Source organism: Microbulbifer maximicatervae (SeqCode) (assembly GCF_052468155.1).
Genome location: NZ_CP174335.1, coordinates 4,269,654 through 4,500,339, shown reverse-complemented (window position 1 = coordinate 4,500,339; position 230,686 = coordinate 4,269,654). Strand labels below are relative to the sequence as shown.

At 46.0% G+C, this 230,686-nt stretch carries 201 protein-coding genes and 3 pseudogenes (1 of these 204 running past the window's edge); 133 read left to right on the top strand and 71 right to left on the bottom strand.

What is annotated here, in order from left to right; translation table 11 throughout:
* Positions 1-185, top strand: the 3' portion of a protein-coding gene (locus ACJJIY_RS19200) for a DUF817 domain-containing protein (RefSeq protein WP_413665245.1). The gene continues 631 nt to the left of window position 1, outside the view; only the last 185 of its 816 coding nucleotides appear in the window; its start codon lies off the left edge, out of view; the stop codon is at positions 183-185.
* Between the two features lie 28 nt (positions 186-213).
* On the opposite strand, the gene ACJJIY_RS19195 is transcribed toward ACJJIY_RS19200, so the two are convergent.
* On the bottom strand, positions 214-1,284 hold the full coding sequence (locus ACJJIY_RS19195) for an alkene reductase (protein WP_444896765.1): 1,071 nt from the start codon (positions 1,282-1,284) through the stop codon (positions 214-216).
* Between the two features lie 95 nt (positions 1,285-1,379).
* Here ACJJIY_RS19195 and ACJJIY_RS19190 point away from each other — a divergent pair, with 95 nt between their 5' ends.
* From ACJJIY_RS19190 to ACJJIY_RS19180, 3 genes are all read left to right on the top strand, one after another.
* A complete protein-coding gene (locus ACJJIY_RS19190) occupies positions 1,380-2,351 on the top strand; it encodes a LysR family transcriptional regulator (protein WP_444896766.1) in 972 nt (323 codons plus the stop codon).
* A gap of 276 nt (positions 2,352-2,627) precedes the next feature.
* Positions 2,628-3,134, top strand: a complete 507-nt coding sequence (locus ACJJIY_RS19185) for a VOC family protein (RefSeq protein WP_445358634.1) — start codon at positions 2,628-2,630, stop codon at positions 3,132-3,134.
* Positions 3,135-3,145: 11 nt separating this feature from the next.
* Positions 3,146-3,532 (top strand): RidA family protein, encoded by a 387-nt coding sequence (locus tag ACJJIY_RS19180; protein ID WP_444896768.1) that lies wholly within the window; start codon positions 3,146-3,148, stop codon positions 3,530-3,532.
* Positions 3,533-3,642: 110 nt separating this feature from the next.
* Here the strand turns inward: ACJJIY_RS19180 and ACJJIY_RS19175 are convergent, their stop codons facing one another.
* Both ACJJIY_RS19175 and ACJJIY_RS19170 read right to left on the bottom strand, forming a co-directional pair.
* Positions 3,643-4,599, bottom strand: a complete 957-nt coding sequence (locus ACJJIY_RS19175) for a right-handed parallel beta-helix repeat-containing protein (RefSeq protein WP_444896769.1) — start codon at positions 4,597-4,599, stop codon at positions 3,643-3,645.
* A 625-nt stretch (positions 4,600-5,224) separates the two neighbouring features.
* Entirely contained in the window at positions 5,225-6,175 is a 951-nt protein-coding gene (locus ACJJIY_RS19170) for a right-handed parallel beta-helix repeat-containing protein (RefSeq protein WP_444896770.1), read from the bottom strand.
* 892 nt (positions 6,176-7,067) lie between these two features.
* Here ACJJIY_RS19170 and ACJJIY_RS19165 point away from each other — a divergent pair.
* Complete coding sequence (locus tag ACJJIY_RS19165; protein WP_444942101.1) at positions 7,068-9,284, top strand: M3 family metallopeptidase; 2,217 nt, start codon at positions 7,068-7,070, stop codon at positions 9,282-9,284.
* Between the two features lie 324 nt (positions 9,285-9,608).
* Here the strand turns inward: ACJJIY_RS19165 and ACJJIY_RS19160 are convergent, their stop codons facing one another.
* From ACJJIY_RS19160 to ACJJIY_RS19145, 4 genes are all read right to left on the bottom strand, one after another.
* The gene (locus ACJJIY_RS19160) at positions 9,609-10,241 is read right to left on the bottom strand and encodes a GyrI-like domain-containing protein (protein WP_445358633.1); all 633 of its coding nucleotides are present in this window, start codon (positions 10,239-10,241) and stop codon (positions 9,609-9,611) included.
* Between the two features lie 238 nt (positions 10,242-10,479).
* Positions 10,480-10,941, bottom strand: a complete 462-nt coding sequence (locus tag ACJJIY_RS19155) for a GNAT family N-acetyltransferase (protein WP_444896773.1) — start codon at positions 10,939-10,941, stop codon at positions 10,480-10,482.
* Positions 10,942-11,145: 204 nt separating this feature from the next.
* Positions 11,146-12,798, bottom strand: a complete 1,653-nt coding sequence (locus ACJJIY_RS19150) for an amidohydrolase (RefSeq protein WP_445358632.1) — start codon at positions 12,796-12,798, stop codon at positions 11,146-11,148.
* 67 nt (positions 12,799-12,865) lie between these two features.
* The gene (locus ACJJIY_RS19145) at positions 12,866-14,032 is read right to left on the bottom strand and encodes a PQQ-dependent sugar dehydrogenase (protein WP_445358631.1); all 1,167 of its coding nucleotides are present in this window, start codon (positions 14,030-14,032) and stop codon (positions 12,866-12,868) included.
* A gap of 122 nt (positions 14,033-14,154) precedes the next feature.
* Here ACJJIY_RS19145 and ACJJIY_RS19140 point away from each other — a divergent pair, with 122 nt between their 5' ends.
* Entirely contained in the window at positions 14,155-14,361 is a 207-nt protein-coding gene (locus ACJJIY_RS19140; RefSeq protein WP_282933328.1) for a DUF2905 domain-containing protein, read from the top strand.
* 44 nt (positions 14,362-14,405) lie between these two features.
* Here the strand turns inward: ACJJIY_RS19140 and ACJJIY_RS19135 are convergent, their stop codons facing one another.
* Together ACJJIY_RS19135 and ACJJIY_RS19130 are read right to left on the bottom strand one after the other, a co-directional pair.
* The gene (locus ACJJIY_RS19135) at positions 14,406-15,512 is read right to left on the bottom strand and encodes an L-dopachrome tautomerase-related protein (protein WP_444896776.1); all 1,107 of its coding nucleotides are present in this window, start codon (positions 15,510-15,512) and stop codon (positions 14,406-14,408) included.
* Between the two features lie 27 nt (positions 15,513-15,539).
* On the bottom strand, positions 15,540-16,274 hold the full coding sequence (locus ACJJIY_RS19130; protein ID WP_445358630.1) for a glycine betaine ABC transporter substrate-binding protein: 735 nt from the start codon (positions 16,272-16,274) through the stop codon (positions 15,540-15,542).
* A 123-nt stretch (positions 16,275-16,397) separates the two neighbouring features.
* Here ACJJIY_RS19130 and ACJJIY_RS19125 point away from each other — a divergent pair, with 123 nt between their 5' ends.
* Positions 16,398-17,156 carry a LysR family transcriptional regulator gene (locus ACJJIY_RS19125; protein ID WP_445358629.1) on the top strand — a complete coding sequence of 253 codons (759 nt, stop codon included), beginning with the start codon at positions 16,398-16,400 and terminating at the stop codon, positions 17,154-17,156.
* Positions 17,157-17,461: 305 nt separating this feature from the next.
* Positions 17,462-18,049 (top strand): SRPBCC family protein, encoded by a 588-nt coding sequence (locus ACJJIY_RS19120; protein WP_444896778.1) that lies wholly within the window; start codon positions 17,462-17,464, stop codon positions 18,047-18,049.
* Positions 18,050-18,145: 96 nt separating this feature from the next.
* Here the strand turns inward: ACJJIY_RS19120 and ACJJIY_RS19115 are convergent, their stop codons facing one another.
* Positions 18,146-20,317 (bottom strand): TonB-dependent hemoglobin/transferrin/lactoferrin family receptor, encoded by a 2,172-nt coding sequence (locus ACJJIY_RS19115; protein WP_413665262.1) that lies wholly within the window; start codon positions 20,315-20,317, stop codon positions 18,146-18,148.
* A gap of 229 nt (positions 20,318-20,546) precedes the next feature.
* Between ACJJIY_RS19115 and ACJJIY_RS19110 the strand changes: the two genes are divergently transcribed.
* From ACJJIY_RS19110 to ACJJIY_RS19085, 6 genes are all read left to right on the top strand, one after another.
* Positions 20,547-21,077 carry a MotA/TolQ/ExbB proton channel family protein gene (locus tag ACJJIY_RS19110; protein ID WP_413665263.1) on the top strand — a complete coding sequence of 177 codons (531 nt, stop codon included), beginning with the start codon at positions 20,547-20,549 and terminating at the stop codon, positions 21,075-21,077.
* Positions 21,077-21,430 (top strand): DUF2149 domain-containing protein, encoded by a 354-nt coding sequence (locus ACJJIY_RS19105; protein WP_413665264.1) that lies wholly within the window; start codon positions 21,077-21,079, stop codon positions 21,428-21,430. Before ACJJIY_RS19110 ends, ACJJIY_RS19105 begins: the two co-directional genes overlap by 1 nt.
* A 2-nt stretch (positions 21,431-21,432) precedes the next feature.
* Positions 21,433-25,374 carry a cobaltochelatase subunit CobN gene (gene cobN / locus ACJJIY_RS19100; RefSeq protein ID WP_445358628.1) on the top strand — a complete coding sequence of 1,314 codons (3,942 nt, stop codon included), beginning with the start codon at positions 21,433-21,435 and terminating at the stop codon, positions 25,372-25,374.
* A gap of 284 nt (positions 25,375-25,658) precedes the next feature.
* The gene (locus tag ACJJIY_RS19095) at positions 25,659-26,606 is read left to right on the top strand and encodes a hypothetical protein (protein WP_444916165.1); all 948 of its coding nucleotides are present in this window, start codon (positions 25,659-25,661) and stop codon (positions 26,604-26,606) included.
* 612 nt (positions 26,607-27,218) lie between these two features.
* Positions 27,219-27,896 carry a protease inhibitor BamI-like protein gene (locus ACJJIY_RS19090; protein ID WP_444905682.1) on the top strand — a complete coding sequence of 226 codons (678 nt, stop codon included), beginning with the start codon at positions 27,219-27,221 and terminating at the stop codon, positions 27,894-27,896.
* 232 nt (positions 27,897-28,128) lie between these two features.
* Positions 28,129-28,899 (top strand): zinc-dependent metalloprotease family protein, encoded by a 771-nt coding sequence (locus ACJJIY_RS19085; protein WP_444905681.1) that lies wholly within the window; start codon positions 28,129-28,131, stop codon positions 28,897-28,899.
* Positions 28,900-29,000: 101 nt separating this feature from the next.
* On the opposite strand, the gene ACJJIY_RS19080 is transcribed toward ACJJIY_RS19085, so the two are convergent.
* The 3 genes from ACJJIY_RS19080 to ACJJIY_RS19070 all read right to left on the bottom strand — a co-directional run bounded on the left by ACJJIY_RS19080 (position 29,001) and on the right by ACJJIY_RS19070 (position 30,870).
* On the bottom strand, positions 29,001-29,357 hold the full coding sequence (locus tag ACJJIY_RS19080) for a DUF4870 domain-containing protein (protein WP_444905680.1): 357 nt from the start codon (positions 29,355-29,357) through the stop codon (positions 29,001-29,003).
* A 46-nt stretch (positions 29,358-29,403) separates the two neighbouring features.
* Positions 29,404-30,150, bottom strand: a complete 747-nt coding sequence (locus tag ACJJIY_RS19075; RefSeq protein ID WP_444916166.1) for a metallophosphoesterase family protein — start codon at positions 30,148-30,150, stop codon at positions 29,404-29,406.
* An 87-nt stretch (positions 30,151-30,237) separates the two neighbouring features.
* The gene (locus tag ACJJIY_RS19070) at positions 30,238-30,870 is read right to left on the bottom strand and encodes a LysE family translocator (RefSeq protein WP_445358627.1); all 633 of its coding nucleotides are present in this window, start codon (positions 30,868-30,870) and stop codon (positions 30,238-30,240) included.
* A gap of 126 nt (positions 30,871-30,996) precedes the next feature.
* Here ACJJIY_RS19070 and ACJJIY_RS19065 point away from each other — a divergent pair, with 126 nt between their 5' ends.
* Positions 30,997-32,073 (top strand): FAD-dependent oxidoreductase, encoded by a 1,077-nt coding sequence (locus ACJJIY_RS19065; protein ID WP_444905677.1) that lies wholly within the window; start codon positions 30,997-30,999, stop codon positions 32,071-32,073.
* 8 nt (positions 32,074-32,081) lie between these two features.
* Here the strand turns inward: ACJJIY_RS19065 and ACJJIY_RS19060 are convergent, their stop codons facing one another.
* The 6 genes from ACJJIY_RS19060 to ACJJIY_RS19035 form a co-directional block, all read right to left on the bottom strand.
* Positions 32,082-33,299, bottom strand: a complete 1,218-nt coding sequence (locus ACJJIY_RS19060; RefSeq protein WP_444905676.1) for a phytanoyl-CoA dioxygenase family protein — start codon at positions 33,297-33,299, stop codon at positions 32,082-32,084.
* 270 nt (positions 33,300-33,569) lie between these two features.
* Complete coding sequence (locus ACJJIY_RS19055; protein WP_444905675.1) at positions 33,570-33,830, bottom strand: hypothetical protein; 261 nt, start codon at positions 33,828-33,830, stop codon at positions 33,570-33,572.
* 178 nt (positions 33,831-34,008) lie between these two features.
* Positions 34,009-35,442 (bottom strand): hypothetical protein, encoded by a 1,434-nt coding sequence (locus tag ACJJIY_RS19050; protein WP_445358626.1) that lies wholly within the window; start codon positions 35,440-35,442, stop codon positions 34,009-34,011.
* 286 nt (positions 35,443-35,728) lie between these two features.
* On the bottom strand, positions 35,729-36,073 hold the full coding sequence (locus tag ACJJIY_RS19045) for an ArsR/SmtB family transcription factor (RefSeq protein ID WP_444905674.1): 345 nt from the start codon (positions 36,071-36,073) through the stop codon (positions 35,729-35,731).
* Positions 36,074-36,341: 268 nt separating this feature from the next.
* Entirely contained in the window at positions 36,342-36,608 is a 267-nt protein-coding gene (locus tag ACJJIY_RS19040) for a phytanoyl-CoA dioxygenase family protein (protein WP_445358625.1), read from the bottom strand.
* A 366-nt stretch (positions 36,609-36,974) separates the two neighbouring features.
* Positions 36,975-37,331, bottom strand: a complete 357-nt coding sequence (locus tag ACJJIY_RS19035) for a hypothetical protein (protein ID WP_282933309.1) — start codon at positions 37,329-37,331, stop codon at positions 36,975-36,977.
* A 385-nt stretch (positions 37,332-37,716) separates the two neighbouring features.
* On the opposite strand from ACJJIY_RS19035, the gene ACJJIY_RS19030 reads away from it, so the two are divergent.
* From ACJJIY_RS19030 to ACJJIY_RS19015, 4 genes are all read left to right on the top strand, one after another.
* Positions 37,717-39,999 (top strand): TonB-dependent receptor, encoded by a 2,283-nt coding sequence (locus ACJJIY_RS19030; RefSeq protein ID WP_445358624.1) that lies wholly within the window; start codon positions 37,717-37,719, stop codon positions 39,997-39,999.
* Between the two features lie 636 nt (positions 40,000-40,635).
* Positions 40,636-41,079: a CHAP domain-containing protein gene (locus tag ACJJIY_RS19025; protein WP_445358623.1), complete on the top strand. Its 444-nt coding sequence runs from the start codon at positions 40,636-40,638 to the stop codon at positions 41,077-41,079.
* 505 nt (positions 41,080-41,584) lie between these two features.
* Entirely contained in the window at positions 41,585-42,508 is a 924-nt protein-coding gene (locus ACJJIY_RS19020) for a haloalkane dehalogenase (protein WP_445358622.1), read from the top strand.
* Positions 42,509-42,652: 144 nt separating this feature from the next.
* Entirely contained in the window at positions 42,653-43,576 is a 924-nt protein-coding gene (locus ACJJIY_RS19015; protein WP_445358621.1) for a DMT family transporter, read from the top strand.
* A gap of 130 nt (positions 43,577-43,706) precedes the next feature.
* On the opposite strand, the gene ACJJIY_RS19010 is transcribed toward ACJJIY_RS19015, so the two are convergent.
* Positions 43,707-44,630, bottom strand: coding sequence for an alpha/beta fold hydrolase (locus ACJJIY_RS19010; protein ID WP_444905667.1), 924 nt, complete (start codon positions 44,628-44,630; stop codon positions 43,707-43,709).
* Positions 44,631-44,734: 104 nt separating this feature from the next.
* Between ACJJIY_RS19010 and ACJJIY_RS19005 the strand changes: the two genes are divergently transcribed.
* The 5 genes from ACJJIY_RS19005 (at position 44,735) to ACJJIY_RS18985 (ending at position 49,343) form a co-directional block, all read left to right on the top strand.
* Positions 44,735-45,163 carry a winged helix-turn-helix transcriptional regulator gene (locus tag ACJJIY_RS19005; protein WP_445358620.1) on the top strand — a complete coding sequence of 143 codons (429 nt, stop codon included), beginning with the start codon at positions 44,735-44,737 and terminating at the stop codon, positions 45,161-45,163.
* Positions 45,164-45,434: 271 nt separating this feature from the next.
* Positions 45,435-46,208: a class I SAM-dependent methyltransferase gene (locus ACJJIY_RS19000; protein ID WP_444905665.1), complete on the top strand. Its 774-nt coding sequence runs from the start codon at positions 45,435-45,437 to the stop codon at positions 46,206-46,208.
* Positions 46,209-46,523: 315 nt separating this feature from the next.
* Positions 46,524-47,330 carry a right-handed parallel beta-helix repeat-containing protein gene (locus tag ACJJIY_RS18995; protein ID WP_445358619.1) on the top strand — a complete coding sequence of 269 codons (807 nt, stop codon included), beginning with the start codon at positions 46,524-46,526 and terminating at the stop codon, positions 47,328-47,330.
* Positions 47,331-47,498: 168 nt separating this feature from the next.
* Positions 47,499-47,954, top strand: coding sequence for a cupin domain-containing protein (locus tag ACJJIY_RS18990; protein WP_444905663.1), 456 nt, complete (start codon positions 47,499-47,501; stop codon positions 47,952-47,954).
* A 513-nt stretch (positions 47,955-48,467) separates the two neighbouring features.
* A complete protein-coding gene (locus ACJJIY_RS18985) occupies positions 48,468-49,343 on the top strand; it encodes a right-handed parallel beta-helix repeat-containing protein (protein WP_445358618.1) in 876 nt (291 codons plus the stop codon).
* A 207-nt stretch (positions 49,344-49,550) separates the two neighbouring features.
* Here the strand turns inward: ACJJIY_RS18985 and pgmB are convergent, their stop codons facing one another.
* The 3 genes from pgmB to ACJJIY_RS18970 form a co-directional block, all read right to left on the bottom strand.
* On the bottom strand, positions 49,551-50,264 hold the full coding sequence (gene pgmB, locus ACJJIY_RS18980; protein ID WP_445358617.1) for a beta-phosphoglucomutase: 714 nt from the start codon (positions 50,262-50,264) through the stop codon (positions 49,551-49,553).
* The gene (locus ACJJIY_RS18975; RefSeq protein WP_445358616.1) at positions 50,264-52,681 is read right to left on the bottom strand and encodes a glycoside hydrolase family 65 protein; all 2,418 of its coding nucleotides are present in this window, start codon (positions 52,679-52,681) and stop codon (positions 50,264-50,266) included. Before ACJJIY_RS18975 ends, pgmB begins: the two co-directional genes overlap by 1 nt.
* A 108-nt stretch (positions 52,682-52,789) precedes the next feature.
* Complete coding sequence (locus ACJJIY_RS18970; protein ID WP_445358615.1) at positions 52,790-52,942, bottom strand: hypothetical protein; 153 nt, start codon at positions 52,940-52,942, stop codon at positions 52,790-52,792.
* Positions 52,943-53,043: 101 nt separating this feature from the next.
* Here ACJJIY_RS18970 and ACJJIY_RS18965 point away from each other — a divergent pair, with 101 nt between their 5' ends.
* From ACJJIY_RS18965 to ACJJIY_RS18955, 3 genes are all read left to right on the top strand, one after another.
* On the top strand, positions 53,044-54,303 hold the full coding sequence (locus ACJJIY_RS18965) for an MFS transporter (RefSeq protein WP_445358614.1): 1,260 nt from the start codon (positions 53,044-53,046) through the stop codon (positions 54,301-54,303).
* Positions 54,304-54,374: 71 nt separating this feature from the next.
* Positions 54,375-55,454, top strand: a complete 1,080-nt coding sequence (locus ACJJIY_RS18960) for a LacI family DNA-binding transcriptional regulator (RefSeq protein ID WP_445358613.1) — start codon at positions 54,375-54,377, stop codon at positions 55,452-55,454.
* 110 nt (positions 55,455-55,564) lie between these two features.
* Positions 55,565-56,962 (top strand): MFS transporter, encoded by a 1,398-nt coding sequence (locus ACJJIY_RS18955; RefSeq protein ID WP_445358612.1) that lies wholly within the window; start codon positions 55,565-55,567, stop codon positions 56,960-56,962.
* A gap of 1 nt (position 56,963) precedes the next feature.
* Here the strand turns inward: ACJJIY_RS18955 and ACJJIY_RS18950 are convergent, their stop codons facing one another.
* The 8 genes from ACJJIY_RS18950 to ACJJIY_RS18915 form a co-directional block, all read right to left on the bottom strand.
* Positions 56,964-57,464, bottom strand: coding sequence for a hypothetical protein (locus ACJJIY_RS18950; RefSeq protein WP_445358611.1), 501 nt, complete (start codon positions 57,462-57,464; stop codon positions 56,964-56,966).
* A gap of 350 nt (positions 57,465-57,814) precedes the next feature.
* Complete coding sequence (locus tag ACJJIY_RS18945; RefSeq protein WP_445358610.1) at positions 57,815-58,576, bottom strand: amidohydrolase family protein; 762 nt, start codon at positions 58,574-58,576, stop codon at positions 57,815-57,817.
* Between the two features lie 21 nt (positions 58,577-58,597).
* Positions 58,598-59,548, bottom strand: coding sequence for an alpha/beta hydrolase (locus tag ACJJIY_RS18940; protein WP_444905654.1), 951 nt, complete (start codon positions 59,546-59,548; stop codon positions 58,598-58,600).
* 98 nt (positions 59,549-59,646) lie between these two features.
* On the bottom strand, positions 59,647-60,369 hold the full coding sequence (arsH, locus tag ACJJIY_RS18935; protein WP_445358609.1) for an arsenical resistance protein ArsH: 723 nt from the start codon (positions 60,367-60,369) through the stop codon (positions 59,647-59,649).
* A gap of 241 nt (positions 60,370-60,610) precedes the next feature.
* Positions 60,611-61,201 (bottom strand): SMI1/KNR4 family protein, encoded by a 591-nt coding sequence (locus ACJJIY_RS18930; RefSeq protein WP_445358608.1) that lies wholly within the window; start codon positions 61,199-61,201, stop codon positions 60,611-60,613.
* A gap of 124 nt (positions 61,202-61,325) precedes the next feature.
* Positions 61,326-61,832 carry a P-loop nucleotide/nucleoside kinase family protein gene (locus tag ACJJIY_RS18925; protein ID WP_445358607.1) on the bottom strand — a complete coding sequence of 169 codons (507 nt, stop codon included), beginning with the start codon at positions 61,830-61,832 and terminating at the stop codon, positions 61,326-61,328.
* Between the two features lie 273 nt (positions 61,833-62,105).
* Positions 62,106-62,666, bottom strand: coding sequence for a hypothetical protein (locus ACJJIY_RS18920; RefSeq protein WP_444905652.1), 561 nt, complete (start codon positions 62,664-62,666; stop codon positions 62,106-62,108).
* A gap of 311 nt (positions 62,667-62,977) precedes the next feature.
* Positions 62,978-63,661 (bottom strand): hypothetical protein, encoded by a 684-nt coding sequence (locus ACJJIY_RS18915; protein ID WP_445358606.1) that lies wholly within the window; start codon positions 63,659-63,661, stop codon positions 62,978-62,980.
* A 754-nt stretch (positions 63,662-64,415) separates the two neighbouring features.
* Here ACJJIY_RS18915 and ACJJIY_RS18910 point away from each other — a divergent pair.
* Both ACJJIY_RS18910 and ACJJIY_RS18905 read left to right on the top strand, forming a co-directional pair.
* Positions 64,416-66,584, top strand: a complete 2,169-nt coding sequence (locus tag ACJJIY_RS18910) for a jacalin-like lectin (RefSeq protein ID WP_445358605.1) — start codon at positions 64,416-64,418, stop codon at positions 66,582-66,584.
* A gap of 146 nt (positions 66,585-66,730) precedes the next feature.
* Positions 66,731-67,180, top strand: a complete 450-nt coding sequence (locus ACJJIY_RS18905; RefSeq protein WP_413665304.1) for a phosphate-starvation-inducible PsiE family protein — start codon at positions 66,731-66,733, stop codon at positions 67,178-67,180.
* A gap of 125 nt (positions 67,181-67,305) precedes the next feature.
* On the opposite strand, the gene ACJJIY_RS18900 is transcribed toward ACJJIY_RS18905, so the two are convergent.
* On the bottom strand, positions 67,306-68,391 hold the full coding sequence (locus ACJJIY_RS18900) for an NAD(P)/FAD-dependent oxidoreductase (RefSeq protein ID WP_445358604.1): 1,086 nt from the start codon (positions 68,389-68,391) through the stop codon (positions 67,306-67,308).
* A gap of 135 nt (positions 68,392-68,526) precedes the next feature.
* On the opposite strand from ACJJIY_RS18900, the gene ACJJIY_RS18895 reads away from it, so the two are divergent.
* Positions 68,527-69,378: a LysR family transcriptional regulator gene (locus ACJJIY_RS18895; RefSeq protein ID WP_445358603.1), complete on the top strand. Its 852-nt coding sequence runs from the start codon at positions 68,527-68,529 to the stop codon at positions 69,376-69,378.
* Here the strand turns inward: ACJJIY_RS18895 and ACJJIY_RS18890 are convergent.
* The gene (locus ACJJIY_RS18890) at positions 69,309-70,220 is read right to left on the bottom strand and encodes an EamA family transporter (RefSeq protein ID WP_445358602.1); all 912 of its coding nucleotides are present in this window, start codon (positions 70,218-70,220) and stop codon (positions 69,309-69,311) included. The two genes, ACJJIY_RS18895 and ACJJIY_RS18890, sit on opposite strands and share 70 nt — an antisense overlap.
* 119 nt (positions 70,221-70,339) lie before the next feature.
* Here ACJJIY_RS18890 and ACJJIY_RS18885 point away from each other — a divergent pair, with 119 nt between their 5' ends.
* Positions 70,340-71,740 (top strand): aminotransferase-like domain-containing protein, encoded by a 1,401-nt coding sequence (locus ACJJIY_RS18885; RefSeq protein WP_445358601.1) that lies wholly within the window; start codon positions 70,340-70,342, stop codon positions 71,738-71,740.
* 135 nt (positions 71,741-71,875) lie between these two features.
* Entirely contained in the window at positions 71,876-72,646 is a 771-nt protein-coding gene (locus ACJJIY_RS18880; RefSeq protein ID WP_444913442.1) for a hypothetical protein, read from the top strand.
* Between the two features lie 65 nt (positions 72,647-72,711).
* Here the strand turns inward: ACJJIY_RS18880 and ACJJIY_RS18875 are convergent, their stop codons facing one another.
* Positions 72,712-73,092, bottom strand: a complete 381-nt coding sequence (locus ACJJIY_RS18875; RefSeq protein ID WP_413665310.1) for a VOC family protein — start codon at positions 73,090-73,092, stop codon at positions 72,712-72,714.
* Between the two features lie 570 nt (positions 73,093-73,662).
* On the opposite strand from ACJJIY_RS18875, the gene ACJJIY_RS18870 reads away from it, so the two are divergent.
* Both ACJJIY_RS18870 and ACJJIY_RS18865 read left to right on the top strand, forming a co-directional pair.
* Positions 73,663-75,531 (top strand): carotenoid oxygenase family protein, encoded by a 1,869-nt coding sequence (locus tag ACJJIY_RS18870; RefSeq protein WP_444913443.1) that lies wholly within the window; start codon positions 73,663-73,665, stop codon positions 75,529-75,531.
* A gap of 118 nt (positions 75,532-75,649) precedes the next feature.
* Positions 75,650-77,233 carry a D-arabinono-1,4-lactone oxidase gene (locus ACJJIY_RS18865; protein ID WP_444932837.1) on the top strand — a complete coding sequence of 528 codons (1,584 nt, stop codon included), beginning with the start codon at positions 75,650-75,652 and terminating at the stop codon, positions 77,231-77,233.
* Between the two features lie 155 nt (positions 77,234-77,388).
* Here ACJJIY_RS18865 and ACJJIY_RS18860 read toward each other — a convergent pair whose 3' ends face one another.
* Positions 77,389-78,237 carry an alpha/beta fold hydrolase gene (locus tag ACJJIY_RS18860; RefSeq protein ID WP_445358600.1) on the bottom strand — a complete coding sequence of 283 codons (849 nt, stop codon included), beginning with the start codon at positions 78,235-78,237 and terminating at the stop codon, positions 77,389-77,391.
* Positions 78,238-78,442: 205 nt separating this feature from the next.
* On the opposite strand from ACJJIY_RS18860, the gene ACJJIY_RS18855 reads away from it, so the two are divergent.
* Both ACJJIY_RS18855 and ACJJIY_RS18850 read left to right on the top strand, forming a co-directional pair.
* Complete coding sequence (locus tag ACJJIY_RS18855; RefSeq protein ID WP_444913446.1) at positions 78,443-79,234, top strand: nucleotidyltransferase domain-containing protein; 792 nt, start codon at positions 78,443-78,445, stop codon at positions 79,232-79,234.
* Between the two features lie 169 nt (positions 79,235-79,403).
* Entirely contained in the window at positions 79,404-80,048 is a 645-nt protein-coding gene (locus tag ACJJIY_RS18850; RefSeq protein ID WP_445358599.1) for a hypothetical protein, read from the top strand.
* 156 nt (positions 80,049-80,204) lie between these two features.
* On the opposite strand, the gene ACJJIY_RS18845 is transcribed toward ACJJIY_RS18850, so the two are convergent.
* Together ACJJIY_RS18845 and ACJJIY_RS18840 are read right to left on the bottom strand one after the other, a co-directional pair.
* A complete protein-coding gene (locus ACJJIY_RS18845) occupies positions 80,205-80,414 on the bottom strand; it encodes a helix-turn-helix domain-containing protein (protein ID WP_445358598.1) in 210 nt (69 codons plus the stop codon).
* Between the two features lies 1 nt (position 80,415).
* On the bottom strand, positions 80,416-80,925 hold the full coding sequence (locus tag ACJJIY_RS18840; protein WP_445358597.1) for a DUF2975 domain-containing protein: 510 nt from the start codon (positions 80,923-80,925) through the stop codon (positions 80,416-80,418).
* A gap of 148 nt (positions 80,926-81,073) precedes the next feature.
* Between ACJJIY_RS18840 and ACJJIY_RS18835 the strand changes: the two genes are divergently transcribed.
* Positions 81,074-83,140: a S9 family peptidase gene (locus tag ACJJIY_RS18835; RefSeq protein WP_445358596.1), complete on the top strand. Its 2,067-nt coding sequence runs from the start codon at positions 81,074-81,076 to the stop codon at positions 83,138-83,140.
* Positions 83,141-83,548: 408 nt separating this feature from the next.
* Complete coding sequence (locus ACJJIY_RS18830) at positions 83,549-84,250, top strand: SIMPL domain-containing protein (protein ID WP_445358595.1); 702 nt, start codon at positions 83,549-83,551, stop codon at positions 84,248-84,250.
* Between the two features lie 176 nt (positions 84,251-84,426).
* Here the strand turns inward: ACJJIY_RS18830 and ACJJIY_RS18825 are convergent, their stop codons facing one another.
* The gene (locus ACJJIY_RS18825) at positions 84,427-84,915 is read right to left on the bottom strand and encodes an Lrp/AsnC family transcriptional regulator (protein ID WP_282933267.1); all 489 of its coding nucleotides are present in this window, start codon (positions 84,913-84,915) and stop codon (positions 84,427-84,429) included.
* Positions 84,916-85,560: 645 nt separating this feature from the next.
* Here ACJJIY_RS18825 and ACJJIY_RS18820 point away from each other — a divergent pair.
* Positions 85,561-89,073, top strand: coding sequence for an indolepyruvate ferredoxin oxidoreductase family protein (locus ACJJIY_RS18820; RefSeq protein ID WP_445358594.1), 3,513 nt, complete (start codon positions 85,561-85,563; stop codon positions 89,071-89,073).
* 24 nt (positions 89,074-89,097) lie between these two features.
* On the opposite strand, the gene ACJJIY_RS18815 is transcribed toward ACJJIY_RS18820, so the two are convergent.
* Together ACJJIY_RS18815 and ACJJIY_RS18810 are read right to left on the bottom strand one after the other, a co-directional pair.
* Positions 89,098-89,769 (bottom strand): ChrR family anti-sigma-E factor, encoded by a 672-nt coding sequence (locus ACJJIY_RS18815; RefSeq protein WP_445358593.1) that lies wholly within the window; start codon positions 89,767-89,769, stop codon positions 89,098-89,100.
* Positions 89,770-89,776: 7 nt separating this feature from the next.
* Positions 89,777-90,391 carry a sigma-70 family RNA polymerase sigma factor gene (locus ACJJIY_RS18810; protein ID WP_445358592.1) on the bottom strand — a complete coding sequence of 205 codons (615 nt, stop codon included), beginning with the start codon at positions 90,389-90,391 and terminating at the stop codon, positions 89,777-89,779.
* A gap of 254 nt (positions 90,392-90,645) precedes the next feature.
* Here ACJJIY_RS18810 and ACJJIY_RS18805 point away from each other — a divergent pair, with 254 nt between their 5' ends.
* The 9 genes from ACJJIY_RS18805 to ahr all read left to right on the top strand — a co-directional run bounded on the left by ACJJIY_RS18805 (position 90,646) and on the right by ahr (position 98,706).
* Positions 90,646-91,074: a nuclear transport factor 2 family protein gene (locus ACJJIY_RS18805; RefSeq protein WP_445356153.1), complete on the top strand. Its 429-nt coding sequence runs from the start codon at positions 90,646-90,648 to the stop codon at positions 91,072-91,074.
* A complete protein-coding gene (locus tag ACJJIY_RS18800) occupies positions 91,075-91,854 on the top strand; it encodes an SDR family NAD(P)-dependent oxidoreductase (RefSeq protein WP_445358591.1) in 780 nt (259 codons plus the stop codon).
* Entirely contained in the window at positions 91,854-93,104 is a 1,251-nt protein-coding gene (locus tag ACJJIY_RS18795) for an NAD(P)/FAD-dependent oxidoreductase (RefSeq protein WP_445358590.1), read from the top strand. Before ACJJIY_RS18800 ends, ACJJIY_RS18795 begins: the two co-directional genes overlap by 1 nt.
* Before the next feature lie 13 nt (positions 93,105-93,117).
* A complete protein-coding gene (locus ACJJIY_RS18790) occupies positions 93,118-93,915 on the top strand; it encodes a DUF1365 domain-containing protein (protein WP_445358589.1) in 798 nt (265 codons plus the stop codon).
* On the top strand, positions 93,912-95,180 hold the full coding sequence (locus ACJJIY_RS18785; protein WP_444905635.1) for a class I SAM-dependent methyltransferase: 1,269 nt from the start codon (positions 93,912-93,914) through the stop codon (positions 95,178-95,180). The genes ACJJIY_RS18790 and ACJJIY_RS18785 overlap by 4 nt, the downstream gene beginning before the upstream one ends.
* Positions 95,181-95,317: 137 nt before the next feature.
* Positions 95,318-95,833: a DUF2878 domain-containing protein gene (locus tag ACJJIY_RS18780; RefSeq protein ID WP_444896832.1), complete on the top strand. Its 516-nt coding sequence runs from the start codon at positions 95,318-95,320 to the stop codon at positions 95,831-95,833.
* Positions 95,826-96,560 carry a hypothetical protein gene (locus ACJJIY_RS18775; protein WP_444896833.1) on the top strand — a complete coding sequence of 245 codons (735 nt, stop codon included), beginning with the start codon at positions 95,826-95,828 and terminating at the stop codon, positions 96,558-96,560. Before ACJJIY_RS18780 ends, ACJJIY_RS18775 begins: the two co-directional genes overlap by 8 nt.
* A gap of 177 nt (positions 96,561-96,737) precedes the next feature.
* Positions 96,738-97,133: a YMGG-like glycine zipper-containing protein gene (locus tag ACJJIY_RS18770; protein WP_444896834.1), complete on the top strand. Its 396-nt coding sequence runs from the start codon at positions 96,738-96,740 to the stop codon at positions 97,131-97,133.
* 553 nt (positions 97,134-97,686) lie between these two features.
* Complete coding sequence (ahr, locus tag ACJJIY_RS18765) at positions 97,687-98,706, top strand: NADPH-dependent aldehyde reductase Ahr (RefSeq protein ID WP_444905634.1); 1,020 nt, start codon at positions 97,687-97,689, stop codon at positions 98,704-98,706.
* Positions 98,707-98,826: 120 nt separating this feature from the next.
* Here the strand turns inward: ahr and ACJJIY_RS18760 are convergent, their stop codons facing one another.
* Together ACJJIY_RS18760 and ACJJIY_RS18755 are read right to left on the bottom strand one after the other, a co-directional pair.
* Entirely contained in the window at positions 98,827-99,315 is a 489-nt protein-coding gene (locus ACJJIY_RS18760; RefSeq protein ID WP_444896836.1) for a DUF4334 domain-containing protein, read from the bottom strand.
* Between the two features lie 530 nt (positions 99,316-99,845).
* On the bottom strand, positions 99,846-100,151 hold the full coding sequence (locus ACJJIY_RS18755; RefSeq protein ID WP_444896837.1) for a hypothetical protein: 306 nt from the start codon (positions 100,149-100,151) through the stop codon (positions 99,846-99,848).
* A gap of 164 nt (positions 100,152-100,315) precedes the next feature.
* Here ACJJIY_RS18755 and ACJJIY_RS18750 point away from each other — a divergent pair, with 164 nt between their 5' ends.
* Genes ACJJIY_RS18750 through ACJJIY_RS18740 form a run of 3 tightly spaced genes read left to right on the top strand, consistent with a single transcriptional unit; the run spans position 100,316 to position 103,063 of the window.
* Positions 100,316-101,341, top strand: coding sequence for an alpha/beta fold hydrolase (locus ACJJIY_RS18750; RefSeq protein WP_445358588.1), 1,026 nt, complete (start codon positions 100,316-100,318; stop codon positions 101,339-101,341).
* Positions 101,341-102,429 carry a sensor histidine kinase gene (locus ACJJIY_RS18745; protein WP_444896839.1) on the top strand — a complete coding sequence of 363 codons (1,089 nt, stop codon included), beginning with the start codon at positions 101,341-101,343 and terminating at the stop codon, positions 102,427-102,429. Before ACJJIY_RS18750 ends, ACJJIY_RS18745 begins: the two co-directional genes overlap by 1 nt.
* 13 nt (positions 102,430-102,442) lie before the next feature.
* Positions 102,443-103,063, top strand: a complete 621-nt coding sequence (locus tag ACJJIY_RS18740; protein WP_445358587.1) for a response regulator — start codon at positions 102,443-102,445, stop codon at positions 103,061-103,063.
* Between the two features lie 196 nt (positions 103,064-103,259).
* Here ACJJIY_RS18740 and ACJJIY_RS18735 read toward each other — a convergent pair whose 3' ends face one another.
* The 8 genes and pseudogenes from ACJJIY_RS18735 to ACJJIY_RS18700 form a co-directional block, all read right to left on the bottom strand.
* Positions 103,260-105,224, bottom strand: coding sequence for an NHL repeat-containing protein (locus ACJJIY_RS18735; RefSeq protein WP_444896841.1), 1,965 nt, complete (start codon positions 105,222-105,224; stop codon positions 103,260-103,262).
* Between the two features lie 441 nt (positions 105,225-105,665).
* Positions 105,666-105,958 (bottom strand): annotated as a pseudogene (locus tag ACJJIY_RS18730) (DDE-type integrase/transposase/recombinase); the annotation flags it as partial.
* Between the two features lie 593 nt (positions 105,959-106,551).
* The gene (locus tag ACJJIY_RS18725; RefSeq protein ID WP_445358586.1) at positions 106,552-108,081 is read right to left on the bottom strand and encodes a lytic polysaccharide monooxygenase; all 1,530 of its coding nucleotides are present in this window, start codon (positions 108,079-108,081) and stop codon (positions 106,552-106,554) included.
* Positions 108,082-109,024: 943 nt separating this feature from the next.
* Positions 109,025-109,342 (bottom strand): hypothetical protein, encoded by a 318-nt coding sequence (locus ACJJIY_RS18720; RefSeq protein WP_444896843.1) that lies wholly within the window; start codon positions 109,340-109,342, stop codon positions 109,025-109,027.
* A 292-nt stretch (positions 109,343-109,634) separates the two neighbouring features.
* Positions 109,635-110,285: a porin family protein gene (locus tag ACJJIY_RS18715; protein ID WP_444896844.1), complete on the bottom strand. Its 651-nt coding sequence runs from the start codon at positions 110,283-110,285 to the stop codon at positions 109,635-109,637.
* Between the two features lie 420 nt (positions 110,286-110,705).
* Positions 110,706-110,936, bottom strand: coding sequence for a hypothetical protein (locus ACJJIY_RS18710; RefSeq protein WP_444896845.1), 231 nt, complete (start codon positions 110,934-110,936; stop codon positions 110,706-110,708).
* A 65-nt stretch (positions 110,937-111,001) separates the two neighbouring features.
* Complete coding sequence (locus tag ACJJIY_RS18705) at positions 111,002-111,328, bottom strand: hypothetical protein (RefSeq protein ID WP_444896846.1); 327 nt, start codon at positions 111,326-111,328, stop codon at positions 111,002-111,004.
* Positions 111,329-111,907: 579 nt separating this feature from the next.
* The gene (locus ACJJIY_RS18700; protein WP_444896847.1) at positions 111,908-112,459 is read right to left on the bottom strand and encodes an IS3 family transposase; all 552 of its coding nucleotides are present in this window, start codon (positions 112,457-112,459) and stop codon (positions 111,908-111,910) included.
* A gap of 289 nt (positions 112,460-112,748) precedes the next feature.
* Here ACJJIY_RS18700 and ACJJIY_RS18695 point away from each other — a divergent pair, with 289 nt between their 5' ends.
* The 4 genes and pseudogenes from ACJJIY_RS18695 to ACJJIY_RS18680 all read left to right on the top strand — a co-directional run bounded on the left by ACJJIY_RS18695 (position 112,749) and on the right by ACJJIY_RS18680 (position 116,269).
* Positions 112,749-113,018 carry a hypothetical protein gene (locus tag ACJJIY_RS18695; protein WP_444896848.1) on the top strand — a complete coding sequence of 90 codons (270 nt, stop codon included), beginning with the start codon at positions 112,749-112,751 and terminating at the stop codon, positions 113,016-113,018.
* Between the two features lie 740 nt (positions 113,019-113,758).
* The gene (locus tag ACJJIY_RS18690) at positions 113,759-114,049 is read left to right on the top strand and encodes a hypothetical protein (protein WP_444896849.1); all 291 of its coding nucleotides are present in this window, start codon (positions 113,759-113,761) and stop codon (positions 114,047-114,049) included.
* 32 nt (positions 114,050-114,081) lie between these two features.
* Positions 114,082-115,032, top strand: a pseudogene (locus tag ACJJIY_RS18685) (IS5 family transposase).
* 895 nt (positions 115,033-115,927) lie between these two features.
* Positions 115,928-116,269: a hypothetical protein gene (locus ACJJIY_RS18680; protein ID WP_445356167.1), complete on the top strand. Its 342-nt coding sequence runs from the start codon at positions 115,928-115,930 to the stop codon at positions 116,267-116,269.
* Between the two features lie 643 nt (positions 116,270-116,912).
* Here ACJJIY_RS18680 and ACJJIY_RS18675 read toward each other — a convergent pair.
* The 5 genes and pseudogenes from ACJJIY_RS18675 to ACJJIY_RS18655 form a co-directional block, all read right to left on the bottom strand.
* On the bottom strand, positions 116,913-117,419 hold the full coding sequence (locus ACJJIY_RS18675; protein ID WP_445356168.1) for a TlpA family protein disulfide reductase: 507 nt from the start codon (positions 117,417-117,419) through the stop codon (positions 116,913-116,915).
* The gene (locus ACJJIY_RS18670) at positions 117,419-119,527 is read right to left on the bottom strand and encodes a TonB-dependent receptor plug domain-containing protein (RefSeq protein ID WP_445358585.1); all 2,109 of its coding nucleotides are present in this window, start codon (positions 119,525-119,527) and stop codon (positions 117,419-117,421) included. Before ACJJIY_RS18670 ends, ACJJIY_RS18675 begins: the two co-directional genes overlap by 1 nt.
* Positions 119,528-119,790: 263 nt before the next feature.
* A pseudogene (csrA, locus tag ACJJIY_RS18665) lies at positions 119,791-119,969 on the bottom strand (carbon storage regulator CsrA).
* A gap of 678 nt (positions 119,970-120,647) precedes the next feature.
* Positions 120,648-121,244, bottom strand: coding sequence for a DUF4291 domain-containing protein (locus ACJJIY_RS18660; protein WP_444905624.1), 597 nt, complete (start codon positions 121,242-121,244; stop codon positions 120,648-120,650).
* Between the two features lie 146 nt (positions 121,245-121,390).
* Complete coding sequence (locus ACJJIY_RS18655; RefSeq protein ID WP_445358584.1) at positions 121,391-123,622, bottom strand: pre-peptidase C-terminal domain-containing protein; 2,232 nt, start codon at positions 123,620-123,622, stop codon at positions 121,391-121,393.
* Positions 123,623-124,170: 548 nt separating this feature from the next.
* Between ACJJIY_RS18655 and ACJJIY_RS18650 the strand changes: the two genes are divergently transcribed.
* From ACJJIY_RS18650 to ACJJIY_RS18635, 4 genes are all read left to right on the top strand, one after another.
* Entirely contained in the window at positions 124,171-124,764 is a 594-nt protein-coding gene (locus tag ACJJIY_RS18650; protein ID WP_282933244.1) for a TetR/AcrR family transcriptional regulator, read from the top strand.
* A gap of 74 nt (positions 124,765-124,838) precedes the next feature.
* On the top strand, positions 124,839-125,969 hold the full coding sequence (locus ACJJIY_RS18645) for a methyltransferase (RefSeq protein WP_444896856.1): 1,131 nt from the start codon (positions 124,839-124,841) through the stop codon (positions 125,967-125,969).
* 303 nt (positions 125,970-126,272) lie between these two features.
* Positions 126,273-127,097: a transporter substrate-binding domain-containing protein gene (locus tag ACJJIY_RS18640; RefSeq protein WP_282933242.1), complete on the top strand. Its 825-nt coding sequence runs from the start codon at positions 126,273-126,275 to the stop codon at positions 127,095-127,097.
* A gap of 146 nt (positions 127,098-127,243) precedes the next feature.
* A complete protein-coding gene (locus ACJJIY_RS18635; protein ID WP_444896857.1) occupies positions 127,244-128,131 on the top strand; it encodes an SMP-30/gluconolactonase/LRE family protein in 888 nt (295 codons plus the stop codon).
* 6 nt (positions 128,132-128,137) lie between these two features.
* Here ACJJIY_RS18635 and ACJJIY_RS18630 read toward each other — a convergent pair whose 3' ends face one another.
* A complete protein-coding gene (locus tag ACJJIY_RS18630; RefSeq protein ID WP_444896858.1) occupies positions 128,138-129,520 on the bottom strand; it encodes an amidase family protein in 1,383 nt (460 codons plus the stop codon).
* Between the two features lie 180 nt (positions 129,521-129,700).
* Between ACJJIY_RS18630 and ACJJIY_RS18625 the strand changes: the two genes are divergently transcribed.
* Both ACJJIY_RS18625 and ACJJIY_RS18620 read left to right on the top strand, forming a co-directional pair.
* Entirely contained in the window at positions 129,701-130,282 is a 582-nt protein-coding gene (locus tag ACJJIY_RS18625) for an HAD family hydrolase (protein WP_444896859.1), read from the top strand.
* A gap of 1,226 nt (positions 130,283-131,508) precedes the next feature.
* Positions 131,509-131,904 carry a hypothetical protein gene (locus ACJJIY_RS18620; protein WP_282931845.1) on the top strand — a complete coding sequence of 132 codons (396 nt, stop codon included), beginning with the start codon at positions 131,509-131,511 and terminating at the stop codon, positions 131,902-131,904.
* Between the two features lie 532 nt (positions 131,905-132,436).
* Here the strand turns inward: ACJJIY_RS18620 and ACJJIY_RS18615 are convergent.
* The 3 genes from ACJJIY_RS18615 to ACJJIY_RS18605 all read right to left on the bottom strand — a co-directional run bounded on the left by ACJJIY_RS18615 (position 132,437) and on the right by ACJJIY_RS18605 (position 136,382).
* Entirely contained in the window at positions 132,437-134,407 is a 1,971-nt protein-coding gene (locus ACJJIY_RS18615; RefSeq protein WP_445358583.1) for a tetratricopeptide repeat protein, read from the bottom strand.
* Positions 134,408-134,433: 26 nt separating this feature from the next.
* Entirely contained in the window at positions 134,434-135,783 is a 1,350-nt protein-coding gene (locus ACJJIY_RS18610) for an IS4 family transposase (protein WP_445358491.1), read from the bottom strand.
* Positions 135,784-135,851: 68 nt separating this feature from the next.
* Entirely contained in the window at positions 135,852-136,382 is a 531-nt protein-coding gene (locus ACJJIY_RS18605; protein ID WP_445358582.1) for a hypothetical protein, read from the bottom strand.
* Between the two features lie 409 nt (positions 136,383-136,791).
* Here ACJJIY_RS18605 and ACJJIY_RS18600 point away from each other — a divergent pair, with 409 nt between their 5' ends.
* The 7 genes from ACJJIY_RS18600 (at position 136,792) to ACJJIY_RS18570 (ending at position 139,588) form a co-directional block, all read left to right on the top strand.
* Positions 136,792-137,145, top strand: coding sequence for a transposase (locus tag ACJJIY_RS18600; protein ID WP_444896865.1), 354 nt, complete (start codon positions 136,792-136,794; stop codon positions 137,143-137,145).
* Entirely contained in the window at positions 137,097-137,516 is a 420-nt protein-coding gene (locus ACJJIY_RS18595; RefSeq protein WP_444896866.1) for an IS3 family transposase, read from the top strand. The genes ACJJIY_RS18600 and ACJJIY_RS18595 overlap by 49 nt, the downstream gene beginning before the upstream one ends.
* Before the next feature lie 51 nt (positions 137,517-137,567).
* Positions 137,568-137,744, top strand: coding sequence for a DDE-type integrase/transposase/recombinase (locus tag ACJJIY_RS18590; protein WP_445358581.1), 177 nt, complete (start codon positions 137,568-137,570; stop codon positions 137,742-137,744).
* A gap of 27 nt (positions 137,745-137,771) precedes the next feature.
* On the top strand, positions 137,772-137,984 hold the full coding sequence (locus tag ACJJIY_RS18585; RefSeq protein ID WP_445358580.1) for an integrase core domain-containing protein: 213 nt from the start codon (positions 137,772-137,774) through the stop codon (positions 137,982-137,984).
* Positions 137,985-138,194: 210 nt separating this feature from the next.
* On the top strand, positions 138,195-138,491 hold the full coding sequence (locus ACJJIY_RS18580) for a hypothetical protein (RefSeq protein ID WP_444896868.1): 297 nt from the start codon (positions 138,195-138,197) through the stop codon (positions 138,489-138,491).
* Between the two features lie 86 nt (positions 138,492-138,577).
* Complete coding sequence (locus ACJJIY_RS18575) at positions 138,578-138,850, top strand: CPCC family cysteine-rich protein (protein WP_444896869.1); 273 nt, start codon at positions 138,578-138,580, stop codon at positions 138,848-138,850.
* Between the two features lie 105 nt (positions 138,851-138,955).
* Positions 138,956-139,588: a hypothetical protein gene (locus ACJJIY_RS18570; RefSeq protein WP_444896870.1), complete on the top strand. Its 633-nt coding sequence runs from the start codon at positions 138,956-138,958 to the stop codon at positions 139,586-139,588.
* A gap of 27 nt (positions 139,589-139,615) precedes the next feature.
* On the opposite strand, the gene ACJJIY_RS18565 is transcribed toward ACJJIY_RS18570, so the two are convergent.
* Complete coding sequence (locus ACJJIY_RS18565) at positions 139,616-139,786, bottom strand: hypothetical protein (RefSeq protein WP_444896871.1); 171 nt, start codon at positions 139,784-139,786, stop codon at positions 139,616-139,618.
* A gap of 332 nt (positions 139,787-140,118) precedes the next feature.
* On the opposite strand from ACJJIY_RS18565, the gene ACJJIY_RS18560 reads away from it, so the two are divergent.
* From ACJJIY_RS18560 to ACJJIY_RS18525, 8 genes are all read left to right on the top strand, one after another.
* The gene (locus ACJJIY_RS18560; protein WP_444896872.1) at positions 140,119-140,352 is read left to right on the top strand and encodes a hypothetical protein; all 234 of its coding nucleotides are present in this window, start codon (positions 140,119-140,121) and stop codon (positions 140,350-140,352) included.
* A gap of 1,398 nt (positions 140,353-141,750) precedes the next feature.
* Positions 141,751-142,200, top strand: a complete 450-nt coding sequence (locus ACJJIY_RS18555; RefSeq protein WP_445358579.1) for a DUF2846 domain-containing protein — start codon at positions 141,751-141,753, stop codon at positions 142,198-142,200.
* Between the two features lie 431 nt (positions 142,201-142,631).
* Entirely contained in the window at positions 142,632-142,952 is a 321-nt protein-coding gene (locus tag ACJJIY_RS18550; protein WP_444896874.1) for a hypothetical protein, read from the top strand.
* Between the two features lie 380 nt (positions 142,953-143,332).
* Positions 143,333-144,037: an IS3 family transposase gene (locus tag ACJJIY_RS18545; RefSeq protein ID WP_445358578.1), complete on the top strand. Its 705-nt coding sequence runs from the start codon at positions 143,333-143,335 to the stop codon at positions 144,035-144,037.
* Between the two features lie 2,275 nt (positions 144,038-146,312).
* Positions 146,313-147,143: a trypsin-like serine protease gene (locus ACJJIY_RS18540; RefSeq protein ID WP_444896875.1), complete on the top strand. Its 831-nt coding sequence runs from the start codon at positions 146,313-146,315 to the stop codon at positions 147,141-147,143.
* 456 nt (positions 147,144-147,599) lie between these two features.
* Positions 147,600-147,776, top strand: coding sequence for an IS3 family transposase (locus ACJJIY_RS18535; protein ID WP_444896876.1), 177 nt, complete (start codon positions 147,600-147,602; stop codon positions 147,774-147,776).
* A 55-nt stretch (positions 147,777-147,831) separates the two neighbouring features.
* Positions 147,832-148,989, top strand: a complete 1,158-nt coding sequence (locus ACJJIY_RS18530; RefSeq protein WP_445358577.1) for an acyltransferase family protein — start codon at positions 147,832-147,834, stop codon at positions 148,987-148,989.
* An 853-nt stretch (positions 148,990-149,842) separates the two neighbouring features.
* Entirely contained in the window at positions 149,843-150,898 is a 1,056-nt protein-coding gene (locus ACJJIY_RS18525; RefSeq protein WP_445358576.1) for an acyltransferase family protein, read from the top strand.
* A gap of 528 nt (positions 150,899-151,426) precedes the next feature.
* Here the strand turns inward: ACJJIY_RS18525 and ACJJIY_RS18520 are convergent.
* Both ACJJIY_RS18520 and ACJJIY_RS18515 read right to left on the bottom strand, forming a co-directional pair.
* Positions 151,427-152,110, bottom strand: a complete 684-nt coding sequence (locus ACJJIY_RS18520) for a hypothetical protein (protein ID WP_445358575.1) — start codon at positions 152,108-152,110, stop codon at positions 151,427-151,429.
* A gap of 858 nt (positions 152,111-152,968) precedes the next feature.
* Positions 152,969-154,948, bottom strand: coding sequence for an alkyl/aryl-sulfatase (locus tag ACJJIY_RS18515; RefSeq protein WP_445358574.1), 1,980 nt, complete (start codon positions 154,946-154,948; stop codon positions 152,969-152,971).
* A 361-nt stretch (positions 154,949-155,309) separates the two neighbouring features.
* Here ACJJIY_RS18515 and ACJJIY_RS18510 point away from each other — a divergent pair, with 361 nt between their 5' ends.
* Positions 155,310-155,447: a hypothetical protein gene (locus ACJJIY_RS18510; RefSeq protein WP_445358573.1), complete on the top strand. Its 138-nt coding sequence runs from the start codon at positions 155,310-155,312 to the stop codon at positions 155,445-155,447.
* 55 nt (positions 155,448-155,502) lie between these two features.
* Here ACJJIY_RS18510 and ACJJIY_RS18505 read toward each other — a convergent pair whose 3' ends face one another.
* Together ACJJIY_RS18505 and putA are read right to left on the bottom strand one after the other, a co-directional pair.
* A complete protein-coding gene (locus ACJJIY_RS18505; RefSeq protein WP_445358572.1) occupies positions 155,503-155,892 on the bottom strand; it encodes a hypothetical protein in 390 nt (129 codons plus the stop codon).
* 236 nt (positions 155,893-156,128) lie between these two features.
* Positions 156,129-159,275, bottom strand: a complete 3,147-nt coding sequence (putA, locus tag ACJJIY_RS18500) for a bifunctional proline dehydrogenase/L-glutamate gamma-semialdehyde dehydrogenase PutA (protein ID WP_445358571.1) — start codon at positions 159,273-159,275, stop codon at positions 156,129-156,131.
* Between the two features lie 141 nt (positions 159,276-159,416).
* Between putA and ACJJIY_RS18495 the strand changes: the two genes are divergently transcribed.
* The 10 genes from ACJJIY_RS18495 (at position 159,417) to ACJJIY_RS18450 (ending at position 175,869) form a co-directional block, all read left to right on the top strand.
* Positions 159,417-159,926, top strand: coding sequence for an Lrp/AsnC ligand binding domain-containing protein (locus ACJJIY_RS18495; RefSeq protein ID WP_108732847.1), 510 nt, complete (start codon positions 159,417-159,419; stop codon positions 159,924-159,926).
* 254 nt (positions 159,927-160,180) lie between these two features.
* A complete protein-coding gene (locus ACJJIY_RS18490) occupies positions 160,181-161,335 on the top strand; it encodes an acyl-CoA dehydrogenase family protein (protein WP_413665396.1) in 1,155 nt (384 codons plus the stop codon).
* Positions 161,336-161,511: 176 nt separating this feature from the next.
* The gene (locus tag ACJJIY_RS18485; RefSeq protein WP_445358570.1) at positions 161,512-163,518 is read left to right on the top strand and encodes an alkyl/aryl-sulfatase; all 2,007 of its coding nucleotides are present in this window, start codon (positions 161,512-161,514) and stop codon (positions 163,516-163,518) included.
* A 67-nt stretch (positions 163,519-163,585) separates the two neighbouring features.
* Complete coding sequence (locus ACJJIY_RS18480; protein WP_444959627.1) at positions 163,586-164,812, top strand: phytanoyl-CoA dioxygenase family protein; 1,227 nt, start codon at positions 163,586-163,588, stop codon at positions 164,810-164,812.
* A gap of 36 nt (positions 164,813-164,848) precedes the next feature.
* Positions 164,849-166,075, top strand: coding sequence for a phytanoyl-CoA dioxygenase family protein (locus ACJJIY_RS18475; RefSeq protein WP_445358569.1), 1,227 nt, complete (start codon positions 164,849-164,851; stop codon positions 166,073-166,075).
* 553 nt (positions 166,076-166,628) lie between these two features.
* Entirely contained in the window at positions 166,629-168,581 is a 1,953-nt protein-coding gene (locus ACJJIY_RS18470) for a hypothetical protein (protein WP_445358568.1), read from the top strand.
* 369 nt (positions 168,582-168,950) lie between these two features.
* Positions 168,951-173,939: an RHS repeat-associated core domain-containing protein gene (locus tag ACJJIY_RS18465; protein ID WP_445358567.1), complete on the top strand. Its 4,989-nt coding sequence runs from the start codon at positions 168,951-168,953 to the stop codon at positions 173,937-173,939.
* Between the two features lie 4 nt (positions 173,940-173,943).
* Positions 173,944-174,177 (top strand): hypothetical protein, encoded by a 234-nt coding sequence (locus ACJJIY_RS18460; RefSeq protein ID WP_444942007.1) that lies wholly within the window; start codon positions 173,944-173,946, stop codon positions 174,175-174,177.
* Between the two features lie 724 nt (positions 174,178-174,901).
* Complete coding sequence (locus ACJJIY_RS18455; RefSeq protein ID WP_445358566.1) at positions 174,902-175,558, top strand: DJ-1/PfpI family protein; 657 nt, start codon at positions 174,902-174,904, stop codon at positions 175,556-175,558.
* Positions 175,555-175,869, top strand: a complete 315-nt coding sequence (locus ACJJIY_RS18450; RefSeq protein ID WP_445358565.1) for a hypothetical protein — start codon at positions 175,555-175,557, stop codon at positions 175,867-175,869. The genes ACJJIY_RS18455 and ACJJIY_RS18450 overlap by 4 nt, the downstream gene beginning before the upstream one ends.
* A 643-nt stretch (positions 175,870-176,512) precedes the next feature.
* Here the strand turns inward: ACJJIY_RS18450 and ACJJIY_RS18445 are convergent.
* On the bottom strand, positions 176,513-178,042 hold the full coding sequence (locus ACJJIY_RS18445) for a flavin-containing monooxygenase (RefSeq protein ID WP_445358564.1): 1,530 nt from the start codon (positions 178,040-178,042) through the stop codon (positions 176,513-176,515).
* A gap of 115 nt (positions 178,043-178,157) precedes the next feature.
* On the opposite strand from ACJJIY_RS18445, the gene ACJJIY_RS18440 reads away from it, so the two are divergent.
* On the top strand, positions 178,158-179,195 hold the full coding sequence (locus tag ACJJIY_RS18440) for an AraC family transcriptional regulator (RefSeq protein ID WP_445358563.1): 1,038 nt from the start codon (positions 178,158-178,160) through the stop codon (positions 179,193-179,195).
* A gap of 22 nt (positions 179,196-179,217) precedes the next feature.
* Here ACJJIY_RS18440 and ACJJIY_RS18435 read toward each other — a convergent pair whose 3' ends face one another.
* Positions 179,218-180,750, bottom strand: coding sequence for a DUF1254 domain-containing protein (locus ACJJIY_RS18435; protein WP_445358562.1), 1,533 nt, complete (start codon positions 180,748-180,750; stop codon positions 179,218-179,220).
* Between the two features lie 931 nt (positions 180,751-181,681).
* On the opposite strand from ACJJIY_RS18435, the gene ACJJIY_RS18430 reads away from it, so the two are divergent.
* The 17 genes from ACJJIY_RS18430 (at position 181,682) to ACJJIY_RS18350 (ending at position 199,462) form a co-directional block, all read left to right on the top strand.
* Complete coding sequence (locus tag ACJJIY_RS18430; protein ID WP_445358561.1) at positions 181,682-183,157, top strand: class I adenylate-forming enzyme family protein; 1,476 nt, start codon at positions 181,682-181,684, stop codon at positions 183,155-183,157.
* Positions 183,158-183,249: 92 nt separating this feature from the next.
* Entirely contained in the window at positions 183,250-184,398 is a 1,149-nt protein-coding gene (locus ACJJIY_RS18425; protein ID WP_444896891.1) for a type III PLP-dependent enzyme domain-containing protein, read from the top strand.
* 3 nt (positions 184,399-184,401) lie between these two features.
* Entirely contained in the window at positions 184,402-185,442 is a 1,041-nt protein-coding gene (locus tag ACJJIY_RS18420; protein WP_445358560.1) for a hypothetical protein, read from the top strand.
* Positions 185,439-186,272, top strand: a complete 834-nt coding sequence (locus ACJJIY_RS18415) for a hypothetical protein (RefSeq protein ID WP_444896893.1) — start codon at positions 185,439-185,441, stop codon at positions 186,270-186,272. The genes ACJJIY_RS18420 and ACJJIY_RS18415 overlap by 4 nt, the downstream gene beginning before the upstream one ends.
* Positions 186,272-186,799, top strand: a complete 528-nt coding sequence (locus ACJJIY_RS18410) for a hypothetical protein (protein WP_445358559.1) — start codon at positions 186,272-186,274, stop codon at positions 186,797-186,799. Before ACJJIY_RS18415 ends, ACJJIY_RS18410 begins: the two co-directional genes overlap by 1 nt.
* Positions 186,800-186,801: 2 nt before the next feature.
* On the top strand, positions 186,802-187,821 hold the full coding sequence (locus tag ACJJIY_RS18405) for a hypothetical protein (RefSeq protein WP_444896895.1): 1,020 nt from the start codon (positions 186,802-186,804) through the stop codon (positions 187,819-187,821).
* Positions 187,814-189,676: an acyl-CoA dehydrogenase family protein gene (locus ACJJIY_RS18400; protein WP_444896896.1), complete on the top strand. Its 1,863-nt coding sequence runs from the start codon at positions 187,814-187,816 to the stop codon at positions 189,674-189,676. The genes ACJJIY_RS18405 and ACJJIY_RS18400 overlap by 8 nt, the downstream gene beginning before the upstream one ends.
* Entirely contained in the window at positions 189,673-191,640 is a 1,968-nt protein-coding gene (locus ACJJIY_RS18395; RefSeq protein ID WP_444896897.1) for an NAD(P)/FAD-dependent oxidoreductase, read from the top strand. The genes ACJJIY_RS18400 and ACJJIY_RS18395 overlap by 4 nt, the downstream gene beginning before the upstream one ends.
* On the top strand, positions 191,637-192,551 hold the full coding sequence (locus tag ACJJIY_RS18390; RefSeq protein ID WP_444896898.1) for an alpha/beta fold hydrolase: 915 nt from the start codon (positions 191,637-191,639) through the stop codon (positions 192,549-192,551). The genes ACJJIY_RS18395 and ACJJIY_RS18390 overlap by 4 nt, the downstream gene beginning before the upstream one ends.
* 26 nt (positions 192,552-192,577) lie before the next feature.
* Positions 192,578-193,678: a hypothetical protein gene (locus tag ACJJIY_RS18385; protein ID WP_445358558.1), complete on the top strand. Its 1,101-nt coding sequence runs from the start codon at positions 192,578-192,580 to the stop codon at positions 193,676-193,678.
* A 2-nt stretch (positions 193,679-193,680) separates the two neighbouring features.
* On the top strand, positions 193,681-193,935 hold the full coding sequence (locus ACJJIY_RS18380; RefSeq protein WP_413665416.1) for an acyl carrier protein: 255 nt from the start codon (positions 193,681-193,683) through the stop codon (positions 193,933-193,935).
* A 19-nt stretch (positions 193,936-193,954) separates the two neighbouring features.
* Entirely contained in the window at positions 193,955-194,689 is a 735-nt protein-coding gene (locus ACJJIY_RS18375; protein ID WP_444896900.1) for a tetratricopeptide repeat protein, read from the top strand.
* Positions 194,689-195,393: an ABC transporter ATP-binding protein gene (locus ACJJIY_RS18370; RefSeq protein ID WP_444896901.1), complete on the top strand. Its 705-nt coding sequence runs from the start codon at positions 194,689-194,691 to the stop codon at positions 195,391-195,393. Before ACJJIY_RS18375 ends, ACJJIY_RS18370 begins: the two co-directional genes overlap by 1 nt.
* Positions 195,390-196,109 (top strand): hypothetical protein, encoded by a 720-nt coding sequence (locus ACJJIY_RS18365; RefSeq protein WP_444896902.1) that lies wholly within the window; start codon positions 195,390-195,392, stop codon positions 196,107-196,109. Before ACJJIY_RS18370 ends, ACJJIY_RS18365 begins: the two co-directional genes overlap by 4 nt.
* A 2-nt stretch (positions 196,110-196,111) precedes the next feature.
* Complete coding sequence (locus tag ACJJIY_RS18360; protein ID WP_413665420.1) at positions 196,112-197,341, top strand: ABC transporter permease; 1,230 nt, start codon at positions 196,112-196,114, stop codon at positions 197,339-197,341.
* A 12-nt stretch (positions 197,342-197,353) separates the two neighbouring features.
* Positions 197,354-198,106, top strand: a complete 753-nt coding sequence (locus tag ACJJIY_RS18355; protein WP_445358557.1) for an outer membrane lipoprotein-sorting protein — start codon at positions 197,354-197,356, stop codon at positions 198,104-198,106.
* A gap of 12 nt (positions 198,107-198,118) precedes the next feature.
* Positions 198,119-199,462, top strand: coding sequence for a hypothetical protein (locus ACJJIY_RS18350; RefSeq protein WP_445358556.1), 1,344 nt, complete (start codon positions 198,119-198,121; stop codon positions 199,460-199,462).
* Here ACJJIY_RS18350 and ACJJIY_RS18345 read toward each other — a convergent pair.
* Complete coding sequence (locus ACJJIY_RS18345) at positions 199,459-201,723, bottom strand: tetratricopeptide repeat protein (RefSeq protein ID WP_445358555.1); 2,265 nt, start codon at positions 201,721-201,723, stop codon at positions 199,459-199,461. The genes ACJJIY_RS18350 and ACJJIY_RS18345 overlap by 4 nt on opposite strands.
* Before the next feature lie 107 nt (positions 201,724-201,830).
* Here ACJJIY_RS18345 and ACJJIY_RS18340 point away from each other — a divergent pair, with 107 nt between their 5' ends.
* Together ACJJIY_RS18340 and ACJJIY_RS18335 are read left to right on the top strand one after the other, a co-directional pair.
* Entirely contained in the window at positions 201,831-202,880 is a 1,050-nt protein-coding gene (locus ACJJIY_RS18340; protein WP_444896906.1) for an HAD family hydrolase, read from the top strand.
* Between the two features lie 42 nt (positions 202,881-202,922).
* Positions 202,923-204,485 (top strand): arylsulfatase, encoded by a 1,563-nt coding sequence (locus ACJJIY_RS18335; RefSeq protein ID WP_444896907.1) that lies wholly within the window; start codon positions 202,923-202,925, stop codon positions 204,483-204,485.
* A 136-nt stretch (positions 204,486-204,621) separates the two neighbouring features.
* Here ACJJIY_RS18335 and ACJJIY_RS18330 read toward each other — a convergent pair whose 3' ends face one another.
* Complete coding sequence (locus ACJJIY_RS18330) at positions 204,622-205,602, bottom strand: integron integrase (RefSeq protein ID WP_445358554.1); 981 nt, start codon at positions 205,600-205,602, stop codon at positions 204,622-204,624.
* A gap of 1,101 nt (positions 205,603-206,703) precedes the next feature.
* Between ACJJIY_RS18330 and ACJJIY_RS18325 the strand changes: the two genes are divergently transcribed.
* The 21 genes from ACJJIY_RS18325 to ACJJIY_RS18225 all read left to right on the top strand — a co-directional run bounded on the left by ACJJIY_RS18325 (position 206,704) and on the right by ACJJIY_RS18225 (position 222,471).
* A complete protein-coding gene (locus ACJJIY_RS18325) occupies positions 206,704-207,114 on the top strand; it encodes a hypothetical protein (RefSeq protein ID WP_445358553.1) in 411 nt (136 codons plus the stop codon).
* 119 nt (positions 207,115-207,233) lie between these two features.
* Entirely contained in the window at positions 207,234-207,740 is a 507-nt protein-coding gene (locus ACJJIY_RS18320; RefSeq protein ID WP_445358552.1) for a hypothetical protein, read from the top strand.
* Positions 207,725-208,216, top strand: a complete 492-nt coding sequence (locus tag ACJJIY_RS18315) for an energy transducer TonB (protein ID WP_445358551.1) — start codon at positions 207,725-207,727, stop codon at positions 208,214-208,216. The genes ACJJIY_RS18320 and ACJJIY_RS18315 overlap by 16 nt, the downstream gene beginning before the upstream one ends.
* Before the next feature lie 590 nt (positions 208,217-208,806).
* The gene (locus ACJJIY_RS18310; protein WP_445358550.1) at positions 208,807-209,220 is read left to right on the top strand and encodes a hypothetical protein; all 414 of its coding nucleotides are present in this window, start codon (positions 208,807-208,809) and stop codon (positions 209,218-209,220) included.
* Positions 209,221-209,318: 98 nt separating this feature from the next.
* Positions 209,319-209,696, top strand: a complete 378-nt coding sequence (locus ACJJIY_RS18305; protein WP_152452928.1) for a hypothetical protein — start codon at positions 209,319-209,321, stop codon at positions 209,694-209,696.
* An 873-nt stretch (positions 209,697-210,569) separates the two neighbouring features.
* Entirely contained in the window at positions 210,570-211,148 is a 579-nt protein-coding gene (locus ACJJIY_RS18300) for a hypothetical protein (protein WP_445358549.1), read from the top strand.
* 104 nt (positions 211,149-211,252) lie between these two features.
* Positions 211,253-211,651: a hypothetical protein gene (locus ACJJIY_RS18295; RefSeq protein WP_445358548.1), complete on the top strand. Its 399-nt coding sequence runs from the start codon at positions 211,253-211,255 to the stop codon at positions 211,649-211,651.
* 1,250 nt (positions 211,652-212,901) lie between these two features.
* Positions 212,902-213,258, top strand: coding sequence for an energy transducer TonB (locus ACJJIY_RS18290; RefSeq protein WP_444896929.1), 357 nt, complete (start codon positions 212,902-212,904; stop codon positions 213,256-213,258).
* 167 nt (positions 213,259-213,425) lie between these two features.
* A complete protein-coding gene (locus tag ACJJIY_RS18285; RefSeq protein ID WP_444905959.1) occupies positions 213,426-213,818 on the top strand; it encodes a contact-dependent growth inhibition system immunity protein in 393 nt (130 codons plus the stop codon).
* A 107-nt stretch (positions 213,819-213,925) separates the two neighbouring features.
* Complete coding sequence (locus tag ACJJIY_RS18280) at positions 213,926-214,198, top strand: hypothetical protein (protein ID WP_445358547.1); 273 nt, start codon at positions 213,926-213,928, stop codon at positions 214,196-214,198.
* A gap of 32 nt (positions 214,199-214,230) precedes the next feature.
* Positions 214,231-214,548: a hypothetical protein gene (locus ACJJIY_RS18275; protein ID WP_445358546.1), complete on the top strand. Its 318-nt coding sequence runs from the start codon at positions 214,231-214,233 to the stop codon at positions 214,546-214,548.
* 535 nt (positions 214,549-215,083) lie between these two features.
* Positions 215,084-215,647 (top strand): hypothetical protein, encoded by a 564-nt coding sequence (locus ACJJIY_RS18270; RefSeq protein ID WP_445358545.1) that lies wholly within the window; start codon positions 215,084-215,086, stop codon positions 215,645-215,647.
* A 91-nt stretch (positions 215,648-215,738) separates the two neighbouring features.
* On the top strand, positions 215,739-215,987 hold the full coding sequence (locus tag ACJJIY_RS18265) for a hypothetical protein (protein WP_445358544.1): 249 nt from the start codon (positions 215,739-215,741) through the stop codon (positions 215,985-215,987).
* A 104-nt stretch (positions 215,988-216,091) separates the two neighbouring features.
* Positions 216,092-216,646: a hypothetical protein gene (locus tag ACJJIY_RS18260; RefSeq protein ID WP_444896909.1), complete on the top strand. Its 555-nt coding sequence runs from the start codon at positions 216,092-216,094 to the stop codon at positions 216,644-216,646.
* A gap of 176 nt (positions 216,647-216,822) precedes the next feature.
* Positions 216,823-218,187, top strand: a complete 1,365-nt coding sequence (locus tag ACJJIY_RS18255; RefSeq protein WP_444896910.1) for an IS4 family transposase — start codon at positions 216,823-216,825, stop codon at positions 218,185-218,187.
* Between the two features lie 1,230 nt (positions 218,188-219,417).
* A complete protein-coding gene (locus ACJJIY_RS18250; RefSeq protein ID WP_445358543.1) occupies positions 219,418-219,714 on the top strand; it encodes a CPCC family cysteine-rich protein in 297 nt (98 codons plus the stop codon).
* 142 nt (positions 219,715-219,856) lie between these two features.
* Positions 219,857-220,303 carry an SMI1/KNR4 family protein gene (locus tag ACJJIY_RS18245; RefSeq protein ID WP_444896911.1) on the top strand — a complete coding sequence of 149 codons (447 nt, stop codon included), beginning with the start codon at positions 219,857-219,859 and terminating at the stop codon, positions 220,301-220,303.
* Positions 220,304-220,419: 116 nt separating this feature from the next.
* Positions 220,420-220,812 (top strand): contact-dependent growth inhibition system immunity protein, encoded by a 393-nt coding sequence (locus ACJJIY_RS18240; protein ID WP_413665435.1) that lies wholly within the window; start codon positions 220,420-220,422, stop codon positions 220,810-220,812.
* 101 nt (positions 220,813-220,913) lie between these two features.
* Entirely contained in the window at positions 220,914-221,168 is a 255-nt protein-coding gene (locus tag ACJJIY_RS18235) for a hypothetical protein (protein WP_413665436.1), read from the top strand.
* A 577-nt stretch (positions 221,169-221,745) separates the two neighbouring features.
* A complete protein-coding gene (locus ACJJIY_RS18230; RefSeq protein ID WP_413665429.1) occupies positions 221,746-221,976 on the top strand; it encodes a DUF3658 domain-containing protein in 231 nt (76 codons plus the stop codon).
* A gap of 111 nt (positions 221,977-222,087) precedes the next feature.
* Positions 222,088-222,471, top strand: a complete 384-nt coding sequence (locus ACJJIY_RS18225; RefSeq protein ID WP_413665430.1) for a hypothetical protein — start codon at positions 222,088-222,090, stop codon at positions 222,469-222,471.
* A gap of 28 nt (positions 222,472-222,499) precedes the next feature.
* Here ACJJIY_RS18225 and ACJJIY_RS18220 read toward each other — a convergent pair whose 3' ends face one another.
* Positions 222,500-223,441, bottom strand: a complete 942-nt coding sequence (locus ACJJIY_RS18220) for an IS110 family RNA-guided transposase (RefSeq protein WP_413662913.1) — start codon at positions 223,439-223,441, stop codon at positions 222,500-222,502.
* A 314-nt stretch (positions 223,442-223,755) separates the two neighbouring features.
* Between ACJJIY_RS18220 and ACJJIY_RS18215 the strand changes: the two genes are divergently transcribed.
* The 4 genes from ACJJIY_RS18215 to ACJJIY_RS18200 all read left to right on the top strand — a co-directional run bounded on the left by ACJJIY_RS18215 (position 223,756) and on the right by ACJJIY_RS18200 (position 227,195).
* Positions 223,756-224,010, top strand: a complete 255-nt coding sequence (locus tag ACJJIY_RS18215; protein WP_444896921.1) for a hypothetical protein — start codon at positions 223,756-223,758, stop codon at positions 224,008-224,010.
* Between the two features lie 129 nt (positions 224,011-224,139).
* Entirely contained in the window at positions 224,140-224,358 is a 219-nt protein-coding gene (locus tag ACJJIY_RS18210; RefSeq protein ID WP_444896922.1) for a hypothetical protein, read from the top strand.
* A 911-nt stretch (positions 224,359-225,269) separates the two neighbouring features.
* Positions 225,270-226,127 (top strand): hypothetical protein, encoded by an 858-nt coding sequence (locus ACJJIY_RS18205; RefSeq protein WP_444896923.1) that lies wholly within the window; start codon positions 225,270-225,272, stop codon positions 226,125-226,127.
* Between the two features lie 84 nt (positions 226,128-226,211).
* The gene (locus ACJJIY_RS18200) at positions 226,212-227,195 is read left to right on the top strand and encodes an SH3 domain-containing protein (RefSeq protein ID WP_445358542.1); all 984 of its coding nucleotides are present in this window, start codon (positions 226,212-226,214) and stop codon (positions 227,193-227,195) included.
* 247 nt (positions 227,196-227,442) lie between these two features.
* Here ACJJIY_RS18200 and ACJJIY_RS18195 read toward each other — a convergent pair whose 3' ends face one another.
* Both ACJJIY_RS18195 and ltrA read right to left on the bottom strand, forming a co-directional pair.
* On the bottom strand, positions 227,443-227,664 hold the full coding sequence (locus ACJJIY_RS18195; RefSeq protein ID WP_445358539.1) for a hypothetical protein: 222 nt from the start codon (positions 227,662-227,664) through the stop codon (positions 227,443-227,445).
* 42 nt (positions 227,665-227,706) lie between these two features.
* A complete protein-coding gene (gene ltrA / locus ACJJIY_RS18190) occupies positions 227,707-228,714 on the bottom strand; it encodes a group II intron reverse transcriptase/maturase (protein ID WP_445358538.1) in 1,008 nt (335 codons plus the stop codon).
* Positions 228,715-229,363: 649 nt separating this feature from the next.
* On the opposite strand from ltrA, the gene ACJJIY_RS18185 reads away from it, so the two are divergent.
* A complete protein-coding gene (locus ACJJIY_RS18185) occupies positions 229,364-229,714 on the top strand; it encodes a hypothetical protein (protein ID WP_444896927.1) in 351 nt (116 codons plus the stop codon).
* The last annotated feature ends 972 nt before the right edge of the window (positions 229,715-230,686 follow it).

Sequence of the window (230,686 nt, the reverse complement as noted above, 5' to 3'; positions counted from 1 at the left end):
CTTTTGCAAATATATGGATTTACCCTAATCAATCCCATGAATGGCAAATGGTATCTCTGGCGAAGCTCAGTTCATGGTATCTACTGATGCTGCTGAGTTTTGTACTGGTCTCACTGATTAATAACGTGAAGATCCGCTCCGAGACTGCTGGTGCTCCGAGTACGGAAAGCAGGTCGCCCGCTTAAGGCGACCTAGCTGCTTGCTCCTTAAAGGTTAGGGCATTGTGGGGTAATCGGTATATCCGTTTGCGCCACCGGTATAGAAGGTGTTTGGGTCTGCTTCATTTAAGCTCGCATCGGCTTTAAAACGCTTTAGCAGGTCCGGGTTCGCCAGGAATGGAACGCCGAAGGCAACCGCATCTACTTGCTGCTGCCCAATGGCTGTATTGGCCTCATCTCGCCCGTACCCCATATTGCCAATCAGATTGCCCTGATACAGTTCCCTTGCTGGAGTCAATACATCTCCGAGTTGCTCGCCGAGGAAGTCGGCTCGCATCAAGTGCCAGTAGGCCAAATTATATTCATTCAATTTTGATGCAAACCAGCGAGTGTGTCCCTCAGGATCGCTATCGCGCATGCTGTTGAATCCGTTTAGGGGAGAAGTTCGCAATCCAACTTTGCCGGAGCCCCAAACTTCGATAACGGCCTCCAGAACTTCAAACAGCAAGCGTGCACGATTCTCTAAAGACCCACCGTACTCGTCTGTTCTAAGGTTTGAGCCATCCCGCAAAAAACTGTCCAAGAGATAGCCGTTTGCACCATGAACCTCAACTCCATCGAAGCCAGCATCTCTAGCATTGATTGCTCCCTGTTTAAAAGCCGCGATAATTCCTGGGATCTCCACAGTTTCAAGGGATCTTGGGGTGGTGTAAGGTTTTTTTCCGTTCGGTGTGTGAACCGTATCGTCAATGGCGATTGGGCTGGCTGCAACCGGCGTTGTGCCATTATTCAAATCGGGGTGACTGGCTCGCCCACCGTGCCAAAGTTGCAGGAATATCTTGCCGCCTCTCTCGTGAATGGCGTCAGTCACTTGTCTCCAGCCTTCGATCTGTTCCTGGGAGTAGATACCTGGCTCAGAAATAAAGGCTGAAGTTCCCTCTGCCACCATAGTTGCCTCGGCAATAATCAGGCCGGCGCCAGCCCTCTGTGCATAGTACTCAGCCATTAAAGGGGTAGGTACGTGGTTTTCAGCTCTTGCGCGGGTCAGGGGGGCCATCACCGCACGGTTGGCAAGCTTCACATCACCTAATTGAATACCTGTAAACAGATCCTGTGTCGCAGTCATCTTGTGTGCCTCAATGTTGTCACGAAAAGCAGTTGTCTATCGATGGCGCACAGACTAAGCTCACAGCTTATTGGAAACAATAAGGTGTTTTGAAATTGATTGTTCGCGATTTGGAAACTATAGACTTTCGAACTTTATCGATCTTTGTGACCACTTGCAGACTGCTGAGTCTCACCCAGTGTGCCGAGGAGCTGGGGCTGCCCAAATCTACAGTGAGCAAAGCCATTTCGAAGCTGGAAGAGCAACTGCAAGCCAAGCTGCTGGAGCGCTCTACACGGAAAATTGAGATTACTGATGCGGGTAGGGTTACCCTTCGCCGGGCCTCTTTACTGGTGGAGGAGTTTAAATCCTTGCGCGAGGATGTGCGGGAGATAGAGCAGCAAGTACAGGGGTTGCTGCGTGTATCGGCCCCCCCGGCCATGGGGAGCTACCTGGCCCAGTATATTTTCCCTCCATTTCTCCAGCAGTGGCCGAAAGCCCAAATCTCGCTGGAGCTATCCAACACTTTTGATGACCTGTTTATTCAGGGTATAGACCTGGCAATTCGTGTCGGGCAGATCGCCGATGACCGTTTGGTGGCGAAAGAAATCGGGTATACGACTCAGGTTCTGGTAGCCAGTCCGGACTATTTAAGGGAGTACGGAATACCTGAGTCACCCCAGGAGCTCAGGCAGCACAATTGTATTACAGCCGGGACTTCCCCTGAGTCTGCTTTTTGGACTCTGGTATCCGAAAACAAAACGGAATCTATCGAAGTGCGAAGTAACTTCCATTGTGGCAATCCAGAAACGGCAATAAGGGCTGCTGCTGGCGGGGTGGGAATAGCTCAAATTCCGGTTAACAGCATGATCTGCGAGTTGGAGAAGCAGGAGTTAATACGAATATTTCCCGAATGGCACGCGATATTTATGCCAATTTATGTAGTCTATCGGCCCGGAGTCAATAAGCCCAAGAGAGTCTCGGTACTGTTGGAGTATTTAAATGAAATTAAAGGCCGGTTTGAGTTCGGTCCTGATCACCAGCTGTGCCAATATGAAACCTGCCCGTTGACTACTGGGAATTTGTAGATTTTAGGTAGGGGCAATAATCTGGAGGTGCCGTTCTCACTAAATAGAGACCTGATCACGGATTGAAAACTTTGAAATACAGTAGTTGCTTTAGCGGTTAGACCATAAAATCTTAGGTTTTACTTTTCCAATAGGGTGCTTTACGACATGATTTCTCATATAACATTAGGGAGCCTCTGAATAACTCCATGATGCCTCTGGCATGCAGAGCGGTTCACAATCAAGGCGCGGCTTCGCAGGAATGTCTAGACCTTTCAAGAAGTCGCAACGCGGAGTGTGAATCGCTCTGCAAGCCCCGAAGGGCGGGCCTTGAAGGCCGCATCTGCTGCGTTGCAACTCTTGCAAAGGGCTACGGCCATTCGCGGCGAGCTGCGCCTAACATCTGCAGCCTTCAAGACCCGCAGAGGCATTACGGAGTTAATCAGAGGCTCCTTAGGTACAAATAACTTGCCCAGGGCGGGGCTGTTTTATTGCAAGATTTTAGCCCCTATTGCTGCAGAGGAAGTTTATCACTCTGATACAGTTATTTTCTGGCAGTTTAAAGGCTCCTCCACAAAACTTGCTGTTACTGCTCCCTATGATGAAAAGCCGGCGAGTATTGGTAACGGTACAATGTTAGCCCTTAACGTTGGCAGTATTGATAAAGTCGATAAGATTTTTTCTATAGCGCTTGGACTTGGAGGGACATCTGAAGGTGATCCAGGCTATAGGAATTCGGAATCTTTTTATGGGGCCTATTTTAGGGATTTGGATGGAAATAAAATAGCCGTATTTACTCGTTAGAAAGAGTTAAAGTGAGAAAATTGGTAAGTTCCGGTTCATACCTTGAGAATCCCATAGGATTTTCAAGAGCCTGTAGGATCGGGGGGCAAATCGCTATATCGGGGACCGCTCCTATATCAGAGGGCAAAACTGCCTTTATCGGTGATGTTTATGGCCAGACCAAACTCTGCTTGGATATTGCTGTCACTGCTCTGAAGGAGGCTGGTGGACTTCTGCCTGACGTTATTAGAACCCGGATTATGTTAGTTGATATAAAGCGCTGGGAAGATGCGGCCAGGGCACATGGGGAACTGTTTTCAGATATTCGCCCTGCCTGTACTTTTGTGGAGGTTAAGGGGTTTATTGACTCTAATTGGTTAGTGGAGATTGAGATGGATGCCGTTGTCTCTGGAAGTTAATTTGAAAAGGGGGGTAATGCCGACCTGAAATAGTAGCATTGGCAGTAAAGGGGGGCGGGGTTATTGCCTTAGTTTAAAGGCTAATAACCCCGGCAGACGTAACTTAGGGTTTATTCAAGGCAGCTTGGCTCCGCGGATGAGAAGGTGTTGCCTGACCAAAGGTTATTGTTAACGCTACAATCCTCACTCTCAAAAAGATCTTCAAGGTCGAATAAGCCGTTTCCTGTGGCAGTGTTAAAGACAATGTTATTGCCAATGGCGTTAACACCGATAACTAATATACCGTAAGCTCCATTGTCACTACTGGTATTTTGACTGATGCCATTGTTGGATGCGGAAAATTCTAATGAAATTCCAGAAGATCCATTTTCTACTGTTGTGTTATTCGAAACGGTGCATGAGCTTCCTTCAATTTCAATACCTGTATTGTCATTGTCTTGTACAATGTTCGAGACAAAGATTGAAAAATCCCCATCTAATTCGACTCCATCACCGTCGGACCCAGTAATAGTATTGCCGATTATTGTATTGGAAGTGCCGTCAACTTCCATGCCCTCGTCACCGGATAACTCAATGATGTTTTGGGAAATAAAATTAAGGTTACCATTGATATCGATTCCATCATCTGAGTCATTCCCGTCACCAAGTGTATAATTGCCTGTGACGATATTGCTATCACTGCTTACAACAATGGCATCGTCCAGTGGAAGCAATGCATTTATGCCATATACAGTGTGCCCACCCGCCTCTAAGAGTAAAACTGCGTCATTGCAACCATTTACTGTTCCGGTGGATAATTCAGCTGATGTGCCTATAAGCACGATTCCATTGCCTGCATCTGATCCTAAGCAAGTCAAGGAATGTCCATTCATATACAGACTTCCAGTTGGCCCCTGAATTGTTAAGGCAGGAGCATCCGTAAACTCACAAACTAGATCCTCGGTTAGGGTGGCGGGTTCGGTAATGACATCTCCGCAATCTACGGCATTGACCGTTAATGATAGGGAGACACCTAAAGTAAATAGAGTCATGGAAAGGGTTTTAGGGTATTGGATAGGGTAGAACATGGGTAACTCCTTTTAACAGCTATAAGAAGTGTAGATATTAATACGGTGATATACTTTAATGAGGCAGTATTAGCTGTCTATATCTTTTATAGCGCTACGGAGTTTTTGGTGGTTTTTGCGTGTGTCTGGGGCCTGTGTGTAATTATCAGAAAATTATATAAAGCTCCTCATTTTTCTGGTTTACATAATCAAGACAGTAGGAGTTAGATATTGTGAATATATTGTTTTCTATGATTTGTTTGAAGTGAAAACTGGATTATCTACACTGAAATATAATCCGTTAATACTACCATTGGTTAGTTGAGCGCCCCTATTATCTCTATTTCTATACCGAGTTCGCTAGTGTTGTACATGGGGTTGTAGACATTAATATATAAATCTTATGCCAGAATAAGATCTGCGGACTCACTATGCTAGAACCTGATCGAAAGTGATAGGTAGGGTTATCCGTTGTTGCCTGTGTTAATTAACATGTAGAGGATTGCGGTATATTTTCCTAGTTGATATTGTCGTGTGTTTAAGGGTGACCCTCTTTTTGAAATTAAAAGAGGGTCGTTTGTACATTTAAATTCTCAATTAATGATTTTTTTCTGGCCATATGCTTATATGGTCTTAAATTATCAATTCAATCGAGGCAGCCCGGGTCAGAAGTTGTGAATGTATTGTTTATCCAGGTATTGCTGCTTATGCAAGCAAAGTTTTCTGGATCATATAAGTCGTAGGTATGGCCCTTGGAGAAGTTGCCAGAAATCGTATTGTCGGTGGGCATACTGTCCGCAATATATATCCCATAAGTGCCATTATCAACAACGTTATTATTGGCAATATTATTGAATTCGCCCTGTAGTATCTGGATTCCCGCAAAATCATTATCTGTAATCTTATTTTGCGCGATAGTGCCGTAGCTACCAGCAACTGAAATACCTTGGTAACCATTGAAGTTGGATGTGTTGTGGGTTACACGTGAAAAAATACCGCCAGCTACAATTCCATCGGTTGCACAAAAATAGACCTCGTTAAAATAAACATGATTGTAGGCTCCTGTAATTTCGATGCCAGGATTGTCAGTATTTCCAACAAAATTGTTGTTGACGAGATTGTTGTTACCCTGGATTAGGATACCTTCATCCACAACCCCACTACCTCCAGTGATTGTCATGCTGCTGACTACATTGAAATTGCTTTTGACATAAACAGCATTATTACCAGAATCAGTGATAGTGACACCTGTAACATAATGGCCACCATCACCTACAACAGTCACAGCGTCGCCGCAACCGATTACGCTACCCCCGCTAAGCCGGGCACCACTTTCCAGTAAAATAATACCTGTGCCAAATTTATTGGTGGAACAGGTCAAACTGTAATCTCCCATTGAAAGGCTGCCAGATGGCCCTTCAATTGCTATTGCGACAGAAAATTCATCAGCAATAGTGCACACTAAATCACTATCGAGGGTGGTCGGAGTGGTTATTACGTCACCGCAGCTAACCGCCTGAGCTTGTGAGCCTGTGGCGACACCCATTGATAAAACCGCAAGAGCTGCGCTAAGTGGTAAAATGTATTTCTTTTGCATGAGTCTATCTCTACCTTTAATCAGTTGGGCGAATATATGAATAAAAAGCCAGGTTTTCTGGGTTGATATTTGCGTCTGAAGAGGAGCGCCTGCTTTTTGTTTAAATATTGCCCGATTTATCTTGATTAGATAAATATTGTTTTGAGGTTTTGATAGTATTTTTTAATGGAAATAATTATAAAAAATCGGATAAGTTAAGCGCCGTTGCTTGGCGTCTATAGATTTATTTCCGAAATGCATTGATACGTATGGCAAATATTCTGATGTTTTTATCGGTTGTCGCTAATTACATTTCTCTGCAGGGGAATATTTCCGGTAGTCAAGGGGTTTATATTGAGGTGACTGTTTTTAATGGGGGAAAGTTTATCTAATTATAAATGGGAACAGGTTTCCCTAAATATATTTAAAGGTGTTTGTTTGTGTTTGTGTTTGGTTTAGGGGCGGTTTTATTGGTCGCTAATTGTCTTAAATGAAACTTGGTTTCCTGCTGGGGGCTCCTCTGATTTAAAGCATCAGTTTTAGGTGCGAGGTAATACTCTTTAGTTTTTAAAAAGACAAACAAGGATGTGGAGCTGCAATAGCTTGTTGCCGAAGGCTTTGTTTCTGTTGGGGTTAAGTGAGCTTCTGATGGTGATGGAAGTAAGCTGACTATGACCGGGTAGGCGATATGGGCCGAATTTTTTGATTTGGTTCCTTCAGAAGGGACCATTGAGTAGGAGAGGTGTGGGACGCCTAGACCATATGGTCAAAGCTGAAGGAAGTCGTCGTGTATTTCCTTCACTCTGTCGCAGCCTTGGCTGAGAATGGCGGTAGTATTGGCGGGCATAGGCCAACTGGGGTTAAACTCCCGCTCTTAAAACTATTACAAAGCTCTATCCTAGAGGAGATACCGATGCGTCAAACAATGATCGCACTATCCGTGGCCGCAGCTCTTGCGGTAGTGGGCGGTTGTGGTGAAAAGACACAACAGGCTGAGGTGGTCAAAGATACCGTGAATGCCGAGAAGTCCATGGCTGTTAGTCCTGAGCACGCCAGTAACATGCTATTGGCGGAGTGGACAGGTCCTTTTGGTGGTGTTCCTGCGTTTGACAAGATGAATCTTGAAGATCTCAAGCCCGCAATTGAGAAGGGTATTGAGATGAATCTGGCAGAGCTGGACGCCATAGCCGCCGATCCTGCCAAGCCTACTTTCGCCAACACTTTCGTTCCGATGGAGCGCAGTGGTGCAGAGTTGGGGCGTGCATCTTCTTATTATGGGATCTGGGCCGGCAATATGTCCTCCCCGGAATTCCGTGAGGTTCAGCGCGAACTGGCACCTCTGTGGGCTGACTACGAGTCCAAGATTTACCAGAACAAGGCCCTCTTTAAGCGTATCAAGTCTATCTATGATCAGCGTGAATCGATGGACCTGGACGCTGAGCAGAAGCGTGTAGTCGAGCTGGTATATACCCAGTTCGCAACCAATGGCGCCACCCTTGAAGGGGAAAAGAAAGAGCGCTATGCAGAAATCAATAAGCGCTTGGCGGAACTCTATACAAAGTTCTCCAATAATGTACTGGCTGATGAGGAAGGCTACGACATCTTCCTGACTAAAGATCAGCTGGGTGGCCTGCCGGATTCCTTTGTCGCTGCTGCGGCGGCCCTGGCGGAAGAGAAGGGCGAAAAAGGTAAGTACGCTATTACCAATACCCGCTCCTCCATGGATCCCTTCCTGACTTACTCTGACAATCGCGAGCTGCGTAAGCAGATTTGGACCAATTACTACAGCCGTGGCGACAATGGTGATGAGCACGATAACAACGCTATCATCGCTGAAATCCTGAAGCTGCGCGACGAACGTGTTGGCCTGCAAGGTTTCGACAACTACGCTCAGTGGCGCCTGCGCGATCGTATGGCGAAATCGCCTGAGCGCGCCATGGAGTTGATGGAAGCGGTATGGCCGGCGGCAGTTGGTCGCGTGAAGGAAGAAGTGGCTGATATGCAGGCTGTGGCTGATGCCGAGAAAGCCAATATCACTATTGAGCCCTGGGACTACCGCTACTACGCAGAAAAAGTTCGCAAGGCCAAGTACGACCTGAACTCCGATGAAGTTAAACAGTACTTGCAGCTGGATAACCTGCGTGAAGCCATGTTCTATGTGGCTGGAGAGCTGTTCAATTTTGAGTTCACTCCAGTGAAGGAAGGCTCAGTACCGGTATTCCATGAAGATGTTAAGGTCTGGGAAGTTACCGATAAGACGAGTGGCGATCATATCGGCCTCTGGTACCTGGACCCATTTGCTCGTGCAGGTAAGCGTTCTGGAGCCTGGGCAACCATGTACCGCGATCACTCCACTTTCGATGGTAAGAAGAACGTTCTCTCTTCCAACAACTCTAACTTTATCAAGGGCGCTCCCGGTGAGCCTGTACTGGTAAGTTGGGATGATGCAGAGACTTTCTTCCACGAGTTTGGCCATGCGCTGCACTTCCTCGCGTCCAACGTTACTTATCCGACCTTAAATGGCGGTGTGCGTGACTACACCGAGTTCCAGTCTCAGCTGCTGGAGCGCTGGTTGTCTACCGATGCGGTTATCGACAATTATCTGGTGCACTACAAAACTGGTGAGCCGATTCCTGCGGATCTGGTGAAGAAGATCAAGAAGGCGGCTAAGTTCAATTCAGGTTTTGCCACTACTGAGTACCTGGCATCTGCACTGGTGGATATGAAATTCCACACCGCTGATCCTGAAGGTATCGATCCGGACAAGTTTGAACGTGAAACTTTGAAGAAGCTGGGTATGCCGGATGAACTGGTGATGCGTCACCGCTCTCCTCATTTTGGTCATATCTTCTCCGGTGAAGGCTATGCGGCCAGCTACTACGGCTACATGTGGGCCGACGTGCTGACCTCTGATGCCTCTGAGGCTTTCGCCGAGTCCAAAGGCGGCTTCTACGATAAGGAAGTGGCGGCGAGACTGGTGAAATACTTGTTCGCTCCTCGTAATGCGCTGGACCCGGCAGACGCTTACCGCTCTTTCCGTGGTCGCGATGCTAATATCGAAGCATTAATGCGCGATCGTGGCTTCCCGATCCCTGAAAAGAAAGCGAGCACGGTAGCTGTTAAGGACTAATTTGCAATAGTCCCCGTGACAAAAAAGCCGCATCCTTCGATGCGGCTTTTTTTATTGATTTAACTTGGTCTGTGAGTATTTCAGCTGGTTTCTGATCTCACCCTCTGTGAAGTTCTTTTACTTGTTTAGCCGCAGGCGCTAATTAACTTAGCTGGAAACATAAACACCTTGAATATATTCCTGATGTATAACTTAATAAATGGCTTTCAGAATTGGAGGGTTTCTTGATAAGAGTTAGTGTATAGCTGGTGCCCAAATAGGGTTTGGGATACTGGGGGGATCTGATGATAAAAGTTGGCTGTGGGGGTGAAAATAAGCCATTATTTAGCTAACCCGAAACCTTAATACGGTTTTCAATTTTTCCGGTGCAACTTTTCTTGTGTCTGAAAGATAAATTTCCTTGTGTACCTTGGATAGGCGATTTAAGCCCTGATCTTTAGCAAAGGCTTCCATTTTCTCAAAGCTGATAGGCTCATCCTCAAATCTCCCTAAGTGGAGCATTTGTACACACTTCCCCTCTAAAATAGTCTCAAAGTTAACTTGATTCAGTAGTGGATTTGGTTTTTTGTTCTTAACGTAGTTAAGTATTTCCTTGAAAAAGGGTAGCTCGACAAAATCAGGCTGACGTATCATCAGCTTATAGATTAAATCTTCTTTTTTGATCTCCCCAGAATAACTCTCTTTGGCTTTTTCATTGATGTCCCAGACTCCCTCTAATGGGTAGACTGTAAAATCAAAGTACCCCCTCGGCTTCTCATCCATTTTTTTGGGAAGCATCTTGATAGTATAAGCCAGGGAATATAGAGCGCCGATACAGTTTGTGAATGTCTCCTCGGCAGGGCTGCCCTCTCCATGAATAGTAATGTAATTGAGTTTGGGGATGTCGATAACTTCAGGTAGAGTTTTAGGGAGATAGAGGGATTTTTCTTTTTTTCGCCATTCATGTTTTACTGGCATAGTATTCCCTTGGTTCTTTCTAGGTCGCTTTAAGTTTACTGTTTATAAATACAGTATTTAAGGTGGGTGGTTTAATGTTGATGTTTGGCAGGTCAAGTTAGATTAGGCGAAAGGAAATTTTCACTTATAACTGAATGGCTTTATGACGACTTTGATCCCGGCGCGTTGGGTGATGATTGAGCGATGATTAATAGGTACAAGCCTGCCATTTTGGGTAGGCACTATGCCGCAGACAGTTTTATTGTCGTCTAATTGTAAGATCTAGTGAGAGTCGCAACATATCTTTGTGTTGGACCCCGTCTTCAACAATGGGTTGATCATAGTTGTGCAAAAAATAATCTTTAATAACAGAGTCAACCCTGAAACCATGGCGTTGATAAAAGGTTAACTGGTAACCGAATGTACCAGTGCCCAGCTCTATTCGGTGAATCCCTTTGGTGGTGAGCTCTGAAAGAGAGAACTTTAACAGTTTTGATCCAATCCCTTGCTGCCGCACCTCAGGAGAAACTGAGATATTGAAAATCTCAGCGATTGCGGTATCAATTTCTTTTACTACGCATATACCTTCCACAGCGCCAGCATCAATTGCTGCGAAACACCAGGATTCAGGTAAATAGCTGTCTATTTTCTTCTTTGAGGGATCTGCTTCGAGTAGAAGATACAAAGGTGCGTCGCTTACGGGTATTTGGATGTATTTCATAGCGCGGTCTATTTGGTTTCTATTTGAGGCATTAACCTATATGCGCTTTATCAATAAAGTTTTCTTGTATTCACAAAAAGTAGTATAGCAATACCGCAATACAAGGCTCTTGGTGAATTATGGGGCGGTCGTTGTTTCTGCGAATACCGATTTTCGCCGGTATTCGCGGTTTGAAGTGCGGGAAAAATGAAGGTTAGTGACTGGCTAAAGGGGTTTACGGTAGACCTGTTCTCCTTCAACCCAGGTCTCCAGAACCTGTACCTTCCAGATCTCCTGGGGAGCTATCGTAAAAATATCCTTATCCAGCAAAATAAAATCGGCGAACTTCCCGGCTTCAAGGTTGCCGATGACTTTCTCCTGATGGCTGGCATAGGCTGCATCCAGGGTAAAGGCGCGCAGGGCTTGCTCCAGAGTCATAGCTTCTTCTGTGCGCCAGCCTTTACTGGGGTCTCCCTGACGGTCGCGGCGGGTAACTGCGGCGTGTAGACCGAAAAGCGGGTTTGCGGGTTCTACAGGGAAGTCGGAGCCTGCGGCGATGGAAGTGCCTTGTTCCAGCAGGGTCTGCCAAGCGTAGGCGCCGATCAGTCGTTCATTCCCCAGGCGGTCTCCGGCCATACTCTTATCGCTGGTAGCGTGAGTGGGCTGCATAGAGGCAATCAGGTTGAGCCGGGCGAAGCGCGGAATATCTTCCACCTCAATAACCTGGGCGTGCTCCACACGATGACGATAGCTAGCCTGGCTCTCTGCCTTGTTTAGGGTTTCCAAATGGTTCAATACGATATGGTTAGCCCTGTCGCCGATTGCATGTACGTTAACCTGGAAGTTATTGTCGGTAGCCAGCTTGAGCAAAGCCAACATTTTGTCTTCCGGGTAGAGCAGCAGCCCCTTTTCCTGAGGGCGGTCGTGGTAGGGCTCCAGCAGGGCAGCGCCTCGGCTTCCCAAGGCGCCATCGGCGGAAAGTTTGATGCTGCGCATATACAGCCGGTCCGATGGCTCTCCAATATGCCCCGCCTGAAGTAACTGGGCATAGTTGTGGCTATCTACTGAAAGCATGGGGTAAATACGCAACGGGATGGCTTTCTTATTTGCCAGGTCTCGGTAGGCGTTCAGGGTCTGTTCGCTGATACCCGCATCATGCACACTGGTTAATCCCAGGGAGAGAGCGGTGGTAAATGCATTTTGTAGACTCTTTTTCTCCTGGGCTAAAGTAGGTGCGGGTATCGCCTTGTACATCAGGCTCATGGCGTTATCGATCAGGATGCCTGTCGGGTTGCCGTTTTCATCCCGTAGAATCTCACCGCCATCGGGTGATTGGGTTTCCTTGTCGATCCCCGCTAACTCCAGGGCCCTGGAATTGGCCCAACCTGCGTGGCCATCGACCCTGCGCAACCAAATTGGCTGCTCTATTTCCAATTTATCCAGTTGTTTACGGGTTGGGAAAGCTTTGCAGGGCCAGGTAACCTGGTTCCAGCCACGGCCGGATAGCCATTCGTCGGGCCCCAGGTCCCGGGCGTATTTCTTGATGGCTGAGAGTGCTTGTGCAAGGGAGTGATTGCGTAAGTCCAATTCACCGGTGAGTTGGCCCAGGCCCAGTATATGGCCGTGGGCATCAATTAGGCCTGGAAGTAGGGTTTTACCCTGCGCATCAATTCTATCGGCTGTAGGAAATTGCTTTTCCAGCTGTTGATAGCTTCCAGTTGCCAGTACCTTGCCTTGATCAAAGGCTAAAGCATCGAACGTGAGTAGTTGATCATCAGTAGTTTGGTAGCCGGAAACATTGTGAATCAGAGTGGTGGACTGAACACACAGTGAGGTGGCCATAAGTAGAGTGGCGGTAAGGGGGCGGAAAAAACGCATAGATAGCTTGCCTTATAGGGCGAACTTTGAACCTCGCCCCAACTAGTCGAATATCTTGAAGTTCGAGTTATTGTTTTGCTGGATCTATGCGCAGTAAACGGCCTTTGGGGCCATCGGTCAATATGTAAAGACTGCCATCCTGGCCAACTTCTGCGTCGCGTACGCGCTCCCCAATAGGTATCCTTAGCTCGCCAATAGCGGCATCATCTTTTATCTGAATGACCCGTAAATCTTCGCTAACTAACCCGGCGGAAATCAGTCTTCCTCTCCATTCGGGGAAGGCATTGCCGGTATAGAATGCCAGTCCTCCAGGGGCGTGGGTATCGAGCCAGGCCAGTGCGGGTGAGGTAAATTCTGGATCCTCGATTTTGAAGGCTATATTGGAGCCATCTCGATAGTCCCGACCAAAAGTGACCCTTGGCCAGCCATAGTTACTGCCAGCTTTGAGGCGGTTCAATTCATCGCCTCCAGCGGGGCCGTGTTCGGAGGACCAGATCTCCCCACTTTGTTGATCGATCACCAATCCTTGCGGGTTGCGGTGGCCAAAGCTCCAGATTTGCGGCAGGGCATCTGCTTGGTTTTTGAAAGGGTTGTCGTCGGGAATGGAACCGTCCCCATTAATACGAATAATAGAGCCGAAGTGGGTTTGCAGGTTTTGGGCCTGTTCCCTGGCAAAAATATCGAGAAATTCTTGTGGGGGATTACCGCCATCGCCAATGGTAGCCAGCAACGTTTTATCAGGTAGGAAGGCGAGCCGGGAACCGAAGTGTGCGCCGTTATTTTTACCCTGCGCGGACTTGAATATCTCTTCAAAGTTTTCCAACTTGCCGTTATTCCACTTAGCCCGACCAATGGCAAGTCGGTTGCTGTCCATATTGCCAATGGCATAACTGAAGTAGAGCATCTGGTCTTGAGGGAAGGTGGGGCTCACAGCGATATCAAGCAAGCCCCCTTGGCCAAGAAACAATATTTCTGCTGGAAACTCGATAGGGTTCGCTAATAATTTTCCATCTTTTACAATTCTGAGTTGTCCGCTGCGCTGGGTGATAAGAAAACTTCCATCAGGCAGGCTGGTTATACCCCAAGGGTATTCAAGTGGGCCGGCGACTGAAGTAAGGGTAACTTCTTCGGCGAGCGGAATAGTGCCTCGGGAAATCAAAGGATTATTCTGGCTATTGGCAGCAGTGCTAAAAAAGATGCAGATTGTGACAACTACACTAAGGAGGTATTTCACCACATGGCCTCTATCGATTTGTCTCGGGATTGAGCATAGATAGAGTAGTCACTGGGGAATGTCCAGGCAGTGCGCCAGGGTAACTGTCAGGGCGTTAAATCACTCTGTAGGGAGGTGAATGGATGTCCCGCTGGTTGATTATCGCAGGAATAATTTTAGTGTTGGTTGGGGTGCTATTGCACTTTTCCCCAGGGTTATTCAGCTGGTTCGGGCGCTTGCCGGGAGATATTCGTGTGGAGTCGGGGCGCACCCGTTTTTACTTTCCAATTGTATCGATGATTATCGTTAGTTTGGTATTGAGTTTACTGGTGAATTTATTTCGACGTTAATAAAAAACCGCCAGGGCAACTATCTCCTGGCGGTGAGAGGGAGTTTATGGAGTGTAGCGGAAGCGCATCAGCTTGTAGGGTGGCTTGGCATTACCAAGGCCAGAACTGAAAGCAGGGTGCTGGTGAAGTTGATCCTGGGTGATATATACCCAGCCATTGCTAATGGCGAGGCTGTCAGGCCAAGAGAGTTGTTTGTCCTGTAATAGGATTTGGTAATTGCCCTGGGTGGTCAGTCCAATGGCGTTATTCTGCAGGTCGGTAACCAGCACGCCACCTCCAGGTGCCATAGCAATGCCATCGCTGGGGTTTTTGGGGCCAAACTCTTCAATTTGTGTGGTTAGTTTGCTCTCGGAAATATCGGCGTCCGCCAACTGCGCCACAGGAAGACGGAAGATTTTATCGCCGCTGAGGCTGCCAAAGTAGAGCCATTCAGACTTGTCGTCCAGGGCAATGGGATTGAGACCAAAGTGCAGGCTTTTATTCGTATCACCCTCAGTTTTAGCCGCCAGCAAAACTCCGCCGATAATGAGATCCTGCTTTGGCGGCATAAATTCATTAGCGCTTTCCAGTACGCGCCGAGAGCGTCCGGTTTTCAGGTCGACGACAATAATTGCCGGTTTAGTCGCGCCGTTAAAATTACCGAAGGACATATCGGCGATGTAGATTTTTTGGCGCTTTTCATCCAGGGCAAAATCCTGCGGAAATGAATTTTCCACTAATGCGGACTTGGAGATTTCAATCTGTTGGTGCAGTTTATTATTGACGCTGTCCCAGGCGACAAGTTGGACGGGTGTATTTTCACCGCCCATATCCAAAATCCAGACGATGCCTTTGCTGTCAGAGTGAATGCCAATTACTGATCCAAAACCCACTTCACCCTGCTCAGACCCATCCGCCCAATCTCGATTGGGAAAGGGTTGCTTGGAGCCGTTGGCCATTACCTCGAGTACTTTTAGTTTTGGCGCATCCAGTGGGTGCATGCTGACCAGTACCCGGCCATTGGGGGTGACAGTGACACCGGCAGCGCGGGACTCGCTGAATTCAGTGACTGTTTGCAGTGACTTCGCTTCAGCTGCGTGAGAGACGCTGGAGGCTAAGCTGCCAACACCTGCAAGAGCCAGTGCGGCAAATAGTATTTTCGGGGACTTCATTGCGACTTCCTTAAATTTTACGGTGTCTTAGTTTTTGGCTTGTTTGCGCAGCGCATCTTCCAAGGCGCTGAGTTTTTTGTTGCCGATATAAAGCTGGGACAGTGCAGCCAGGGCGGCGCTGCCAATTTTCTGTTTGGCATCTTTGCGCACGATGAGCGTTGCTTCATCTTGAGTGCCGAGAAGCCCTTTGGGCTCTTTTAGTGCGCGGATGGTGTAGCGGTTGTGGAGAAATTGCGGGTGCCACAAGGGGATCACTACCCAGCGCTCCTGCGCTACGGCGTCTTCAAAACGGTTGAAGCAGTCCGCTTCTGTTCCCGGTCGGAATTCGTAACCTGCCTTATCGAGGCCATAGGCCTGGATCATTTCAGCGGAAAAGCGGCTAATACCGGCACCGGGATTGATTCCCTGGATCAGGCGATCCATACGGGTGAGGGCGGGTTCGCTGAGTAGGTCATCAACGCTGGCAATTGCATTTTCGGGCACATAATCCGGCACGCCCCAGATACAGTAGGGCTCATACAGCACGGTCACTTTTTCTACCTGGTCCAGCAGGGGGTTCAGGTAGACCTCGTGGCTGGAGGGCAGCCAGGCCGAAGTTAAAAGGTCGATTTCCCCGTTTTTTAGCAGCTGGAAGGCCGCCTCATGGGGGGCGGACTTGAAGCTGGTTTGGTGGCCGTGAGCCTCGAGAACCTTGGCGACTTCCCGAGCGCTGGCCTCGTGGAAAGAGAGCGCAATGTGTCCGATGCGAATACTGTTATCCATACCGAAACTCCCTAGTGTAAGTTTGTGACTGTGCAGTAGTTACTGCGATAGGGGTATTGTGGTTGCTTTGATTTACCGGATAAACTGCTATTAATAGAAATCAATATTCTGTATTTCCGATCAATGCTGATAGATAATCTCAAGTTGTTCCTGCAAATTGTTGATAAAGGTAGTCTGGTCGCCGCAGCGCGGGACTCGGGCCTATCTTCCAGCAGGGTTTCCGAGCGCCTTGCGGCACTGGAGTCGCACTTCGGTGTGGTGTTACTGAATCGAACAACCCGGGCAATTAGCCTGACAGAGGAAGGGCGCACCCTGATTGAGGGTGCTAAACAGATTCTGGGTGAAGTGGATGACCTTGAAAGCCGTATTCGATCAGGGGCGCAGACTCTGTCAGGTGGCATTCGCGTAAGTGCCCCCTGCGACTTGGGGCGAGCGATTGTGGCCCCGGAAATTGACCGCTTCTTACTGGATCACCCGGCTATTTCTATTGAATTGCTGTTGTCTGATGGTTATGTGGACATTGTCGGTCAGGGTATTGATATTGCCTTGCGTTTCGGTGCAATCACCGACAGTTCACTTCGGGTCAGGACCCTGAGCCAAAAGCAGCGCATCCTCTGCGCTTCTCCCAGATATTTGCAAGAGCGAAGTACTCCACAAAAGCCCGGGGACCTGAAGGGTCACAACTGTCTGGTAATGCGTTTCGGTGAAAATCTGGATAACCACTGGCGCTTTCTCGATGGCCGCGATGGATCGGGGAGTGAGCAAACTGTGGTGGTGTGTGGCGACCGGGTGACCAATGACGGGGAACTGGCTCGCCAATGGTGCCTGAAGGGAAATGGCATTATTTTAAAATCAGAACTGGATGTAGGGCCGGATATCTAGGCGGGCAGGCTGGTTCGCCTGTTAGAAGAGTACACTCCACCGCCGGTACCACTTCAAATGTTGTTCCCCCCAAGCCGGGCCCAGCCGCGCCGGGTGACGGTATTTGCAGACCGTTTGGCCATGAAATTTATATCCACTTCTGCGAGGATTTAATCGCCCCTCTCAAATTGATTGTTATCTTTATTTATTTTGAATTCAGGCCGTAAAGCTCTGGCATTTTTTTATTCTTCTATAATTAGACTTGTGACTTTCTAGTTCATTTATATCAGTGCCGGTATTAAGTTTTTTAGTGGTGGAGGCAGTTGATGATACTAGACATCATATATGCGGTAATTATTCTGTATGTGTTGATTTGCCTGGTGCTGTATTTTAAAGACAAGTCCTACTTCTACAAAAATGCGGCCATTATACAAGCTCCACCCGAAGCCTTGTTTGATTATGTGGTAGACCTGCGAAATTGGGAAAGCAAATATCCGAACACTTTATTTGCGGAATACAATCTGGGGGGCGATAAGTCTACTGTAGGTAGCGTGGCGATCGAAAAATATTGGGGGATTACTGGCTACCACGTAATGAAGCATCAATTAATAAATTATGAGCGGCCCAACAAAATTTCCTGGGAGGGGAAGACGATTTACGGTGGTGCGCTGGTTCTATTATTTTTACCAATTACTAAACACATCACCGGCCATTTCAGTTACACCATTACCGAAATGAAGGGTGGGGCAAGTCACTGGGAGAGACAGTGTTATTTCAAAATGCACTCTGCGAACCCAATTTATCAGCTAGTGTACTTGCTTTATATGCCGCTGTTCAGACTTGAGCTGTTAAAAGCGTTGCGGCTATACCAGGCGGAAGTGAAAGAAATGATGGAGAAGATTTACACGGATTAATTGTATTTTTTGACGCCGCAAAATAAAAAAAGGCCGCATGGGAGTACGGCCATCAAGGGACTTATTTGCGAGATAGGAGAGTGTAAAACTCGTTAATTAAAAATCGTATCTGATTGACGCAGAGAAAGTACGTCCCGGCGCCGCATTGACAGAAAGATCGCTACCTTCATCCCAGCCTGCAACATTCAGGTAGGGAACGTAGTATTTATCCATCAGGTTGTTAACCGCCAAGTTCACAGACATGGAGTCCATTACCTGATAACCCAGGGTCCAGTCTACAGTGCCATAACCGGCAGTTTCAGTAGCGCCGTCGTTCACTTTTTCCATACGGTCTGCCCAGCGCACCAGTATCTGGCTGGAGAGTTTGGCTCCGCTGTAGCTTGCACCGACCACGCCAGAAAGTGGGCTGATGCTGGTTAGGTATTCACCGGTGGTGTCGTTTTCGCCGCGCTGGTAGCTGGCATTTGCAAACAACTCGATTGTTGGAGACAGGTACCAGCTGGCGCTCGCCTCTATACCTTTGATGGTGACAGATTCGATGTTCTGGTACTGGTACTGTTCAAATACATGGGAGAAACTGCCGTCATCACCATTTACAGATTCTTGGTGAATTAAAGTGGTTTCCAGGAAATCATCGTATTCGGTATAAAACGCTGCAGTACTGAAAGCTACAGGGCCCAGGTGCCCGCGCAGGCCGAGCTCGAAGGTGTCACTGGTTTCTGGTGACAAATCGTCGGCGGGCAGAACCTCGTAGATGTATTCGGAGGTAGGTTGCAGGTAATGCTCGATATAGGCTAAATCGTAGGCCGGCACTTTAAAGCCCTGTCCGTATTGGGCAAAGGCGGACAGTTTCGGATTGATTCGGTACAGCGTGCCCAGGTTGAAGGAAACATTGCTTTCTTCAATGGTGGCAAATGGAGTGTCATCAGACTTCAATGCACCGTTGGGGTCCATTTCGTACCAGTCGTAGCGCAGGCCCGGGGTAACGGTCAGCTGGCCATTGGCGAATGACATTTCGTCATTGATAAACAGGCCGGCGCGCGCCACTTCGTTTTCTGGGAATTTCTCGGTGGTGGAGTCCAGGGTGGAGCTACCCGCAACTTCACGGTATTGGTGAACGGTACGCTCGCTCTCCGTTTGCTCCAGGTCCAGACCGTAACCCAGGGTGTGGGTCTCATTCAGGGTTTTGCTGGCGTTGGACAGCAGGCCGATAGTGTCCTGGCGGTAGAGGCCGGTTTCCCACATGTCGCGGATTTCAATCACACCGAACATGGGGGCGTTGATGTCCAGTTGCCCGTACTGCTCGTCTTCCTGTTCAGACTTGTTGTTGTACAAGCTGATATTTACCTGATCGTAAATCGCAGTTGGAGTCTCGCTGTGGTAGCGGAGCTGGTATGCAGTGGTCTCTTTGTCGGAAACAGATTGTTCAGCGACGATGTTGTAGCCGTAGTCGGCCAGTCCGCGGAAGTAATACAGCAGGCCATCGGCACTGTCACCGACAGTTTCCTGGTTCCAGTGGTCGATGCTGAAACTGATAAAGTCTTCGCCACCCAGGTTGTACTTACCTTTGTACAGGATGCTCTTCGATTCAATCTCGAAGGGGTCCTGGGTTTCGTCGTAGTTCTGTTGTTCTTCACCATCGCGGAAGGTGGTGTGCAGCAGTTGCTCAAAATTGCCGGTGCGCAGGGCAAGGGTAGGGGAAACATTGTGCTGGCTGGTGATGCCGTTGTAGCCGGTCTTGATAGATCCGCCAAACTGCTCGCCATCTTCCAGGTAGTCGGAAGCATCTTTGGTGGTGAACACTACGATACCGGCAAGGGCGTCTGAACCGTACAGGGAGGAGGCTGCGCCTTTGGCAACTTCAACCTGCTTTAGGGTGTCCACTTCAATAAAGCCGCGACCAATAATGTCGTTTTGGCCATTGGCGCCATAACCCTCGTTCACCCGCATACCGTCTTTGATAATCAGTACACGGTCACCGCCCATGCCGCGCACCAGAATATTCTGCGCGCCGCCAGCCTCACCGGTTACTTCAACACCAGGTTCGTATTGGAACAGTTGGTTCATGTCATTGAGCTGAAGCTGCTCAATTTCTTCATTGGTCACCACGGAAACGCTGCCCGCAACGTCTTTCAGGGGTTTTTCTGCGCGCCCGCTGACGACGATCAGCTCGAGTTCATTGCTGGACGGAGAGGTCGGGGTCTCTGCGTACAGGTTTGAGGCGGAGGCTAAGCCCAAAATGGCTGCTGCTAGTGGGCGACGTTTCATGGTGAATTCCTTGATGTCGTTGATTCGGTCTGCTCGTTAAGGGTCTCTGGTTGCCCTTTCGCTTGGTCTTGTCGACCAGTTCGGAGCGAGATTATATGGATACTTATTAAAATGTAAAGGTAAATGCGAATCAATATCAATTAGATTAAATTTGACCTTAAAAGTTTCTTTGGGTACTTTCCGCTCAAATTTGTGAACGGCATCAATAGTGGGGCTTGGGAGGCTTGCAGTGAATATTCAATCAATTGAGACCTTAATGGCGGATGTGGCCGACCTGTTTATGGCCCCAGTATTACTGGCGATCCTGGTACTTTTTATCTACTCGCTTTATGCCGCCGGGCGCTTTATTTCACTGTGGATGCTTCGCCGTAAAAATGCCGGAGCCTATCGGTTGGCATTGAAGCAAGGTCGGGTTGAGCGCCTGCCGGGCTACCAGGTGCACAATTTTTATGTGAATAACCCTTTGGCATGTGACGACGAACTGGAAGTTTTTGCGTTAAGAAAACTGGAACTGTTGCGCATGGCTACCCGGATCGCGCCCATGTTGGGTTTGATTGCCACCATGATTCCCATGGGGCCGGCACTTCGCGCCCTGGCCGATGGCAATATCCAGGGAATCAGTGAAAACCTTATTATTGCTTTCGCCGCTGTGATCTGGGGCTTGGTAATTTCCACGATTACCTTTTGGCCTGCCTCAGTGAAAAAACGCTGGTTTGCCTCTGAGCTGATCAATATCCGCAAGCTGAAGGAGGCCGACTGATGCGCTTCCTCGATGAAGATGAAGAACTGAATCCTATTCTGAGTGCGGTGAACCTGATCGATGTGTTTCTGGTCATTATCGCCGCGCTGCTGATTGCCATTGCGCAAAATCCCTTGAACGTTTTTTCCAATGAAAAGGTCACGGTGATTAAAAATGCCGGCGAACCCAATATGGAAGTGATCGTCAAGGACGGTAAGGAAATCAAACAATACAAATCCACCGGGGAAATTGGCTCAGGGGAGGGCACCCGTGCGGGAGTGGCTTACCAGATGGCCGATGGCAGCCTGGTTTATGTACCGGAAGGGGAAGGTAAAGATGCTCCAGCCGGTGAAAAAGCTTCGGGGGGGAATTAGTGGTGCGTAATAAACTGTGGGCACGTTTTATGTGCCTGTTGATGAGCTTGGCTTTTGCAACCTTTGCCCAGGCCAGCGATAAACCCAAAGTACTCTTGATGATGTCGAGCCACACGGCCAAGGCAAAAGGTACATTGCTGACTGATCTCTCTGCAGACCAACCCTTTGAGCTGGAGATCTTTAACAGCAAAGGTAAGAGCGATGAGGAAATTGACCTGGCCTGGTCTTCCGCTGAACTGATAATGCTGGATGGCATCAACCCGGCGCTTTCTGCTTTTATGTTTGGCAAGTTCCAGCCAATGCTGGCCAAGCATCCGCAAGTTCCGGTGATTTCCCTGGGGGATGCAGATAATAAGTCCATGAACCAGGGGTTGGCAGAATTCGAGCATCGGGCGATTGCCGCTTATTTTAATAATGCGGGCCGCAAAAACTACCGTCATATGATGCAGTTTTTGTCGGCAGAGGTATTTGAATTTTCCAGTGGCTCAGTACCGGAACCGATAATTGTACCCAAGGTGGGTTTTTATCATCCCCGCTTGGAGCAGCTTGTCACCGATAAAGAGGAATTTTTCTTTGACTGGTTAAAGCCCGCTGAGCAGCAACCAGTGATTGCCGTGGCCATCCATCGCTCCGTGGTGGATTACGAGCAGCAGCAGGTTGTCGACACCCTGTTGAATGGTCTTGAGGCTAAAGGTGCCAAGGCTTTCGCCTTCTTCTTTGAAGGCGAAGACTTGCCGCTTCCCTATCCAGAATTATTGCAAACCGAAAGCGGCAATACCCGTGTTGACTTGATGATTAATTACCGCTCCCTGCACTATGTCAGCAAGCGCCGCGCTGAATTTGAGAAGTTGGGAGTGCCGGTTATTCACGCGCTCAATTACACCGAGGGTAGTGAAGAAGAATATTTTGCTGATAATAGCGGTGTATCTCCATCCCTGACTCCATTCTTCCTGGTAATGCCTGAAGATACTGGCAGCATCGATCCGGTGATTATCGCTGCTAATAAAGACGGCAATAAAGTAGTGATGGATGTACAGATGCAGGCCTTGATAGAGCGCGCCTGGAATCACGCCTCCCTCGTTTATCAAAGCAACACCAATAAAAAGGTGGCAACGTTTATTTGGAACTACCCGCCCGGGGAAAAAAATATCGGTGCGGCTTTCCTGGATGTGCCCAGCTCAATTGAGTCGATTGCCCAGGCAATGCGCGAAAGAGGCTATGAGGTACATATCAGGGATTCAAAAACCCTTATCGATTGGGCCGGGCAGTTGTTGCGCCCTTATTATCGTCGCGAAGACAGCGTAGCCTTGATCGATAAAGGGCTGGCTGATTGGATGCCGCTGTCCACCTATCAAGCCTGGTTTGACCAACTGCCTGCAACTGTGCGGGATCCTATTGTAGAGCGTTGGGGCAAGCCAGAAGACAATGCCATGTTGGCCGAACATAACGGCGAGCCTGCATTTGTTATTCCCCGGATGACCCTCGGCAATTTGATTGTGTTGCCGCAAGGCGTTCGCGCGGACAATGCCAAGGATCACTCTTCCCTATACCACGATATGAAAACCCCGGTGAATCACGCCTACCTGGCGGTTTACCTCTATGCGCGGGAAACCTTTGGTGCCGATGCCTATATTCACCTGGGAACCCATGGCTCCCAGGAGTGGCTCAGTGGCAAAGAGCGGGGCCTGTCGGTTTACGATGCACCTAGTTTGGCCCTGGGAAATATCCCGGTGTTCTACCCCTACATTATCGATAATGTGGGAGAGGCTATGCAGGCCAAGCGCCGTGGCCGTGCCACCATGATCAGCCACTTAACCCCAGGCTTTGCGAAAGCGGGCCTATATGCGGAAGTGGCTGAGTTGTCCGAGTTAATTGGCAATTACCTGGTATTGTCTGAGGGGCAGACCCGGGCCAATACCCAAGAGCGTATTATCGGTCTGGCCGAAGAGCTCAATATGCTCAAGGATCTGGAAATCAGTGCTGAAGCCTTAAGTGCGGATTTTGATGGCCAACTGAGCCGCTTGCAGGATCATTTGGGTCAATTGGCAGAGATGAGCCAGCCGCTGGGCATCCATCGTTTTGGTCAGCTGCCCAAAACTGAACACCTCACCAGCACCATCCTGCAAATGTTGGGTGAAGGGTTTATCACCGCAGCGGATGAATATGAGGTGGAGCACGGGTTGCGTTTGCCGGAAGAGCAAACCCGGGACGAGCGCAATGTTGTGGCTTTGGAAGCGCAGGCGGGGTTCCAGTTGCTGGATACCTTCCTAGAGGGCGGTGAGCTGGAGCAGGTTCCTGAGCCCTTGCAGGCCCAGTTGGACCAGGCCCGGGAATACTCCGATAACTTTGCCAAAATTGCCGAGCTGGAAAACCTGATGTCGGCACTCGATGGTAACTACATTCCTGTAAGCCATGGGGGTGACCCGATTCGCAACCCACAGGCGGTGCCCACCGGCCGTAACCTGATTGGCTTTAACCCGGCTAAGGTGCCGTCGAAGGAAGCCTATGAAGCTGGTGTACAGCTGATGGACCAGACCATTGCTGACTACCATGCAAAGCATGGCCGCTTCCCGGACAAGTTGGCATTTTCCCTGTGGTCCCTTGAAACCATGCGCCACCAGGGAGCCCTGGAAGCCCAGATCCTGCACGCCCTGGGCCTAAAACCCAAGTGGAACCAGCAGGGCAATGTTACCGGTACAGAAGTTATTCCCTATTCGGAATTAAAGCGCCCGCGTATTGATGTCGTAATCTCTGCGACAGGCCTTTATCGGGATGCTTTCCCCAACGTGATGCTGTGGTTGGCAGAAGCCATCGATAAAGTGGCGCAGATGAAAGAAGACAATAACTTTGTCTACCGCCACAGCCAGGCATTGCAACAGCAACTGTTGGAAGACGGCAACAGTGAAGAGGATGCTCGCTATTTGTCATCGGTGCGTATCTTCTCCAATGAAAGCGGCAACTATGGAACGGGCCTTGCCGCCGCCAGCCTGGCCTCTGACAGTTGGGAGGGGGATGACAAGCTCGCTGACCTCTATATGCGCCGTATGGGCTTTGCCTATGGCAAAGATGAATCCCGCTGGAGCGAGGATCAGCGCAGTGTTGAGCTGTACGGCAAGGTGCTGTCTGGCACTGATGGGGTAATTTTTTCCCGCTCCACCAACCTCTACGCCATGATGACCAATGACGATCCCTTCCAATACTTTGGCGGTATCGGTCTGGCGGTTCGCAATCTGGATGGCGCAACGCCGGAAATGTATGTGTCCAATTTGCGTCGCAAAGATAACGTAAAAGCGCAAACCCTTGCGGAGTTCGTTAACCAGGAAATGCGCAGCCGTTACTTCCACCCCCGCTGGATTGAGGCGATGCAGGACTCCGGCTACGCAGGTGCTACCGCTATCCTGGATCGCGTCAACAATATGTGGGGCTGGGAAGTAATGACCCCGGAAACTATTCGCGACGACCAATGGCAGGAAATGTTTGAAGTCTACGTGGATGACAAATATGAAATGGACATGCGCGAATTCTTCGAAGAGCACAATGCCGAGGCCCTGGCCCAGATGTTGGAGCGAATGCTGGAAGCGGTGCGCAAGGGGTATTGGGATGCGAAGCCTGAAACCCTGGAGAAAATGGTAGAGAGCTACACCGAGCTGGCAAATCAGTTTGATGTGGCTACCGACAATGACAAGTTCAAGGAATTCGTCAATCAGCAGGCACTAGGGTTCGGCCTTGCGGCCCTGGCCAATGCCCAGGTATTGGATAACCCTCAGGTTAGCAGCGCCAATGCTGCGCAACAGGTCAGTGGCCAGAAGCTGGAGCAGGTTGCAGAGCCGACTCCCAGTGATAAGCCGGAAAAGCTGATATGGCTACTGTTGATGGCTATAGTGTTGGCTGGCTTTGTCAGCGGTTTCTTTGATCATAAGTGGGTGCGAACCAAGCCCGCTTAATGCCCTTCTTTAACGGCACCCGATCTGCTTAAGGCCGGGTGCCGTTAACCCCCCTCTGTTTTACCCCTTTCGTGTAAATAATCTTAAAGCTGCCTCGGCTACTGGGTTAAGAATTGTTGACCCCGGCAACTATTACTCTCTTACTGTGTTAGCTTTCTATATAGAAGGTGAAAAGTGCATTTTGATTACTTTGTAAATCATTAAGCTTGCAGCTTGTCAGATTAATAGGGCTACAGCTTGGTGAGCTTCTGACTAAAGCTGTCTCTTGAAAGGAGGTTGGAACGATGGGAAAACGATATCAGGCGGCCTTCCTGGGCCTTATATCGATTACGGCAAATGCCTGGTCTCTGGAAAACCCTTACTCGAGCAATGGGGCGGTGGCTGGGGGTTCTGCCAAAGTAGAAACGGAGAACCTGTTTTCCTGTGCTTCCGGTCGCTCCCGGTTGTCGCCAATGGGGGTGAAGCAGGTAGAGGGCAAAGCCTTTACCGTTCCGGCTGAAGTGAATTACAGCAAGCGGTACTTTGCTGCGGATCTCTATAACCAGTGCTCTGGGGTCACTCCATCCTCATTGGATGATATTGATCTTACAAAGGTACCGGTGGTCGATATCGACAAAGAAGGTGAGGTGGTTACCGGTTATATCTTTGCTGACAATTATTTTGAGCTATATATCAATGGCAAGTTAGTTGCTGTTGATCCGGTTCCATTTACGCCGTTTAACTCCAGTGTGGTTAAGTTCAGGGTGAAGAGACCCTACGATATCGCTGTAAAAGCGGTTGACTGGGAGGAGAACTTAGGGGAAGGCACAGAGAGTAACAGAGGTGTCCGCACCCATGCCGGTGACGGTGGCTTTATTGCAAGCTTTTCAGATGGTACCAAGACGAATTCAAAGTGGCATGCACAAACTTTTTATACAGCACCTATTTATGATTTGGGGTGCTTGAAAGAGCGGGGAGAAGAGCGAACCTCCTCGGACTGTGCTGAGAGGCCCCCAAAACCAGGTGCACAAGTCTATTCTCTGCACTGGGATATTCCGAAAAATTGGAAAGTCGACGATCGCTATCTTTCTTGGCCTTATGCGACAGAGTACTCGGAGCAGCAGATAGGTGTGGACAATAAAAACGCGTATATGAATTTTCGGGAACAGTTTTATGGCAGTGGAGCTAAATTTATCTGGTCAAAAAACATAGTCCTGGATAATTTGGTGTTGTTGCGCTATCGAGTTGAGTAACAGTGTCGTCATTGGCCAATTAATTGCTGTGCGTTGAAGTCACTGCGCACAGCTTTATCTCTACCCAGCCAAGAATAAATAGATTGTCTGAATTGCCTGCCTAGTTACGATTTTCCAGTTTGTCCTTATATTCACTTTTTCTCACAGAAAATTCCATTCCAAAATGGAATAGAAATTTGAGCTTCAACTTTTTTCTTCTATTGCCTTTCGTACACTGAAATTATTAATTCTGCTTAAAAATCTACCAAATTTGTTTCTTGTGAAACTTATTTTTTGGTTTTTTGTAGGTGACTCCTGATCGTATTTGGGGGAATCTCGCCACTGGTATTTGGCTTGAACTAATTTGGTGTAAAAAGGGTTTTCGTGAAATATGTCTGCTTTAATTCCGACGTTCCCCACAGTTTTGAAAAATAATTTAGATTCTGTTCAATTTTTATGAAAATTATGTGAAAAATTTCCCAAAAAAAAGCTGCGTGATAATTAGGATCGATCGTCTCAACTAAATATCGAATGTTAAGAATCGTAAAGATGCCAACATGAGGTAGGGCTGGTTAAGCTGTCGATAGGACGTGCTTTGCCGTTGCACGTAGCATTATTTTGAGAGAAAAGCTTGTGAGAAAAATAATTCCTCTCGTCGCCATTGCAGTGGCAGCAGGGTATTTCGTTTGGGCCAAAAGCCAATCTGAAGGTCAAAAACCAGTCGCTGAGCTAGAAAAGCCCAAGCCAGCTATCAGTAAATCTGCTCAAAAAGCAGAGCCGCTTAAACCTGAGGAGGTTCAGGTGGGTGAAGAGGAGCTCCTCGAAAGTGATGAAGAAAAAGCACTTTGGGTTGAGTCAGAGCTGGCCAGGGAAGCTCTTCATGAAAATGGTCGCCTACCCGTAGATCTCAATGGTGAAACCTATCTCGAGCTGGATATTGATATGCTCCGGAATCTCACTGTTGGTGATTACGTCGACATTGACTTGCCAGGTATTGAAGGTGATTACGATGCTCAGGTTGGCAGTATCGAAGAGCATGCCAGCGGCAACAAAAGCCTACAATTAAATTTTCCGGGGATGACTCGCCTGCATGGCGCAACTTTTACGCTCGGAGCAAATTCTGTTTATGCACAACTAAACTTACCTTCCGGATCATATACTATGGAAGCTCAGGGTAGTTATGCGTGGATAGCGCCTAATGGTGCATTAATTAAAAACCACGTAGAGAAACACGATAAGGATATGTCCTCGGAAGCACCTCGTGAAAAGACCTGGTCGGATGACGATGTTCCGCTAAACGACTTCAAATAAGAAGAAATTGATTCAAGGTAATTATGCTTTGAGTTAATAGTCAGGCAAAGGAAGGCCCAAGAAAATCCTGCAGATACCGGGGGCTCGTCTCCTCAGGCGGTTAAAAGGCTAGGGATAGCTTTTTGATCGAGTCAGGGTATTAAAAGCGTATTGTTACTCCTTTGGGCAGCAATTTTATTTAATTGCTGGGGGAGGAGTGTGCACTACTTATTATAATAAAAGGAGTCTTATAATGAACCTGAAGAAAAGCCTGGCTGCTGCTATTGCAGCACTGACCGTTTCTGGCGCTGCGAGTGCCGATACTGTCGATATCGCTATTATGTACACTGCACCAGCTGCGGAGTATACCGGTGATATCTCAGCCAAAATCGATAACTATATCAGCTATGCCAACAATTCCTTTTCAAGGAATGGTGTTGATATCCAGTTGAACCTGGTAGACACCTGGCAAGCTTCCAGTTCAGATTTTCGTGTAAACGAAGAGACCCTGGACCTGATTACCTTCCACAACACTGTGAATAACTGGCGATCCTCTGAAAAGGCGGATATGGTGGTTTTCCTGGGTAAAGCTGAAGAAACCGTAATCGACGGCAATACTTACATTACCTGTGGTATTGCCTGGGTTGGACAGGGTAGCAATGGCACCATGTACTCCAGCGCAAAAGAGCGTGCTTACAGCGTAACTGGCGTTGACTGTGGTTATAACACCTTCGTTCACGAGCTGGGCCACAATATGGGTCTGGTTCACTCAACCAAGCAGGGTGATACCTCTGGTGGCGTTTACTCTTACGGTATGGGTCACGGTGTAGACAACAAGTTCTCTACCATCATGGCTTACCCTTGGAGATACGGCGAAAACGTTACCCAGTACGATTGGTTCTCTGATCCTGACTGGTACGAGTGTGGTGGCTTGGCCTGTGGTGAGCGCTCAAACGGCGTAGACGTTTCAAACGCTTACCGTGCTCTCGGTCCTATCACTGATGATCTCTCTGGTTACTACTAATCGGCACTAATTTGCTGAAAGTAATTGTAGAGATTACTGGCTTATAGCCAAGGGAAATCGGGAGGTGCTCTCCCGATTTTCCATCTGAAAAGAACGGTTAATTAACCAAAAAACCGAATACTGAGTGGGTAGCGCCAGAATAGGCCTTCATTGGCCCGGATTGCACCAATCACAATAAATATAACATTGATTATTGCTAATGCAATCAGCCCCAAAATACCGATAACAAAAAATATCATTATGACGGAAATTATAGAATAGATAAGCAGGCTTAACATCCAGTTAAATATCATCTTGCCGTGTTTATCGATTTCTTGAGAGCGGTCCCTTGTTGTTGCCCACATAATAATGGGTAAAACAAAACCAGCACCAGGAATTACGATCCAAGCCAATTGACTTAGATGAAGCAGCATTATGAAGGTATTTAGTTCCATATCCCAAGGGCGATAATCTTCCATTTAGCGACTTTCCTTTTGATCCAATGTCCTGTGTAAGCTGACTTACCTAGCTGGCTCTTCCGGTTGACAGATAAAAACCCCAGTCATCTCTCCCTTGCGCAATAGCAGCTCGGGCAGCTTTATCTGTGTCATAACTTACCTTAAAAAATTCTGCGCTCCAGGCTCCATTTTTGCTTCTCTCTATCAGGGCGTAACTCGCATGGGGGCTAAAGGTTTCCATAATATGGGGTTGCGGTTCACTGTCAGTATAAGCAGGTAGCCCAGCGCTGCCTGGATTTAAGACCAGCTGGCCACTACTGACAGAGATACAGCGTGGTTGATGTGTATGCCCACATAGAATGACTTTTGAGGAAATCTTTCCAAGGAGGTTGAGGATTTCATGGTTGGAACGTATCTGGGGGCGGCCGCTGCTGGTATCTTCCAGCAGATATATGAGGTCACTACTGGGTGTTCCATGGCAAAGAAAGACTTCATCGGTGATTTGTAAGCTGGGTGGTAACTGCTTCATCCATAATAGTGGTTTAACACCAAGGTCTTTCAGAATAAATTGCAGGGTTGGGTTGCTTTCTATTTCGGTAGATGTGGCTTCATATATTTGCCGGTCCTGATTACCGCGAATTGTCGTGTAACCTTGCTCCATTAAGCGTTCATAGGTGAGTCGTGGCGCAATAGGGCCATATAAAATATCACCCAGGTTCACCGTTAGATCGGCGCCTCTCTTTTTTAGATCAGCAACAATGGCATCGAGGGCATAAACATTGCTATGGATGTCAGACAGGACCGCTATTCGCATTGAGCTCTCCGCTGGACTGCTGAAAGTACTTTGACTGCTGCTATATTTTCACAGAAAGCTTCCTGTCGTCCATAAAACTATAAAAAATCAGCGGTCAAAAGCCAGGCGAGAGGCCAAGCCGAGGAAAATAACTCCAAGAAAACCATCCAGGTGCCGCTGAATATTGGCCTGTGTAGCAAGAGATTTTCCCAGCTTGCTAAACGATAGGGATACCAGGGTGTTAAAAGCCAACGCTGTAATGCTTAAGAGTACGCCCAATACAAGGATTTGGGGCGTGATTGCCTGGGATGACACGGTAAATTGAGGCAGGAAAAGGCTAAAGAAAAGTAGGGCTTTGGGGTTCATTAGGTTGTTGAGCAAGCCTCGGGCCATCAGCTGTGCTGCCGACAGTGCCACGGTATCTGGTTGGTTATTTTGTGCCACTTTATTTGAACGCCAATTGCGAAGGAGTGACAATCCAAGCCAAGCTAAATATACGGCTCCCACCAGTTTTACTACCATTGCCACCAGAGGCATCGTCTGCATGATATGTCCGAGTCCGAGAGCAACTAGCGCCGTTTGCACTATCCCAGCAGTAAAAATGCCCAGCGAGATCATTACTCCAGCAGTAAATCCGCGAGCCGAAGAGTAAGCAGATATTAACAGTAAGTCAGGACCAGGGGAGGCCGCTAGAACAATCGCTGCGATCAAGAAGGCGGGTAAAATACTGAGGTCGATCATATGAGGGGTGCCCTGAAATTGCGATTTTATCACAGCAGGTGAGCTTACTTCTATGATGGCCGTGCCTTGCTTTTTCCCTGGCTTCTACAATAGAAGTGAGTTCTACGACAGGGTGCAATGGTACCAGTGAGCCATATAGACCGGGTGTTAGTGGTTGGTGCGGGTCCAACGGGGTTGGCGGCAGCTTGTGCTTTGTCTTTCTATGGAATCAAATGCCGAATAGTTGAACGCCGTAGCAAGCCCAGTGAACTCTCTCGGGCAGTCGGTATTTTTCCCTGCACCATCAGGCGCCTTCTTAAGGTTGGTGTTTCAGATAATTTGGTCTCTGAGGCGATGCGACTCTGCAAAGTTCAATATCTTCAAGCGGGTAGGCCGCTGTTATTTTTGGACAACCGGGGCGATGCATATAAAGAGTATGTGGGCTTTGGGTTACCGCAAAATCGCACTGAGGAGATCTTGAAGGACGCTCTGCTCACGCAGGGTGTTGTAGTTGAATACGGTATTGCCGCTACTGAGGTGGGCTCTAGTGAGCACAGAGTGGAAGTCACCCTGTCTGACGGCAGTGTCGAATGCTTTGACTGGTTAATTGCTGCTGACGGAGTTCATTCAACAATTCGTGAAAAGCTGGGCATTCCCTTTCCGGGTATAGATTTGCCACAACCCTGGGGGGTTGCTGATGTGGACACAGAGGAGAAGTGTGACCCTGACTTGATTAGTGTAGATATTCAGAAGCCCGGCAATCAATTTACGATTGTTTTGCCCATGGGGAAGCAGCGATTAAGAGTAGTTGCTACCCAGCCAGATGCATTAGCAGCCTTACATCAACCGTTAAACATCAGTAATATCCGCCGCTCCGGTAGTTTTCAAATTTCCATTCGCCAGGCGAAAAGTTATCGCTCCCAGCGCGTACTTTTAGTGGGAGATGCCGCTCACTGCCATTCTCCGGTAGGTGGTAAAGGTATGAACCTGGGTATTGCCGATGCGATAGCTGCGGTTGATGCCATTATAAACGGCACAGTAGATAGTTATTCTGATGAGAGGCATAAAATAGGCGCGGCGACTATCCGGAAGACAGAAATTATTAGACGAATTATTAGTTCAAATGCCTGGGTGAATATAGAGTTGGTTCGTATTCTGGCAAAGCTTATTGTAACTTTCCCTGTAGTGCGACATGCCTATATCCAAAACCTGACAAAGCTCTAAGAGGTTGGTTATTCCTTAAGGATTTTGTTGTAGCCATAGGTATCATTGCCGTAGACCTGGAAAGTGCTGACGTCGGGAATATCATATTCAATTAAACCCTCGTCAGTTGAATACATGTCCTTGCCATAAGGGGCTACTTTTACGTGGTTAGCAGTGCATCTTGCTACAAAGGAAAATCGCCCTTGAGTCTTACTGCTGTTTGGGTATGAGGCATGCATGTTTAATGATGAGAAAATCAAGCACTCTCCAGCCTTCATCTTAATATCCTTTACTTCGAACTGGTCAAAGAAATCTTCTCCAATCAACTTGAGAGCAGTAAATAGGACAAGAGCACTTTTGTTAAACGTCCTTCCATAAAAAGCGACCTTTACTGCGTGGTATAGATAAACTGGCGACAGGGGTAGTAAGGATAAGTAGAATATCTTGTTATTGGGCGTAAAATTATAAAGATAGTCGATCCTGGCGTCGGTAAAGGAGCCTGCCAGTATCCGCAAACATCCATTTTCGGGGGTGGAATCTGTGAGAGCAACCCAAGCATTTAGTTGGATTATTGCTGGAGAAGTTTCTTGAGTAGGTTGTAACTTCGCATATTTCCCGGCCTCTCTAAAAGTTGCATTTTGGTGCCAAGGGGTTTCGTCGGTTCCTGGTAATTTATGAAAGAACTGGCTGCGCCAACACAAAACTTCATGTCCGAGAAGGCTGGCGAGACGTTGGGATATTTGGGGCTTTCGGATCAACTCCCGAAATGGCTTAAGTCGCAGTGCTTGGTACAATCCCGCATAGTCTATTGACCAGCGTCCATGTTTCTTCTCTATTTGGGGAATATGCTGCCCCAAATAACAAGTACCCTGGAAATCACTGTCGTACTCCTCTAGGGCCAGTACCTTCAGTTGTTCGGCCCCCTTTTTGTCAATTGCTTGGAAAGGGGGGAGATATCCATTCTGCTCAAAAAACGAGAGGTCTCCATCGCTGAGAAAAAAGTTGTCATCTCCCCCTGCATTTGACCATTTTCTTGGTAGGTTTATCTTTAAGTCTTTTAGCTGATCAAGTGTTTCTAATAGCTTTTGTTTTTTAGTTTTCTGCCAGGGTAGGATGAATACTCGATAAAGTAGTATTGTTGTGACTCCAGCTAATATTTTTAGGTGCTGAATATTTGAGATTGGAAAATTAGCAGTGTCCGCCAGGTTGCTCATTCCTCTGAACATTTTTTTTAGTGTATCGCTCACCGATTTATTCCTGCGATTAAGAGGTTGTCAGGCAAAATTTGGGGTCAATATTGAATCTGTCATGAACCTGTTTTAGGTGTCATTATTCGTTCATTAATACTAGGCAATTACTGAACCGCCTGTTGGCGCAATAGTTTGGAGTGTATCCTAGGTCGAGGAAGACGACATGATCTATGGGAGAAAGGGGGGTATTATTGGCCCAGGTCTTGGTAATCAATTGCTAGGATTATTGATTGCCAAATTTAGGACCTGTTGGGGCATTCTGTGTTACTAGCAGCAGTTTGATGCTGCTGATTCTTTAGCGCAAACACGGTTTTCATTTTTCTGGCAGATACTGGTGTCATCCCCAAGAAAATTCAACTCCAGCCTGCGAGCAGCTTGATAATTTCCTGCCAGCTCATCTGCAATAGAGCGAACCTGCTCATATCCCGTCAGCATTAGGAAAGTAGGTGCCCGACCATAGGATTTAATACCAGCAATATAAAATCCCTTATTATGATGGGATAGTTCCTCAGCGCCATGTGCTTTCATCGAGCTACATGAGTGGTGGTTTGGTTCTATCATTGGAGCAAGGACCTTAGGCGCCTCTACAATATGATCTATATCATGTAACGAATAGCCATAATAGGTTTTGTTAATGTATTTTCATCCGCTTTGAAGTGTGATTTATGGTGCCAAGAGATCCTTTTACGGAATGCTTGTGATGTTGTCATGCGATATTGAATATCAGTGAATCTAAAACGCCCTTGCCACTATGCACGCCACCCTCCATTTCCTGAGAGGATTTACTTCGAACTAAGTAGCCGGCAAAACCTTGTTCTGAAGTAGCTGGTTGACCATTGAAATGAACCGTAAACATACCTATTTCACTGATTAAATCGCCTACTAAATATAATTCAGAGTCTCTGACTACCAGGGCGGGGTTGCTTCTAGGAGGCGGGCTCAAGCGTGGCATTAGTGCCCAGGCAGGGTATTCGTCTACTGAGAGCTGTTTGAGTTTCAGCTTGATATCCTGGCCAAAGACACAGTGCCCGCCGCCTTCTCCCTGATTTTTGAGCACCCACTTAGAGGCGTTCTGCTGACCGAACCATTCTATCGTTTCTGATGAAATTGGTTGCATGTCGCCAAGTAATGACTTGATTAAAACCGCTTCATCCTGGGATACATTGAATCCGGTTAGCATTTCTACTGACATGGACGAAAGGATCATTTGTACACGCTTGCTGGTAGCCAGTTGTTGGCTTACGGTTGCATTAATTGCGATCCGATGGCTCTCAAGCAAAATTCGCGATTGCATCAGTGTTTCACAGCAGCGCTCGCTATCCAGGTCTTTGGCGACATAATCACAGTAGTTGTAGCCGGCTCGTAAATACACGCAATCTACAGGGCCTACTCCTTGCAGCAAGAGCCTATTGTTGGGGCCTGTTACCAGGCCCGCTTTGAGTTCACGAAAGGTCTTTCGTACCGTACGAATGCCTTTTTCAGCTAAGGCAAATTCAAGAAGGTGTTGGTCGAAGACATTGTCTTCATGCTCCTGTATCACCATTAGAAATGTTGGGCTGCCACCATCTCCAAACTCGCTTTTGATGGCTCTTGTCGCATCGGCAAGGCCTTGGGAGAGTCGCTCAATTGCTGGGTTCTCTATAGGTTGGCCGTTCGAAGTATTGGACCAATCGGAATAGGTCTCAGGACTTTGCGAGCGGATGAATTGGTGCAACTCGTAAATACGCTGCCCAAAGGGCCCCATTCCTGCTGCGATTCCATTGAACTCAATGAGCTTTGGTCCCTGGCTCTCATCGTCCATAAAGTCACTTCTCATAATCAGGAGGGGGAGGCGGGGCGCATTTTTTATTTGACCATGCATGGCGAGTAAGGCACCGAAAAACGGGTCTCCATGTGCAACAGGCCTGATAGCTTCGTGAAGAAATTGGTGATCTTCTGAGACTTGATGGATCAGCTTTCCCAATAGGGGTACTGCTTTCTTTAACGTCTCAAACCGTTCCAGGGCGATAGTACTTGGGGTAAGGCTAAAAGGAACATGGCTCGCTGAGCCACGACTAGATTTGAAAGCCAGGCCATGGGCAAGCCCCCACTCTACCGCTTCATTGGCTGCCTGAATGGCGTTTGGATGGCTCTTTTTCATGGTTTCCACTGGCCTTTGTATGCTGGGGGGCACAACTCAGATTATATGATATTTCTAGAATAATGGAAATATAAGTGTTAAGTAAAGGTGTGTGTTCGAGTTATTTCCGAGGTATCCAAGAAAGGTATCAAGGGAAGGGAGCCAACTAAAGCTGGCTATTTCTGTAAATGGTCATTCTAGCGGTGCTTGAAGCAGAATTTAGGGCCTAAATGTATCCATCGGGGTGAAGAGAAGAAAGTTCGGACGCTCCATCGATAGGGGGCGCCCGAAGCAAGAGCGACATTGTTCAGTGCTGATCCGGTACCGCACACTTGATATCAGGACACTTTATCGGTGTATTGAAATCATCGTGGCAGCATTCATCTTGTAAAAACTGAATAACCTCAGTCAAGTGCTGATATTCGGCTACGCAGTAGAGGGTGCGGCTCTCGCGTCGCTGGAAAATTAATCCTGCCGAAATCAGACTGGAAATATGGTGGGAGAGGGTTGATCCGGGGATATCTAATTGCTCCTGGATGTTGCCTACAGGAATACCCGGTAGTCCGGCTTTGACTACTTTTTTGTAGATCAACAAGCGGGTTGGGTGTCCCAGCTCTTTGAGCGATTTGGCTACTTCTTCGATTTCCATCATGATTTGGTCATAAGTTCTATATTTGTCGAAATATATACAGTTTAGTGCTAAAGATAAAGTGTCGTGTGGACGACTGCTCAAGCTAGTGCTGCTACTAGTTGTTTAGGGTATTGAGAGGAAGCTGCATTACTTATATTTCTTTAAACTATATTACCAAACTTACCGAAATAACGCTTTTACTGCTAATTGCCCACACCAGGAGGGGGGTAATATCTATTCTGAAGTAGACGCATCATCATCCCGGATTTCATTGTAGCCATAAGAATCTTTACCAAACACCTGAAAATTGCAATGTGAATTCCAGCAGGCCCTCAATGGTTGAAATGTTGTCTTTGCCATAAGGAGCAACTTTTACGTGATTAGCTGTATACCTCATGGCAAACGAAAATCGAGATTTATCTTTTGATGTGTTTGCAAAGGATGTGTGCATAATTAGGGGTGAGAAAATAAGGCATTCGCCGGCTTTCACTTCCAGGTCTTTTACTTCCAGGTCGCCAAAGAGATCTTCTTCAATAATTTCCCTTGTGTTGAACAAAAGGATGGCCGCTTTTTAGAAGATCTCACCAAAAAGGAATTGCTTGGCAACAACTTTCGTCTTCAGCACTAGAAAACAGGTTGGCCAATGTACTTTTCTTTCTCTTCGGTGGAGCTTTCATTTAGGTTGCCTAGAGATTTTTATTTCAGGAGTTTTTAATGCAAAAGTCTTTAGTATTAATGAATTGATCTGAGCCTCAAATTCGAAGTAGTTTATTTAATGGCATAGGCATAGATAGCGGCTAAAATGTGATCTGCACATTAAAGGGCGCCGTCAGTAGAAATAAAATCTCAGCTTATGTGATCGGCGCCCAGAGAACTTTGGGTTGCTATAAATCTTGGCCTCGCCAAGTTTTGGCTAGCAGGCTTACTGATGTTTAGCCAGTTCGACCGGCCCATGGTCATCACAGTGATCACCATGAACATGGTGAAGCCGCCCGTTAACCAGGTAGTCAACATGATCTCCGTGGGGAACCTGCTCATGGCCACAGTTTTTGCCGTGGACATGGGAGCTGTCATAGCCCCCTGTAACAGGGTGGCAACCCTCCGGGTTTTGGGTGCTTACTTCCAAGACGTGCTCGTCGTAGTGGTCTTTGTGGGGATGGTGTAGGTGGCCGTCATGGAGGTAGCAGATATGGTCCCCGTGGCGAATGGCTGTGTGGCCACAGTGGCTGTTATGGGTATGTGAATGATGCTCCGCCTGTTGGCACTTGCCTTTTTCCACGATAACTCTCCCGGCCGCTTGGCACTTGCATGGAACCACTCGTCGCCGAATGCTTCTAGAATCAATAATTTGGCGCCACATTTGGACAGCCCTACATACTAAATCTAAGAACATCCGGGTGTAGTTTCCAAATATGATCTTCTATCAATGGCAGAAAATCTGCCCCTACCCCTCAAATCTTGATCTGCGATGGCCTTACGGATGACTAGTCACTCAAATCTAGCCATTAATTCAATTTGCAATCGATTGCATTTGCGCATTATAGTTAAAGCACGGTGCATCAAGTGCGTTTAGCAACTCTTTATGCAATCGATTTCATAAAGCTTTATAAAAATAGCACCGCAGTATCAGAACAGATAAGAATGACGACGAGAGGGAAGAGTTGATGAGCAAGAAACCATTGGCGCAGGCCGTATCCATGGCCGCGCTCTCCGTTGGTCTTTGCGGCTATGCCGCAGCCCAAGAAATTAGCCCTGAAAACGATATGGTGATGGAGGAAGTCATCACAACAGGCACCCCTGGCGGTGCAGGCATGCGTAAGCTGGATGCCAGCTTTTCTATCACAACTTTAAGTGATGATGAGATTAGCAAAGCCTCTCCTTCAAGTACTGCAGACCTGTTGAAGTCCGTTCCAGGCCTGTGGGTTGAGAGCTCTGGCGGTGTTTCTGGGGCAAATATCGATGTTCGCGGTTTCCCCGGCGGTAGTGATGCACCCTTTGTCACGGTATCCATGAATGGATTGCCTCTGTATCCAGCGCCAACACTCTCATTTTTAGAAAACTCTTCTCTATTTCGTGTCGATGAAACTATTCAGCGAGTGGAAGCTCTGCGCGGTGGACCCAATCCGGTTTTCTCCAATGGCCAGCCAGGTCTGACTACCAACTTTATCTTAAAAGAGGGTACTGAAGAGACAGAGGGGCGCTTTAAGTACACTTTATCTGACTATGATCTGCAGCGAACAGATGCCCTCATGACTGGTAAGCTCGCAGATGATGTTTATTATATGATCGGGGGCTACGTATCTTCCTCCCCGGGTATTCGCGATGCGGGTTTTGATGCGGAAGAAGGGCATCAATTTACCCTGCACATCACCAAAGAGATGGATAACGGCAAAGCGGGTTTTTACATCCGGGATACAAAAGATACTGGTACCTGGTATTTGCCCAATGCTGCATTTCTGGAAACAGATTACACTCAGGTAGGCCCCAGTAATCGCAAGGTTTCTGTACCTATCACTCAGGCTGACGGTAATGGCGGCTCAGAAACTACCTGGGAAACTTTCGATATGGGCGAAGGGCGCGGGTGGAATGGTAATGTAGCCGGTGCTTATCTGGAGCTAGACCTGGGCGATGGATGGAGTCTCACCGAACGCTTTGGACTTACCGCAGGTAACGCTGATACTTTGGGTTTTGTTCCTAATAGTGCGCCTGTATCGCTGAATTCTCTTACTGATCAAGCAGTAGTAACCGCCTCTGGAAACGAACTTAGTGGCGATACTGTGGTACAGCAGTTTGGTGCCTGGGTAGTACGCAAAGATATCGAGGCTACGACAAATGACATTAGCCTGGCAAAAGAGTGGGATAACTTTAAAGTAACAGCCGGTTATTACACCTCAAGCTGGGAAGTTGATGAATGGTGGTCCCTGGGTAACCAGAAATACTACGTACTGGGTCAAGATGGGGAGCTGATCACAGGAACTGCTGATGGCTCTGAGCTAACTGGTGATCTCGCTTGTAATACATCCGCAGATATTTCCACTTGTGATTGGAAATATGATGTGGATGCCGTGGGTGATGCCCGTGAAAACGCGCTTTATGTCGCCGGTGAGTTCTACTTAGGGGACTTTACCTTCGATCTGGGCGTGCGTTCCGCAAACCGCAAAACCAATTACTCCGTGGATCATGGTGAGCGAGACGGCAATTTTACCACTTATAAAGCGGACGAAGATGGCACTGCTTATACTGCCGCAGTGGACTGGGCCTTTGCCGAAAATATGGGCACTTTCTTCCGTATAAACTCCGGCTTTAAGTTCGCAGACTTTGACAACTATCGTGAGTTCGGTGATAGCTTCATTGCTGGGTCTGACCTTGTAATCGACATTGACCAATACGAACTGGGTTATAAATTGCAGGAGCAAGATTATTCCCTCTTTGCGACTCTGTTCTACAACGAAACCCAGGGCATGCCTGACTGTATCATTGGCAGCAGTACCTGTGCTCGTTTAGAGACTGAGGCGCTTGGTCTCGAATTGGACGGTAAAGTTCACTGGGGAGATTTCACCTTTGGGTTAAATACTACCCTGCAAAAGCCAGAAATCACGAGTGGTGAATATGAAGGCAACCAGGTTATGCGTCAGCCTGAATACCAGGTGCGCCTGAGCCAGAATTATGATTTCACACTGAATGACATTGATATGGCTGTGTATACCGATATCAGTCGGGTAGGTGATCGCTTTAATGGAAGCAACAATGAAATAACTTTGCCAGCCTATACAAAAGTTGACCTGGGTGCGGTGGCTTATATCAATGATATTACTGTCCAGTTGGCTGTGGACAACTTAACTGATGAAGATGGTATCACCGAAGGTGATCCCCGCGATCCGCTAGCGTCTAATGTCCGCTACATCTTACCGCGCAATATCAAGCTTAGCTTCGCGTACGATTTTTAACCTCATGCCTCTCCCATAGGCTTCCAAGCTTTGCCGCACACTTCTCCAGTGTGCGGCTTTTTTATTGCCTGAAAAATTTAACTACAATCCATTTTCAAATCCATACAAATAATGAAGCTTCGATCTTTGTGGTCTAACCCAAATCCTTCCGGAGGCTCCCCAATAAAGTATGTGGTTAAACTGCTTTCATGAAGCGAAATTAGAGTCGAGGTGGAGAGCCCTAAGGTCATTGCAGGTGTGAAACCTTAACGTTCGTATACAAATTTAAATTGGCAGTGGGAGATAGTTCTACTAGGTTATGAGTAGTTACTCCAATTCCTATTGCTAGCTGTATGTTGACGTTCTGACTAAAAAGTGGCATTAAGGTGGCGTAAGGGTTTGTTAGCTGTACTCTTTTCCCCCATCTATTATTAGTTTAGTAATGTTTCATATGTATTAGTGATTTTGGGTTGGTACATTTTTGGTAATATGAAAAAATTTATTGGCTTTCTTGTTGTTGTTTTGGCAATACCACTGCTCGTCTATTTTTCTACCTATAAGGGGGGAAGAAGTTTTACCAATCATCATGGCCTTCCAAATGTTAATCTGGTTGTCGATAATGCATATTCTCTTTAATTTACGCCTTATGATCCACTGATGGGGATGTATAATAATATAGGAGGGAAACTTGGATTTATTGTCTGTAGTGATGTACCTAATATCGCTTACGGAATGGCTGGATATTCATTTCAGGTCTTATTGAGAGATAGTTTTGTAAAAAATCCAAATTTTTATGATGCTCGAAATGGTAATAATCCAGAAAATCCATTTTTCCATCGCCGAGCAAGAAATCTATATTCCTATTTCCAGTCAATTCAATCTTTGAAACCAGCATCTTATAAGCCGCAGTTGGGGGATTTGGTTTTTTATAGAAAGACTGAAAAAGGATATATTGCCCATGTTGCTTTAGTTACTTATGTTGATAATAGGGGGTATAAAATCATGGAGTCAGCACCCAAAACCCTGTTCGCCAGGGAAGTAGAAATGGATTCTCCAGTGAAAAGGGGCTGGATCTTGGCGGGCTTTGGTAAAGTGTATTGAGGTGTTGTCCATGATTCGTAGTCATGAGGGATATTGTTCTTACAGTGATATATGCATCCCAGTGATTTTTGTAGCCTAATTTCTCCTAGGCTCAATTTCTGTTCACTGATAATTGAGATATATTGCTGGTAGACAGCTTACATCCAGATGGGTATTTCAATACATCTAACATGTTTTTAATGGTAAGAAGTTTGATTAATCGGCTTTGACAGGGTCGGTTGTACTTAGCCCAATGGTTTCAGACTTGCCAAATTGGCATTATGAGGTAATTTAAGTGATCTGGCGCCTAATAAGGTTTCTAAATGTAAAAATTAGAGATCATGCCATGTTTTAGGAGCATATTTATCCTTATTATCTAGTAGGATAATAGGTATTTTTCTACAGTTACTTTTTCAGATTTGAAGCACCGATAAAAGCGCCACAATGGATGATCTCTGGATTCCCACTGATCTAGCTTTTCAGAAGCAAGGCGCTAACTTAACTTTCAACTAAAAGAGGGTTGCCGATGTCTATTGAACGATTGAGAACTCCTGAGGAGCGCTTTTCTTTACTACCGGGTTTTCCGTATACTCCTAACTATATTGATAGCCTGGAAGGCTATGATTCTATGTGTATGGCATATATCGATGAGGGGGAGCAGGATTCGGATACCACCTTTCTTTGCCTCCATGGGGAGCCCAGTTGGGGTTACTTATATCGGAAAATGATCCCAGTTTTTGTTGGGGCAGGACACCGGGTAATTGCTCCAGATTTGTTTGGATTTGGTCGCTCAGATAAGCCCGTCAATGAAGATGTGTACACTTTTAACTTCCATCGTAACAGCCTGATGCGTTTGATTGAGCATTTGGATCTTAAGAATATTGCGCTGGTTTGTCAGGATTGGGGTGGACTTCTGGGATTGACACTTCCAATGGATATGCCGGATAGATTTACCCGATTACTGGTAATGAATACGGCTATCGCAGCAGGGGATGGTGCTTCAGAGGGGTTCTACCACTGGCGGAACTTCTCTGTCAATGTGCCTGAAATCCCTGTGGGAGGGCTCATTGCCAATGATGCTCAATCTGAGGTCAATTTATTCGATATAGTAGCCTATGATGCGCCTTTTCCAGACAACCGCTATAAGGCTGGCGTTCGTCGATTCCCGTCAATTGTACCGGTTGATCCAGATATGGAGGGAGCAGAGCTAGGGGTAAGGGCTCGAAAATTCTGGTCTAGGAGCTGGGGTGGTGAGAGCTTTATGGCGATTGGAATGAGGGACTTTGTGCTTGGTGAGAAAGTGATGGAGTTGCTGAGGGGAACCATCAAAAACTGCCCCGAGCCTCTCAAACTAGCGGAGGCGGGCCACTTTGTGCAGGAATATGGTAAAGAAATTGCTGAAAAGGCTCTCAACCACTTCAAGCTTTCCTCTACAGTAACTGAAAATTAAGAGCGTACTAGTGCCGGGATAAGTTATATTCCGGCTTCTATTCTCAGGTAGCCCAAGGCATTCAGACTGCTCTTACATTTCATAACTAATTTATAATCGGTGGCTCTGTTTATAGAATCTGTAGTCTTTATTAGAGAGTTTAAAGTGAAGTTTAAAGACAGTCGTGGAATTATTCTGACTATTTTGGCAATGCTCTGTTTGGCTGGTATGGATGCAACAGGTAAGGTTCTCGTTCAGAACTATTCTATTGTTCAAATAATGGCGATTCGTTTCGCGATATTTTTCTTCATCGTTATAAGCTTGGCAAGACTCAAAGGGAGCTTGGATATAGTGCGAAGTGAAATATTTGGCACTCAATTAGCTCGCTCTATTGTTCTCGCTCTTGAGGTGTCAGTATTTATTTTTGCTTTTAGTATGATGTCTTTGGCTGATGTGCATGCTATAGCTGCGACAGCTCCATTATTCGCAATATTAATGGCTGGATGGTTTTTAGGGGAGAGGATAGATACAAGGAGCTGGGTAAGTGTTGCGGCTGGATTTATAGGTGCCCTTATTATCATTAGGCCTGGAATGGGAATGATGGGTTGGCAAACCTTGATCCCCATCTTGGGAGCTATCCTATGGGCCGCATATCAAGTGCTTTCACGCCGTGTTTCACACTTTGATAGTGCCGATACAACCGTTTTCTATACCGCGACCATGGGTCTTATTATTTTTGGAAGCTTAGCACCATTTTATTGGGTAGAGCCGACAGTGTCAGGGTGGCAATTGTTGATTTTAAATGGGCTCTTAGGTGCAATGGGCCACTATTTACTGATTAAGGCACTGGCACTTACTCCAGCTTCTATTTTGCAGCCCTTTAGTTACGCTTTACTATTTTGGGCTATTGTTATTGGCTTTGTAATCTTCGGAGATCTGCCTGATGGAATTACATTATTTGGCGCCTTCGTAATATTGGCTGCGGGATTTTATGCTTCAGACCTAGGCCGCGCATTGATTGGTGATTCACAGATTAAGGCCAAAAAGGGGAAGGATGGTGCTGAATCAGAGTCAAAGTTAATGAGTTAAAAAACCAATTTGATAAAGGGCGCTCTAATGATGGTAGTTGAGCCCCATTAATATATCGGTGGCGAAATTGTTTAACGCCACCTTGAATTCAGTTAGTGATTAGGTATCTGTTCTTAGAATATTTAAAAACTCATGCGTCACGATGCTCAAGGAAGCCGCCATCTACCCAATTGATTATCAAGTCAACATACTCTTGTCCAGCATCTTCCGATGAGAAGTGAGATGCGTTATCAAATATAACTAGCTTACTATTGGGGATATGCTTGGATAAGGCAGTCGCATTATCCACTAAAACAAATGGATCTCTCTTGCCCCAAGTGATCAATGTCGGAACATTAATACCATTTAGTTTTCTCTCAATCCATGGAAGCTCTTTCGAATAGCTTCCAAAGAAACTGATGGCGCACTTGTGACTGTCATTATCAAAGGCTATGTCATAGTACTCTTGGATAGCTCGTTTGCTGGGTTTGTAGTTGTGATAGCCGTCTTTGACGGCAGTCAGGAAGTTGGTTTTCATTACTGACTTCTTGTTTAAGCCTTTTGCTATCCAGCGAACCATTCGGGATCTGACAACGGCCATAAGAATAGGAGAGAGTTTTGGAGGGAAGGTGCCTGGGCCGTCAAAGATATTGAGACTCAAGAATCGTTGAGGGTGGTTAATAACGGCCGCTAAAGCAATAGGCACACCCACATCCGGCCCTACCAGGTGGGCCTGCTTGATGCCAAAATGGTTCATTATTTGAACAAGGGCTTCGCTCAGGCTGCTCGGAGACATATCTCCTTCCTCCGCTTTTGATAAGCCAAATCCTGGGATATCAAAGGCTAGCACATCAAACTTTTCACTAAATGCTTCAATGGATGACTCCCACATGCGAATACTTTGGGGTAGACCATTCAGCAGTAGTAGGCTGGGAGCCTGAGGTTTTTCCTTGCGTAGAAAGCGAATGTTAAATTTCCCTACAGAGACAAACTGCGGTGTAAATATATCGTCAGCGGTTGAGGGTCTATTGGAGGCGTATTGGGTTAGGGCCTTGTCTAAGAGAGCTTGGGTCATAACAGGGTATATATCTATATGGGTCTATAGGTGATTTCGGGTTAAGTTACTTATTTATACTAGGTTACTCACTTGAGAGTTGGTTGCCAATAAGGCACTATTAAGTGGTTAAGTTACTTTTTGATAACCTATGGAGTGGAAGGGTGGGGACGCAGAATAAAAATAGTGAGAGGCGCGTGTTTGTGAATGATGATGAATGTCCCATTCGCAATGTGGTAGCTCAGATTGGTGACAAGTGGTCCATCCTGATATTGTTTGCCCTTGTTGATGGTCCAGATCGCTTCAACTCCCTAAAGTCGCGTATTGAAGGGATTTCACAGCGAATGTTGACGCAAACCCTGCGTGACTTAGAGCGCGATGGTTTTGTACTCCGTTCTGTCTTTGCGCAGGTTCCAGTTAAAGTGGAGTATGAATTAACTGACCTGGGAAGGGGGTTATCTGCAGCTGTGTGGAAGTTAGTCTCTTGGGCAGATGAACATCATCCCGAGATTCGTAAAGCGCGCCTAAGATATGATGAGGATAATCAATCGTAGATTAAGGATTCTACCTTCTATTGTCCCCATTTAGGGCTTCTCTCAAAAATTATCAGTCTGCTTTGTAGTAAAGCATGATCTGTACTTGCAATTGAGTTCAATAGAGCCTTTTGTAGCTGAAGCATTACTGTAAATATATAGTTAGAATGATTGGCAATCTTAGTTTTCTTGAACTTGAGGCATAACGGAATAGGACTTACAAGTAAATTTAAATTTCTTACCCTTGATAATTAAATAGAATCGATAAATATAAGTAATTAGAAGGTGAGCCATGGATTTTTTTGAAATTAACCGACACTCCTGGGATAGCCGCACCCGTATTCATGTGAAGTCTGAATTTTATAATATTGATGGATTTCTAAGCGGAAAATCTACTTTAAATGAAGTTGAGCTTTCAGATATAGGTAATGTGTCTGGAAAAAGTTTACTTCACTTACAGTGTCACTTTGGCTTGGATACCTTATCTTGGGCTCGATTGGGGGCGAAGGTGACGGGAGTTGATATTTCTTCTGTAGCCATTACTGAAGCACAGGCTCTTTCTGACCGTTCAGGTTTACATGGAGAGTTTATCTGCAATGATATCTACAGTTTTGGAGAGTCAAATAATAAAGAATTTGATATCGTCTTTACTTCCTACGGTGCACTCTGTTGGTTGCCGGATATCGAGCGGTGGGCATCAGTTGTTGCTCAATGCTTAAAGCCGGGGGGGACTTTCTACATCGCAGAATTTCATCCATTTTATGATATTTTCTCTGGTTACACATACTTTCATCGAGCCGATCCAGATATTGAAGAGCAGGGTACCTATACAGAGAATGATCGGGGTGGCAAGTCTACCCTAGCCACCTGGTCACATCCGATTAGCGATGTTGTGAGTGCATTATTAAAATATGGTATTCAAATCACTCAACTAAAAGAATACCCGTATAGCCCTTACAACTGTTTTGATGGCATGGAGGAGCGTGAGAAGGGGAAATACTACCTGTTTTTTAAAGGACATGAGATTCCGCTAATTTATACTATTAAAGGTGTCAAAGTTACTTGAGATAAAGAGCAATAACAATAATCAGGCTAGCGGTAGATTTGTGCAGAGCCTTTTTTAAGGGAGGGAAAAGGAGGGTAATGAGTACCGCCCCCTTAAACTTCCCATGTAAAGGCCCACTGGCTTTATATCCAACACTGCTTTCTTGCGTTTTGTCTAATTGGCGTAGATAGCCACTATTTACCATTCACAGATGTTTAGATTCCGTACTTAGTTGCCATTTCTTTAAGAGAAATTTCTTATAGCCCTTTTAGCAAGCTGGATCACACTCTGTTCAGGAGAAGGTCATTATTAACTGATTTTATAGAGGGTAGTAAGATGGCTATATGGCAATTACAAGGTATGAAGTGTGCTTTATCTATATTTGCAGGTGCTTTTTGCTTGCTAATATCCGGGCTTGCATCGGCGGTTGATTGTGGTGATACCATTAACACCCGAGAAGTTTTGGATGATGATTTGGTATGTACAGATAATATCGCGATAACCATTATTGGCCCAACTGGTGGCCTGGATATGAATGGTCATACCATTACTTGTGACAATAATTCTGCAATAGGCATAGATGTTGTCGGTCTTGTGGGGTATTTGGAGGGCGCAGGTACTATATCATTCTGCCAGACGGGCGTTAGATTGGCTGGTGATGGATTTCATAATGTAACCAATATTTCTGCTAACAATAATGACTTTGTAGGGTTGGCGGTATCGAGCGACTTCAATCTAATTACTAATTCAAGTGCTAATGGTAATGGTAATACTGGCATATTAGTTACGGGGCTAAGAAATACCTTGATCTCAAATATTATCGAAAGTAACTTACTAGATGGGATTCAGTTGGATGGTGATGCTCCAAGTTTAGCCCAAAATTATATATATGATAATAATCGATATGGGATCTATATTGCTGATTCCAACTTTGGGAATTATAGCCAGAACACCTCTGAGATGAATGGTTCAGTGGGTATCTATATGGAAGCAGCTAATCAGTTTTTTAACTTTATTCTCAACAACACATCCAAGGGAAATACTGATTTTGACTTGGAGGATCTAAATGCAAATGCATGTAGTAATATTAATGTCTGGCGTGGAAACACTTTTACTACTGCTAATCCCAGTTGTTTAAATTAAGGCTTTTTGCAAGGCTCACCTTAAAGTAAACTGGGTGAGCCTGTGTTCAATTCGTATCCGCTCAACTATTTGCTTGTTGTCTATAAGGATTAAATTTCACTGATACATTATGTGGTAATGTAGTATCAGACATGTTTCTAATTCTGATTACAAGGTGCTGATTAATCCATGAAGCCTGATAACTTAATTGATCATCCTGAAGGCGGGAAATTTCTTCAGGTGTTTAAGTCGAGCTCAATAGTAACAAGGGAGGATGGGCAGAAGCGAAGCGCATTGACGCATATTTACTTTTCCTTACAGAAAGATGAAGTATCTAGGTTTCACCGGGTCGAATCTGATGAGGTTTGGAATTTATATAGGGGGGAAGGCTTATATCTCTATATTTGGACTGAGGGGGATAGCTGTTTGCAAAGGACTGAGATTTCCGCAAAGAATAATATATTTTGTCATGTTGTTCCTGCTGGTGCCTGGCAGGCTGCTGAGCCAATTGGGAGTTCTGTTTTGGTCGGATGTTCGGTAGGCCCGGGGTTTGAATTTTCGGATTTCAATTTAATCAAGGTTGATGATCCTGTAGCAAAACAACTGTGTGAGATAGATAGTTGTTTGAGTCGCTTCATTCGTTAAGCCTAAAGTTTAAGCTGTAGTTACGCTTTACTATTGATGGATATTTTGGCGTAAATTTTATGGAGTCTATTTTAAGCTTTTCACTTCACGTCTATGCACGAGTTTTGATTATTTTACTTGCCCAAGCTTCTCTATGCCATTACCTTTTACATGCCAGAGCTATTGAGAATATTTTCCTATGGATATTTCACTCTTTGGGCTCAAAATGTATCCCAATATTCTTTTTTCTGATTTCAAGGATTTTTATTACCTGGGCATAATGGTTATGACTAAAAATTGTTATTGGGTTTACTTCAGCTCTTTCGCATAATGTAAATGCCGATGATGTGTACGCTGATACCATTGCGAGTACAGAAATAATAAGTAAGGATCTCAATTGTAATTTGATTGGGTTAACAGTTGCTGGGCTGACCGGTAGCTCGGATTTAAGTGGCAATTGGCTGTGGTGGTGAGTAGTAATCAATAGCTAAACAGTTTTATTAGGGGGGTACAATACTATTTTAGGAGTTCATTATGAATATTTGGCAGGAAGGAACGCAGTCTAAACTATATTCTTATCTATTTTTCGGTAGTGCGTTAGTAATCTCTGGAAGTGTAAATGCAGATATAGTGTGTGGCGGTAATATTACAACTCCAGAGGTGTTAACTGAGAACTTTTCTTGTAATTCCGGTGTAATAGTAACTGGCCCTACAGGAAGCCTGAACTTGAATGGATTTACGTTTGATTGTGAAGGAGGGGCAGGTGTCATTCTTGAAGGTACAGGAGCTGTATTATCTGGAGGTGCATCAGGAGGTACATTGGATGAATGTGGTACAGGAGTCATTGCAGCAGGTTCCGGTAGCCACACAATTACGGGTATAACATTTAGTGAGGTTTTTGGAGAAGGGGTTTTCCTCGACTCGGACAACAATACGCTGTCTGGTTCGATTATTGATGTACCAATTGGTGGTGAAGGTGTGTTTATTAGAGGCAGTAACTCAACGGTGATAAATAACGAGATTGTTAGTTCAGATGGATTCGGGGAAAGTGGTATCTTTTTTGATCTCGGGGCAGATAATTCGACCGTAATATCTAATAAGATAACCGGTTTTAGTGATTATGGTATGGAAATATGTAGCAATGGTAATTTCATTGCTCAAAATACGGTTGAACTCACTGGTTTTACAGATCCTATTCCCGGCACTGCGGTAGGTATATCGTTGGCTAAGTTCGCCATTCCCATCTGCTTTTTTTTTGATCCGGATAGCCAATTCGGAAATGTAATTATTGGCAATATAGCAACTGATAACAACTCTACCGATCTTGAGGATACTAATCCCTTCCCCTGCCTTAATACCTGGTTTGGCAATACGGCTGATAATATAGAAGGGGCCTGTATTGATCAATGAGCCGTAAAATTATTCCCTAGAAGGCCAGCGAAATCTTATTCTTTTGACTGATGTTTGGTGAAAGGGTGCGCGGATATCAATATAAGCCTTGGCCGATTGCTAAAATATCACACCGGGATTATCCGGTGTGATATAGACGTGATTAGCTCATTTAGAGGTTCGTTATATATTGGGGTCTTGCTGCTTGCATGGTAGAGCCATAGGGTTCTAATCTATTTTTTCGTTGGGTCGTTTATCGATATTCATATTTTGACGAATGCCGGACTCTGCTAGTACAGATAAGAAAAAGTCATTTGGTGTAAATTCCAATAGGGTTGCCAGGGTGTAGTCAGCATCTTTAAGGACATCTGGGCTGCCTATGCCTACAGCCGTCATACCATCAGCGGACTTAATTGCACTGACTCCTGCGGGCGCATCCTCAAAAGCAATGCAAAACTCTGGATCAATTCCTAGACCTTTGGCGGCGGCTAGGAATATATCTGGTGCAGGTTTAGGTGCAGATTTTTCTGGGTCTGCAATAACAGAAAAGTAACGGGATATTCCCAGGGCTTCCAATACCGCCGGCGCGTTTTTACTCGCTGAGGCGAGGCCAACCGGAATATGCTGAGAATTTAACCATGCGAGCAGTTTACCGGCGCCCGGTAACAAGTCTGCGGGAGAGAGGCTGCGAATTAATTCCTGGTAGCGGCTGTTTTTTCTAGCAGCCAGTGCGATTTTTGCTTCTTCAGTGTAATTGCTGCTTTTTTCCCCGAGAATCACCTCAAGAGAAGCCATTCTTTCCAGGCCCTTTAAGCGCTCTTCAGTATCCGCTGTCCAGGGAAGGTTGAGCCCTTCAGCCAGCTGTTGCCATGCGATCAGGTGGAGACGTGCGGTGTCTGCAATAACGCCGTCGAGATCAAAAATTGCTGCACGATAGATCATCAGGATACCTCCTCCATCGGTGCTATTTGAATGGTTTCTGTTTGCCCTGGTGTCTCCAGGAATAGAATTTGCTTGCCGTGATGAAGACTGAGCGCTTCACCTTTCACCAAGGTGTACCTGGCGCTGTAAGAATCGACATCGACTGCGATCGTGCGGCCACGGAATTGCAACCGGAAACGATAGCCGTCCATTCCATTGGGCAGATATGGATTGAAGTTGAGTTCATTGCCGTGCAGCCGCATGCCAGCAAATCCCTGGACCATACACATCCAGGTGCCCCCCATACAGGCAGTGTGTATACCGTGCTGGGTATTGTTGTGGTGGTTATCCAGATCCATTCGCGCAACTTGCTGGAAGTAGTTCAGCGCTTTATCCGGATACCCAACTTCACTGGCAATAATGCTGTGAATACAAGCGGATAAAGTGGAATCGTGCGTGGTGAGCGGTTCATAGAAGTCGAAATCCCGACGCTTCTGCTCAATTGAAAACTCTGAACTTTCCAGTAACAGGCCAAGAACGACATCCGCCTGCTTACAAACTTGGTGTCGATAGATCACCAGGGGATGATAGTGAAGTAACAGCGGGAATTGATCGGCTGGCGTTTCGGCAATATTCCAGCGGGGTTTGTTTAGAAAACTATCGTCCTGAGAATGTATACCCTGCTTTTCATCGTAGGGCAGATACATGCTTTCTGCGGCCTTGGCCCAGTTATCAATTTCCTGTTTGCCGAGTTGAATACGCTGGGTTAACTCATCGCACGCTGCAGGATCGAATGATTTTAACCACTGTAATACTTCAACAGCATATTCAAGATGGGCCTTGGCCATCAGGTTTGTGTAGAAATTATTGTCAACCAGGGCGGTGTATTCGTCTGGTCCGGTAACCTCATTGATACAGAACTGGTTGTCGCGAAGTGCGTTGAAGTGGCCAATCTCCAACCACATACGAGCGCCTTCTATCACGACTTCTGCGCCCTTGTTGCGCAGAAAATCGACATCACCGGTAACCCGGCAGTAATGTCGTACGGCGTAGGCAATATCCGCATTGATATGGTATTGCGCAGTGCCTGCCGGGTAATAGGCTGAGCACTCCTCACCGCCGATGGTGCGCCAGGGAAACAGTGCTCCCTTTTGAATCGACATCTCCCTCGCTCTTTTTCGTGCGGCATCGAGGATTGAGTAGCGGTATTCCAGTAGGCCGCGCGCTAATTCGGGTTGGGTGTAGAGGAAAAACGGTAGTACATAGATTTCTGTATCCCAGAAATAGTGGCCGTCATAGCCGTCACCGGAAAGTCCTTTGGCTGCAATATTGGTATTGCCATCCCGACCTAGGGATTGGAACAAGTGGTACTGGTTGAAACGTATTCCCTGCTGCAGGGCATCATTTCCACTGACCTGAATATCGGACTCAAGCCAGAAATTGTCCATTTGTATACGCTGGGTTTCGATATGGTCCGCAAAACTTTTAGCCGCACAGCGCTCCAGGTAATGATGCAATTCGCCTGCTGATATCGGCTCAGCATTTTGCTGTGCAAAGTAAGCGACGTACTTGGTTAGGCGAATAGGGGTGTTGCGGCGGGCAGCAAAGCGATAGTCAACCGAGACGCAGTCTTCACTGCGGAGGTTATTGGACGTGTAATCGCTGTCACTCTCACAAAGGTGCAGGGCTGCGCATCGTATAGAGAAGCCACTGCTCTTAACGGATAGAGGCAGGGCTAAATAACCATCTTCAGCTGTATTTTCCAGCCATTCGATATCTCCCCGGTCAATAGGGGAGGCTAGGCGTGGGTCCTCACTGCGTTCTGCTTGGGCAAGGTCACCATCAAGGCAGGATTGCAGGTGTACCTCTCCGTCAAAATTGATGGGTGTGAGTTCCAGTTGCAGAGCTAACAGGTTTTTCTCACTGAGGGAAACCAGGCGCTGCACTTTGAGTTCAATGGTTTTTCCTTTTGGGGAGCGCCAAGTGAGTTTTCTCTCGCTGATCCCCGCGGCCATGTCCAGGCGACGCTCGTAGTTGAGCAGCTCGCCTTGGGCGAGACTAAAGCGTTCTCCATCCAAGCTGATATAAATGGTCTTGCCGTCGGGAACCGTCAACATCCTCTGGTTGTTGCGCGCGTAGCCATAAGCAGACTCACCATAGGTGATAGGTTCGCTGGCGTAGACTCCATTCAGGTAACAACCATCCGTGAAGGGTTCTGGATCGAAACCCTCCTCAAAGGTACCGCGTAAGCCGATATAGCCATTACCGAGGGAGAATAGGGTGGCATTGAGGCTGTAATCTTCGGGCTGGAAGGTGTCCTCCACCAAGTCCCAGGGGTGGATCTTGTGTTTGATTTGTTGTTTTTGCTTCATACCACTTTCACTGGATTGGAGATTGGGTCCTAGGGCCGGGCCTGCTGGGCCTTCGGCAACTGGCATTCAGTCTATCCGTAGTTGATGTCTTTTTGCAATCGATTGCAAGTCTGGGGTTAAGCCTGACTGATACTAGAAGATAGACCTGATTTTCATCTCCGAAAAGTCTGTAAGCTACTGAAAAATAATGGTTATTTTCTTTTCCTGGGTCAATTGCCAGTTGTTTTGTGACTGATCGGCATAAGGCATTCCCAAATTTTTATTGGTTTTTATGCAAACGATTGCAAATTTTTGTCTGACTGATACATACTGGGTATCTTCAGGCATTGGGGAGAAGTCGCCTTTCTCCACAAAGTCTGGGTAAAAAATGTACAATAACAGGTTGGTACGGCTGACTGCCTAAACCACAGAGCCAGATAGAATCCACTATGAAGAATCAGCGCATACTCCTATCTCTATTCACTATCTACTTTGTCTTTGCCATTTTGTTGAACAGCGTGGGTACTGTGATCCTGCAGGTAATCAATACCTATGGGGTGAGTAAATCTGCTGCGAGTGTGCTGGAGGGGTTCAAGGATATCCCCATCGGTATAGTGTCTTTCCTGATTGCTTCCCAGCTTCCCCGATTGGGGTTTAAGCGGGCGATGCTGGCGGGGTTGGCAATCGTCACCCTGGCTTGTACAGCTATGCCCCTGTTACCCGGGTTTTGGACGGCGAAGTTACTGTTCTTGTCCGTGGGTGTTGCGTTCGCATTGGTAAAGGTTGCCGCATACTCCACCGTGGGATTGTTAGCGCAGGGCCGCAGCGCACATGCGAGCCTTCTAAACACCCTGGAGGGGGTGTTTATGGTGGGAGTTCTCAGTGGCTACTGGCTGTTTAGCGCTTTTATTGATTCATCGAACCAAGGGTCGACTGCCTGGCTCAATGTGTATTGGGTGCTGGCGGTGGTCTGTGTGATTGCATTTGTATTGCTCTGGTGCACAGAGTTGGATGAATCCGGGGCGCGAATCGAAGAGGCTAGCCCGAAACAGGACTTTATCGCGATGATAAAGTTGATGGCCAAACCTCTGGTATACATCTACGTGATCTCCGTATTTTTCTATGTATTGATTGAGCAGGGGATAGGAAGTTGGTTGCCGACCTTTAATAATGAAATTCTTAAGCTGCCGGCTGCAATGAGTGTTCAGGCTGCAAGTATCTTTGCCGCAGGGCTGGCGTTGGGGCGACTTGGTGCCGGTGTGATGATGCGCAAAGTACACTGGTACCCGATGCTGAATGTGTGCTTAGTTGCGATGGGATTACTGGTGGTCGTTAGCCTGCCCCTGGCGAGTAATATTGTGGCGAATCCCGATGTAAACTGGCTCAGTGCTCCAGTGGCGGCTTTTGTTTTACCGCTGATTGGCTTGTTTATGGCACCTGTGTATCCAGCTATCAATTCTGTGATGCTCAGTTCCTTGCCCACCCACCAGCACTCTGCAATGACAGGTTTACTGGTGATTTTTTCTGCGCTGGGCGGTACAACTGGCTCACTGATTACCGGGTCGGTTTTCGAGGCCTTTGATGGCCAGGTGGCTTTCTACTTATCCTTGGTACCCATCACAGTGATTCTGATTACCCTGTTCTTTTTCCGTCGCGCCGTAGAGCGGGGGGATGAGACGCTTGAGGCCTCAGCCCCCCTGGCTGGGTAGCAGGGTGGTTTTACAAACTTGGGCGACGGGCCTAAGATGGCATTTTTCCCGCGAACAAGGTGAAGTACGCCATGCCCAAGGGGTCCTCCTCTCCCGTTTCCATGTCCGATATTGCTCGGTTGGCGGGAGTTTCTGAATCTACTGTTTCGCGAGCGCTGAACGATAATCCATTGATTAACGAAAAGACTCGCGAGCGTATTCAAAAAATCGCGAGCTCCATGAATTACAAAATCAATGAGAGCGCGCGAAACTTACGCCTGCAACGCAGCCATACAATTTCGGTTGTGATTAATACGGGGCGCAGTGGCGGCCAGACATTTTCTGATCCATTTATGATCGATATGATCGGTTCAATTGCTGATCGCCTTGCGGTGCATAAATACGATTTACTGTTTTCCAGCAGTATTGCCAGCCGCTCGGATTGGCATTCTTATCTGATGAGTTCCAGGCGGGCTGATGGCGTTATTGTGATTGGCCAGGGGGTGGACGATACCCCACTTCGTGATCTGCAGCAGCAGGGGGACCCTCTTGTTGTCTGGGGAGGGACCTCAAGGCAGGGGGCCGAATATTGCATCGTCAGTAGTGACAATCAAATGGGCGGGCGTCAGGCCACCGAGCACTTAATGAGCTTGGGGCGGCGGCGAATACTCTTTCTCGGCGACACAGCTCACCCGGAGGTCAATGGGCGCTTTGAAGGTTACTGTGCCGCGCTCAATGAAGCTGATCTGTCTGGCACTACCAGGCAGTTGACCGCCGGTTTCTCCAGTGAAAGTGGTTATCAATCCATTATCGATCTGGTTGCGCAGGAAGGGCTTAGTTTTGATGGCATTTTCGCCGCCAGTGACAGTATCGCTATGGGGGCGATAAAAGCGCTACAGGCCCGTGGCTATAAGGTGCCGGAAGATGTCGGTATCGTTGGCTTTGACGATATTCCAATCGCCCCGTTTTTTACCCCCCCTCTGACAACCGTTCGTCAGAACATCCACCGAGGTGGTGAATTGATGGTGGAGAAAATGATGGAACTCCTCTCTGGAAAATCGGCGATGCCAGATGTACTACCTACCGAGCTGGTAGTGCGGGGTTCTTGTGGTGCCAATCCGGATTACCAGCCTGTAGAAGAGTTCTTTCAAGACACTTCAGGTGAGTGTTAGTCGCAGGCCCTCACCATTTTGTTTGCCAGCAGGGGCGTAGTTAGTGTCCCTGCCGTTTCCCGAGTTTGAGCCACACTTGTAAAATCGAACTCTGTGGCTGGACTCGAAACATGGCAGATGAGAAAACTAAACTGACCAGAATTCAGGTACTGGGACTGTTTGCCCTAAGCTTGGCAATTTTTCTGATCGGAAATGACCTCACTGCGTTTTCCGTAGCAATTCCAGCTATCGAAAAAGACTTCAACTCCAATATCACCACCACCCAATGGATTATCAACGGCTATACATTGGCTTTTGGGGTGCTGCTGATCTCGGGTGGGCGTTTGGCGGATATGTTTGGCCGGCGCAAAATCTTTTTCATCGGCATGGCCGCCTTTGCATTTTTCTCCCTCCTCGGTGGCATAGCTACCAATATTCCAATGCTGTTGGCGGCGCGGGGATTGATGGGGATCGGTAGTGCCCTTATGTGGCCGGCAATCCTGGGGCTGATCTACGGGATGTTGCCGGAGGATCGCTCGGGCTTTGCCGGGGGCTTGGTGATGGGCATGTGTGCCGCTGCGAATGCAATTGGTCCGGTATTGGGGGGCATTCTTACAGACTTACTGAGCTGGCGCTGGATTTTCTTTATTAACTTACCGGTGGCTGCATTGGCATTTTGGGTCTGCTGGAAGGTTATCCCGGATGACACACCGGAAAATGTCACTGAGCGTATTGATTACGGTGGTGTAATCACCCTGACCACATCGCTATTTTGCCTTCTGCTGGCGCTGGATTTAGTCGTGGATATCGGCTTTAAGAGCCCGGTGATTATTGTCTTGGCACTAGCCACCTTACTGTTTATGGGGGCGTTTATCCTGGTTGAGCGCCATGTGGGCAGAGATGCGTTAATTCCCGTAGATGTAGTAACGAATCACGGTTTCTTTGCCGCAGGTATAGCTACCTTGTTGCTGTCTGTGGTGTTCTTTGCCGCCCTTGTATACGTTCCCCAATACTTGAGTAAGGTCCATAATCACTCGGCGATGTATTCGGGAATGGGGCTACTTCCTATGATGGTCTCATTTGGTTTGGTGTCTTTTATTGCCGGTGGCCTCTACGAAACGCTCGGTGCAAAAACGATTGTCTCAGCGGGCACCATTGCCATGTGTATCGGTATGTTCATGCTTTCTCATTTGCATAAGGAAACAACTTTTTTGCAAATGGTACCGGGTCTGGTGGTTCTCGGGGCGGGTATTGGCCTGTTTTACTCTGCTATTACTACTGCCGCAATTACGGTTGTAGCGCCGGAGCGAGCGAGCTTGGCGGGAGCAATTCTCTATATGTTCCAGATTGGTGGGGGAGCAATAGGCTTGGGTATGAATACCACAATTGTGGCAATGGCTCCTGATATCTCTACGGGGATTGATCGCGCTTTTACGGTTAATGCCTATCTGGCGATGGTGGGGCTGGTAGTGTGCCTTTTGTTTGTTTCAGGGAAGCCAGCGGATAGGGCTCCCCTGTCTGAGAAATGATTTATTGCTCGCTTAAATTTCTATTTCCTAATTCTGCAAAATTTACGTTCGTGATGATGCCATCAGTATTGTAACTGAGAATCAATACTTTTTGATAAGAGACCGGTTGGAAAATAGCCTTATTGGTTTGGCTATACATATACACTTTGGCTTTCTCGGATTTATTGCTGATCAGTGGGTACTGATATTCGCCAGAGGGTTTGCCCAATAAATCCAGAGCTTCGAGAATACTGGTTTGGCCTTCGCTGATAAGTGGTACTTTTGACTCATCAAAATCGGTGGAATCTTCAGCGAGAGAGCTGACAAAATCCTGCCCAACCAATTTATCGTTATAAAAGTAGAAACCCTGGTTACGGGTACCGCTAATATTTTCGCTAACCGCCTTTTTGCCAGTAGTGGGATACGCATAAGCGAGTGTTAAAATTTGTTGATTGTTTTTTACAAATATGCCTTTTTCATAAGGCTTACCGAGCTTCTCTTTAATGGATTGCTCAGTATCCACACCTAACGCTACCTCTTTTTCTCCCAGGGGTTTTGTGCCAATGCCGGTACATCCGGATAGCACAAATAGGGAAAAAATAACCGTTACCAGTCCTTTCACTACAACCTCCTGCACTGTATCTTCCAGGTTCCCTGTGGCCTGAAATATTCGGCGCATCCTACAATTCGCATGTTTTAATTGCCAGTGATTTATAAAGATGATCGATGACCCGAGATTACACTGCTGTAGCATGAATTGAGTGGGTATAGAGAGGTGCACGAATTTAGGCATATCGTGCGCTTTTAGAAAATACAGCGTAGTGAATGACAGCAGAATAAGAGCTCAGTTCCTGATACTGCCCCATCATTCCATTATTTTTTTAAATAAAATTGATAGGCATTTTTTACCAGGACATTTTCTGCTTGTGCTTCATCGAGAGTGTCGCGAATTAACAAAATATCTTCAGGTTTGAAGGGGCGAGGTGCCCTGGTAGAGGGAAGATCGGAGCCAAACATCAGGCAATGTGGGTTGGCCTGATAGAGGTCGACAATTGCCGCTGCGGGGTCGAAATCCAGGCGGCCAAAGCCGCTCGCTTTTACCTTTACCCCTTTTTCTGCCAGTTTGAGCAAGATGGGAAAACCCTGCTTAGTGATTCCCATGTGATCGATAGATGCGGCTGGTAACGCGATCAATTTATTATAGAGAGGGGTCAATGCAGAGGATTCAACGTATAGTTCGACATGCCAGCCTGCCAAGTCAAAAACTCGCCGGGCAAGAGTATCGATAAAATCGATCTGCTCCGAGCCGCCCCGTACCAAATTAAAGCGCAGGGCTCTGACTCCATGCTTGTGGAGTGACAAAATGGTGGTGTCGGGAGTATTGGCGGATAGCTGTGTAACCCCAACATAGCTTTTGCCCAGCTTTTCCAGGGCATCAATAAGGTAGGTTTGATCCAGCTTCTGGAATGAGCCGGAAACTACAGCGCCTCCCACTAGCTGGTAGTTTTGTAACTTGAGTTGATAGTCGTCCACGGTAAATGTTGGAGGCAAATAGCCGTGATTTGGGAATAGGGGGAACTTGGGATTTATGATGTGGAAGTGACTATCAAAAAGTCTCTGTTTTTGCTGTTCCATAGTCAGGTGCACCGTGCTCGCTTAGATTTCCTGGATGACTCTCACTCGATCTGCAAGAGCGCGCTGTGAGACGGGAATATCCGGGGCGAATAGCTCCCAGGAGTGAATTACGCCAGGTCGAACGTGGAGCTCCGTGCTAACACCGGCATCGGTGAGTAATTGGGCGTATTGCATATCCTCATCGCGAAAAATATCTAGTTCGCCAACATCGATAAATGCTGGCGGTAGACCCTTGGCATCTTGCAGGCGGGCAGGGGCAGCATGAGGACTGACCGCAGGGCTGCCCACTTGATTACCCAGGTAAGCGGTCCAGCCGGTGAGATTATCTTCATAGGTCCAGATAATAAATGGCAATAACTCGGGATCGGGAGTAACCGTCCTGTCGTCCAGCATTGGGTATAACAATATCTGCCTTGCCAGGGACGGGCCTTTTTTGTCGCGAGCGACAATTGTCAGGGCTGCAGCCAGACCCCCTCCGGCACTATCTCCCATGATGCCAATTCGCGTGGGGTCAATGGAGAGTTCCTGTGAGTGCTGTACCAGCCAAATGAATGCCCGATAGCAATCATCAATCGGTATAGGGTAGGGGAACTCCGGAGCCTTTCGGTAATTTACTGATAAAAATGGCACGCCGCTGGCAGCTACATATTTGGCGATGACCAAGTCGTACCGTGAGATATCGTGGCAGATGAGCCCACCGCCATGAATGTAGAGAATAGCGGAGCCTGGCTTGCTATTCTCCTTTTGGTACCAGCGTAACTGGATCTCCTCTTGGTCTGAACTCTTTAGGGTAAAGTCCCGAAAAGAAACATCTGATGGAAAACTGCGACCCTGAAATAGTGCTTGAGTGACCACGGCTCCATTCTTACGGCGAGTATCCACATCCCCAATAGGCGCTTCTGCCAAGGTATCCAGCAAGTCGCCAAACTTGCCAAGGGCGCTTGAAAAGTCCGGGTCCAGGGAAAAGCTCATTGACGAGATCCTTATCGGAGTTCCTATCATCTAGTGGTCCATAGCTAGATATGGACCTTTGCTAAATGTGGACCTTCGGCAGCGAAATGCCAGTACTTTTAGCTGGGTTCTGCGACACCGCTTTCAGCCACCAAGGTCTGAATAGATGTTGTCGAAGCTGACTGCACCTCTGATTTGTTCTCGCTGTACCGCTCGGTCAGATAGTTACCCTGGCCACGCAACAAAATGGTGGTTTTTACCAGCTCTTCCAGAACGTCAATCACCCGGTCCCGGAATGGGGAATCCTTGAGGTGCCCTTGTTCATCGAATTCCTGCCAGGCCTTGGCAATAGAGGATTGGTTGGGAATCGTAAACATGCGCATCCAGCGGCCGAGAACCCTCAAATTGTTGACAGTATTGAATGACTGCGAGCCACCGGAAATCTGCATGACCGCCAGGGTTTTTCCCTGGGTTGCCCGGCTTGCAGATTGGTCCAGTGGTAGCCAGTCGATCTGATTCTTGAAAACGGCCGAGACATTTCCATGTATTTCCGGGCTAATCCACACTTGACCCTGGCTCCAAGAAGACCACTCGCGCAGCTGCTGCACTTTGGGGTGATCCTGACTGGTGCCGTCGTAAAGAGGGAGGTCGACAGGGTCAAACAAGCGAACCTCGGCACCAAAATGCTGCAAAATTTCAACAACCTGGTTGGCCAATAGGCGCGAAAAGGAGTTGGGTCTCAGGGATCCGTACAACACCAGAATCCTGGTAGGGTCACCATTGGGAGGGGAGTCCACCAAGCGATTAAGAATATTGATGGGGGTGTGGTTCGGTAGCATCATGAGTTACCTCCAAATTTCTATATTTCTATAATAGTCGAAATAATTGATTTGGCAACACTTTGCTCTTGAAGCTTGACCTAGCGCAAAGAGAGTCATTCACCTCCTCTTAGGGGGAAGAACTGGGCAGTCGAAAAATGTGGGGGCGGTAAGAAGTTCTGGAAGCCAAGGGGGGGGTGACTGGCTTCCATCACTGTAAATCCAGTAGTAGGTTGCAGGGGTATAAGGTGCCCCTGCTACGATCTTAGTTAGGCTCTTTTTTCATTTCGAGAAAATCAATCCCATCCTCTTTGGCACCTTCCTCAAGAGCATATTTACCTGACTCAAGGTCACTAGCAAATTGAGAATACATATTAGTGATGGATGGGCTGCGTAAGAAAGCTGATTTGTAGTCGTACTCAAGCAGAACAATTTGCCCATTGCTACCATTCTTATCTGCTTCTAGGTCAACATAGAGCGTACATGTACTGCAATCATCACCGATCGGTATTCGTTTAGTGCTGAAATCAAAAGAATCTGACTTAATTCCGGGGTCTGCATGTTTTAATGGCAGCTTTCCATAGTGAAGCTGTAGTTCAATATTGGTAATCACATCAGAGATAGGAAGAAATTGAAGCCCATAGACTAAGTTAGCAATAGCATTTGATTTTATGCCATTATGAATTTTATAAAGCTCATATAAATCGCGGGGTAGTTTATAACCAATAACGGACTCTAGCTTTGCTATTTCGGTTCCAGTAGCGGGCGGATTTAAAGCATCATAGATTTGTGGGGCATTCTTTTTTAACCAGATATGAATACGGGACCATGATTTTGATAGTGTTTCTGATGACATAAACTCTTTGTATCATAAGGTAAAAACAGCATAAAAAGGATAACATATTTTCTTTGTTTAAAGTCGGATTCAATAGAGACTTTCTTTTTAAGTGTACTCAAGTGTGCTCATACTCAGAGAATAGTTACTTACTTATTTCTCTTTGCTCGATCACCTCAATATTGAACCTCTCTGATAAGGTTGGTTCTTCAAAGTACTTATTAACTTGTTTGAAGGTCTCAGGGGTATCAAAGGCGGCTCGTTCTGGATGTGATTTTTGCCTTTGGGCAATTTGCTGTAAACATAATTTATCATCGGCTTTAAGATAGATTAATTGATGGGGAAAGAGGTTATCCAGAAATATCTCTTTGAACCAAGATCTTTGTTTTCTTGTATTGCCGGGAAAATCCAGTACTACCGAGATGCCACTCCTCAAGATATCCTGAGTATGTGACTTGATCATTGGTTTTAATCTTGCAGAATACTCTATGTAAGTGGAGAGTGAGGAGATCTCATGGGGATATAAATTAGACAGCCACTCATCTTCGGAAATAAGAATAGCTCCTGTAGTTTGTGCTATCTCCGCAGCTTTTGTACTTTTTCCTGCGCCCATCTTTCCACAAAATAAAAAGAGCATTCCGTTTTCTTTCACAGTTCTTCCCATTAATCTGATTAGAGAAAGTTTCGACTATGGGAAAATAATGCCTGAAACTTTATGCTTGGTAAATAGTGGCAAAGGGAGCTCATGAAGTGGCGATTTAGCTAAGCATCAGGGAAATACCAGACTTGCGGTGGCCGAATATGCTTGAGGCCATCTAGACGGTTAGTATTTAAGACGTGGGAATCTTTACTGCCTTAGATACTTATATTCAGCCCAAAGGTGAGCCTGATATAGGTATTTCGTCTCTATGCAACAAGATACCGATTAACTGCGGCATTTGACAAACACCATTGAGTTTAACCAGCTTTGATCGGCATCAAAATCTTTTATCAGGGGGGCTTCAGTAACGCCTGTAAATTTTCTTAACCCATGAGAAATCATATAGCTTGGTATATAGGATGGCGGCTTTGCAGCTGTCAAATAGTTACAAACTTCCAGCTTCCTTGCGCCGCCCTGATCAAGAGAGTTAATGCTGGCGAATAGTTTTTTTCGATCTCCCTCTGGCATCGAATTAAATTTTTTGTTGAAAATCACTCTTAATACATTGTGCCCGGTTTTGTCGCTAACCCTCTGTGTGTCGAAATAAGCAAAGGCACTGGCAACCATTAACAACTCAGCTGCCTCATCAAATTTGGATTGTTCGGTACATGTTTTGGCGGCAGCAGTAATATCTGTCGGTGTATGGGTAGATAGTACTGATGTGGCACTGATACATCCGAGAGGCGAAGTGGCTTGACTATCCTTACTGACATAGTTGTTGGCTTGCGCGCCTAAAACAAATGCGGCGAGTAGAAGAGCAAGAATTGGAGGCAGGATTTTGCTCATGATTCGAATTTCCTTTCCTTAGTGCCTCCTTAATCATAGACGTCGAAGTGCCAGTATTATCTCAACCACCTGAGAAATTTATTAGCCAGTTAGTGTAGATTTTAGTGAGATTTGTTTAAAAATCTGAATTGGAGATGTCTAGGGCTAATTTCCTGCCAATGGGGGAAGAAGTGTGCTTTCATGCCGTTGAAGTACAGGAGACTTCAGTTAAAGCGTGCCGCTTGCAATTCTCTGGTGCTAAGCGGCACCTAGTAGCCATCAGCTCTTACAGAGTCAGATTTGTCGCAATTGCTATTAAGTTAGTTGAGAAATTACTCTGTGTTGGGTTGTGATTCTTGAGAAGCTTGGAATAGTGATTTTATCAGATTCTTGGTGATTTCTTTTTGGTGTTCAGCTCTCAGGTTCTTCATGTACGCAGACTCGTCGGGAACAACTATTTCAGGCAGTATTTCTTTCACTGCTGAGTCGCCATTCCATTCTACGGTCGCTCTGCTGTCGAAGCTGGTTCTGAACTTAATATATTTATCCTTATCGACAAATACATAGCTATTTGAGAAGTATTCAGCATCGTTTCTGTTGGTAAGTGTGAAAGATGACTTTTTTCCAGAATATAGCTTTTCACCGATTTTAAAACTGAAGTTTTCAATAGTCTCTGGCGATCTTGACTTGTAATGCCCTTGCTCTATAGCAAAGTCAACTTCATCTATAATATCGCCCATTTCAATGGAGATGATTTCATCTGTATTTTCCCATGTGATACTATCGATAGGGTATATATAGACATTGATAATATCGGTAGGATACTGCTTATTATCGTACTTTAGGGCAATTCCCAGCATGGGTTCATCGAAGGTGCTGCTTTCGGTGAGTACAAAGTTATCTGTTTCTTCTGGGGTGATCAGGTCTTGCTGATAATTGCTTGCATTTTGCGGTCGCATAGATCCACATGAGGCGATAAGAATACTACTCAGTATGATAAGTGCCTTGCTTTTCATTCTCTCTCCTTGATAAGGCTGCTTTCTTGGGGCGGAAATTATAAGTTTCTATTTGTTCTATGAATCTAATATTTCAATAAGCCTACCACTCCTTGGGTGCTCAATTCATTGTTTGGTAAGTATAAATATCTAAGTTGTATTCTTCTTATATCTGAATCCGGCTTAGCTTTAAATCAACTCTACGCTTTAAGGAGAAGATTTCTTGTCGTCTATTTTTTTATCGATGTTAGCTGATGAGTGTGATGCTGACTCTTTTAAGGTTTGTCCCAATTATATTTTGAAACTATCAATAATCTGAAAAGATGAATTAGATGCCCAAACTCTGCTCCTAAACCAGAAGATTTAACGTGCGTGATATTACTTCCAAGGTTGTGATTGAACCCTAAATACTGGAGGGACATTTGGTCTGTCATTTATGTTGGCCCTGTTACAAATGGGCAGATATTTACATAACTGCCTTAAGCTCGTAACTGATTGGTCATGCTCTGTAGCTACTATTTGCGCCCCCCGCTAGCGGGTAGTTTTATGAATGTTTAATTCGGAGATGGATGTTTGTCAGTACTGAAAAGTGCGCAAATTATGAAAATGTAAAGTAGGGTAAATGACTAAAATTGACCAGTCAGTACTGTTGTAATTTAGCGGTTCACGACAGGCGTGTACGCTTGTTCCAATTAGTCAATTCAACTGAGGGGAAATACTTACTGGGATTTTTATTTTAGCGGTAACTATCAAGATACTTATCAGGAAAAGAATAATGCATAAAACAATTGGTTTGGTATCAAGTTTGCTTTTGAGTTTTTCGATGTCTGTTGTCGGCGAAATTGATGCTAGCGATGATAAAGTGAAGCGCCTGGATTTACAGGGGCAGATTGATACAAAGGCTCCCTTATCAAAGACCTTGTGGGCGGGAGCGCATAATGCCTATGCATCCTATCAGTGGGATCAGGGTGTATATACCGATGTAAACCAGTGGTACGCGCCGGAGAAATTATTCAGTCGGGGAATACGTCTGGCCGAATATGATACTTACCCTGCTTCCAATTTCAGCTCAACACCGCACCTGTGTCATATGGGCCTGGAAGAGGCCACTATGTGTATTTATATGTTTGGCACAGCTGCAACGCTGGGGGATGGGCTGGATGAGATTAAGGATTTTCTTGAAGATAATAACGATGAAGTCATATTCCTAAAGTTTGAGGCTTACGATTCTGATTACCACCAGAACTTCCGCAATAAGATTGGTGAGAAAATTGAAAGCAGGTTGGGGGATCTGGTATTTAAGCCTACCGACTGGGGCTATACAGAAGATGATTGCGCCTCCCTGCCGGCGCAAACACTGACTAAACAGGATGTGTTGGATGCGGGACGCAACGTTATCCTATTTATTCAGGTGCCCAGAGAGTATCCGCACACTGGTGATAACAATCTGTGTGATTACCATGACGAGTCAAACACATCGAAATTCAGACGTAATGTCTGGATCGGTGTGGATGAAATGGATGCATCTGGAAACCTCACTTCTAATGAGCCACTTGCACAAAATTCCAGCCAGCTAACAGCAGATATCGATGGTAATGCCAGCGCAACCAGCCACTACAACAATGGGAATCTAAGTGTCGCCCTGGATGCAACAACGGAATATAGCAAGGATGACATCAAGTATTCCGGCAGTGAGATCCTGGAGAAAGCAGTATCTGGGTATAACATGCTTGAGTTGGCGCTGGTGGAGGCCAATGCGACCACTATAGGTGCTTCTAAAGCTCCCCAGATTGAAGATTTTACGTGGTCTTGGCGGAATGACTCTCCCAGTGGCAACAATAGTTGCGCCTGGTTAAGTAATGACGGAGAAATTCGTGACTATAGCTGTAGTACGGAGCGAGTGTTTGCCTGTGTGGACGATGAGCGAAACTGGCACATCAGCAGTGCATCGGGAACCTGGAGTGAAGGTTACTCCGCCTGTGAAGCTGATGGCTACCGCTATGGAATGCCTTATAACGCTTTGGAAAATGCCGCGCTCTATGCCAAGAGGAATTCAGAAGGTGTAACTACCTCGGTTTGGGTGAATTACTACGAACCATTTGGTGGGTTCTGGATCGCCAACCAAGATAGTTACTCGGATTTTGGCTACATCAAAAAAGATGCCGTCGGTGGTACCGGAGGCGATGCGTTTGATTCAATCGACCTGGTAAAACGTAAACTGCTCGGCAGCGGTACTATGAATCTGAAATCTGTCCAGATTCGTTCTGGTGGACGAGTTGATGGTTTGAAAGCTTGCTATGAATTTAAGCAGTCCCTAAGCCATGCCGCAGCCAGTGATCATGAATACTGTATTGAATATGGTGATGGAGATGGGGGCTCGATGGGGAGTGTACTGAGTTTCAACTCCGCCAGCAGCGAGTATTTGGATGACGTTAAAATTTGTGTCGACGATGAAAAGCATGATACGGGTAGTGTTTACTACCTTAAATTGACGTCGAGCAATGGCTCATCTATTTCCGGGGGGACTCAGCAGGGGACTTGTACAACTTATTCTTCCACTTCATCCCAGCAAATTTTTGCTTTCCACGGGCGCCACGGTGATGAAATCGATGCTTTGGGCGTGCACAAGTTGTCCAACAGCTTGGTAAATCCAGGGTACTACGCAACCGAGTGGCTGGACCTGGATGATCCCTCCTCAGGTGGCATTGATTATGAGAGCTTTAACGAACACAAGTCAGCGGGAAACATCAGCAATAGCTGTGCTGTCAGTGATGTTGCTGGTATTGAGGCAAGGGTTGTTGATACGAAGTTGGATTATTCCTTAACCGGCGAAAGCATGCATATAGGCGATATCGGCACTAATTACCGCTTCTTTTGTGCAACAGAGGATTGTAGTGACTACGAAGTAAAGTATTTCTTCTCTAACGCAGCCTGCCTACCTTAACGACTCACAATATCCCGGCGGTGAATATGCTGCCGGGATTCCTCTTACTACTCGCTCACTAAAGGAAGCTCTCTCGGCTGAATACGGGGATTTCGCCTATAGTCGAACTCAAGCAATGTGCGGTATCAATCGGCAGAGCGAAGCCCATGAAATATGACGAGATACATGAGGATCATGCTGATCCCCTGATCAACCAATTACATCGAGCAATAAAATATGCCGTTAAATTTCTCGCCATTCTTATGGTGTTGGTCATATTCTGGACCATTGCAGATGTCGTCTATGTGCTTTATGAAAGGCTTATGGAGACGCCATTCCTATTGCTGGATATGGAAGATATCCTCGAGACTTTTGGGGCCTTTCTCGCCGTTCTTATTGCCATTGAAATTTTCACCAATATCCGACTCTACCTGGGTACAAATGTGATACCGGTGCAATTGGTATTAGCTACAGCCTTAATGGCTGTAGCTCGGAAGGTTATTGTGCTCGACTTGAAATTTGTTAATGCAGAGCAAATAGTCGGTATTGCTCTGGTGACTATCGCCCTGGGAGTTTCCTACTGGCTGGTGAGGGAAAAAAGTAATAAACCTGGTTAGTACTTGTGATTTTTTGTCCTTGATAATGCTCACTTTATGATTTTATTTTTTGTATTTATACAGTTGGCCAAAATAGAATCATATCGTTAACTGCATTAATAGCTACTTACAATAGTTAGCCTGAACTAAGAGAGCCGGGCATTTGGCTGAGTGCCAAACCCACGATAAACCTTATTAATGAATAGGTCTTTCTGCTTCAACCGCACAAGGTGGTTGCAGGTTGTTACTGCGAAAGGTAGCTGCACTAATCCTTGCTTCTGGCCAATGGGAACTAGTGCCATTAGTGGGTTTCGTTTATAGCTTTTGGTACTTTTTCCTTTTCTATTTCTGGCGATGGCCTTTGCCAGGTATTCACCTTGCTGAGAGGCGAGGTAGCCCAGTTTGGCCTCACCAATATCTGCAATGTCTCCGAGTGCATACAAGCTCGGTTCGTCAATAACTTGAAGTCTGTTATCGACTTTCACAAATCCCCGCTCATTAAGGATATGCGCTAAGTGCGGTTTAAGGTAATCATTGTTGGGTAGCACACCAGTCGCTTCAAAAACCAGGTCTGCATCGCTGGCTTGGCCGCTGTTGAGATCGATATAGCAGCCATTCTGATATTGGTAGCGGCTGTTAAACTGAATTTCTACACCTAAATTCTCTAATTGTCTCTGGGCTTTGATCTGTGCTTTAGGCTTGAAGTTGTCCAATAAGACCTCTTTATTGTGTGCCAGAATTACTTGAGTTCTCGGCATAGCGTGTGCGATCTCTCCCGCCAATTCGACTCCAACGACCCCTCCACCTATCACCATGACTTTCCTTGCTTGTTTCAGTCGCTGATGCTCGTTCAACAGTTCTTGGTTTCTGGATTGAATATCCATTGCGCAAAGGGATTTGGCCATTGGCATACTCGGATATCGGGTGCCGGAGGCGAGTATGGCACTGTTGAAATGTAACTCTGTTCCATCTGCCAAACGCGCTGATTTCGCAGACATTTCCATTACATCTCCCTGAATGAAGCGGCCATAGAAAAAGTCCCTGTAGTACTTGCGCGCTTGATTCCCGGTACTGGATGGATCGGTTACATTGCGCAAGGTGGTAAAAGTGACTTCAAAATAATCTTTTTTGTCTACCAGAATGGTATGGAGCCCATGTCTTTCCAGTGCTTGCGCGACAGACACACCGGCGAAACCACCGCCTACTATCAATACTTCCGCTTTAATTACCATATTTTTCAACCGTTGGAGGGTGTACAGGTCATTTGAATCCATTTTATGGTGTAGCGAATATGCTGTGAATGTGTGATTATGAGACTCTAGTGTGCATATTTGCACATGCTGAGCATGGGGGGCTTGAGGTAAATAATGGATAAATGGACTGAGTTAAGGACCGCTTATAAGCTGGCCACTCTGAGTGCAACGGCCCAGGAGATTGGTATTCATAGGTCCACCGTGATGCGCCATATTAATGTACTGGAGGAGAGCCTTGGGGTTGTACTATTTCAGCGCAATGACAAAGGCTATATTCCAACGGAGGCGGGGCTGGAGGTTATGCGACTGGGAGCGGTCACGGACAGCCATTTTTCTCAGTTGTCCTCGCGGTTGCAAAGCAAAGAGCAGAATTTGCAAGGCAACCTCACCATCACCTCTGTCGGCGAATTGGTAGACCTGTTGATGCCGCTCATTAGGCAGTACCAGGCCCAGCACCCAGGTATGCTTGTCAATTTAATCGGGGACCTGCGCAATTTTAACCTGGAGTACGGTGAAGCTGATATTGCAATTCGTGTCGGTGAGAAACCAACGACACCCGATAATATCGTGCTGCCATTTTTCACTACAGAGTTCGTTTTCTATGCTCACAAATCCTATATTGAAGAGTATGGGCTTCCCGATAAAAGTAATCTTCAAGAGCACAGGTTTTTGGCTCTAGGTGATCGCCCGTTACACTTTGACTGGAATGAATGGATTTATAATCATATTCCCGATCAAAATATTGTGCTGATTGCTTCCAGTCAGCAAATTCTTAACCCGGCAGTGCTTTCAGGCTGCGGTATTGGCGCCATGCCGAGAATCCTGGCTAAAAAATTTGAAGATATTATTGAGATTCCTACGCCTGAAAGCTGGCAAGTCTCAACTTGGATACTTGTTCATCGCGATATGTTTAACATGCCAAAAATCCGTGAGTTTCTTAGCATCTTAAAGCTCTGGCGAAAATGAACAATACCAAGCGCCAGCCCAGAGAAAATCATAATAGCGGCCATTAACTTTTCTGAACCAATCGATTCGCCAGTTAATAACCAACTGAAAAAGAGTCCAAAAACGGGGCAGAGTAAACCTAAAGGCGCAACAGTAGACAGCGGGTACTTAACGATTAACCGGTTCCAGAACCAGTATCCCAGCAGAGTGGTTGGGTAGGCCTGAAACAATATGGAGAAAATCAACTTTCCATTAAGGCTGTTTTGAATTTCATAAAATATTTCCGCACCATTTTTAATATAGGTAGCAGCGAACAGTGGTAACGGTGCAAATAATAGCCCCCAGACAATAAAGCTAAATACTTGCTGTGTGCCACTGGCCTTTACAATGAGCCCACTGATGCTCCAGCTGGTAGCCGCTATTAGGATAAGTGCAATACTGATAAGGGGCACAGTGCCATCTTCAACCATCAAACTTAGCAACAGCCCTCCCAAGGCAAGTAGAGCCCCAAGAGCTTTCTGCGGGATAATCTTTTCTTTCAGGAATACCCAGCCGAATAGTAAGCTAATCGCAACATTTACTTGCAAAAGAAGTGAGGCCATTCCCGCAGAGAGTCCACTAGAGATTGCCCAGGTGGCCATCCCCCAAACCCCACAGCCAAAAGTCAGGCTGTAGGCCAGAACGTACTTCCAGCTGACTGTCGGTCTGGAAACGAAAAGCACTGCCGGAAAGGCGGCCAAAGAAAAGCGTAAAGCCACCAGAAGGAGTGGGTCCAGATCTTCCGTTCCCATCTGAATAACAATGAAGTTGAACCCCCACATTGCCATTAGTAGCACACCAAGTAATAAATCCGAGTACCGCATCAGCCCCTCCAATTTGTCTCGGGGCTAACTATCCAAGAAATGAAAAAAGGTATACAGATACAATTTTTGTATAAAATAGGTATACAGTTTGGGCGGAGACGGAATCGGAGAGGGGATAGGTGCGGTATAAAGAGCTTGCCGAACGCTGTATAGAGGATATTCAGTCAGGGAGAATACCAAGCGGTCATAAACTGCCGTCCCTCAGGCGGTTCGCTGCACAAAACGAAGTGAGCCTGACAACAGCCCAAAGCACCTACTACTTGCTGGAGGAGCTCGGCTGGGCGAAGGTTCGACCGCAATCTGGATTCTTTGCTTCAGTTCCTCCCAGCAGTAACCCGCCTCCCATAATGCCCGCATTCACCTGCCGAACAACAGATCCAGTAAATCACGATTGCTATTTCCGTGGGTTGGGAACAGGGCCATTGGGTGTTGCGTCTTTATCCCCAGATCTATTGCCGTTAGATTCCCTGGAGCGCAGTATGCGGCGGGCAACCCGAGAGGCTGGCGCCAGTATGCATGGCTATCCGGTTTCCTCAGGGGAGCCGCTTCTACGCAGTGCGCTTAGCGCACACTTTGCCAGTTATGATTTGCATTTCTCTGCCAATGAATTAGTAGTGACGAATGGTTGTATGGATGCCGTCCGCACGGCGATTGCCATTACGACTAAGCCCGGTGAAGCTGTTGCGATCAGTTCTCCTTGTTACAACGGTCTTCTTAATCTGTTGGCGTTGATGGGACGAAAAGTCGTTGAGATACCGACTGTTGAAAACGGCTTAGACCTCGCACAGCTAGAGCGCTATATGCAGCAGGGATTGGTCCAGGCGGGTCTTTTTAGTAGCAGTCACATGAATCCTACGGGCGTGTCCCTGAGCTCTGAGCAGAAAGAGAACCTGGCCGCACTGGCTGGTAAATATCGGGTTCCAATTGTCGAGGATGATGTGTATTTGGAACTCGGATTTCAAAGAAGTCTGCCCATGCCCGTGCGCTACTGGGACCGGAGCGGGTATGTGCTGTGGTGTGGCTCTATCTCCAAGACACTGAGCGCAGGCTATCGCCTGGGGTGGTGCTTACCAGGAGGGTATCTAAAACAATATGAACACTATCGATCTATCGAAAGTTTTGGTGTGAACTTGCCCGTCCAATTAGCGGTAGCCGATTTCATCGGTACCAACCAATACTCCCGTCATGTGCAGGGACTCAGGCAAAAGCTTGCCTTCCAGGTCGCATCCTATCGCAACTACTTAAGTTCAAACTTGCCCGATGAATCGCGTATCAGTGACCCCCATGGAGGAATGGTGATTTGGTTGCAGATCCCAGGGTTGGACAGCCGGAGTCTTTGCCGTATGGCTTCCGAAGAAAATATAGCCTTGTTGGGCGGTGCAGATTTCAGCACGCTTGATCTCTACGGTGATTGTGTGCGGGTGAATTGTGGTTGGCCGCTTGAAAGTAAAGATGGAGGGAAGACTGAGGCCGGATTTCAGCTGGAACGTTTTATCGAGTTAACTCACGGATGCCGATAATTAATATTATTCAGATATTCACAACCTTGGAAGAAGGTACCTGAACTTTCATATCGTTACACTGCTTTTGATAGTTATTTTTCCTCTGCTAGAATCCGCGTCCCTTTTAGGATGATTGTTCACGGAGGACATCTAATGAAAACTCTTGCCACTTTTACAGCAGCGATTGCTATTGCCGGTGCGGTTCCCGCTCAAGCAGAACAGACTTTTGAACTGCCTAAGTTTAGTCAGTGTTCTGTAGCAGCTTCTGCAAGCAATACTAATGATCGCGAGGTTTATCGCATCTTTTCAGATTTCTATTATGAAATAGAAGACTCTCGAGAGTATGCAGTTAAGGCTGTGCAATACTGGGCTGAAAGCTTTGCAGAAGACTGTGCTGGCGAGACAAGTCAAGTCAGCCTGGATATGGTTCAGTGTGATAATTTTATTGGCGGTGCGCCGGTTTGCAGAATAGAAAGTGATGAAGGTGACTACGTCATTGTGAAAGACTATGTTGATTCAACCAACGTAGTACTCTCTCAACATGACCAACAGAATTGGCCAGGAATACACTCTTCGAATGATCAGGAAACGCTGTGGATGGCCAGGCCTGAACTTTGCTATAGCGAGCTTCTGGAAGGCGGCGGTGACTCTCAAGCATATTACTTGGACACCTACAGCTATCGCTACTTTGGTGATTACCGCTATGTATTGGCAAGGGGCAGCCGAGACTTGGTGCAAACTCTTGAAAGCCAATACAGTCAGTGTGAATACGACACTTCGGGAATCGAAGCCTATAAAATGCAGTGTTCTGAGACTTCCCAGGGGACGAAGGTGTGCGCAACTGCACATACTGGCGCCGGCTATTTCGTATTCGTGAGTGACGATCATCACGGCATGCACGTTATTTTCAACCGCTGGGACTGATTACACTATTAGTCCACTTATACAGCGCCTCCCTGTAAGGGGAGGCTCCTGATTGCGAACCCTAATTAGCTTGCTCTATACAGTGCGCAGAGCTTATTGCCAGCAGGGTCTCGTAAGTAGGCGAGGTAGATTGGGCCTACGGCGCTATCCCGTACGCCTGGGGGCTCTTCGCAGCTGGTACCACCGTTGGCAATACCTGCAGCATGCCAGGCATCAACCTCTTCAGAACTGTTTACTGTAAAGCCAATAGTGCTGCCGTTGCCATGGCTTGCGGGCTCCCCATTGATGGGTTTGGTGATGGCAAAAATACCGTTGTCATTAAAATAGAAGCAGCGGCCACGATCATCAATAGTGCCGGGTTTGTAACCCAATATTCCGAAAGTGGAATCGTAAAATACCTTTGATTCCTCGATATCGTTGGCCCCGACCATAATATGACTAAACATTGATGTCACCTTAAATTAATTTTAGGGTAGTTGTGCGTGAAAGATTGTATACCAATACTATTAAACATCAATGAATAATCATTCACTCATTGCCTGATAGAATTGTTCGTATATCCGTTACCTCCAGGCTGTACCTCTCAGGGTGTGTGGACTGGTGCAGCTTTCTATCTATTGCGGTTTATATATGAGATGCCTCACAGATATATTAAATATTGTGCGATTCAATGATCATTAATATTTATTTTAAATTCTGTTGTTGATAATAATGTGGTGGCTAATTCGGGTGATATCGGATTTCTTATCGATATTTTTTTGCTTGACTGACTGGTGTTTGTTTTTTGTTCTGCTTGATAGATTGTATTTTCTGGTTTGGTTTATTTTTATTGTGGTATATAGGTTGATAGTGTGAATTTTAAGGGGTTAAAATTCTGGAGGTTTGATTTGATAAAAAATAATAAATGGTTTTCGCTTAAAGGTTTACTTTGGGTGTAAATTGCGCCAATTATTTCATTAAAAAATTTAATTTTATGGTCAGGTTAAGCTGTCGGCCGTATTTTTTAGGGATAAAAAATGAAGCGTCGAGATCTATTAAAGGCTGCAGGTGTAATGTCTGCATCACCGCTTATGGGAGTGGCATCAGCTAAGGCTGGAACAAGTAATGCTTTGGATGGCTCTAGTTTCCCAGAGTCAATAATGGTTGGTGATCTATCAGATTCCTCCGGAGTGCTCAGTGTAATACAGGGAATCTTACCCGATGATGTTATTGGCCATCTTCTTATGGCTGAGGGTATTCCACTGGCGTCCAACCATCTTACACCTAATGGAAAGGGAGCTTTGACCCGGCTCGACTTTACTGGGCGGAGCAATAACAGTGAAGTTCCCTATACCCGAAAAATGATACGTACCGCGTCTGCGATAATGCAGGAGCAGGATTTAACAGGCTTTGATAAATTCAATTTGTTAGGTGGGACAATATACTCAAGCCCGAATCTGGGATTTATGAACTACTGCAATACGGCCCCCAACTATATGGGAGATAACCGTTTTGCAATGAGTTATGAAGGGGGTATGCCCTATGAGTTTGATGCTACAACTCTAGAGATGGTAACCCCTATTGGAGAAGTGAATGAATGGAAGTCGAGCTTACCTCCGCTGCTTGAAAATCTAACCCCAGAAAAGTGGCTATTTCCCCAGGTTCGGACCACCGGTCACCCTTTCTTTGATCTGGAAACAGGTAACTGTATCACCATCAACTATGGTGGAAATATTGGTGATTCTGGTAGCTCAGGATTTATTCGATTAATTCGCTGGGATCGAGAGGGTGCATTTGAAAGTTGGAAAATTCGGGATCGCCAGGGTAACAACGCCTATATTGCTGCAAGCTCACACTCTCTTGGAGTAACGCGAAATCATATCATTGTCTTTGAAACTGCAGCGAGAGTTGAATCTACCCGAATTATTGGAACACGAATTGTTCTGCCTCAAGAACACCGGACCCGGTGTTGGGTTATTCGGAAGGCCGATATGGTGCCGGGTGCTGATACTATTATCGCAGATTACCTGGAGCTCGGCTTTGATACTTCGGACATTGTCTGCAACTACGATGACAATGCGGGTGAGATTACCCTGTATGGCCAATATATGGGGGCAATGGATAAATCTGAGCAGTTATTCCGCTTTGAAATCCTGCAGAAGGGAGGTTTGGTACCCAAGTGGTTGTCCGGATACCCTGCAGCACCGCTGGATGTTGGAGGTTTGGTACGTGCCCGGATTCGAGTTAACTCAAATTCAGCTATTGAGATAAAAGAAGATTACCGGGTTATTCGGGATGATGCGCTTTCCTGGGATATGAATGATCCGGCTTACCGTGGGCACTTCCAGTTCCCTGAAACCTTTGAGCACCTTTATTGGGCTGCTGTGGGTTACAGGCCTGACCATATATCTATGCGGGTTTCCTGGGCATATCGCGATTATCCTGAGCGCCACTACGGCTATTGGAATATGCCTGAAGAAAGTCGTCCCTCTGCCTTGATTCATATGGACTGCGTCAATATGAAAATTGCGGATGCCTTTCAGTTCCCAGAAGATTGCGTAATGCGTACACCGCAATTTATGGCCCGCCCGGGCTCCACGGCCCAGAACGACGGTTATGTGATTGCAGCAGTTGTACGCAAATATCCAACGACATCCGATTCCAATGGTAAAGAGTTTTGGATTTTTGATGCGGCACGTCTCAGCGGTGGGCCAATTTGTATCCTAGCTAACCGATCACTGGAATTTGCAACCACGAATCATGCACTGTGGGTGCCATCCATTGGTCGTCGCCCTTTATCGGCCTACCGGTCAAATTACGCTGATTTTCTTCGCAGTAAGGCGCCTGATCACAGCAGTAATGTTCGGGACATCATCGATGGGGAGCTACTTCCCCGTTTTGGTTGATTTATCCAGTCTAAGTTAATGCAATAAAGGGAATTTAGGTATGTGTGCAGAAATAATAACCAAATCCAAACATTTATTGAGGTGGTGTAAAAAAGCTCTTTGTGTAGCAGGCGTTTTCATGGCTGCTACAAGTGTTGCAGAACAGCTACCGCCGCCAATTGAAGTGCCTGAGGTATTAAAAAACTACCAGGATACTCAGGATTGTTTCCCTGGTGTTATCCATGATCCGACCAGTATTGATGAGGTTCAGCAGATAGTACGTGATGCAGCGGATCAAGGCCGTAAAGTGATGACAGGGAGTCGCCGATTCAATAGTCAGATTGATGCGGCCTGTGCAGGAAATGGAGAGGTGCAAATCACTCTGGAAAATATGGATCAGGTCGTTAGCCTGGACAAAGATAACCTGTTGGTTACTGTTCAGGCCGGTATGAGATTCCGGGATTTGACCGCCTATCTTCGAGAGTATGAACTAAGTGTGCCGATGGTGACAGAGCTGGCCATATTCACGATAGGCGGTATGCTGGGAAGCGGTACTCACGGTTCAACTTTTACACAAAAAAGCAGCATGATCTCTGATTATGTCACCGAATTGAAGTTGGTTGATGGCAATGGGGACTTACGAGTAATCAGTGGTGAGATGCTCAATGCCGCCAGGGTAAACCTAGGTGTTTTAGGCGTAGTTGTTGAGGTGACCATAGAGGTTGAACCTGGCTATAAGGTACAAGCAAAAGTAAAGGGGTATCACAGCGATGATGAGCTGGAGGAGGTTGTTCTTGATTTGGCTCGAAATAATCATTCAGCAAATGTTGCCTGGTTCCCGGGATTAGGGCGCTATACCGTAACAACTTACAACAAGGTACCTTTGTCGACTAAGGGTAATGCCTACAATGCCCAGGCAGATGTATCGGACTTCTCCGAATATTTATTTGGACTGATATTTGATAGCCTTCATGAAGCCGATAGTGCCGCATTGCAGTGTTTTGCAGCTTCTCTTCGCCATACTGCTCGCTCCAGTTCCTATTTCAGGGATGTTGATTCAGGCTTGAAGAAGTTTATTAAGCCCACTGGACACGCGGACTTGATGCAACATTTCGTATGTAAAGAGCCAGACAAATGTGTCTGGGATAACCTTCCAATTGCACTTCAGGAAGTCGCGATTCCATTTGAAGAATTGCCCAACTGGATTGCGGATGTCCGCCAGATTATTGCAAATAGTGAAAAAACCTGTTTTCCGCTGAATGGTATTTATTTCCGTTTTGGCAAGGCTTCCGATAGCTATTTAGGAATGACAGCAGGCCGTGACACAGCGTTTGTAGGGATTGAATATACCCTTCGTCAACGAGGTGAAGCTGTGCCAAAGAACTACTTTGTCAATTTGGAAATTGAGCAAATGTCTCTCCGGAAGTATGGAGCCAGACCTCATTGGGGTAAGAATTCAGTCGCTATTTTTGAGGACATGGCTGAGCGTTTCCCCAAGTGGTCCCAGTTTATGGATGTTAAAGAAGAGTTGGACCCAAACAATATATTTTCCAACCCCTTTTGGAATCGAGTAAGTGGGGCTGATCCTTTGGAAAACTATTTAACTCCTGGCTGCAATCCCGATGGTCAGTGCTATTGTCAAATAGATGAACACTGTGAGGAGGGTGCTAGCTGCCAAGCGGGAGTTTGGTATTCAGGCGCAAGGATTTGTAAAGCTGACTAGAGCACTTTGGGGGGTGATATTTCCACCCCCTGCGTTTAATTGGTAGTGAATAGCAATAAGAGGCTTCTAACTGCTAAGCGGGAAAGAATGCTCGAGAGACTAAGCCTACAATCGGTTTTCATGCCTTATAGGTATTCTTTCCCTGCTCTTTATTATTAAGTTACAGGTTGCTGGTCACAGCAATTAGCAATGCTTTCTCTCACAAGTTGGCAGAAGTGTGCAGGATCTTCCAGAGGCAGCATATGATTTGCTGAGCTTATCTCTTGTGGATGAGCATCTGGAATCAATGTACCCGCCGCAAGCGATACAGTTCTAAATAGCTGGCGAGTATTGCTGCCGTAGGCCACGGAAACTGGAATAGATATGCCTGAAAGACTAGTTGGGTTCAGTGCGGGTTGTTCAGTTTGATTAAGCTGCAGAGGTAGGGTGTAGGCATTATCCAGCTGCTGTACACGATATTTAAGGGGCTGCTGAGAGAAGTAGCCTGCTTGATTCCCAGAGCCGTCGATTAGTAGTTTAACGGCAGTATCCAGTTCACCCTCAGCTGTTGTTTTAAAAATTTCTGCAAACATAGATTCAGCATCTCGGCGATACTCTTCCATGTCATTGTTTTCAATGTATCCCGGATATCCAGGCTCATAAAGGTACAGACTTTTGATTAATTTAGGTGCCTTTATAGCAGCATTTAAGCTCACATCGGCACCATAGGACCATCCTACTAGGTGGACAGGACCTATATCTAGTGCCTCAATCAGCCCTACCAGGTCTGCTGCATGGGTATCAATTCCAAAGGGGCCTTCTGAAGGGTTACCCGGGTTACCGAAATGCCTTTGGGTGAATGAAATCGCTCTAAATTCACTTGATAGAATTTTGCAGTGTTCTTGCCACATACGAGCATCGGCCAGAGCACCATGTACAAAAACAATGGGTTCTCCCTGTCCCTCCTGGAAATAAGAGATAGAGTGGTTGTTTACAGTGATAGAGTCTTTTGGATTTCTGTCCATGGGGCTAGCTTCCTGGGAGCCATTTTTTAGCGCTTATCATAGTCTATTAGAGGTTTATGTTTAACATTTCCTAGTCCAGTTGTTAGGAGAGAGAGACAGCTGCCCAAATGTCTCTCTTATGAGAGTAAACCGATAGGTCTCCTAAGAGTAATCAACGAGCTTTTCGGGTATAGTTGATTTGTTTTGACGTAGCAGGTGGATGTATATGGAATCGCTGATAAAGGACCGTCTGAAATCACTGGAAGTAGAGCGAGATATTGAAATTATCTATGCCTGTGAGTCAGGAAGCCGCGCATGGGGATTTGAGTCCCCTGATAGTGACTGGGATGTAAGGTTTATCTACAAACGTAATATTCAGCAATATCTCACTATAGGTACTCCCAGAGATGTTGTTGAGGTTCCATTTGATAAAAAACTTGGTGATGAACTGGACTTGGTCGGCTGGGATATCAAGAAGACTTTAACTTTAATGAGGGCAAGTAACCCCACTTTAATCGAGTGGCTATTTTCTCCAAAGGTCTATTTTAGAAATGAAGATATTTTGGAGTCATTGCAAGATTTGGCTTTAAAATGTTGGCAGCCGCGAGCTCTAGCTCATCACTATGTCAGTATGGGATTTAATACTTATTCCAGATTTATTCAGGAGGGTGATAGAGGCTTTAAAGAGATTAAGGTCAAGAAGTTACTTTATGTTCTGCGTTCACTGCTTAATGCCCTGTATATAAAAGAGTTTACAAAAATTCCTCCTGTGGACTTTAGTCATATGTATAACGAGTTGTTGCCTTCCTCAGGAAGTGAGTGGCTTCTGGATATTCTTTCCAGTTTGATTTTGAAAAAGAAGGAGCTTGAAGAGGGCGATTTGATAGCCGTTGATGGCAAACTGGATGGCTGGATACAGGAAAATCTGGATAGATCTGGTGCCAATTCTATAGAGGAAAGGCCAAAATTGGATCTTCCAGAGTTTGACAGGCTTTTTCGTAAAGTGGTTGGTGTATAGTCTTTTAAATCAGGCGGATTGGAATTTTGTGCATAGGCGGTGCGCATAGGGTTTGGCGAGTAGCGGGAAGAGCAGTTGTGGGGATTAGCCTGAATTAACAGGTAACTATATAGCCACCTGTTACCTTGTGATAACGTTATATCTCACCTAATTTCGAAAGGGATTCCCGATGAATATGTGTACGAAAGTGCTACTACTGGCTGCCTTATTCGCTCTGGGTGGCTGTGCTTCATATACTACTCCTGGAGGCTCGGTACATCTGAGTGAACTGGCGGATGCCGATATCAATGAATTGATGTCTAAAGAGCCAGCAACGCCATTCCCTGCAAATATCTCGATTGCCCGAGTTCAGGCACCAGGGTACCAATCATACCGGCTCAATAGCTTTGGCACAGGTCGCTACAGTGTTGTTACGACTCGGGAGGTGGAGACTGAGGGAGATTTTCTTCGTTTATCGCAGCTACCGGCAGTATCCAATGTAGCGCCGCTTAATAAAATCCTTCTGCCGACCAATCTAGACTCAGTACGGTCACTTCGGAAGGCTTCGGCGCGGCTAAAAGCTGATATTTTGCTGGTGTATACTTTTGATACTTCTTTTCATGCCGGTGAGCAGAAATTTGCACCACTCAATGTTATCTCCCTGGGTTTTTTAAAGAATAAGGAGGTAAAGGTAACAACCACAGTCTCGGCAGCATTTTTTGATGTCCGCACCGAGTATCTGTTCGGTATTTCTGAAGCCACAGCAACAGACAGTACGAGTGCTAGTGTTTGGAGTACCTCGGATGCGGTTGATGATTTACGAGTTGCGACATAGAAAGCCGCGTTTCAGGACTTACTGCCAGAAATTGAGAAGACCTGGGCGGGTATTCTAGCTCAGTACGCGAATTTTACCTTGGAGTGAATGGCTTGCTTCACTGCTGAACAAGGTTAAACCGAGTGTTAGAGAGCCCAATGGGCTCTCGTAATAATCTTACTCGTCTGGTTTAAACTCAAGAATATCGCCAGGCTGACACTCAAGTGCTTCACAGATTGCCGCCAAAGTATCAAACCTTACTCCTTTCACTTTGCCGCGCTTCAATAGGGATAAGTTGGCTTCGGTGATTCCAATCTGAGCCGCCAGTGATTTCGAGCTGACTTTACGTTTAGCCAGCATAACGTCCAAATTGACAATAATTGCCATGCTAAACAAACTCTTTGTTTTCTTGGTCAATTTGTTTTGCGGCGCGCAAGATATAAAGAATGCTCACCAAAACAAATAGAGTAAATATCCTGCCTATATCAAACTCAATGAGCAAAGTAAGCTCATTGCCGTGCAAGTGGGATAGGTAGCTAATCCATATTGACTCCATCACCCGCAATGGAATAAAAACTCCATACAGCCATATCAACCACAGGTAGCAGCGATCACTTTCCCGCCCAAAAAAGTCACCTTTTGCATACTGGCCAAAAAGCCGCCATAACCAGTAAGTAAATAACCCAAAAAGTAAAAAGAATGGTAGTTGGCCAAGCAGGAGTAGAGGTCTGTACCTGCTCGCCTCTGCCCACATTTCCTGGAACAGAAGATTGCTGCTATTGAACAGATTCTTGTCGAAAAGGAAAAAGTTGATAAGCAGCCAACAGGCTGCGGCCAAACTGACTATTAATACACTCCAGCGCAGACGAGTGCCTAATACCTGAATCTTCTGGCTCACCAGGTTTGCTCCATTGGAAAGAGTCGACATTATAGTGCAATAAGAGATTTATCTAAAGCAGCTATAAATTATTGCTTTACAATAATTTATAGCTGCTTTACAGTATTTCCAATAGTCGACACTGACAGCTAACAAGGAGTTAAAGCATATGAAGTTGCACATTCGTAACAGTTCAATAAAGAAGGCTATCTGCAGTTTGAGTCTTGCGATTGCATTTAGCGGTTGCAGTATGAATGCTTCCCAGGAAGAGGGGGCGACAAAAGTTAACGAGCAGGAGTTGATTTCTGTCGAGAGCCTCTTTAATGAGTCTGCTATCAAGGACGTTAATCTGTCATCAGATGGACAATGGTTAGCCTGGCTTCAGCAGCATAATGGAGCGCCAAATATATATGTGATGTCGGCTGATGGGGCAAGCAAAGATGCATTTGCGCTAACAGAGTTTGTAGATGGTGTTGATGCTTTTTTCTGGGATAAGCATCGGCTTGGGTTATTCGTTTTAAAAGATGTGGATGGGAATGAGCAACACCAGGTTTATCGATTGGACCTGAATGTTGAAGGCAAAAGCTTAAACTTGATTGGCACCGAAAAATTAACCCCAAACGATTCTGCAAATTACATGGTTTTAGGGCAATCTTCGGAAAATCAGGATTCACTGACACTGATAGCCAATCATGATGACCCGAAGAATATGAATTTTTATGAGCTCAATGTTGAGACGGGTGAATTAACATTTTTGATGGAAAATACTCATCGATTTTATGATGTTTTAATTGATGATGAAGGAGTTCCGGTTGCTGGTGTGCGACCCAACCCTGATACGTCAAAAGAACTATTTGTTCGCAAAGGCGGCTCCTGGGAAGGTGTACTAAAGACGGAACCGGGGGAAATACTATCTCTGTCGAGCTATAATTCAGAAATTGGCAGTCTATTTTTTGAATCAAGTTTTGGTAGGGCAGATACCTCTGGGGTAAAACAGTTAGATTTAACTTCAGGAAAAATAGCAGCCATTCACCAAGATCCTAATCAAAGGTCAGATGTGTATAAAACCCTGTTTAATAAGGAGGGTGAGCTCCAGCTGGTTTCTTATTATTATGGTTATCGAGAAGATTATCCTGTTGATGAGAGTTTCCAAAAGCACTGGCAAAATATCACCAGTAACTTTAGTCGTCGGGTGGAAATAGACGTTGTTTCCATGGATGAAGAAACTGGAGTTTGGTTGTTAGAGATCGCCAGCGATATCGATCCTGGTGCATTTTATAGATATCAGCAGTCAGACCAATCACTGGTACGTTTAATTGACAAAGATTCACAGTTGGACCCTAAATTTTTGTCAGAAAAACGTTCAATAACCTATACCGCGCGTGATGGTATTACTATTCAGGCATATCTCACTTTACCCAAAGGGAAGAGCAAGCAATTGCCGTTGGTTGTTCTGCCTCATGGCGGTCCTTGGGCCAGGGATTACTGGAAGCTCAGCGATGGATTTATGACGCGCCTAGCGCAGTTTTTAGTGAATCGCGGTTATGCGGTCTTGCAGCCAAACTTCCGTGCCTCCACAGGTTTTGGTGAGACTTTTATCGCTCTGGGTAATCGCGAGTGGGGAACAGGTGCGATGCAGCATGACTTGACCGATGGAGTAGAGTTCTTGATTGAGCAGGGAATTGCTGACAGCGATAGAGTAGCAATCATGGGGGGCTCATATGGAGGTTATGCGGCTTTGTCAGGACTAACATTTACGCCTGATACATATACCGCAGCAATATCGTTTGTTGGTCCCTCTAGCTTGATTACTTTGCTTGAATCGTTTCCGGAGTATTATCGCCCCTTTATCTCCAATTGGTTTAAAGCGGTTGGAGATCCTTTGATTGAGAGTGATCGGGAGGAAATGCAATCTCGATCTCCGTTGAACTATACCGATCGAATCAAGGCACCTTTACTGCTGGTTCAAGGGGCTAATGATCCTCGTGTTACCCAGGTAGAGTCTGATCAAATCGCCAAAAAAATGTATGAAAACGGGTTGGATGTTGAGTATATCTTGGCAAAAGATGAAGGGCATGGATTTAGCAAGCGCATCAACAAGTTGGCACTTTTAATAAAAACAGAAGACTTCCTGGCAGAACACTTAGGTGGGGAGGTGAGTCCATTGGTGTCGGATCAAGTTGCTACGCATCTGGCTGGTCTTGAAGTTGATATCTCAAGCTTATCTGAGAAGTAATTTTTATAGATAATTAATGGGGCGGGTCGCTAATAAAGTTCCAATTAATTGGCTTAAGTAACCCGCACAATTTTGCGACGGTTAAAGGCAAGGTTGAATCGACGCCTGCAAGAATGCAGGCGTCAAAAGGGGCTCAGCCTTGGCTTTCCAGCAATTGACCCAGTGGTAATTTTTTTAGTAAGAAAGAAGGTTAAATCATTGAGCGGACCATGGAGGTTAAGTAAGGGACCTGCCCTTTACAGAATATGACCAAATAGATACCGTAGGGACCTGGGCTGCCGGAACTGACAGGCAATTAGAGAGAAGGAAAGAATTGAGCTTTCATGTTATGTAACCTGTGTACCTAGTCGGGCATCGTGGAGTGCGGGCCTACCCCAATTACGAGACAATATTGAGCAAGGGATAAGAATGAATAAAGTAGCCGCATTAATAATACTGTCTTTGTTAGGCTCTTTCTCTATTGCTGAAGAAAGAATTATTGCTGTTGAAGGCTCGGGAGTGGTCGAGGCTGTGCCTGATCTTATTCGTATTGGGTACAACGTATTCAGTCTGAGTAAGAACGATCCATCTGAAGCCAAGGCAGAAGTTGATGAGATTTCATCGTTGTCAGTGCAATCACTGTTAAAACTTGGTATTGCCGAAAAAGACATAACATCCTCTTCACTGAATATCGAAACAGCTGAAGATTATAATGATAATGGAAATGCCTTTATCATAGGTCATTTGGTGCGTAGGGATATTGATATCGTCATTCGAGATGTCAGCCTTTACGGTGAGGTAATCCAAGCCCTGGTAGATAGTCATGTATCAGAAATAGATAGCATAAAACCAGATGTATCTAACTATGAAGAGTTAAAACGAGAGGCTTTGGCTAATGCGGCTCAATCAGCAAAATCTAACGCTGAGTTCTTGGCCAAGCAGTTTGGGGCTGAATTAGATAAGGTGCACCAAATAGGCAAGCAGAATATACGTCGCCAGTACAGCCTCGAAGAAGTCGTAGTAACTGGCAGCAAAAGACGTGCCTCAAATATAAAAAGCACACAGTACGAGTTCAAGCCAGGCAATGTAAAAGTATCATCGGAGATTTACGTCGAGTTTCAGCTCAAGTAAAACTCTCGAGAAGGACTGCCGTACTGGTAGTCCTTGTGGTGCCCTTTCGAGAGGGGGCATAAAGCTAAGATAACGCGCCTTAAACTGTTATCTTTTCTCAATAGCTTGAGATGGTAGCTTTATGACCGTGAAGTAATCAACAAAAGGCAGTTGCAGTTGATTCGATTAGCAGAAAGTTAATTTTGGCTTTCCAGCAATTGATCCAGCGGCAACTCAGTGCGGTACCGCACCTGCTTCAAAGAGAAGCTGCTTTTAATATGATCGATTCCTGGGAGCTCAGTGAGTTTTTTGTCCAGGAATTCCTGATAGGCCTGCAAATTGGGTACAACAACTCGCAGCAGGTAGTCGAAATCACCGGTCATCAGGTAGCACTCCATCACTTCCGGCCATTGGCCAATAACTGATTCGAAGTCCTGTAACTCTTTTTTCACTTGGTGGTTAAGAGTAACCTGGATAAATACACTTACCGGCAACCCAACCTTTTCCGGTTCAAGCAGGGTAACTGCGCGTTTTATAAACCCTTGCTCGTTTAGATTTTTAACCCGCCGTGAACAGGGGGAGGGTGAGAGGCAGACTTTTTCTGCAAGCTCAATATTTGGAATGGTGGCATCCTGTTGAAGGATTTCCAGAATTTTCTTGTCGATGGCATCCAGTAAATAGGCCATGGTTATATTCCGTATCTCATCTCTCTGAACGTACGCCGGTATCGCCGGCTGCTAATCATCAACCTGCCAGTGAATCTTTGCTTCCCAGCGTTCTCCGGTAAATTGTGTGCATTGCGTACATGGTTTTTTTTGGTTTGTTATGGCAGTAGCTTCCTATGCTGCGCATCTTTTGTGAGACCTTCTCGTTTTTTATTAATTTCCCGCTAATGGGTACGTTGCCCAACCGGTTGATACTGGTTAGCTGTAAACGGGCGGAAACTGATATCCCCTGATCAGTTCCAGGCTATGCCTCTCAAAAAGCTGAACCTTTGGCGCTTATTTAGTCACGCAAAGTGTGAAGGCCAGAGGCGAGCACCATAAGAGGGCATCTCCTTTCCGTTGTATCCCCCAAAATACTTCATTTTGAGTGATTTGTTGCCAGTAGCTGGTCATCTTTAGCGAGTTATGGCGGCATTATGCCTGAGTTGGGCCAATTTTGGTATGACCTGCTCTGCCGGGCAGTGTTAATTTTAGCGCTATTAAACAGCTCTGGTCTGTTCTGCTGTAACTCGGGAGATGCCGCGAATATTTTCGCGACATGTTACTGGCGTCGAGAACTAGAGTGATGAAAGCAATAAAGCAATAAAGATAAAATAGGTGGTACCCATGGCAATGGTCGAAGGCGATCAGGAATTGGGCTTTGATAGCGAGTATTCGCTGAAAGCGGCTTTTACCCGTGAATCTGGCCGTGTATTCCTGACCGGAATTGACGCCCTGGTTCGTTTGCCCTTAATGCAGAAGCGCATGGATGAGCTGGCGGGCCTCAATACAGCTGGCTTTGTTTCCGGTTATCGCGGTTCCCCATTGGGCGGTTACGACCAGGCCCTGTGGCGGCACAAGAAGCTATTGGCCGAGCGGGAAATCCATTTTGAACCGGGCATTAATGAAGACCTGGGGGCGACCAATATTTGGGGTACCCAGTTGCTGGATCACTATCGCCAGCAGGCAACGAAAGATGGCGTCTTTTCTATTTGGTATGGCAAGGGCCACGGTGTAGATCGCACCGCAGATGTTTTCCGCCAAGCCAATATTCAGGGTACCTCAAAACTAGGTGGTGTTTTGGCGTTGTGTGGGGATGACCACACAGCAGAATCCTCCATGTTTTCCCACAATACCGACCAGATTTTTGAGTCGGTAATGATGCCGCTGATATTTCCGTCCTCCATTGATGAGTACCTGACCCTGGGCCTCGCGGGCATTGCCTTATCCCGTTTTTCGGGCTTGTGGGTGGGCTTTAAGGCAATTACTGAAACTGTAGAGGCCGGTGCTTCCTTGATTGTGCCGGAGTTGCCCCAGTTTACAATTCCAGCTGACTTCCCAATCCCGCCACACGGCCTGAACTACGATCCCCACCTGAATTGGCCTGCCGAGCGCCTCGAGTATGAGCGTCGTATGCTGGAGGAGCGTTTGCCTGCAGCCAAGGCATTCGCCTATGCCAACCGCCTGGATAAAACCACCCACAGTGCGGAGCAAAAACGCTTCGGCATTGTAACGGTGGGTAAGGCCCACGGTGATTTGCTTGAAGCCTTGAAACTGCTCAACTTATCAGAGGCAGATCTGAACTCAGCAGGCATCTCCATCTATAAAGTGGCGATGTCCTGGCCGCTGGAGCCTAGGGGCATCAGCGAGTTCGCCAAGGGCATGGAGCGCTTGCTGGTAGTCGAGGAGAAGCGTCCTCTGGTGGAGGATCAGCTGAAAAACCTGCTCTACGGTTGGGAAGATAGTTATCGTCCGAAGGTAGTCGGCAAGAAAGACCTGGATGGCAAGGATCTGTTGCCGGCAGTGTGGGGCTTTGGCCCGGATCAGGTGGCCAAGGCTATTGCCCGCTGGCTGGTGGATACTGAACTGGCGGCACAGCTGATTCCCCTGGCAGAAAAACTGGGGGGCAATGTCGCTGCAAAGGCTCAGGGCTTGTTGGCTCGTGAACCCATTTTCTGTGCAGGTTGTCCTCATAACACTTCCACCAAATTGCCAGAAGGCAGTTTGGGGAGTGCCGGTATTGGCTGTCATATTATGGCTTTGGGTAAAGGCCTGCGCACCGATACCTATTCCCATATGGGAGGCGAGGGCGCCCAATGGGTAGGACTGCACCGTTTCTCCAGCGCCGAGCATATTTTCCAGAATATGGGCGATGGAACCTACAACCACTCCGGGCTATTGGCCATTCGCCAGGCCGTGGCGAGCCAGGTGAATATCACCTACAAAATTCTTCTGAACGATGCGGTGGCCATGACCGGTGGCCAACCCGCCGATGGCGAAGTTAATGCTCCGTCCCTGGCTGCACAGTTGCTGGCCGAGGGAGTTGGCACAGTCGTTCTTTTGACCGAGAACCCCGACCACTGGCGTGAACACCGCAGCCAACTGCCCACTGCCGTAGAAGTTCTTCCCCGCTCTGAGCTGGACGCCGTGCAGCGTCGCCTGCGGGAAACTGCCGGTGTGACGGCGATTATTTATGAGCAGGTTTGTGCGGCCGAGAAACGCCGCCGCCGCAAGAAAAAACAGATGGTCGATCCATCCCAGCGACTGCTGATTAACCACCGGGTCTGCGAAGGCTGTGGCGATTGCAGTGTGCAGTCCAGCTGTATTGCCGTGGAGCCGCTGGAAACCCCGTTGGGGCGCAAGCGTCAGATCAACCAGTCCAGCTGCAACAAGGATATGCGCTGTGCCGATGGTTTCTGCCCGAGCTTTGTCACTGTGGAAGGGGGAGAACTGAAAAAGCCCCCGGTGCAGTCCCTGGCGGATGCCTTGGACGTGGCTATTGCCGGATTACCTTCTGCGCCGGTCGCGACTCTGGCCCAGCCCCTCAGTATTTTGGTGGCCGGCATTGGTGGCAGTGGTGTACTTACCGTGGCGGCACTGCTGGGTATGGCGGCGCACCTGGAAGAGAAGGGCAGTACAACTTTGTACTTTACCGGTCTCTCACAAAAAAATGGTGCCGTGGTGGCTCATGTAAAAGTGGGAGAAAACCCCGAGGCGATTACCACCGCTCGTATTCGCGATGGTGCGGCGCAGTTGTTATTAGGCTGCGATATGGTCACCGCTGCTGGCCAGCGGACCAAATTTGCCACCGGCGAAATGCGTGCCCTGGTAAATACTGCTGAAGTACCGGTAGCGGCCTTTGTTCGCGACAACGAGTTGGCATTCCCCGCCGATGCGACCCAACAGAGTATTGAGTCCCTGTGTGTGGAGTATTTTGCCTTTGATGCGAATAAATATGCCCAGGCACTGTTTGGCGATACCGTAGCCAGTAACTTGATGATTATGGGTTTTGCCTGCCAGAAAGGACTGCTGCCAATCGGTGAAGCGGCCTTGGAACGGGCCATTGAGCTCAATGGCGTGGCGGTAGAGAATAATCTGCGCGCTTTCCGCGCGGGCCGTTTGCTGGCGGAAAACCCTAAAGCGATCGAGCAATTGGCAGTGCCGGCCAAGCCGGTGAAATTGGTGGAGCCTGAGGAGTCGGTGGAGCAGTTGCTGGAGCGATTGGCGGCAGAGCTTCGCGACTATCAAAGCCCGGCCTATGCGGCAGAATTCCTTCGCCATATAGAGGCGCTGCGCAAAGCAGAGTCCTCACTGCCAGCTGCTCGGGGCGATCTCACCCGAATAGGTGCGCGCAGCCTTTATAAAGCGATGGCTTATAAAGATGAGTACGAAGTGGCGCGCCTCTACACCGGTGAAGATTTCAAGCGACAGCTACGTGAGACATTCAGCGGCGACTACACCCTGAAATTCCATATGGCGCCGCCGCTTCTTGCGCGCCCCGATAGCAGTGGTCGCGTGCGCAAAATGCAGTTTGGCCCCTGGATGGGCAAGCTGATGCCGCTGTTGGCTAAGGGTAAAGTTCTTCGCGGTACTGCACTGGATGTCTTCGGTTACACCCAGGAGCGCCGCGCTGAACGCCGCTGGGCCCAACAGGTGGCCAAAGCAGTTGATAGCGTGGCCGCGCATCTGTCCGGCGAAAACCTGCCAGAGGCACAAGAGCTGCTCGAAATCCCCCTTCAAGTGCGAGGCTATGGCCATGTGCGCGAGGAAAAATTTGCGGCGGTCAGCGATCGTTGGGATGAGCTTTCTGCAGTATTTGTGGATGGGGAGCAAGAGCCGACTTCTCTGGCGGCGTCCTAGACGCCGCAGCTCTTTTAATCGGTGTCAGCCCGGACGAAACGGGATAAGGCGGTTTAGCAACCAGCCGCTGACACCGGTAATCGCCACCGGTGCCTGTACTGCAGAGAAGCACAGGCACTCTTGATCTTCTGTGACCGTCGGGCGGTGCACGTCGCCGGGTTCCCGCAACAGAAAGTCCCCTGGACTATAAACACCATCGCTATCAGAGAAGCTGCCGTACAGAACCAGGGTGAGTTCGTAGCCCCGGTGATCGTGCTCAGCAACTTTGCCGCCACAACTCAGGCGATGAAAGCTCACTTCATATTGATCCTGCCCGGTTTTTAGTCGACACATTTTTAGGGCGGGCGCGATAGTTTTCCACTTGATCCGGGGATTTTTCTCCAGCAGCTTGTGCACGACTGGCGGCGCATCCGCCAGCATGGGCTCCGTGGATTTGGATCTCTCGGGAACCACTTGTTGCTCCGGTTCAGCTGCTTGATCAATACGTCCCATCAGGCGTTGGAAAGCCTCATCGTTTACGGCCTGTGGTGCACAGGACTCCAGAATGGAGCCACCCAGGGTGTTCATGGTTTGATATTGAGCGCGACACTCGGCACACATTTGTATATGGGCGGAAACGACCAGGCTGGCGCCTTTGGGCAGGCTGCCGGAAGCGTATTCAAGGAGTAAATTTTTATCGGGGTGGTGGCGAATCATACTAAACCTACTTGGCCAACCTCGCTTGTAACTTCTTTAGGGCCAGTCGCACGCGGGACTTTACCGTGCCCAATGGTAATTCCAGCTCCTTGGATATCTCACTGTGGGATTTTCCCTCCATATACGCCTTTTCCAAGACGTGGCTCTGTTCTGCCGGCAGGCTGTGCAGGCCGTCCGCAACTTCCTTTTCGTTGCGTCTTCTCTGTAGAAATATTAACGGTTGGTTTTCGGGGGTTTCATCCCAAACATCCATGGCTTCAATAATCTCGGCGTTTTGATGACGCCCGTTGCGGCGCAACATGTCGATACGAGTGTTGCGCATAATGGTGAATATCCAGGTGCTGGCAGAAGCCTTACTAGCATCGAAGCTGGGGGCCTTGCGCCAGACTTTAAACAGGGTTTCCTGAACTAGCTCATCGGCGGCTTCAGCGCTAATTGCCTGAGTGGTGCGGCTGTGATGGAAACCCTTAATTAGTGGGGCAAAGTGGTGAAAGAGCTGCTCAAAGGACTGGCGATCACGCTCAGCACCGACTCGCGTCAGCAGGGCACTCCAGTCCTGGTCCTCTCTTTGTGGCAGTTTCACCGGGCGTATTTCACTTTTTGCTTGGGGGCTATGCGCCATGTTAACGGTCTTTCTGTCGTTGTCGATACTCACGCAATTAAGCATGTGTGGAAATTAGTGTTGAGACCTGTTGTGGTACATCCGTGTACCACACTCTGCAACAGACTCTCAGGGGGAGACTTCCAAGTTGTCTGATAACTACTTACGCAGAGGGGGCATAACTGGATCTCCCTGGCCTACCTTTTATTAAGCGGTGATCCAACCGATGGGGTGTGGCGTATTTATCTGCAGCTTGAACAGTAAGGAATCCGATGATGAGCGCGTTGATTGAGGAGCTAGAGGAGTACTACAAAGACTTCCTGATGCAGGAAACTGGCAGCCTTGGATCACTATATAGCGACGATGTCATTTTTTGTGACCCGTTGCATCGGATAGAGGGATTGCCTGCTTTAAAGAGTTACTTTGCGGGAATGAGCAGGGGGCTTACCCAGTGCCGCTTCCAATTTGATGATCTGCCGGTGGTGGGCGAGGGCAGCGCCTGCCTTTCGTGGACCATGCACTACCGACACCAATCACTCAAAGGTGGACGCCCATTACAGCTTCGTGGCTGTAGCCTATTGCGTTACACCGATAAGATTCACTACCACGAGGACTTTTACGATATGGGTGCCATGGTCTACGAGCAGGTGCCGGTATTGGGCTCGTGTATTGGTTTTATCAAGTCGCGATTGGAGCGCAATTAAGTGTCCCAGGGGATTCGCGATAAAACCATCTGGATCACAGGTGCTAGCTCAGGTATCGGACGCTCGCTTACATTGCGCCTGGTGGAACAGAATAATTTTGTGATTGCCAGCAGTCGCAGGCTCGATGCGCTGACGGAGTTACAGAACATAGCCCCCAGTCGCCTCAGGGTTTTGGACTGTGATCTTAGTGATGATGCGGTGATGCCGGGTGTTACTCGGCGATTAGCGGACTTCACAGATCACCTGGATATGGTGATTGCTTGCGCTGGTACCTGTGAATATGACGACGACCTTCAATTGGATGTCACCATGTACCGACGGGTTTTTGATGGCAATTTCTTTGCCTTGGTGAATACCTTGAAGTGCGCGCAGCCACTGTTAGCCGCAAGTCGATCTCCGGTATTTGCTGCGCTCGGCAGTCTCTCGTCAGTGGTGCCTTTTCCCCGCGCCGAAGCGTATGGAAGTTCCAAAGCGGCGGTGGCCTATTTTCTGGAGTCGGTGCGCGCCGATACCAGCCTTACTCCACTTCGAGTGGTCCACATTCGCCCGGGGTTTGTCGATACCCGCCTTACCCAGCGCAATGACTTTGACATGCCTTTTTTAATGACTCCAGAGCAGGCCGCCGAGCGTATTGAACAGGGGCTCTGTGGTGTTGGGCATACAGTCGATTTTCCCAAACGGCTCAGTTGGCCTCTGCGGTTTCTGGGTTTTTTTAGCTCAATCTGGTTCCGTTTTTGCGTACCCCAAATGACAAGAATCCGCACTCTAAGGAAGAATTGATGCGAATCGCTATTGTTGGCAGCGGCATTGCCGGTCTTACTGCCGCTTATCTATTGAATCGAAAGTACGATGTCACCCTGTTTGAAGCACAGGCGCGCCTGGGAGGGCATACCGCTACGGTTGATATTGACGAGGGGGGACGCCGGTTAGCAGTGGATACCGGCTTTATTGTATACAACGACTGGACCTATCCGAATTTTATTCGCTTGCTTAAAGAGCTGGGAGTTCAATCCCAACCCACCTCCATGGGCTTTAGTGTGCGCTGCGATCAGGAGGGGTTTGAATATGCGGGTAACAATCTCAACAGCCTGTTTGCACAGCGCTCGAACATCGTCAGCGCTGGGCACTGGCGTATGCTCTGGGACATTGTGCGCTTTAATCGTAATGCCCTCCGCGACTGGCAGGAGGGGAGGCTGGGCGAGACATTGACCCTGGGTGAGTATCTACCTGCGAACGGTTACTCCGCGGAATTCGCCAATCGCTATTTGGTACCTATGGGCTCTGCTATCTGGTCTGCCAGTGTGGCGCAAATGCTGGAGTTTTCTGTTAGTTTCTTTGTCCGCTTCTTTGTCAATCACGGCCTGCTCAACCTGGTGCGTCGTCCGCAGTGGCGAGTGATTAAGGGTGGGTCGCGTGAATATATTGATCCGTTAATACAATCTTTCGCCGATAAAATTCGCTTATCTACGCCCATTGAGGCCGTGCAACGCTGCAGGGAAGGTGTGAATGTTCGCACCGCAGCAGGGGAAAATTTGGAGTTTGATGCCGTTGTTTTCGCTTGCCACTCCGATCAGGCCCTTCAATGTTTGACCGACCCCAGCGGCAGTGAGCAAAAAATCCTGGGGGCTATACCCTATGCAAAAAATGCCGTGGTCCTGCATACAGACAGCACCTTACTACCCCGTCACCGTCGCAGTTGGTCGAGTTGGAATTACCAATTGCGCAGTGAACAGGATGCACTGCCTGTTTTGACATACAACATGAATATACTTCAGGGATTGAATACAGAGAAAACGTATTGTGTCACTCTGAATGCCGAAGAGCGTATCGATCCCAAGTCTGTGCTCGGTCGTTTTGAATACTCCCATCCCCAGTTCTCTGTGGCCGGAACACGAGCGCAACAGCAGTGGGATAGTATTAATGGCGTTAACCGCACCTGGTTCTGTGGCGCTTATTGGGCAAATGGATTTCATGAAGATGGCGTAACGAGTGCGCTGCGAGTGGCTCGGGGGTTGGGTGTTGACTGGTAAGGAGGCCGGTATCATGGAAAGTGCGATTTATACCGGTTGGGTGGAACACCGGCGCTTCGCGCCCAGAGCTCATCAGTTTCGCTACCAGGTTTTTATGATGTACGTCGATCTGGCAGAGGTGGAAGCCATTTGTCAGCTCTCACCTCTTTGGTCCTCCCAGCGGCGAGCACCTGCGAGATTTTGTCGCAGTGATTTTTTTGGCGATGAATCCCTCAGTCTTGATGAGGCAGTTCGACAGCGGGTGGAGGAGGAAGCGGGAGAGCAGCCTGCGGGACCTATTCGTTTGCTGGCCAATTGGCGTTACTTTGGCTACAACATGAATCCACTCAGTGTTTACTATTGTTTCGATGCTGAGGGCCAGAATGTGGATTGGCTGCTCCTGGATGTACACAACACACCCTGGAAAGAGCGTCACAGCTATGTTTTGGATTGCCGTAATAATACCAAGTTGCAAAAAGCGACCTTCGCAAAAACATTTCATGTCTCGCCTTTTATGCCCATGGCCCAAGGGTATCGATGGAGGGGGACAAAACCTGGAGAAAAGCTGACAGCTTACCTGCAAAATTTTGATGCGAGTGCCGAGGATACAGAAGATGGCACTCGCCCAATGTTTGATGCAACCCTGAGTTTACAGCGCTGTGAAATTAGCGGCCGATCGCTTAATTCAATATTGATCCAGTACCCTTTGATGACCGTAAAAGTTATAGCCGCCATTTATTGGCAGGCACTGAAATTATGGGTCAAGCGTATCCCGGTATTTTCGCACCCTCGCGATGACGCCGAGGTTCAGGCAGGAGATAAACAACTATGAGAGCAGTTCAGGAAGTTGATCAGGCTTCGTCGTCAAAATCAGAAGTATCGGCACAGTCCTGGCTCGTTCGCCTGGCGCGCAAGCTGGTGTTGGAAAAACTCAAGGGTATTGATCGTGGCCACTTGCTAATCGAAGAGGGGGAGCAGTGTTACCACTTTGGCCAGAGACCAGAAGAAGCAGAGATCTCGGCACATATTTGCGTACATGATCCATCCAGTTATATACAGGTGCTATTAAACGGAACCATTGGTTCTGGAGAAGCCTTTATGCAGGGCGCCTGGACCTCAACCAATACCGTGGACCTGATTCGCCTGATGGTGGACAACATGGAATTGGTGGAAGGCATCGATAGTCGTTGGAGCTATTTACCTCGATTAGGCCTGCGCTGGTTACATCAATTAAATGCGAATAATCGCAATGGCTCACGCAAGAATATTTCTGCACACTATGACCTGGGCAATGAATTTTTCCGGTTATTTTTAGACAGGACCATGCTGTATTCATCTGCGGTCTACCCGTCTGAAAATGCAACTCTGTTTGAAGCCTCTAATCACAAACTGGAACTGATCTGCCGAAAGCTAAAGTTAAAACCCTCCGATCACCTCCTTGAGATTGGTACTGGGTGGGGTGGTATGGCCATTCATGCTGCCAAGTACTATGGCTGTAAAGTAACAACCACTACTATCTCCCAAGAGCAATATGACTATGCCCGCCAATGGGTGAAGCACGAAGGGTTAGAGGAGCAGGTGACCCTGCTATTACAAGACTATCGGGACCTGAAAGGTAAGTACGATAAAATTGTATCGATTGAAATGGTGGAGGCGGTAGGTCACGAATTTCACAAGACCTTCTTCGCCGGTTGTAGCGAATTACTCAAAGAAGATGGCCTGATGGTGATGCAGGCAATCACCATTCGCGACCAGCGCTACCACGAGTATCGTAAAGAGGTCGACTTCATTCAGCGATATATTTTCCCCGGTGGCTGCCTGCCATCTAATCAGGTTATCGCGGACCATATTGCCAATTCAACAGATATGCAGATTGTTGGACTTGAAGACATCACCGCCCATTACGCCCGCACATTAAGTGACTGGCGCAAAGCATTTCTTGAGCGAATTTCCAAAGTGCGCGAGTTAGGTTTTGATGAGCGCTTTATCCGTATGTGGGAATTCTATTTATGCTATTGCGAAGGGGGATTTTTGCAACGAGTGATTGGTACCGCCCAATTTGTGTTCGCCAAACCTCGGTTTTTGGGCAGTTTCTAAACTCTCTCAAGTTAATCTTGTGAAGTGTTTGCCTTTCAGAATGGCTCAGGATCAAGGCGTGATTTCAGGAGACTGTTTAAACTTTTTAAGAGTTTGCAACCCAAGGATATTACGGAATCAACCAGAGGCTCTCCTGCATGTGGCGTTTTGTCGCTAATGCCTTACTTTTCGATATCGCCTGGCCACTGTGCGTCATAGTGGCCAAGGTGTGGTTGGTGGTTCCCTTTACTCTGTTGAACCTTTTTATACATCTGCGCTATATCGCCAATTTGCCCAGGGAACCGCTTTGGTTAGCGGGGGTGTTTATCTTTGGTGTGTCTATAGACTCTATCTTGTTTCATTTGGGGGTGATGCGAAATGATAGTGGCTCCTCCTGGCCTCCCTTATGGCTGATCTGCCTGTGGTTGAACTTTGCCATGACCTTGCGATACAGTTTGGTTTTCTTACAGAAAAATCTATGGTTGGCGGTAATCCTGGGTGGTTTTTTCGGACCATTTAGTTACTTTACCGGTGCATTCCTAAATGGCACTGTGGAATTGCACAGGCCCCTGTGGCAATCCCTGGGAACATTAAGTGTAATTTGGGCCTGCATCCTGCCGTTGTTTGCCTATTTGGCAAGAGAGATTTGTCAAAAAGAGGTGAGCAATGCTTGAATTTATTGCGATGTCGGCTATTGCCGGAACTAACTGTCACTATGAAGGGCCTTTCCTGGTAAAAGGTCTGGCCTATGATCCGGATAATCAACAGTTACAGTACTGTGAATATTATACTTCGCAAGATAATGGCGAAATAACTGTTTTCTACTATGCACCCCAGGGTGATTTAATAGCAGAGAAAACCCTTCGAGAGCGAAATGGCCCCGCAGCTGGTCGCAGTGCCTTACCTAGTGTCACTCAAATAGATCGGAGGCACGGTGAAGTCCGTGAAGTCCTTTGGGATGACGGCCAGTGGATGATGCGCTATAGAGCCAACGAGGGCGAAGCCTGGAAAGTAAGTTTGCGAGAGGCACGAAGTGTTGATGTAGTTGATGCAGGCTTTGATACTTATGTGCGTGACCACTGGGACTTATTGTCCTCAGGAAAAACTCTTAAATTCAATTTTGCTTCGCCACTGCATGGTCGATCGATAAAGCTGCGCGCTAAGGCAGTATCCTGTAATCAAGCGGCAGGCGAAAATACTTGTATACGAGTAGATATTGCCCAGCCTCTTATCCGCCTTTTCGTAGAGGACTTAAATCTCACTTACGATACGGAGAGTCGGCGATTAAAGAGTTTTAAGGGCATAGTAAATATCCTCGATCCACAAGCGAAATCTCAAGAATTAGAAGTGTTTTACCAATATTCAATTCTGCCTATAGGAACCCAGCCTGCAGATCCATAGAAAAAAGGCGCCCTCCACTAATAGCTACAACACTATTTACGCCTGTTGAATTTGTTGCCCAGCGGGTCATTCATTTTTAGGCGCCGGACTGGCGCCAAGTTCTACCAGCAGCTAAACCTAAAGAAGAAAAGCGTGACAAGCTCACTATCCTGTGGCGAAAGCGATATGGGGTGTTTGATGAAGACTGCTATTTCTGCAACTGCTGGAATTATGATGTCGCTGCTTTACGGCTGTGCGAATCAGCCAGAGCAGGTTCCCGGTGCCGGTGGAATCGTTATCGATACCTGGGGCGTTAACATGAATCAGTATCAAGCGGACCTTGCAGAGTGCAAGGGAATCGCTTACTCCACGTATAGTGACCAAGGGCGCAGAACAGCTGCCGGTGCTGCGGGTGGTGCTGTAGTAGGTGGTGCGCTCGGTGCAATAGTCGGTGACAGCGGGCGTGCTGCGGTAGCCGGAGCCGGTGCCGGCGCGCTTGTTGGGGGCTTGTCAGGGGCGGGTAGTGCGAGCTCTGAGGCAACCTACATCATCAAAAATTGCCTGGTTGGTCGCGGATATCGAGTGTTGAATTGATCTTCTGCGTAAAACTGCGGTCCAAATTCTCATCAGTCCTCTGCTATTCAGCAACCTCACAGGACTTGGCACTGGCCGGGGGAAGTACCCCCGGCCTTTTTTCTGTTTTACAGCTTTAAGGAGCCTCTGAATAACTCCATGATACCTCTGGCATGCAGAGCGGTTCACAATCAAGGCGCGGCTTCGCAGGAATGTCTAGACCTTTCAAGAAGTCGCAACGCGGAGTGTGAATCGCTCTGCAAGCCCCGAAGGGCGGGCCTTGAAGGCCACATCTGCTGCGTTGCAGCTCTTGCAAAGGGCTACGGCCATTCGCGGCGAGCTGCGCCTAACATCTGCAGCCTTCAAGACCCGCAGAGGCATTACGGAGTTATTCAGAGGCTCCTTAATTTCAATCTTTTACTTTCTCCCGGTTAACACTTTTAATTTCTGTGCTAGATAGTAGGGCCACTAGTTTCTAGAAAATAAAATTGTAAGGGTGCAATAAAGTCTACAGCTGAATGGCGGCTAAACTTTTAAGGTCATTTGTGATTTCCTTTTCTTCAAGGAGCCCGCCATGTCTACTGCATCAACTATTAATGCCTATGCAGTCTTAGAGGCCGGCGGTCCATTTAAGACCTACCAAATTGCAGCAGGAGAGTTGGGTGCAACAGAGGTTGAACTGGAAATCATGTACTGTGGCATTTGTCATAGTGACTTGAGCATGATTGAAAATGAATGGGGTATTGGACAGTACCCTATGGTTGCCGGTCACGAAGTCATCGGCCGTGTAACCGCGATGGGGGAGCAAGTAGCTCATCTTAAAAAGGGTACGGTGGTTGGATTGGGGTGGAATTCAGGCTACTGTGAGACATGCCATACTTGCCGAATTGGTGACCTCAACTTATGTAGAGAGGCAAAGTTCACCATACTCACCAATGGAGGCTTTGCCGATAAAGCCAGGGCGGACATGAGTAGCCTGGTTGTTATCCCTGATGGTGTGGATTATGCATCAGCCGGCCCCCTTTTATGTGCGGGTATTACCGTATTCAATCCATTGGTCCAATTTGATATCAAACCCACTGATAAAGTGGCTGTGATTGGTATTGGTGGCTTGGGCCATCTTGCCTTGAAGTTTTTCCATGCTTGGGGCTGTGAAGTTACCGCGTTTACATCCAGCGAGGAAAAACGCAAAGAAGCCTTAGCTCTCGGTGCTCATAAAACACTGAACTCCCGTGATCCCGCAGAGATTCAAGCGGCGGCAATGAGCTTTGATTTTATTCTGTCGACTGTGAATGTCAGTCTTGATTGGGATCTGTATATCCAGGCTCTGAAACCTAAAGGGCGCTTACACTTTGTTGGAGCTGTAACTAACCCAATACAATTTACTCTATTTCCCTTGTTATTTGGGCAGCGCTCAATTTCAGCATCTCCAGTCGGCAGTCCTGGTACCATCGAAACCATGCTTGAGTTTGTGGCGCATCATAAGATTAAACCTGAGATAGAGATTTTCCCAATGAGTCAGATAGAGGCGGCTTTTGAACATTTGAAATCAGGAAAGGCTAAGTATCGGATTGTTTTGTCGCAGGAAGGGTAGGGATATTTAACTGGATCAGCTTCTGGGTGAGGAGAGCGCAAAGTCACACTACAAAGGAGCTTAAGTTAAAAGTATGGGGTTGGGATTTAGGCAGAAGCAATTCAATAGAAATCAATAAAGTCAGTTAGTTTTTTTCATAGTGAAGAACATGCGGCCATCCATTCCTTTTCTCTCCATAAGTCCTAGAATATGATCCTCATCGACTTTTCGCATCATATCATGCATAGGTATCGTGTCATAAATCATAGTGGCACTTGATTTCCCTCTGTGTTCCAAGATGCGCAGGCGGGCTTGGGCTTTTGCGGTTATATGTAGTTGTTGGGTGCGGAAGAACAAAGGGGCATCGTAAGCGTTGATAGATTTGAAGTCTGAATCCCAGCATAGTAAAGGATAGACCGTTTCAGAATTAATAAACTCTTTGCCGTACCAGCGTTTTCCTGCATCCATTTCATGCTGTAAAGGATGTTGTGTGTTAAATCCTTGCGCTTCCCATCGGCCGATAAGAGAGTTTATTGATATAGGTGAGAGATTATCGTAAAACTCAAGCAGTTCTTGTGGATCTACCTGATCCAATTTTTTAAGTTTTTCTAATGTGGTTAAGAAGTGCATGAGCTTGATTTAGTAGGGTATGTTTCTGGAGCATGTAATTGGGAAATAGCTTTCCAACATAACTAATACTGAGTATAGAAGTAGGAATATTTTTAATCAATTATTCTTGCTGTGCTTGGCCGCTGATTTCAATGATGGTTACCCCCTCCCGGCAGAGAGCCTAGAAACACTGGTCTTCGGTACAATATTCTTTGAGGAATTGGGTAAAACTAATACCTTCCTGGAACTGCACCTAATTACAAGCCATGATCTTTACCACTGTGAATCAAGTAAATAGCCGTGTCTATGTAGAGTTCATTGTGACCTTGCAGGGTGGTAATTAGGGGGCTCATGTATATTTCAGAAGCTAAGAATAGAAAATATCAAAGAACTACTCAGGTGCTAGGGAAGTCAATCTCTTATACCTTTTCAGGAAACAGTTTCAGGAAGCTGTGACGAAATCTGGTCATATAGCCTGTCAGGGAGGGGTGGATCTGGTGCCCAATGCTGCTGGATGTAATACAAATTGACCATTTGTATTTTTGTACTGCTCAACTGGAATCATCCGGTGCTCGTGAAATTTCTGCTAGAGACTCTGATATCTTCCAAATTTTTACAGAGGTTGGGCATTTTTTATCTTTAGCGGGTGGGAGTAATTTTCTTGCACCAATAATATCCACCTGGGCATTATACAGAACTATAGGAGCATCAGGCCCATAAAGCAGCTGTGTCCATTGTTGGTTTCTATACCTTATAGTTTCTGTTGCATGATTATTGAAGATATGAGCTGCAGGCAGGTCCATACATAGGGTTGCACCCTTAGCCCCCTTGTGGAGGATTAATTTCAATATGTACATTTATCATCCAGTCGTTGTAGCTGGGCAGTTTAATCATCAACAAAAGATGACAAATGTCATATATAGTTGGTGACAGAAATGACTTACCTAATTTCCGCTATTGCCTGATATTACCTATAAATATTATTTCTGCACCGGTATTAAGGTGTTTATGGAGGCTTACATTGATCAAGACAGTTTCTTTAATCGTTGGCGCGATAGTGTTCCTTCTGGTGGTAGTCTGTACTATTTGGGTCCTTACAACACCTCAACTTCCCGAGGATATCCAGAAACGACTTAACCTGAGTCTTGAGAAACCACTACCTGAGCTGATCTCAGGTCAGAGCGGATATGTTCGCTCAGGGAGCCTTAAAATTTGGTATCAGCTTAAAAGCCCAGAGGGGATACCGGTTCGTGGCACTGTGTTACTGATAAACGGTATGGGCTCTTCTTCTTTGTACTGGCCATCTGAAGTCTATGAGCCACTCTTAGCTGCTGGCTATCAAGTACTACTCACCGATCATCGTGGCTGCGGTGCCTCGAGTTGGGTTACCAACTGGACTAAGGAGACTGCTTACGACCTTTCCGACATGATGCGCGATAACCTTGCGGTTATGGACTCCCTGGGGATTAAGCAAGTTCATGTTATGGGCGCCTCAATGGGAGGGATGATTGCGCAAGAAATGGCCCTGCAATTTCCCAATCGCTTGAAAAGCCTTACTTCAATCATGTCCTCAGGTTTTCTCGACGACCCCGAGTTACCCCAGGGAAAAACCTTCAGATACAATATGCTTCGGCTATTTCTTCGCTATGGACTCAGTGGCTCCGATGAGGGTATGGCTAAGTTGATGGTAAGTACTTATCACAGTCTTCAGGGGCAGGGAGGCTTTGATGTTGAACATATTGCACACACTACTCTCTACGAACTACGTCATAGGCAAGGATTTGATCATAATCTGCCAGTCCAGCAATTTACAGCAATCTCTCTTTCTGGCTCGAGATTAGAGCGATTGGAGGGCTTAGAGGTCCCCACTATGGTTATCCACGGTGATAGAGATCCCCTGTTAAGTATTGCTCAAGCCAAAAAGTATGCAGCTCGCATTCCTGGTGCTAAAACGTTGTGGGTAGAAGGTATGGGCCATGCCATGGCACCTGTATATGTGAAAGAATGGATGGAGCATGAAGTACAATTTTTGGAAGCTAATAACTAATGCCGGCATATCACTATTTGCAAAGGTTCTACTCTTTCCCCAAGAATCTGAGAGGTGCTCTGAACTTAGTACCATATTTTCAGATCCTTATATACTTGCCCTTTATTTTTCATACTTTTAGTGAAATTGCTTTTGGGGTAGTAGTGATTTGCCACTTGTTTCTCTTCCCTTTGTTCTTCCTCGTATTTTGGTGCAAAGGAACCAAAGTTACTGGTATTGTCCTGGTGCTAAACCTTTTAGGTGTTATCACTTCTTTTTATTCACTTGCCGGTATCGGTTTCTTTGCCTTTGCGGCTGCAGCTTGCTCGGCGTACAGGCAACTCTATGCATCCCTTGTGTTGCTGTTTGTTGTTACTTTTTCTTATTTGAGTACTGCCTACTTAACTGGACAATCACTATATGTTGTTTTGACGGGACTATTTTTTACAGCTATCAACGGTCTGAACTTTCTATTTCAACTGAGAAAGTACTTATCTAACCTGGTTATTAAACAAAGCCAAAAGGAAATTTCCTCTATGGCAAAGACTTCTGAGCGTGAGCGTATTGCACAAGACTTGCACGATTCCCTCGGTCAGAGTCTTACGAGTATCACTTTAAAGGCGGAGCTTGCCGAAAGGCTTCTCGAAGTTGATCCAGCAACGGCACTGCAGCATATTCTTGATATTAAAAAAATCTCCAGAACAGCGATTACCGAGGTTCGAGAAACGGTATCGAATTATAAAATCAGTACACTGGCCAATGAGCTGGCGAGTTCAAAGTTTGCACTAGAATCAGTGAATATTACCTGTATACATCATATCGAGGCCACAGAAATACCCATTCACGTTGACAATACGTTGGCAATGACTATTCGCGAAGCCACCACAAATATTCTACGTCACAGCCAAGCAAGCATGTGTGAAGTTTCGCTGTGGCTTGATAAGCAACTACTCTCTTTGCATGTTTGTGACAATGGAAAGGCTGTGGGAAAGGTATCTATGGGGCATGGCCTTAGTGGTATGAGCGATCGCTGGAACCAACTTGGAGGCAGTTTGAAAATACAATTCCAGGGTGGTTGTCATATCTACGCCACAATTCCCCTCAAATAAGTAGTTGTATTAAATGATGATTAAAGTGCTTTTAGTTGAAGATCAAGCGATGGTGCTCGGTGCATTGAGAGCATTACTTAACTTGGAGAAAGATATTCGGGTCGTCGCAACTGCGAGCAATGGGCGAGAGGCCCTTGAGATTTGCGATAATTGCAGCCCGGATTTGGTAGTTAGTGATATAGAAATGCCTGGGATGACAGGTCTTGAACTCGCAGAGCAATTACAGCGCTTTATAAATCCTCCCAAGGTTGTAATGCTGACAACTTTCTCAAGGAGTGGCTATATTCGTCGAGCACTCAATGCAGGGGTAAGCGGCTACCTTCTTAAAGATGCTCCGCCGAGCCAGCTCGCAAGCTGTATCCGTCAAGTTTCAGCAGGTAAAACTGTCGTTGCTCCTGAATTAGTGCAGCAAGCACTCAATTGTGGGGACAATCCGCTCTCCACTAAAGAGCAGAAGATTCTTCAGCTCGCTTATACTGGGAAAACCACTGAGGATATTGCGCGAGAAGTTTCACTCTCCCCAGGTACCATTCGAAATTATATCCATAGCAGCTGCCAAAAATTGAATGTCAGTAATAGAGTTGAAGCGGCACGCTTGGCTCAAAACTATGGTTGGATAGAGCCTACTGAATAAATAAAAGTCGATTGTTTCGCTAGTGTAAAATGGGGGTTGGTAAGCGCTTGAGTTGGTTTTTTGTGTTTTGTTTTTTTCTAGATCGTATATATGTTTAAGATACTCATATAAGCAGAGTTAGCTTTTAAGCTATAAATTGATAAATGGCCGCATATATCCCCTACGGGTTATACAGCCATTTGTCAAGCGATCTTTTTTATCTAGATTTAAAAATCAGAATTCGATGATTTCCAGAGTCAGTAACAAATAAGTTGTCTTTATATCCAAAAATTCCTGTTGGTTCCTTTAAAGTCGAAGCAGTAGGTGATTCAGGTTCATCAGGATAGCTAATACCGTTTTGGTTGGCATCATTTGGCTTGAAGCTTACAAAGTCAGCTTGTCCAAGCACTGTGTCTGCTGGGGCGAAATTGCTGGTTGGCCAATTATTCCAGACTAAAACTCTATTGTTCTTCGCGTCGGCAACAAAGAGTTGAATGCCATTTGACCAGATGCCAGTTTCTGGACGATTTAGGGTCTTACTATTTACTGGCCATTCAGTACCGTCCACATCGGGTAGTTCAATATTCCTTTCGCTGAATGAGGGTTGTCCGAGAACAATATCAGCAGGCGCAAAACTGCTGGTAGGAAAATTATTCCAAAGAAGAATTCGGTTATTTCCATTGTCAATAATGGCCAGCTTTTCTCCGTCACTCCAAACATCTGTTGGATCGTATAGGGTGCTTGCTGATAGTTGATATGATATACCACTTTGGTCTACATCGTTTGGATCACAGTTTTCTAACCCTGACTGACCAACAAGGAGATCCGGGGAGGTATAACTACTTTCAGGAATTTGGCTCCATATTAACACCCTGGAATTAGCTGCATCAGTAACCAATATTTTGCCATCAGTAACGGTGGCTCCCCAGTTAATCCAAAGTCCCAGGCTTCTACAGGGGGAGATGTCATAATCTCCAATATTTAAAGTCAGTGTAGGCGCTGCTCCTGCTCCGGATACCACACTATCGTAAATAGAAATATGCCTTTCCCGGTATTGAGAAATTAGCAGGTGTTCTCCGTCAAAACTAATGTCTGAGGGACCGAATAATTCCTGTTCCGGATTTGATAAGGCCAGAGTGTCCAGTCCGTCCTTGCCTATTACTGCATTTGCAGGTGAGCCATTTGTCATAGGAATTGAATTAAAAACTAAGACGCGATTGGACGAAGTATCTGATATAAATAGTTTCCCCTCATCATCGATGCTGACATCACCGGATGGCTGAAAGGCAAAATTTTTAGCATTTATTCCCAAATCTGTGCTGGAGAAGTTATCTTGCCCTATAACGACCTGTGCGGGATCAAAATTCTCAAAGTAAAAGGGAACAGTAAAGCTATTCTCATAAGTGATCAATGGAATCCCTACAAGGTCGTCTATATCAATCTGAATGCTACGATCTTGAGCTGATTTCCAGCCATCTACAGGACTAATCGTTAAGGTATCATCGGGTATATTTGTTTTTGACCAGTTGATTGTATAGTCATCTTCTACGAGAGTACCAGATAAGGCAAGGCTCTCGATATCCATGGTCTCAGAGAAGAGGACATTGATCGTGTCATCTTTCTCCAGGCGAGTGATATCTGGCTCGAAGCTAGTAATGGAAGGGGAGAGCGTATCAATATAGTAGGTGGCAGTTAGCGCTTCGATATCATAGCCGGAATCATCTGTGGCGTTAACTGTTAGGGAGTAGTTCGAAGAGTTGGTCCAGTCTCCCCTGGGATGCAATATAAGCGTATCTTCATCGAGTTGAGAAAGTTCACCGGCCTCTCCCATGCTCCCAGATATGACAATGTTGTCGATCAGAATAGCTTCGCTAAAATCTAAATAGATTTCCTTATCTTTGCCAATAGTACTGCCGCTTAAAGGTGTAAAGCTAACTGTGAAGCGCGAGCTGCCAGCATCGGGGTCGTCCGTTGGAGGTGTAGTGGTATCTCCATCTCCATCTCCAGATCCACTCCCGGAACCATTCCCTGTCCCATTTCCAGAGCCACTCCCACCTCCACTAACTGGTTCGCTTTCAGAATTACTGTTCGCTGACTTGTCACTTCCAGAACTACCTCCGCATCCAGAGAGCAGAGCAGTAACTGCAAGGCATATAATTAATTTTTGAGAATTCACTTTCATACATACTTCCCCATTAACAACAAAGGTTAACCTTCTAGCATTTAAATTAATGTTTTCGCTAGAAAAGTAATTCTAAATTATCTATGTGAATATTGCCTGAATAAGAGGGTTAAGATTTTTCTAAAAAATACACAGAGATACTTGAAATATTCTACCGAGAGTTCTGATTTGTATGTAAGAAATAATAGGAATGGGTAGTCATTACCATTTTCCATCTTACCTAGAAATAAGTAGAATAGTGATTTGGCAGAAAGTAAGGTTTATTTGGCTCTAACAGAGGTTGCTGTAAAATATACATGCAACTTTGTCTTCGGTGAGAAGTGTTTTCGATCTTTATTGAGTTGAGCTGTAGAGGGTTTGATAGGCAGCTAGAAGTGCAAGAGATAGCAGGTATTACTATTTGAAAGTGGCAATTTTTGATCCTAGCCATCAACAGTGGATACCATGGATTAGCTCTGCATTAAGTGAGTGGAAAAAGGTACCTGCAAAGGCGTTATTGTAGTAATTACCCTTGGCGCTCATACTGTACCGCAGATCATACGCTGTAATTAAAGGTTGATAATTCCTAGAGCAATACTGACTTCTCCTGTCAGTATGCAGGAGAACATTCGTAGGCTTCTTACATCTCCATATAGTCATTTGAAAAGCGTCATAAGTTAGCCACCCGTTTTCGACGTTACCCAACCAATAACTAGCCAACTATATAGGTCGATCACTACCGCTAGATATAACCAATCCTTTCCTGATTCGGTGCATCAGAAAACCAGCATGCCAACAGATTGAAGAGTGGTGCTAGAGGCGCTGGCGGTGAATCAGATGCTCTCCCAGTCTGTTAGTTTTCTAAGGTGTAATGAAAGTATCAAGAATTCAGATTTGGATTAAAAATTGTGGTTTTAGGTGAAAGCTGGAAGTAATGATGGTGGTGACGGAGTGGAGTTAGCAGGGCGCTGGAGAAAGGTTGTGCCGACAGTCCTTATGCTGTGTACCCAGCGCTTATCGCGCTCGCTGCAAGCATGTCGCACAGCCTCTTCAACGCTTACGTTATCTTTATAGTGGCTTTCAAAATTTCGATTGAGATTGATCAGTATTTTGATGGAATTTCCAGCTGCTGGAGAATAGGGGAGTATTCTCAGTAAAGGCGCCGCGCTTTCTGGGATCTAAATGTCGACTACTCCAGTCCACAATCTCCAAATGTTGATCCAGTTGAAAGGTAACTCTTTTGGGGTGAGCTTTTATAATGAAAGGTCTCAGGATTATTGAGGCCTTTCAGATAAGCGCTAGCAGATAATTTTCTACTAGCTACTTGTTTTGGTTGGTGACCTTTAACTTAACGCCAAACACCCCATTGGCCGGTTGTACCCGGCTCCTCGCCCCTTGTCCACCATCCGGCAGTCCATGTTTCACCATTGTGGCTAACGATATCACCTGCGGTGTAGATTTCGTTGCTATCCCAAGCTTGAATACTGGGATCTGTGGGATCTGTGGGATCTGTGGGATCTGTGGGATCTGTGGGATCTGTGGGATCTGTGGGATCTGTGGTAGTTGATGGTTCAACAGTAAATGAGTAGATCTCGTCATCAACAGTAGAGTCACCGCTTACGGTTAACTTGAAACTTAATTCATGCTGTTCATTTGTTAAGCTTGACGTGTCGATAACCAGTGCACCACTGGGCCCGGTTGCGGTTTCAGCAGGGCTCCCACTTACCTGTGACCATTCCGTATTATTGATATTTCCGACACTTTCTCCCGATGAAAGTACCACTAAATCCCCATGCTCTACTCTAGCTATATCAAGCGGTTTTAAAACCTTAGGTGTGATAGTGGCGATTAATTCACTTCCGTTGCTTGTAATAGTGAATTGACCGGAGGCACGTGAGTCTTTGGAGTTGAAGTAGTTACCATGTAAATCACCCTGGAAGTACATGTAATGATTCATTTCTTCATGCCAGCGACCAATAAAAACATTTCCATTGTGGTTTGATTGGTACCAGCCGGTGACTTGAGAAGCTAAAAGCCTGTCCCAGTCATTCTTATTATCCTCGGTAATTGCCAGCGAAAATGATGAGTGTTCCTCACCATTTTTATTGAATACCGTATAATTGACGGTGTCCCCCACATTAACCGAATCTATACTATTGTCTTCTGGAATAAAGGTGTTGCCTTGAATCAGGTGCGGCTGTGTGGTGCCGGGATCAGGTTCGCTAGGCGGTTCAACATCAGTATTTACAATAGTGATATCACTACAGTTGTAGAAGCCTTCACCAACTGGGTCTACTCGCTGCCAACGTACAAATAAAATTGCATTACCTACCCTGTCTTCTGGAATGGTGACATTCATGCGATATTGACCATTGACGACAGGTACGTCCCCTTCCTCCTGGATAAGCTCAAGGTCATCCCATGCCAGTGGTTGTGACAGGTCTGCTTCCGCCTTCGTAAGGTAAAACTCCCAAAAAGATGGGTTGTGTGGCGCTGTTGCCTGGAATACGTATTCGAATGTTCCCGCATTGACTTCTACACGGGTCCAGGCATCAGTTGCTGCTCCCATTCCTTTTTTCTGCGAGTCATTTGCATAGCAAAGAGTTCCATCAGGAATGGCACTTTTTACAGCGGCAGAATTATTGTAGTCAGGGATGTTAATGGAGAATTCGTTGTGTTGTTGGAAAGGATAAGATCCAGAAATGGATTTTGCCAGGGCACAGCCTGGATTGGATGGTGTTCCAGACCAGATATTGCCTTGATCATAGCAAATTTTTTGCCTGGCTTTTGGAAATTCAGACCAGCCGTGAGCGTGTACTTGTAAGCTGAAAGGTATCAGCAACATTGTCGCAAGCGCGCTTTTTTTTCTTAAAAGCATAAGGTTACTCCTGGTTTACATTATTCTCGTCGATTTATTTAGAACGACTGGAATATTAAGTTCAATTTCCTGGTGAATACTGTGAAATAAGTTGGTGTTTGAGGATGTCGGCCATTCTTTCCTTGTCACCAGGATCAAAAAATTCAGTTAGTAAATAAATAATTGCCCGTTAAAAATTGCTAATAAGACAGACCTTTCACGTGGACATGGGTTCCATGCCATACATGAATTAACATGTTTTAATAAAATTTACGTTTCCATTAATCAATAGTTGCTTGAGTAGTGGGTCAAAAAATGAAGTCATTTTTGGTGTTTTGTGACAATGTGATGGCTGTCAAAGAAAATAAAGCATGAAGGGCGGTATAAAAGCTTGAAGTTTATGTGCTAAATACAGAGGGCTCCACGGATTAATGAAAACGAAAAATACACACTAGCCTCATTAGCTTGCCTAAATTGTATTGGAGCAGGAAGGTTTTCTGGGGGGCTGAAAAACCGCATTGTTTGAGGAGGTTTGTCTCATAGCAGCATAGACTATTGCAAAGTAAATTTATTGCACTTTCGATGGTCTAGTCTCTATCTATTCTTTAAGTGAATGTTAATTTATTTGGGTTGAGCTGATAGGGGTTAGGCGAGAATAGGGGGAGTGACAATGACAAACCAATAATTGAGAAGCTTCGGCCTTCAAATATGTAGCGGGCAAAAATTGAACTGTAATTATTTTTTCAATCTATTTGCTTGTTGTATCAGATAAATCGGTCAATAAGTTAATGCTGTAGGCATCAATAGATTCAGGTGCTAGAACTGGTTTGCACATGTCTTTGTGCTTATTTTGTAGACATTGAGTCTCAGGTGGAGCTTATCAGCTGTAGTAGTTCAGACTTGACCTGACAGAGTACCTCCTGAAAGACCAGTAACTGTCAGATCAAGTCTGAACTACTACACATTATAGGTTCCAGTCGAAGCCCTGGTGATAATCACGCCCTCGTAGCGGGCCGTAGATAAAGGCTGCGTCATAGGCACCACTGGCATTCCAGAATAAAGGGCTCTCACCTTCCTCAACCTGGGTGTAATCTGTCAGGTTGTTTCCGCCCAGATACAGGCTCAGGTTTTCAGTGACGTCAAAGGTTAATTTAAGATCTATTGTCCAATAGGCGTCTGCGCTTGTGCTTTTTAAAGTGGAGTCGCCCAACTGATTGAAACCTTCGGAAGCAAATTCATCCAAGTCCCGGGAGCCAACCCAGGTAGCACTGGCGTATAGCATCCAGTAATCGGCTTTGTAATCCAGATTGAATAGTGCACGCTGCTCTACTGAAGCAATGCCAACACTCTATTTGGTGGGTGTCCGGAACTGTTGCTATTGGGATAATCTTCGCCAAGGCGTCACTATAATAGGAACTGGCGCTATACGCCTGGAATTTCCACAGAGCTATGCTGGAATGGGCCGCAGATGCGAGCGCATTGTAATGGTGACTCTAATGTAGGGAAGGGGCCCCACAAAGGTGCGAGTATTTGTTTGGTGACTGCTTGTTTAGAAGCCCCTTTTGTTCAGCAACTTAGAAGCGGGTCTCTAGTGACAGGTGCAACCCACTTATTTCGAGGGTGCCGTTATCAATGTTCTTCCACTGTAGTTTGCCTGCGAAGCGATCGGTAAAATCATATTTCACGCCGAGGCCGTAGGCCAGGTCATAGTCTTTGTCGCTGGATCGGGTGACTATTTCGGGATATATAGAAACAGTTCCCGGTGGGAATCTGAGCTCGCTATCAATACTGGTATAGGCAAGTCCGAGGTAGGCGCTCATGGTAGCTCTGTCGAGTATAGGGTAATGAAATACGGCATTAAGTTGTGCGCTATCTACTTGTATTTCTTCGTAGTTGTTGCTTAATGGGTTTTCATCGAGGCTATCGATAGATTTGTCATTTATTGACGCGAGGTTATAGGTGTAAGTATCGGCTGCCTTGTCATAGTGACTATATCCAGCTTCGACAGAAAAATACGGGTTTATCTGATAGCCAGCATAGATATCAATTGAATTGGATTGATCTTTAAATCGTTCCCCATCAATAAAATCTACAGATAGGTTACTTTTTCCCTCGAAATCTTGCTGGCCGTAACCAACCCCAAAATAGAAGGGGTTCTCCTCAGCAGTTGATAGAGCGGAAATTGCCAGAGCGGGAAGTAGTAAACATAACTTTGAAATTTTCATGTTGATTTGGCTCTATAGTGTAAAAAATTTTGTTTTTTCTTAAATGTCAAAATAGACAGGACCTATACTGGTTTTGAATGAGGGAGAGAGTCAAGGAGTTTTTTTATGGACTTAGCTTTTGTTGTTTTGAAAACAAGATAAAGAAAAATAGGTTTTATTTGATAGGTTTATGTCTTTTTTGTATCTTCTAGAAGATTGGCTTGTCCCTTAATTTATGCTAACCGCTAAATTTTTTATTGGTACGTTCGTGGGGTAGGTAGCTAGGCTCACATACAAAGATCTCTTTACTGTGAGCTGGTAAAGATATGGGGGGCGTGGATGCCTAACTTTACTTGCTTTCCCTTCACTCCTAATACTGTAATCAAGTCATTCGTATCAGTTCTTGGGTTTTCGCCAGTTTGTCGCTTTATGGTCAACCTGCTAGCTTCCTGCTGATTCTTGGGCGTGAGTGGGGAACAGCCGTTGAGGAAAAACCAGTTGCTCATTGGTGTGTCCGTTGTTGAAGGGAGGGATCAATCGACCGCTATCCGAGCGGAAAGTGTTGTGCGGTTGGGCCCGGCTCAGGACGTCACCACTGTGAGGGCCACAAGCGCGATCGTTGCCAGTGTCGCGACGATGGCTATAACGGTCTGAAGCCAGTCGCTCTGGCACGTCTTGTCGATCCAGCCGGAGAACAGCATGAACGGAAGCACTAGCGCGAGTGCGCTGACATTAAGTTAAGAGGCGACCACCGTGTTCGCCGGCGATGGCGTGTTGCCGAGATACGTACTCCATGGCGTTAGATATTGGCCGGCGCCGGTCAGTATCGTCAGGGAGACACCTGCAAAGTTGCAATAGAAGCAGGCTATCGTTACTCCGCAAAAAAACCAGGCGTTGTACGAGTTGAACCGGAGAGACGGCCGGAGCATGACGAAAGCGAGCATGAACACGGTTTCGAGTAGACCGAGCGTGTGTGCCATGCCGATGATCGACGCACCCGGAGCGCTGACAGGAATACCGATTAAGAGTCCGCCGAGAAAAAGAAGGCAGGCGCCCGCCATCATTACGGTGGTCGGCGGAGCGAAACAATGTCGACATGGTCATGGCGGGCTGGACTTTCTAGCTGACATGGCAGGATCATAGTTGAGTGCTGAGGTCGACACCAGCCGGGAGAACAGCTTTGGCATGTAGTGTCGCGCTCCAGTAAGCATCGTTGCCGGTTGTTATTACGTTGCGGACGACTATGAATGGCTGCAGCTTAGGGGGCGTTGAGCTAAGACCCACGGTATGGATGTCTTTGCAGAAATGACTTGGTATTGCTGCCCCCCCTGTATCCGAATACCCACCACCGGGACAAATATGTCGGTATTGTTGGGAAATGCTCTGCTCAATGTCTGTTGGCCACCCTATGTTAAAGGGCGCCGGAGTACATGTAGATTATGTAGTGAGAGACCTTAAGAGTTGTCCATACGTCGGTGTTGTGGTCAAGTCCAACCGAACACCTCTTTAAGCACATTTCTCAAATTCGATAGGGGCCCAGAGTTGTATGTATTCTGCGTGAGTTGTAATAAGTAATATAGGCTCTCATATCGATTATGGCATACTCCCTTGCTGCATGGGATTTCCCGTTAACCACTCCCATTTCAGGCCACTAAAAAACGTTCAGCTGGCGCGTTGTCCCAACAATTTCCATTGCGGCTCATTGAGTATGCCATCCCATGCTGCTTGAACAGTGCTTGGTAAGTATAACTGGCATACTGACTACCTTGATCAGAGTGATGTAAAAAGCCTTTTGGCGGTGTACGCAAATTGGTAGCCATCAGCAACGCATGGCTTACCAAGGCAGTCTCCATCTGGCGACCTAGATGCCAACCAACAATCCGACGCGAATAAAGATCAATCACTACCGCCAAGTACAACCGGCCCTGCACAATCCAGATATACGTAAAATCAGTCGTCCAAAATTGATTTTTAACACTTGATGAGAATTCCCTATTCAGAAGATTATCTGCAATCGGAAGCTGGTGTTTGTTCTCTGTCGTCAACATAAATCGCTTCTTGCGTTTTACTGCCAAACCTAGCTTGTTAATGAGCCTACGCACTCGGTAACACCCAATTTCAAGGCCTTCTTTAGGGTTTCTTTCTCCATCCGCAATTGCTTGATTTCGTGTCGCAACCGACCCAATTCCGCTCACTCGCGGGCATCCCGCGTCGCCGGTTGTTGGGAGTGGTTCCTACAGTCTCTACGGACTTAGAAATCGAGTACCCTTGCTCAGAGACTAGGGCTACGGCGTCTTTCTTTAATTCCGGCTTGAACTGCCGATGTGCACCTTCTTTTGTCATATTTCACCCCGCTTGGTAGTTTTACTATCTTAGCGAAGTGTCTGGAAGTATTAGACCACTACAGGTTCAACCTGGTATAAAGCCACGTCAGGTGTTGCCCAGATTTTTGATGGCTTTGAATTAGGACTTGGAAAGGAAGCAATGGAGGTAAGTGAGCTGTGCAAGTCGCGAGCAAGAGAAGAGTTAGCCAATAAACTTGTAGGTGCTTTTGATTCTGCTGTAAAAATCTATAAAAGAGCTGATTCGAATGTTGTAGCTTTTGCTACTGTAGAGGCTGCTTCGAATCTTTCTTTTGCAGGTGCAAAAGCATTGTTTGGGATTCTAGCGGCCGCTATAGCCAATACAATGTTAGCAAGTATTCCAAGCTTAAATAAACAATATTATAGTGGGTCAACTATGCCCTTGAAGTAATTGTTAAAGAAAAGTGTGGTCAAAAAATAGGTTTCATATGAATTTTTTGAAAGATATTTTTTCTCGTGGGCCAAACTTCCGTAGTGCGAGAAGGATAGAGAAAACACTATCCGGCTCTAAACTTTCTTTCATGCCCCCCCCTCCAGCGGATCCATTTCCCTCTACTCAAAAATGGGAGGCAGAGACTGGGGAATTTGATATTTATAAGGCTAATATTTTTTGCCCAATTTCATACCGTTCGAGTGATAACTTGGACGATAAAGTCAAATTTCCAGATGTTACGTATCTAAGCGTTGGGGGTTTAAGGGGCTGCCCATTATAGGGGGGGATGGCGGTAAAGTTGGCCTAGTAGTTGCTGTTACTTCAATAGAGGATCTTCCAGTTAATGAAAGTTTATTTGATGCGAGAGTACTGACAAAAGAAGCATATCGCCGATATGAATTGAGAGACCTTCATAACTTTGATCCAGGTTTAAAAAGCGACCCATTTGATTTGACTCAATATCGATGGCCCAACTATTTGGGGCCTGTTAATTGCCAATAGATAAAGCAGGCTAATAAGAGTTGGTTGTACTCTGAAAGTCAGCCTTTGCGAAATAAGCTTGATAAAGTTAGCTGGCATACTGCACTTACAGATAAGCACTTTTTAAGTTTTAGTTTTAATATTGCTCGCTATGCATCGAATGACGGTAATGCATTTCGAGTATGTGAGCGTGTTTCGGGGGAAATTACATTGGGTTTGTGCAGCGTATTATAGATTCTTTAGATTTGAGTCTCACTTATGATTTATCTGAACGCCTTGTTCAAGTTCAGAGGCAGCCAGGAGCTAAAGATAAGCAGATATTATCCTTTACCCCCAAGCAAGTTAAAGATGCAAAGTATGTGATGAGAATGTGGAGTGATTCGGAATACACAGCTCCAGGTAAAAGGGATGATGAGGATCATAGAGCTTCTACTGATGAGGTTTCTAGAATCGTTGATTTGGGTATTAAACCTAGGGAACCTCTGAATAATTCCGAGCCAATTTGGTAGTATTCAGTTATCCGTCAAGGCTACGATAGATTATGCACCAAGTCACCTTTGCTGAAGCAGAATACAATCTAAAGCGCCGTATAACTCGTCGGGAAAAATTTCTTTCTCAAATGGAAGCCCTCATCCCGTGGCAGTGACTAGAAACTCAGATCACTCCTTGTAATCCCCGAGACAAACGTGGCCGACAACTATATTCATTGAGTATCATACTCCGTATTCATTGCATGCAGTTGTTTTACAATTTAAGTGACCCTTCCATGGAAGATGTGTTATATGAGATTGAATCTATGCGTAATTTTTCTGGATTGACTTTGAGCGGCCCAATTCCCGACGAAATAATGATTCTTAACTTTCGCCACTTACTGGAGCTGAATCAGCTAGGTACAGCCCTATTTGATGAAATCAATAAACATCTTGCTGAAAATGGCGTGGGACTGCGTGAAGGCACCATTGTAGATGCCGCTACTATCTCTACGCTAACTTCAACTATGAATAAAAAGAAAGAGCGTGATTCAGAAATGCATCAAACAAAGAAAGGCAATCAGCGGCACTTTGGAATGAAGATGTATATCGGGGTTGAAGACGTGCTCGGAGTAATACATCGCGTAGAAACAACAGCAGCGAGCTCACATGATGTCACAGCCGCAGAGCGAGTCCCCCACGGGGAAGAAGGAAGAGTCTGGGGTGATTCTGGGCACATTGGTGCGGAGAAGCGTGAAGAGTTGAAGGTGCGGGAGATGGATTGGCACATAGCAATGAAGCCGAGCAAGCTAAAAACTCTTCCAGGGCGTGATGTGCTACGTAAGGTAGAAAAGATCAAGGCACAGATAAGAGCGAAGGTAGAGCACCCCTTTCGCTATACTAAACGGGTATTTGGTTATGACAAGGTCCGCTATCGGGGACTGTTAAAAAATACTGAGCGGCTGTGCTTGCTAGCAGGTTTTACCAACTTACTAATAGGGAGAGAATACTTGGCCGCTTAGGGGGTGTGTCTGAAATTCGCCTACCGGGGTTTTCAGGTAAAAAATTAGGGAGCTATTGCGCGGAAATTAAGCGTATTTGCATAGAAAAGTGAGTTTTTTAAAACAATTCAGCTTAATTCTAGAAAAATGCTCCATTGATAAGAGGTTCCTTAGATGAAATATACAAAAGGTGTTTAATTTAATGGTTTGTTTATGCAAATCATGTAAGTCGATTAGTATTTCATATAGGATAATATACGCTATTCTATTTGGGTGGCGATTAAATTTTAAACGGTTGCCACCTAGACAAGAATTACTACTTGGTGTATGAGAGAAATGACGTTGTTAGCGTTTAAAACTTGTGCTTTCTGGTATTTGAAAGGGTGGACGTAGCATATCTCTATAGCTTCCTTGAAGTTTTATGAATTACTCTCTTTCATCAAATGATGGGAGCCGAAGGGAGTGGGCAATAACACACGGTACTTAGGGAGGATTCAGGAGAGTGATACCGGTATAGAAATGACATTTAGGGAAGTGTTGTGGCTTATGATTAAGTACGAGCGTGCTGTTTTTCGTCGTGATTGATTTAATAAAAAAGTAGGTAATTTAAACATGAAACTACCCTCTCCATGTTGCAAATAAAATTATATGACTAAAAAGGGATTTAGTAGCGGTCTTAACTGTATAGATAGTAAAAGTTGGGCTAGTGGCTGATGTTAGCTTTATTTGTCCTCTTTTAATTGTTCAGTTTAAGTAGTAAATAAGCCCCAATTCCCCTGCTGTAGTTGTGTACTTTTTAAAGAATATTTGTAAAAATCGATAGTGCTTAATAAGTTGATGGCTGGCGGCCATCTTACAATGGTTGCTATTCAACACGATGTCCGTGTATAACAAATTGCTAAATTTTGGTACAGATATGTTTAAGAAGGATTTTTTCATTGGTTTCTTAGTCTCTATCCTTGGAGTGGGCTATTCAGCTTCAACTCTCGCTGATATGTCAGGTGAAAAAGAGATTATAAGGATGGGCTGCCACCTTAATGATTCAACTTGTTATGTAACAATTGATGAGGTGGTAGGGCCGGAAGAATGTTCAAAGAATTCTGTTCGTTGGAGTAGTGATGCAGTAAATGGGCAAGAGACTTTAGCTCAGTTGATGGCTGCTTTTCATGCAAAAAAGAAGGTTAATTTTTACTTGGCTGATACGTGCCACTCAGGAGGGTACCCAACATTTGGTTACTTTTATGTTTCCAGCAATTAATCCCATTTGACACTTCACCCCCTGGATATTTTCACTTGACCCTTTCAGGGGGCTGATCAATTCACCCTGTCAGTGTAAATAGCTAATTCAGGTAATGCGGGTTGAGGTAATCACTAGTCTGTACAGGCAGATTCAATAGTAACCTGTTTCTAACATTGTGAGCCTTTCTAGAGTATGCTGTTTTTTGTGTCGGCATAAAGAGCCATTTTATTCATTTCATATCTTTTTTCCATTTGTCTTAACATCTTACTCGACGGTTTCTTTGGCTTTGGGTGTTTGCTCCGTCTTCGTGCTGACGCTGGACTTGACTACTAAAGTAACCATCAAAAACTGCTACTTGATCTGGTATTGGTTTTCTTAAGTAGGAAAAATTATGCGTGATTGTATAGGCTTCGTAGAAGGATCTGTTGGGAAGGCTTATTAGTGGGGGCTCGTGTTTTGATGTAGAAGAGGTGCTCCTCTTGCTTTCAGTTAATAAGCATGATCGTACTAATATTTAGTTGTGGTTTCTTTGGGGGGAAGTTCGGAGGTGATAAGTACTAGTTTTTGATGTCAATAATTAGGGGGCGATAGATGTGTCTATCAAGCTTGGCTGGTCGCTCTAATCACGGGGTTTTTCAAGTCTATAATTCATCTTTCTTGCTTAACCAGGTTGAAACGTAAAGCTACTTTCACATTTAAAACCAAAGCTCCTCTCCAAAATCGGTTGTAGTTTCTTATCCGGAATATACCCCCTTAGCCAGCTGAGAGGCTCTCCGCTGGAGGCTATAAGGAAACTAAATGGAGTTCCGGGAGTTTCGCCCAGTACTTTTTGAAGCTGTGTGCTCGCTTGAAGCATGGGGAATTCCGGGCGTAGCTTTCGATATTCGGCCAGTAGGGCTTTTCGGGAGCCATTGATACCTAGAGCGATGGGTTGAAACTGTTGGGAGCACTTGCTAGTAAGCCGGTTGATTGTTCGAACCTGGCGAAAGCACCAGGGGCAGTCAGGTTCAACCAGTAATATCAGGCTGGGTTTCCCTTTGAATTGCTGCAGGTTGATACGCTCGGGGCCGGCGAGGCTGCGCAGTTCAAAATCGTAAAGGGAAATGGCAGCTTCTGTTGCGCCAGCAGGCGCGAACAGAAGTGTGATTAGTGCGAGCCAGGTTCGCATTACAGGTTCCAGTCGAAACCCAGGTAATATTCACGCCCTCGGAGCGGGCCGTAGATATAGGCTACGTCGTAGGCACCACTGGCATCCCAGAATAGAGGGCTCTCACCTTCCTCAACCTGGGTGTAATCTGTCAGGTTGTTTCCGCCCAGATAAAGGCTCAGGTTTTCAGTGACGTCAAAGGTTAATTTAAGATCTACTGTCCAATAGGCGTCTGCGCTCGTGCTTTTTAAACTGGAGTCGCCCAACTGGTTGAAACCTTCGTAGCCAAATTCATCCAAGTCCCGGGAGCCCACCCAGGTAGCGCTGGCGTATAGCATCCAGTAGTCGGCTTTGTAATCCAGATTAAATAGTGCACGCTGCTCTACTGGAGTAATGGCAAAAGATTCCCGGAAAACATCGTCGTAATCATAGGTCTCCAGTGTGCCACCGATAGTCAAATTTTCGGTCAGCGCGTAGCCGAGAGTGATATCGGCAGCACCTACGGAGGCGCTTTCCTGCATCTGGGTAAGTAGTGGTACTCCATCTTCGGTTTCGCTCAGTGCTGCGAGGTTATCTACTTCGGTAAATGCCAGAGACAGGGTGCTGTTGAGGCGTTCTCCCTCGAAGCTCAATGCATAAGTTGCGGATAGAGATTTTTCAAGGTTTTCGATCTCGATGGCAAAGCCGTCACCGGCATCAAGAATGCCGTGATCTGTTTCGAAAAAGGATAGGGGGGCTCGGTATCCTCGTCCCAGCGCTACCCGGGAGGTCCACTGATCGTCGTGCAGATAGCGAAGGTCTATACGCGGGGCCACCACCGTTTCATCGATCTCGGTACCGGGTTTTTGCTCGGCGACAAAGTCGGCTTTGGCGTTGTCCACTCGTATGGCCAGTGCCACTTCAAGATCCGGTGAAACGGTCCAGGTGTCCTGTATGTAGAGGCCGGTAGTTTGGTAGTCGAAACTGTCTTCGATGTAATTATCGCTTTCTTCCCCTGCGACAGAGTCGGAACGCATGGATTCATCGCGAAGATCGACACCAAATGTGAGCATGTGCTGATCGTTAAGGATCAAATTGTTGCGCAGGTCGAAGTAGTTGAGTGTGTCTGTAGCGGTGTAATCGAAGCCTTCGTAGAAGGAGTCCTGCTTGTGCTCAGACCAGGCGACAGTAAACAGCGTGTTATAGGTTTCGCTGAATTCGTGGAGCCAACTTGAGGAAATTTCACTGCGAGTGGTGGAGATCCATTCGGTGGTTTCCCAGGGTTTGCCAATGTATTGCTGCCGTACATCGTCGTCGACAAACAAGTGGTCAGATTCCACACCATCGTAGCCTTGCAGGACGGAACCAATGCTGTATCCCTGGGGGCCGCCAAAAATACTGGAGTCGGTATAGGCTGTGCGCAGTACCACGTTGTCCCGCTCACCCAGGTCATGGGAGAGGCGAACTACATAACTGGTGTTCTCTTGCAGCGGTGCTTCGCTAACACCGTTGTCATCATTGTCCATCTGGTGGTGCTTATCATCCTGAATGACCAGCGATGTACGGGTGCGTTCATCATCGCTTACATAGCCGCCCATCATGCCTAGGAAATAGCTGTCGTTGTCCTCCATAGAGGCATTGATGTTGAGGCCGGTTTCCTCGACTTCCTTGGAGATGACATTGATGGTTCCTCCGATCGCTTCGGGTGCGAGCAGCGATGCTCCCGCACCTCGGGCCACTTCGATACGAGAGACACCCGTTGTGGCCAGTGCATCCACTGCGTAATAGCCAGCCATCATGGTGTGAAGAGGAACGCCGTCGGTGAGGATGGTGGAATGCTCACCGCGCATACCGTTCAGCATTATTCGTTTAACCCCGCACATGGAGCACTCATTGGAAACCCGAACACCGGGGGACTTTTCAATAGCGTCAGTGAGGTTAACTGCCTGTAGGGATTTGATCAGGCTTTCATCAACAACCTCAGTTTTCTGGATTGCATCCAGCAAGGCTCCGCGCTCATAGAGGCGCTGGCGCAGACCGATTACTACGGTTTCCTCCATTACAGTGGGCTGATCTGAAGGAGTTTCATTGGCAAGGGAGGCGGGTACTGCGGCTGCGAGAGCGGTAGCTAGCAGGGTTTTGCGAAACATGAGAGGACTTCCAGCAAGTAAACTGCTGAGTATGATAATGATTCGCATTTGCGGATCAAGTGGGCAAAGGTGGTAGTTTTAGTGGCTTTGGATTTAGCGGGCCAGGATGTAAGGGCGCTAACTTAGATGGGATACTCAAGGAGTCTATGGATTTCTTTTGGGCTGGCTTAGTGAGTTGCTCTTTGTGGAAGAGCTGGAAAGCCTTGGCCGATAGAGCGAGGTTGAGGCCCGCTGTGGGCCCTCATTTAAGGGGAAGTTGATTCTCAGCGTTTTTTGTTGCTGAGTTTCTGCTCCCTTTGAATACGAATATAAATTTCTTCGCGGTGAACTGCTAGGGATTTGGGGGCATGGATCCTTGGTTGCCCTTAACCTCCAGTACTTTGAGTGAGATGTCTGTTCCAATTCTTAGGTTTTCACCAGTCCGACGCTTCAAGATCAACATATTTTGTCCTACTGAATTTCAAGCTATTTTTTTGGCTCCGAAACCGGAAGGCTTAGAAAGACGTGATTGCAGGAAGGGCAGGGAGGAGCGCGAGAACGGTAAGCATGAAAGAAGAAAAGGCGGGCACTACGCTCCCAGAGCTTGGGAAATCGCTCCAAACTACTGGATCTTCTCGACTTTATTGAAGACGAGCGGGTTTCTAGCGTACTATGCATATAGCCACTTTGATACTGTGATTATCAAGTTGGTTAGCTGGCCCCTGGTGTTGGTAGCACCTTGGGTCAGCGCCTTTTACTTACTTTTATGTCACGCTACCGTTCTCCTTTGAGAAATGAGTCTTGGATTTGTTTGAATCAACGACCCTTAAAGAACTGCTGGGTAAGACTCTAATTCCGATAAATATTCATCAATTTTACGCAGCTTTGACACTAAAACAAACTTAATAAAATCCAATAAGATCATTTTAGTGCCTATATTTTTTGTGTTTGTTTGAAAAGTCTACAGCTGGCTGTTGTATTTCTGGGGAGAAGGATAACACTGCTAGTCATTCTCTATATTGATTTTTAAAAGTAATAGCATCAGTTCAATTGAGCCCCATTTGCTGACCAAAATTTTCATCGCACTTTTCGATTTTTGGATGTGTCATAGGGGCTTAACGTTGGTATTGGCCGTGCAGATTTACATTTCCAATCTTTCTATTAATGAAGTACTTAAGGAGTATTCAACCTCTGAGGGAAGAAGATTTTCCGCTTGCTCAAATTCTCTAGCTTTGACTAGTTGGTGAATTCTGTGGGCGCTTTCAGTTACATCAGTAATTTTCTGAATCCATTCGTTAACGTAAAGCATTACAGCTTTATTCGATAGCCCAATCTGAATAGCTCTGTGAGGAAGGGGTTCCAGATCTAGATTTCGTTCAGGGTCCCATTGAATACGGACAGGTGTAGCTCTTTTAGCTTCCAACCATGCTTCTTTCGTTGGGTATTGATCGGTTTGGTGGCTAAGCAGGCTATTCTGTAAGGCCCATTCAAATCCTTCTCTAGTGATATCTATCGCCAGAATGCGGTTTTGTCCGCTGTCTTTTTCTCCCCAACCCGAACGATACATCATCCATAGGAAAGAGGGTTTAATCCAAGTCATACGTTCCATTTTGAATGGTGGGCATACAAAAGTTCCGTTTTCTAGGGCGGAATTTGCAATGGCTGTGTTGTATGCTTGGTAGACGCGAATGGTGTGATTATTAAAGCTAGCGCGGATCTGGCGCGTTGGGATAGTCATTTCTTAACCTCTAAATACATACTGTAATGTTACAAGTGGTTAAGTTTTTAGTAAAATTCTATGCAAATTTACTCCTCAAGAGGAGTAGTAGAGTCCGATGATATAACGAAGCTCTACTACCAAATTATTAGTTAATTATTCATGCTTCAATAATCAGCACTAATCCAAACATTTTCAAAGTCGGTATAACCATAGATGGTAATATACCAAGTGCCCGATTGAGGAGCGTTCAAATCTATGGATTCATAGTTGCCCCAGTTTTCAGAAGCGTAGTCGGCATTTGATTCAGTGGCGGGTTCACCGTGCTTGATGTAGAGATCTGCATCACCAACGGAGTTGAATAGAGCTGCGCCCGTAGCTACAGAAAGCTGGGTCGCTCCTTCAGGAACTTCAATCTTAAACTCTAATTGATCTCCTGCATGGCCATTCAGGTCAGAGATAACCTCGCCGGGGATTAAAAATTCATCAGTAGATGATTCAGTAAAAGAGCCGACCAGGGATACCTGATCGAAGTCTGTATAGCCGTGGAGCATGACATGCCAGATTCCGGGAGTTGGGTTTGCTATAGCAACGGACTCCTCATTGCCACCTAAATAGGGCCGATAATCATAGACCGATTCAGTTGGTCTGCTAGCAAAACGAATATAGAGATCCGCATCGCCACTACCACCGGTTATCTCAAATGAAAGGTCGCTGGCATTTTCCGGTACTGTGATGGTGTAGAACAACGACTCTCCTGCACTGGCATTAAGACCGCTGACAGGTTTCTGATTAACCAGAATATTGTCGGACTGATCAGCCAGGGTTACCGTTGCCGTTAAATCTACACCCTCGAAGGAGCGTTCGATAGGAGACAGTAATATGTACCAGCGGCCGGTTTCCGGCGAAGTGATCTCAATATCTTCAATATTACCGCTATTTTCAGAACTGAAGTCAAAATCGGCTGGGGTAGGTTGGCGATTATAGGCCACGTACATATTCATTTCACCGCCCAGTTCATCGCCTGAATTGTCAGTAATAACTGTCAGGGTTTGAGCATTTTCGGGCACGTCAATATGGAATACTTTTTCGCCTTTGCTACTTAAGTTCTCTCGCGTTTTTGATGGGAGGAGAGTTAGCTCTGCCTCCTCATCACAAACTAATGAAATACCGCCTTTAGCGGGGCTGAAGCTAATGCTCCCTTCATTAAGATAAGAATCAATTAATTCAAGCGCTTCGCAGGAGTAGACATCGAGGAGATTGTCCGTAACATCAATATCAGTTAAGAAATGTCGATCCATTACCCACTCGAATTGCGCAGTATCCAAGTAGTTGCCGGCAATATTTAACGTTTCTAGACGTTTAGGTAATTCGGGTAACTCTGTGAGGTTTTCATTAACAGCGGTTAAGTGCTTTAAGTATCGGAATACGTGAATACCTTGCAGTGACTGGATTTCCCCGTTGCCAGGAGTGCGAATTTCTTCAATGCTTGCTGCTTCCAGGCTGTCAATTTCACCATCGTTGTTTGTGTCGAAATAGGACGTCAAATATGACTTGAATGCAGGGTCAGGAATATTAATATTGATCGTGCCATAGTGCGATGCTGCTGCAACCTGATCACCGCCGCCCAAGTCGATACGCTGGGCCATTATACGGCTGAAGTGCTCATAACCCGATTTAGGGATAATAGTCTCTTGCCCATTAACCGAAAATGCACGTGATGGATAGTGCATTACAGACAGGAAGTCATAGTTACTGTAGTTGTGGGTTTGCCGTATATCAAAATTGTGGACATACTCGGGTTTAATATTATCCTCAATGATTTCGACATATTCATCACGATCAGATCGCTGATGTTCATGCCTCATACCAATAACATGACCCAATTCATGGACAATAATGTACTTGGTATCCCAGTTGTTCATGCTGAAGAATTGCCCGCCGCCAGTCTTTCCAACCATGGAGCGGTTTTCAGTTCCGTTTCTTACGTGAACGTAGTCAGATTGATCAGTGCGTCTTAAAAATTGTAAGTCTGCAATTTCTTCCCAGACTTTGGTGGCGTCGATAAAACGCTGTTGATTTTCTTCAGTGACACTATCGTAAAAGTCGTAATATATGATTCCATCAGGCCACTTATTCGCTGATATTTCAACAGCGGACATAATGCTAACTTGACCGGAATCCTCTTGAACTGGCTCCAGCATATCTCCGGTCAGCTGGTATAGCTTGCCATCAATAATGACTTGGCTCGATTTGGGTTGCTCTTCCAATTGAGCAAACTCATTGCCGGTGTAGCTTGGTATCGTTATATCTACAGCCTGGCTGTATGCCATTGCAGACTGAAAAGTTAAAGTTAGGGTTGCTGAAATTCCCAGTGTGGTACTGGTAAATAGTTTCATTTTCATGTTCCTGCTTTGAAAATGTTTTTAAAGTTTTGCCAAACTTTTATCCATAAATAGTCGAGTAGGAGGCATGTCTGATTAACTCTGGCAACAAGTTAAATCAGGATGAATATGCCGCCGCGCGGGAGAATACCGATGTTTGGATTTGAGGTCGATAGGTGGTTTTAAGTTGATTCAGAATGCGAGATTTGATTCGTGGCATTTCTGGAAGGGCGAACTCACGAACGAGATAAAATGTAGAGGATGACTATCAATTTTCGAATGTATATCTTGGTGTTATTAGCAATACTTGTGTTCTGAATATTAGAGATCACCCAGGTGCTTTGTTAGCTGGGTAAATAGTGCCAGATCCAAATCCACTTGCTCTAAACTACGAATATCTTCGAGACAATTTCATATGAATGAGTGGGGTCGCATCCAGTTTGGGGATATAGGGCCACGTCAACCCGTCGTACAAACCCCTCAAATTGAACAACAAATAGCCTGGAAGGCAGTAGGGTACCCTGTTAGCCTCTCCTGCAAGCTAGATAGGAAGGAGCGGGCCTATGCAGGAGTCGGATGTTGCCAATCGGCTTATCGATGCGGCGCGAGAGTGCTTTTTGAACGATGAGTACCAACGGGTCACAACTCGCCAGATTGCTGCTAAGGCTGGAGTGGCGGTATCGATGATTCGATATTACTTCGGTAGCAAGGATGGCCTCTATGAAGATATGATCCGCCAAACCCTTCTGCCATTGATCGAGGCCGTAGAGCAACTCAGCCTTGATGGCGATTGGGATTTTGGAGATTTCTTTGCCCTTTACTACTCCACCATGCAAGAGAATCCCAAGTTTCCGGCTCTGATCCTGAAAGTCATGGCCCTTAATCAAGGGCCGGGGAAAAATGTGATCCGTCAGCTCCTGGAGCGGGGGCGTCAAAGGGGGTCTCGGCGGTTAGCTGAAATTAAGGGTGAAGAAGCTGAACCTGAAGACCCCAAGTATGATTTACTCAGGATTTCATTTGTCAGTTTGGCTATGTTGCCGATGTTGGCCAAACCCGTCCTGGAAGAGCAAATGGGGCACGTTATGGACCCCGATTTCTTAAAACAGCTTGCAGAGTTTAATGGCCGACTTCTGAAGTCAGGTTTGCAAAGCTTATAGCGATAAGGCCTCAGCAAGTTGAGGCCGGTCTCTTATATCTATTTTTAATCAGATGTTATTTCTGAGGAGTTCTTATGCCCCAGTCAATGCAAAGAAATAGAGCCGTAAATTGGGTCTTTCAGCGCGCTTCTAATATGATTAATAGTATTTGTAATATTCCTAATGCTCTGATGCCGCCGCCATTTCGGATAATGCAAATTGGATCATTATTTTGGCAGTCTAGATGTCTGTATACGGCTGTCCGATTAAATATAGCTGATCATATTAACAGTGAAGTCGTTCCAGTAGAAAAACTGGCAAATGATTGTAATGCAGATAAAGAGCATCTATATCGATTGATGAGGATGTTGTGTGCAATGGGGATTTTTAAGGAGGTAAAAGCAAGGCACTTTTCGCACAATCGAAACTCTGAAGTGTTGCGCAGTGATGCCAGTAACAGCGTAAGAAGCATGGTGCTTATGCATAACTCCCCAGAATTCAGCAAGCCTTGGTTTAATGGGTTTGAAGATCATATTAAAGATGGGAGTGTGCCTTTTGAAGGTGTTTATGATCAGGAAATGTTTGATTATATGAATGATCATCAATCTGTGAGCACGCTGTTTTCGGACGCTATGGATACCGTTGATAATCTTACCGGGCTACAGTATTTACAAGATTTTGATTGGAGCAGGTTTGATAGGATTATTGACTTGGGTGGGGCAAAAGGCAGCAAAAGTGCGAGTGTCCTCTCTTCATATAAACACATGACGGCGATGGTGGTCGACAGGAATAATGTTGAGGGGACGGCAAGAGAGTACTGGAAAAACTCATTGAGTGATTCAGTTGAAGAGCGATTGGACTTCTTCCCGGCAGATATTATTAACGATAGGCTGCCGGTAGCTAATAGTGATAAGGATATCTACTTGTGTACGGCCGTTTTTCACTTGCTGAATGACAGTAAGGCAAAGCGACTCCTCAATAATATTTACTCTGCCATGCAAGGGAAAAATGCTACGCTCGCCATTGTTGACGCAGTATTACCTGAAAAGGGCGCAGACCTTAATTTGGCTGCCATGGACATGCAGATGTTGATGGGAACTCGTGGGCGGGAGCGAACGTTGAGTGAATGGAACCAACTCTTTAGTGATAGTCCTTTCTACTTGGTGGAGACAGTTTCCGTGCGTACCTTTGCAAAACTGATGGTGTTGAAAAAGAGAAAGGGTTAGGTGCTAAGCAGTAAGTGGGTGTCAACAAGCGCAATGTTAGTAATTATGAAAATGAAAAAACATTGCGCTTATTGTATTGGTGGCACGAATAGTCCGCTTATCAATTATAGATACGCCAGCAAGCCAATATCCTTAGTAGCTTAAAGTGCAGTATCACCTGTATTGGTTTTATATACGCCTATATTTACCTATAGCCTCTTTCTGCTAGTCGACTAAGGTTTCGGCCTTTGGTGTCTCAATGGATATTACAGAATTACTTAGGGGGCTCTGAGCCAATATATTTGAAATTACTGGATCTTAGCTATGTATCTAGTGTCCCGTCTAATAGGCAGCTTGCTAGTTTTATCGGTTATTTATGTGGGGTATGTTTGGGCTGATCTTGAGGACCGAGAGCTCGTTGCTGGGGTTACTTATGATATTCCAGGGTTGGCGTATAGAGAACCCTCTTCTGGCGCGATAGAAGGCTTTGAGCCTGACCTGGTTAGGGCAATTGGGGAGAAGTTATTTGGCGGCCCTGGCTATATAAGGCTAACCCGTGTGCTGGATGAGGATCGTATAAAGGCACTTGAAGACGGAAGAGTGGATATGGTGGTATCCCAGTTTACCATCACTCCAGAGCGCGAAGAAAAAGTGGACTTTTCGATTCCTTATTACGTTACGGGGGAGGGTTTACTGGTCCATAAAGATAGTGATATTGAGAGTTTTATCGATCTGGAAGGTAAGATAATTGCTGTTACTAAAGGCTCACTTTCCCTGAAAAGAATGCGTGCTGTCCTGCCGTCATTGGAGGGGGCCAGATTGGTTGTAGCGCCCACAAGCTCAGCAACTTTAGAGGCTGTTCAAAGTGGAAATGCTGATGCTGCCTCCAACGACATTATTAACCTGGTACTTTTGCGTAAGGCATCAGCCTATCCGACTTTATATCGTCTGGTGAATATTAGTGGAGACTTCCCCCCAAAACCCTTTGGTATCGGTGTTAAGAAAGGGAATAAGGAACTGCTCGAGCGACTAAATGCTGCTCTAGAAAGCCTAAAGGAGAGTGGGGAGATCAATAGAATGCTGGATAAGGCCGTTTCCAGTGTGGGGTCAGAGAATGACCCTGATGATACCTTCAGCGGCTCACAGTAGAGTAGTTGCAGAACTATCCGTACAGATAAAGTCTAATTAGGGGCGATATGACTACTAAACCCCCCAGTGTCTTCTCTTCTCTGCTTTTCAGCTCAGTCCTTTTCTTGGCTATTACTTACAGCAATTATCTACTGGGGAATTCCCCGATGCAGGCTACCCATTCGATCTTGGTGGAAACGGATGCACATGAGGGGCTTGTTTATGTACCCTCCCAGAAACGTCTCTACTTCACCAGTGTTCCAGATTTAGAGATTGAGAATCCACAAATATCGATCCGTTACTACGACTTTATTACTGGAGAAGTTGTAACCTGGAAGCACCGAAGCAATATGGCAAATAGCATGTGGCTTAGCAATGACGGTGAACATTTATTGGTTGCAGAGCAGGGGAAAGGAGTAACCCCGGGCGCTATCAGCCGCATAAGCCTTTCAGACGGTCAACGAGAAGTGCTTGTAGATGCCTATAAAGGCAAGCCATTTAATTCACCCAATAAAGTTGTACAGTCACCCTCTGGCTGGATCTACTTCACCGATCCAGATTATGGCTACAACCAAGGCTTCAAGCCTGAGCCAATGTTAACGCCAGCTGTCTATGCTTTTGATCCTTCAACAAAAAAGTTAATTCGCTTGTCAGCGGAGTACATGATGCCTCATGGGTTGGCAATCTCTCCAATAGGCAACCAAATTTATATTGGTGATACTGCAGCTATCGATGGAAAGAATCCTTACAACCCCAAAAAAACAAAAGACATTTATGTAAGCGCTTTGCCATCCCCGGAAAAATTGGAAGAGAAGCAATGGGTTTTGTCGGTACCAGTAGGGATTCCTGATGGTTTTATTGTTACTGGCCCCAAAAATGATCTGTGGGTGGCGGCAGGTGACGGGCTGCGACACTATCGAGAGAACGGCTCCCTGGTTAATCTTTACCCTGTTCCCGGCGGCGTGTATAGCGTAGCAACTGACGGTAAAGCAATTTATTCATCAAGTAACACCGCTATATGGAAGACAATTCCCCGAGGGGAAGAGGGGGGATAGTTCCTCTTACTTTTGGAGTGTTAGTACCTGTTCGAGCTGTCTAGCTACGGCAAGTAGTGCCAAATCCGCTCCAGGTAACCCATCTATCTCCAGGCCCACCGGTAATCCATTGGTGCCAGGCCCGATGGGGATGCTGATGCTTGGGGCACCGGTAACTGGTGCGGAGACATTGTTGTATATCAGTGTGTCCAGGGTGGGGAGTGTCTGTCCATTTAGCTCCAGTTGGTATGAGGATGTTTCCAGGGATTGCGCTTCGATTGGCGCAGTTGGAAATACGATCGCGTCCAGTTGATGCTGCTGGATAATCTTCGAATAGCTGTCGCGCACAGCAGGCAATTTCTTTAAGGCCGCTTGATAGGCTGAGTCTGACGGTGACTTAGGGCCGAGCACTGATTCCTGATAGACCGCTTTCACATCCTCACTCTTGATCATTGCTACCAAACCCTCTAGTTGAGTTTGTGGTTGATAATTCGCCAGAAAATGCCCCATGGCTGTCCGCATCTGATGAAACCCGACGGGAAATCCGATTTCGAGAGCGGCGCTGACTATTGGCGAAAGGTCTACTTCTACCAGGTCTACTCCGGCATCAATAAGGGTACTGATTAGAGCCCTGAAAGACTGGTTTACTCCAGGTGAGAGGTTGTCAAATAGAGGGTGGGCAAGCCCCAAGCGCAACTGATTGATCGGCTTGCATTGGGGTACGGAGACCCCTGTCATCACTTCAAACAGATAGATGGTATCTTCGACACTAACAGCCATAGGGCCGATTGTGTCAAATGCTGGCACAGAGGGTACGACTCCTTGGCTGCTAAGGCTGCCAGTTGAAGGGCGAAAGCCAACAATACCAGTTAACGCCGCGGGTAATCTGACGGAGCCGGCGGTATCGGTGCCGAGGCCAGCGGGCACAATCCCCGCGGCTACAGCAACAGCGGTGCCCCCCGATGAACCGCCGGGGAAGCAAGCGATGTCCCACGGATTCCTTACGGCACCAAATGCAGCGTTATTGGAGGTTGCACCAAAGGCGAGTTCATGTAGATTGGTCTTCCCAACCACTATGGCCCCACATCCCTCGAGTCGCTCAACTACTGGGGCAGAGGACTTCGGCAGAAAGTTCATGCCAAGGGTCCCAGCAGTGGTATGCATACCCTTTACATTGATATTGTCTTTAACAACGATGGGGATACCGGCAAGGGGCCTACGGTGGCTACCGGAGGCCAATTCCCTGTCAATGCATTTGGCTTTTTGAAGGGCGCCATGCCGATCGAGGCAGATGAAAGCATTGAGTTCGGAATGAGCAACTGCATTGTCACAAGCTTCTTCAATCAGTGATACTGCGCTAATCTTTCTTGCGAGCACCATCTCCACAAGCTCATGAAGGGAAGTCGTCATAGTTTGCTTACTAGCTTCTGATTGTACTTGGGATCTTAGATCATAGAGAGGAAGAAAGTAGGACGATAAGAATGATATTGGCTAATTTGATAGCACTAGCCTTGGTCTCACCGAGGTGTATCTGATGGTGAGGAGTGAGCAGCGCGTTTCTGGCCGTTGAAAATATGAGGGTTATGGGTTTTGAAAGTTGATGTATTACTGTTTGATCTCGGCGGCGTACTAATAGAGCTAAAAGGCCGTCCATTACCAACCGGTAAAGCGCCTGTGACTGATGTTATTATCTCCGGTCCGGTAAGGCAGTTTGAGAGAGGAGAAATCACCACAGAAGAATTTGCAAACGCTTTAAAGTCTCAATTGGAAATAGAGGAATCGATAGAGACGATAATCGATCATTTCACAAACTGGCCTACGGGATTCTATCCAGGAGCAATTGAATTACTCAGTTCTCTAGAGAAAAATTACAGAGTGGCCGCATTGACAAATACCAATGAACTTCACTGGCCACGCATCACTCATGAATTTAATGCACATAACTATTTGGGCCCAATATTCGCTTCCCACCTTATAGGTATGGCAAAGCCCGATGAAGCATTTTTCAAGCATGCGCTTGAGCAGCTGGAAGTCGAAGCCAGTAGTGTTGTGTATATGGATGATATCTCTAGAAACGTAGAGGTGGCGAATAAGGTGGGTATGACTGCGTTTCATACCAAGGGTTTTGATTCGGTGTTGGAAGTGATAGAACGTTTAAATATTCAAAAATAGATTTTTGGCAGTAAGAAAGGTTAGAGGTATAACAGATTATTGTGTAGAGGTAGTTTCTTGGCCTTTAAAATCTACTTAAGCCATCCAGGCATGCCTGCCCTCAAGTTGCTCCCTCTTTCTAAATATTAATCTTCAGGAGCTTACTCGCAGTTCACGGCTAAGATCATTCGAATGTTGGTTAGACTATAATTTACGCCAGTTAGAAAGTGCCATCTTAATGAAATATGATCATGATGAGTGTTATTTCTGGGTTCGGTTGAAAAGCGGTAAAAAAAACTTATAAATTATGGGGTTACGTGAGTAGGGTGAAATTGAGATAGTAGTCAAAGTGATCGTTTTTCCATTTGGTACAATGGTTCTGAAGGATGGATAACATATTGATTTTGCTTGGGTTTTGTGTGTTTTTTCGTTAGATTGGTTCCAGGATAGTAATCAGGATAATAGTGATCAGAATGATTACTATATAAATGTTATTGTGGCGGCCGATTTTCAGATGTTCTGTAGCTGCTGCAAGCATCAATCTCTATCTGAGCACTTTTTCTGAGAGTTTTCCTGCAATTTGGTACTGCAGTTTCGTTCCAGTGCCATCGTTTTAAGTCAGCAAGCCCTGCAAGCCAGCTACGCCATCATGGAGTGCCAATCAGATAGTTAACCGGTTGGGAAAGTATGGTATTTTCCCCTTTAAATTTATCGGGCAGTGGCCAGCCAAAGTTGGCTGGTAGAGAGCAAGTAGGTGGTTCAGTGCGCGCCAGCCATAACCAGGCTAGTCAAGCTCGCCCAACCCCTCCGGGGCTGGGCTGGACAGCCTACGCGTTGCTTCGGCTGCCCTTGCTAGCGGCGTTATTGTGGCGGTCGGTTTTATTGATTTTCCGTGGTAACTGAAGGTTTAGTGCTACTAAATAGCATCCGGTGTTGAGCGATTTTACTGATTGCTATTCAAGCAGTTTCGCTCCTAGAGTGTTCGCTCGGGTGTTGTAAAAAGAGGCAGTCCGCTGCAATTTCGCGGATTGCCAGTAAGATAGGAATTGGTTGGGGAAAGTGCGGTATTCTTTCCTCGTAAATATTGGGCAGCGCCCAGCCAAACTATGGCTGGCAAAGTGCTAGTAGTCGGTCCCGAGCGCGCCAGCCATAACCAGGCTAGTCAAGCTCGCCCAACCCCTTCGGGGCTGGGCTGGACAGCCTACGCGTTGCTTCGGCTGCCCTTGCTAGCGGCGTTAAGCGATCCCATGAAAGAAATTACGTTTGAAACTGATGTTTTCAATCTTACTGAAGAGAAGGATAACTTTATCAATCCTTGCTGCTTTGGCGAAGATGCTGCTGACTGGTTTAAACCTCAAATGGAATCAGCCGGCATTGAGGTTCTTGATACCTACCAGGAGGATTGGGGCTGGGAAATCAGCTGTTCTTTCAAAGGTAATAAATACTTTATAGGCCTTGGTGGCACACCAGAGACTGAGGGTAAGAATAATGGTGAGTGGCGTGTTATGGTCACAAAGCCTCGCTCTATTGTCCAGGTGCTTACGGGAAAAAATAAGCTTTCAGACGAAGAATCAATATTAGGTGTTTTGTCTGGAATCATTACAAAAGCGGGGTTTAGTAATGTGTCCACCTGTAGCGCTTAACAAGGGCCAGCACAATCGCCAAATGCGAAAAACGCATTTGGCTGGACTCGCGAAAAGCGCTCGCCTGTGTGGCCGGCGTTATTGTGGCGGTCGATTTTATTGATTTTTCGTAGTAACTGAAGCTTTAGTGCTACTAAATTGCAGCCGATATTGAGCCCTTTTTACTGGTTGCTATTCAAGCAGTTTCGTTCCTAGGGTATTTGCTCAAGTGTGGTAGAGGTGGGCAGTCCGCTGCAATTTCGTGGAGTGCCAGTAAAATAGGAATTGGTTGGGGAAAGTGCGGTATTCTTTCCTCGTAAATATTGGGCAGCGGCCAGCCAAACTATGGCTGGCAAAGTGCTGGTAGTCGGTCCCGAGCGCGCCAACCATAACCAGGCTAGGCAAGCTCGCCCAACCCCTACGGGGCTGGGCTGGACAGCCTACGCGTTGCTTCGGCTGCCCTTGCTAGCGGCGTTATGCAAATTAAATACGCGCACCAAGTTCAATGAATACACGTAATCGAAGTCTCGTTCCCACTTACCTTTGAATTAAATCAGTACTTATTTTTGTGGAGCTTCCACTCATCCACAGAACCATACATATCAACCCAAGCGTCTTTAAGCGTAAAATCAGTATCGCGCACATATACCCAGAGACGATCGATTTTTTCACAGAATGGTTTTTTGTTGAGCAAGCCCTGCAGGCGTGTATTAAATTCTTTACGCACAGGACAATCAATCTCTCGTTCATCGAAACGGGACATTCGGTAAAAAGTCAGAAAAATGTATGGCAGCTTATCGGCATTTAGCCGTTTGAAGAAATCTATATTGTTTGGCATAAGGCTATACCACCATTCCAAAGCATCCGGATCAAGTAGAGTAAACGCAAGGTTGGCCTCCTTAAGCTCGGGTAGCCAAAACCACACTGCCAAGTCCATCCAGTCTCTCAAGGGATCTGCTGGCGGGCGAAGTTTAATGAATTCACCATGACGATGGTAACCGTGTTGAGTGTAGTTATTATTGATAATCCTGAAATACATAGCAGTATTTAGAATATGCAGACTGCTTCCGTAAAAAACATGACCAGCTTGAAAGGTCATCGGTTGCATCACGAGCCTTCGATGAAACACATCTTGCCACTCATGAAACTTCCTACGTCCAAATTGAGGATGTGCAAACACTTTATGGCGCAGCGCCATCAACTCGTCATAATCTTCACTGGGGTGTAACCAGAGCACATCAAAAAGGGAAAGGTTGAATATGGGTGGCTGCTGGTCGCCGTAGTCGCTAACGGGCAACTCTCCATTCAGGTAGTATTTCTTCAGTTTGGCTAAATCTTTCACCTTGTATTGAGACTTGAGCAAAGGCTCTAACGTATTCCAGCTTGCTCGTCTCTCGCGAAGCCATTCTTTATCGTTCCGCAGCCAAGCTGAGCGATCAAATTCCAAATCTATAGGACTATCCAACGTGATCGACTCTATCATTTCAGGATATCGATCAAGCAGATAAGATATCTCGTCCCAGGCTCTATCCTCACCCATCGCGGCAGCACGCTGGTAATATCCCATAGCTTCATTTACGTCTTCGGGCGTAGGATTGCGCTGATTACCTAATCTCAAACCTGCTATAAGTAATGCTTTGGAATCTCCGGCTTCACCAGCCTTATCACGCCACTTTTTGGCTTCTTCAGGCTGGCGCTCCCAGCATCTGATGGAAGTGTCCAACAGGAAGGCTAAAACGTACATGGCATCAGTACTGCCAGCCTTGGCTTCCTTCTCCGAACGTTGAAAGAGATCAAGCCAATCAGCATCACTGGCCATACCGTGTTTGTGCTCAAAGTGCTTGTAAACCTCTTTGACTGATCGAGTATCCTCCAGAACATTTATTCGTCGAGCCAGCTTTAGATTGATACGACGGTTATTGACGCGACATTCTATGTAAACCTTAGTAGTCGCCCAAGCGGAGCAGAAATTGGCACCGTCTTGCCCACACTTCAAGAAGTCTACATCCATTGATTTGAGGTGTTTGATCAAGTCCGGCGTATCAATTTTTATTTCAGGGTCTTCAATTTGAATTTCCAGTCTCACGGGTTCGTTGTCGATGCGAATATAAAGTCCGAAAGCTAGAAACGAATAAACTTTAGTGTTCGCTGCATACCTGAGTAACTTGTTGAACCCCGTCCCGAGGAAGCTTTCTCCGGTCAGGGATTTAAGGTATGTATTGCAGTCAGAGTCAAATGTATTGAAGTATTTGTGCACTGCCAACCCGACACGTTCTTTTGCGAACTTGTGGTTATCGCCACGTAATAGCGGCAACCCGCATTTACGTACATTAAGCTTATTAACGCTGATTTTGGTCGGTCTCTTGGCAAGTGCAACAGGAGGGGCGTTGTGGTCGAGATAGCCGGGTTCAAACGCAGCAGTGAATGTTATGTGAGGCGAATACTCATCCTGAGTTAATAACAATAAATTTTGTGATTTTCCTCTGTAGTAGAATGTGTGCCCATCGTCCGTTTCAAACTGCATAACGCAAACGCTGTGTTTTATACACATTATTTAAGTCCATTTAAAACCTCTGCTGCTTCAACATAATGGAGCAACTTAGCATATCCTTGCCAAACAGTTTTAACCCCTGGCTCGCCATCGCCTTTACGCCCTAGAAATCCTCCTAGACCTGCCAGCATACGCGTTATATCTCTCATGCTTGGAGGTATATTCGGTGGGGAACTTTTATCTCGCATCATCCATACCATGCGCCATTCTTTTTCAGAGTAAGCACTCGTACATGGTTCATCAGGAAGACTTTTTGCTTGTGTAGTTATCGAATGTAGTCGCCATCCAATAATCATATAGATCGCAATACAGTTCAACATTCGCTGCTCTGTTCTAAAACGATTACTTTCTATCTGGCATCCGCCTTTTACCACCCGAAAATAGGTTTCAATTTCCCACCGGCTTCGATACCACTCAATGATGACTCTCGCCTGCTTATAGTCTTCAACTGGAAGATCAGTTAACAGCATCCACTCAATGCCTTTTTCACCCTCTGGTGGGTTTAATTCCTTAGCCAATACAGCATAGAGAGAAAGTGGTCGTTTAGATTTTCCTTTTCCAAGTAGCCGTATCTCAGTAGTGGATACGCTGACTTTGGCTTTTCTTCCAGGTTCCCCATTCCGTTTGGGAATGTCTACCGCGTATAGACCAATAGATTTCTGCTCGTTCATATGATCCCAAAGCAAAACCGTTTCTTCTCCATCGAGCTCTAAAGTGCGATTGGCCTTAGCTCGAACGATATAGCTCGCCCGCCGCTGTTCACTTTGCTCTTCAGCCAGCTGAAACCACTCATGAATATCACCCTCTCTATCAGCAATACTCACAATTGTGCTTTCAGGGCAGTGCTCTTGTATCTGACAAGCCGTTTCGTAATGGTCTAGCCAGCGTCGACTCTCCTTATCCTTTATCGACTTGGTATAGCGGGAATTAGAACTTGATTCCTTATCTCTCTGCCACATACTACCTTCAACAACACCCAAATTAACTCTGGATGGTGTTATCGCGATGGAGGTGTGCAAGAGTTGTTGGTTGGTCTCTTTACGCCTAAGAGTTCCCATCTCTTTACTTTCTAGGTCAGTGGCAAAATTTAGAAAGGTAGTATCTTGTGGGATAAGAACAACAGGCTGCGCTTTGATTCTCTCAAGAGTTGCCGATTTATGACCGCTCATAATAGAGTCAAAGTTGACTTTATCATTTTCTATAAAGCGATAAGCTGCAAACGTTTCTGCCCAAGTTTTGTTTGCACAAGGAATGCTATTGTTTGGGTCTGAACTTAAATTACTGAGAATATTAGACAAGCGCTTATTCAAGCGTGTATCACCCATAACCTGATTTTTTACTTCGTCCATGACCCAGTCCTGCATAATAATCCAGCCAAATCTGTAGTTCTTACTGGGCTAAACTGTAACTTATTGATTTACATAATAAAACTTAAAAAAACTTGTGTATAAAACTTAGCGCAAACGTCACCATGATTGTTGGACTCCCACGCATGTTTTTTCAGCGTAGCATTTACCTGTATGCGCTCATTGGGTAAAAACAGTTTCTTTAAAGCACCTTTGTCTTTATCTCTTCGCATGGCAGTCGTAAAGACATCCAAGCTCACACGCTTATTGCCGATGAAGTACTGAGCTTGCCCACCTTCATCATAATAGACCTGAAGATAAGCACGCTGGCAGCCAAGTTCATTGAACGAAGCAGCTAGATCGAAGGGTGGTTGCGCGGACCGACCTCCGTAGCCAAATAGATACACCGAACTCTTCTTGCGTTGGATATTCTCGATGTTAATTTCTTCGTCACCAACATAGTCAGCCTTCAGCAGAGCTTTCATTATCGGGACGAGATCGCCGCGGTGTTGCTCGTTGAGCTGATCCAGCTGCTGTTCCATAGCTTTTGCTTCTTCAACAGCATCGTAGTCGAGCATGAATTCAAAGTTGGTTTCACCCATATTTTTTCCTTGTGAATAATCGGAGCTGGGATGTTGTTAGGAGAACAGACGTTTAAAATTTTGGAAATTTTTTGCTTGATCACCTTTAGTCGTAATCCAAAAGCATACCAAAGTATCGCCTAGCAAACATACATATAGGCTTCTGTAAATTAATGGCATTATATATAGTTGTACCAGCTCTTACCAAGCCCATTTTCAGGCTTGGCTATGTGCTCGGCATCAGTTAATCTCAGTTCCACTGATCAGCATGCAGATTTCAAACGCCACTTTCTATGTTTGTAATGGAGATGTCAGTGCAGATTAGAATATTCGCATAACAAGTTGATGCATTTCGTTCCGCCCTTTCAGGGCTCCACCGAAACCTTCCCCCATTGAGTAGACGCCTATATTTTAAATAAGATAGGAAAAAATGCCGAAACTACTGAGTGAAGAGCGGGTTGTTGAATATTCAACAGAATTCAAAGTTAGAGTGGTAGCCCTCACTAATCAACTGAAAGTAGATACGACTACTATCGCCAACATTATTGGTTTGCATCCAGTAATGGTGTATAGATGGCGACAGGAAAGTAGAGAAGGCAAGCTGGTCGAGAAGCCCAGTCGTAGAATAAGTATGACAAAGACAGAGAAAACTCAGTCTCAAACCGATGATAAAGAGATAAGACGTCTAAAAAAGCAGGTTAAGAAGTTGCAAAAGGAGAATGATTTCCTAAAAAAGTGGGAAATGCACCTGAAAGATCCAAAGCTGAAAGATTCTCGTTCATAGCTCTTAATCGATCAGACTTTGGTGTTAGGTACTTATGTAGATACTTGAATGTTTCACCCCAAGGGTTTTATAAGTGGCTCAACCGTGATGAGAGCACTCGAGACATAGAAAATAGGCAAATTCTTGGGTGTATCGAAGCTATCTATGCGCAGCATGATGGTAATTATGGAAGTCCAAGAATTAGCGCAGAGCTGAAAGCTGATGGTGAACGAATAAATCACAAGCGCGTTGAACGCCTTATGAGAGAGGCTGGAATCGTGGGGAAAGCTGGAAGGATCTATCGTCGGCGCCCTTTGCCTGGAAATCCTTGTCTTAAGGTTGAAAATGTACAAAGAGAGCATGGTATGCCGAGTAAACCAGACTCTCAATAGGCAGGTGATGTAATCTATCTGAAGATCAATGGGCAATGGCAATATTTAGCTGTGATTATTGATCTTCACTCCCGGAAAGTGTTGGGCTGGGAGCTATCGGATACTCGAACTGTTGAGCTAACACTGTCAGCGCTAAATAAAGCTGTCCGTCGCAGAAATATAGAATCAGATCTAATATTTCACAGTGACCGAGGTTCTGAGTACGATACTTATGTATACCAAAACTGACTCAAAGAATTGGGTATTGAGCCGAGCATGAATCGTCCAGGGTTTATGAATTATAATGTGTATGTAGAATCATTTTTTCAAACACTGAAAACTGAGAGTTTTAAAGGATTTAATTTTGAATCCGCTGAGGAGCTAAGAACTAACTTAGCTTGGTATCTTGATAGGTACTATAACTTTAAAAGAAGACATGGCTCACTTGGGTTTAAAAGTCCAGATGAATATGAAAGAATGGCCGCATAAGATGAATATAAGGTGGCGTCTACTTCAAGGGGGGAGGCTTCCGCCCCCCCTTTCGGTCGACCTGTGGGAAAGGCGTTATAACTTTCTGAGGATATCGAAATCGGTCAGAGAATTACGAACGATCATAGCTTTGAATGCGCCTCTCTAACGAGTAAGACAGTTGAGAATTTCATTGTCATTTATACGGAAGAGAGTGCAAGCAATGTTTTAATGCTCATTTTGAAGTTAAAAGAAGTTGAACTCTACCAGCGCTTTTTTCTCGATGCTGCGCTCGGATTTTGGGAAGAGTGGAGAGAAGAAGATGCATTTTGCGACGTGGATGATTTGGAGTATGTAGATCTTGCTAAGGAGCTAGACCTGAGGCATAAGAAAGTTTTATCAATTACGTGCAAAGGGTCTTTAGAAGAGTTCTCCTCAATAGAGTTTAGATTTGAGGGGGTCAATTTATTGCTAGGGCTCAGTGATAATACTGATTTTGAATCAGATGTTGTGCTGGAAAGGTTATAACCAAGCGCTGCAGTTCACAGTCAAAAGCGTCACGCCATTTGATTCAAAAGTCGCGCCACTTTTGCCAGCAATTGAGTTGCTGATCTATGAATGAAGTGAATGCCACAATTGAGTGCCCCTGTTGCGGCTATCTATCCCTATATAGCGGTGACCATGGAGAGATATGTATTATTTGTTATTGGGAGTCGGATTCTGAGGTTGGTTTTAGGGGGATAGTACCATCTGTCAACAATCATGGTCTCACACTTGTTGAAGCGCGAAATAACTTTGACAGGTATGGAGCTTGTTGCGAAGAAATGGTTCAATATGTTTTACCAGCTGAAGCTCGTAAAGAATATAAACACTCCAGTGAATTGTAACAAAAAATATAACAAATTTAGGCATCCGACGCCTACGGCGCAGGTGTCAAAAACGTTATCTGGCGTGAAGTTGAACCAGTGGGGCATTAATCAATCGAGACTCAAATGAAACTCGACAGCGGGATCCGGTTAGAAAGCGACGGCGAGCAAGCTGACTTGTATGCACTCGACGAAATCAACATAGCGCTGGCGCCGATCGGCGCCCGGATCTCGGCGCAGGATTGGTCGGGCCTCTCCAACGACCTTAAGGCCTTTTTGGCCGATCCCGAACCTTCGACGGAGCGTGTCGCGGAAGTGATGTCACACTTTCTGCTATCCCGTGAACGTCTACTGGAAATCATCGCCCAGGCGGGACGCGAGCCCCATATTCCCGGAGGCGGAGAGCTGACCACACTGGACGAGACCCATGGCGTTTCCTATCCGCAACTGTATGTCGCACAGGAAGGTGAGGACTTTTCGCGTTTTGACCGAATGCATGTGAACATTAGTGCCGACGGGACGCCTGTCGATGACGTGGTGCAACTTCTCTGCGGCAGCGGTTTGGTTGTGCACTTCCGTATTCCTTCGGGTGAGACGTTCAAAGTATATCTTGCCTGCCCCACGCCCGATGCTGGCTGGCTTTTAACTTTTGATTGCGCCATCCCATTTATCGGCAGCTTTAGCGGCGCTTCGGCTGGGGCCAAAGCCGTCACTCAAGTCATCGGACCGGCACGCTGGAGAATGGAGTATCTTGAATAGAGGTATCTGCGCAGCTAACGGACGCGTTCAATCAATGGAAAATGGCAACAGCCAGATAACAACGCGTTGCACCGGAGTAAGGGCGTCGTCCTTCCTCCAGTTACCCAACCAAACGAACGCCCTTACTTGGTGAACGCCACCGTTATTGTGGCGGTCGATTTTATTGATTTTTCGTGGTAACTGAAGGTTTAGTGCCACTAAATAGCATCCAGTGTTGAGCAAATTTACTGATTGCTATTCAAGCAGTTTCGCTCCTAGAGTGTTCGCTCGGGTGTTGTAAAAAGCGGCAGTCCGCTGCAATTTCGTGGAGTGCCAGTAAGATAGAAATTGGTTGGGGAAAGTGCAGTATTCTTTCCTCGTAAATATTGAGCAGTGGCCAGCGAAACTATAGCTGGCAAAGTGCTAGTAGTCGGTCCCGAGCGCGCCAACCATAACCAGGCTAGGCAAGTTCACCCAACCCCTTCGGGGCTGGGTTGGACAGCCACGCGTTGCTTCGGCTGGCGTTATAGCTCCTTAATGGATCATGCGTAATGTACGAGCTGTTTAATATTTCCAACATCGAAGCTCTGGGTATATTGCTATGGTTTTGTGTTATATTGGTTCTTAGCTATATGCTAGCTATCAAAAAAACCTTAAAGGTTAAACGAGCGGTTGTAGTTGGTGGATTTATGGCATTATTACCTCCACTGGCAATTATATATTTGGCCTCGCTGCTACTTAGAAAAAGCCTTTCTGTATCAGAGAGGCCAGATGAGACGTTATAACAAAATTCTGAAAATTCGTCCCAAAAAAATATGGGTTGGATCTCTGGAAAAAACGCTTCCAGCCTTTTAGCTTTGCGTTATGTGCAGTCATAAATTCAGCAATCGGATCTAGTCTTGAAGTCACTATCTAAAAAAATCGCATGGTATTGTCAGAAAGAGAAAAGGCACTGGAAGCGTATTTATCACCGTGCTGAAATCGCTTTCATTTCAATATCCGCACTAATTTTAACTGTGCTTATTCAGATATACGGCGACGGTACTAAGCTTCAAATTGGGGTTGTCGCACTCACTTCGGCTTTAGCTGTCACATCAGCCTCATTAGTCCCTCTCGTATTCAAATCCAATACTCTCAATCGCTGGCAAACTCAAATGGTTACTATCGGACTTGGTTGCGGAGTCGGAATCTCTGCGATATGCACGCGTTTCTATTTGGGTTGCAGCTTACTAGCACATAATAAGTCGATGAATTACGTTCCGCCCTTACAGGGCTCCACCGGATATGCTACGCTGCACTTCGTACGCCAATTATCGAAGCGTTATTGAGGCGGTCATTTTTTAGGTGGTTTGAAGTTGCTGCAAGTACCAATTTTTTCCTGAGTACATTTCTCCAGAGATTTTTTTACAAATTAGTACCACAGTTTTGTTCTGGTGTCTTCGTTTTAAGTCAACAAGCCCTACAAGTCAGTTGCACCATTGTTAAGTGCCAATCAGATAGTTATTTGGTAGGGAAACTATGGTATTTTTCCCTGTGAGTTTATCGGGCAGTGGCCAGCCAAAGATGGCTGGCAGAGAGCATGTAGGCGGTTCAGAGCGCGCCAGCTATAACCAGGCCAGGCAAGATCGCTCTGCCGGAGGCTGGGCTGGGCAGCCTACGCTCCGCTTCGGCTGCCCTTGCTGGCAACGTTATGCATCAACATGGTAAGGGAGATATATGAGAGTTTGTCTATTTTTGATGGCCCTTTTCTTTTCATTTTTCAGTAACGCCGATCCATTGGAAAGGTATGATCCGTAATCTGTAGCGAAGGCTGTTACGCTTGCAAGTAACCTTTGCAATAGTGAGTGGAATTATACTTGGAGAGGGCGTAACTATAAGTTTGTCCTTGAAAAGGATGGATCGATTTCTAAACTAAAAAGCTGGAAAGGCGTGCGTTGGGTAGTAGTTGGTGCTAATGAAATCGTCCTGGAAGGGTATACCGATAGAATGCATTTGTTCTTCGATAAAAATATTAAAAATTTCAAAACATTCGACTGGGATGGAACTAAGGCAACAGGAACCTTGGCTCATTAAGTAAAATGCATAACCAATACATCGAAAATCGCTCCACTGCGTTCCGTTGGACCACCTTGCGCTGTGCTTCAGTCGGCCTTTTATGTGGGTGTTATGACTAAGGAGATATCTTGAGATCATTTATCGTAGCTTTCTTTGTGATTCTTTTATCTGGATGCACTGCGACAGGACCTGTATTTGAGAAAGTTGCCGAGCCAAATGGCAGCAAAGCTATTGCTTACTTTTTTCGGCAAGCAGCTTTCTATGGTTCAGGAACTTGTCCAGACCTGGTTATAAATGACAAAGAAGTTGGCTGTCTTAAGAATGGAGGTTTTTTTGAGGTAGAGCTTGATCCAGGTGAGCACACAGTCCTATTTGATAAGGGCACATGGGAGCCAAATAAAGCTCTACGAGCAAAAATCACCGTACAGGCAGGAGAGGTATATTTCTTCGAGTACGGTCAGGCAATGACGGGAATATTTGCAACACCTATATTGGTCAGCGTTTCAGGCCGAGAGGATTTTCATCAAAAAACAAAAGAGTATTCGGTGCCTATACTATTGGGCCTGAAAAAGTCATAACAAATCAGTCAAAGGCGCCCCTGTGGGGCTGGACTTCCACTCCGCGCTTTCAGAGCTACGTTCCAGCCCCTGATTGAGGCGCTATGTGTAAGACTTACCCACGTTTAGTAGACACTCTGTATAGTTTGAGTGAATATTTTTTGTGAGCAAGGCCACCCTCTGAAGGCACCGATGTGGTACGACCCGTATTGTAACCCCAAAAGATTTAATGAAAGGTATCAGTTCCTAGCTGCCAAACTTTCACAACAATGGCAAAATGAGTCCGAGTCTCCTCCAAAATTCAAAGAGTTGGTGGAGTTTACCTGTAAATGAATTTAACAAGGGGCAGCAATAGACTACCAAACCTGTCACTTTTTGTACCGGCACAGAAAAACCGTCAGATTTGTCAGCCGCTGTAGCCCGCGTTAGCTATGTCAAAAGACGATTAAATAATGGAAGAGCTGCTAAATAGTTTGGATAAGTTGGTGGTGGAGCATAATCTTGAGTCTCGAGCCTTTAAGGGAGCTAAAGAGTGGTCTTCATCCGCAGACTTTGATATTGACACTTCAATAACTAGTAAATTTAAATACAATTTTCATGCTCATAAACTTTGTTTTAAGCATGAATTTAGGTCAAATCCATGCATAGAGACTTACCTTGATATCACTCTCGATGAAGAGGAAGTTGGTTATTACTGTTGGATTTCTGATTTAAATGGTGAAGTTCTAGATGATATGTTAGTTATAACTGATAATGAGTTAAAGTATAACTAACTAGATGCTTAAAGGTTGGACACTAAATCCTGGCTTGTGCTCGTGCCTGGCAAGTTATAGCCAATAAATTTGTGCACTTAAGAGAGCGGAAAAACCTAGAGTAAAGACGGCTGCTGTGGCATGAGAGCTAGGCGTCAGCGCACAGCAGATCTACAGCTGACGCCGTCAATTTAATCGACTGTCTGATAAACAGTTCAATAGTTTAGACGGTGTCGACTATTCCAAACAGGGAAGCGCTGAAGTTCGCAAGCTCAAGAAGAAACTGCATGAAGCTTGTCAGGAGGTTGAGTTTCTAAAAAGGCAGTTGCGTACTTTGAGAACCACCAAGAGTAAAGTACGCATTGATACAAGAGCATGTAGGGTCATTCCCGGTTAGCTTGATGTGTCGGAGTTTAGAAGTCTCAAGATCGGGATATTATCGATGGCGGGTGAGGTTGCCAGCTCCACGCACGACTAGAAAGATACGAACAATCGAGAAAATCCGAGAGACGTTTACTGCGTTTAAAGGTTGTTATGGCGCGCTTAGAATCGCTTGCGAGCTTCAAGAGTTAGGTGAGCCATGCTCACGGAACTACGTCGCTAAGTTTATGCAACAGGAGCATATTAAAGCGAGAAACGGCAAATGCTTTCGATATAGTCAGCCCGTAGAGGGGAGCATTAACGTCTCCGCCAACTTGCTTAAGCGTTGCTTTGATGTGGATCGACCAAATTGTCGCTGGACCAGTGACATTACGTATATCTGGGTTCTGGAGCGGTGCTTGTACCTCGCGGTAGTTGTGGATCTGTACTCTCGACGTATTGTAGGTTGGGCACTTGACTCGCAGATGACCGATGAATTGACATGTCGAGCATTGAAAATGGCCCTAGAGCGAAGACCAATAAAGCCTGGACTGCTAGTTCACTCTGACAGGGATGTGCAATATCGATCGCAGAAATACCAGGATCTTTTGTCCGAAAGCAAGTGCAAGCCGAGTATGAGTCGTCAGGCTACCTGTTGGGATAATACGGCAATGGAGTCATTCTTTAGCAGGCTAAAAGTCGAGCTGGTCTATGCCAGAATATTCGAAGGCGAAGAGCAAGTATAATCTAAGGTGTTTGAATACATTGAGATTTTGTACAATAAGGTTGATGTGTATTCTGCATTGGGCTATGTAAGTCGGGCAGAGTATGAGCGTAAATATACATAGTTAGAGTGTCTACTTTTTGTAGGTAAGACCAACGTCGGTAATCATTTGAGGTTTAGCATGAAATCAGAACTAATAATAATTCACGCATATTTTTGGCCTAAACTGTGTGGATATTTATATTTAGCTTATTTTCACATTAGAAATATAGAGCATCGAACATGGTTTGATAGTTTAGAGTTTTTTGCGATGATTCCTCTTTATATTCTCTGTGCGCTTTTCATATTTGGATTTAGCATTAAGCGTACTTTAATTCCCAAAATTTGGCTTATCTTAGTGGCCGCGAATGCTGCATTTCACCAGTTTCTATACTATGAAGACTTATATGATTTGCTAAGAAATTTGGCGTTATTCTGGCCTATTTATGTAATCACATTTGTATATTTGTTCATAAATAAAGGAAAGGGAGCAAACGTATAAAGAACCTTGAAGGTGGACAGTCACAAGCTGTACTCAAAAGCATATCACAGCTTGGGACTGCCGCCTAACGGGGCGTTAATTTTATTATGAATGTTGAAAGCTTTGCCGAATTCGGAATAAGAATACAGAACAACAGAATGGGTTTTTGTTCCTTGAAATAAAAAAGTGAGCGGACGAATTTATAAATGATGAAACTATGTACCCATGGTATAGCTTACTGTTGTCCCAAAAGGGGATGTTCGCGAGTGAGTGAATTCGATTGAATTATTCCGATATCTTTGAGCAGTATGGAACGCAATGGAAGGGCACGTGGTTAACAAGGAAAGAAGAGTTTTATGAATTTGATATAATAACAGATCGAGCCAATAAAGAGTCATTGGAAATTGATGGTTGGTCTAGGTTTTACCCTGAAGTGTCAGGGGGATTGGGAAAACGCCTACTTTTATAGCTCTGTAGCTGCTATCGGAATATGGTCAAAGATAACAAGTAACTATGGTCGCTCGTCAATTTTTTAAGTCATACTATTCACATCCAATAGGTGTTATTTTTCACCATCGTATTTAGGATCACAATCTGCTTTCTCATGCAGTCAATCAGAGCGACCTTTTTAGGTTTACCAGCGTCGGCTAATTGCTTACACATCGGCTTTAGTTTGTGATGATGCTGCATGGCTGACATGCTTGGCAACAAGCAGAACCGTGCGTACACGATGTCTTCGGCTCCGAATATATCTCTTTCACTGGAGGCTATTTCTTTGATGATTAAACTTTCCTGGTTCAGGAGGTTTACACATCAGCGTATAAGCCAATACATTTCCGACGCCTTTGGTACTTAAGAATAGGTCGCATCTTTACTGCCATTCAGGCCCACCGTTAACTAGTTTATAAGGTTGTTTGTCTATACCTTGTAGCTCTCTTTTGATTGTGTTTAGAATGGTCTGGGTAGGTTTTACACTGATTTTAGTATCCTCTGAAACCGATTATTTTGTATTTATTCATTTCTAAACACTGGCTTCATACGGCCAGCAAGCTACTGGTCTTCCTAATTTTTTCTGGCTTTATCACAGGTAGTCTAGGTTTCAAAGTTTCATCAAAAAGTGCAATGTCAATAGCGCCTAGATTGTCAGTCTCGACGAGTCGTCCGAGGGACTATGTAAAGTTTCATATCTACGAAGGGTTGCAGGCAGCAATAAGCAACTCCGCTCTGTCTGTGGCACAAATGAGCTCTATGCTAAGTCTCCCGGTAGACTCTGTTAATGCTCTTCGAGGCTTAATAGGTTGTAATTGCTTAATGGTACTTTTATCATTGTCAACACTAAAGTATTGGCCAGTAGGTCACACGTAAATATTGAGTTCTCTACTGCTGGTATTGATGCCGACATTGATCTCTTGAGGTCCCATAAGATAAGCTATCTCCGACTTGCTATTCGGGCTCGAGGCCCACATGGCTTTTCGAGTTATGCCTAGTGGTTGCTTATCATATTCATACATGTTGTCGATCTTTTATGAGTAGGTTAGACAGCGAACTGTGATAAACAAGGCTTTCGGTGGCCGCTGAAGGTGGGACTCAATTTATCCGTCACTGAAAAGGACTTTCAACATCAGAATTGGGGAAGAACAACCATACAAGATAAATCTCATAAGGAAGTATAGGCCTATCACTTTGCTTGCAAAAATACTCGAGTAAACTGCTAGCTTTACACTACTCGTATTTAGGACGTTAGCCTATCGACAGTTGTTTCGGAGTAAATGTTGGAATGAAGGATATGAAAAATATAAAACCATACTTTTTCTCGCTCATACTTACAGTATCTTTTGCGGCCAATGCCATAGTCATTCGTCATGATATTGAAGATAATAAATATCAAATTCCCGCATCTACCTTCCCAGCGCTTGTTGACTTTCCAGGTGAAGGGCACGGTGTATTAATTTACCCTCAATGGGTTGTTACAGCTGCACATGTAGCTTGTATGCAGCATTGTATTGAGGAGATAATCATTAGCGGCCTATCGCGTAAGGTAGAGACAGTAATTGTACATCCAGGATACAAGGAACCACCTTCAACTCTTGTTGAAAATGCATTAGCCTCGGGTGATGGATCAAATTTGAGAGAGTTTTTGGCATTGTCCGATGATATTGCGCTTATTAAGCTTAAAGAACCAATTGCCGATGTTGAACCGGTCTCTCTTTTTCTTGGTAGTGATGAGAAAGGCAAGACTGTCCAAATAATCGGCAAGGGGGCGACGGGCAATGGCTATGATGGAGTGGAGCCTCAAAGTCCCCATCGAACCACTTTACGCCGAGCTTATAATGTCATTTCTAATGTAGATGTACGTTGGATTTCCTACAAATTCGATTCGCCAAAATCTGCTATTCCACTCGAGGGTGTGTCGGGTAGTGGCGATAGTGGAAGCCCCGTCCTCATTAAGGAAAATGAGAAATGGTATCTTGCTGGTCTTGCTTCGTGGGCCTCTAGTGAAAAAGATCTTCGTACATATCGTGGCCCTCTTTACGGTGATCTCGGAAATAGCGTTCGTATTTCTCATTATATAGTATGGATCGAAAGCACCATATCTGCCGAGGAATAAAAATAGTGATCCACGCTGACGGGAAGCTAGCGAAGCGTTGATCGGCATGAGAAATAAGACTTACCTACGTTTAGTAGACACCCTGTATGGTTAAGATTAGGCCTAACAAGGGGCGTATCATGGGTAAGAAAGAACTCAGGCGTGTACGAAGGGGGTTTGCAGAGAGGCAGTTTAGAGGGCGGCTAAGTCAGGGGCAACAATTGACCTGTAGCACGAAAACTCAGCGCCAGTTAACAGCAGATTTGCGGATTTAAACTGTTGCCTGATAAGCACTAAGAGTTAGGTGAGTCGTGCTCACGGATCTACATCGCTAAGCTTATACAACAGGAGCATAGACTAATAGTTCGCTCTGACAGGGCTGTGTAATATCGTTCGAAGAAATGCCAGGATCTCTTGTCCGAAAGCAAGTTCAAGCGGAGTATGAGTCGCCAAGCTGACTGTTAGGACAATGCCGCAATGGAATCATTCTTTAGCAGGCTAAAAGTCGAGTTAGTCTATGCCGGAACACCCGAAAGCGAAGCGCAAACAAAATCTGAGGTGTTTGAATATATTGAGGTTTCCTACTATGGAGTTCGTAGGCACTCTGCATTAGGCTATATGGGTCCAGTAGAGTATGTGAGCAAATGCACATAGTTAGAGCGTCTACTTTTTGTGGGAAAGTCCAAAGCCAATGGAAGGTTCGGGTTAAATGAAAGAAAGAAGATATTCAGAATTAGACTGGTTAAGAGTTTTTCTAATCTTGGCCGTATTCTTACATCATGTGTTCATGCCGTTTAATGGGGATGGTTGGCATGTGATGAATGGAAAATCAAGTAAGTTACTTGATGATATCATGGTGTATTTTGAGCAGCTAAGATTGCATACTCTCTTTTTTATCGCTGGAGTGGGTAGCCTGCTTTTGCTAAAAAAGATTAATACGAGAACATTTATCGTCAATAAGTTCCATAGGCTTTTTGTCCCACTAATTGTTGGCATGGTGCTCATAGTGCCACCTCAAAATTACTTCGAAAACATAAATGACTACAAAAGTATAATAGATGCGTATCAGCATTTATCTCTGACATTTGAATCTAATCATCTTTGGTTTATCGAATTCCTTATTGTGTTTATGCTGCTTGCCGTGCCTTTTAAGTCAGGGCTCGACAGCCAAGTGGGTAAAGCCTTTATTATCAGACTTGAGCGGCTAGCGTTATTTAAACATGGATTGTTTTCACTTGTCCTTGTAGTTCTATTGTTGAGGTGCGGCCTTAAACTTCTAATGCCTACTCAAGATAACAGTATTGATAACTTATCTGTATCGTTGTTTTTCTTTCTGTTCTTCATGGCTGGTATGTGTTTCATGAGTAGTCCTAAAATATGGGAATCTGTGACTAAAAACCGGTCAATCAATTTAAAATGGTTCATATTTAGCACTATTCTATTTTATGGCTACTACTTCAAACCTGATATTAGCGAATATGTATCACTAGAGGTACGCTGGCAGCTTTGGTGGTTAGTTTGTACACTTGTTTCTTGGTCTGGGCTGTTGGTATTAGTGGGGTATGCAAGTGCGTTCTTCAAGCAAACACCCAAATGGCTACATGCCGCAAATGAATTGATTTATCCATTCTATATATTGCACCAAACAGTTATCGTTGCGCTTGCCTTTTATATAGTGCAATGGGATGCAAGTATTGCGGTAAAGTCAATGAGCTTATTACTTGGTGCGTCCCTTGTATGTATTTTGCTATGTTATTTTGTCGTAAAGCCTATAGGTATTTTTCGTTATCTGTTTGGTTTAAAGTCAAAGCGCGTAGTTTATAAGAGTTTAAGTCAGCAGGGCGCTGCAAGCGATGCCTCAGTTTGAGGTGGTCATTTTTTAGATGGTTTGTAGTTGCAAGCACCACTGAATACACATCTCATAGAGTTTTTCTGGAAGCTAGCGCAGCAGTTTCGTTCGAGCGGCTGTATTTTGATCTAACAGGCTCCACAAATTAGCAGCGTCGGGGGCTATCAGGCAGTTAAGTGAGGGGCAAAGCATGGTATTTCCCCTGTAAATCTATCTAGCAGCGGCTAGCCAAAGGTGGCTGGCAGAGTATGTAGATCGTTAAGAGGGCGTCAGCTATAACTAGGTCAGGCAAGATCTCCCGGCCGGAGACTAGGTTGGACAGCCTACGTTCCTCTTTGACTGCCCTTTATTGCAACGTTATATGCATGGGTAGCAAAATTGAAAAAGCGTTCTTAATCCCATTCATATTAAGCATTTCTTGCTACATTTCCTGGAGTATATTCAGAGCTACTAATTTGCACTGGGATAATGGCTACAATATCCCTGGCTTTCTGATACTAATACTTTCATACCCTTGGACCTTAATTACTATTTATCAGCCACTAATATTTTTTATGGATAATTTGGTTGATTTTTACCTAAGAGTATTAATTTTAGGTATCATTGCTAGTTTGGATTTTAGTTAAATTTTTACGAGTAGTTTGCCTAGGTAGATTATGTGTTCCTAAAGCATATAATATGTTGGCGCATTTGAAAGCGAAGAGTAAGTAAAATCTGAAGTGTTTGAATATATTTAAATTTATACAATAAGATTGATGGACAATTCTGCATTGGGCTATGTAAGTCCATCAGGGAATGAGCGTAAATATACATAGTTAGAATGTCTGCTTTTTGTGGGCATGACTAATGTCTTTCTAGTTAGGAGTAGACTTTGGAGATTAGAAAGCTTAATACATTGCGGGGATTAGCAGCTCTAATTGTTTTTGTTACCCATTTTAGCGACATTACGAATTGGCTTGATGGCGTATTGGGTGGCGGTTCTGGTGCATATGGTGTAATGTTGTTTTTCTTGCTCAGTGGCTTTTTGATGTCATATCTCTATTTGGAGAAAGACTTCACAAAAGCCAACGTCATATATTATTTTTTTGCGAGAATGGGAAGAGTTTTACCTTTATACTTGGTTGTGGTAGTTGGATCTTATTTACTATCAACTTCAGGTAACAATACTCTTTACAGTATACCTGATCTTAATGCGCTATTAGGTCATTTGTTGTTCTTGTATGGAGAGAGCATTCTATGGTCAATTCCACCAGAAATACAGTTTTATTTCATTTTTATAATTTTCTGGGCATGTGCTAGGAATCGGTCTGGTTATATTTATCTATCTATTTTTACTTTAATGATTTTGCTGTTTTTCTCCAATTTCCCGAGAATATATGGTGAAGTTTATGGTATTCCATACAATGAGTTTAATGTGCTTAGGAGTTTGCCGTTTTTCTTTGTCGGTGTTATATTCGGGATGAACTATAAATCTCTCAAAGTTCCGCGGTATCTTAGAAAGCACTGGTTTATATTAGCGCTTTGTTTAATTCCTCTGATGTATCCTGATTTAACAATGATTACCTCTGATGCAAAACAGAAAATGTGGCTAAGTTACGAAGTGTTACTAGTAGTGAGTTGTGTTTTCTTTTGTGTAGTGTTTTTAGTTCCGAATAATAATATTCTACTAGCTAATAGGTTTGGCGATTTTATCGGGAAGATTTCATATTCTTTGTACTTGCTGCATATGCCAATTATTGTGCAGGTAAATAAATTAGATTTATCTGTTGAGTTAAAGTTGACACTATCTTTCTCTTTAAGTGTACTGGCTGCATACATTTCTTTTCATTTTTTTGAGAAGCCTATTGCTAAGAAAATACGAAGCATGTCATCTAACAAGTCAAACCAAAGGGTGAAACAAGGCTGCGCCTCTGCTAAAGGAGTTTGAAACCTCTCCTTGTCGAGTAGATGCTTGCCTTTTGAATAGGATAGAAGAGTGCGCCTAAAATAGTAAGTGAGAAACGTGTTATTGGATACGCATCAGAGCTCAAAGTTGGAGCTGTAGCTCCAACAGAAGATCTTTAAGTCGACACGGTTACTATTGCCAAATTAATGAGAGTGTATCCTGTGGTGATATTTACGAGACGACAAATAACTTAAGTTATCGATACTGCCCAAATCCTAAGCATGGATAGGCAGATAAGGTTTGGCTTTCAGTTAGTAAATTTTTAATCAGATGACTTACTGAATGTTAGTTAACAGTTCTTGCAAAAGCTCTCAGTGCGGTTAGGTGGATTTATTTATAGCTTGCCTTGTAAATAGAATCATAGATATATAGATGGAAATTGGCAAGGGCGCTCAGTGCTTTATCTCTGCCGCCCTTGCCACTAGCGATAATTCATGCAATTAAGTTGTACTCTAATTCTTAACTGCATACCACAATGAACTCGATGTACTATTGGAGTTGTTAATTATGTTAGTCCTCAGGGGGTGGCGGTGGTGGTGGAGGGGGCGGCGGTGGTTCGCTAGGGCTGTGCGGTGCGAGGGCAATTAGTAGAGTAACAACGCAGATTGCCTTCATTGTGAGGCCGCCAAGCAAACAAAAAATCAAAGCAAGAGAGTCGTCGTGAAGGTAGGTTAAGACGGGAAACAGCTGTGGTCTTTCCGGAGGTCGACCTTCCTGAATAGCCTCAACTATGCGCTTTCCTTCTTCACTAATTTCTATTCTGCTTACAAGTGCTTGTCGAAGAGTTAAGAGCCACTTCTCCGTAGTGCCATAATTTTTTAACCCCTCTTTAAGAGCTGTCGCCAATGTTTCATCGACCTCTGTATTGGCGCGTATCTTTATTAAAAGAGAATCCGCATCAAGCCTTAGAATTTCTGAAAGACTCTCCTTGAGTTGATCAAGAGACTCAAGTGCAGTCTGAGACGCTTCAATCATGCACTCAAGTGATTGAAGCATATACAACGACCAGACGTCTAATGTCCCGGAGGAAGTTAGTAACTCATCGTAGTATTTTGAATCTACCGCGAGACTATCTTCAATCCGTGTTGCTGCAAGGATTTTAGCGCGAAATGATCGATAAGACTTAAAATCCCTGACTGTCGTATCTGTTGCAGCAATCGTTGTTGCTGCCGTAAGTTCCATTATATCTTCCATTGTCCATTTCCATTGTCCAATATGATTTAATAATGCGGTGGGGACAGTAATTATTTTATGTGGGCCAATCAAGCTGTTGTAAGGTTTTGTAATTTTCTTTGTTGGTGGATAGAGTAACTGTCATGTGTTTTTTATTTGTTGTGTTGCAACAATAAATAGTGAATTGTTTAATGTATAGATGTTGTTTATTTCTGTTGTGAGTAAATTGAGACTTTTTAATTTGGATTTAATATATGGTTGGCTTGAGTTGTGGATCTGCAGTTGTAGGTTTTGTTAATTGTTTATGGTGGGTTTACCTTTGAGGTCTGAGTAAGGTGCTGCAGAAGATTGCCTTATTGTCCCAAGCTTGCCTTAATCGCTTTAGAGGTGGTTTTTAAAAAAATTGTAAATTTTTCCGCCTAAGAATTTCCCTGTAAACTTTTGGTGCTGTGTTTTAATTATGCTTTTGTAAGCCTTTATATCCAGTGTGTTATTATTTTTATGGGGACTTCACTAGAGTAGCTTGGTTGAGTAGTTGTTGAATCCTGGTGGAGCTTAGATGTCAGCGAGTCTGTGGTTAGTTTGATGGGTATGTTTAAATGCTTTTTGGAGGGGGTGTATTATATCAATCGGTGGTATTGCTTTCTAGGGTGGGAAGTATTCTGTTTTATAAAAATACAGAGCCCAAAAGGCCCTGTATTGTTTCGGCTAGTATGAGTCAGATTGCTTGAGTTCCTGGATTATTATTTATCCACCAAGAATTTTCCATGGATCGCTTGTATTTTTTTGAGTTTGGTCAAGCAAAACAGATACCTGTAGTTAAGAGACGTATTAATAGTTGTCATTCGTTAGAGCTTTACGGGCTGATCGTTTCAATTTTTAAGGCGTTACAAGGCTAAAATTACGATCAAATTTATCAAATAACCGACCGAATTTTATTAGAGCCAAAGGATTTCCGCTCACCTTGAGTCGACCATCTTTGATTAGAGTAGGGGCGCCTACTAACCCGCCAAACATCATACGTAAGTCGGTACTGTTCAGAGCGAGGCTGGCAGAGGGCTCGCTACTGTGTCGGCCGGGGTAGCCGTGCAGTACCCCATTTTGCACTACGACTAAGTACTTTTCTCCAGTGTCAGTCATATCGATATTTAAGCGGATATCTGCATCTGCCGCTTTTTCACCGTTAAGGCGCACCGCCATCGCGTCGAAAAGCAGCTGGAGAGGGACCCGCGCTACTATTTCTTCATCGGGCAGTATTTCTTCACGGTATTCGATACCATGACGTAACTCCTTGGCTCCGGAGAGATAAAAGTTGCGCCAGATACCAGATTCTGACTGATAGCCGAGTTGTTCTAGGCTGTCAGCCAATAGATAACGGGCTTGCTCGTTCTCAGGTTCAGCGAAAACCAAGTGCTTTAGCACCATGGCTACCCAGCGATAATTGCCCTGGGCAAAATCCTGTCGGGCCCGAGCTATAATGGCTTCTCCCCCCCCCATGTAGTCGATGTAGTGCTCTGCAGCTTCTTCCTGAGGAATAGGGTGGAGGTTTGCTGGGTTGCCATCGAAATAACCCAGATAGCGATTGTAAACTGCCTTGGCTCCAACATTGACAGTGCCGTAGTACCCTCGATTGGCCCAAGCCTGAGAGAGGTTCTCGGGCAGCTCAAGGCGCTCTGCAACTTCGACCATATCGTAACCGTGGTTAGCTAGACGCAGTGTTTGGTCGTGGATGTACTTATAAAGATCCCTCTGCTTAGCCAGGTAATCCATTGCTTCATCTTTGCCCCAGGTGGGCCAGTGGTGGCTGCTGAAAACCACCTCGGTCTTATCGCCAAATTTCTCCATGGCGTACTCAATATAGCGACTCCAGGCCTTGGCATCGCGGGTTTTCGCACCACGCAGAGTGTAAATATTATGCAGTGTATGGTTGGCGATCTCACTCATGCAGAGTGCGTTAAATTGAGGGAAGAAAAACACAATCTCTGCGGGTGCTTCGGCCCCGGGTGTGTTAATGAAGATGATGTCCACTCCATCAACTGTCATCTCTGCACCGGTTTCAGTAATCTCTATTGTTGGCGTAGCTATTCCGTGCTCACCATCTGATACCCGGTTGCCTAAGCCGGATGAGACAAAACCCTCCGGACTGGAGGGCAGCAAATTTCCAAATTGGTATAACGCACGGCGCTGCATCACATTCCCGGTGCGCACATTCTCGCTAATCGCCTCCTCAGCAAAACCCTCTGGTGCAATAATGTCGATAGAACCGCTCGCGAGCTGTTCTTTAGTCAGAACCCCAGTTATTCCGGCGAAATGGTCTGCGTGGCTATGGGTAAAAATAACGGCACTTACCGCTTGCTCTCCTAGTGCCTTGTTGGCCAGCGCAAGAGCTGCAGCTGCAGTCTCTGCGGAAGTGAGAGGGTCGATAACAATCCAGCCGCTTTCTCCTTGCACCAGAGTCATATTGGCCAGATCCAGCGAGCGCACCTGATAGATACCATCTACCACTTTGAACAGGCCGTTATTCAGGACGTTGAGCTGGGCCTGACGCCAAAGGCTGGGGTTGACGGTATCAGGAGGGGTGTCTTGTAAAAATTGCATCTGGGATAGGCCATAGACTTCCCGACCTTCGGTATTTTTCACTTGGGCGCCGGGAATAGATTCAATAAAGCCTCGTTTAGCCAGCAGAAAATCAGTTTCATCGCCGAAGGGGAGTTGTTTTGCCAGGGATCTATTGTGGGAAATAGTTGCCTTGGAGGCGGGTTTGATCTCGGTATTTAAATTTTCTGTGTGAGTTTTCGGTTCACTACCACAGGCAATCAAAAAGAAGGACAGCAACCACATCAGTATCAGCGAGCGCATTGAGACTCCCCAAAATCAGTGTACATGAAACTTCATTTTTATACTGGGACAGGGTTTTTATTGCCCAGAGTGGCCTTAGCTTCTCCCACCTGTGGTGGCGCGTCAAGACAAGAACTGTCCCTTTGGCGGCGTAAAAGTCTTTCTGCAAGGGAAACAGTTTCATGTTACTCACTGGTTAACCAGTTTTGTCATTGGGCTTTGTATTTTCTACCAATACAGTCACGATTGTCGGCATAGTGATGTGTGAAGAGTTTGTGGTTCCTGAATCGAAGACGCTGGATTGTCGTAGCTGATAGTTTAATCTGATCTGTTTTTATATGCCCTTAGGAATTTTATATTTAACAGGTTTAGGAAGGTTTCTATGGTAGTAAATGGTCGTAAAGGTAAATTTATTTTAGCTTTTTTTGTTGGTACTAGTGCCAAACTAGCCATTCAAAATAGGGTGTCTTATTTATCAAATTCTATTTTAAAAATAAGACACCATCTAGCTGGAGTTTGAACAGGTCGCCGATCAAAAATTCTTTAACCTCTATTAATCTTATCTCAAGAGGTAATTAAGCGGCAGGTGATATATTTACACTCTTTCTAGAGAGCGTTGCGCTTAAGAATGCGCAAAATGCTAGAGCTACGATATGAGGTAGGTAAAGTGTGTATTCACTGGTGTGGAAAAAATACAGAGTGGCTTCGCAGGCGATAATGGCAATTGCTGCAGTTGCCCATGGATGCAGTTTTATCAGCCTAGATGCTAAGAAAATGAGTGTGAAAACAATTAGTCCATATCCTAACAAATGGACAACAAAAATTTCCCAAAGGACAGCCCCTCCATCTGAAAGGAATGCTTTGAAAGCTTCGGGTATAGCGATGGCTGCAGAATATCCTGTAATTAATGGGCCTAAGTATCCGGCGACTAAGCCTATTATTATTCCAGCTATTGTATTTTTCATTGAATCCATTCTATTTTTATAGGGTTGGTCAACTATACCTTATGTGGGGCTGTTAAAGAAAATACATGGCTAGTTGCTGCAAAAGGCTGCGGTTGAAATTGAAGTAATTGCTTTTATTCATCCGGTTAATTTACAGGGAAGGGAAGTTTGGAGTTGGTACTTTGTGGGTGGTTAGCGGAATGATTCTCCACAAAAAAGCGGGCTAAAAGCCCGCTCTCTCATTGTTTTATGGGAGCTTATTGCCCCAATGTAAACAGTGCAGTGTTACCGCCAGTGGCAACAGTGTTAATAGTTTTGGTTTTTTCGCTGGCGAAACGGAACAGGTAGTGCGGGCCGCCGGCTTTGGGGCCGGTGCCGGATAGGCCGTGGCCGCCGAAGGGGTTAACACCTACTACTGCACCAACCATATCGCGGTTTACATAGCAGTTGCCGACGTTGATACGTTTGAATACCGCGTGGGCGCGGCCTTCTATGCGGGAGTGCAGTCCGAAGGTGAGGCCGTAGCCGGTGGCATTAATGCGGCGGATTACGTCTTCCAGCTCGTCTGCCTTGAAGCGAACTACATGAAGGAAGGGTCCGAAAGTCTCGCGCTTGAGCACAGAGAAGTCTTCAATCTCTACTACCTGCGGGCCGAAGAAGGTGCCTTCGCTGGGCTTCTTCGCTTCCTCAAAAGCAAATAGTGGCTTGGCTTCTTTCGCCATGCGCTCGCGATGGGATTCCAGCATGCCGAGGGCTTTTTCGTCGATAACCGGACCGATATCGGTATCCAGTTTACCGGGATCGCCGAGGGTCAGTTCTTCACACGCGCCTTTCAGCATATTCAGCAGGTTATCGGCGATGACATCCTGTACACACAGGATACGCAGAGCGGAACAGCGCTGACCGGCACTGAGGAAGGCAGACTGAATTACATCATCTACCACCTGCTCGGGCAGGGCAGTGGAGTCTACGACCATGACATTCTGGCCGCCGGTTTCGGCGATCAGCGGTACAATCGGGCCTTCTTTCGCTGCCAGCTGCTGGTTGATCAGGCGTGCGGTTTCGGTGGAGCCGGTGAAGGCTACACCGCCCAGGCGGGGATCTTCGATCAGCAGTTTGCCCACTGCGGCGCCGGTACCTGTGATCAAGTGCAGTACTTTTGGCGGCACGCCGGCATCGAGCATCAAGCGCACGGCGTGTGCAGCGATGATGGGGGTTTGCTCTGCGGGTTTGGCCAGTACGGCATTACCGGCGGCAAGTGCGGCAACTACCTGGCCGGTAAAGATTGCCAGGGGGAAGTTCCAAGGGCTGATGCACACGAAGGTGCCACGGCCACTCAAATACAGCTGATTTTGTTCACCGGTAGGGCCGGGTAGTTCGGTGGGCTCACTGAAATGCTGGCGTGCGCCGTTGGCGTAGTAGCGGCAGAAGTCGATAGCTTCGCGCACTTCACTAATGCCATCATTTAGGGTGCGGCCCGCTTCAATGCAAATAATTGCAGCCAGTTCATTGGCTTTATCTTCGTAGAGATCAGCAATTCTATCGAGAATATCCGCGCGGTGTTTTCCACCCTGGCGATCCCAGTCGATCTGCGCTTCAGTGGCGGAGGCATAGGCCTGCTCAATCAGGTGTTTATCAGTATTCGCGGTGTGTCCAATTTTTTCGCCGGTTGCCGGGTTGAAAACCGGTTCTTCCGCTTCGCCCATGGTGCCGTTGACGATAGGGCCACCGAGGAAATGCTTTTCGCGTTGCTGCTTAAGCTCTTTCAGCAAGGGCTCAACGGAGAGTGGATCAGTCAGTTCGATGCCGTGTGAGTTTTTCCGTGGCAGGGCTTCTGCGCCCATATAAATATTCTCCGGGACAGGAATTTGCGGGTGACGGTAGGGGTTGCAGGCTTCGCTTTGTTCCAGGGTGTCCTGGACCAGGGCTTCAACCGGCGTTGCCTCGTCCATAAAGCGGTTAACAAAGGAGCTATTAGCTCCGTTTTCCAGCAGGCGGCGAACCAGGTAGGGCAGTAAGTCACGATGTGCCCCCACGGGTGCGTAGACGCGCACGGGCACACGCTTGCCGTGTACCGCTTCAATTTGTGCGTACAGCAAGTGGCCCATGCCGTGCAGGCGCTGGAATTCAAAGTCGGTGCGGCCATTGGCCAGCTCAAGGATCAGCCCGACGGTGTAGGCGTTGTGGGTGGCAAACTGTGGATAGATTGCATCGCCAGCTTCCAACAGTTTTTTCGCACAGACTTGGTATGACAGATCGGTATGGCATTTGCGCGTGTACACCGGGTAGTCCGGCAGGCCCATTTGCTGGGAGTGTTTGATTTCACTATCCCAGTAAGCGCCTTTAACCAGGCGCACCATCAGCTTGCGGCCGGTATCGCGACCCAGGGCAATCAGCCAGTCGGCGACATGGGGGGCGCGCTTTTGGTAGGCCTGGAGTACAAAGCCCAATCCTTGCCAGCCTTTAATTTCGGGGTCGCGGGCGAGCGCCTCGAAGATATCCAGTGAGATATCCAGGCGGTCTGCCTCTTCTGCATCGATATTCAGGCCCATATCGTATTGGGCTGCGGCGACACAAAGACGCTTTACCTGGGGCAGCAATTCGTCCATTACGCGATCCCGCTGCAGCACACTGTAGCGGGGGTGCAGGGCGGAAAGCTTGATGGAAATACCATTGGCCTCAACCACATCCCGCTGGGTGTTGTCTTTGCCGATCTCTTCGATAGCCATCATATAGGCATCGAAGTAGCGGTGGGCGTCGGCCATGGTGCGGGCGCCTTCACCCAGCATGTCGAAGGAAAAGCGGGTGCCCGGGAGGTTTTCTTTGGGGCCGCGTTTCAGGGCTTCCTTGATGGTGCGGCCGAGTACGTACTGGCCACCCATAATTTTCATGGCCTGCATCATGGAGGTGCGCACCATGGGTTCGCCGATACGGCTCACCAGGCGTTTCATCCAGTGGGAGGGACGCTCGGTGATATCTGGGTCCAGCTCCACCACGCTACCGGTGAGCATCAGGCCCCAGGTTGAGGCGTTCACAAACAGGGAGTCGGACTGGCCACGATGGCTGGACCAGTTGCCGGAATGCACTTTCTCGGCGATTAGTTTGTCGGCAGTATCGGCGTCTGGTACCCGGAGCAGGGACTCTGCCAGACACATCAATGCAACCCCTTCCTTATTGGAAAGGCCGAATTGCTGAAGGAAAGCGTCCAGCGTTCCGCGCTTGCTGCGCTGCTGTCGCGAATGATGAACCAGTGCGCGCGAGGTGTTCAGAATTTTCTTGCGCATCTCGTCGCTGGGGCGTGGCGCAGCCAGCAGCTCGCTCACGCAGAGGTTTTCGTCGGCGTGCAAATACTCGCGTGCCCGGTCCCGGGCATTCTGGAGGTCTCCGGCGAAGTTTGTCGACATATCGTCTCCCAAGCTCTATATCTAGGGTCAGAATAAAAAACCGGATTATGTGCGAAAATCGTTAGAATTAATCGCCATAATGTTGCGAGTTGTGGTTAAATATCACGCCTAATTGCGTGATTACCAGTAGGGTATTTTGTAATGTCTCGACAGTTGGAAGATCTTGATCGTATTGATCGCCAAATACTGCGAATTCTGCAACGTCACGGCCGCTTGCCGAATGTGGAATTGGCGCGCAGGGTTAACCTTAGTCCCACCCCTTGCCTGGAGCGAGTCAAGCGGCTCGAAAGGGAAGGATTTATTCGCGACTATGTAGCGCTACTCGACCCGCTCAAAGTTCATGCGGGCCTGGTGGTCTATATCCAGGTAACCCTGAACAATACTGCAACTGAGGCTTTGGAAGCCTTTAATGAGCATGTGGCTGGGCTGGAGGAAGTCCAAGAGTGCCATATGGTTGCCGGTGGTTTTGACTACCTGGTGAAAATTCGTATTAAGGATATGCTGGGTTATCGTCGCTTCCTCGGTGAAAAGCTGGCATCCGTACCGGGAGTACGGGAAACCCACACCTATGTGGTGATGGAGGAAGTGAAGACTGATACCGCTGTAGCGGTACCGGACCCAGAACCCAGTGTGAAAGGTTCGCGGCGCTAATTGAGCGCAGTCAAATATCCTGTGCGGAGTGAGAGAACTGTAGCGATTTTGCTGGTTGGCTTTTTTATGAACCTGGGTAGGAATCTGAATTCTCTCCTCAGGCCTCAATCATAGGGATTGATTGCTGATTTCATGGCTGAACAGATGGAATTGGCAACCATTGTCGGCGCGGTTTTTATTATGCTCGGCATAGCGATGCGGTACCAAGGTGGGTGCCGTGTGATTTGTCCGTAATAACTATAAGTAGGTACTGTATGGATTTTTCACTGAGCGAAGAACAGCAGATGATTCAGGATGCGGCAAAGCAATTTGCTGACAGTGAACTGAAACCCATTGCTGCCGAACTCGACAAGACCGGTAATAGAGAGCTCTTGTTGGAAAAGCTCAAGCAATTGGCAGAGCTGGGCTTTATGGGAATCAATATTGATCCCAATTACGGCGGTACTGGTGCTGGCACTGTCGCATTCTCCCTGGCGATCGCCGAGCTGGCGCGGGGCTGTGCCTCTGTTGCAACGACCACGTCCGTAACCAATATGGTGGCAGAGGTAATTCAGGCGGTAGGTTCGGAAGAGCAGCGCCAAAAATACCTCCCCAAAATCTGTAGTGGAGAATACCCTGCGGGTTCTTTCTGTCTCACCGAGCCCGGTTCCGGTTCGGATGCGGCCTCTATGCGCACCCGCGCGGAAAAGCAGGGTGATGAATACGTTCTCAATGGCAGTAAGCTCTTTATTAGTAGCGCCGAATTTGCCGGTATTTTTGTTGTTTGGGCGGTGACAGATTCTTCCGCGCCTAAAGGCAAAGGTATTTCCTGCTTCCTGGTTGAAGCTGGCACACCTGGCCTGGTGATTGGCAAGGCCGAAGAAAAAATGGGACAGAAAGCCTCTGTTACCAATGAGGTTTCTTTCGACAATTGCCGTATTCCTGCCTCCCATCTTTTAGGTGAAGAAAATCGCGGCTTTCGAATTGCTGCAGGTGAACTCGCAGGAGGCCGAATCGGTATTGGCTCCCTGGCGCTGGGTATCGGCTTTGAAGCTTTGGATTGTGCCCGGGCCTATCTGCATGAGCGGGAGCAGTTTGGTAAAAAACTGGCGGAGTTCCAGGGGCTGCAATGGCAGCTTGCCGATAAATATACTGAGATGGAAGGTGCGCGACTCCTCTTGCTGCAAGCCGCTTGGCAGAAAGATGCCGGAATGCCGTTTGGCCCTGCCGCTTCAATGGGCAAACTGTTCGCTAGTGAGAAGGCTAACGAGGCATGTTATCTAGCTCTGCAAATGCACGGTGGTGTGGGCTATACCCGTGAATATCCACTCGAACGTATGAGTCGGGATGTGAGAATCACTACAATCTACGAAGGTACCAGTGAGATCCAGCGCCTGATTATTGCAAGGCATTTACTGGATGTCAGATAATATTTAATGACACATAAGCCGGCGCTCTTCGCCGGCTTTTTTGTTTCTTTCCCCCTAAATTTGTCAGTTATTCTCCTGATGCTGGCATAAATACCCGTCCGCTTAATAGTTTCCTACCTATCCTCTACAAGGGACTCTGCCGCATCACTTTGCGAATCATGGAAAGGAAACAACTGATGAACGTTAACAAGCTGCCGCTGTTATCGCTGTTACTAGTACTCCTTGCCTGTTCGCTAACGATCGTAAGTGTCATGGCGCAAGAACCCAACCCCGCTAGTGTCGTCACAATGAAATCAAACCAGGCTGTACTGAAAGAGCTCCCTTTTGCAAATCGGAAGGACTTTGAGGATGTAAAGCGGGGGTTTATTGCTCCTTTGCCAAACAATGGTGTTATTAAAAACAGCAAAGGCAATACGGTGTGGAACCTGGAGCAATTTCAATTTGCTCGCGATAAAGAGGCTCCTGACAGTGCCAACCCCAGTCTGTGGAGGCAACTGCAATTAATTTCGGAGGGCGGTCTCTATGAGGTGATACCGCGAATCTACCAGGTTCGCAGTGCGGACCTTTCCAATATAACTTTTATTGAGGGCGATACCGGGGTCATTGTTATGGACCCGCTGATTTCTGCCGAGACGGCTGAAGCAGCGTTGAACCTCTATCGGCAGCATCGTGGAAATAAGCCTGTCGTTGCTGTGATCTATACCCATAGTCACGTTGACCACTATGGGGGTGTTCGCGGTGTTATCGATGAAGAAGATGTAAAGTCCGGCAAGGTTAAGGTAATAGCCCCACAAGATTTCCTGATTGAAGCTGTTAGTGAAAATGTCTTTGCAGGAAATCATATGGCGCGTCGTGCCAGTTTTATGTACGGGAACCTGATTCCTAAAGATCCCAAAGGCACTCTTGGCGCTGGCTTGGGCCTAGAAACCTCCACTGGCACTATCACTTTGATAGAGCCGACAGACTCCATTGTTGAGACCGGACAAACCTTGGACGTGGATGGGCTTACCTTTGAATTTCTCTTAGCCCCGGGCTCCGAGGCGCCGGCAGAAATGCACTTCTATATTCCTCAACTCAAAGCCGTAACTGCTGCTGAGAACGCAACCCACACCCTGCATAACCTCTACACCTTGCGGGGAGCAAAGGTTCGAAATGCTCGCGACTGGTCTCGCTACCTTAATGAAACGGTGCAGCGATGGGGCGGGGAGGCGGAAGTCCTGTTTGCGCCCCATCACTGGCCAACCTGGGGTCCAGAAAATGTGGTGAATCATCTGAAAAAGCAGCGAGACCTATACAAGTACCTCAACGATCAAACCCTACGATTAGCCAATCACGGGTACAACATGGTTCAAACGGCTGAGCTGATGGAGTTGCCTCCAGAGCTCTCACAATATTGGGCCAATCGCGGCTATTACGGCAGTGTAAATCACGATACCCGTGCGGTATGGAATTATTATTTAGGGTTTTTTGATGGCAATCCCGCTCGCCTGTATCCAATGCCACCGACGGCCGCGGGAATAAAGTACGTCGAGTATATGGGCGGGGCCGCCAATATTATCAAGCAAGCAAAGAAAGACTATGAGGCAGGAGAGTACCGCTGGGTTGCGGAGGTGCTCGATAAATTGGTTTCCGCAGAGCCTAATAATCGTGCAGCAAGAGACCTATTGGCAGATGCGTTAGAGCAATTGGGTTATCAGCAGGAGAATGGCACCTGGAGAAATTTTTTCTTAAGTGGTGCCAGGGAGTTGCGGGATGGTATCCAGAGATACCCTGTCCCTCTGACTGCGAGCCCGGACACTATTCGCAGTATGCCGGCTGGTTTGATTTTTGATTATCTGGGAATTCGACTCAACGGCCCAAAGGCAACTGGCAAAAAGCTCTCCATCAATATCAATATGCCGGACGTAAAAGAAAAGTATGCGCTTGTGCTTGAGAATGCGGTGTTGAACTATGGCCCCCCAGTTGAGAATCCAGGAAGCAGTGTGCAGATAAACCGCTCAGATCTCAATGATATCATCTTGGGTAGTGCATCTATCCAGGAGAAGATGGAGGATGGGAAAATCAAAATTGAGGGCGATGCGGGAGAGTTGAAGATATTACTTTCTTTAATGGACCGGTTTGATTTCTGGTGGAACCTGGTTACGCCTGAACCGATGGATAAGATGGTGCCAAAGGATTTCTAAGATCGGGTTGACTCAGAAGTAAGCGGATTGCGAAAAAGTATTGATCCATAGGAATAGGGTGAAGTGAATGGCAAATAAGGGAAGTACTCTATCTGAGATGTTGAAAGGGATAGGTACTTTGGAGGATAGTGCCGATTTCACTATTTCTTGGTTTCAGAGGTTACATATATATTTGGCAATCATAGGTTTTGTTATCTATCGCCTCTTGATTACCCCATGGAAAGTGCGGAAGAAAAGGAAATTCTTTTCAGATCTGGATGCCCTGAAGAACTTGCCTCTTAGACTCCCACAGCCTGATGAAATAAATGAGGAGGGGGAGAGCAACTTCCTTAAACAGGGTGAATTGGATTTCTTCAAAAAAAATGGCTTTTTGGTCCCATTTTCTGTTGTTTCAGAGGGTGAGGCTGTCAAGCTGAAGGGGCTTGCCCTTGATGAATATGATAAAAGTTTCCATGGAATTAGTTTTCTCGGGGATAAGGTTCGTGATATCGGAATTAGGCATGGGGACTGGCCGATAGAAGATGCTGGAGCCTATCAGGCACTAAGTCCCCCTTCATTTCGAGAGCTTCTAAGAAAGCCTAAAATATCGCACCGTTTAGCTAGTCTACTTGGCAACGAAGTTATTTGTTGGCGAAGTCAATTTTTCCATAAGATGCCGGGAACTGGCCCCACTGTCTGGCATCAAAATGCAACTTTCCGTGAGACAGGTAAATATGCCAAGCTTCAACCAGCGTTAGATGCAGACCCAGCGATAGTTCAGCTGAATGCGTGGGTGGCTCTAACTGATGCTGCTCGTGAAAATGGCTGCTTACTTTTACTTCCTGGATCGTTTTCGGATGCGAGAATTAGTTACCTATATGAATATATGCAAACCAATAGATTCTTCTATCTGTCGCAGCTTCCGCTTTCACTTCCTCATTTATACTTTATGGCAAAAATCGGCTTCTATGGCTCTATATTTGCAAAGAGTGCCTTGGTGTTTTTCACAGCTGTGGAGATTTTAGGGGAGGATTTTTTTGAAAATTTCGAGGTTCTTGATGTTGAAATGAAGGCGGGAGAATGTCTTATTTTTTCTGCCTTAAATATGCATGCATCTTACCCGAACATAACAAAAATTGACTGCCGGTTCTCCTTTCTTGGGAGGTGTACCACAACTCATGTAAAGGTTTCCCCTTCTGGTAAAGATAGATTTCCTAGTGCTGAAGGTATGGTTGAGTTTGAGTTGCCAGAGGTTAGTTCATTTCAGATATATGGTGGTGATTCGTATGGGTACAACAAAGTAATGCGAAACTAGTGGGGGGTAGTCATTACTTGAATGAGGTTAAGTTTTATGGAGACTGGAAAAAGTACTTTTTCGGAGATGCTGAAGGGATTTGGTTCTATGGGGGATGCTGCAGATTTTGCGATCTCCAAAGTGCAAGCCTTTCAAGTTCTAATAATGATCACTGTTGTTTTGCTTTATAAGCTATTAATCCTCCCATGGCGTGGTTCGAAAAAGAAGCAGATGTTTGATGAGCTGGATAAGCTTAGAAATATGACGGTGACTATTCCGAGAAAAAATGTCTCAAGGGATGGTGGTAAGGATGATTTCCTAACAGAAGAGCAAATTTGTTACTTTGAAAAAAATGGTTATTTGCCACCATTTCAGTTGGTTTCTGAAGATCAGGCAGCAAGTTTACGTAAAGAGGCTGAAGACGCATTTGCTGAAGACTTTCAAGGGGTAAGCTATGTTGGCAGTAAAGTAAGAGAGATAGAAAAGCGGCATGGACAATGGGTAATTGAAAGTGCTGGACTTTACCAGGCTCTTAGAATGAAGTCTTTTAGGGAGCTGTTGAGGAATCCAAAATTATCGCACAAGCTTGCCAGTCTATTGGGTGATGAGGTGATGTGTTGGCGATCACAGTTTTTCGATAAATTTCCTGGTGCTAGCGGCACTATATGGCACCAAAATGCGACTTTTAGGGAGACTGGTAAATATGCGAAACTGCAGCCTACAAAAGATACTGATCCCGCAGTGATACAGCTTACTGCTTGGGTCGCTCTATCAGAATCTACTATTGAAAATGGCTGTTTGAGATTTTTGCCGGGGTCGTTTAGTGATGCAAGAATGGATTTTCTATACAGCTTTATACAAGATAATAAGTTATTTTATATTTCTTTGCTTCCTTTTTCATTCCGATATTTTTTTGATGTTTTTAAGGTGGTTTTGTTTGGTCGGATTTTCACTAAGAGTATATTTGTCTTTCTTACGGCAGCGAAGCTCTTAGGAGAGGATTTCTTTGATAAGTTCAAAGTTAAAGATATGGAGATGAAGCCGGGTGAGTGCATTGTGTTTTCATCTCTAAATATGCATGCATCATATCCAAATACATGTAGTAGTAATTCTCGGTTTTCCTTTGTGGGAAGATGTACGGCAAATCATGTACGGGTCGCACCGGGAGGTAAGGATGTATACTCAACAGCGGAGGGAATGGTGGAGTATGAACTTCCAGAGGTAGGTAGCTTTCAAGTTTATGGTAAGGATTCTTTTGGCTACAACAAGATATTGAAAGATTAACCTTTATCTACCTTTAAAAGAGAGCGTCTTACTTGGTCTCTTGTAGTTTGCTCTTTATATTGTGTTGTAGAGTTATATGCGGTCTGCAGTTGGAAATCCTCACTTGTTACTTTGCTGTATAAGTTTTCTGGCTGAAATACTTTGAAAAACCAGCCTCTTCTTCAGGTGTAGTTGATGTGTTTGACCTATCTATGATAGGAGAGAGGCTGAATTCAGGTGGCGGAGTTTTTGACTATATTTGTGTGTTAGTTTGGTTTTTTATTTGCTTTTCTATCCTATCATTAGGTTAGTGTTGGATACTGCCCTATTTAATATCTTTTTATCTTTTTATCTTTCGATGCCTGGAGTTTGTACGCCTTATTTAGGGTCCTGTCGGTGTTGAATGTCTCATTTTTAAGCTTCCTTATTGTGTTCATATTTTTTTAAGTTACGCACAGAATTAAATTTCGTTTCCGCTAAAATTTCGCCCACTTTTGCATTTCATGACTGTCCGGAACTTATATTTTGGACAGTACCTAACACCAAAATAAAAAACACGGCACTTAAGGCGATTATGGAAAAGTTATTCGGGCAGAAATTATTGGTAATTGCACTAACCGCAGCACTTGCAGCTTGTGGTGGAGGGGGAGGTTCGTCGGATTCTGACTCCGATTCACCACCTGTGAGCGATGGCGGAGATGATAATAGTGGGGGTAATCAAGATGGAGGAAGTGGAACAGGTGATAGCGGGTCAGATGATAGCGGGGATGACTCCTCATTGCCTGATAATGACCCATCGACTGTAACCGTTGGAGATGTGTCAACAGCTGAACTCGGGTTTGCAACAATTACCGCTACAGATATCACTTTGCCTAACGCAATGGTAAATGCTCAGGAAGTTTACCAGCTGGCCCACTATATTGGCCGTACGGACAGTGAGCAGGATGAGGAAAATATTGATATTCCTATCCGTAGTTATACGGCCTCCTGTGCAACGGATACTGACCAGCCAAAAATGTATGTATCCACAACTTTGTCAGAGGGGAATAGTGCCTCTGATACAACCTATGGGTCAGTTTACGAGCTTCAATATAACCCTGATACCATGAGCTTCGAGCAGACAGGTAACGCGACTATTCTGAATCAATGCTATGAGTCACATGGTATTACGGCTAGTTCGGATTGCTCCAGGGTAGCTGTTTTATGTAATACCGAATATAAAGCAAGTGAGCGATATGATATCGAGAAAGATCTGGTAGAAGAGTACGGTACAACCTGGATGAAGATTGAAGACAATCTTGACAGTGTTGCAGGTACCGATAATGAAGAGAAGTATAATGACCAGATCTGGCTAATGGAGTGGGATAACAAGCCTATAACTGAAACTCCAGATGCCTATGTTGTCAATAAAATGCATGGTGGCACTCATTTAGGAGCTCAGGAGCTATTGTACGTAGAGGATGATAGCCAGGGGCGCACAAGTTATGCGTTTTCCGTAACTGCTCGTGTTCTCGTTAGCGGTTCGCATTATTCGGCAGGGTTGACAGTTATTAATCGGGATGACTGGTCAATGTCTTTTTCTGGAAATGATCACCGGGGATGGTACTGGGCGTGCGGTCATGGTCATGTTCTGAATATTCGAGCTTTTTATAATCCGGGGAATGAGATGTACGGGGCTCTGTGCACCAGCGATGGAAATGATTACTACCCCTCGCCCGGCCTGCATGCAATCGCCATTAAAATGGAGGACAGTGGATCTTCTGTTTATGAAGGCACCTATAATCATTTAGTGCCCTCGACAAGTGCGATGATATCCAACGGTGGTGGCCATACAGTTGTCCCGGTCGATGCCGATACAAACCTCTCAGTTATTGTCTCTCCGAAGTATATTGAAGATGCAAACATGGATATGTTCTTACAGGACGAGCTAGGCATCGATATTAGTGGCGATGGACCCTTCGATGAGGAATGTGCTGATAACGGCATTCGCAACTGCTTCTTCTCATATATCGACAGTGGTGAATATCCTGTAATTTCCAGACAGGGTCTCTATTCTGGAGATGCCTTGGATACTACTTCTCTGACACGTGTAGGTATTGCAAAAGTTGATGGGGAAGGCAGTATTGAAGGTAATGGCATTGAATGGCTGGCAACGGATTCCGATTGCCAAATTAGTGATCCCCAGTTGGTTGATCTGAAAAATGGCCGTTACTTATTTGGTTACGCGCAGTTCCAGTGTATCTCCGATAACCTCCCGTACAATCGCAGTTACAATAAGAGTGGTGATGCCATGCGTATGCTGGTACCAAAAGCCTACTATGTAATGGAGATTGATGCTGACTTAAATGTACTTGAGGGACCGGTAAAACTGACTGACTACGGTTGGGGTGGTTTGGATGAGCCAATGTACTTGGGTAATGGTAAAGTTGCCTGGAGCTATATTAAGAATCCTACCCTGGATACTTATATAGGCGGCCAACAAAATATTTGGCAGGCAATAGTTTATCATTCTGACAGCGTAAATTAATTGCGCTGATTTGGGGTAAGCTTAGGCTTGCCCCAAATTAAATTATATCTGTGCACCAGTATTGATTTACCCCCCCCCCTCTCTTTAAGTTGTTTTTGTAACTCAGATATACGTGCCATTACATTAGGGTGCATCATTTTTTATTGTGCTCCTGTGTAATCCATTTCCTAATTTCCCCTCAGTATAATCGCGCGGCTTTCCCGTTCCGAAAACCACTTTTCGTTAACAGTGGTGACAGAAGTTCCGACTCCCTGAGTTGCGAAGACTGAAGCTGGAAAGGGCAGAGCACTTTTAGTGGACTTTATTTTGCTTTGAGCTGGCAGCGAAGGAATGTTGCATGGCTTGTTCGTAATCAATAAAGAGTGAGCTATGCAGCTATTTGTTGAGAATACATATGGAATTGTTTACCTGGCTCGAAGAGGGAGCGGTTTAAGCTCCGGGTCTTCACTGCCAGCTAGTGCTGAGCAAACCCTGGAAATGTTCAGTGTTTCAGCTCTTCAAGAAATTTACGATTACTTCCTGGGTATGGGAGGGAGTTGTTCAGATCCTCTTCAACCAGGCAAGCAGCCTGATAGATGGGGTGATTTATCAGCCTCATTCCATTTAGATGCTCCTTCAAGCTACTCCTGGGTTGAGAGAACTATTTATAAGGAGTTAGTTCAAAACCGCTTGGTAATCGAAGAGGCTCCATTTGCTGATGCGGTGCTAGCTGACAAGCAGTCCCAATTGATTCCTAAAATCGATACAGGCCTTCAGTATATTGTTGACCTAGGGCGAGTTAATTCAAGGTTATCGAACAATGAATCTACTGATCAGAGTGACTTTACCGGAGGGCTAGCAATATGGCGTAAAGATTTATCTGAAGTAGAGATTTTGGTGAGTTCTATTCGCCCTTTGATGGCGCAGGGACGCACCGCTACGAACTATCTGCTGTATGAAAAGAGCATTGAAAAGCAAGATGAAAAATCTATACCGACTTCTAGCAGATCCCTAGTAGATGCGCTTGGTTTCGATGCCAATAAAGTTACCCGGCAGCACTTAGAGTTAGCCTTTGAAGTAGCTGAAACTTTATACCAGGATGCGAGAATACGTGAAACAAGTTTACGTTTCTTCCGCGATTACTTAAAAGCTCTATACCCATCGAAGGTTGCCCTACCAGATAATGGGCTTTTTGAGGTTATCTTAACATTCGCCATGGTAGCATCCGTGAGCGATTCCAGCGCTGTCAAGAGTTCCAAAGATAGTGCGAGCTTACTGAGGTCTCTTCAGGGCGTTAGTAACCTAATGCTGGAATTTGCCAAAATCAAAAAGCGTCGCAATGTATTTTTCCATAAACGCGCAGGAAGTACTGAGGGTAATAAGGCGAGCTTCTCTGATCTGAGTTCTTCTGAAGTTGCAGTACTACCTTCCTCCGGAGGGCAACCATCAAGTGCAGGAGCGTCGCAAAGCGGTAAAGGAACCGCCAATGATAATTCTGAAGCGGGTTCTGACAGCAGCCAGGGTTCGCAGAGCTCTCAGAATACAATCTCTGACCAGCCTGATAAAGCTGGGACCATAACCGGCACAACCCACACTGGGAAGAAAGTTCCTAATAATAGTTGTGCTATTGAAGGTGGTGATCCCATTAATTTAAAAACCGGGGAAGAGCGTTTGACCTTAGTCGATGCGCTATTAGACGGACCGCTCCCCCTTGTTTTTGAGCGTACTTATCGCAGTAGTAATCCCAAAGATTTCGGTTTAGGTCATGGTTGGACTCACACCCTGGGAGAGAGGCTAATACCGGCACCTGATAAAAGTGTTCAGTTTATGGACGCAGAGGGTCGGGTAATTAATTTTCCCTTTCCGGGGGATAGCGATCGCAGCCACAATGTTGTTGAGCAATTAACACTTACTCGTGTCGACGACGATCATTGGGTTATTACCCCTTACGGGGCCCCCAATGGCGTGCAAAAACATTTTAAGGCAGCCGGTGTAACAGGAGGACTTAAGCTTGCGGAAATACGTGATGGCTATGGCAATTTCTACCTGTTTCACTATATCGATGAGCGTTTAATATGCATTGAGAGCAGTCTCGGTGAAGCCCTGCATATCAGCCCTCCGCAAGGGCAGCCGAACAGCCTGCGTATAGGTGAGCTTAAGAAGGAAACTCGTGATGGCCATATTAAAGTACTCGCAAGCTATGAGTACAGCGATGTTGGCGACCTGCTTAAAGCCACTGACGCCGATGGTTACAGTGAGGAGTACCAATACCATCACCATGTAATTAAACAGCGCACCCTAAAAACTGGCTACCGTTTCCATTTTGAGTGGGATGCCGAAGGCCCTTCTGCCCGCTGTGTGAGACAGTGGGGTGACCCAATCGATGGTCAGGCGACTTACAATTACCAGTTTGACTGGGACGATGATGGTAAGGGCGTTACTGTTACTGATACCCGTGGTGGCAAAGAGCGCTACCGCTTTAACGACCGGGCCCTGCCGATCTATCACCGCGATCCCGAAGGTGCAGAGACTCTCTACAGCTACAACAACCTGGGGCAGGTTACTCGGGTACAACTGCCCAGCGACGATGGCAGCCTTCGCGAGGAAATTTACCAGTACGATGACCAGGGCCGCCTGATACAAAAGAGCGATGCCGCCGGCAATAACCATCGTATCGAATACAATGCTGAAGGCCTGCCCGCAAAAGTTACCGACCCCGCTGGTAATAACTGGCAAAGGGAGTACAACGAAAATGGCCAGATCGTGGCCAGTAAAGATCCCCTCGGCAACAAGACCCAATACGGCTATAACCCCGTTGGTTTGATCGGCAGTGTTACCGATCCTCTCGGCAATACCACTCGCTATCTGTGGAACCCCGAAGGCAAGCTCGCCGCAGTAAAAGACCCTATGGGCCGTACCGAGCACTACCGGTACGACGGTGCTCGCCGACTGGAAGAAGTGCAGCACGCCCCCGACCAGCTGACCCGCTATGAATACGACGCTCAGGATCGTATCCATGCGGTGACCACTCCAGACGATGCTCGCACTCAGTACAGCTACAACCCCCATGGATTACTTACCGAAGTTATTGACTCTGAAGGCCGCAGTACCTGCTATGCCTACGATGGCCTCAGCCAGGTAAAGGCCCGCACCAACCCGGATGGCAGCCGTCTGGAATATCACTATGACGGCGAGCGCAACCTAATCGGGCTCACCAATGAAAACGGCGAGCGCTATCAGCTTAAATACGACTTCAACGAACGCCTGATTGAAGAAGTAGGCTTCGACGGCCGCGTTACCCGCTATGCCTACAACCGTGCCGGCCATTTGGTAAGCTCCAGAGCCGTGACCGATACGGACAGCGGTAAAGGTATCGATACCATCTTCGAGCGCGATCCCTTTGGCCGCTTGTTGGAAGAGGTCACCCCGGACGGCAATACCAATTTCCGCTACAACCGCAGTGGGCAATTGATAGAGGCGGAAAATGCCCACCGCAAATTGCGTTGGGAATACGATGCCAATGGCCGAGTTACCGGCGACTGGCAGGGCAAAGAAAAGCTTAGCCACCGATACGATGCAGCAGGTAATCGTATTGCCACGACCTTGCCCGATGGAGAAGAACTTAAGTTTACTTTTAACCCTGCCGGACAATTCCAAAGCCTGCACCGTCGCCCTTTAGGCAGTGATACTGATGAGTTAATCACCCGTGTTAGCCATGATGGGCAGGGTAGAGAAAGCCTGCGTCAACACGGCAATGGGCTGGAAAGCCAGAGAGACTACGATCCACAAGGCCGCTTGCAAAAACTCAGACTGGGCAAAACAAGTAATGTAAATCACAAACCAGTGTCCGATCCCGCTTCAGGCACAAACCCAGTTCTTGAGCGTAGCTACCAGTACAATAAAGCCGGGCAGATAGCCAAAATTGAAGACAGCCTGCGCGGTAATTGCAGCTACCACTACGATGCCCTGGACCGCCTTACCCAGGTAGACGGCCTCAACCCAGAATATTTTGTACACGACCCTGCGCACAATATCCTTGCCGCTGCCAACTCAAAAGACGAAGCCAAACAGCAAGCCAGCGCTACCCAGGTAAAAGGCAATCGTCTCGCTTTTCGCGGTGATACTCACTATCGCTACGATATTCATGGTAATCGGATTGCGGAGCTGCGTGGTAAAGGACAAAAACTGCAGACGCGCTATCACTACAACAGTCGCCAACAGTTGGTGTATGTAGAGAAGCTAAAGGTGGAAGAGGGTGTAGAGCACCTTCAACAAGATATTCACTATCAATATGACCCGCTGGGTCGCCGTATTAGTAAGGCTGTAAACAAAGAGAAAAGTGATTTCCTTTGGGATGGCGACACCCTTCTAAAGGAAGCTAATACCGATAATCAAACCAAACAGGACCTCAGTGCCCGTACCTACTACTTCGAACCGGGCACCTTTAAACCGGTTGCTTTAAAAGAAAGTAAGCTAGATAAAGAAGAGGTCTACTACTATCACCTGGACCACCTTGGCACCCCAGATACCCTTACCAACCAGGCAGGTGAAGTGGTATGGAGTGTTGCCTACAAGAGCTATGGCAGTATCGCCTTAGCCCATGAAAATCAGGTAGAGCAGCCGATCCGTTTCCAGGGGCAGTACTTTGATGAAGAAACTGGGCTGCATTACAATCGATTTAGGTATTATGATCCGGGGGTTGGGGAGTTTACCCAGCAGGATCCAATTGGACTGCTAGGGGGAGTGAATAATTATCAGTATGTGCCTAATCCAGTAGGTTGGATTGACCCCCATGGGCTTACTTCAGAGAAGGAAAGTCCTACCCGGAGCACGAAAGCATACATCCAAATTTATGCTTTTAGGGGCGGAGGTCCACTTGCTAAGAAAAATTTTGTAGAAAACCCGGACCCACAAAGAAGGCCAGAGGTGTATACTGGTCATGTAGGTATTTCCATAGATGGCGGAAAGACAATTTATGGGTTTGGGCCTAATGTACCAAGCGGCATGACCAAACAAGAAGCAATAAATAGTTTATTAAATGGAGATCTATATCCTGGGATAATTCACGAGGATACTCTTTTATTTCGTGAGGCTGCTAGAGGTGATTACGATCAACTTTGTACACGAAATATTGATGTATATCGGTTAGATGTTTTGGTTGAAGGTTGTGTAAAAGATAAAGTTTCTAAAGCAATTAAAGCGGGTCTTGATGGAACTCCAGAGCAGATATATGGATTCCCGAAAGAGGGTGTTCCAAATCGATTTAATTGTGCGACTTATTTTGGCTCTTGTGATGTGCCTCTGCCTGAGGAGACTGGACAAGTAAGGGAGTTTATACCTGCAATGATTAAAAAAGGTGCCGTTAAGGTTGAGGAATAAATATATGATCCCTGAGGATGTTGCAGACAGATTGGAAAGTGCTTTATCAATGCTAGCTTATCACTGGAGGAGCAGTGCATCGGATTACGAGTGTAAAGAGGAACTAGAGCAGCAGTATGTAGAGCTATTACTTTTTTTAATGAAATCGGGTTGGGAAGGCTTTTTGGAGCCAGACTCTCAGTTGCCTAGTGATATTATGCCGGAACAATACTATATCCATGAAGAGAAGTACGGATGAGGTGGTCTCTAATTGGTCAGTTCTGTCGTGAATAGGTGTGCTATATTTATGGATACTTAGATACAAGTTGCAATGGATGTTATTCTACTTGTCGATTGTTTCAAAATCGAAATAGGACATGTTGTCTGGTGAGATACTCGGCTACTTGAAAGATAGAGGGACTTGCTCGGAAATATAACCTCGAGATTTTTAGGTTAGATGTTAGCCGGCTCGATCTGTCAATTCCAAGAGCTGAATTTCCCAAAAGACAGCTCTTTAAGTCAGTAGTCTAAATTTGTATTTAAATATTTTTAGGGTTGGAGGTGTGACTTGGCTGTTGTGCTTTCTCCTCTCAGGGGAAGCAATAGGATCGATATAATTTCGTAGGCTTGAGTCAGGAGCTTTAGGTGGTCTTCCAAAAGGAAGTTAGGTTAGTCATTTTGCTATGGGTGGTCTTTAGATTTATTCAAGTTATACGCTTTGTTGTTGAAAGATATAAAGAAGTCAAAAGCACATAGATTTTGCCCATATTTATCCCAAGTGTCATCGCTAAAGTTATTATTTATATCGAATTATCGATGTCAGAATTCGTCGACTTTATGTCATTTGTGATCAAACCCACCAATTTACACTTCTAGCTATATCTACAAAAGATACCTTGTCTATACGCTTGAGCTTTGCGTGAGATGTCCGATAAACGCTTATACATGTTTCTGTACTCACCAAAATAAAAAAGGAAATAGCCATGCGATCTTTAATCTGGCCTACCCTATGCTCGCTACTTTTTAGCAATATGGTCTGGGCCCACTCCACGTCTAAAGATGCCTTCCATATTGGGATATTGTTGTACGACGGTGCACAAACTATTGATTATGCCGGGCCCTATGAGGTTTTTGGGCAAGCCAATTATCGTTTGACAACGGTTTCGGAAGATGGTGGAACCATTACTTCAGCCATGGGGCTTAAAGTGGCTCCAGATACCAGCTTTGATCAGGATAATCAATTTGATGCAGTAATTATCCCGGGGGGCAGTATTAATGAAGCAATGGAGAGCCCGGAAGTATTACAGTGGATTAAAGAGCAGTCCAAACAGGCTCAGTACGTTCTATCGGTATGTAACGGTGCCTTTATCCTGGCAAATACTGGGCTTCTGGATGGTAAGAAAGCAACCACCATTCGCGGAGCATTTGATTCTTTCGAGAAGAACTTCTCTGATGTTGAATTGGTAAAGAATAAAAAGTTTGTTGATAACGGCAAGTTTATTACTACAGCTGGCCTTTCATCTGGTATAGACGGCGCTTTATATCTGGTAAGCAAGGTTGATACGATTGAAAAAGCCAAAAGCGTCGCAGCGAAGATTGAGTACCTGTGGGTGCCAGAGGGGGCTATATCCGGGGGATGATGGCGGATAAAATTATGCCAAACCTTAGTGACTTGCCTGAGTCAATTCAGTTTGTTTCTAAGGAGTATAGCTATGGTAGCCTGGAAGAATGGTACACCGCGTTTCAGCTTTCCGGTGATGTGGAAACTGTAAAAGCCTGGTTAAGTGAGCAAATGAAAGAACATCCCGAGTGGAGGAAGGGTAAGTCTATTGACAATAAATGGGTGTATCAGTTTTCTGATGATCGTACTGTATTGCAAGTTGACTTCGTTGCTCCCTCTGATATCAATCCTTGGGTGCTTAAGTTCAGCATATTAGATCAAGCGTCATAATTTGGTAGCTGTCGTTAAAGGTGGAGACGATAAAACCTAGAATATAGGAAAAGTATTTGCTTTCTGGCCTTCAGATTGAACATACCGTTTGCACCGCCACATCGTCATTTTTGAATGACATTGGGAAGGTTCTTCATTCCGGCGATAGCATATTTGATAGGGCTTGGAAATTGACCAGCCTCTTTTAATATTATTAAAAGTTTGGAAGTTTGTGAACGACGGGTTTTTTCCGCCGGTAACTTGAATTTGACAAATTCTGTCCCAGTTTTCTAGTTGTATACTTACAGAAGACGCCATTGAAGCTATTGACAGCGAGGACAAAATTAAAAAAATACTCACAGCTCTCACAATAAGCCATCCTGTCTGGTGACCTAATATTCGGATTTGCTACCCCATGATTATATGGTTTCGTGAAGCCCCTAACGAATTCCTAGAAGGCATCGGTGGCGGATTAATTAGACGTGTTTGTTACTTTTTTGTGAGGCGCGACTGTTAGGTCAAATAATGTTGATCGCGGCTGTTCACTTTGGGGTTTTAGTCTGGGCTTGAAGCTAGGGATTTTGTGCAGTATCTATATCCGTCTACCTGATGAAAGGTAAAATAGAAGCGAGCCGAGGCTCGCATTCTTAATGCTGCCTGAAATTTAAATACTGCTTACTTCGATAGAGGATGCGTTGCTTTTATCTTTTGTCTTTAGAGTTTTCTGGGTGTTAGATTGGTGGGGCACAAAAGTTAAAAATTCATCCTCAATCGCTGAATCAAGGAGTATCTTACAGTCCTCCTCATAGTTATTTAACAGGCGCCATGGATAGCGCTTGCCCTGTCTGGGGAGTTCTCCATTTGCCCGTTTTACATAGCCAGAGTCCAGGCTGCTCATTACCGAACCTTGTTCAGAACTGCCTTCGCTATCTATCGCTGTACACACTTGAAAGTTATTTGTTTCCATATACTTGAATAATCGGCAAATATAGCGAGCGGTAATGTCTGCTTTAAGAGTCCAGGGGGCGTTGGTATAGCCGAATACCCATGAGATGTTAGGAACCCCCTCCATTAGCACTGCTTTGTAAGTCAGCTTTTGATTGACTGCTACCGGTGCACGATCAATACAGAGCTTGATACCTCCTAGAACTTGTAACTTTAATCCGGTCGCACTGATAACAATGTCTGCGTCTACTTGTTGCCCTGACTTAAGCAGGATACCTTTATCTGAGAAGGTTTCTATTTCACCGGTGGCAACAGAAGCTTTCCCTGAGCAGATTGAGGAGAACAGATCTCCGTCAGGTACAACGCAGAGACGTTGATCCCAGGGGTTGTAACTGGGATCGAAGTGACTGAGATCGTAATTAGCTGGAAGGCTTTTTCTTACATCTTTTAATAGTAACTTTCTAATAAAGTTAGGCCAGCGCTTAGCAGCTTTAAAAATCCAGCGCTGTAACTTGATATTGCGCCAGCGTCCTAGCCTGTGGACCCAGGGTGCTGGCAGAAATTTTGATAGTACACGAGAGATTTTATCGATAGATGGAACTGAAATGATATAGCTTGGGGAGCGTTGCAACATGGTGACATGTTGGGCGGTGATTGCGAGCGAGGGGACCAGGGTAACAGCGGTGGCGCCGCTGCCGATCACGATAATACGCTTGTTGCGGTAGTCCAGATTTTCTGGCCACTGTTGGGGATGAATAAGTTTTCCTTGATAGTTTTCTATACCTGGATATTGCGGCAAGTAGCCCTCTTTATGGTCGTAATACCCAGTACAGGCAATCAGAAAACTACAGGTATATCTCACTGGGCTGCCAGATTCGGTGTTGTGACCTTCCAGAGTCCAAGCTCGGTCTGTACTGGACCAGTTTGCCGTAGTTAAATTTATTCCAAAGTGAATTCTCTTTTTAACGTCATATTGCTCTGCCGTGGTTTCAATATATTTTTGGATAGATGGGCCATCCGCGAGTATTTTCTCGCCGGACCAGGGTTGGAAGTCATAGCCGAAGCTGTACATATCGGAATCAGATCGAATGCCCGGGTATTTAAAGAGGTCCCAGGTGCCGCCGACTTGTGCCCGACGCTCGATAATGGCGAAGCTGCGCCTGGGGCATTCGCGACTCAAATGACAAGCCATTCCTACCCCTGAGAGTCCCGCGCCGATAATTAATACATCGAAATGAGTCGATTTCACAATCCCTATCCCTGCAAATTTCTATGCCTTATAGACTGGGTAGATGTGCCCGTGATTTATTGTTAGATTGCGACAAATAATTGTCTTTCCGCGCCACAAAGATGGGGAGCAAGTTATGGGTAGCCTTGTACGAGTCAGTATTCTTTCCGGTTTCAGTGAATTCGTGGAGCAGCTTGGGGGCAGGGGGGAAGCCTTCTTGGCCGAGTTCGGTATGCCTTGTGATATCAGCCCGGCGGATTCCCGCTTGGTATCATTTGTTGAGGTCGCGCGCCTGCTGGAAACTGCAGCACGCCGGTTAGATCGCCCCGATTTGGGGCTGTGCCTCGCATCGCGACAAGGGGTGGAAGGCTTGGGTGGGATAGGTGTAGTTGCATGCAATGCGGCCACTCCCCGGCAAGCCTTGCTATCCGTTAGGCGCTTTCTTTCTCTTCATAGTTCATCCCTCAGTATGCAACTGGAACCATTAAGTGAGGGAGATGTACTACGAATTGTTTTTGATTGGCAGGACCCAGCTCTCGGTAGCTATCGCCAGATCCGGGAGCAGGTGCTGGGAAATACGCTGACGATGATACGGATGTTGGTAGAGACTGAGTGTTGCCCGCAAAACGTACTGCTGCCTCATGGTCCTCAAATGGCAGAGGGTGACTACTGCAATTACTTTGGGTGTGAGGTTCTGTTTGGCTCGGGCTATTGCGCGATGGACTTCCCAGTTGCATTTCTGGATACACCACTGAAGTCTGCCGATCCAGTGGTTGAGCGATTAGTCATTCACCACTTGGAGCAGCAGAGCGCGACGCTGCCCGTTCCTCTAACTGTAGAAATTCGACAATTACTCAGTGAAATATTGCCCAGCGGCAGATCTCAGCTCGGCACTGTGGCAGTGGCGCTGAAGCTCCACCCCAGAACTTTACAGCGCCGCCTGGCTGCGGAAGGGCTTAGGTTCGAAGAGCTATTGGATAACGTGCGGCGGGATCTGGCGACTCGATACTTATCCGATCCGAATCTGGCCTTGGGGCAGATTACGGGTTTGTTGGGGTACTCCGAGCAGAGTACATTTCAGCGAGCTTGTCGACGTTGGTTTGCGGAGACTCCCCGGAATCACCGCATACGCCTTGCTGGCAGCGCAATTGTGGGGCGGCCAGAATCTCTGTAAAAGCTTGGAGGAGTCGGTTCTTTCAATATTCAGTAGGCTCCACCTCTCCAGGGCGCCAGGTTTTCTCCAGCCATGGCCCCAAGGGTCCATACAGTCTCAGGATTACGAAGAAACCTTTGTTGGGTAGGGTCTCCAGCCAGTTTTTCTCAAACCCTTTTGGCGCCTCGGGTCCAAAATAAACGTCATAAGAACCATCGGAGTTTTGTCTTATCCCTTTCGACTGGCTGCTTACTGCGGGAAAGGGCTGGCTGGTTTTTAACATTGAGCGCGTTTGGCTGTCGTAGATATTAACTGCCCAAAAAGCATTGACCGGTACATCGGGGGGCAGGTGCAATTTGTATTTTTTAGAGCCGTCAAAGGGCTCTTTATTTTCATCGACAAAGGCAATAGCGTAATCAGAACCTTTGCCAGGTTCAATTGCAGTCATTGCTGGGCTGACACCGGTATAGGGATAGAAGTAGCTGACTCGAGCGTCACTATTAATGGTTTTGCCATCGGGGCCATTGAAGAAGATATTCTTGCCGGGAAACGCCATTACCCAGGCGCTATCTGTGCCTGGGTAGATTTTGATATCGGAGAGGGATTTGTCTGTCCGTGGATACCAAACAATTGAGCGGGCTATACCATTACCAATTGCAACTGCGTCCGTAAGAATTTTGGTCATTCTTTTATCTGGACTGAAGGCTTTCCCTTTTTCAATGCCTATTGAGGCAAAGAGGCCGCGCGTTTCTGGGTTAAGCATCCCAACCCACTCGTATTGAACGACTTCATTAAGGTGCTTATAGAATTGATAGTCATTGGGGTGGATGGTGTTGAAGGCCTTTCCAGACGCACTGATAAAGACCATCCTTGGCGGGTTACCTTTTTGAGCCAGGGGGTAGATTCTCAAGTTGTCTTTGATGTTTTGCACGGCCTCCGGCAAAGGCTGGTTACTTGGCGAGCGCATAAACACCCACAGTCGGAAGGAGCGAGGGTAGATGGGAATGTAGCCGAAGGGAATATTGCCTTTATAGTCTGGTGGCAGTAACAGAAACTTTCCCCCGCGCCCCTTATCCGGGCCAGAGGAGCCGATATCTTCAACAAAGCGGAACCAGGCATCATTAAACGCGCCCATAACGTCGGGCGGCGAGTGAAACACAGTTGGTCCGTCTCGTTTTAGATCTAAAAAAGCCAGCGTATAGATAGTCGAAGTATTGCCTGTGAGAAAAAGAGACTCAGAGTTCATTAATCGATCGAAAATTAAGACTTCATTGGCAGACTTAGCGCCAAGCTCTCTTCCCCCTTTCATCAGAGCATGTACTGATGCTCCCTGAATTCCTTTGAGGAAACTATCTACCGCACGCATATGATCCAAATAGTCGTAGAGCTTTTCTGCGGTCTGGGGGTAGGGAGCGCCATCGCGGAATTCGAGGGTGCCAATACTACTGTCCACCTTATCTGGAGTACTGATCGATTTCAGAGTCTCTGGATGTAAATCGGCGCAAAGCGGCTGAGAGCTGGTTAACAGAAGAAAAATTCCGACAGACCCAAATGCGTACTGAAGTAATCGAATCAAAATAGCTACCTCTATATGCAAGGCGTGCGTGATACGTAAGTGTGTGGTATTGCTTCCTCTATTGGGGTTATTTCGTGCCAATTTTTTGTGTTAACTGCCGGATTATAAAGATGGCTATCCCCAGGCGTAACTTGGGTATCTTTAGCGATAAGTTTGGCTTAATTTTGATCTGGTGAGGCCGGTGATTCAAAAGGTCAATTTTATTGTAATTATTGGTCTGTAGTATTTAGGCTGGCGCCCATGTTTTGTCTGGCAGACCCGGATTTAAAGGTTTACTTGAAGTCAGTAATTTCACGCCGCTACTGATTTGGCCTCTGTAATCGAAATTATTGCATTAAGTTGTATTCAAATATTTATCTGGCTTTCAGTGCCGGTAGCCGATCACTTGTAAAAGAAATCTCTCAAGGTTTCATGGTTCTCAAAAACCAGCTTCAGAAAATAAGTTTGAGTAATTTTTAATATTTGCCCATCCTATTTTGTGACCATTCGGTTCAAATTTTTTGGGCTTTATAGGGCTTTATAGGGCTTTATAGGGCTTTATAGGGCTTTATAGGGCTTTATAGGGCTTTGCCACCAAAAAAATTATTTTCTTTTTTTTGGTCATTTGATGGAATTAAATCCTGAATAAATTGGTTTTTCATTGCCTATTTTTTTACTTGGTAGTGGTTCGAGATCGGAAAAAGGGTTTATTAACTTCTTGATTTATTTGTCTTTTGGAATGTTTGTAATGTTTAGTCAGATCGAATAATTTCTAACAGGATGAAACTTTTCATGGATTGATAAAGAGGTTGTCATAAGCTTTACAGAAAATGCTTGTCATTATTGGGTCATCCGATTTATAAAATGATCGTCCCATGTAGCCGGTTTGAATAGTTTTTTTTAGGCTTATTCGGACTAGATCAAAAATCTTAGAATAATAAATGGACTAAAAATGTTTTCTCTTGCCAGCTTGTTCGAGAAAGTTGTGGAAAAATGTTGGCAAGGTCGTCTGGAAAATCTGGATGGCGAGGTTTTGACCGCGGCTCACTGTGAGGATGCGTGGCTCTCACTTACAAATGAAGAAGTTTGTTTCAGTGCTGGCGACCGCATTTTAGTGTGTACTCAGTCTGAAGTAGAGGCGGTCGCCATTATGTTGGCGGCGTGGAAGATGGGGTTGGTGGTTGTACCTGCAAAGGGGGATCTGAGCCACTCTTCAATTAAAATGATCGCTTCAGACTGTAATGCCAAGGCGATATGGCGTGCTGGAAAAATTGAGGCCTTGCCCGATTATCAGCAGGAATGCTCAGAGTTTGAAGTGTCTTCTACTCCAGTGGTCACTGGCGTAGATCTAGCTCTGGTGATCTATACCTCAGGAAGTACTGGTAAGCCAAAAGGTATTATGCTTACCCATCAAAATGTTCTGACCTCCTTGGCCTCAATATCCCAATATTTGGGCCTGACAGCACAGGACAGAATTTTGTGCTTATCCCCTTTGTCATTTGATTACGGTCTTTATCAGGTCTTATTTGCACTATATAGCAACTGTACAACCATCCTCTACGACAAACCATTTAACCCCATACAAGCCCTTAAAACGATTTCAGAGCGGGATATATCTGTTCTTCCGATCGTGCCAGCAATGGGGGCTGCGCTGGTGAAACTGGTGGGTTTGGTTAAACCTGATCTCAGCAATCTGCGCAGTATCACCAATACTGGGGGCCATTTATCTGAGTACATGATTCGCGCCTGGAAGGAGTACTGCCCAAGTCTAAATGTTTTCTCTATGTATGGTTTGACTGAGTGCAAGCGAGCCTTGTACTTGGAGCCAGAGCTTTGGGAAGAAAAGATGGGTTCAGTTGGCAAGCCGATCCCTGGCCTGGATGCACGTGTATTTATACCTCACTCAGAGGTCAGTAAATTTAGAGAAGCAAAAGCTGATGAGGTAGGTGAGCTTTATGTTCGTGGGACGGCAGTGATGCAAGGCTACTATAACCTCGCCGCTCAAGGTGGTGCAGAAATCTTTTCGGGCAGATATCGGGATGACAACTGGTTGGCGACGGGAGACCTTTTTACCCGTGATCAGGATGGCTTCTTCTATTTTAAAGGACGCTCAAAAGACTTAATAAAACAAGGTGGATTTTGTCTGTTTCCAAAAGACTTGGAGAATCATATTGATATGTGCCCGTTGGTGCATATCAATGCAATCATCGGCACTAAAGATAAGCTCGAGAATGAAGTGGCTACTTGTGTTGTGGAGCTTCATGAGAATACCGCTGACAATCAGAAGCAGTTTCGCACTTGGCTGAAAGCGAACATAGATACTGACTACATGCCGAGAGATATCAGGTTTGTTGATGGAATTCAATTAACCGCTAATAGCAAGGTCGATAGGAAGTGCTTAGAACAGGATTTACAAGCCCATGCCTAATGATCTGAGTATATTTAGGCGGGATCCCGCCTAAAACATAAAACGCTAACTTAATAAAAATATAAACGATACGTTTAACCCTTGGGGGAGTTATGGGTGCACTGTCAGATGCGCTGGTTCAACAGTTGGGCCAAAATAGGAAACAGCTATCTACACCTTGTTATATTTATTCCGTTAAAACTGCTCACGATAACTACAAGCAGCTGAAGGAAGCGCTGGGCACGGGATTGATATACTCTCTAAAAGCCAATAGTTGCCTTGATTTAATACTTCGTTGTGGGCACATCTTTGAAGACGGTATTGAGATTGCATCTATAGGCGAACTAAATCTACTTCCCAAAGGGAATAGTCCCCGATTTGTCAATAACCCATCGGCAGATAAGGCCTTTATACGCGCAGCCATTGCGAGTAAGTGCCATTTAATTATCGACAACCTGAATCAATTAGCTTTGGTTGAGGAGTTGAAGGCAAGGCGGCCAGTAAACCCTGTCGTTTTAAGGCTTAATCCCTCAATCTTGAGCCACTTTGATAGAAATCAAAAGGGCCTAAGAAAAGATCATTTTGGTTTCGACTGGAATGGCTGTCTTGAGGCTTTGGATTTTTGTAAGAAACATGGGATTCCAGTTTTAGGTTTTCATTTGTTTAGGGGCTCATACTCCTTTAATAAAGGTGCTTTCGACACTGCTAAAGTGGCCTTACAAGTTGTTTATAAGTTTGAGGAAATACTGGGATACCCTTTGTCATTAGCCAATCTAGGTGGTGGGTTTGACCCCAATTGGCGAGAGCAGGAGTTTGATTTTGAGCAATATAGAAATTTGATTGCTGAATTTCCTGATCATATCAAAGTAGTTCACGAGAGTGGTCGAGCAATTATGGGCTCAGCCGGTTATTTCGTCACGGAAGTTCGCTATAAAAAGTCCATTAACGGTGACAAGTACGCCGTATGTGATGGGGGAATGGCCCAAAATTTCCTGTTGGCAAAAACGGAAAGTACCTTTAAACGATTCCAGCAACCTCATGTTTTGCGTAATGGGACTCCTCTAAAAGGGAATGATGAGGGGCAGAAAGTCCTTTTAGTGGGCACTTCTTGCAATAAGGAAGATGTGATTGGGGAAGTCAACAATATTGACCTTCGAGAAGGGGACTTAGTCATATTTGATGGATGTGGTGCCTATAACGCAAGTTATACCGTAGCACCTTTCCTCAAGTTGCCGGCTCCGAACTCTTATCTGGTGGAGTAGATCATGGAAATGCAATCGGTTGTAGGTGGTTTTGTTCTCAATCAATTATCCAGTATTTCACCAGTGCCCAGCACATTGAAATCGCTGTTAGAGAATTCTTGTGCTCGGCTATTCGATGCATCAATGATTATCGAAGATCCTTTGACAGAGCTTGCACCACTTAGGGACGCTTCGGTTCAGCAGCCATTAGAGCAGTTTGAGCAGACCTTTGTTATTGATCAAATTATTGACACTGTCCAGGATGAAGGACTGGATAATCACTTTCACAATATGATCGGGCTATTTGGCTCGATTATGTTGAGCCTGACTGCTACAGATGATCAGCTTGCCCAGGTCAATCAATGGGTGGAGCAGGGGATTTTCGGCCACTTCCTTATGACAGACCCCGGCGGCCCGAGCCTTATGGGTTGGAAGACAGAGCTGGTTGAAACTGATAGCGACATGCTACTGAATGTCGACAAGATCCACGGCATTGAGGCACATAAGCTTGGCTTTGCCATGGTAGTTACCAAGCAACCGGGAAGGCCTTTTCCCTTGACAGTGATGTTGCCGCCAGAACTCTGTAACCAACTACGGCAGAGTACTGTAGGAGAGCCGTTTTTAAATGGCACCTTACAGCTGGGAAATTGTAAGGGTAAAGTATCAATTACCAAAGATATGTTGTTGAGCAAAGGTGGGTTGGGTAGCGTCAATCGATTTTTAACACTGGTTCGCCCGCGCTTTGTCAAATCACTAATGCACTTTGTGCTTTGGCTACATGACTGTAAAGAAGCTCATTTAACCAGCGAAGATCAGGCTCATATAGAGTATCTAATTTATTTGTGTAATGAGCAGGTAGCCGCAACCACTTTCTCTATGCACAGCGTAAACCGTGTACTGGCAACGAAATTTACCAGCAATGAGCTTTTGCTGAACCTGGTCTTGTCAGGAAAGATCAAATCCGTAAATCGACAACGCGATCTGTTGGCTTTCACAAAAATGGAAGGCAGTTCATATCGGTGCTTCTTTGAGATATATAGCAAATTTAAGGGGCTGCGGGTATGAGCCTGTATTTACGATCTGCAGCTTTTATCCCTATAGAAGGTATCACTGTCTCATCCAGTAGTGATGTATCAACTGCCTTTGGTGATATTGCCAGGATTATCCGAAGACAGACAGATAGTATCTTAGATGCTGCTCCAGAGATAAAAGATTCGCAAATAGATCGCCATTTTTTATGCTCTACCATGATTGAACTTCCTTTGAGTTCATCGGCGATTAGTGAGCAGGACTTCAATTACGGTGATAATGCAAGAGCGCCAGTTACCAGTTTTGTTAATACCTATGAATGTGCATCTTGGGGTTATAGCCTTCGGCATTACCTGACACAAAATCCGGAATCGTGCTACTTACTGGTTAGTATTCTTGACGCCAATGTTTTAGATCTAACGTTTTGGCGAGAAAATGAAAATTGGGGCGATAGTGGTTTTGGTCTCTGTACATTGTTGTTTGAAGTGCGGGATCTTGACAGTATAAACCTTAATGCATCCTGCACGATTACTTATAATACAACTCCGGAATTTGCCACTGTCATCCGAAAAATGGCTGTTGGACGAGATGACCTGACTTTATCTTTGCCGTTCTTTCCAGAGAATATTCGCCAAATTTTCTCCAAATTGTTGTCGGCCAATCAAAAGTTACCAGACTTGCACGATCGATGGGGGCATTGTTTTGGTAGTGATCCCTGGCTGAATATTATTTGCCAAGGCGCTGAAAAGGGCTTTGACAAGCAAGAAAATTTTCTGGCCTGTTCGATTGCATTGAATGGCTATTATTGCACTGTAGAAGTTACCGTTGATGAACAAAGTCACTTCTATCTAATGGAGGCCGCGTGATGAAGACTGTTGAGCTATCAACGTGTCTCGAACGTAACCCCTATCCGGACACATTGAAATCCTGCTTAGCACAAATGCTGCCGTTGAGTACTGAGCAGGACTATCTTGCATTATCCAGTCTACCAGTTAATTCCAGCCCGGTGCTACTGAACCATTCGGAGCACTATCAATTACTGCTGGATATTCTGCGATACTTTGAAGATTCTGAACTGGATATAGACTTAATCTTGATAAAAATGCAGATGCCCGCTGGTGGGCGTATGCCGAGTGCTCTATTACAAGACACCGTTTTAATGCTTCATGACCTGGCTGGTGAAGAAGCAATATTGGTTAGAGAAGGAAAACGATATATAGCTATTGAGGATAGCTTGGTTCGCCACCCATTTGAAGCGGGAACAAACCAGCTGAAAATCAGGTTGGCAGTGGATGTTGATTGCCATGATCTCTTAATTGAGGGGCTTTCTAAATTACTTATCGAGTGCGGTTTCGGTGATATAACAATAAATACCATGGACGGGACAGCATAAAGATGTTTATTAAAAACCTATGGGTAGACAGTGGCGGGCAGGTTGATCGATTACTTGATGCCTTGAGAGGACACCTGGATCAATATGATTTGTTACCAGAGCTTATCTATGTGGTTTCTGCGGGAGAGGCTAATGTTCTACAGGATAGTCGGATTGTAGAGTTTATAGCAGACCTTGAAGATGGTGGGCATAATATCCGATTTGTGGGTAGCGCCTGCACCAGCTTCCATGCTGCAGTATTGAGTTTTTCAAAGTGTAGTGAAGCCGAAGCTTTGATCTTAAATCTCGAACTGGGCAAAGAGCGACAACAAGAGTGCCTGGATTCATTGGGTATTGGAGTTGGACCTGATCAAGATGGCTTAGATGTTCTTGTAGGTGTGGCGGCTACCTGGATCTGTCGAGAGTATTGTGAAACACATCTCTGTCAAATATCCAGCTGCGATATTCTTTCTCAAGCGCCATCTTTATCTGGCGCACCAGATTTAGTAAAGAGTATTAAGCAGGTAATCTCAACCAACGCTAGTGATGATACTCGAGTAGTTTCCTTTGATATCCGCTCGAAATGGGCCAAGGGGCTCCTGAAAGGGTTTTCGCACAGCGATAAGGCCTCATGGTTACCCAGTATTGAAGAGGACGGCTGGCACTATTTGAGTATTAAACCTCTCTCTGAATTGATCAGTTATTACATTGAGGAAAAGGTGACTGATCTATGGCTGTTAACTCTAGGGGGTGGCGGCAGGGTAGGTTGCCTGAAAATAGACATTCCTTCGCCCAATTTTCAGGGATTTCTTTCAAGACTGGTAAATGTTGAGAAACTGGTGTTGGAAGACGCCTATATAGATTTTAGTTCCGCCCAGCACCTGGGTGACACTCTAGGCCAGGATTACCTTTCGCATATTCGTGAGGCATTAAGGTATCCCAAGAGGATTTACCGGGGAAGACACAACCAGATATTTGACTGGGTATTAGGGGCAGGTAGTTGGCGTACGCTGTTGGAATATCAAGGAGCAAGACATGGATAATAATATTTATAAAACTGATATAAGAGAATTTCAATTCCTTATTGAAGAACAGTTCCATGAAGCTAAAACTCTGTTCAGCGACCAGATGTTTAAAGGGTGCTCACCAGAGATTCTCCATGAAATTTTAGTTCGGGCTAAAAAATTCTCTTATGAGGTTCTCGGGCCGGGATACCAGGATTCAGATCGAGAGGGATGCCAGTTAGAGAATGGGAAAGTAAAGCTCCCGAGCGCATTCCCTGAGATGTGGCAGAGGTTTAAGGAAGACTGGGGGAATATTTCCTCACTTGAGGGCGAACAAAATACAACTATTCCGCCCTTTGTAATGCAAATGCTCCTGGAAATGTTTATGGGGGCAAATCCAAGTTTTATGACTTATGGTGGTTTTTGCCTGCCGTCCTCCACCTTGGTGGAAAAATATGGAACCGATCTGCAAAAAGACCTGTTCAGGGACAAATTAGCCACCTCAGAGTGGACATCTTGTCTCTGCCTCACTGAACCCCAGGCGGGAAGTGATGTATCCCTTGTAGAGACTCGCGCTTCGAAACAGGAAGACGGCACTTATTTGTTAACGGGCGAAAAATACCTGATAAGTGCCGGTATGCACGACCTGACAGAAAACACCATTTATTTCGTTATGGGTCGTGGCGAAAAAAGCGGCTCGGGCACCTACGGTTTGTCCTGCTTTATTGTGCCTAAGTACTGGGTTGAAGAGGATGGGAGTCTCGGTGGGTTTAATAATATCGAATGCATTTCTCTAGCTGAGAAAATGGGCTTTAAAGGGTGTGCAAACACTCACCTTCGGTTTGGTGACAATGGCCCCTGTAGAGCTTACCTACTGGGGAATCGTGAGAATGTAGGCTTGTTGCAGTTTCTTACCTTGATGAATCAGGCACGAATCAGCACAGGTGTTTATGCCTTGGGTATGGCTTCCTCAGCCTACTACAATGCACTTTCCTATTCGACAAAGCGTCTACAGGGCAAGAGATTTCACGAGAGCTTTAGCTCTACCGCAAGCCGGGTCAATATCGTTGAGCATACCGATGTTCAGCGTATGTTGTTGGAAATGAAATCCAAGGTAGAGGGCTGTAGAGCACTGATTGCTAAACTGACATTGTCAGAGAGCTTAGTCAAAATCTACCAGGGGCAGGAAGACAAAAAGGATCGCATTGCTCACTACCAGGGTTTAATGAACCTGCTAACTCCAGTTGTTAAAGCCTATATCAGCGACCAGGCTTGGCGTATCTGTGAATTGGCAATTCAAACCTGTGGTGGTCAGGGGTATCTCAAGGATCTGGGTATAGAGCAATATGCCCGGGACATTAAAGTGCTGGCAATCTGGGAGGGAACGAATTATATCCAGAGCCAGGACTTGATCCGGGATAAGTTAGGATTGGGTAATTCCAGTAAGCTATTCCAATTCTATCAGGCAGAAATTGATAATTTCCTCGATCGGGCCACGGACTATCCTCAGTTTGAGATTGAATTTGAGCGCTTAAAGACCTCGTTTGGACATTTCGAGGCAGCACTGAAAGCTGTGCAGGTATGGGTGAAGACAAAAGAAATGTTCAAAATCCCTGCCTATAGCACACGTATTCTACATATGCTTGGTGATATAACCTTGGCCTGGCTTTTATTGGAGGCTGCATGCGCGTCATCAGATAAGTTGAGTCAGGACCTGAACGATACTGATGAGGAGTTCTATCGCTCGAAAATAGTCAGTGCTAAATTCTTTATTCGCAATGAGTTACCCCGCACCAAGCTGGTGCTGGATATCCTTCAGGATCAGGACTCTTTTTGTGAAATGGACGCTTCCTCCTGGAATTCATTATTGTCAAATGTGGAGGCTGTCTCATGAACAAGCTTGATCAGCTGGAATCCAATTACGATGTAGTGATTATCGGTGGTGGATGGGCTGGCTTAACCCTGGCTCGCCAACTTAAGATCAATGATGGTGCTTTAACCATATTGGTTGTTGAGGCAAACACTGAGTTTAAGGCCAAAGTTGGTGAAGCGACAGTGGAGATGACCGGCCACTACTTTATGAAGCAGTTGGGTTTGGTGAATTATCTCTATAGGAATCACTTGCCTAAAAATGGTCTGCGTTTTTTCTACGATAACCCTGAGCATACACTGTCATTAACAGAGATGAGTGAGCACGGAACCACCAGTATTCCGCCTCATCCAGCTTTTCAAATTGACCGGGCCAGATTGGAATCCGACCTTGTCGATATGAATAGGGCGAATGGCATAGAGGTTATTCAGGGCGTAAAAGCAAAAAATCTCAACATACAGCCAGGTGATGAACTCCATTCTATAGAGCTTATAGAAGATGGCGCTAGCGGAGTGGTTAACGCCCGCTGGTTAGTAGATTGCAGTGGTCGAAATCGGGTTGCTAAGAAGCATAAGAAGCTTACCCGTGTTGAGAATGTCCCTAAACACTTCTCTGCCTGGGGTAGGTTTAAGAACATACAGGATATCGACTCCATGGGAGATATGAATTGGAGGAAGAAGGCCTTTGGACGCTTTCTTTCAACGAATCATTTTTCTGGAGATGGTTACTGGGTTTGGTTTATACCCTTAAGTGGTGGCTATACCAGTGTAGGTATCGTTGGCGAGAATAGTAAATTCGACAAGCCGCCCACAAAGAAGCAAGATTTCCTAGATTTTCTGTTGGCTTATAGAGCTATTTCGGAACTTCTGGAAGGCGCCGAGCTTATTGATTTCGAGGCTTGGGGACAGCTTGCCTATAGAGCGGATGAGTTTATCTTTGAGGACCGCTGGGCTACCTCCGGATTTTCCTCGATGTTCCTTGATCCTCTGTTTAGTGGTGGGGGCGATATGATAGCCCTGTTTAATGACCATATTTGTAAGTACATTGTTGCCGATATCTCAGACAATAATCGTGATGAAGCTCAGCAGCGGCTTGCAAAAGAATTGCCGATCGCGAATCAGGTGGTCACAGAATTTTACCAGGGCCTCTATGCCCATGTAGCAAATGTATACCCGGTTATTGACTCTGCTGAACTGTGTTCTCCTCTGCTGGCCTACAATACCGCTGCTTATTTCCTGGAGAGTGCCTGGGATTATATGTCAGGCAATTATCTGGATCAGGAGTACTGGCTACGCAAGAGTTACCTGCGCCGTGGATATATGGCCCTTGAGTTAATGCTGCAACGCCTGTTAGTTGAAACGGCAAAAGAACTTAAAGCTCAGAATCGATATTTTCGCAGAAATAGTGAAGGTTTCTTTGAGTCCGGTGCCGATCACTATAAGTACTTTGTATATTTAATGGGAACCCAAGGCCGGGATGGTTGGCGAATCGATCTGCGGGTCAAACTTTGGGTTGAAGTTTTCCTGAGTGTTGTCCAGGCGCGACTCGACCTCCCTAAACTGGCAAATCGGATGGTTGTTCAGCAGGCTATTACCCTGCCTGATCTTTTACAAAAGCCGAATATGAATGGGGCTGACCTCAATTGGCTGCTTGAGAAGTTATCTATCAAGCTTACAGATCTAGTCAATGAGGATATAGCAGATCCAGTGAGCGTTATTGTATCGGAAGAGTCCTTCCACACAGATACGATTGAAGTTATGGATCTTGCGGGTAGCTACTCCAATAAAGAACTTGCTGAGGTTAACAAGAAAGCAAAATCTATCTGGGTGCAGACTCAGGAGTATATTGCGATCCCTAGTATGGTTCCTGTATTTCTTGCTTTTGCACGCAGTCAGCCGGATAACATAATGGATTCGGTCATTGACCAGCGTGAAGTTATGCGCACAGCTGAATTAGACTCTGCTCATGCGGATTCGGAGGTCGTGTGATTCAGGAGTTCTTTCAGGCGCGGGATGGAAAAAAACTCTCCTTTCGCTGGTTGCCATGCGATGAATCTGACTTGGTGCTTGTCTGCATGCACGGGAGCACGTTCAGTAGCCAGTGGTATTTAATGTTTGGGCGGATGGTACACCGAAACGGTATTAGTGTGTGTTTGCCAGACTGGCGAGGCCATGGTAAGAGTGAAGGTGTTCCGGGGGATCTCGATTATTCCGACCAATTGCAAGACGATCTTGCCGATCTATTAAAACACCTCAAAAAAAGAGGGGCTAAGGCCTTTGTTCTTGGAGGGCACAGCGCGGGATCATTGGTTGCACTTAAATATCTGCACCTATATGGCAGTAAAGATATTGCAGGCTTTTTTGCGATAGCACCGCCTCTGACTCAGTCAGAGGAAACAAGAAAGTACGATATTCCCGCATCTGGCTTTGAGTATTACATTCGTTACGGGAGGAAACGTCACTATACGCGGCCTAGGGCATCGGCTGGTGATCAGAATCTGCCAAAAATAAAAATGCTGAAATATTGGCTGGCACTTTTGTTCCCCCCATTGAGGAAGTTATCAGTGCTGAGCTTTCCCCCGGTGGGATCAGCAGCGGGGAATCAGGGGCGAGTTTTGGACTGTACGTTTAACTTGCTCAGCGCCTATAACGTAAAGAGATACGCGGATCTCTTTGCAAGTTTAAATGTACCCTGCCACTTTTTTGTTGGAGAGAAGGATGAAGTGCTTGATACCCACGTGCTTCACACGGTATTGAGCTGGTATCTCTCTCCCAATATTAAGGCTGGACTCACCGAGTTACCCAGAGCTACTCATATGTCAGCTATTTCTGCTTCGGCGAAGCCTATTTCCAGCTGGTTGACAACTTTAGTGCGGCAACCTGAGGGAGCTGTTGCATGAGACCTAGCAAAGGCAAAACTCCCCTGATGAGAGAAAAAAGGTTGCCCGTCGGTGGAGAGGTTTCACTGAGTTCATTTTTAAGTGATACCGATTGGGGAGCAGGGCACGGCGAAGACTGGACAGCTTTAGGAACTATAAAGAGAAGTGATAAAAACACTTTTTACTTGCAAGTTGGCAAAGCGTTTCGATTTCCCCTTTATTATTACCTGAAGGACGATCGCCTATTTGTTGGTCAGGATTTATCACTATTTCCTGCTGTTGGTGCCGATACGGTAGATTGCCACTACTTAATTGAAATTGAGTATTTTGGTTTCTCCATTGAAAGAAAGAGCCTTTTGCAGAATGTAAAAATGCTCTTTCCAGAAGATGATGTTGTTATATCAGCCAGAGAGCTTATTTGGCTCTCTGCTGAACATCATCAATCTGGGTCATTTGATGCAGCCCTGGTGACTCCTGAAGAAGCTACCGATAAACTCTTCAACAGTTTACCTGAGGTAACCTCTAAGCTTTTCTCGCCTGTTGATACCACTTTTTATGCTCATGTTGCCAATCGTTTGGCGGAGTCAAGCGGCACCAAATTAAAAGTGGGTAGACATAGCCTGCCTTTAACGGTTGGCTATCAGGAGAAGCGGGCAAAGATCTTTAATACGGCTCATAAAAATAGAGTCGTAGAAGGGATCGATCTACAAAGTTACACCGATATGGTACAGGAAGAGTTGGATCGAGCCTGGCAGTACTCAGAATCAAGTATCGATAGGGAACATTATATCTTCCAGACATTCTATCTGCCTTTTGCCCAGTTTTTACTCAATATACTGGCAATGAATACCAGCAAGATGGTGGAGATTGTTGGTGGTTCGGGAGATGAGGGTGTAATACCCCCGGCACTTTCAATAAGTGATAAACCTATCTGTAATGTTTACGAATCTTTTCAGCGGGTGTTTTTTTATGGACACCATTGGCTTGCAAAAGTCTGGTTCTATATACCGCCCATGATCAGTTCTGCTGCCATAAAACAGCAGCAAAAATACTCAGAACGAGAGCAGCATGTTTGTGTTTTTACTTTAACGTTGGACTACTTGCTGCGATTTAATAACTTAAAAATAGGAAATGTTACCGGAGAGTAAATATGTCTACAGCAGTTGTAGAAAGCAATGTACAAGAGCTATGTGAGCAAATAGCTCTTATGCTGAATGTTGATGCTGTCGATGCAGATACACCCATTGCAGAACTCGGGGTGGATTCCCTGAATATTGTCGAGGTGATTCTAATTTGCGAGCAGTTGTACCCGGGGGTGATGAGCCCTGAAAATCTTGTTTTCGACGAACATACCACCCTAAGGGAAATGGATGGTCAACTACTTGAAAACTCGGAAGAAGTCTAGCGTACTTCGGGAGCAGTCAATGTTTAAAAAAGTACTTACCATTCTTATCAGTAGTTTTTTTATTGGAAATGTTGTTGCCTGGTTTTCAGGTGCTGCTCCCATCGAGTTTGGCAAGATTGCCTATTCAGAAGGCGAGATGGAGCAGGTGGAGTTTCTCCAGCAGGAGATTGGTGAAAATAGTACAGACCCCGACTTGATGTTGGAGCTTGGGCAGTTATTTAGTCACCATAACGAGCTTGAAAAGGCTGCACACTTGCTGGAAGCCGCGTATCAACAGCGTCCAGACGACATGTTGATACGTGCAGCGTATTACTCTAATGAGGGCAAGCGCGCAGGTGCAATGTTTGATCCTGCGATGGGTCTTTACAAGCTCTACCGTCTACGCCATGCGATGGATGAGGTGGATCAGGCAGGTCTCAGTGCCGATTCAGACTTTAATGTGCGCTTGATACGGCTGATTACTTTTTCTTATGTAGGAGAAGTAAGCGGCCACTTTGAGCGGGTGTTCGAAGATGAAGCCTGGTTTAAGAATCTGATGGATTCAGAGCCCGATCTATTGCCGGCTGCTATGCAGCAGGTGGTGTATTTGTCTTTGGCTAATGCCTACTGGGTGAAAGCTGGAGAGGGCACTGAGGATTTGGCAGTGGCCAGGGATTACTACCAAAAAGCAATAGCAATGGCTCCTTGTCCTGCCACGATGCAAACCTCTTGTGAGCAACTGGGGCAAATGGCAGTCACCCTGGGTAAAAGTTAATGTTGGTTGAGCTTAAGCGTGTTTCAAAGCGCTATCGATTGGGCGATCTCTGGGTCGACGCCTTGCGGGATATAGATCTTGCCATCGATCGGGGTGAGTTTCTGGCTGTGAAAGGGCCCAGCGGTAGTGGTAAGAGCACATTATTGAATCTTCTATCCGCATTGGATCAGTGTGATTCCGGATCAGTTCATATTGATGGCGTTAATCTTGGGAGTTTGGGAGAGCATCAGCGCTCCCTGTTCCGAGGTCGTCATATTGGGATTGTTTTCCAGTCTTTTAACCTGATTCCCGTGCTTACAGCACTTGAGAATGTGATGTACCCGCTGACACTGCGGGGGGCTAACAATGCCAGGCAACTAGCGTTAGACGCTCTGGAAGCAGTAGGGCTTGCCAAGTTGGTTAATCAGCGTCCTACCCAGCTTTCGGGGGGGCAGATGCAGCGAGTGGCGATTGCCAGGGCAATTGTCAGTAAGCCGGATCTGGTGCTTGCGGACGAACCCACAGCCAATCTGGATTCGCGCACGTCGGAGAGCATTATGAGCCTTATGAAGCAGCTCAACCGGGAGCAGGGTGTCACTTTTATCGTAGCCACCCATGATGATTATGTAACCAGCTTGGCATCCCGTGTTATCACGGTACGAGATGGTCATTTGGTAGAGGATACAGCTTCGCCTCAAGGTATTGTTCAGGAGGCTATTGCATGACAGCAATCATGAAAATGTTGCTGGCTAGGGGCCCGCTAACTAGAGCGGCTTTGGCTATTTCAGTTGTATTCTTAATTTCTGCACCAGCTTTGGCTGAAGACTTCGTCTATCCAACTCCGATTCCATTCACCAATAGCGAAAGGGAAGCGCTGTTTGCTGCTGTCAATGGAGAAACGACCAGTGAGCAGAGAAAGCAGGCCTACTTGGCTCAGCTTGCGCGCCTTACGTCGATGGAAGATGCAGAGTTGCAGGATGTTGAGGAGTTAGAGGCTCTGATGCAGTCACTGGTGGAGAGTCTCCCGGATGACCCCGAACTCAATGCTGCATTGGGATCGACAACTTCCTTTAAATCCAGCTTCTACCTTGATCGATTGGCAAAACTATCGCTGTTCTCCAGACGAGGCAATCGCATGATGGATCGGGCTGTTAAACAATCTCCATTCAATCTGGGCGCCCGCCTTCAGCGGGGAATCAGCTGTGCCAATATGCCGGCCTTTCTAAAAAGAGCGCGCTACGCTGTTGAAGACTTGGAGCTGGTTAGGGAACAGGTGGGCAATCGGTTCGGTAAAGAATTTCTTGGCTTTGTAGAGTTCTACCTTGCCCAGGCTTACGAGCGCAATAAACAGCCCGATGATGCCCGGGTTCTTTGGGGAAAGGTGGCCGAGTCGGATACCGACTGGTCCGCTAAAGCCAAGCTGGCGCTTCGGAGTATTTAGTCATGGGCTTGGGTTGGAAAGTTGCACTGCTGAATATTATGCGTAACGGGCGCCGCAGCCTGATTACCTTGGCTGCGATCGTTTTCGGTTGTACCAGCCTGATTATTTTTGGCGGTTTTGTACAGTCGATGTATGAGGGGATGCGGGAGAGTATGATCCGCTCGCAGCTTGGTCATATACAAATCTATGCCAAAGGTTACAACCAGTTTGGCAAAGCGGAACCGGAAAAATACCTGATTGCTGATGGGGATCTCAAAAAGATTTCCGAGCTGGTAGAAAACGAAACCGATACACTGGTGGTAGCACCACGCCTTAATTTCAATGGCCTGCTTAGTGATGGCAAGCAATCGATAGCCATCACTGGAATTGGTATTGATGCGGAGAAAGAAGTGATGCTTTCCTCTGCAATTCAGATTGTTCAAGGGGACGATCTATTTCCAGAGGATATTTCTGCTGCCCACCTTGGAGAAGGCTTGTTCAATGCTCTGGATGTTCAGATTGGGGACTACTTGACCCTGTTGGCAAGCACCCAGGATGGAGCAATCAATGCTGTCGATGTACAGGTGATGGGGGTAATCACAACCGGTGTTAAGGAACTGGATGATCGCTTGCTCAGGGTGAATTTGCCTCTGGCCCAGGAACTGCTCTATACGTCAGATATTACACGGCTAGTGGTTTTACTGGAGGAGACCGAACTTACATCTACCTCAATTGCGACTCTGGCCAGTGTCTTTGAGCAGAACAATTTGAACCTAGAAATAAAAAGCTGGGAAGAACTGGCGGGTTACTATCATCAGGTTGTTGGCCTGTTTAACGGAGTTTTTGGTTTTATTACCGTCATTGTGTTGGTAATCGTCGCGTTGAGTATTTCCAATACCATGTTGATGGCAGTAATGGAGCGTACCCGTGAGCTGGGTACTATCCGAGCCATGGGCGGTACTCCCCGGCAGGTTGTAAACCTGATTTTACTAGAGTCGGTATTTCTCGGTTTAATCGGAAGTTTGCTGGGGTTACTGATTGGTGCACTGGCAGCCAAGGGCATTACCTATGCAGAATGGATGATGCCCCGGCCACCGGGCAGTACCCAGGATTATCCTATTCGTGTGTTTGTCGTGCCGGATATCTTATTGAAAACATTCCTGTTGGGTTTTTGTATTTCACTTGTTTCCAGCCTTTATCCAGCGATAAAAGCATCCCGGCTGCCGGTAGTAAAAGCACTTAGGTTTACTTGATTTGGGTCTTCTATGTATAAGTTGAATTCTTTTTATGGGTGGGTGTTGGCGATAGCCTGCTTGCTGTTTAGCTACTCAAGTTATGCATCGGTTTCGGCTGAGTCACTGGTTAATAAACTGGATGACTTTCGCGGGTTCAGGGATCAGGGTTTTAGCTTTGATATTACCAATGTCAGCTACAAAAAGGATAAGGAGCCCCGCACCAATAAGCTCAGTGTCAAAGTATTTAATGATCAATCACTGATCCAGTTTTTGGCACCCGCCCGGGAAAAGGGGCGGGCAATGCTAAAAGAGAGCGCCAATATGTGGCTCTATATTCCCGGTACGCGCAGGGTTATCCGGATTGCGCCCTCACAGCGGTTAATTGGTGAGACCAGTAACGGTGATGTAGTGGGGGCAAATTTCTCCAGGGATTACACCGCAGAGCTGCAAGGGCAGGAAACTGTTGATGGGGAAGATTACTGGGTGCTGTATTTATCGGCAAAATCGTCAGGCGTTGCCTATGACAAAGTAAAAATATGGATGGCACAGGCTGAGGGAAACCTGCCTTTAAAGGGGGAGTTTTATACCCGCTCCGGGCGCCTCCTTAAAACAGCGCACTATAAAGAGTTCAAGCAGTTTGAAGGCGAGTTGAAACTGCATAAATTACTCTTGGTGGATGCACTCATTGACGAAAGTTATACCTGGATGAAGTTCGATGACTATCGTCTTGAGAGCCTGGACCCGGCAATTTTCCAAAAAGGCTCCCTTGGCAGGCTGAACTGAGGTGAGTCGGTAATGGTTATCAGAATCAGGAAAATTCTCCCATTTGTACTCCTTCCTCTCGCTTTTGCTGAAAAAGTTGCCAGTGCCGAAGACTATCAAGATCCTTTCGAGACCAACTCGGAACTTTTCGATGAAGTGAGCACTGAGGAAGGGCTTTCTCGAGTTGTTTGGGATATTGATGCTTCGCTACTGGGGTATCACCAGCAGAATGAAGTTCGGGATGATCCCTATTTCGATCCGGGTCTGTTTGTCTTTGATGAACAAGACTCTTTACTTGCTCTGGATCTCAGTGGCCAGTTTTCCCTGGGAGCACACTTCTCAGTTTACTCGCGGTTTGCGGCGATAGAGCACTATCGGTCTAATGAGGCTGGAACATCTGAAAAAGAGACGGAATCCCATCTGCTAGAGGGGTATTTCTCTTCTTACACTGACAACCGAAGGTTTGGTATTAACGTCGGTCGGATAAAACCTCAGTGGAGCAACGGTTACAACTGGTCTCCAGCAAATCTTTTAAAAGCCACATTTGATCGCCCCAATCTGGATGCCGATGAGCTTACCCAGCAACTGGGCTGGGATATGGCCCATCTCGATTTCCGCTATGGTCGCTGGAACACCGGCATTTATATGGCTCAGGTTGAGGATGATCTGGATGGTCACTTTGACACTAGCGTAAATGACCATGAGTTTCAGTACGCTCTCGTGGTGAATCGTGAAGGTGACTTGGATACCCGCTTGGTATTACATCAGATAGAGGGGGAGGCAACCAATGTCGCTCTCGGGTTGAGTACTTTGGCTGGAGACAGTGCCACACTCAGGTTGGAGGGGGCTTGGGAACATCAGCGGGAGTTACCGCAGCCGGGCGAACTCTCCTATTTTCCAGCAGAGGACGATGGTTATTTGAAGCTGGTGCTTGGTACTCAGCTCAGCTTCAACCAGGGATGGGATGTTACTGCGGAGTATCTGTATAACCAGCATGGATTCGATGATGACGAGTGGGGTTTGGTTCAAACGCAGGTAGATAGTGCAAAGAACGGATTGAACAGCGCGCGGGTTTATGAGGCGATTTCATTTCTGTCCGAAAGTTTTAACCTTTTATCTACCGGACAACTACGGCAAGAGTATTTGTTCTTGATGTGGGGTAACACCCGGCTGGATAAGAAGTTTCAATATCGTCAGAGTGTGCAATACAACCTGGATGACAAGAGCCAGTACCACAACCTGGAATTGATTCAGAACTGGACTGAGCATTTTAGTACTCGACTGCAAGCCCAGTTTTTCAGGGGCTGTGAGTCCTGTGAATTTGGTCTGCTGCCTACTGAAAGGCTTCTTAGGTTAAGTCTCTATTATGATTTTTAGCGTTTGCTGGCTAAAAGTGCTTCATATTTTTGTGCGATTTCCCGCTTGCCGGATTCCCTGCTAATAGAAATTAATGCCCGCAAAATATCCAGGTCCTGCGGAAACTGGTGATGGCCGTCTTCTAGAATATCCAGGGCGAGTTCGCTGCTGCCTTCCGAGTGAACGGCTATGGCATATACGTAGAGATAGCGACTCTGGGTTTGCTCATGCTCAGCCGCCGCCTTTAGAAAACCCATTGCCTCCTGGTGGCGGTTCTGACGAACCAGGGAAAGGCCTAAGGCATGTTGGATTACGGCGATATCCTCACTCTTCGATAGTGCTCCTCTGAGTAATAATTCCGCGTCGGTTTCACGTCCACTTGCCCGGTAAAGGTCGGCCAAGTTGATATAGGCGGGTGTGTAGTAGGAGGCCTTGATTATTGCCCGGCGATAGAAGGCTTCCGCTTGTTGCGTGTTTCCTCTCCGGAAATGGAGGTTGCCCAGGTTTACCAGGGATTCCGGCCGGTCGCTGTTGAATAATTCTGAGGTGGTATAGGTTTTAAGGGCCTTTGAGTATTGCCGCTGTACTTGCGCGGGCATAGTCCCGATCTGAGCACCGGTAATGCCATTGGCAGCCAGCGACCTGGTCACGGCCATTTTACTGAACAGCAGCGGTACACCGATCATCAGTCGCAATTGCTCCGGTAGTTCATCCAGAGACTGCGCAAGGGCCAGGTTTAATAATGGTTCTTCGCTCTGGGCAATTTGTTGGAGTAACTGAGCGGAATTTATCGTCAGGTAGCGCGGTAACAAACGGATTGCGCTGGCCCGGACAATCTCCGGTTGACTGCTGTCCTGAATGAGCTCCATTAACATCTTATCGGCCTCGCTATCCCCGCGCATAGCTGCGTGCAATGTCTGCCCGTAGTGAGGGGGAGGTGAGCCGTATTTGTCTTCCAATATCTTCGCTGCCCACTGGCTCGATTTACCTTGATGGCAGCTGTTGCAAGTATTGGGGGTGCCCAGCGCCTCGGAAAGGTCAGGTCGGGGAATGCGGAAACTGTGATCCCGGCGTCCATCCACCTGCATAAAATTTTTCTTCGGCATATGGCAGTTTGTGCAGCGGGCACCGGGGCTTTGAGTTGGGTGCAGATGGTGATCAGTACGGGCAAATCGCTCCGGCATATGGCACTGGGCACAAACTGCATCACCAGCTGCTCTCAGTTGTAGGCTGTGGGGGTTATGACAGTGGCCACAGGTAACACCTGCTGCGTACATTTTGCTTTGCAGAAACGATCCGTACACAAATACCTCGCCATCGGCCTGGCCATCTGCGTGGTAGAGAGGCCCTTGCAGAAGTGTGAGGTTGAAATGATCCAGTAATTCGCTGTTAGCCTGCGCCCCCGGTAAATGGGTACTCCGCCGAGAATGGCACTGGGCGCAAGTTGTTATTTCACGCTGGATGGCTGCCGATGGTGCAAGCTTGGCAATCCCCGTTTGCAGATCCATTTCCCGGAGCTGTTGGGTTGGGTCAATAAGATGAGGATCAAGCCCTTTATTCTGCAATGCCTCATTCTGTGTTTTTGCCCACTGAAGGTGTCTCGATCCCGGGCCATGACAGGATTCGCAACCGACACTGATCTCTGACCAGGATGTCTGGTAGCTATCGGTTTGTAGGTTATAGGCCTTTTGCAAGTTGGTGGAATGGCAGTCGGAACACATAAAGTTCCAATTCTGGTTTATGCCGGTCCAGTGCAGGGGGTGTTGATGGTCTATCGCTTGATCGGGATAGAGATGGAACCAGCGCTGGCCACCGACAGATTTGTCCCGGCTGTCCCAAGCGATATTCAGTGCCTGAAGACGTCCGCCTCCCAAATCAATCAAGTATTGCTGTAAAGGGTGGACACCAAATGTATAGGCAAGGGGATAGTCCTGGAGGTCCTCACTGGGCCCATCAGTGCGTACGTAATAGCGCCCTTTCTTTTGATAGAAGTGAGATTTCTGCCCTTGATATTCAAATGCCACCCCGGAGAAATCACCTAGAACGCTGTCGCTATTGGCGGCCTGCATTGCCTGCTGGTGGTGGGAACCTTGCCAGGCACTGGCCTCATCTTTGTGGCATAGGGCGCATTGCGCGGAGCCCACGAAAGTGGCTTCTGAGCTGATTGCTTCATCCTGGTGCTTGAGAGGTTGGGTATCAACCGGCTCTTCGTTACCACAGGCCACCAGTAGGAGACAGATAAGGCTGATTTGGAGGAGGCTAGTGCCAGCTATATTTATCACGGTTTTTTTTATTGTGATGAGTTCTTAGCTTAGGGGGTTATTCAGAGGCCCCCTAGGCCAAAAGATTAGTTCATGTGCCGTAAATGTCATTTTGTGAGAGGGCCAGAATGCTGGATTGGAAATTTAGGGTTGCCCTGAGCCGAGGGTGTCTGCTGCTGGTTTTGGCAATCAGCTTACCGGCACTCAGTTCTCCCTTGCCATCCTGGCAAGATGGCGTTAAAGCCCAAATTATGGCCTTTGTTGACAAGGTTACCCGTAAGGACAGCGCCGACTTTATACCTGTCGGTGAACGTATAGCGGTATTTGATAATGATGGCACCCTCTGGTCCGAGAAGCCCGTGTACTTCCAGCTGCTCTATGCCGCTGATGAGGTTAAAAGGCTAGCGCCCCAACACCCAGAGTGGAAAACGAAAGAGCCCTTCGCTTCGATCTTAAAGGGCGATTTATCAAACCTGTTGGGGCAAGGCAGGGAAGGTTTGGAAGTAATGCTTACTGCGACTCATGCGGGATTGAGTACGGATGCCTTCCAGCACTCTGTTGCCCAATGGCTCAAGAGTGCTAAGAACCCGGAAACTGGCAAACACTACAGTGCGATGGTGTTCCAGCCCATGCTGGAGTTGCTGGAATACTTAAGAGCAAATGGTTTTAAAACCTACATTGTTTCGGGGGGCGGCACTGATTTTATCCGTGTGTTTTCCCAGGAGTTATATGGAATTCCCCCGGAGCAGGTTATCGGCAGTCGCCTAAAGTCCCGCTATGAAAATGGGGGTGGGCATCCCTATATTGTGAAATTAGATGAATTGGCCTTCCTCACCGATAAACAGGGGAAGCCTATCGCAATCAATGATGTGATTGGCCGGCGGCCGGTATTTGCCGCAGGCAACTCCGATGGTGACTTACAAATGCTGGAATGGACCACCGCCGCTAAGGGGCTGCGTTTTGCCATGCTGATTCATCATACCGATGCCAAAAGAGAATGGGCATACGATAAGAACTCCTCAGTGGGGCGCCTGGACAAAGCGCTACAAGCCGCTAAGGCAAATGGCTGGTTGGTGGTAGATATGGCGAAGGACTGGCGGACGGTGTTTCCGCCAGAAGCGAAGGATCAGTCAAGCCTGGGGCCGGTGATTCCTCAAGTTCCTGCCTACCGGGACTAGTCTTAAAGCGGTGTATTGAGCCTGCCAATATCGAGGTGTGTAATGCTCCTGATCTCCCGATCCCGTCTCCGACAGTTCCTTTTGGTTGTACTGGCTGCTGTATTCCTTTCCCCTGGTAGCCTATTCGCGCAGACCAAACCCAATATTTTGGTGATCTGGGGAGATGATATTGGCATCTGGAATATCAGCTTCAACAGTCGCGGCATGATGGGCTATACCACGCCCAACATTGATCGGCTGGCGGTAGAAGGCCTTTCTTTTACCGACTACTACGGCCAGCAATCGTGCACAGCAGGCCGCGCAGCGTTTTTAGCGGGTAATGTTCCAGTGCGCACCGGCATGACTAAAGTGGGGCTTCCTGGTGCCAAAGAGGGTTGGCAGAAGAGTGATGCCACTATCGCCACAGTAATGAAAAGCCTGGGTTATGCCACCGGCCAGTTTGGTAAAAACCACCAAGGGGATAGGGACGAACACCTGCCCATCAACCATGGCTTTGACGAATTCTTTGGCAACCTCTATCACCTGAATGCGGAGGAAGAGCCTGAGAACAGGGACTATCCCAAAGACCCTGAATTCCGTAAGAAGTTTGGCCCCAGAGGAGTGATTAAAGCCAAGGCCGGCGGACCAATCGAAGATACCGGCCCCCTCACCAAGAAACGGATGGAAACTATCGATGATGAAACCCTAGCGGCAGCTATCGACTTTATCGAACGTGCACACGCGGCTAAGACCCCATTCTTTGTCTGGTGGAACGCAACCCGGATGCACTTTCGTACTCATGTCAGAGAGGAGCACACAAACCTTGCGGGCCCCAACAGTAATGAGTATATGGATGGTATGGTTGAGCATGACATCCTGGTAGGAAAGCTGCTAAGTGTGCTCGATCGCCTGGATATCACCGACAATACCATCGTGTTTTATTCCACAGACAACGGCCCCCACTTCAATACCTGGCCAGATGCTGCAACTACGCCATTTCGCAGTGAGAAAAATTCCAATTGGGAAGGGGCTTATAGGGTGCCAGCCTTTGTACGCTGGCCGGGCAAATTTCCAGCGGGCACTACGCTGACAGGTATTGTCTCCCATGAAGACTGGCTGCCGACTCTCGCTGCAGCCGGGGGGAACCCGAATATCAAGGAACAGCTCAAGGAAGGGGTCGAGCTCAATGGTCGCGAGTACAGAAATTATGTTGATGGCTACAACATGATGGATTACTTCACCGGCAAAGCAAAACTTTCACCAAGAAAAGAATTTATCTACGTAAATGATGACGGCCAAATTGTAGCTATGCGCTACGAACCCTGGAAAGCCATTTTCCTGGAAAATCGCGGGCGGGGTTTTGAAGTCTGGCGAGAGCCCTTTACTGAATTACGAGTGCCACTGCTGTTCAATTTGAGGCAAGATCCTTTCGAAAAAGCCCAACACAACTCGAACACCTATAACGACTGGTTTATAGACAGGGCTTTTGTCTTGGTTCCCATGCAGCAACTCGCGTCAAAATTTTTGCAAACGATGAAAGAGTATCCACCCAGCCAGGTACCCGGATCTTTTAATTTGGATAAGGTTCAGAAGCAGCTGGAAGCTGGGGCGAGTGGTAGTAATTAACAATATAATTACCGCAGATCTGACATTATTAGCATTACCTGGGAACTCTTTAATGCTGAGCTTCAGGCAGATGAAATCAACAAGGCTTGGCCCAAAGCTAGTTACCCCCCAAAGGCATAGCTGCCGGGAGCCGAAATTAGTCAAGAGGGCTGGTAACACCGCGCTCATGTACGCCTATAACATGGGTGTAAATCATGGTTGTACTGATATCGTTGTGGCCGAGAAGTTCTTGAATATTGCGTATATCAGTACCAGCCCGCAGAAGATTGGTGGCAAACGAATGGCGAAATGTATGGCAACTCGCCTTCTTACGAATATTGAGGGCCGAAACGGCCTTGGCAACGGCCCGCCTAACTTGCTGCTCACCAATATGATGCCGTCGCATCATATCGCTGCGAGGGTCTTGCGATAGAAATCGAGCGGGGAATACATACTGCCAAGCAGTACTCGTCGCTGCTTGTGGGTACTTTTTCGCCAGAGCGAAAGGCAAATAGACATACCCATATCCCTCAGCCAAATCCTGCTGATGTAGAGAAAGCGCATGTGCTATTTGCACCTTGAGGGGCTTAACTAGAGACCGAGGCAGTAGTGTTCTTCGCCATTTCTCACCCTTGGACTCCCGTACTATCAAGCATTGATCACTAAAATCAATGTCCTGTACCCTAAGCCGCACAGCTTCCATAACTCTAAGGCCCGAACCATACATTAATGAAGCAGCAAGCTTATTTGGACCGCTAAGGTGCTCTAATATGGAGGTTGCTTCTTCATGGCTAAAAGTAACAGGCAATCGCTTAGGCCGATGGCTTTTTTCGAACTGTAGTTGCCCTAATTCAATATCCAGAAACTGCTTATAGAGAAAGACAATTGCATTTAAAGCGGTTTTTTGAGTATTGGCTGACACATTACGATTAGTAGCAAGGTGACTTAACCACTTATCTATTTCAGCTTTTCCGAGCTCCTGCGGATGTTGCATCCCATGAAAGCGTATAAAGTCCTTCACCCAAAAGCAGTATGTCTTTTCTGTTTTGTATGCCAAATAGCGAGACCGTATAAAAGCCCTAAAACGGTCCATAAAGCGGGATGGTCGCTGGGGTAGCGGAATAGGGATGTCGTCCATTTTTACAGTCCGGGTACTGTATGGATTAACAGTTTAATGAACATTTGACTGGGAGTCATCAGGATTTTCGATCAGTTTGCCCGTTATTTTTGGCCTAGGTCCAGAATGTTTGAAAACCTATTGTATTTCAATGGATTAGGGAGCTCGTATAAAATGGGGATAGTAGTCAAAGTGATCGTTTTTCCATTTGGTACAATGGTCCTGAATCATGAATAACATATTGATGTTACTTGGGTTTTGTGTGTTTTTTCGTTAGATTGATTCCAGGATAGTAATCAGGATAATAGTGATCAGAATGATTACTATATAAATGTTATTGGTCGCTCGCTCCAGTTTTGCGGGGGTTCAATAAAGAATAGCAGGTAATTATTAGGTTGCTGTATAAAAAAACAGTATTGGCGGGAAAGCCCATAGCCAACGGTTCGACCTTCATGTAAGCTTCGAAGCTTCAGCGACGCTCGCATAACGAAGTTAATGCGGACGGCGCAGCCGCTTCGAAGCAAGGCCGCGAACCTAGTGCTGCTAGTTTCTCTCTCCGAATCGTGGTAGACAATAAAAGAAAGATATTTGTAGTGGATTTGTACACAGTGCCACGAGCAACAAATAACAACCCGATTATGCGGAAACCTAAAAATTGTCATTCCCTTTGCTTGCACAAAGGCACTGCCAACTTTCTTAACGGTTCCGCATATCTATTTTCGTTATTGGTCGCTCGCTCCAGTTTTGCGGGGGTTCAATAAAGAATAGCAGGTAATTATTAGGTTGCTGTATAAAAAAACAGTATTGGCGGGAAAGCCCATAGCCAACGGTTCGACCTTCATGTAAGCTTCGAAGCTTCAGCGACGCTCGCATAACGAAGTTAATGCGGACGGCGCAGCCGCTTCGAAGCAAGGCCGCGAACCTAGTGCTGCTAGTTTCTCTCTCCGAATCGTGGTAGACAATAAAAGAAAGATATTTGTAGTGGATTTGTACACAGTGCCACGAGCAACAAATAACAACCCGATTATGCGGAAACCTAAAAATTGTCATTCCCTTTGCTTGCACAAAGGCACTGCCAACTTTCTTAACGGTTCCGCATATCTATTTTCGTTATGCATCACCATGATTAAAGATATCGAGATTAAAAAATTACCACCTGAGATAAAAGTGTGTGGTATGGCAATTAAACCTGTTCGCGGAGTAACCGAAGAGGGAAAAACTATATATGAAGAAGATGTGCAGATTGAGCTAAAAAACATAGGAGGAAAAGCTCTATCCTTTGTTGACTGCAATCTTTCTTACTATGATGCTCAGGGCGAGTTTATAGGGTGTGATTCAGATGGAAGTCTTTCATTAGTTAAGCCAAATGAAAGTGTATTTGTTTCTATCCCTATGCTTAGCCCAAGTAATACTTCTAAAAAACTCTTAGAAGTTAGCATTCAAACTGCAGAAGGTATTTTTAGTAAGTATATTTCATGGGTTTTTCTAGCAGGTGCATTAGTATTTTTGGTTTATCAAAATTATTCAGCTTAACATACACAACAAGGCGTTCAAATTCGTTCTGCACCGTTGGTGCTCCACCGGACACAAAAAGCCATGGCACATTTCACTTTGCCACAACTTTTTGTGCCGTTTAGCTTGGCGTTAAGTTTTTGAGAGGTCGTTCCATTAAAACAAATAATCTTGAAATTCATAGAGCAGAGCCTGCAGTAATTGAGTTGAATGGCTTCCTCAATGCATTAAGGTGTGTGATCGACTGTCCGAAAAGGATATTTAGTGCAACACTTGTCGAAAAGAATGCTGGTTTAAACTCTATTGTCGAAGACACAATAAAAAGTATTGGTGAGTTTGGAAAACTCATAGAACAAAGACAATCTGATTACAAAACTACTTATCAATTATTCATCGATCATATTTATAAGAAAATATCGGATACCAAAACTAGGGCTTTGGATAATTTAGATTGGAATCTAATTGAGTATTATGGTCTTATCTCAACATCAGACCAAGAAGATGGCCCTTGGAATAGATTTATTAGTCAAGAACATACGACTTTAAGATTTCTTGATGATGAGGGTGATGAGTACATTTTATTCTTTGTAGAATTTAGTGATTTTGTAGTGGTAACCCAATTGGGGTTAGCGTGGAACGAGAAATAAACATAACCAAGGCATGCACCCGACCTCCGGCAATTTGCACCTTTTTTGCGGTAGAGCTGCAAAAAAGCCTCCAATTACCTCCGGCTGGTGATGCAGGCGTTAAATTTCTAGGAGTTGCAATGAGATATTTAGTATTTTTCCTATTTGTTATGGTTTTGGCTGGTTGCAAGTCCAATCCTATTATTCCTGCGCCTATTGCGGCTCCGAATCAACAAATTACTCATAAGCCGTTAATTAAAGTCAATCCATACTACCCTAAGGACCTTCTCAGCCGTGGTGTGGAAGGGTGGGTTCTAATGGAAGTAACAGTCTCTGATCAAGGAAAGGTGATTTCATCAAAAGTAATAGATGCGAGTCCCGAATCTGGATTCAATCAAGCTGCACTAAGTGCCGTAAATAAATGGGCATACAAGCCTGGCTCTCTGACCCCAGATAATAAAACCAAAGCTCTAATTGAGTTTTGGATCTCCAGGTAGTCCGAAATTTAACAAAGCCAGGCAGGATGCTCCGGGCCTTTGGGCCCTCTGCGGGACAGCTTACCTTGTGCACTTTTTGCGCAGGTCGCTGCGCTCCCATTTTTGCGCAAAACGCGCACAAGGTAAGCTGCCCCTGCTGGCGGCGTTAAGAGTCAAAACATAGATATTCAATGAGTACTAATAAAGAGTTATTTTTACATGTAGTAAAGGTCTTAGGTTATCTGAATTTTGGGCTATTTATTCTGGGTTTCTTTAACTCAAAAGGTGGGAGTGACACTGTTGTACTGTTTCTGCCGGCCAGTTTAATCTTAGCAACAGCCGTCACTCTTGTTTATATTTTTGGCTTTAAGTATCTTCATTTGACTGGAAATCGCATGGACTATTGGTTTTGGTTCAGACCATATGTTTGGCTCATAGTAATTTTTGTATTCCTTGTAATTAGTATTGCTTCTATTGGGCACTTCGGAAATGAGAACTCTTAACAAAGTCAAGCACGATCGCCAGCAAAGCTGGCTGGACCTCCATTCCGCAGCTTCGCTGCTCCATTTCGGCCCGCGTTGGCGGCGTTAGATGTATTAAGGATTCATAGAATGGGGTCATTATTTCGAATACTTGTTGTTGCTGGCGCATTGCTAGCAATAGTATTTTGGTCAATGCCGTTTATAGATTATATGTGGCTATCCAATGATGAGTTACAAATTCTCGATTTAGGTGGCTTCGGTTCAAAGCTTCCCCAAAGTGAAGCTTATTATTGGTTTACGTTGCTACTTTGGTTAGTCATTTCGGCTGGCTTGTACTTCTATAAAAAAAACGCTCGTACGGCATTTGTTGTTTGTCTTATTGTTTTTACATTTGCTGGGCTATTTGCTGGGCTATTTGATGGCATTATGGTGCTTTCACCAATAGAGGCTGCCCTGTCATCAATTATTACGCTATCAGATGGCGCTATAATCGCAATAATGTATTTCACATCTGTAAATGCCAAATTCAATGAAAACATCTAACCAGGCCAGCCAGCATCGCTCCCTGCGGTCGCTGGACCTCGTTTCACTCGGCCGCTGCTGGCCGGCGTTAGTTGCTCAGGGAGATTATAACCATCAGCTTGTCAGACAACGAAAAGTGGCTATTGGTTGAGTTGACTGATTTCGGTAAAACTCTACCAGAGTTAATATCAGAGATTCATTCTGATGCTACGGAAGATAGCCTCATTGAAAAATATGAGCTGGCAATTGGCCTTGTAAATTCATTGGTGTCAAAGGGCCTGATTTCACTCTGTCAGATTGATAGAGCTTCCAAAGAGCCATACTCTGTTGAGTCTGTAAAGACATTAACCAATGATGATTTGGAAAGCTTCATTAATGATCCATGGAACTGGAGTAGCTCATTTTCAAGAGACAATAAATGGCAGTATGAGCTGGCTCCAACTAACCGAGGGGAGGCCGTGCTAGATGAGATTTTCGGAGTCCAAAAAAGCAACTAACGAGGTGCTGCAGCTGACGGCTTACTTTATGCACCTTTTTCGCGGTCGCTACGCTCACATTTTCGCGCAAAACGCGCATAAAGTAAGCCGCCGATGAGCACGGCGTTATGTGTATCTCAAAGAGATTCGGTAGTTGGAATATTTCGGAATAGCTCTACTAAGTATTGGTGTTTTTATAGGTCTGCTAAATTGGCCGGTATCAATACGCCGTATGATTAAGAAATCAGGGCCCAGTAATATACCGGTGGTTGGTGGAATATTTATGCTACTGGGCGTAATGTGGATGCCCGGCAAGCCATATTTAAGTTATCTATGGCTTGCACTTATAATCGATTTTTCTCTGCTCCCATCACTTATTTTGTGGGTGCTAAAAAATGGATCAAGATCGGGTGTGTGAGGTTACACATAACCAGGCAATTAACTTCGCTCCAGCCACTGCGTGGCTTCCGCCGGACCTCCGCTTCGCTCCGGCCGGTTATTGCGGGCGTTATTGTGGCGGCCGATTTTCAGATGTTCTGTAGCTGCTGCAAGCATCAATCTCTATCTGAGCACTTTTTCTGAGAGTTTTCCTGCAATTTGGTACTGCAGTTTCGTTCCAGTGCCATCGTTTTAAGTCAGCAAGCCCTGGAAGCCAGCTACGCCATCATGGAGTGCCAATCAGATAGTTAACCGGTTGGGAAAGTATGGTATTTTCCCCTTTAAATTTATCGGGCAGTGGCCAGCCAAAGTTGGCTGGTAGAGAGCAAGTAGGTGGTTCAGTGCGCGCCAGCCATAACCAGGCTAGTCAAGCTCGCCCAACCCCTCCGGGGCTGGGCTGGACAGCCTACGCGTTGCTTCGGCTGCCCTTGCTAGCGGCGTTAGCTGAAAATAGATATGAACATCGAAGAGTTATCAGAAGAGCTATACGAAGACCTAAACGGCCGAATAACGGCAGTAGATTATGCCGATGATTTGGTTGTTTATTTTGAGTGCGATGATTGGAAAGAAAACGATGTTGTAAGAAAGTTCAGAATTACGTGTGCAGGTGTAAAAGAAAGCGATGTACAGCCTTCACCTAGCGGCGAAATTGAATTCACTGATAAGCATCAACTGTTATGGAGTCATAACGAACCACATGGCTACCTCTACTATTCTTCGGAGCCAGTGAATAGGTACGAAATTCTTGGCCTAGTCTGGGAAGCTCATGAAAAAATATTTGGTGGCTGGCGGCCTCTAACTGATTATGCAAACACGTATCATGCCGGTCAGTTTATTGAGTTTTGCAAAGGTAGTAATGGTCAATTGGCCCAAGGCCCGAAACCAATACTTGAAGCCTATGAAAATGCAGTAGCAAACAAAATTAAAACAAACTATGTAGCCTCATATAAACCTGATGGCGGGTGCAAAGCGTTAATCTTTGACACATGTTTTGTAGTATGTAATTCAGTGGCTGTTGCCGAAATCAGCAGCTAACAAGCGGCTCCACCGGACAGATTTTATTGTCACCTTTTTTGTCCCCAAAAAGCCGCCAACAAAATTTGCTCGGTGCCGGGCGTTAGCCATAAGGTCGTCTTAGAATGAAGATATTCATAATATTTTTATTGCTGTTTAAAGCTCAATTGGCGTTCGGTTGCTACTGCGTAGATGCTCCTCTTGAGAAGAGATATTTGGAGTCTGACTATGTTTATCTCGGCCAGGTTCAGTCTTCAACGCTTGGTGACAATGGTGTAGTCACAAACGAATTAGTTGAATTAGAAAGAATTAAAGGCGTAACAGATACCAAAACTGTCAAAAATACATTGTTTCCCGAAGATATGTGTGCGTCTCACATGGTGGTAGGATACAAGTATGTAGTTTTTGGGAAAACTGGTTCGATTCCAGAAATTAGTTCCTGTTCAAACACTCGCTCGCTCGGGGATATCGGTAAAGAGGGACTGGCGCAGCTCCAAGAAATGGCCAACAAGCGCAAGCAGTAAGCTACGGCCCTGCGGGCCTCTGCGGGACGTCCAACGCTATGCACATTTTGTGCAGTCGCTGCGCTCCCAGTTTCGCACAAAATGTGCATAGCATTGGTCGCCCCTGTTGCGGGCGTTATTGTGGCGGTCGATTTTATTGATTTTTCGTAGTAACTGAAGCTTTAGTGCCACTAAATTGCAGCCGGTATTGAGCCCTTTTTACTGGTTGCTATTCAATCAGTTTCGTTCCTAGGGTATTTGCTCAAGTGTGGTAGAGGTGGGCAGTCCGCTGCAATTTCGTGGAGTGCCAGTAAAATAGGAATTGGTTGGGGAAAGTGCGGTATTCTTTCCTCGTAAATATTGGGCAGCGGCCAGCCAAACTATGGCTGGCAAAGTGCTGGTAGTCGGTCCCGAGCGCGCCAGCCATAACCAGGCTAGTCAAGCTCGCCCAACCCCTTCGGGGCTGAGCTGGACAGCCTACGCGTTGCTTCGGCTGCCCTTGCTAGCGGCGTTATTGTGGCGGCCGATTTTCAGATGTTCTGTAGCTGCTGCAAGCATCAATCTCTATCTGAGCACTTTTTCTGAGAGTTTTCCTGCAATTTGGTACTGCAGTTTCGTTCCAGTGCCATCGTTTTAAGTCAGCAAGCCCTGGAAGCCAGCTACGCCATCATGGAGTGCCAATCAGATAGTTAACCGGTTGGGAAAGTATGGTATTTTCCCCTTTAAATTTATCGGGCAGTGGCCAGCCAAAGTTGGCTGGTAGAGAGCAAGTAGGTGGTTCAGTGCGCGCCAGCCATAACCAGGCTAGTCAAGCTCGCCCAACCCCTCCGGGGCTGGGCTGGACAGCCTACGCGTTGCTTCGGCTGCCCTTGCTAGCGGCGTTATTGTGGCGGCCGATTTTCAGATGTTCTGTAGCTGCTGCAAGCATCAATCTCTATCTGAGCACTTTTTCTGAGAGTTTTCCTGCAATTTGGTACTGCAGTTTCGTTCCAGTGCCATCGTTTTAAGTCAGCAAGCCCTGCAAGCCAGCTACGCCATCATGGAGTGCCAATCAGATAGTTAACCGGTTGGGAAAGTATGGTATTTTTCCCTTTCAATTTATCGGGTAGTGACCAGCCAAAGTTGGCTGGTAGAGAGCAAGTAGGTGGTTCAGCGCGCGCCAGCCATAACCAGGCTAGTCAAGCTCGCCCAACCCCTTCGGGGCTGGGCTGGACAGCCTACGCGTTGCTTCGGCTGCCCTTGCTAGCGACGTTAAATTTCTAGGAGTTGCAATGAGATATTTAGTATTTTTCCTATTTGTTATGGTTTTGGCTGGTTGCAAGTCCAATCCTATTATTCCTGCGCCTATTGCGGCTCCGAATCAACAAATTACTCATAAGCCGTTAATTAAAGTCAATCCATACTACCCTAAGGACCTTCTCAGCCGTGGTGTGGAAGGGTGGGTTCTAATGGAAGTAACAGTCTCTGATCAAGGAAAGGTGATTTCATCAAAAGTAATAGATGCGAGTCCCGAATCTGGATTCAATCAAGCTGCACTAAGTGCCGTAAATAAATGGGTATACAAGCCTGGCTCTCTGACCCCAGATAATAAAACCAAAGCTCTAATTGAGTTTTGGATCTCCAGGTAGTCCGAAATTTAACAAAGCCAGGCAGGATGCTCCGGGCCTTTGGGCCCTCTGCGGGACAGCTTACCTTGTGCACTTTTTGCGCAGGTCGCTGCGCTCCCATTTTTGCGCAAAACGCGCACAAGGTAAGCTGCCCCTGCTGGCGGCGTTATGGCCCTTAAAGGATTATCGTGGATCTATCAAAATCTCTCGAAGAACTACACAAAGAAAAATGGGGCAGGCCTGACTTTGGTTCAAGTCTAGCCGCTGAATGTCGCCGTTTATGGTCAGTTCCTTTAGCGGAACTTTCAGTCGAAAACCTACGCATGCTAATTGGTCAAAAAATTGGTTTAAGGTTTCTGGTTCCCGTTGCTCTTGATATTCTTGCTGTAAACCCATTGGCCGAAGGTGACATGTACAAAGGAGATTTACTGGCAAATATTGCTGCAGTGCCTGATAACTTTTGGCAGCAGTATCCAGAGTTCAACAACCAACTCGTAGAAATCAAAAGCGAATTAGAAATAATAATGGGTACAATCACAGAAGAGCTTATTCCACCTTTGAGCTCTCGGGTTTACCAATAAATGAGCCATAACAAGGCGCGCAATGCTCGGCCAACCAGTTGGCCTGGACTGTCACTGCTACGCAGCGCCAGCCCATTCGCTTGGCGTTAGTAGCTAATAGATTGAACATGAACCATACAGAGTGTGTTGCAGACACAGAGTCAGTTTTAATTGGTCTATCTGAATTGACAAAAGTGCCTTATGTAAAGGGTAATTTCTCCAGATTTGAAGATCAATTTGTAAATTCTGGGAAGAATGAAGCGCGCTATATTCTAAAAGAAGAGGGCTTTGAAATATCAGTCCTATTAGAAAAATATGAAGGCTACTTTTTTGTGTCTATATGCGGAGAGGGTGGCCGTTTTGAAAGAGCTAAAGCTTACCTCGTATCAAATAAAGGCTAAGGCTACTAACAAACGCAGGCAGGCGACGCAAAATGCGCGCGCCTGCTACGGGCGTTATGTGTACCGGTAATATGAAAAAGAATATTTTTATACTTTTTGTTTTTGCAATAGTGACAGCTTGCTCTGTAACTAATACAAAACCTAAAATTAGCGTTGAAGAAGCGATCGATATTGCCAAGCAGGAATGTGGCGAATGCGGTTCTGCATCCATTGAAAAAGATGGCAACAATTATATTGTTTCTTTCGCGGGTATCCTGGCGTCTGACAGTCCAATGCTTGGTGGGGGCGGCGGCATGGTAATCATAGACTCATTTAGTGGCAAAGTAGTAAAAAAGCTATTTTTAGAGTGAATACTTCGAGTCGAACATCAATACATAACCAGGCTAGCCAAGCTCGCCCAACCCCTACGGGGCTGGGCTGGACAGCCTACGCGTTGCTTCGGCTGCCCTTGCTAGCGGCGTTAACTGCACAAAGAGAATGAAAGCACTTACTAATTATTTTCAGGGAATAGCGAATAAATTGTATCCAGCTCGCTGGGCTCTTGTTCTCGCGCCCTTTATTCCATTTGTTGCATGGTCCCCACTGTCTTCAGCGATACTAACTATTGCTTGGCTTTGGTGCATGCTTTGCTTATTTATTGTGCTGATGTATGGGCCGATTAAGAGCTTCGAAGGATCTTTGATATGGTTGGGGTTTAGGCCTTTCGCCTGGATTTTTATCTTGATTTTTGGTGTTGGGGTGCTAGCTGGAACAGTACTAATAACTTATGGCATTGTGCAAGGCAGTTAACAAGCGGCTGTTGTCGCCCCTTTGGGGCTGGGACGGCCTTTCCGCTGCTTCGCAGCTACAAGTCCGCCCCAAAGCCGGGCGTTAGAAGTAGTCACCATGCAAAATACCGATGAGAAGGCCAAAAAATTAGAAGTTATTGATATCGCCGGGCGCCTGCTGGGCGAATTGGCTGCATTACGTCATCAAATAGTTATATCAGACTCGCTAAGTCAGGTTGGTAGAAGTGTTCCATTCGCAGATGAAATGGCCAAAAATATGTATTGGCCGCTGATTAACCGGTACATTTACTCTTCACTTGCGATAACCCTGAATAAAGTCATGGAGCTCTATGAAAAGTACCAAGCCCATATTCCAAGTGAAGCCAGGGTGAGGCTCAAAGATTCGTACAACGAATTTCAAGACTTGGGCATCAAGAAATATCGAAATGACTACTGCGGCCACATCCAGAACCAAAAGACTAAAAAGCCAATTACTGATGATGAAGTTGATGAACACTTAAAAAATATTGTTGGCAATAGAAGTCTCAGTGAAATTGGGCAGTGGATATGGGACTCATCAGTTGATGAGCATGGCGCTTCTTCGTGCATCTCTGGTCTCCTTGAGCATGTTGCAAACGAGACTCAGAAAAGCATCGGAGAAACGTCCCTTCTAACAAGGTAATGAACTTCGCGCGCAAAATACGCGCGCCGGACGGCCTACGCTACGCTCCGGCCGCCGGTTATTACGACGTTAAGTGATACAAGGAGAGTAAATGAAATCATTCATGGTTAATCTTATCGGGTTGGCTGGTTCTTGGTACATGGTTGATCTTACTTCCGAAAACTCGCTTAATTCCATTTTTGCTCCATTGGTTTTTGCTGGGTTTTTAATTTCCAGCGTGCTGTGGTTTATTGTGAAGTTTGGGGTAACCCAGGGGGCTGGCACCGCTGGTTATTTTGGCAGTGGTGATTCTGGTGGTTTCAGTGGTGGAGATGGAGGGGGTGGTGATCGTGGTTGTTAGATCACTTAACAAGCGCATGTTGTTCGCCGCTATCGCGGCCGGACGGCTTACGCTACGCTTCACCCGCCGCAAATGCGAACGTTAAGTATCTTGGAGAGTAAAGCATGAGAATAGCATTAGCTTTAGTCGGATTAATTGTTTCTATTACTGCAAACGCAGATATCAAGAACTATGAAGCCGAAGGTAACTTGGAGTCCAGCAGACCAGTAAACTGCATATCCACCAAAGAGCTGACCACTAAAAACAGCCCGGCTGATATTTATATTGGGGTTAACAAGTGCGTCAACGAGGACGACTTTGACAAAGCAGTTCAGCTTTATTTCATTTCATTGGCTTACGGAAAATACGATACCCTACGTGTTTCAGACAGGTCTGCCCATCAGGCTGTTACTGTTTTGCGCATGAATCACCTAGGCGCACTGAGCGAGGAACAAACAGCAAATTTTCAAGCGGCTTTTAAAAAAGCCGCTGAAAATATGAATGCTGTTTGTAACTCAATTAAAACTCTTGGCAAACCTACTTATTACCCGAAGTACATGATTCAGCACGGCATGGGAGCTTTTACTGGCCAGAAAACAAAGGATGGTTTGGTGGTTGGGTTTGATCCTGACCAAGCATGGAGTGATGTATTAGAAGGTTATGTAAAATGCTCGAAGTAACGATACTTAACAAGGTGGTGTTGTTCGCCACTTCGTGGCTGGGACAGCCTACGCGTTGCTCCGGCTGCCCCAAACCAAGGCGCTAAGTTTTATACACAAGTTTTTTTAAGTTTTATTATGTAAATCAATAAGTTACAGTTTAGCCCAGTAAGAACTACAGATTTGGCTGGATTATTATGCAGGACTGGGTCATGGACGAAGTAAAAAATCAGGTTATGGGTGATACACGCTTGAATAAGCGCTTGTCTAATATTCTCAGTAATTTAAGTTCAGACCCAAACAATAGCATTCCTTGTGCAAACAAAACTTGGGCAGAAACGTTTGCAGCTTATCGCTTTATAGAAAATGATAAAGTCAACTTTGACTCTATTATGAGCGGTCATAAATCGGCAACTCTTGAGAGAATCAAAGCGCAGCCTGTTGTTCTTATCCCACAAGATACTACCTTTCTAAATTTTGCCACTGACCTAGAAAGTAAAGAGATGGGAACTCTTAGGCGTAAAGAGACCAACCAACAACTCTTGCACACCTCCATCGCGATAACACCATCCAGAGTTAATTTGGGTGTTGTTGAAGGTAGTATGTGGCAGAGAGATAAGGAATCAAGTTCTAATTCCCGCTATACCAAGTCGATAAAGGATAAGGAGAGTCGACGCTGGCTAGACCATTACGAAACGGCTTGTCAGATACAAGAGCACTGCCCTGAAAGCACAATTGTGAGTATTGCTGATAGAGAGGGTGATATTCATGAGTGGTTTCAGCTGGCTGAAGAGCAAAGTGAACAGCGGCGGGCGAGCTATATCGTTCGAGCTAAGGCCAATCGCACTTTAGAGCTCGATGGAGAAGAAACGGTTTTGCTTTGGGATCATATGAACGAGCAGAAATCTATTGGTCTATACGCGGTAGACATTCCCAAACGGAATGGGGAACCTGGAAGAAAAGCCAAAGTCAGCGTATCCACTACTGAGATACGGCTACTTGGAAAAGGAAAATCTAAACGACCACTTTCTCTCTATGCTGTATTGGCTAAGGAATTAAACCCACCAGAGGGTGAAAAAGGCATTGAGTGGATGCTGTTAACTGATCTTCCAGTTGAAGACTATAAGCAGGCGAGAGTCATCATTGAGTGGTATCGAAGCCGGTGGGAAATTGAAACCTATTTTCGGGTGGTAAAAGGCGGATGCCAGATAGAAAGTAATCGTTTTAGAACAGAGCAGCGAATGTTGAACTGTATTGCGATCTATATGATTATTGGATGGCGACTACATTCGATAACTACACAAGCAAAAAGTCTTCCTGATGAACCATGTACGAGTGCTTACTCTGAAAAAGAATGGCGCATGGTATGGATGATGCGAGATAAAAGTTCCCCACCGAATATACCTCCAAGCATGAGAGATATAACGCGTATGCTGGCAGGTCTAGGAGGATTTCTAGGGCGTAAAGGCGATGGCGAGCCAGGGGTTAAAACTGTTTGGCAAGGATATGCTAAGTTGCTCCATTATGTTGAAGCAGCAGAGGTTTTAAATGGACTTAAATAATGTGTATAAAACACAGCCAAGGCGTTATAGGGCCAAGGAATTACAGTGATAAAGCCACTTAATTTACTCTCAGTTCTTATTACCACATCCTTGCTAGTCGCATGTGATGGTGGCTACGAAACACCAGAAGTTAGAACTCCAGAAATGGCTGCTCAAGCAAAAAGCAGTGTAATTACATACCTCGCCAGAAAGAATCTACCTCCAGAAGGGCTAGCTATTTTAAAATCATCAGTGAAACCAGAGCCAAGCTTTAGTTACTTGTATACCGGTAACGATCGCTGCATCGAAATCATAGTTTTATGTTATGGCCAAAACTGTAGTGAAGTTCGATCATACCCGTATGATAGGCATAATGAACAATGTCCCCAATAACAAGCCGCAGCAATCGCTCCCGTTGGTCGCTGGGACAGCCAAAACGCTACGCTAATTTGTCTGCCCTTGTGCGGGGCGTTAGGTGGCAATAGCTCATGAGGCGAGTAAGCTTTTCATTCTTACTAGGGCTGGCCCTAGCATTGCTATTCGCAGCAATGAGTTTTCTCACGGATGGGGCTGGGGGGAGTTGGCACAATGTCAGAGACATCTTTATTGGTCCGCCGTTATGGTTGCTACAAAGTGGCTTTCCGGTGTTATCGTCAAAACTAGCAATTGCTCCAGGTAGCCCTTACAGCAGTGCGTCTTTTTTTCTGGCATTCTTCTTAGTATTTTGGTGGTTGGTATGTGCGGCGGGCCTATTTTTACTCCTTCGTCAACCACCTAACAAGCGGTTGTAATCGCCGCGAAAGACGCGGCTGGGACGGCCTACGCTGCGCTCCGGCCGCCCCTAAACCGAGCGTTATTGTGGCGGTCGGTTTTATTGATTTTCCGTGGTAACTGAAGGTTTCGTGCCACTAAATAGCATCTGGTATTGAGCAATTTTACTGATTGCTATTCAGGCAGTTTCGCTCCAAGAGTGTTCGCTCGGGTGTTGTAAAAAGAGGCAGTCCGCTGCAATTTTGCGGATTGCCAGTAAGATAGGAATTGGTTAGGGAAAGTGCGGTATTCTTCCCTCGTAAATATTGGGCAGCGGCCAGCCAAACTATGGCTGGCAAAGTGCTAGTAGTCGGTCCCGAGCGCGCCAGCCATAACTAGGCTAGGCAAGCTCGCCCAACCCCTTCGGGGCTGGGCTGGACAGCCTACGCGTTGCTTCGGCTGCCCTTGCTAGCGGCGTTATACGTAAGTCGAGACCGAGCGATGGAATTAAAGGAATTCCCCATGAGTGAAAATATGAAGCAGTGCCCGTGCTGTGATTATTATTCACTAGCGGAGCGAGGCAAATGCCTAGTATGTCCAGTCTGCTTCTGGGAAGACGACTGTCTTGATCCAGAAAACCCAGATTGGGATGCGGCATCTGACTTAAACGATGATATGAATCTTCGTCAAGCGAGAAGCAATTTCGTAAAGTTCGGAGCCTGGAAGGTTGAGTTTAGCAATGTGGTAATAAGCGCAAAAGAAAGACGCACATTACATGTTACAAAGCGCAACGTATAACAAGGCAATGCAGCATCAGCCACTTCGTGGCTTGGACAGCCTAGCCGTCGCTCGTTTTGTGCATGGCTTCGCCATTTTTGCACAAAACAATCAACAACTAGTCTGCCGCTGATTGCGGCGTTAGGTGTAAGAGCGAGTCACGATGATTCAAGTTAATGATTCATATGGAAAGTTGAGTCGGCCTGATATTAAGGCGCTAGAGAGTGACCTTTCTATAGACTTTCCTCTCGAATATGTTGAGTTTTTACAACAATACAATGGTGGGCGTCCAGTTCCAGATGGAGTCAAGGTCAACGGAGAGCACTTTGACTTTATAGGTCACCTTTACGCGATCCAAAAAGAACTCGTACATGATGACTTGGCAAGAAATATTGAAGAATATAAAGATATGATCCTTGGCCATTACTTACCTTTTGGGGAGAGTCCTGGCGGTGACGTATATTGCTTGTCACTTAAGCCAGAGGAATTTGGAGCTGTCTACCATTGGGACCATGAAGAGGCTAACTATGAGGGTGAGCCCTGGGAATATAATATGACTAGGTTGGCCAAATCTTTTAATCAATTTTTAGCGGAGCTATACGAGTGCTAAAAACACGTAACAAAGCCAAGCACGAATGCCAGCAAAGCTGGCTGGACCTACATTCCGCAGCTTCGCTGCTCCATTTTGGCCCGTGTTGGCTGCGTTATGGCCCTTAAAGGATTATCGTGGATCTATCAAAATCTCTCGAAGAACTACACAAAGAAAAATGGGGCAGGCCTGACTTTGGCTCAAGTCTAGCCGCTGAATGTCGCCGTTTATGGTCAGTTCCTTTAGCGGAACTTTCGGTCGAAAATCTACGCATACTAATTGGTCAAAAAATTGGTTTAAGGTTTCTGGTTCCCGTTGCTCTTGATATTCTTGCAGTAAACCCATTGGCCGAAGGTGACATGTACAAAGGAGATTTACTGGCAAATATTGCTGTTGTGCCTGATAACTTTTGGCAGCAGTATCCAGAGTTCAACAACCAACTCGTAGAAATCAAAAGCGAATTAGAAATAATAATGGGTACAATCACAGAAGAGCTTATTCCACCTTTGAGCTCTCGGGTTTACCAATAAATGAGCCATAACAAGGCGCGCAATGCTCGGCCAACAAGTTGGCCTGGACTGTCACTGCTACGCGGCGCGAGCCCATTCGCTTGGTGTTAAGGGAAGTAAACATGAACAAAGGCTTGTGCCATATATGTGGTCGTCGGATTCAGAACACTGGGTTTGATAAATGTATGTATTGTGGTGTTGAGCTTTTAGAGAATCAGAAATTTACTGAGTCGGAGAAATCTTTAATCGAAGATAAGCGAAAATCTGTAGAGAAAGAATTGCGCAAAAAGAAAGCGGCGCAAACAGGAGTACCATCGTCAACTGATGGTTTCGGTGGTGGCATAGATTTTGGTTTCGGTGACTCAGGCTGCGATTAGTGGAGGCCTTAACAAACACAGGCAGTTTGCTACGGCCCTTCGGGCCTCCGCGGGACGGCTTAATTTGTGCACCTTTTGCGCAGGTCGCTCCGCTCCAATTTTTGCGCAAAACGCGCACAAATTAAGCCGCCCCTGCTGTGGGCGTTAAGCATTACGAGGGATCGAGTGGGAATCCACGAAATAATTACAATGACTTTGCTTTCTACCTGGCCGTCTCTTCTGGTTGCGATAGTCGCCGGATACAGCATCTTAAAGCAAAGCTCGTCCTCCTCCGGGTTGTTTATCATTGGCCTCACCATAATGCTACTGCCTAGCATGTTAGCAATTCCTACAACGGAGTGGCTGTGGGCTACTTACCCTGATTTATTATCTAGCTCACCCACTTACACTGCTATTTCCGTAATGTCTTTTGATTTAGTATATTCCGTAGGGCTGGCTTTGTGTGCCTATGCATTTTATAAGAGAGGCCATCATGCTTAACAAAGCAAGGCAACACCGCCCACTACGTGGGCTGGACCTACATTCCGCGGCTTCGCCGCTACATTTCGGCCGTTGCTTGCGGCGTTAGGTTCCCAAAATGGACGATTTGGAAATAGACAAAGTTATTCTTTCTCAAGCCACCAAAAATTGGAGAAAGATGGCAATGATAATTGGTCTGACACAAAATAAGACAGGGTTAGATGACAACAATTGTGATGCAGAAAGGATCGCAAAAAGAATTTATTACCTTGTTCAGTCTGGTCAGCTTGAATCACAAGGCGAAATTACAAACTGGAGATTTAGCGAGGTTAAGCTTGCATCACCATAGTCACAGAAACCTAACAAGTTGCTCAAGTTCACTCCGACCGCAAAAGGCGCGGCCTCCGCAGGACAGCCTCCACTGCACTTCGGCTGCCCCTTAGCAAGGCGTTAACTGAATATGTGGAAAGAAAGTGTTCCTAAAAGCCTGTTTCAAGCGCTCAATGATCCAAAAATGGTTGGATATTACAAACTCTCACCACAAGAAGAGTGGTTTCAGCCATACGAGATTGAAGAAGTTGATACAGCTGAAGTCTTAGGTGCATTCGATGGGCGCTCTACTACAAGTGAAGGAATCTTGAGCGGCGCTATTCGCATCTGTAATACAGGCTGCGAGGGGTATCATATTTACGTATTTAGCGGACCTGAAGCTGGAAGTATATGGTCAGATCAGCGTTATCCATTTGGCCGTCTCTCAAAAATTTGCTCGTCCTTAGATGTTTACTTGGCCAATTTGAGCGAGTTTGGAGCAGGGCACATTGCGCAATACGAGGACCTCAGTTAACAAGTGACTATGGTTACTCGTCAAGTTTTTAAGCCATACTTTCATCCCAGTAGGTGTTGTTTTTCACCATTGTATTCAGGATCGTAATCTGCTTTCTCATGCAGGCAACCAGAGCAACCTTTTTAGGTTTGCCAGCGTCGACTAATCGCTTATACATGGGCTTTAGTTTGGGATGATGTTGTATGGCCGACATGATGGAAACAAAAAGAACCGTGCGTACGCGATGCCTTCCACCTCGAATATATCGTTTGCCCTGGAAGTTGCCGCTATCACGGTTCATCGGGGCGATACCGACAAGTGCAGCGATTTCTTTACGGTTCAATTGTCCTAGCTCAGGAAGTTCACTCATTAACGTATAGGCCAATACATTTCCGACCCCTTTGGCACTCAACAATAGGTCACGCCTTTGCCGCCACTCAGACACACTGTTAACCAGTTTATCCAGTTGCTTGTCGATACCTTGTAGCTCTTTCTTGATGGTGTTTAGAATGGTCTGTATAGGTTTGTGTACTGATTTCGGCATTCTCTGAAGTCGATTCTTTTGCATTGTACTCATCTCTAAACACTGACTTCTTACCGCCAGTAAGTCACTGATCTCCCTAAGCTTTTCTGGTTTTAGCACCGACAGCCCTGGCTTCATGGCCTCACCAAAATGTGCAATATCCATTGCATCTAGCTTGTCAGTTTTGGCGAGGCGCCCCGCGGATTTAGCGAAGCTCCTTATCTGCGAAGGATTGCAAACAACAATAGGTAATCCGGCTTTGTCGGCGGCGCAAACAAACTCTAACTCGAGCCTTCCCGTAGACTCTATTAATACTCTTTGAGGTTTAAGAGGTTGTAGTTGTTTAATGGCATCTTTAATGCCATTTTTATCATTGGCAACACTAAAGAACTGGCCAGTAGGTCTCACATAAATATCGAGTTGTTTACTGCTGGTATCGATACCGACATTGATCTCTTGAGGTTCCATAAGATAAGCTATCTCCGCCTTGCTATTCGGGCTCGAGGCCCACATGACTATCCGAGTTATGCCTAGTGAGTGCTTATCACGTTCATACTTGTTATCGGTCTTTTACGAACCAGCCAAGCAGCGAACTGTGATAAACAAGGCCTTCGGTGGCCGCCGAAGGTGGGTCTCAATTTACCCGTTAACGAAAAGGATTTTCAACATCAGAATCGGGCAAGAACAACCATACAAGGCCATTAAATTCGTTTCGGTCGCAAAAGACGCGCCCTCCACCGGACTGCCTACGCGTTGCTTCGGCATCCGTTTATGGCGACGTTATGAGTATATTGAGAATGTTAACTAAAACTCCTGAATTTTGGGGGCGGCGCCTAGAAAAAGCTTCAAGAGATCTTAAACTAGCTTCTGGTTTACTTATCTTTGGCATTGTTGCGTCTATGGTTCTTTGGTTTTGCAACTCAATTCTCTTTGTTTTTTCTGCATCGATAATTGCGGCGGGAATACTAAGTTTAATTTTTAACGGGTTTCTTTACTTTGAAGCAAAATCTCATGTGTTACGTAACAGAGGCTCATAAGAAGTGGCGGCAATGCGCAGCCTTTGGCTGCCGAACTCAGCACTTCGTGCTTCGCCGTTGCGCCAGGCGTTATATTTCTGAGAAATCATGATAGATAGCAAGAAAAACCCAGTTGAATGGAGTCAATTAATGAGTGAGCTAGAAGATGCACATGAGCATCTAGGTGATCTCATTAAAGAAATGGGATCTAAGGGGAGCGTCGATATCGAGGGCTATTCTATAGATATAGCCCATATATATGCGCATTTAAATCGAGCGTGGAATTCCCGTAATTTCAAAGGTGAAATGAGTGAATCTCAATGGGAGGAGTTTCGTTCTTTTCCCTCTGATTTGGAGCCAATCGCGTAATGAAATATAACCAGCGGCGGCACAATCGGCCTTCGGCCCGGACTCAGCACTGCGTGCTTCGCCTGTGCGCCGGACGTTATGTGTCCTCGGGTTATCGGAGTATCTATGTGGATTAGAGAACTGAGAAGGGCTTTATCTGAGGCTTTCGGTACTAAATGTATCTGTTGTTTTTGCGGTAAATTGATAGAAGATGAACCTGCTGTGACTATCAATTTAGGCCTCGGTGATGAGGAAACACAGCTTATGTATTCTCATGGTGGGTGTATACAGAATAGGCTTCATTCCTCAATTCCGTTTATTCCACCATCGGAACAAGAGGGCTGCTAAGACGCTCCCTTGGGGCCACATAACAAAGCCGGGCAATTTGCTCCGGGCCTGCGGCCCTCCGCGGGACAGCTTACCTTGTGCACCTTTTGCGCAGGTCGCTTTGCTCCCATTTTTGCGCAAAACGCGCACAAGGTAAGCTGCCCCTGCCGGCGGCGTTAAGAGCCATAATCGAAAGATCGAGTTATGAGTGAGTTTATTAAAATAATGAATGTATTTCATGCTAAGAAATTTGCATGGTTTCCATTTACATTTCTCTGCCCAATGCAAGGGAGTAGATTTGGTGTTGCGCGCTTTATAGGTACTGTCATTCTGAACACCTCGTTCTTTGCTTCACTTTTGGTATTTTTGTTGTATTCCAAATTTGGTAGTAGTGCTATAGATCACGTGGGGTTTACAATTATGTGGATATACGCCCTATTTGGTAGCTACTACTTGTTTGTGTGTTTTTGTTGGAATCAGGAACATGGTGCCAATAACTCTTAACAATCACAGGCACGCTGCTTCGGCCCTTCGGGCCTCCGCGGGACAGCCTACGCTGCGCTTCGGCCGCCCGTGCTGTGGGCGTTAAATTGACAGGAGACGGAATGAGCTCGGAAAGCACTCAGAAAGAGAAACCAAACAAATTTTGGCAAGGAGGGTTTCTTACATTAGGGAATATTAGAGATATTCTGTTGATTTCGTTGTTGTTAGTTTTAACGTGGAAGCTAATCAACTCGAGTATTTCATTTAGCTTTCAAGCTTTTAGTTTCACTGATCTACTATCTGTTCTACTTGCGTTCTTCGCGATAGCTCTTTCTACTGCGTTCTATTTTAAAGCTACGGAAACATCAAATCGGTTCTACGATAATTCTTACAAATTTACGAAAGAAATGTCTGAAATACTTGGTCGCATCGAATCAGGGTTTGGTGAAAAATTGCGACACATTGATGAGGGATACAATGGATTGAGAGATAAGTTCGACAAGATGCCTTTCGATGTACAACAAGCAAGAGAAGAGGAAAGGAAGGAAGAGAAGCATATTAAAGAGCAAGAGAATGAACGAAACAAGATAATCCTCGATCTTATGGAGAAAGCGAGAGTTGCAGATGGCGAAAAGGAAGCGCTTCTAAAAGAGCTTGAAAAACACACTAATGAACTAGATAAATCAAGGATAGAACTTCGACGGTTGCAAAGAAAAATCAACGAAGTAGAGAGTGATATAGGTGATGTTTCGCCAGGCTTTATCAGATATCTTTCTGATAGAATAGAAGGCAAGCTCCCAGAAAAATACGTTGAGGCTCCAACCAGGATTTTAGCGAAAAGACTTGAGGTATTGAAAGACCAAGGTGTTTTTGAGCCAGATGACCTCGAGTACATGGAGGATCATGGTTTGACCTCGAAAGGTTTTCTTACTCCTAAAGGAGCTAAGATAATGAGAATTGCGCTTGAGAAATCAATTTAACAAAACGCTGCACCCGACTCCGGCGCTATCGCGCCTCCGCGGGTGAGCTTGGCGTTAGGCTCACTGAAATCGAAGAAAGTAAGTATGAAATTTCCATATTTGGTAGTTATATTGTTAACGTTTTCCTTAAGCTCTCATGCTGAGAAGTCTATGGATACACAAGAGCTTCTGAAAAATAATATTGGACAGCTGGAAGAAGAGCTTCAAGCTTTAAGGGTTCAGGTAAAGCACCTTAATACACAAATTAATCAGTCTGAGCAAAGAGTCGAGATAACTGCAAGCAATTTAAGGTCTGATTTATCTAGAATTGAGGAAAACAGCGGAGAGCAATTTTTGCGGATAGATAACGAGCTAGATGCCATTGATGTGTTAAAGAGTGAGCTAGGAAACACAAATAATCAGGTCTCTTCTGTCGAAGCATCCGTCAAAGAAATATCCCTCGCTTGGGCACAGTCTTCAAATATCGCCAAAATAGGAGCAATTATACTTCTCAGTGGCCTTCTTATTGAAATAATTGGCGCCACGGTTCTGGCAGGAACACACTTAGTAACTGAGCAAAAAGAGGTCAACACACTCAAGTCGACGCCTCCTTCTAATGATTTAAGTATGATTGATGTTAACTCCGAGCCACGAATTGATTTTCTAGGATCAATTGCTAGCTTCATGTTATTTTCAGGTTTTGTCCTTCAGTTTAGCGGAACAATTCTTATTCTATCGTTACCGTCATGGTTAGTGGTAATAATGGTTGCCCTTGCGGTAATTCCAGGAACATTGGTGATTTGCTATCTTTTGGGGCAAAGTTATAACCAATCAAGAACACAAAAAATAAGAGTAATCTTAAAAAATATTAAAAGAAATTTAATACCTTCATTTGGTGCTAAATGTGAAATATGCTCAAAGAGTCTAAAGTTTCATGAATCATATGTTTTTTGGAGTCAAGAACCAAACTCTGAGAAGCATCCATACTTGTACACTCCTCACAATATGCATTTAGGTCACCAAGATTGTCTAGCATCAAGTGGTAAGTATGAACAATCACAAATAGGCGTGAAGAGCTACAAGAAATAGAACAACATCAAAAAACAGTAGCTGAATTCCTAGCGCAAGATGTTCCAAAGATGAAAGAATGGTGGTCTGAGTATCGTAGCCATTGGTCAGAGAGAAGAAATAGCAAAGAGACTGTTAACTTCAGCGAATATACGTTCCTTCAGCTATTAAAGGAAATAAGTAAGCTAAAGCCTAAATCGGGTAGCCGGTAGTTTCTAGCTACCGGCCCCCACACCACCCATCGTGCGGGTCCGCAATGGGCGGTTCCCTATCCGTAATGAATCTCTACCCAGCGGTCACGTAAAGAAATCAAGCCCATCTTTTGGAAAAGCTCATTGTTGAGTGCAATATGAATACCTTCGGTCTTTGCATTTCGCCAGTAACTCTTACCGGACGATCCACAAGTGACAGCCAGTGATTCACTCACACCCATGCATAGTAAGTTTCGGACTTTCGTTCTCACTTTACGCCAGTTTTTCCAGTAGTTCATTCTCAATCTTCGTCGTATCCAGCAGTCAAGATCGATACATTTTTAATAGCCTTGCGCTATACCAAAATAATTGATCCAACCACGGAGGAACATGGTAAGTTCTTTCAATTTCTTTTCCATAGAAATACCACGGGATCGCCCTGTAATCTGGCGGATGCGGTATTTAAATTGGAGCAGGGACTTATCATGCCAGACGAGCCTTGCACCGCGAAAAGAGAATCCCAAAAACTTACAGCGGCTGACAGGAACTACTTGGCTTTTAGTATCGTTAACTTTGAGCTTAAGCTTGCGTTCAACAAAGCGTTTAATACTCGCCATAACCCGTTCACCCGCGCGCTTAGAAGCAGCAACAATCACAAAATCATCCGCATAGCGAACAAAATCATGTCGGCGTTTTTCCAGCTCTTTATCGAGCAGGTCGAGTACAATGTTGGAGAGTAGCGGCGATAAAGGGCCCCCTTGTGGCACCCCCTCATGACAGGCTTTCCAGCATCCATTTTCTACACTTCCTGCACGCAAGTAACTTGCGATCAACTTGAGTAAACGCTTATCGCTGATTCTTTGGCCAAGTAAACTCATGAGGAAGTCATGGTTGACCCGGTCGAAGAACTTAGATAAATCGACATCTACGGCTATTCGCTTCCCGCCTTCGATATACTTCTGTAGCTTTTTCACCGCATGATGCTGTGATCGCTTTGGGCGGAATCCATAGCTGAACTCCGAAAAGGTTTTATCGAAACTGGGACCGATGATTTGGGCGATAGCCTGCTGAATAACACGATCAAAGATCGTAGGTATCCCGAGACCACGCCGGCCACCATCTGGCTTGCGAATGTAGACGCGCCTGACGGGAAGCGGCTGGTAATGACCCTGTCGAATAGTCTCGATGAGGTCGTCGCCAACTGCCTTGAAGTGCTGCACAAAATTATCGACAGTAATCCCGTCAATGCCTGCGGCACCTTTGTTGCTTCGCACGTGTTTCCATGCAGCATTAAGATTTTCTTTGCTGAGGATGATTTCAAGCAGATTTTCATTTGAGTTGAGTGTCATGGCAGTGCGCTACGTCAATTTTATATCCGGCTGGCAACACATCGGTAGGCTAGCCCTGTCTTTTAACTCGTGGATTTTGGGTTCAGGCCTTCACCGTATCCAAGGTATTAATCTTGGCATTAGGTTACTATGCCGTCGGCTGACTTCTGTTCAATCACCTTGGCCATTACTGGCTGAGGCGCTGCTGTGTTCCATCAATTTTGGTTACCCCCGCGATGGTGGCTAGCGGGCTGGGCCTACTTATGAGTCAGCGGCCACGCTGACAGCTTTACAGCAGCAGGTTGAACAGATCTCCCCAGATAAGAGCGTGAACTTTCACTACACAACTGCATCATTTACTCTACCCGTTAGACCACATGGCTTCGGTATCCTTGGCTACCTCGCCTCCAGGCTAAGCCTTATATGATGTTTCTGTTCGTCAGCTCGTAGCTTTGCTAGCGGCTTCCTCCCCACAAGACCTCACGGTCTTGCAGTTGCCATTTGCTAGTAGTTAGCATTTAATGGAGACCATTAAACGGTGATCCTCCTACAGGGGACTTTCACCCCATTAGTTCACGCCCATGCTGGGCGTACCAAATACCTGCACAGCGACCATCTTTCCGCTCCTTCGTCGCTACAAGACGGCGCGTGAGGTGGGCGTTAAATACCAATGATACATAAAGTCTCTGTAACACTAGCTGTAATACATCTCGTATCCGTATTTATTATGGGGTATCTGATTGTAAATAGTTCCGATGGCAGTGCGGTAATGGCTTGGCTCCTTTACCTCACAATAGATTTTCCCGTAGGTTGGGGAATGGTGCCACTAGCGTACGTAGTCGAAGCACTTAACTTCGTAGATAGTATTGGGAGCAATGGGGAGTACAGTATCTATCGAGATATCCCCAATTTTTGGTATCCAGCTATCTATATAGGTGTTGTCGGCACTGTTTGGTGGTATTACTTACCACAACTAATACTTAGATCAATTAGGTGGCTTCGTAGTGGCCGTAGTATTTAACAAAACAAAGCAGCACCGCCCACTACGCGGGCTGGACAGTTTTTCCGCAGCTTCGCTGCTCCAAATCTGCCACTGTTTGTGGCGTTATTGTGGCGGTCGGTTTTATTGATTTTTCGTGGTAACTGAAGCTTTAGTGCCACTAAATTGCAGCCGATATTGAGCCCTTTTTACTGGTTGCTATTCAAGCAGTTTCGTTCCTAGGGTATTTGCTCAAGTGTGGTAGAGGTGGGCAGTCCGCTGCAATTTCGTGGAGTGCCAGTAAAATAGGAATTGGTTGGGGAAAGTGCGGTATTCTTTTCTCGTAAATATTGGGCAGCGGCCAGCCAAACTATGGCTGGCAAAGTGCTGGTAGTCGGTCCCGAGCGCGCCAACCATAACTAGGCTAGGCAAGCTCGCCCAACCCCTTCGGGGCTGGGCTGGACAGCCTACGCGTTGCTTCGGCTGCCCTTGCTAGCGGCGTTATTGTGGCGGTCGATTTTATTGATTTTTCGTAGTAACTGAAAGTTTAGTGCCACTAAATAGCAGCCAGTATTGAGCAGTTTTTATTGATTGCTATTCAAGCAGTTTCGCTCCTAGAGCGTTCGCTCAGGTGCTGTAAAAAGGGACAGTCCACTGCAATTTCGCGGATTGCCAGTAAGATAGGAATTGGTTGGGGAAAGTGCGGTATTCTTTCCTCGTAAATATTGGGCAGCGCCCAGCCAAACTATGGCTGGCAAAGTGCTAGTAGTCGGTCCCGAGCGCGCCAGCCATAACCAGGCTAGTCAAGCTCGCCCAACCCCTTCGGGGCTGGGCTGGACAGCCTACGCGTTGCTTCGGCTGCCCTTGCTAGCGGCGTTAAACGTAAATATGGAAAGAACCGTAGTATCAATAAGCTGGGCCACCATGTTATTTTTAGTGGTAACAGTGGTTTTAGGTAGGGAGAACTTTCTGAGCATGCAATTATTCCTGCTCTAAACACCGCAGCCTTTTGGG

Excerpts from the sequence above, each read along its gene's own strand:
- ACJJIY_RS19195 (WP_444896765.1), bottom strand. The coding sequence starts at position 1,284 with ATGACTGCGACACAGGATCTGTTTACAGGTATTCAATTAGGTGATGTG.
- ACJJIY_RS19175 (WP_444896769.1), bottom strand. The coding sequence starts at position 4,599 with ATGTTCTACCCTATCCAATACCCTAAAACCCTTTCCATGACTCTATTT.
- ACJJIY_RS19170 (WP_444896770.1), bottom strand. The coding sequence starts at position 6,175 with ATGCAAAAGAAATACATTTTACCACTTAGCGCAGCTCTTGCGGTTTTA.
- ACJJIY_RS19165 (WP_444942101.1), top strand. The coding sequence starts at position 7,068 with ATGCGTCAAACAATGATCGCACTATCCGTGGCCGCAGCTCTTGCGGTA.
- ACJJIY_RS19160 (WP_445358633.1), bottom strand. The coding sequence starts at position 10,241 with ATGCCAGTAAAACATGAATGGCGAAAAAAAGAAAAATCCCTCTATCTC.
- ACJJIY_RS19155 (WP_444896773.1), bottom strand. The coding sequence starts at position 10,941 with ATGAAATACATCCAAATACCCGTAAGCGACGCACCTTTGTATCTTCTA.
- ACJJIY_RS19150 (WP_445358632.1), bottom strand. The coding sequence starts at position 12,798 with ATGCGTTTTTTCCGCCCCCTTACCGCCACTCTACTTATGGCCACCTCA.
- ACJJIY_RS19140 (WP_282933328.1), top strand. The coding sequence starts at position 14,155 with ATGTCCCGCTGGTTGATTATCGCAGGAATAATTTTAGTGTTGGTTGGG.
- ACJJIY_RS19135 (WP_444896776.1), bottom strand. The coding sequence starts at position 15,512 with ATGAAGTCCCCGAAAATACTATTTGCCGCACTGGCTCTTGCAGGTGTT.
- ACJJIY_RS19130 (WP_445358630.1), bottom strand. The coding sequence starts at position 16,274 with ATGGATAACAGTATTCGCATCGGACACATTGCGCTCTCTTTCCACGAG.
- ACJJIY_RS19125 (WP_445358629.1), top strand. The coding sequence starts at position 16,398 with ATGCTGATAGATAATCTCAAGTTGTTCCTGCAAATTGTTGATAAAGGT.
- ACJJIY_RS19120 (WP_444896778.1), top strand. The coding sequence starts at position 17,462 with ATGATACTAGACATCATATATGCGGTAATTATTCTGTATGTGTTGATT.
- ACJJIY_RS19115 (WP_413665262.1), bottom strand. The coding sequence starts at position 20,317 with ATGAAACGTCGCCCACTAGCAGCAGCCATTTTGGGCTTAGCCTCCGCC.
- ACJJIY_RS19105 (WP_413665264.1), top strand. The coding sequence starts at position 21,077 with ATGCGCTTCCTCGATGAAGATGAAGAACTGAATCCTATTCTGAGTGCG.
- ACJJIY_RS19095 (WP_444916165.1), top strand. The coding sequence starts at position 25,659 with ATGGGAAAACGATATCAGGCGGCCTTCCTGGGCCTTATATCGATTACG.
- ACJJIY_RS19085 (WP_444905681.1), top strand. The coding sequence starts at position 28,129 with ATGAACCTGAAGAAAAGCCTGGCTGCTGCTATTGCAGCACTGACCGTT.
- ACJJIY_RS19080 (WP_444905680.1), bottom strand. The coding sequence starts at position 29,357 with ATGGAAGATTATCGCCCTTGGGATATGGAACTAAATACCTTCATAATG.
- ACJJIY_RS19075 (WP_444916166.1), bottom strand. The coding sequence starts at position 30,150 with ATGCGAATAGCGGTCCTGTCTGACATCCATAGCAATGTTTATGCCCTC.
- ACJJIY_RS19070 (WP_445358627.1), bottom strand. The coding sequence starts at position 30,870 with ATGATCGACCTCAGTATTTTACCCGCCTTCTTGATCGCAGCGATTGTT.
- ACJJIY_RS19055 (WP_444905675.1), bottom strand. The coding sequence starts at position 33,830 with ATGAAAGCACATGGCGCTGAGGAACTATCCCATCATAATAAGGGATTT.
- ACJJIY_RS19050 (WP_445358626.1), bottom strand. The coding sequence starts at position 35,442 with ATGAAAAAGAGCCATCCAAACGCCATTCAGGCAGCCAATGAAGCGGTA.
- ACJJIY_RS19045 (WP_444905674.1), bottom strand. The coding sequence starts at position 36,073 with ATGATGGAAATCGAAGAAGTAGCCAAATCGCTCAAAGAGCTGGGACAC.
- ACJJIY_RS19030 (WP_445358624.1), top strand. The coding sequence starts at position 37,717 with ATGAGCAAGAAACCATTGGCGCAGGCCGTATCCATGGCCGCGCTCTCC.
- ACJJIY_RS19025 (WP_445358623.1), top strand. The coding sequence starts at position 40,636 with ATGGGGATGTATAATAATATAGGAGGGAAACTTGGATTTATTGTCTGT.
- ACJJIY_RS19020 (WP_445358622.1), top strand. The coding sequence starts at position 41,585 with ATGTCTATTGAACGATTGAGAACTCCTGAGGAGCGCTTTTCTTTACTA.
- ACJJIY_RS19010 (WP_444905667.1), bottom strand. The coding sequence starts at position 44,630 with ATGACCCAAGCTCTCTTAGACAAGGCCCTAACCCAATACGCCTCCAAT.
- ACJJIY_RS19000 (WP_444905665.1), top strand. The coding sequence starts at position 45,435 with ATGGATTTTTTTGAAATTAACCGACACTCCTGGGATAGCCGCACCCGT.
- ACJJIY_RS18995 (WP_445358619.1), top strand. The coding sequence starts at position 46,524 with ATGGCTATATGGCAATTACAAGGTATGAAGTGTGCTTTATCTATATTT.
- ACJJIY_RS18990 (WP_444905663.1), top strand. The coding sequence starts at position 47,499 with ATGAAGCCTGATAACTTAATTGATCATCCTGAAGGCGGGAAATTTCTT.
- ACJJIY_RS18985 (WP_445358618.1), top strand. The coding sequence starts at position 48,468 with ATGAATATTTGGCAGGAAGGAACGCAGTCTAAACTATATTCTTATCTA.
- pgmB (WP_445358617.1), bottom strand. The coding sequence starts at position 50,264 with ATGATCTATCGTGCAGCAATTTTTGATCTCGACGGCGTTATTGCAGAC.
- ACJJIY_RS18975 (WP_445358616.1), bottom strand. The coding sequence starts at position 52,681 with ATGCCAGTTGCCGAAGGCCCAGCAGGCCCGGCCCTAGGACCCAATCTC.
- ACJJIY_RS18970 (WP_445358615.1), bottom strand. The coding sequence starts at position 52,942 with ATGCCTGAAGATACCCAGTATGTATCAGTCAGACAAAAATTTGCAATC.
- ACJJIY_RS18965 (WP_445358614.1), top strand. The coding sequence starts at position 53,044 with ATGAAGAATCAGCGCATACTCCTATCTCTATTCACTATCTACTTTGTC.
- ACJJIY_RS18960 (WP_445358613.1), top strand. The coding sequence starts at position 54,375 with ATGCCCAAGGGGTCCTCCTCTCCCGTTTCCATGTCCGATATTGCTCGG.
- ACJJIY_RS18955 (WP_445358612.1), top strand. The coding sequence starts at position 55,565 with ATGGCAGATGAGAAAACTAAACTGACCAGAATTCAGGTACTGGGACTG.
- ACJJIY_RS18945 (WP_445358610.1), bottom strand. The coding sequence starts at position 58,576 with ATGGAACAGCAAAAACAGAGACTTTTTGATAGTCACTTCCACATCATA.
- ACJJIY_RS18940 (WP_444905654.1), bottom strand. The coding sequence starts at position 59,548 with ATGAGCTTTTCCCTGGACCCGGACTTTTCAAGCGCCCTTGGCAAGTTT.
- arsH (WP_445358609.1), bottom strand. The coding sequence starts at position 60,369 with ATGATGCTACCGAACCACACCCCCATCAATATTCTTAATCGCTTGGTG.
- ACJJIY_RS18930 (WP_445358608.1), bottom strand. The coding sequence starts at position 61,201 with ATGTCATCAGAAACACTATCAAAATCATGGTCCCGTATTCATATCTGG.
- ACJJIY_RS18920 (WP_444905652.1), bottom strand. The coding sequence starts at position 62,666 with ATGAGCAAAATCCTGCCTCCAATTCTTGCTCTTCTACTCGCCGCATTT.
- ACJJIY_RS18915 (WP_445358606.1), bottom strand. The coding sequence starts at position 63,661 with ATGAAAAGCAAGGCACTTATCATACTGAGTAGTATTCTTATCGCCTCA.
- ACJJIY_RS18910 (WP_445358605.1), top strand. The coding sequence starts at position 64,416 with ATGCATAAAACAATTGGTTTGGTATCAAGTTTGCTTTTGAGTTTTTCG.
- ACJJIY_RS18905 (WP_413665304.1), top strand. The coding sequence starts at position 66,731 with ATGAAATATGACGAGATACATGAGGATCATGCTGATCCCCTGATCAAC.
- ACJJIY_RS18900 (WP_445358604.1), bottom strand. The coding sequence starts at position 68,391 with ATGGTAATTAAAGCGGAAGTATTGATAGTAGGCGGTGGTTTCGCCGGT.
- ACJJIY_RS18895 (WP_445358603.1), top strand. The coding sequence starts at position 68,527 with ATGGATAAATGGACTGAGTTAAGGACCGCTTATAAGCTGGCCACTCTG.
- ACJJIY_RS18890 (WP_445358602.1), bottom strand. The coding sequence starts at position 70,220 with ATGCGGTACTCGGATTTATTACTTGGTGTGCTACTAATGGCAATGTGG.
- ACJJIY_RS18880 (WP_444913442.1), top strand. The coding sequence starts at position 71,876 with ATGAAAACTCTTGCCACTTTTACAGCAGCGATTGCTATTGCCGGTGCG.
- ACJJIY_RS18875 (WP_413665310.1), bottom strand. The coding sequence starts at position 73,092 with ATGTTTAGTCATATTATGGTCGGGGCCAACGATATCGAGGAATCAAAG.
- ACJJIY_RS18870 (WP_444913443.1), top strand. The coding sequence starts at position 73,663 with ATGAAGCGTCGAGATCTATTAAAGGCTGCAGGTGTAATGTCTGCATCA.
- ACJJIY_RS18865 (WP_444932837.1), top strand. The coding sequence starts at position 75,650 with ATGGCTGCTACAAGTGTTGCAGAACAGCTACCGCCGCCAATTGAAGTG.
- ACJJIY_RS18860 (WP_445358600.1), bottom strand. The coding sequence starts at position 78,237 with ATGGACAGAAATCCAAAAGACTCTATCACTGTAAACAACCACTCTATC.
- ACJJIY_RS18855 (WP_444913446.1), top strand. The coding sequence starts at position 78,443 with ATGGAATCGCTGATAAAGGACCGTCTGAAATCACTGGAAGTAGAGCGA.
- ACJJIY_RS18850 (WP_445358599.1), top strand. The coding sequence starts at position 79,404 with ATGAATATGTGTACGAAAGTGCTACTACTGGCTGCCTTATTCGCTCTG.
- ACJJIY_RS18845 (WP_445358598.1), bottom strand. The coding sequence starts at position 80,414 with ATGGCAATTATTGTCAATTTGGACGTTATGCTGGCTAAACGTAAAGTC.
- ACJJIY_RS18835 (WP_445358596.1), top strand. The coding sequence starts at position 81,074 with ATGAAGTTGCACATTCGTAACAGTTCAATAAAGAAGGCTATCTGCAGT.
- ACJJIY_RS18830 (WP_445358595.1), top strand. The coding sequence starts at position 83,549 with ATGAATAAAGTAGCCGCATTAATAATACTGTCTTTGTTAGGCTCTTTC.
- ACJJIY_RS18825 (WP_282933267.1), bottom strand. The coding sequence starts at position 84,915 with ATGGCCTATTTACTGGATGCCATCGACAAGAAAATTCTGGAAATCCTT.
- ACJJIY_RS18820 (WP_445358594.1), top strand. The coding sequence starts at position 85,561 with ATGGCAATGGTCGAAGGCGATCAGGAATTGGGCTTTGATAGCGAGTAT.
- ACJJIY_RS18815 (WP_445358593.1), bottom strand. The coding sequence starts at position 89,769 with ATGATTCGCCACCACCCCGATAAAAATTTACTCCTTGAATACGCTTCC.
- ACJJIY_RS18810 (WP_445358592.1), bottom strand. The coding sequence starts at position 90,391 with ATGGCGCATAGCCCCCAAGCAAAAAGTGAAATACGCCCGGTGAAACTG.
- ACJJIY_RS18805 (WP_445356153.1), top strand. The coding sequence starts at position 90,646 with ATGAGCGCGTTGATTGAGGAGCTAGAGGAGTACTACAAAGACTTCCTG.
- ACJJIY_RS18795 (WP_445358590.1), top strand. The coding sequence starts at position 91,854 with ATGCGAATCGCTATTGTTGGCAGCGGCATTGCCGGTCTTACTGCCGCT.
- ACJJIY_RS18790 (WP_445358589.1), top strand. The coding sequence starts at position 93,118 with ATGGAAAGTGCGATTTATACCGGTTGGGTGGAACACCGGCGCTTCGCG.
- ACJJIY_RS18785 (WP_444905635.1), top strand. The coding sequence starts at position 93,912 with ATGAGAGCAGTTCAGGAAGTTGATCAGGCTTCGTCGTCAAAATCAGAA.
- ACJJIY_RS18780 (WP_444896832.1), top strand. The coding sequence starts at position 95,318 with ATGTGGCGTTTTGTCGCTAATGCCTTACTTTTCGATATCGCCTGGCCA.
- ACJJIY_RS18775 (WP_444896833.1), top strand. The coding sequence starts at position 95,826 with ATGCTTGAATTTATTGCGATGTCGGCTATTGCCGGAACTAACTGTCAC.
- ACJJIY_RS18770 (WP_444896834.1), top strand. The coding sequence starts at position 96,738 with ATGAAGACTGCTATTTCTGCAACTGCTGGAATTATGATGTCGCTGCTT.
- ahr (WP_444905634.1), top strand. The coding sequence starts at position 97,687 with ATGTCTACTGCATCAACTATTAATGCCTATGCAGTCTTAGAGGCCGGC.
- ACJJIY_RS18760 (WP_444896836.1), bottom strand. The coding sequence starts at position 99,315 with ATGCACTTCTTAACCACATTAGAAAAACTTAAAAAATTGGATCAGGTA.
- ACJJIY_RS18755 (WP_444896837.1), bottom strand. The coding sequence starts at position 100,151 with ATGTACATATTGAAATTAATCCTCCACAAGGGGGCTAAGGGTGCAACC.
- ACJJIY_RS18745 (WP_444896839.1), top strand. The coding sequence starts at position 101,341 with ATGCCGGCATATCACTATTTGCAAAGGTTCTACTCTTTCCCCAAGAAT.
- ACJJIY_RS18740 (WP_445358587.1), top strand. The coding sequence starts at position 102,443 with ATGATGATTAAAGTGCTTTTAGTTGAAGATCAAGCGATGGTGCTCGGT.
- ACJJIY_RS18735 (WP_444896841.1), bottom strand. The coding sequence starts at position 105,224 with ATGAAAGTGAATTCTCAAAAATTAATTATATGCCTTGCAGTTACTGCT.
- ACJJIY_RS18725 (WP_445358586.1), bottom strand. The coding sequence starts at position 108,081 with ATGCTTTTAAGAAAAAAAAGCGCGCTTGCGACAATGTTGCTGATACCT.
- ACJJIY_RS18720 (WP_444896843.1), bottom strand. The coding sequence starts at position 109,342 with ATGCTATACGCCAGTGCTACCTGGGTTGGCTCCCGGGACTTGGATGAA.
- ACJJIY_RS18715 (WP_444896844.1), bottom strand. The coding sequence starts at position 110,285 with ATGAAAATTTCAAAGTTATGTTTACTACTTCCCGCTCTGGCAATTTCC.
- ACJJIY_RS18705 (WP_444896846.1), bottom strand. The coding sequence starts at position 111,328 with ATGATGGCGGGCGCCTGCCTTCTTTTTCTCGGCGGACTCTTAATCGGT.
- ACJJIY_RS18695 (WP_444896848.1), top strand. The coding sequence starts at position 112,749 with ATGGAGGTAAGTGAGCTGTGCAAGTCGCGAGCAAGAGAAGAGTTAGCC.
- ACJJIY_RS18680 (WP_445356167.1), top strand. The coding sequence starts at position 115,928 with ATGTTTAAGAAGGATTTTTTCATTGGTTTCTTAGTCTCTATCCTTGGA.
- ACJJIY_RS18675 (WP_445356168.1), bottom strand. The coding sequence starts at position 117,419 with ATGCGAACCTGGCTCGCACTAATCACACTTCTGTTCGCGCCTGCTGGC.
- ACJJIY_RS18670 (WP_445358585.1), bottom strand. The coding sequence starts at position 119,527 with ATGTTTCGCAAAACCCTGCTAGCTACCGCTCTCGCAGCCGCAGTACCC.
- ACJJIY_RS18660 (WP_444905624.1), bottom strand. The coding sequence starts at position 121,244 with ATGACTATCCCAACGCGCCAGATCCGCGCTAGCTTTAATAATCACACC.
- ACJJIY_RS18655 (WP_445358584.1), bottom strand. The coding sequence starts at position 123,622 with ATGAAACTATTTACCAGTACCACACTGGGAATTTCAGCAACCCTAACT.
- ACJJIY_RS18650 (WP_282933244.1), top strand. The coding sequence starts at position 124,171 with ATGCAGGAGTCGGATGTTGCCAATCGGCTTATCGATGCGGCGCGAGAG.
- ACJJIY_RS18645 (WP_444896856.1), top strand. The coding sequence starts at position 124,839 with ATGCCCCAGTCAATGCAAAGAAATAGAGCCGTAAATTGGGTCTTTCAG.
- ACJJIY_RS18640 (WP_282933242.1), top strand. The coding sequence starts at position 126,273 with ATGTATCTAGTGTCCCGTCTAATAGGCAGCTTGCTAGTTTTATCGGTT.
- ACJJIY_RS18635 (WP_444896857.1), top strand. The coding sequence starts at position 127,244 with ATGCAGGCTACCCATTCGATCTTGGTGGAAACGGATGCACATGAGGGG.
- ACJJIY_RS18630 (WP_444896858.1), bottom strand. The coding sequence starts at position 129,520 with ATGACGACTTCCCTTCATGAGCTTGTGGAGATGGTGCTCGCAAGAAAG.
- ACJJIY_RS18620 (WP_282931845.1), top strand. The coding sequence starts at position 131,509 with ATGAAAGAAATTACGTTTGAAACTGATGTTTTCAATCTTACTGAAGAG.
- ACJJIY_RS18615 (WP_445358583.1), bottom strand. The coding sequence starts at position 134,407 with ATGCAGTTTGAAACGGACGATGGGCACACATTCTACTACAGAGGAAAA.
- ACJJIY_RS18610 (WP_445358491.1), bottom strand. The coding sequence starts at position 135,783 with ATGGACGAAGTAAAAAATCAGGTTATGGGTGATACACGCTTGAATAAG.
- ACJJIY_RS18605 (WP_445358582.1), bottom strand. The coding sequence starts at position 136,382 with ATGGGTGAAACCAACTTTGAATTCATGCTCGACTACGATGCTGTTGAA.
- ACJJIY_RS18600 (WP_444896865.1), top strand. The coding sequence starts at position 136,792 with ATGCCGAAACTACTGAGTGAAGAGCGGGTTGTTGAATATTCAACAGAA.
- ACJJIY_RS18585 (WP_445358580.1), top strand. The coding sequence starts at position 137,772 with ATGAATCGTCCAGGGTTTATGAATTATAATGTGTATGTAGAATCATTT.
- ACJJIY_RS18580 (WP_444896868.1), top strand. The coding sequence starts at position 138,195 with ATGCTCATTTTGAAGTTAAAAGAAGTTGAACTCTACCAGCGCTTTTTT.
- ACJJIY_RS18575 (WP_444896869.1), top strand. The coding sequence starts at position 138,578 with ATGAATGAAGTGAATGCCACAATTGAGTGCCCCTGTTGCGGCTATCTA.
- ACJJIY_RS18570 (WP_444896870.1), top strand. The coding sequence starts at position 138,956 with ATGAAACTCGACAGCGGGATCCGGTTAGAAAGCGACGGCGAGCAAGCT.
- ACJJIY_RS18560 (WP_444896872.1), top strand. The coding sequence starts at position 140,119 with ATGTACGAGCTGTTTAATATTTCCAACATCGAAGCTCTGGGTATATTG.
- ACJJIY_RS18550 (WP_444896874.1), top strand. The coding sequence starts at position 142,632 with ATGGAAGAGCTGCTAAATAGTTTGGATAAGTTGGTGGTGGAGCATAAT.
- ACJJIY_RS18545 (WP_445358578.1), top strand. The coding sequence starts at position 143,333 with ATGTGTCGGAGTTTAGAAGTCTCAAGATCGGGATATTATCGATGGCGG.
- ACJJIY_RS18540 (WP_444896875.1), top strand. The coding sequence starts at position 146,313 with ATGAAGGATATGAAAAATATAAAACCATACTTTTTCTCGCTCATACTT.
- ACJJIY_RS18535 (WP_444896876.1), top strand. The coding sequence starts at position 147,600 with ATGGAATCATTCTTTAGCAGGCTAAAAGTCGAGTTAGTCTATGCCGGA.
- ACJJIY_RS18530 (WP_445358577.1), top strand. The coding sequence starts at position 147,832 with ATGAAAGAAAGAAGATATTCAGAATTAGACTGGTTAAGAGTTTTTCTA.
- ACJJIY_RS18520 (WP_445358575.1), bottom strand. The coding sequence starts at position 152,110 with ATGGAAGATATAATGGAACTTACGGCAGCAACAACGATTGCTGCAACA.
- ACJJIY_RS18515 (WP_445358574.1), bottom strand. The coding sequence starts at position 154,948 with ATGCGCTCGCTGATACTGATGTGGTTGCTGTCCTTCTTTTTGATTGCC.
- ACJJIY_RS18510 (WP_445358573.1), top strand. The coding sequence starts at position 155,310 with ATGGTAGTAAATGGTCGTAAAGGTAAATTTATTTTAGCTTTTTTTGTT.
- ACJJIY_RS18505 (WP_445358572.1), bottom strand. The coding sequence starts at position 155,892 with ATGAAAAATACAATAGCTGGAATAATAATAGGCTTAGTCGCCGGATAC.
- putA (WP_445358571.1), bottom strand. The coding sequence starts at position 159,275 with ATGTCGACAAACTTCGCCGGAGACCTCCAGAATGCCCGGGACCGGGCA.
- ACJJIY_RS18495 (WP_108732847.1), top strand. The coding sequence starts at position 159,417 with ATGTCTCGACAGTTGGAAGATCTTGATCGTATTGATCGCCAAATACTG.
- ACJJIY_RS18490 (WP_413665396.1), top strand. The coding sequence starts at position 160,181 with ATGGATTTTTCACTGAGCGAAGAACAGCAGATGATTCAGGATGCGGCA.
- ACJJIY_RS18485 (WP_445358570.1), top strand. The coding sequence starts at position 161,512 with ATGAACGTTAACAAGCTGCCGCTGTTATCGCTGTTACTAGTACTCCTT.
- ACJJIY_RS18480 (WP_444959627.1), top strand. The coding sequence starts at position 163,586 with ATGGCAAATAAGGGAAGTACTCTATCTGAGATGTTGAAAGGGATAGGT.
- ACJJIY_RS18475 (WP_445358569.1), top strand. The coding sequence starts at position 164,849 with ATGGAGACTGGAAAAAGTACTTTTTCGGAGATGCTGAAGGGATTTGGT.
- ACJJIY_RS18470 (WP_445358568.1), top strand. The coding sequence starts at position 166,629 with ATGGAAAAGTTATTCGGGCAGAAATTATTGGTAATTGCACTAACCGCA.
- ACJJIY_RS18465 (WP_445358567.1), top strand. The coding sequence starts at position 168,951 with ATGCAGCTATTTGTTGAGAATACATATGGAATTGTTTACCTGGCTCGA.
- ACJJIY_RS18460 (WP_444942007.1), top strand. The coding sequence starts at position 173,944 with ATGATCCCTGAGGATGTTGCAGACAGATTGGAAAGTGCTTTATCAATG.
- ACJJIY_RS18455 (WP_445358566.1), top strand. The coding sequence starts at position 174,902 with ATGCGATCTTTAATCTGGCCTACCCTATGCTCGCTACTTTTTAGCAAT.
- ACJJIY_RS18450 (WP_445358565.1), top strand. The coding sequence starts at position 175,555 with ATGATGGCGGATAAAATTATGCCAAACCTTAGTGACTTGCCTGAGTCA.
- ACJJIY_RS18440 (WP_445358563.1), top strand. The coding sequence starts at position 178,158 with ATGGGTAGCCTTGTACGAGTCAGTATTCTTTCCGGTTTCAGTGAATTC.
- ACJJIY_RS18430 (WP_445358561.1), top strand. The coding sequence starts at position 181,682 with ATGTTTTCTCTTGCCAGCTTGTTCGAGAAAGTTGTGGAAAAATGTTGG.
- ACJJIY_RS18425 (WP_444896891.1), top strand. The coding sequence starts at position 183,250 with ATGGGTGCACTGTCAGATGCGCTGGTTCAACAGTTGGGCCAAAATAGG.
- ACJJIY_RS18420 (WP_445358560.1), top strand. The coding sequence starts at position 184,402 with ATGGAAATGCAATCGGTTGTAGGTGGTTTTGTTCTCAATCAATTATCC.
- ACJJIY_RS18415 (WP_444896893.1), top strand. The coding sequence starts at position 185,439 with ATGAGCCTGTATTTACGATCTGCAGCTTTTATCCCTATAGAAGGTATC.
- ACJJIY_RS18410 (WP_445358559.1), top strand. The coding sequence starts at position 186,272 with ATGAAGACTGTTGAGCTATCAACGTGTCTCGAACGTAACCCCTATCCG.
- ACJJIY_RS18405 (WP_444896895.1), top strand. The coding sequence starts at position 186,802 with ATGTTTATTAAAAACCTATGGGTAGACAGTGGCGGGCAGGTTGATCGA.
- ACJJIY_RS18400 (WP_444896896.1), top strand. The coding sequence starts at position 187,814 with ATGGATAATAATATTTATAAAACTGATATAAGAGAATTTCAATTCCTT.
- ACJJIY_RS18395 (WP_444896897.1), top strand. The coding sequence starts at position 189,673 with ATGAACAAGCTTGATCAGCTGGAATCCAATTACGATGTAGTGATTATC.
- ACJJIY_RS18385 (WP_445358558.1), top strand. The coding sequence starts at position 192,578 with ATGAGAGAAAAAAGGTTGCCCGTCGGTGGAGAGGTTTCACTGAGTTCA.
- ACJJIY_RS18380 (WP_413665416.1), top strand. The coding sequence starts at position 193,681 with ATGTCTACAGCAGTTGTAGAAAGCAATGTACAAGAGCTATGTGAGCAA.
- ACJJIY_RS18375 (WP_444896900.1), top strand. The coding sequence starts at position 193,955 with ATGTTTAAAAAAGTACTTACCATTCTTATCAGTAGTTTTTTTATTGGA.
- ACJJIY_RS18370 (WP_444896901.1), top strand. The coding sequence starts at position 194,689 with ATGTTGGTTGAGCTTAAGCGTGTTTCAAAGCGCTATCGATTGGGCGAT.
- ACJJIY_RS18365 (WP_444896902.1), top strand. The coding sequence starts at position 195,390 with ATGACAGCAATCATGAAAATGTTGCTGGCTAGGGGCCCGCTAACTAGA.
- ACJJIY_RS18360 (WP_413665420.1), top strand. The coding sequence starts at position 196,112 with ATGGGCTTGGGTTGGAAAGTTGCACTGCTGAATATTATGCGTAACGGG.
- ACJJIY_RS18355 (WP_445358557.1), top strand. The coding sequence starts at position 197,354 with ATGTATAAGTTGAATTCTTTTTATGGGTGGGTGTTGGCGATAGCCTGC.
- ACJJIY_RS18350 (WP_445358556.1), top strand. The coding sequence starts at position 198,119 with ATGGTTATCAGAATCAGGAAAATTCTCCCATTTGTACTCCTTCCTCTC.
- ACJJIY_RS18340 (WP_444896906.1), top strand. The coding sequence starts at position 201,831 with ATGCTGGATTGGAAATTTAGGGTTGCCCTGAGCCGAGGGTGTCTGCTG.
- ACJJIY_RS18335 (WP_444896907.1), top strand. The coding sequence starts at position 202,923 with ATGCTCCTGATCTCCCGATCCCGTCTCCGACAGTTCCTTTTGGTTGTA.
- ACJJIY_RS18330 (WP_445358554.1), bottom strand. The coding sequence starts at position 205,602 with ATGGACGACATCCCTATTCCGCTACCCCAGCGACCATCCCGCTTTATG.
- ACJJIY_RS18325 (WP_445358553.1), top strand. The coding sequence starts at position 206,704 with ATGATTAAAGATATCGAGATTAAAAAATTACCACCTGAGATAAAAGTG.
- ACJJIY_RS18310 (WP_445358550.1), top strand. The coding sequence starts at position 208,807 with ATGGGGTCATTATTTCGAATACTTGTTGTTGCTGGCGCATTGCTAGCA.
- ACJJIY_RS18300 (WP_445358549.1), top strand. The coding sequence starts at position 210,570 with ATGAACATCGAAGAGTTATCAGAAGAGCTATACGAAGACCTAAACGGC.
- ACJJIY_RS18295 (WP_445358548.1), top strand. The coding sequence starts at position 211,253 with ATGAAGATATTCATAATATTTTTATTGCTGTTTAAAGCTCAATTGGCG.
- ACJJIY_RS18290 (WP_444896929.1), top strand. The coding sequence starts at position 212,902 with ATGAGATATTTAGTATTTTTCCTATTTGTTATGGTTTTGGCTGGTTGC.
- ACJJIY_RS18280 (WP_445358547.1), top strand. The coding sequence starts at position 213,926 with ATGAACCATACAGAGTGTGTTGCAGACACAGAGTCAGTTTTAATTGGT.
- ACJJIY_RS18275 (WP_445358546.1), top strand. The coding sequence starts at position 214,231 with ATGCGCGCGCCTGCTACGGGCGTTATGTGTACCGGTAATATGAAAAAG.
- ACJJIY_RS18270 (WP_445358545.1), top strand. The coding sequence starts at position 215,084 with ATGCAAAATACCGATGAGAAGGCCAAAAAATTAGAAGTTATTGATATC.
- ACJJIY_RS18265 (WP_445358544.1), top strand. The coding sequence starts at position 215,739 with ATGAAATCATTCATGGTTAATCTTATCGGGTTGGCTGGTTCTTGGTAC.
- ACJJIY_RS18260 (WP_444896909.1), top strand. The coding sequence starts at position 216,092 with ATGAGAATAGCATTAGCTTTAGTCGGATTAATTGTTTCTATTACTGCA.
- ACJJIY_RS18255 (WP_444896910.1), top strand. The coding sequence starts at position 216,823 with ATGCAGGACTGGGTCATGGACGAAGTAAAAAATCAGGTTATGGGTGAT.
- ACJJIY_RS18250 (WP_445358543.1), top strand. The coding sequence starts at position 219,418 with ATGGAATTAAAGGAATTCCCCATGAGTGAAAATATGAAGCAGTGCCCG.
- ACJJIY_RS18245 (WP_444896911.1), top strand. The coding sequence starts at position 219,857 with ATGATTCAAGTTAATGATTCATATGGAAAGTTGAGTCGGCCTGATATT.
- ACJJIY_RS18235 (WP_413665436.1), top strand. The coding sequence starts at position 220,914 with ATGAACAAAGGCTTGTGCCATATATGTGGTCGTCGGATTCAGAACACT.
- ACJJIY_RS18230 (WP_413665429.1), top strand. The coding sequence starts at position 221,746 with ATGGACGATTTGGAAATAGACAAAGTTATTCTTTCTCAAGCCACCAAA.
- ACJJIY_RS18225 (WP_413665430.1), top strand. The coding sequence starts at position 222,088 with ATGTGGAAAGAAAGTGTTCCTAAAAGCCTGTTTCAAGCGCTCAATGAT.
- ACJJIY_RS18220 (WP_413662913.1), bottom strand. The coding sequence starts at position 223,441 with ATGGAACCTCAAGAGATCAATGTCGGTATCGATACCAGCAGTAAACAA.
- ACJJIY_RS18215 (WP_444896921.1), top strand. The coding sequence starts at position 223,756 with ATGAGTATATTGAGAATGTTAACTAAAACTCCTGAATTTTGGGGGCGG.
- ACJJIY_RS18210 (WP_444896922.1), top strand. The coding sequence starts at position 224,140 with ATGAGTGAGCTAGAAGATGCACATGAGCATCTAGGTGATCTCATTAAA.
- ACJJIY_RS18205 (WP_444896923.1), top strand. The coding sequence starts at position 225,270 with ATGAGCTCGGAAAGCACTCAGAAAGAGAAACCAAACAAATTTTGGCAA.
- ACJJIY_RS18200 (WP_445358542.1), top strand. The coding sequence starts at position 226,212 with ATGAAATTTCCATATTTGGTAGTTATATTGTTAACGTTTTCCTTAAGC.
- ACJJIY_RS18195 (WP_445358539.1), bottom strand. The coding sequence starts at position 227,664 with ATGAACTACTGGAAAAACTGGCGTAAAGTGAGAACGAAAGTCCGAAAC.
- ltrA (WP_445358538.1), bottom strand. The coding sequence starts at position 228,714 with ATGACACTCAACTCAAATGAAAATCTGCTTGAAATCATCCTCAGCAAA.
- ACJJIY_RS18185 (WP_444896927.1), top strand. The coding sequence starts at position 229,364 with ATGATACATAAAGTCTCTGTAACACTAGCTGTAATACATCTCGTATCC.